Annotated in this window: 205 protein-coding genes, 1 tRNA gene and 5 pseudogenes (1 of these 211 running past the window's edge); 116 read left to right on the top strand and 95 right to left on the bottom strand. The window is 57.1% G+C overall.

Annotated elements, in window-relative coordinates; genetic code table 11:
* A protein-coding gene (locus tag ACYASS_RS20250) for a CHAD domain-containing protein (RefSeq protein ID WP_463587427.1) crosses the window boundary here: on the top strand, positions 1-72 show its end. It extends 693 nt beyond the left edge of the window; only the last 72 of its 765 coding nucleotides appear in the window; its start codon lies off the left edge, out of view; the stop codon is at positions 70-72.
* A gap of 458 nt (positions 73-530) precedes the next feature.
* The gene (locus ACYASS_RS20245) at positions 531-1,325 is read left to right on the top strand and encodes an acyl-CoA thioesterase (protein WP_463587426.1); all 795 of its coding nucleotides are present in this window, start codon (positions 531-533) and stop codon (positions 1,323-1,325) included.
* A 58-nt stretch (positions 1,326-1,383) separates the two neighbouring features.
* Here the strand turns inward: ACYASS_RS20245 and ACYASS_RS20240 are convergent, their stop codons facing one another.
* The 4 genes from ACYASS_RS20240 to ACYASS_RS20225 all read right to left on the bottom strand — a co-directional run bounded on the left by ACYASS_RS20240 (position 1,384) and on the right by ACYASS_RS20225 (position 4,721).
* Positions 1,384-1,623 carry an acyl carrier protein gene (locus ACYASS_RS20240; protein WP_463587425.1) on the bottom strand — a complete coding sequence of 80 codons (240 nt, stop codon included), beginning with the start codon at positions 1,621-1,623 and terminating at the stop codon, positions 1,384-1,386.
* A gap of 124 nt (positions 1,624-1,747) precedes the next feature.
* A complete protein-coding gene (locus ACYASS_RS20235; RefSeq protein WP_463587424.1) occupies positions 1,748-1,981 on the bottom strand; it encodes a hypothetical protein in 234 nt (77 codons plus the stop codon).
* A 343-nt stretch (positions 1,982-2,324) separates the two neighbouring features.
* Positions 2,325-3,806, bottom strand: a complete 1,482-nt coding sequence (locus ACYASS_RS20230; protein WP_463587423.1) for a methyl-accepting chemotaxis protein — start codon at positions 3,804-3,806, stop codon at positions 2,325-2,327.
* Between the two features lie 93 nt (positions 3,807-3,899).
* Positions 3,900-4,721: a TatD family hydrolase gene (locus tag ACYASS_RS20225; protein ID WP_463587422.1), complete on the bottom strand. Its 822-nt coding sequence runs from the start codon at positions 4,719-4,721 to the stop codon at positions 3,900-3,902.
* A gap of 190 nt (positions 4,722-4,911) precedes the next feature.
* Between ACYASS_RS20225 and ACYASS_RS20220 the strand changes: the two genes are divergently transcribed.
* The 3 genes from ACYASS_RS20220 (at position 4,912) to ACYASS_RS20210 (ending at position 7,442) form a co-directional block, all read left to right on the top strand.
* A complete protein-coding gene (locus tag ACYASS_RS20220; protein ID WP_463587421.1) occupies positions 4,912-6,336 on the top strand; it encodes an MltF family protein in 1,425 nt (474 codons plus the stop codon).
* Positions 6,337-6,433: 97 nt separating this feature from the next.
* Positions 6,434-6,868, top strand: coding sequence for a DoxX family protein (locus tag ACYASS_RS20215; RefSeq protein WP_243249105.1), 435 nt, complete (start codon positions 6,434-6,436; stop codon positions 6,866-6,868).
* A gap of 271 nt (positions 6,869-7,139) precedes the next feature.
* Positions 7,140-7,442: a class I SAM-dependent methyltransferase gene (locus ACYASS_RS20210; RefSeq protein WP_463587420.1), complete on the top strand. Its 303-nt coding sequence runs from the start codon at positions 7,140-7,142 to the stop codon at positions 7,440-7,442.
* 131 nt (positions 7,443-7,573) lie between these two features.
* Here ACYASS_RS20210 and greB read toward each other — a convergent pair whose 3' ends face one another.
* From greB to ACYASS_RS20195, 3 genes are read right to left on the bottom strand one after another with little or no spacing between them, the layout of a single operon-like run.
* Positions 7,574-8,071, bottom strand: coding sequence for a transcription elongation factor GreB (gene greB / locus ACYASS_RS20205; RefSeq protein ID WP_463587419.1), 498 nt, complete (start codon positions 8,069-8,071; stop codon positions 7,574-7,576).
* 36 nt (positions 8,072-8,107) lie between these two features.
* Positions 8,108-10,615, bottom strand: a complete 2,508-nt coding sequence (locus ACYASS_RS20200) for an ABC transporter permease (protein ID WP_463587418.1) — start codon at positions 10,613-10,615, stop codon at positions 8,108-8,110.
* Positions 10,615-11,298, bottom strand: a complete 684-nt coding sequence (locus tag ACYASS_RS20195) for an ABC transporter ATP-binding protein (RefSeq protein ID WP_463587417.1) — start codon at positions 11,296-11,298, stop codon at positions 10,615-10,617. Before ACYASS_RS20195 ends, ACYASS_RS20200 begins: the two co-directional genes overlap by 1 nt.
* A gap of 10 nt (positions 11,299-11,308) precedes the next feature.
* On the opposite strand from ACYASS_RS20195, the gene ACYASS_RS20190 reads away from it, so the two are divergent.
* The 3 genes from ACYASS_RS20190 (at position 11,309) to ACYASS_RS20180 (ending at position 13,317) form a co-directional block, all read left to right on the top strand.
* A complete protein-coding gene (locus ACYASS_RS20190; RefSeq protein ID WP_463587416.1) occupies positions 11,309-11,914 on the top strand; it encodes an arylesterase in 606 nt (201 codons plus the stop codon).
* A 56-nt stretch (positions 11,915-11,970) separates the two neighbouring features.
* Positions 11,971-12,264, top strand: coding sequence for a hypothetical protein (locus ACYASS_RS20185; RefSeq protein WP_122664605.1), 294 nt, complete (start codon positions 11,971-11,973; stop codon positions 12,262-12,264).
* A gap of 84 nt (positions 12,265-12,348) precedes the next feature.
* Entirely contained in the window at positions 12,349-13,317 is a 969-nt protein-coding gene (locus tag ACYASS_RS20180) for a L,D-transpeptidase family protein (protein ID WP_463587415.1), read from the top strand.
* Positions 13,318-14,215: 898 nt separating this feature from the next.
* Here the strand turns inward: ACYASS_RS20180 and ACYASS_RS20175 are convergent.
* Positions 14,216-14,467: an Lpp/OprI family alanine-zipper lipoprotein gene (locus ACYASS_RS20175; protein ID WP_027902232.1), complete on the bottom strand. Its 252-nt coding sequence runs from the start codon at positions 14,465-14,467 to the stop codon at positions 14,216-14,218.
* 605 nt (positions 14,468-15,072) lie between these two features.
* On the opposite strand from ACYASS_RS20175, the gene ACYASS_RS20170 reads away from it, so the two are divergent.
* Complete coding sequence (locus ACYASS_RS20170; RefSeq protein WP_122664603.1) at positions 15,073-15,354, top strand: GNAT family N-acetyltransferase; 282 nt, start codon at positions 15,073-15,075, stop codon at positions 15,352-15,354.
* Positions 15,355-15,438: 84 nt separating this feature from the next.
* Here ACYASS_RS20170 and ACYASS_RS20165 read toward each other — a convergent pair whose 3' ends face one another.
* A complete protein-coding gene (locus tag ACYASS_RS20165; RefSeq protein ID WP_162874239.1) occupies positions 15,439-16,515 on the bottom strand; it encodes a 3-deoxy-7-phosphoheptulonate synthase in 1,077 nt (358 codons plus the stop codon).
* Positions 16,516-16,759: 244 nt separating this feature from the next.
* Between ACYASS_RS20165 and ACYASS_RS20160 the strand changes: the two genes are divergently transcribed.
* The 5 genes and pseudogenes from ACYASS_RS20160 to cysB all read left to right on the top strand — a co-directional run bounded on the left by ACYASS_RS20160 (position 16,760) and on the right by cysB (position 19,888).
* Complete coding sequence (locus ACYASS_RS20160; protein WP_243247260.1) at positions 16,760-17,095, top strand: YbbN family protein; 336 nt, start codon at positions 16,760-16,762, stop codon at positions 17,093-17,095.
* Positions 17,096-17,133: 38 nt separating this feature from the next.
* Positions 17,134-18,090: a putative 2-dehydropantoate 2-reductase gene (locus tag ACYASS_RS20155; RefSeq protein WP_463587414.1), complete on the top strand. Its 957-nt coding sequence runs from the start codon at positions 17,134-17,136 to the stop codon at positions 18,088-18,090.
* An 8-nt stretch (positions 18,091-18,098) separates the two neighbouring features.
* A pseudogene (locus ACYASS_RS20150) lies at positions 18,099-18,185 on the top strand (5'-nucleotidase); the annotation flags it as partial.
* 93 nt (positions 18,186-18,278) lie between these two features.
* The gene (locus ACYASS_RS20145) at positions 18,279-18,791 is read left to right on the top strand and encodes a universal stress protein (protein WP_463587413.1); all 513 of its coding nucleotides are present in this window, start codon (positions 18,279-18,281) and stop codon (positions 18,789-18,791) included.
* Between the two features lie 122 nt (positions 18,792-18,913).
* The gene (gene cysB / locus ACYASS_RS20140; protein ID WP_122664599.1) at positions 18,914-19,888 is read left to right on the top strand and encodes an HTH-type transcriptional regulator CysB; all 975 of its coding nucleotides are present in this window, start codon (positions 18,914-18,916) and stop codon (positions 19,886-19,888) included.
* 129 nt (positions 19,889-20,017) lie between these two features.
* On the opposite strand, the gene ACYASS_RS20135 is transcribed toward cysB, so the two are convergent.
* Positions 20,018-20,752, bottom strand: coding sequence for a phosphoadenylyl-sulfate reductase (locus ACYASS_RS20135; protein ID WP_463587412.1), 735 nt, complete (start codon positions 20,750-20,752; stop codon positions 20,018-20,020).
* A 132-nt stretch (positions 20,753-20,884) separates the two neighbouring features.
* Here ACYASS_RS20135 and thrH point away from each other — a divergent pair, with 132 nt between their 5' ends.
* A complete protein-coding gene (thrH, locus tag ACYASS_RS20130; protein WP_463587411.1) occupies positions 20,885-21,502 on the top strand; it encodes a bifunctional phosphoserine phosphatase/homoserine phosphotransferase ThrH in 618 nt (205 codons plus the stop codon).
* 11 nt (positions 21,503-21,513) lie between these two features.
* On the opposite strand, the gene pabB is transcribed toward thrH, so the two are convergent.
* The 5 genes from pabB to ACYASS_RS20105 all read right to left on the bottom strand — a co-directional run bounded on the left by pabB (position 21,514) and on the right by ACYASS_RS20105 (position 26,372).
* A complete protein-coding gene (gene pabB, locus ACYASS_RS20125; protein WP_463587410.1) occupies positions 21,514-22,857 on the bottom strand; it encodes an aminodeoxychorismate synthase component I in 1,344 nt (447 codons plus the stop codon).
* 107 nt (positions 22,858-22,964) lie between these two features.
* Positions 22,965-23,942, bottom strand: a complete 978-nt coding sequence (locus ACYASS_RS20120; RefSeq protein ID WP_463587494.1) for an alpha-L-glutamate ligase-like protein — start codon at positions 23,940-23,942, stop codon at positions 22,965-22,967.
* A complete protein-coding gene (gene rloB, locus ACYASS_RS20115; RefSeq protein ID WP_463587409.1) occupies positions 23,942-25,495 on the bottom strand; it encodes an osmotic stress tolerance membrane protein RloB in 1,554 nt (517 codons plus the stop codon). Before rloB ends, ACYASS_RS20120 begins: the two co-directional genes overlap by 1 nt.
* A 4-nt stretch (positions 25,496-25,499) precedes the next feature.
* On the bottom strand, positions 25,500-26,036 hold the full coding sequence (gene rloA / locus ACYASS_RS20110) for a retropepsin-like aspartic peptidase RloA (RefSeq protein ID WP_122664594.1): 537 nt from the start codon (positions 26,034-26,036) through the stop codon (positions 25,500-25,502).
* Positions 26,037-26,081: 45 nt separating this feature from the next.
* The gene (locus tag ACYASS_RS20105; protein ID WP_463587408.1) at positions 26,082-26,372 is read right to left on the bottom strand and encodes a hypothetical protein; all 291 of its coding nucleotides are present in this window, start codon (positions 26,370-26,372) and stop codon (positions 26,082-26,084) included.
* Here ACYASS_RS20105 and ACYASS_RS20100 point away from each other — a divergent pair.
* From ACYASS_RS20100 to prpD, 6 genes are all read left to right on the top strand, one after another.
* The gene (locus ACYASS_RS20100; RefSeq protein ID WP_463587407.1) at positions 26,372-27,091 is read left to right on the top strand and encodes a GntR family transcriptional regulator; all 720 of its coding nucleotides are present in this window, start codon (positions 26,372-26,374) and stop codon (positions 27,089-27,091) included. The two genes, ACYASS_RS20105 and ACYASS_RS20100, sit on opposite strands and share 1 nt — an antisense overlap.
* Positions 27,092-27,119: 28 nt before the next feature.
* Positions 27,120-28,013, top strand: coding sequence for a methylisocitrate lyase (gene prpB, locus ACYASS_RS20095; RefSeq protein ID WP_243247267.1), 894 nt, complete (start codon positions 27,120-27,122; stop codon positions 28,011-28,013).
* Positions 28,014-28,146: 133 nt separating this feature from the next.
* Complete coding sequence (prpC, locus tag ACYASS_RS20090) at positions 28,147-29,274, top strand: bifunctional 2-methylcitrate synthase/citrate synthase (RefSeq protein WP_463587406.1); 1,128 nt, start codon at positions 28,147-28,149, stop codon at positions 29,272-29,274.
* Positions 29,275-29,432: 158 nt separating this feature from the next.
* Positions 29,433-32,027 (top strand): Fe/S-dependent 2-methylisocitrate dehydratase AcnD, encoded by a 2,595-nt coding sequence (gene acnD, locus ACYASS_RS20085; protein WP_463587405.1) that lies wholly within the window; start codon positions 29,433-29,435, stop codon positions 32,025-32,027.
* Between the two features lie 139 nt (positions 32,028-32,166).
* The gene (gene prpF, locus ACYASS_RS20080; protein ID WP_463587404.1) at positions 32,167-33,348 is read left to right on the top strand and encodes a 2-methylaconitate cis-trans isomerase PrpF; all 1,182 of its coding nucleotides are present in this window, start codon (positions 32,167-32,169) and stop codon (positions 33,346-33,348) included.
* Positions 33,349-33,492: 144 nt separating this feature from the next.
* The gene (gene prpD / locus ACYASS_RS20075; RefSeq protein WP_463587403.1) at positions 33,493-34,977 is read left to right on the top strand and encodes a 2-methylcitrate dehydratase; all 1,485 of its coding nucleotides are present in this window, start codon (positions 33,493-33,495) and stop codon (positions 34,975-34,977) included.
* A gap of 143 nt (positions 34,978-35,120) precedes the next feature.
* Here prpD and ppsR read toward each other — a convergent pair whose 3' ends face one another.
* Positions 35,121-35,939 carry a posphoenolpyruvate synthetase regulatory kinase/phosphorylase PpsR gene (ppsR, locus tag ACYASS_RS20070; RefSeq protein WP_243247272.1) on the bottom strand — a complete coding sequence of 273 codons (819 nt, stop codon included), beginning with the start codon at positions 35,937-35,939 and terminating at the stop codon, positions 35,121-35,123.
* A 194-nt stretch (positions 35,940-36,133) separates the two neighbouring features.
* Between ppsR and ppsA the strand changes: the two genes are divergently transcribed.
* The 8 genes from ppsA (at position 36,134) to ACYASS_RS20030 (ending at position 44,224) form a co-directional block, all read left to right on the top strand.
* On the top strand, positions 36,134-38,509 hold the full coding sequence (gene ppsA / locus ACYASS_RS20065; RefSeq protein WP_122664587.1) for a phosphoenolpyruvate synthase: 2,376 nt from the start codon (positions 36,134-36,136) through the stop codon (positions 38,507-38,509).
* A 97-nt stretch (positions 38,510-38,606) separates the two neighbouring features.
* On the top strand, positions 38,607-39,599 hold the full coding sequence (locus tag ACYASS_RS20060) for an alpha/beta fold hydrolase (protein ID WP_463587402.1): 993 nt from the start codon (positions 38,607-38,609) through the stop codon (positions 39,597-39,599).
* A gap of 145 nt (positions 39,600-39,744) precedes the next feature.
* Positions 39,745-40,233, top strand: coding sequence for a ribonuclease E activity regulator RraA (gene rraA / locus ACYASS_RS20055; RefSeq protein ID WP_463587401.1), 489 nt, complete (start codon positions 39,745-39,747; stop codon positions 40,231-40,233).
* An 11-nt stretch (positions 40,234-40,244) separates the two neighbouring features.
* Positions 40,245-41,240 carry a zinc transporter ZntB gene (locus tag ACYASS_RS20050; RefSeq protein ID WP_463587400.1) on the top strand — a complete coding sequence of 332 codons (996 nt, stop codon included), beginning with the start codon at positions 40,245-40,247 and terminating at the stop codon, positions 41,238-41,240.
* Between the two features lie 89 nt (positions 41,241-41,329).
* Entirely contained in the window at positions 41,330-41,578 is a 249-nt protein-coding gene (locus ACYASS_RS20045) for a CrfX protein (RefSeq protein WP_122664583.1), read from the top strand.
* 2 nt (positions 41,579-41,580) lie between these two features.
* The gene (locus ACYASS_RS20040; RefSeq protein ID WP_463587399.1) at positions 41,581-42,405 is read left to right on the top strand and encodes a mechanosensitive ion channel family protein; all 825 of its coding nucleotides are present in this window, start codon (positions 41,581-41,583) and stop codon (positions 42,403-42,405) included.
* Between the two features lie 86 nt (positions 42,406-42,491).
* On the top strand, positions 42,492-43,082 hold the full coding sequence (gene sigX / locus ACYASS_RS20035; protein ID WP_463587398.1) for an RNA polymerase sigma factor SigX: 591 nt from the start codon (positions 42,492-42,494) through the stop codon (positions 43,080-43,082).
* 107 nt (positions 43,083-43,189) lie between these two features.
* Positions 43,190-44,224, top strand: coding sequence for an OmpA family protein (locus ACYASS_RS20030; protein ID WP_099268666.1), 1,035 nt, complete (start codon positions 43,190-43,192; stop codon positions 44,222-44,224).
* 89 nt (positions 44,225-44,313) lie between these two features.
* Here the strand turns inward: ACYASS_RS20030 and cobA are convergent, their stop codons facing one another.
* From cobA to ACYASS_RS19995, 7 genes and pseudogenes are all read right to left on the bottom strand, one after another.
* Complete coding sequence (cobA, locus tag ACYASS_RS20025) at positions 44,314-45,063, bottom strand: uroporphyrinogen-III C-methyltransferase (protein WP_463587397.1); 750 nt, start codon at positions 45,061-45,063, stop codon at positions 44,314-44,316.
* Positions 45,064-45,076: 13 nt separating this feature from the next.
* Positions 45,077-47,806 carry a nitrate reductase gene (locus tag ACYASS_RS20020; protein WP_463587396.1) on the bottom strand — a complete coding sequence of 910 codons (2,730 nt, stop codon included), beginning with the start codon at positions 47,804-47,806 and terminating at the stop codon, positions 45,077-45,079.
* Between the two features lie 41 nt (positions 47,807-47,847).
* A pseudogene (locus ACYASS_RS20015) lies at positions 47,848-49,047 on the bottom strand (NAD(P)/FAD-dependent oxidoreductase); the annotation flags it as partial.
* Positions 49,048-49,408: 361 nt separating this feature from the next.
* Positions 49,409-51,067: a protein kinase domain-containing protein gene (locus ACYASS_RS20010; protein WP_463587395.1), complete on the bottom strand. Its 1,659-nt coding sequence runs from the start codon at positions 51,065-51,067 to the stop codon at positions 49,409-49,411.
* Positions 51,068-51,075: 8 nt separating this feature from the next.
* A complete protein-coding gene (locus tag ACYASS_RS20005; RefSeq protein WP_463587394.1) occupies positions 51,076-52,287 on the bottom strand; it encodes a nitrate/nitrite transporter in 1,212 nt (403 codons plus the stop codon).
* 503 nt (positions 52,288-52,790) lie between these two features.
* Positions 52,791-53,366 carry an ANTAR domain-containing response regulator gene (locus tag ACYASS_RS20000; protein ID WP_122664634.1) on the bottom strand — a complete coding sequence of 192 codons (576 nt, stop codon included), beginning with the start codon at positions 53,364-53,366 and terminating at the stop codon, positions 52,791-52,793.
* A gap of 13 nt (positions 53,367-53,379) precedes the next feature.
* A complete protein-coding gene (locus ACYASS_RS19995) occupies positions 53,380-54,591 on the bottom strand; it encodes a CmpA/NrtA family ABC transporter substrate-binding protein (protein ID WP_463587393.1) in 1,212 nt (403 codons plus the stop codon).
* 789 nt (positions 54,592-55,380) lie between these two features.
* On the opposite strand from ACYASS_RS19995, the gene ACYASS_RS19990 reads away from it, so the two are divergent.
* The gene (locus ACYASS_RS19990) at positions 55,381-56,424 is read left to right on the top strand and encodes a quinone-dependent dihydroorotate dehydrogenase (RefSeq protein ID WP_463587392.1); all 1,044 of its coding nucleotides are present in this window, start codon (positions 55,381-55,383) and stop codon (positions 56,422-56,424) included.
* A gap of 123 nt (positions 56,425-56,547) precedes the next feature.
* On the opposite strand, the gene rmf is transcribed toward ACYASS_RS19990, so the two are convergent.
* Entirely contained in the window at positions 56,548-56,763 is a 216-nt protein-coding gene (gene rmf, locus ACYASS_RS19985) for a ribosome modulation factor (protein ID WP_002553055.1), read from the bottom strand.
* 565 nt (positions 56,764-57,328) lie between these two features.
* On the opposite strand from rmf, the gene rlmKL reads away from it, so the two are divergent.
* Together rlmKL and ACYASS_RS19975 are read left to right on the top strand one after the other, a co-directional pair.
* Positions 57,329-59,599: a bifunctional 23S rRNA (guanine(2069)-N(7))-methyltransferase RlmK/23S rRNA (guanine(2445)-N(2))-methyltransferase RlmL gene (gene rlmKL, locus ACYASS_RS19980; protein ID WP_463587391.1), complete on the top strand. Its 2,271-nt coding sequence runs from the start codon at positions 57,329-57,331 to the stop codon at positions 59,597-59,599.
* A gap of 151 nt (positions 59,600-59,750) precedes the next feature.
* On the top strand, positions 59,751-62,153 hold the full coding sequence (locus ACYASS_RS19975; protein ID WP_463587390.1) for a sensor domain-containing diguanylate cyclase: 2,403 nt from the start codon (positions 59,751-59,753) through the stop codon (positions 62,151-62,153).
* 165 nt (positions 62,154-62,318) lie between these two features.
* Here ACYASS_RS19975 and dacB read toward each other — a convergent pair whose 3' ends face one another.
* Positions 62,319-63,785, bottom strand: coding sequence for a D-alanyl-D-alanine carboxypeptidase/D-alanyl-D-alanine endopeptidase (dacB, locus tag ACYASS_RS19970; RefSeq protein WP_243247286.1), 1,467 nt, complete (start codon positions 63,783-63,785; stop codon positions 62,319-62,321).
* A gap of 316 nt (positions 63,786-64,101) precedes the next feature.
* Here dacB and ACYASS_RS19965 point away from each other — a divergent pair, with 316 nt between their 5' ends.
* Positions 64,102-64,446 carry a YggL 50S ribosome-binding family protein gene (locus ACYASS_RS19965; RefSeq protein WP_122664571.1) on the top strand — a complete coding sequence of 115 codons (345 nt, stop codon included), beginning with the start codon at positions 64,102-64,104 and terminating at the stop codon, positions 64,444-64,446.
* 54 nt (positions 64,447-64,500) lie between these two features.
* Here ACYASS_RS19965 and ACYASS_RS19960 read toward each other — a convergent pair whose 3' ends face one another.
* The 8 genes from ACYASS_RS19960 to ACYASS_RS19925 form a co-directional block, all read right to left on the bottom strand.
* The gene (locus ACYASS_RS19960; RefSeq protein WP_463587389.1) at positions 64,501-68,151 is read right to left on the bottom strand and encodes a transporter substrate-binding domain-containing protein; all 3,651 of its coding nucleotides are present in this window, start codon (positions 68,149-68,151) and stop codon (positions 64,501-64,503) included.
* 8 nt (positions 68,152-68,159) lie between these two features.
* On the bottom strand, positions 68,160-68,786 hold the full coding sequence (locus ACYASS_RS19955) for a response regulator (RefSeq protein ID WP_463587388.1): 627 nt from the start codon (positions 68,784-68,786) through the stop codon (positions 68,160-68,162).
* Positions 68,787-69,140: 354 nt separating this feature from the next.
* Complete coding sequence (locus tag ACYASS_RS19950) at positions 69,141-69,539, bottom strand: response regulator (RefSeq protein ID WP_463587387.1); 399 nt, start codon at positions 69,537-69,539, stop codon at positions 69,141-69,143.
* 268 nt (positions 69,540-69,807) lie between these two features.
* Positions 69,808-71,139: a deoxyguanosinetriphosphate triphosphohydrolase gene (locus tag ACYASS_RS19945; RefSeq protein WP_243247290.1), complete on the bottom strand. Its 1,332-nt coding sequence runs from the start codon at positions 71,137-71,139 to the stop codon at positions 69,808-69,810.
* A 63-nt stretch (positions 71,140-71,202) separates the two neighbouring features.
* A complete protein-coding gene (locus ACYASS_RS19940; RefSeq protein ID WP_463587386.1) occupies positions 71,203-72,360 on the bottom strand; it encodes an EAL domain-containing protein in 1,158 nt (385 codons plus the stop codon).
* A gap of 131 nt (positions 72,361-72,491) precedes the next feature.
* Positions 72,492-72,830 carry a hypothetical protein gene (locus ACYASS_RS19935; protein ID WP_122664565.1) on the bottom strand — a complete coding sequence of 113 codons (339 nt, stop codon included), beginning with the start codon at positions 72,828-72,830 and terminating at the stop codon, positions 72,492-72,494.
* The gene (locus ACYASS_RS19930; protein ID WP_243247292.1) at positions 72,827-73,219 is read right to left on the bottom strand and encodes a phage holin family protein; all 393 of its coding nucleotides are present in this window, start codon (positions 73,217-73,219) and stop codon (positions 72,827-72,829) included. Before ACYASS_RS19930 ends, ACYASS_RS19935 begins: the two co-directional genes overlap by 4 nt.
* A gap of 5 nt (positions 73,220-73,224) precedes the next feature.
* The gene (locus tag ACYASS_RS19925) at positions 73,225-73,539 is read right to left on the bottom strand and encodes an ElaB/YgaM/YqjD family protein (protein WP_122664563.1); all 315 of its coding nucleotides are present in this window, start codon (positions 73,537-73,539) and stop codon (positions 73,225-73,227) included.
* 445 nt (positions 73,540-73,984) lie between these two features.
* Here ACYASS_RS19925 and ACYASS_RS19920 point away from each other — a divergent pair, with 445 nt between their 5' ends.
* The 5 genes from ACYASS_RS19920 to ACYASS_RS19900 all read left to right on the top strand — a co-directional run bounded on the left by ACYASS_RS19920 (position 73,985) and on the right by ACYASS_RS19900 (position 77,784).
* The gene (locus ACYASS_RS19920; protein WP_463587385.1) at positions 73,985-75,076 is read left to right on the top strand and encodes an acyltransferase family protein; all 1,092 of its coding nucleotides are present in this window, start codon (positions 73,985-73,987) and stop codon (positions 75,074-75,076) included.
* A gap of 33 nt (positions 75,077-75,109) precedes the next feature.
* Positions 75,110-75,736 carry a hypothetical protein gene (locus tag ACYASS_RS19915; RefSeq protein ID WP_463587384.1) on the top strand — a complete coding sequence of 209 codons (627 nt, stop codon included), beginning with the start codon at positions 75,110-75,112 and terminating at the stop codon, positions 75,734-75,736.
* 95 nt (positions 75,737-75,831) lie between these two features.
* Positions 75,832-76,068, top strand: coding sequence for a glutaredoxin family protein (locus tag ACYASS_RS19910; protein ID WP_243247294.1), 237 nt, complete (start codon positions 75,832-75,834; stop codon positions 76,066-76,068).
* A gap of 205 nt (positions 76,069-76,273) precedes the next feature.
* Complete coding sequence (gene sodC / locus ACYASS_RS19905; RefSeq protein ID WP_122664560.1) at positions 76,274-76,795, top strand: superoxide dismutase family protein; 522 nt, start codon at positions 76,274-76,276, stop codon at positions 76,793-76,795.
* 98 nt (positions 76,796-76,893) lie between these two features.
* Complete coding sequence (locus ACYASS_RS19900) at positions 76,894-77,784, top strand: pseudouridine synthase (protein ID WP_463587383.1); 891 nt, start codon at positions 76,894-76,896, stop codon at positions 77,782-77,784.
* A gap of 73 nt (positions 77,785-77,857) precedes the next feature.
* Here ACYASS_RS19900 and ACYASS_RS19895 read toward each other — a convergent pair whose 3' ends face one another.
* Together ACYASS_RS19895 and mobA are read right to left on the bottom strand one after the other, a co-directional pair.
* Positions 77,858-78,082, bottom strand: a complete 225-nt coding sequence (locus ACYASS_RS19895) for a YgdI/YgdR family lipoprotein (RefSeq protein WP_122664558.1) — start codon at positions 78,080-78,082, stop codon at positions 77,858-77,860.
* A gap of 95 nt (positions 78,083-78,177) precedes the next feature.
* Positions 78,178-78,771, bottom strand: coding sequence for a molybdenum cofactor guanylyltransferase MobA (mobA, locus tag ACYASS_RS19890; RefSeq protein WP_463587382.1), 594 nt, complete (start codon positions 78,769-78,771; stop codon positions 78,178-78,180).
* Positions 78,772-78,848: 77 nt separating this feature from the next.
* On the opposite strand from mobA, the gene moaB reads away from it, so the two are divergent.
* The 3 genes from moaB (at position 78,849) to ACYASS_RS19875 (ending at position 81,624) form a co-directional block, all read left to right on the top strand.
* Positions 78,849-79,388: a molybdenum cofactor biosynthesis protein B gene (moaB, locus tag ACYASS_RS19885; RefSeq protein WP_027898187.1), complete on the top strand. Its 540-nt coding sequence runs from the start codon at positions 78,849-78,851 to the stop codon at positions 79,386-79,388.
* A 7-nt stretch (positions 79,389-79,395) separates the two neighbouring features.
* Positions 79,396-80,598: a molybdopterin molybdotransferase MoeA gene (locus ACYASS_RS19880; RefSeq protein WP_463587381.1), complete on the top strand. Its 1,203-nt coding sequence runs from the start codon at positions 79,396-79,398 to the stop codon at positions 80,596-80,598.
* Positions 80,599-80,697: 99 nt separating this feature from the next.
* Positions 80,698-81,624: a glycosyltransferase family 2 protein gene (locus ACYASS_RS19875; protein WP_463587380.1), complete on the top strand. Its 927-nt coding sequence runs from the start codon at positions 80,698-80,700 to the stop codon at positions 81,622-81,624.
* 346 nt (positions 81,625-81,970) lie between these two features.
* Here ACYASS_RS19875 and ACYASS_RS19870 read toward each other — a convergent pair whose 3' ends face one another.
* Positions 81,971-83,779: a monovalent cation:proton antiporter-2 (CPA2) family protein gene (locus tag ACYASS_RS19870; protein ID WP_243247300.1), complete on the bottom strand. Its 1,809-nt coding sequence runs from the start codon at positions 83,777-83,779 to the stop codon at positions 81,971-81,973.
* Positions 83,780-84,026: 247 nt separating this feature from the next.
* Between ACYASS_RS19870 and ACYASS_RS19865 the strand changes: the two genes are divergently transcribed.
* Positions 84,027-84,215, top strand: coding sequence for a hypothetical protein (locus ACYASS_RS19865; protein ID WP_122664553.1), 189 nt, complete (start codon positions 84,027-84,029; stop codon positions 84,213-84,215).
* A 29-nt stretch (positions 84,216-84,244) separates the two neighbouring features.
* Here the strand turns inward: ACYASS_RS19865 and ACYASS_RS19860 are convergent, their stop codons facing one another.
* On the bottom strand, positions 84,245-84,634 hold the full coding sequence (locus tag ACYASS_RS19860) for a Fe2+/Zn2+ uptake regulation protein (RefSeq protein WP_243247302.1): 390 nt from the start codon (positions 84,632-84,634) through the stop codon (positions 84,245-84,247).
* Positions 84,635-84,856: 222 nt separating this feature from the next.
* Here ACYASS_RS19860 and pvdQ point away from each other — a divergent pair, with 222 nt between their 5' ends.
* Positions 84,857-87,190 carry a bifunctional acylase PvdQ gene (gene pvdQ / locus ACYASS_RS19855; RefSeq protein ID WP_463587379.1) on the top strand — a complete coding sequence of 778 codons (2,334 nt, stop codon included), beginning with the start codon at positions 84,857-84,859 and terminating at the stop codon, positions 87,188-87,190.
* Between the two features lie 127 nt (positions 87,191-87,317).
* On the opposite strand, the gene ACYASS_RS19850 is transcribed toward pvdQ, so the two are convergent.
* A complete protein-coding gene (locus ACYASS_RS19850; RefSeq protein ID WP_463587378.1) occupies positions 87,318-88,349 on the bottom strand; it encodes a FecR family protein in 1,032 nt (343 codons plus the stop codon).
* 199 nt (positions 88,350-88,548) lie between these two features.
* On the opposite strand from ACYASS_RS19850, the gene ACYASS_RS19845 reads away from it, so the two are divergent.
* The 3 genes from ACYASS_RS19845 to ACYASS_RS19835 all read left to right on the top strand — a co-directional run bounded on the left by ACYASS_RS19845 (position 88,549) and on the right by ACYASS_RS19835 (position 90,424).
* Positions 88,549-89,007 carry a GNAT family N-acetyltransferase gene (locus ACYASS_RS19845; RefSeq protein ID WP_463587377.1) on the top strand — a complete coding sequence of 153 codons (459 nt, stop codon included), beginning with the start codon at positions 88,549-88,551 and terminating at the stop codon, positions 89,005-89,007.
* 64 nt (positions 89,008-89,071) lie between these two features.
* Positions 89,072-90,100 carry an Ldh family oxidoreductase gene (locus ACYASS_RS19840; RefSeq protein WP_463587376.1) on the top strand — a complete coding sequence of 343 codons (1,029 nt, stop codon included), beginning with the start codon at positions 89,072-89,074 and terminating at the stop codon, positions 90,098-90,100.
* 126 nt (positions 90,101-90,226) lie between these two features.
* Positions 90,227-90,424 carry a hypothetical protein gene (locus ACYASS_RS19835; protein WP_243247445.1) on the top strand — a complete coding sequence of 66 codons (198 nt, stop codon included), beginning with the start codon at positions 90,227-90,229 and terminating at the stop codon, positions 90,422-90,424.
* On the opposite strand, the gene ACYASS_RS19830 is transcribed toward ACYASS_RS19835, so the two are convergent.
* Positions 90,375-90,569 carry a hypothetical protein gene (locus tag ACYASS_RS19830; RefSeq protein WP_463587375.1) on the bottom strand — a complete coding sequence of 65 codons (195 nt, stop codon included), beginning with the start codon at positions 90,567-90,569 and terminating at the stop codon, positions 90,375-90,377. The two genes, ACYASS_RS19835 and ACYASS_RS19830, sit on opposite strands and share 50 nt — an antisense overlap.
* Positions 90,570-90,792: 223 nt before the next feature.
* On the opposite strand from ACYASS_RS19830, the gene ACYASS_RS19825 reads away from it, so the two are divergent.
* Together ACYASS_RS19825 and map are read left to right on the top strand one after the other, a co-directional pair.
* The gene (locus ACYASS_RS19825; RefSeq protein ID WP_243247308.1) at positions 90,793-91,047 is read left to right on the top strand and encodes a ParD-like family protein; all 255 of its coding nucleotides are present in this window, start codon (positions 90,793-90,795) and stop codon (positions 91,045-91,047) included.
* Complete coding sequence (gene map / locus ACYASS_RS19820; protein WP_243247309.1) at positions 91,044-91,835, top strand: type I methionyl aminopeptidase; 792 nt, start codon at positions 91,044-91,046, stop codon at positions 91,833-91,835. The genes ACYASS_RS19825 and map overlap by 4 nt, the downstream gene beginning before the upstream one ends.
* Before the next feature lie 44 nt (positions 91,836-91,879).
* On the opposite strand, the gene ACYASS_RS19815 is transcribed toward map, so the two are convergent.
* The 4 genes from ACYASS_RS19815 to ACYASS_RS19800 form a co-directional block, all read right to left on the bottom strand.
* Complete coding sequence (locus ACYASS_RS19815) at positions 91,880-92,134, bottom strand: hypothetical protein (protein WP_243247310.1); 255 nt, start codon at positions 92,132-92,134, stop codon at positions 91,880-91,882.
* A 67-nt stretch (positions 92,135-92,201) separates the two neighbouring features.
* A complete protein-coding gene (locus ACYASS_RS19810; RefSeq protein ID WP_243247311.1) occupies positions 92,202-92,444 on the bottom strand; it encodes a DUF6555 family protein in 243 nt (80 codons plus the stop codon).
* Between the two features lie 310 nt (positions 92,445-92,754).
* Positions 92,755-93,456, bottom strand: a complete 702-nt coding sequence (locus tag ACYASS_RS19805) for an endonuclease (protein ID WP_463587374.1) — start codon at positions 93,454-93,456, stop codon at positions 92,755-92,757.
* 4 nt (positions 93,457-93,460) lie between these two features.
* Positions 93,461-93,712: a DUF1654 domain-containing protein gene (locus tag ACYASS_RS19800; RefSeq protein WP_422765423.1), complete on the bottom strand. Its 252-nt coding sequence runs from the start codon at positions 93,710-93,712 to the stop codon at positions 93,461-93,463.
* Between the two features lie 195 nt (positions 93,713-93,907).
* On the opposite strand from ACYASS_RS19800, the gene ACYASS_RS19795 reads away from it, so the two are divergent.
* The 8 genes from ACYASS_RS19795 (at position 93,908) to ACYASS_RS19760 (ending at position 101,478) form a co-directional block, all read left to right on the top strand.
* Complete coding sequence (locus ACYASS_RS19795; protein ID WP_463587373.1) at positions 93,908-94,297, top strand: hypothetical protein; 390 nt, start codon at positions 93,908-93,910, stop codon at positions 94,295-94,297.
* A gap of 148 nt (positions 94,298-94,445) precedes the next feature.
* The gene (locus ACYASS_RS19790) at positions 94,446-95,408 is read left to right on the top strand and encodes a sugar ABC transporter substrate-binding protein (RefSeq protein ID WP_122664539.1); all 963 of its coding nucleotides are present in this window, start codon (positions 94,446-94,448) and stop codon (positions 95,406-95,408) included.
* A 55-nt stretch (positions 95,409-95,463) separates the two neighbouring features.
* A complete protein-coding gene (locus ACYASS_RS19785) occupies positions 95,464-97,014 on the top strand; it encodes a sugar ABC transporter ATP-binding protein (RefSeq protein WP_463587372.1) in 1,551 nt (516 codons plus the stop codon).
* Entirely contained in the window at positions 97,014-98,009 is a 996-nt protein-coding gene (locus ACYASS_RS19780; RefSeq protein WP_463587371.1) for an ABC transporter permease, read from the top strand. Before ACYASS_RS19785 ends, ACYASS_RS19780 begins: the two co-directional genes overlap by 1 nt.
* Position 98,010: 1 nt before the next feature.
* Positions 98,011-99,018 carry a LacI family DNA-binding transcriptional regulator gene (locus ACYASS_RS19775; protein ID WP_463587370.1) on the top strand — a complete coding sequence of 336 codons (1,008 nt, stop codon included), beginning with the start codon at positions 98,011-98,013 and terminating at the stop codon, positions 99,016-99,018.
* A 31-nt stretch (positions 99,019-99,049) separates the two neighbouring features.
* Complete coding sequence (gene rbsK / locus ACYASS_RS19770) at positions 99,050-99,997, top strand: ribokinase (protein ID WP_463587369.1); 948 nt, start codon at positions 99,050-99,052, stop codon at positions 99,995-99,997.
* Complete coding sequence (rbsD, locus tag ACYASS_RS19765; RefSeq protein ID WP_463587368.1) at positions 99,994-100,398, top strand: D-ribose pyranase; 405 nt, start codon at positions 99,994-99,996, stop codon at positions 100,396-100,398. The genes rbsK and rbsD overlap by 4 nt, the downstream gene beginning before the upstream one ends.
* 39 nt (positions 100,399-100,437) lie before the next feature.
* Positions 100,438-101,478 (top strand): nucleoside hydrolase, encoded by a 1,041-nt coding sequence (locus ACYASS_RS19760; RefSeq protein ID WP_463587367.1) that lies wholly within the window; start codon positions 100,438-100,440, stop codon positions 101,476-101,478.
* A gap of 20 nt (positions 101,479-101,498) precedes the next feature.
* On the opposite strand, the gene ACYASS_RS19755 is transcribed toward ACYASS_RS19760, so the two are convergent.
* Positions 101,499-101,705: a hypothetical protein gene (locus tag ACYASS_RS19755; RefSeq protein ID WP_243247320.1), complete on the bottom strand. Its 207-nt coding sequence runs from the start codon at positions 101,703-101,705 to the stop codon at positions 101,499-101,501.
* 309 nt (positions 101,706-102,014) lie between these two features.
* Between ACYASS_RS19755 and ACYASS_RS19750 the strand changes: the two genes are divergently transcribed.
* Entirely contained in the window at positions 102,015-102,329 is a 315-nt protein-coding gene (locus tag ACYASS_RS19750) for an I78 family peptidase inhibitor (protein ID WP_243247321.1), read from the top strand.
* A 67-nt stretch (positions 102,330-102,396) separates the two neighbouring features.
* On the opposite strand, the gene ACYASS_RS19745 is transcribed toward ACYASS_RS19750, so the two are convergent.
* Together ACYASS_RS19745 and ACYASS_RS19740 are read right to left on the bottom strand one after the other, a co-directional pair.
* The gene (locus tag ACYASS_RS19745; protein WP_003179963.1) at positions 102,397-102,609 is read right to left on the bottom strand and encodes a cold-shock protein; all 213 of its coding nucleotides are present in this window, start codon (positions 102,607-102,609) and stop codon (positions 102,397-102,399) included.
* Between the two features lie 294 nt (positions 102,610-102,903).
* On the bottom strand, positions 102,904-103,206 hold the full coding sequence (locus ACYASS_RS19740; protein ID WP_463587366.1) for a hypothetical protein: 303 nt from the start codon (positions 103,204-103,206) through the stop codon (positions 102,904-102,906).
* 368 nt (positions 103,207-103,574) lie between these two features.
* Between ACYASS_RS19740 and thrS the strand changes: the two genes are divergently transcribed.
* The 9 genes from thrS to ACYASS_RS19695 all read left to right on the top strand — a co-directional run bounded on the left by thrS (position 103,575) and on the right by ACYASS_RS19695 (position 111,075).
* On the top strand, positions 103,575-105,497 hold the full coding sequence (thrS, locus tag ACYASS_RS19735) for a threonine--tRNA ligase (protein ID WP_463587365.1): 1,923 nt from the start codon (positions 103,575-103,577) through the stop codon (positions 105,495-105,497).
* On the top strand, positions 105,497-106,048 hold the full coding sequence (infC, locus tag ACYASS_RS19730) for a translation initiation factor IF-3 (RefSeq protein ID WP_169851780.1): 552 nt from the start codon (positions 105,497-105,499) through the stop codon (positions 106,046-106,048). The genes thrS and infC overlap by 1 nt, the downstream gene beginning before the upstream one ends.
* Before the next feature lie 60 nt (positions 106,049-106,108).
* Complete coding sequence (gene rpmI, locus ACYASS_RS19725; RefSeq protein ID WP_002553160.1) at positions 106,109-106,303, top strand: 50S ribosomal protein L35; 195 nt, start codon at positions 106,109-106,111, stop codon at positions 106,301-106,303.
* 28 nt (positions 106,304-106,331) lie between these two features.
* On the top strand, positions 106,332-106,688 hold the full coding sequence (gene rplT / locus ACYASS_RS19720) for a 50S ribosomal protein L20 (RefSeq protein ID WP_007905879.1): 357 nt from the start codon (positions 106,332-106,334) through the stop codon (positions 106,686-106,688).
* Positions 106,689-106,795: 107 nt separating this feature from the next.
* Positions 106,796-107,812, top strand: coding sequence for a phenylalanine--tRNA ligase subunit alpha (pheS, locus tag ACYASS_RS19715; protein ID WP_122664527.1), 1,017 nt, complete (start codon positions 106,796-106,798; stop codon positions 107,810-107,812).
* A 79-nt stretch (positions 107,813-107,891) separates the two neighbouring features.
* Entirely contained in the window at positions 107,892-110,270 is a 2,379-nt protein-coding gene (gene pheT, locus ACYASS_RS19710; RefSeq protein WP_463587364.1) for a phenylalanine--tRNA ligase subunit beta, read from the top strand.
* Between the two features lie 3 nt (positions 110,271-110,273).
* On the top strand, positions 110,274-110,576 hold the full coding sequence (gene ihfA, locus ACYASS_RS19705; protein ID WP_002553164.1) for an integration host factor subunit alpha: 303 nt from the start codon (positions 110,274-110,276) through the stop codon (positions 110,574-110,576).
* Positions 110,557-110,913 (top strand): MerR family transcriptional regulator, encoded by a 357-nt coding sequence (locus tag ACYASS_RS19700; protein ID WP_463587363.1) that lies wholly within the window; start codon positions 110,557-110,559, stop codon positions 110,911-110,913. The genes ihfA and ACYASS_RS19700 overlap by 20 nt, the downstream gene beginning before the upstream one ends.
* An 85-nt stretch (positions 110,914-110,998) precedes the next feature.
* Positions 110,999-111,075, top strand: a tRNA-Pro gene (locus ACYASS_RS19695).
* A gap of 82 nt (positions 111,076-111,157) precedes the next feature.
* Here the strand turns inward: ACYASS_RS19695 and ACYASS_RS19690 are convergent.
* The 7 genes and pseudogenes from ACYASS_RS19690 to ACYASS_RS19660 form a co-directional block, all read right to left on the bottom strand.
* Entirely contained in the window at positions 111,158-112,267 is a 1,110-nt protein-coding gene (locus tag ACYASS_RS19690) for a tyrosine-type recombinase/integrase (protein ID WP_463587362.1), read from the bottom strand.
* Positions 112,267-112,506, bottom strand: a complete 240-nt coding sequence (locus tag ACYASS_RS19685; RefSeq protein WP_463587361.1) for a hypothetical protein — start codon at positions 112,504-112,506, stop codon at positions 112,267-112,269. Before ACYASS_RS19685 ends, ACYASS_RS19690 begins: the two co-directional genes overlap by 1 nt.
* 36 nt (positions 112,507-112,542) lie before the next feature.
* Positions 112,543-112,887, bottom strand: a complete 345-nt coding sequence (locus ACYASS_RS19680) for a hypothetical protein (RefSeq protein WP_463587360.1) — start codon at positions 112,885-112,887, stop codon at positions 112,543-112,545.
* Positions 112,888-112,966: 79 nt separating this feature from the next.
* Positions 112,967-113,209, bottom strand: coding sequence for a hypothetical protein (locus ACYASS_RS19675; RefSeq protein ID WP_463587359.1), 243 nt, complete (start codon positions 113,207-113,209; stop codon positions 112,967-112,969).
* The gene (locus ACYASS_RS19670; RefSeq protein ID WP_463587358.1) at positions 113,206-113,817 is read right to left on the bottom strand and encodes a hypothetical protein; all 612 of its coding nucleotides are present in this window, start codon (positions 113,815-113,817) and stop codon (positions 113,206-113,208) included. The genes ACYASS_RS19675 and ACYASS_RS19670 overlap by 4 nt, the downstream gene beginning before the upstream one ends.
* A gap of 307 nt (positions 113,818-114,124) precedes the next feature.
* On the bottom strand, positions 114,125-114,880 hold the full coding sequence (locus ACYASS_RS19665) for a class I SAM-dependent methyltransferase (RefSeq protein WP_463587357.1): 756 nt from the start codon (positions 114,878-114,880) through the stop codon (positions 114,125-114,127).
* Positions 114,881-115,541: 661 nt separating this feature from the next.
* Positions 115,542-115,694: pseudogene (locus ACYASS_RS19660) on the bottom strand (integrase); the annotation flags it as partial.
* An 869-nt stretch (positions 115,695-116,563) separates the two neighbouring features.
* Here ACYASS_RS19660 and ACYASS_RS19655 point away from each other — a divergent pair.
* Positions 116,564-116,821: a DUF1652 domain-containing protein gene (locus tag ACYASS_RS19655; RefSeq protein WP_463587356.1), complete on the top strand. Its 258-nt coding sequence runs from the start codon at positions 116,564-116,566 to the stop codon at positions 116,819-116,821.
* A 314-nt stretch (positions 116,822-117,135) separates the two neighbouring features.
* Here the strand turns inward: ACYASS_RS19655 and ACYASS_RS19650 are convergent.
* A pseudogene (locus tag ACYASS_RS19650) lies at positions 117,136-117,816 on the bottom strand (S24 family peptidase).
* Between the two features lie 181 nt (positions 117,817-117,997).
* Between ACYASS_RS19650 and ACYASS_RS19645 the strand changes: the two are divergent.
* Together ACYASS_RS19645 and ACYASS_RS19640 are read left to right on the top strand one after the other, a co-directional pair.
* Positions 117,998-119,005: an NAD(P)-dependent oxidoreductase gene (locus ACYASS_RS19645; protein ID WP_463587355.1), complete on the top strand. Its 1,008-nt coding sequence runs from the start codon at positions 117,998-118,000 to the stop codon at positions 119,003-119,005.
* A 375-nt stretch (positions 119,006-119,380) separates the two neighbouring features.
* Positions 119,381-120,622, top strand: coding sequence for a PrpF domain-containing protein (locus tag ACYASS_RS19640; protein ID WP_463587354.1), 1,242 nt, complete (start codon positions 119,381-119,383; stop codon positions 120,620-120,622).
* Between the two features lie 153 nt (positions 120,623-120,775).
* On the opposite strand, the gene ACYASS_RS19635 is transcribed toward ACYASS_RS19640, so the two are convergent.
* Positions 120,776-120,994 (bottom strand): hypothetical protein, encoded by a 219-nt coding sequence (locus ACYASS_RS19635; protein ID WP_463587353.1) that lies wholly within the window; start codon positions 120,992-120,994, stop codon positions 120,776-120,778.
* 204 nt (positions 120,995-121,198) lie between these two features.
* Between ACYASS_RS19635 and ACYASS_RS19630 the strand changes: the two genes are divergently transcribed.
* Complete coding sequence (locus tag ACYASS_RS19630; protein WP_463587352.1) at positions 121,199-122,278, top strand: polyamine ABC transporter substrate-binding protein; 1,080 nt, start codon at positions 121,199-121,201, stop codon at positions 122,276-122,278.
* Positions 122,279-122,287: 9 nt separating this feature from the next.
* Here ACYASS_RS19630 and ACYASS_RS19625 read toward each other — a convergent pair whose 3' ends face one another.
* Complete coding sequence (locus tag ACYASS_RS19625) at positions 122,288-123,184, bottom strand: LysR substrate-binding domain-containing protein (protein WP_463587351.1); 897 nt, start codon at positions 123,182-123,184, stop codon at positions 122,288-122,290.
* Positions 123,185-123,551: 367 nt separating this feature from the next.
* Here ACYASS_RS19625 and ACYASS_RS19620 point away from each other — a divergent pair, with 367 nt between their 5' ends.
* From ACYASS_RS19620 to ACYASS_RS19590, 7 genes are all read left to right on the top strand, one after another.
* On the top strand, positions 123,552-124,385 hold the full coding sequence (locus ACYASS_RS19620) for a transporter substrate-binding domain-containing protein (RefSeq protein ID WP_463587350.1): 834 nt from the start codon (positions 123,552-123,554) through the stop codon (positions 124,383-124,385).
* A 59-nt stretch (positions 124,386-124,444) separates the two neighbouring features.
* Complete coding sequence (locus ACYASS_RS19615; protein ID WP_463587349.1) at positions 124,445-125,107, top strand: amino acid ABC transporter permease; 663 nt, start codon at positions 124,445-124,447, stop codon at positions 125,105-125,107.
* Positions 125,107-125,883: an amino acid ABC transporter ATP-binding protein gene (locus ACYASS_RS19610; RefSeq protein WP_463587348.1), complete on the top strand. Its 777-nt coding sequence runs from the start codon at positions 125,107-125,109 to the stop codon at positions 125,881-125,883. The genes ACYASS_RS19615 and ACYASS_RS19610 overlap by 1 nt, the downstream gene beginning before the upstream one ends.
* 85 nt (positions 125,884-125,968) lie before the next feature.
* Positions 125,969-127,096 (top strand): enolase C-terminal domain-like protein, encoded by a 1,128-nt coding sequence (locus ACYASS_RS19605; RefSeq protein WP_463587347.1) that lies wholly within the window; start codon positions 125,969-125,971, stop codon positions 127,094-127,096.
* A 14-nt stretch (positions 127,097-127,110) separates the two neighbouring features.
* Positions 127,111-128,391: an NAD(P)/FAD-dependent oxidoreductase gene (locus tag ACYASS_RS19600; protein ID WP_463587346.1), complete on the top strand. Its 1,281-nt coding sequence runs from the start codon at positions 127,111-127,113 to the stop codon at positions 128,389-128,391.
* A 173-nt stretch (positions 128,392-128,564) separates the two neighbouring features.
* Positions 128,565-129,506, top strand: coding sequence for an aliphatic sulfonate ABC transporter substrate-binding protein (locus ACYASS_RS19595; RefSeq protein ID WP_463587345.1), 942 nt, complete (start codon positions 128,565-128,567; stop codon positions 129,504-129,506).
* A gap of 33 nt (positions 129,507-129,539) precedes the next feature.
* Positions 129,540-130,862, top strand: coding sequence for an LLM class flavin-dependent oxidoreductase (locus ACYASS_RS19590; RefSeq protein WP_463587344.1), 1,323 nt, complete (start codon positions 129,540-129,542; stop codon positions 130,860-130,862).
* Between the two features lie 19 nt (positions 130,863-130,881).
* On the opposite strand, the pseudogene ACYASS_RS19585 reads toward ACYASS_RS19590, so the two are convergent.
* Positions 130,882-131,856, bottom strand: a pseudogene (locus ACYASS_RS19585) (pyridoxamine 5'-phosphate oxidase family protein); the annotation flags it as partial.
* Positions 131,857-132,109: 253 nt separating this feature from the next.
* On the opposite strand from ACYASS_RS19585, the gene ACYASS_RS19580 reads away from it, so the two are divergent.
* The gene (locus ACYASS_RS19580) at positions 132,110-134,236 is read left to right on the top strand and encodes a TonB-dependent siderophore receptor (RefSeq protein ID WP_463587343.1); all 2,127 of its coding nucleotides are present in this window, start codon (positions 132,110-132,112) and stop codon (positions 134,234-134,236) included.
* A gap of 307 nt (positions 134,237-134,543) precedes the next feature.
* Here the strand turns inward: ACYASS_RS19580 and ACYASS_RS19575 are convergent, their stop codons facing one another.
* Positions 134,544-135,725, bottom strand: coding sequence for an MFS transporter (locus ACYASS_RS19575; protein ID WP_463587342.1), 1,182 nt, complete (start codon positions 135,723-135,725; stop codon positions 134,544-134,546).
* Between the two features lie 88 nt (positions 135,726-135,813).
* Positions 135,814-137,937, bottom strand: a complete 2,124-nt coding sequence (locus ACYASS_RS19570; RefSeq protein WP_463587341.1) for a TonB-dependent receptor family protein — start codon at positions 137,935-137,937, stop codon at positions 135,814-135,816.
* Positions 137,938-138,240: 303 nt separating this feature from the next.
* On the opposite strand from ACYASS_RS19570, the gene ACYASS_RS19565 reads away from it, so the two are divergent.
* Positions 138,241-138,861 carry a DapH/DapD/GlmU-related protein gene (locus ACYASS_RS19565; RefSeq protein WP_463587493.1) on the top strand — a complete coding sequence of 207 codons (621 nt, stop codon included), beginning with the start codon at positions 138,241-138,243 and terminating at the stop codon, positions 138,859-138,861.
* 92 nt (positions 138,862-138,953) lie between these two features.
* Here ACYASS_RS19565 and ACYASS_RS19560 read toward each other — a convergent pair whose 3' ends face one another.
* Both ACYASS_RS19560 and ACYASS_RS19555 read right to left on the bottom strand, forming a co-directional pair.
* A complete protein-coding gene (locus ACYASS_RS19560) occupies positions 138,954-139,727 on the bottom strand; it encodes an L-iditol 2-dehydrogenase (RefSeq protein WP_463587340.1) in 774 nt (257 codons plus the stop codon).
* 57 nt (positions 139,728-139,784) lie between these two features.
* Positions 139,785-141,098 (bottom strand): ABC transporter substrate-binding protein, encoded by a 1,314-nt coding sequence (locus ACYASS_RS19555; RefSeq protein ID WP_463587339.1) that lies wholly within the window; start codon positions 141,096-141,098, stop codon positions 139,785-139,787.
* A 289-nt stretch (positions 141,099-141,387) separates the two neighbouring features.
* Between ACYASS_RS19555 and ACYASS_RS19550 the strand changes: the two genes are divergently transcribed.
* From ACYASS_RS19550 to ACYASS_RS19520, 7 genes are all read left to right on the top strand, one after another.
* Positions 141,388-142,332: a cupin domain-containing protein gene (locus tag ACYASS_RS19550; protein WP_463587338.1), complete on the top strand. Its 945-nt coding sequence runs from the start codon at positions 141,388-141,390 to the stop codon at positions 142,330-142,332.
* A gap of 287 nt (positions 142,333-142,619) precedes the next feature.
* Positions 142,620-143,642 (top strand): aldo/keto reductase, encoded by a 1,023-nt coding sequence (locus ACYASS_RS19545; RefSeq protein WP_463587337.1) that lies wholly within the window; start codon positions 142,620-142,622, stop codon positions 143,640-143,642.
* Positions 143,643-143,967: 325 nt separating this feature from the next.
* Positions 143,968-146,190: a TonB-dependent siderophore receptor gene (locus ACYASS_RS19540; RefSeq protein ID WP_463587336.1), complete on the top strand. Its 2,223-nt coding sequence runs from the start codon at positions 143,968-143,970 to the stop codon at positions 146,188-146,190.
* Between the two features lie 8 nt (positions 146,191-146,198).
* Positions 146,199-147,035 carry a 5'-nucleotidase, lipoprotein e(P4) family gene (locus ACYASS_RS19535; RefSeq protein WP_463587335.1) on the top strand — a complete coding sequence of 279 codons (837 nt, stop codon included), beginning with the start codon at positions 146,199-146,201 and terminating at the stop codon, positions 147,033-147,035.
* A gap of 58 nt (positions 147,036-147,093) precedes the next feature.
* Positions 147,094-147,687 carry a nicotinamide riboside transporter PnuC gene (gene pnuC, locus ACYASS_RS19530; protein ID WP_243247352.1) on the top strand — a complete coding sequence of 198 codons (594 nt, stop codon included), beginning with the start codon at positions 147,094-147,096 and terminating at the stop codon, positions 147,685-147,687.
* Between the two features lie 213 nt (positions 147,688-147,900).
* Positions 147,901-148,809 carry a glutaminase B gene (gene glsB, locus ACYASS_RS19525; protein WP_122661880.1) on the top strand — a complete coding sequence of 303 codons (909 nt, stop codon included), beginning with the start codon at positions 147,901-147,903 and terminating at the stop codon, positions 148,807-148,809.
* Positions 148,810-148,925: 116 nt separating this feature from the next.
* The gene (locus tag ACYASS_RS19520) at positions 148,926-150,071 is read left to right on the top strand and encodes a DUF1615 domain-containing protein (protein ID WP_463587334.1); all 1,146 of its coding nucleotides are present in this window, start codon (positions 148,926-148,928) and stop codon (positions 150,069-150,071) included.
* Here ACYASS_RS19520 and ACYASS_RS19515 read toward each other — a convergent pair.
* Both ACYASS_RS19515 and ACYASS_RS19510 read right to left on the bottom strand, forming a co-directional pair.
* Entirely contained in the window at positions 150,068-150,298 is a 231-nt protein-coding gene (locus ACYASS_RS19515; RefSeq protein ID WP_463587333.1) for a DUF6555 family protein, read from the bottom strand. The genes ACYASS_RS19520 and ACYASS_RS19515 overlap by 4 nt on opposite strands.
* 51 nt (positions 150,299-150,349) lie before the next feature.
* Positions 150,350-150,784 carry a DUF1810 domain-containing protein gene (locus ACYASS_RS19510; protein WP_463587332.1) on the bottom strand — a complete coding sequence of 145 codons (435 nt, stop codon included), beginning with the start codon at positions 150,782-150,784 and terminating at the stop codon, positions 150,350-150,352.
* Between the two features lie 280 nt (positions 150,785-151,064).
* On the opposite strand from ACYASS_RS19510, the gene ACYASS_RS19505 reads away from it, so the two are divergent.
* Entirely contained in the window at positions 151,065-152,876 is a 1,812-nt protein-coding gene (locus ACYASS_RS19505) for an ABC transporter ATP-binding protein (RefSeq protein ID WP_463587331.1), read from the top strand.
* 173 nt (positions 152,877-153,049) lie between these two features.
* On the opposite strand, the gene ACYASS_RS19500 is transcribed toward ACYASS_RS19505, so the two are convergent.
* The 12 genes from ACYASS_RS19500 to nac form a co-directional block, all read right to left on the bottom strand.
* Positions 153,050-153,883: an ABC transporter substrate-binding protein gene (locus ACYASS_RS19500; RefSeq protein WP_463587330.1), complete on the bottom strand. Its 834-nt coding sequence runs from the start codon at positions 153,881-153,883 to the stop codon at positions 153,050-153,052.
* Positions 153,884-153,940: 57 nt separating this feature from the next.
* Positions 153,941-154,669 carry an amino acid ABC transporter ATP-binding protein gene (locus ACYASS_RS19495; protein ID WP_176560589.1) on the bottom strand — a complete coding sequence of 243 codons (729 nt, stop codon included), beginning with the start codon at positions 154,667-154,669 and terminating at the stop codon, positions 153,941-153,943.
* Between the two features lie 22 nt (positions 154,670-154,691).
* Positions 154,692-155,435: an amino acid ABC transporter permease gene (locus ACYASS_RS19490; RefSeq protein ID WP_463587329.1), complete on the bottom strand. Its 744-nt coding sequence runs from the start codon at positions 155,433-155,435 to the stop codon at positions 154,692-154,694.
* 6 nt (positions 155,436-155,441) lie between these two features.
* The gene (locus tag ACYASS_RS19485) at positions 155,442-156,140 is read right to left on the bottom strand and encodes an amino acid ABC transporter permease (RefSeq protein WP_463587328.1); all 699 of its coding nucleotides are present in this window, start codon (positions 156,138-156,140) and stop codon (positions 155,442-155,444) included.
* 105 nt (positions 156,141-156,245) lie between these two features.
* Positions 156,246-156,998 (bottom strand): SDR family oxidoreductase, encoded by a 753-nt coding sequence (locus tag ACYASS_RS19480; protein ID WP_463587327.1) that lies wholly within the window; start codon positions 156,996-156,998, stop codon positions 156,246-156,248.
* Between the two features lie 313 nt (positions 156,999-157,311).
* Positions 157,312-158,079, bottom strand: a complete 768-nt coding sequence (locus ACYASS_RS19475) for a LamB/YcsF family protein (RefSeq protein ID WP_463587326.1) — start codon at positions 158,077-158,079, stop codon at positions 157,312-157,314.
* Positions 158,076-158,498, bottom strand: coding sequence for an acetyl-CoA carboxylase biotin carboxyl carrier protein (locus ACYASS_RS19470; RefSeq protein WP_463587325.1), 423 nt, complete (start codon positions 158,496-158,498; stop codon positions 158,076-158,078). The genes ACYASS_RS19475 and ACYASS_RS19470 overlap by 4 nt, the downstream gene beginning before the upstream one ends.
* Positions 158,499-158,508: 10 nt before the next feature.
* Positions 158,509-159,480, bottom strand: coding sequence for a 5-oxoprolinase subunit C family protein (locus tag ACYASS_RS19465; RefSeq protein ID WP_463587324.1), 972 nt, complete (start codon positions 159,478-159,480; stop codon positions 158,509-158,511).
* Entirely contained in the window at positions 159,477-160,148 is a 672-nt protein-coding gene (gene pxpB / locus ACYASS_RS19460) for a 5-oxoprolinase subunit PxpB (protein ID WP_463587323.1), read from the bottom strand. The genes ACYASS_RS19465 and pxpB overlap by 4 nt, the downstream gene beginning before the upstream one ends.
* A complete protein-coding gene (accC, locus tag ACYASS_RS19455) occupies positions 160,145-161,497 on the bottom strand; it encodes an acetyl-CoA carboxylase biotin carboxylase subunit (RefSeq protein WP_463587322.1) in 1,353 nt (450 codons plus the stop codon). The genes pxpB and accC overlap by 4 nt, the downstream gene beginning before the upstream one ends.
* 27 nt (positions 161,498-161,524) lie before the next feature.
* Complete coding sequence (locus ACYASS_RS19450; protein WP_463587321.1) at positions 161,525-161,968, bottom strand: acetyl-CoA carboxylase biotin carboxyl carrier protein; 444 nt, start codon at positions 161,966-161,968, stop codon at positions 161,525-161,527.
* A gap of 105 nt (positions 161,969-162,073) precedes the next feature.
* Positions 162,074-162,988: a nitrogen assimilation transcriptional regulator NAC gene (gene nac, locus ACYASS_RS19445; protein WP_463587320.1), complete on the bottom strand. Its 915-nt coding sequence runs from the start codon at positions 162,986-162,988 to the stop codon at positions 162,074-162,076.
* A 1,008-nt stretch (positions 162,989-163,996) separates the two neighbouring features.
* On the opposite strand from nac, the gene ACYASS_RS19440 reads away from it, so the two are divergent.
* From ACYASS_RS19440 to ACYASS_RS19425, 4 genes are all read left to right on the top strand, one after another.
* Complete coding sequence (locus ACYASS_RS19440; RefSeq protein WP_463587319.1) at positions 163,997-165,205, top strand: aspartate transaminase; 1,209 nt, start codon at positions 163,997-163,999, stop codon at positions 165,203-165,205.
* Between the two features lie 9 nt (positions 165,206-165,214).
* The gene (locus ACYASS_RS19435; RefSeq protein ID WP_463587318.1) at positions 165,215-166,777 is read left to right on the top strand and encodes an MFS transporter; all 1,563 of its coding nucleotides are present in this window, start codon (positions 165,215-165,217) and stop codon (positions 166,775-166,777) included.
* 37 nt (positions 166,778-166,814) lie between these two features.
* Complete coding sequence (locus ACYASS_RS19430; protein ID WP_122661913.1) at positions 166,815-168,146, top strand: OprD family porin; 1,332 nt, start codon at positions 166,815-166,817, stop codon at positions 168,144-168,146.
* Positions 168,147-168,297: 151 nt separating this feature from the next.
* The gene (locus ACYASS_RS19425; protein ID WP_463587317.1) at positions 168,298-169,302 is read left to right on the top strand and encodes an alpha/beta fold hydrolase; all 1,005 of its coding nucleotides are present in this window, start codon (positions 168,298-168,300) and stop codon (positions 169,300-169,302) included.
* A 393-nt stretch (positions 169,303-169,695) separates the two neighbouring features.
* Here the strand turns inward: ACYASS_RS19425 and ACYASS_RS19420 are convergent, their stop codons facing one another.
* The 4 genes from ACYASS_RS19420 to ACYASS_RS19405 all read right to left on the bottom strand — a co-directional run bounded on the left by ACYASS_RS19420 (position 169,696) and on the right by ACYASS_RS19405 (position 174,997).
* A complete protein-coding gene (locus ACYASS_RS19420) occupies positions 169,696-170,520 on the bottom strand; it encodes an HDOD domain-containing protein (RefSeq protein WP_243247357.1) in 825 nt (274 codons plus the stop codon).
* Positions 170,521-170,877: 357 nt separating this feature from the next.
* Entirely contained in the window at positions 170,878-171,831 is a 954-nt protein-coding gene (locus ACYASS_RS19415; protein WP_463587316.1) for a 2-hydroxyacid dehydrogenase, read from the bottom strand.
* Between the two features lie 154 nt (positions 171,832-171,985).
* A complete protein-coding gene (locus tag ACYASS_RS19410; protein WP_463587315.1) occupies positions 171,986-173,260 on the bottom strand; it encodes an MFS transporter in 1,275 nt (424 codons plus the stop codon).
* A 411-nt stretch (positions 173,261-173,671) separates the two neighbouring features.
* Positions 173,672-174,997 carry an OprD family porin gene (locus ACYASS_RS19405; RefSeq protein WP_463587314.1) on the bottom strand — a complete coding sequence of 442 codons (1,326 nt, stop codon included), beginning with the start codon at positions 174,995-174,997 and terminating at the stop codon, positions 173,672-173,674.
* 667 nt (positions 174,998-175,664) lie between these two features.
* Between ACYASS_RS19405 and ACYASS_RS19400 the strand changes: the two genes are divergently transcribed.
* Positions 175,665-176,657: an aldo/keto reductase gene (locus ACYASS_RS19400; protein ID WP_463587313.1), complete on the top strand. Its 993-nt coding sequence runs from the start codon at positions 175,665-175,667 to the stop codon at positions 176,655-176,657.
* A 28-nt stretch (positions 176,658-176,685) separates the two neighbouring features.
* Here ACYASS_RS19400 and ACYASS_RS19395 read toward each other — a convergent pair whose 3' ends face one another.
* Positions 176,686-177,903 (bottom strand): multidrug effflux MFS transporter, encoded by a 1,218-nt coding sequence (locus ACYASS_RS19395; RefSeq protein ID WP_463587312.1) that lies wholly within the window; start codon positions 177,901-177,903, stop codon positions 176,686-176,688.
* A 273-nt stretch (positions 177,904-178,176) separates the two neighbouring features.
* Here ACYASS_RS19395 and ACYASS_RS19390 point away from each other — a divergent pair, with 273 nt between their 5' ends.
* The 3 genes from ACYASS_RS19390 to ACYASS_RS19380 all read left to right on the top strand — a co-directional run bounded on the left by ACYASS_RS19390 (position 178,177) and on the right by ACYASS_RS19380 (position 183,058).
* Positions 178,177-178,791 (top strand): TetR/AcrR family transcriptional regulator, encoded by a 615-nt coding sequence (locus ACYASS_RS19390; RefSeq protein WP_463587311.1) that lies wholly within the window; start codon positions 178,177-178,179, stop codon positions 178,789-178,791.
* Positions 178,792-178,865: 74 nt separating this feature from the next.
* Positions 178,866-179,975, top strand: a complete 1,110-nt coding sequence (locus tag ACYASS_RS19385) for an efflux RND transporter periplasmic adaptor subunit (RefSeq protein ID WP_463587310.1) — start codon at positions 178,866-178,868, stop codon at positions 179,973-179,975.
* Positions 179,972-183,058: an efflux RND transporter permease subunit gene (locus ACYASS_RS19380; protein WP_463587309.1), complete on the top strand. Its 3,087-nt coding sequence runs from the start codon at positions 179,972-179,974 to the stop codon at positions 183,056-183,058. The genes ACYASS_RS19385 and ACYASS_RS19380 overlap by 4 nt, the downstream gene beginning before the upstream one ends.
* Positions 183,059-183,108: 50 nt before the next feature.
* On the opposite strand, the gene ACYASS_RS19375 is transcribed toward ACYASS_RS19380, so the two are convergent.
* The 6 genes from ACYASS_RS19375 to ACYASS_RS19350 all read right to left on the bottom strand — a co-directional run bounded on the left by ACYASS_RS19375 (position 183,109) and on the right by ACYASS_RS19350 (position 189,223).
* Positions 183,109-183,528, bottom strand: coding sequence for a GFA family protein (locus tag ACYASS_RS19375; protein ID WP_243247366.1), 420 nt, complete (start codon positions 183,526-183,528; stop codon positions 183,109-183,111).
* 338 nt (positions 183,529-183,866) lie between these two features.
* Positions 183,867-185,222, bottom strand: coding sequence for a glucarate dehydratase (gene gudD / locus ACYASS_RS19370; RefSeq protein WP_463587308.1), 1,356 nt, complete (start codon positions 185,220-185,222; stop codon positions 183,867-183,869).
* Between the two features lie 25 nt (positions 185,223-185,247).
* Positions 185,248-186,618 (bottom strand): MFS transporter, encoded by a 1,371-nt coding sequence (locus tag ACYASS_RS19365; RefSeq protein ID WP_463587307.1) that lies wholly within the window; start codon positions 186,616-186,618, stop codon positions 185,248-185,250.
* Between the two features lie 151 nt (positions 186,619-186,769).
* Positions 186,770-187,804, bottom strand: a complete 1,035-nt coding sequence (locus ACYASS_RS19360; protein ID WP_463587306.1) for a LacI family DNA-binding transcriptional regulator — start codon at positions 187,802-187,804, stop codon at positions 186,770-186,772.
* A 326-nt stretch (positions 187,805-188,130) separates the two neighbouring features.
* Positions 188,131-188,598 (bottom strand): hypothetical protein, encoded by a 468-nt coding sequence (locus tag ACYASS_RS19355; protein WP_463587305.1) that lies wholly within the window; start codon positions 188,596-188,598, stop codon positions 188,131-188,133.
* A 103-nt stretch (positions 188,599-188,701) separates the two neighbouring features.
* A complete protein-coding gene (locus ACYASS_RS19350) occupies positions 188,702-189,223 on the bottom strand; it encodes a hypothetical protein (protein WP_463587304.1) in 522 nt (173 codons plus the stop codon).
* 231 nt (positions 189,224-189,454) lie between these two features.
* On the opposite strand from ACYASS_RS19350, the gene ACYASS_RS19345 reads away from it, so the two are divergent.
* Together ACYASS_RS19345 and ACYASS_RS19340 are read left to right on the top strand one after the other, a co-directional pair.
* Positions 189,455-189,862, top strand: a complete 408-nt coding sequence (locus tag ACYASS_RS19345; RefSeq protein ID WP_463587303.1) for a hypothetical protein — start codon at positions 189,455-189,457, stop codon at positions 189,860-189,862.
* Positions 189,863-190,126: 264 nt separating this feature from the next.
* Positions 190,127-190,954 (top strand): NADPH-dependent oxidoreductase, encoded by an 828-nt coding sequence (locus tag ACYASS_RS19340; RefSeq protein WP_463587302.1) that lies wholly within the window; start codon positions 190,127-190,129, stop codon positions 190,952-190,954.
* Between the two features lie 21 nt (positions 190,955-190,975).
* On the opposite strand, the gene ACYASS_RS19335 is transcribed toward ACYASS_RS19340, so the two are convergent.
* Positions 190,976-192,367, bottom strand: a complete 1,392-nt coding sequence (locus ACYASS_RS19335; RefSeq protein WP_463587301.1) for a heavy metal sensor histidine kinase — start codon at positions 192,365-192,367, stop codon at positions 190,976-190,978.
* Positions 192,364-193,038 (bottom strand): heavy metal response regulator transcription factor, encoded by a 675-nt coding sequence (locus ACYASS_RS19330; protein ID WP_463587300.1) that lies wholly within the window; start codon positions 193,036-193,038, stop codon positions 192,364-192,366. Before ACYASS_RS19330 ends, ACYASS_RS19335 begins: the two co-directional genes overlap by 4 nt.
* Before the next feature lie 320 nt (positions 193,039-193,358).
* Here ACYASS_RS19330 and ACYASS_RS19325 point away from each other — a divergent pair, with 320 nt between their 5' ends.
* The 3 genes from ACYASS_RS19325 to ACYASS_RS19315 all read left to right on the top strand — a co-directional run bounded on the left by ACYASS_RS19325 (position 193,359) and on the right by ACYASS_RS19315 (position 199,151).
* On the top strand, positions 193,359-194,582 hold the full coding sequence (locus tag ACYASS_RS19325; RefSeq protein WP_463587492.1) for a TolC family protein: 1,224 nt from the start codon (positions 193,359-193,361) through the stop codon (positions 194,580-194,582).
* 66 nt (positions 194,583-194,648) lie between these two features.
* Complete coding sequence (locus ACYASS_RS19320; protein ID WP_463587299.1) at positions 194,649-195,983, top strand: efflux RND transporter periplasmic adaptor subunit; 1,335 nt, start codon at positions 194,649-194,651, stop codon at positions 195,981-195,983.
* Between the two features lie 24 nt (positions 195,984-196,007).
* Positions 196,008-199,151 carry a CusA/CzcA family heavy metal efflux RND transporter gene (locus tag ACYASS_RS19315; protein WP_463587298.1) on the top strand — a complete coding sequence of 1,048 codons (3,144 nt, stop codon included), beginning with the start codon at positions 196,008-196,010 and terminating at the stop codon, positions 199,149-199,151.
* A gap of 316 nt (positions 199,152-199,467) precedes the next feature.
* On the opposite strand, the gene ACYASS_RS19310 is transcribed toward ACYASS_RS19315, so the two are convergent.
* Positions 199,468-199,677: a hypothetical protein gene (locus ACYASS_RS19310; RefSeq protein ID WP_463587297.1), complete on the bottom strand. Its 210-nt coding sequence runs from the start codon at positions 199,675-199,677 to the stop codon at positions 199,468-199,470.
* 253 nt (positions 199,678-199,930) lie between these two features.
* Here ACYASS_RS19310 and ACYASS_RS19305 point away from each other — a divergent pair, with 253 nt between their 5' ends.
* The gene (locus tag ACYASS_RS19305; protein ID WP_463587296.1) at positions 199,931-200,260 is read left to right on the top strand and encodes a DUF2790 domain-containing protein; all 330 of its coding nucleotides are present in this window, start codon (positions 199,931-199,933) and stop codon (positions 200,258-200,260) included.
* A gap of 63 nt (positions 200,261-200,323) precedes the next feature.
* On the opposite strand, the gene ACYASS_RS19300 is transcribed toward ACYASS_RS19305, so the two are convergent.
* Entirely contained in the window at positions 200,324-201,265 is a 942-nt protein-coding gene (locus tag ACYASS_RS19300) for a LysR family transcriptional regulator (RefSeq protein ID WP_243247380.1), read from the bottom strand.
* A gap of 159 nt (positions 201,266-201,424) precedes the next feature.
* On the opposite strand from ACYASS_RS19300, the gene ACYASS_RS19295 reads away from it, so the two are divergent.
* Positions 201,425-202,750: an MFS transporter gene (locus ACYASS_RS19295; RefSeq protein WP_463587295.1), complete on the top strand. Its 1,326-nt coding sequence runs from the start codon at positions 201,425-201,427 to the stop codon at positions 202,748-202,750.
* Between the two features lie 31 nt (positions 202,751-202,781).
* Positions 202,782-203,822, top strand: a complete 1,041-nt coding sequence (locus ACYASS_RS19290) for a histone deacetylase family protein (protein WP_463587294.1) — start codon at positions 202,782-202,784, stop codon at positions 203,820-203,822.
* Positions 203,823-204,134: 312 nt separating this feature from the next.
* Here the strand turns inward: ACYASS_RS19290 and ACYASS_RS19285 are convergent, their stop codons facing one another.
* Positions 204,135-205,565: a mechanosensitive ion channel domain-containing protein gene (locus tag ACYASS_RS19285; protein WP_463587293.1), complete on the bottom strand. Its 1,431-nt coding sequence runs from the start codon at positions 205,563-205,565 to the stop codon at positions 204,135-204,137.
* Between the two features lie 117 nt (positions 205,566-205,682).
* Between ACYASS_RS19285 and ACYASS_RS19280 the strand changes: the two genes are divergently transcribed.
* The 3 genes from ACYASS_RS19280 to ACYASS_RS19270 all read left to right on the top strand — a co-directional run bounded on the left by ACYASS_RS19280 (position 205,683) and on the right by ACYASS_RS19270 (position 208,710).
* Positions 205,683-206,588: a LysR family transcriptional regulator gene (locus ACYASS_RS19280; RefSeq protein ID WP_463587292.1), complete on the top strand. Its 906-nt coding sequence runs from the start codon at positions 205,683-205,685 to the stop codon at positions 206,586-206,588.
* A 128-nt stretch (positions 206,589-206,716) separates the two neighbouring features.
* On the top strand, positions 206,717-207,709 hold the full coding sequence (locus ACYASS_RS19275) for an MBL fold metallo-hydrolase (protein WP_463587291.1): 993 nt from the start codon (positions 206,717-206,719) through the stop codon (positions 207,707-207,709).
* Between the two features lie 131 nt (positions 207,710-207,840).
* Positions 207,841-208,710, top strand: a complete 870-nt coding sequence (locus ACYASS_RS19270; RefSeq protein WP_463587290.1) for an AraC family transcriptional regulator — start codon at positions 207,841-207,843, stop codon at positions 208,708-208,710.
* A 159-nt stretch (positions 208,711-208,869) separates the two neighbouring features.
* Here ACYASS_RS19270 and ACYASS_RS19265 read toward each other — a convergent pair whose 3' ends face one another.
* Together ACYASS_RS19265 and ACYASS_RS19260 are read right to left on the bottom strand one after the other, a co-directional pair.
* Positions 208,870-210,069 (bottom strand): MFS transporter, encoded by a 1,200-nt coding sequence (locus ACYASS_RS19265; protein WP_463587289.1) that lies wholly within the window; start codon positions 210,067-210,069, stop codon positions 208,870-208,872.
* Positions 210,070-210,217: 148 nt separating this feature from the next.
* Positions 210,218-211,123, bottom strand: coding sequence for a LysR family transcriptional regulator (locus ACYASS_RS19260; protein ID WP_463587288.1), 906 nt, complete (start codon positions 211,121-211,123; stop codon positions 210,218-210,220).
* Between the two features lie 345 nt (positions 211,124-211,468).
* On the opposite strand from ACYASS_RS19260, the gene ACYASS_RS19255 reads away from it, so the two are divergent.
* The 4 genes from ACYASS_RS19255 (at position 211,469) to ACYASS_RS19240 (ending at position 219,695) form a co-directional block, all read left to right on the top strand.
* Positions 211,469-213,043 carry an ATP-binding protein gene (locus tag ACYASS_RS19255; protein WP_463587287.1) on the top strand — a complete coding sequence of 525 codons (1,575 nt, stop codon included), beginning with the start codon at positions 211,469-211,471 and terminating at the stop codon, positions 213,041-213,043.
* Between the two features lie 24 nt (positions 213,044-213,067).
* Positions 213,068-213,682 (top strand): response regulator transcription factor, encoded by a 615-nt coding sequence (locus ACYASS_RS19250; protein WP_463587286.1) that lies wholly within the window; start codon positions 213,068-213,070, stop codon positions 213,680-213,682.
* A 97-nt stretch (positions 213,683-213,779) separates the two neighbouring features.
* On the top strand, positions 213,780-214,142 hold the full coding sequence (locus ACYASS_RS19245) for a response regulator transcription factor (protein WP_463587285.1): 363 nt from the start codon (positions 213,780-213,782) through the stop codon (positions 214,140-214,142).
* Between the two features lie 9 nt (positions 214,143-214,151).
* Entirely contained in the window at positions 214,152-219,695 is a 5,544-nt protein-coding gene (locus tag ACYASS_RS19240) for an AAA family ATPase (protein WP_463587284.1), read from the top strand.
* 168 nt (positions 219,696-219,863) lie between these two features.
* Here ACYASS_RS19240 and ACYASS_RS19235 read toward each other — a convergent pair whose 3' ends face one another.
* A complete protein-coding gene (locus ACYASS_RS19235) occupies positions 219,864-220,685 on the bottom strand; it encodes an alpha/beta fold hydrolase (protein ID WP_243247393.1) in 822 nt (273 codons plus the stop codon).
* Between the two features lie 240 nt (positions 220,686-220,925).
* Here ACYASS_RS19235 and ACYASS_RS19230 point away from each other — a divergent pair, with 240 nt between their 5' ends.
* Positions 220,926-221,612 carry a helix-turn-helix domain-containing protein gene (locus tag ACYASS_RS19230; RefSeq protein ID WP_463587283.1) on the top strand — a complete coding sequence of 229 codons (687 nt, stop codon included), beginning with the start codon at positions 220,926-220,928 and terminating at the stop codon, positions 221,610-221,612.
* On the opposite strand, the gene ACYASS_RS19225 is transcribed toward ACYASS_RS19230, so the two are convergent.
* Positions 221,613-222,932 (bottom strand): OprD family porin, encoded by a 1,320-nt coding sequence (locus ACYASS_RS19225; RefSeq protein WP_463587282.1) that lies wholly within the window; start codon positions 222,930-222,932, stop codon positions 221,613-221,615.
* 371 nt (positions 222,933-223,303) lie between these two features.
* On the opposite strand from ACYASS_RS19225, the gene ACYASS_RS19220 reads away from it, so the two are divergent.
* The 5 genes from ACYASS_RS19220 (at position 223,304) to ycaC (ending at position 228,217) form a co-directional block, all read left to right on the top strand.
* Positions 223,304-224,221: a LysR substrate-binding domain-containing protein gene (locus tag ACYASS_RS19220; protein ID WP_463587281.1), complete on the top strand. Its 918-nt coding sequence runs from the start codon at positions 223,304-223,306 to the stop codon at positions 224,219-224,221.
* Between the two features lie 270 nt (positions 224,222-224,491).
* Positions 224,492-224,923 carry a DoxX family protein gene (locus ACYASS_RS19215; RefSeq protein ID WP_463587280.1) on the top strand — a complete coding sequence of 144 codons (432 nt, stop codon included), beginning with the start codon at positions 224,492-224,494 and terminating at the stop codon, positions 224,921-224,923.
* The gene (locus tag ACYASS_RS19210) at positions 224,916-225,545 is read left to right on the top strand and encodes an antibiotic biosynthesis monooxygenase (protein ID WP_463587279.1); all 630 of its coding nucleotides are present in this window, start codon (positions 224,916-224,918) and stop codon (positions 225,543-225,545) included. The genes ACYASS_RS19215 and ACYASS_RS19210 overlap by 8 nt, the downstream gene beginning before the upstream one ends.
* A gap of 151 nt (positions 225,546-225,696) precedes the next feature.
* Positions 225,697-227,535 carry an amidohydrolase gene (locus ACYASS_RS19205; RefSeq protein WP_463587491.1) on the top strand — a complete coding sequence of 613 codons (1,839 nt, stop codon included), beginning with the start codon at positions 225,697-225,699 and terminating at the stop codon, positions 227,533-227,535.
* 52 nt (positions 227,536-227,587) lie between these two features.
* Complete coding sequence (ycaC, locus tag ACYASS_RS19200; protein WP_122661995.1) at positions 227,588-228,217, top strand: isochorismate family cysteine hydrolase YcaC; 630 nt, start codon at positions 227,588-227,590, stop codon at positions 228,215-228,217.
* Positions 228,218-228,491: the final 274 nt, after the last annotated feature.

Raw genomic sequence — 228,491 nt, 5'->3', positions numbered from 1 at the left:
ACCGGTATTGTGCGGGCCGAGAAGAAGGCTGACGTTGCGCTGCAGCGTTTGAGCAAGACCTGTTTTGGCTGAGTCGCTTGAGGGTGATGGTTTCTGTCGAACAACGAATAACTATCTGATTTGGAATGCTTTTACTGTAGGGGCGAGCTTGCTCGCGATTGCGTCAGTTCAGCCGACAAATGCGTCGGCCAAGGAGCGGAATCGCGAGCAAGCTCGCTCCCACATAGACCGCGCTATTCCGTAGGACCGGCCGGGCGGCGCTCCGCTTTAGCCGGGAGGGCGTCGGGAAGTTCACTACATATTCCTCGTCAGAAATACCGCTCTCCCGGCTAAAGCCGGTCCTACGAGATTGCAAGCAAACATAGAATCTCCTACAGGTCCTTTGTTCGCTGGGAACAGCGCAGCTAGAATCAGGCCGCAACTATGGCCGATATGACGTATGTGCAGCGTAGGGTGGCTGGTTAATATCAATCCCTGTCTGCTGACTCGCCACTGTGCGGGTCTTTTATTACCGGTACTACGGGGTCTACATGAAGTTTTCCGAGCTGATCGACGCGGTGCGCAGCAATCCGCTGGCCGTGAAAATCCCGGCTGAATGGGCGCAAGGCCGCGCCAGCTTTGGTGGTTTGATGGCGGCGCTGCAATACGAGGCGATGCGCGCCAAAGTGCCTGAGGGACGACCCGTGCGTTCGCTGGCCATCACCTTTGTGGGGCCTGCTGAGCCAGGCGTTCCCATAGCGTTTGAAGTTGAAGTCTTGCGTGAAGGCAAAGCCGTCAGCCAGGTGCTGGGGCGCGCGACGCAAAATGGTCAGGTGATGACGCTGATTCAGGGCAGCTTCGGTGCGTCCCGTGAGTCGGTGATTTCGGTCAAGGCTGATCCTGCGCCAACGCTCAAACCGCTGGAAGCCTGTCCGCAACTGCCCTTTATCAGCGGCATGATGCCCGAGTACCTGCGATTCATGGAGCTGCGTTGGGCGTTGGGCGGTATGCCATTCAGCAACACGCCATCCCCGGCCATTGGCGGTTATGTGCGGTTTCGCGACATGGAAGAAGGGCCTTGCAGCGAAGCGCACGTACTGGCGCTGGTCGACACCTGGCCACCGGCGCTGTTGCCTCACTTGAGCAAACCCGCGCCGGGCAGTTCATTGACCTGGACCATCGAATTCGTTCAACCAATGCCGTCATTGAGTACGCAGGACTGGTGCTCTTACAAAGCAGTGATCGAGCATGCCCGCGACGGCTACGGGCACACCGCTGCAATGCTCTGGTCGCCGACCGGGGAGCTGATTGCGATCAGTCGGCAGACGGTGACGGTGTTTGGGTAAGACTGTGGCTTGGTCGCGGCCGCGCAGGAAATCTATGGCTTGCCCGCGATGGCCTGAATTATGTAGCTTTTTGCTGAATGTAATCGATCGTTTTCCCAACGGTGTCCAGCTTCTCGACGTCTTTGTCGGATATTTGAATTTCAAACTCCTCTTCAGCTTTGAATACCAGGTCTACAAAATTGAGGGAATCTACGCCCAGTGAGCGGAATGTCTTGTTGTCCTGAAGTTCAGCGACATCGATTCCAAGTTCAACTGTAGCAACGTTCTTGAACCTTCTACTTGCTTCTGACCTTTCCATGGCCTGCCTCCACTCTGTATTCAGGGGTGCAACGCCATTGATGCTGTGCCTAAACACTGCATCGGACAACTGTCATAAGTAACAGGTTGACCCTCAAAATCAGCGCGTTCCGACAAGCGGGTCGTTAACGGCTCGGATTATTGGGTTTCAAGTGAATGCCCAAGGCTGCTATCAGCCCGATCATGCCGATGGCCAGCGAAGAGAGGCTCAGGGAAAACACGCCATCGAGAATCAGCAACACCGCCAGAATGAAAAACGGCACAGTAATCAGGTACAGGGAAAGATTGCGCAGTTGGCGATGATTGTCGGCGTAGCCACGCCATTGCCACGTTTGGAGATTGAGTAAGCGCTTGCCCATGACTGCATTCCTCTACAAAAACTGTGTGAATGCCTGAAGAGTAGGCCTGACTCGCAGTGGCGGCGAATCAAGCCTGACTATCGGTGTAATAGGGGGGCGACAGAAGTGAAGAGTCTGACCTGACACATCGCGCCAGCCCCTTTCGCCAACAAGTCGCCTCCTACCGTGAAGCGATAGGTCTGACCAGCGCGTTGCATGGTAGGAGCGAACTTGTTCGCGAGACGTCATGCCTGACACACCGCTGTGTTCTTGTCGCGGGCGAGCTTCCACAGGTGCGACGCCATTGAGGCGTACTGGCTTTAGCCGGGAGGGCGATGCAAATGAACGCTCAGCCAGGCTGGCTTTAAAGCTTCAACTGCCCGATCGCTTTGCTCAGCTCGCCCGCCAGGGTCGCAAGTTCGTCGCTGGTGCTGGCTGAATCTACGGTCTGGTTAACGGTGCGTTCGGTCACGTCACGAATGCTGACCACCGCACGGTTCATTTCCTCGGCGACCTGGCTTTGCTGTTGTGCGGCGACGGCAATCTGCGTATTGCTCTCGCGCATTTGCGCCACCGCATCGGCAATTGCCGCCAGGGCTTCACCGGCCTCATGTGCCTGCTGTACGCACTCGTCCGCCTTGAACGAGCTGTCCTGCATGAAGTCCACGGCATCCCGTGTGCCGGATTGCAGCGCCGACACCATGGTGGTGATTTCATCGGTGGAGACCTGCACGCGTTTCGCGAGGTTGCGTACTTCGTCGGCCACCACGGCAAAGCCGCGGCCCATTTCACCGGCCCGTGCTGCTTCGATCGCTGCGTTCAATGCCAGTAGGTTGGTTTGTTCGGCAATGCTGTGGATCACACTGACCACACCGTTGATCTTCTGGCTGTCTTCGGCCAGGCGCTGGATCATGCCTGCGGTCTGTTGTACGCCGCTGGACAAGCCGGCAATCGAGGTTTGGACGCGATCAACAACCGCTTTGCCGTCGCCCGCCAGGGTATCAGCCGTCCGGGACTGATCCCGGGTGGTGCTGGCGTGTTGGGCGATGTGGTAAACCGTTGCGGACATTTCATTGATGGCAGTGGCCACTTGGTCAGTCTCGCTCTGTTGACCCAGCATGCCATGGCGTACGTTGCTCATGCCGGCTGCCAGATGCGCCGCGCCTTGATCAAGACGTGCTGCGGTCTGGGATACGGTGCTGACGACGCGTTGATAACCTGCCTGCATGGCGTTGAACGCCTTGGCCATCTGGCCCACTTCATCTTCGCCGGTCAACGGAACGCGAGCCGAAAGGTCACCACTTTTTTCCACGTGCAGCATGACGTCCTTGAGGGTGTTGAGCTGGCTCAGAAGAAAGCGGATCAGCAACTGCGAGGCACCGAGCATTGCCAGCATCAATACGAATACCGCGATGGCGTAGTTGGCGAAGCGGTCCTCGAGTACTTGTATCAGGCTTGGGGCATAAGCCAGCACGGCGATTTTTTGCCCGTCAGGTCGAGCCACGAGCTGAGCGCCAATCAGGGGCTGTTGGTCCATCACCGGTTGTGAGTTCAAAGGCACCCAGTCTGTGCCGGACGCGAGCTCGGGTAGCGGCTGGTCCTTGAATGTCGGTGTTTGTCCCGCGCCAAATATCAACAGCTGCGGATGCGTGGGCAGCGGCTGAGACACCGGCCAGTTGCCGAGCAGTCGGGCCTCGGCCTGGGCTGATTGCCGGGCACTGTCGACCCGGGCCTGTTGCTCCAGTTGCAAGGCGTAGATGACCAGCATCAAGGTGGTAAAAAACGCCACCGCGTTGACGGCCCAGAATTTGTACTTCAGAGAAAGATTGCTAAGCCAGGTGCCCATATGAAGGTCTTCTTTGGTGAGTCAGCAGGAGAAATGCAGCAAGGTGCCATCATCATCTCCCACTGAACAAAGCGTTCCTTGACGTGGATCAACCTATTCTTGAGCGCCGGCAGGTATTTGGGGTAATGAGAAAAACTCGCGTGCGGCAGCGCTGCTGTGGCTGGCAAGATCCTCAAGCGTTTCGCCGCGATGCAGCGCGACTTCACGAAGGACTTCCGGAAGAAAGCCGGGTTCATTGCGACCGTTTTTGGGTTTGGGGCGCAGGGTGCGTGGCAGCAGGTAGGGCGCATCGCTTTCCAGCATCAACCGGCCGCGGGGAATGTCGCGAACCAGCGGGTGCAAGTGAGTGCCACGACGCTCGTCGCAAATCCAGCCGGTAATACCGATGTGCAAGTCCAGATCCAGATAGCTGTACAGTGCGCGCTGTTCCCCAGTGAAACAATGCACCACGGCCGCAGGCAGACGATCACGATAATCGCGGAGGATTTCGAGTAAGCGTTGATTCGCATCACGCTCGTGGAGGAACACCGGCATTTGCAGTTCCACGGCCAGTGCCAGATGAGCCTCAAGAACCTTTTCCTGCTGAATGCGAGGCGAAAAATCGCGATTGAAATCCAGCCCGCATTCGCCCACGGCGCGCACACGATCTTCCCGCAGCAGGGCTCGCAGTTGGCGCTCGCTGTCGCTGTTCCAGTCAACCGCCGAATGGGGGTGAATCCCTGCGGTACTGAACAGGCGCAGAGCGCTTTCATCCAGCTCATGACAGAGCCTCAAAGCCTGCTCGCTGCCCTCGACACTGGTGCCGGTCAGCAGCAACTGGCAGACGCCCGCGGCATAGGCGCGATCGAGCACCGCCTGTCGTTGCGAGTCGAAGCTGGCATTTGTCAGATTGACGCCGATGTCGATGAGTTGCATGGTGCTACCTCAGGCCGAAGACCGCTGAGGATATCAGAGCTTCGGTTCTAATAATAAAAGGTAATACAATCAGCCTCTTGAGCTGTTTTTCTGACAGGTTTTCGCAAGAAATAGATGAAGTGAATTTCATCTGTCCAGATCCACAAATCTCTTTTTATATATTTTCGACCGGCATTTCCCTGGAGAGTGAATGATCCGAGCCTCCCGTTACCTCATTGTTTTCGCGCTGGTGCTATTACCGTTTTCGGTCAGCGCCCGTCAGGCAGGGCCACAAGTTGCCGAGCACAAAACGGCTGTGCGCGATCTGCCGACTATTCGCAGCAGCAAAGTATTGCGTGTGCTCGTTAATCAGAGTCGTAACAGCTCGGGCGATGCGAAGGGAGAGGAAATTGGCGTCGAATACCATCGACTGCAAGCTTTCGAAAAATACCTCAACGGCCATCCCCGGAATGGTCAGCAAGTCATTTTCAAAGTCATCCCCAGAGCCAAGAACCAGTTGCTCACCGCTTTACAGCGGGGCGAAGGCGATCTGGTTGCTCCAGGCGAACTGCTTGATACCCGTGAAGCCAAAGGCATCGAAGCCAGCGAGCCGATCATCAGTCATGTGCCGTTGGTTTTAGTCGGCGTCAGGGGCGCGCGCAGCTTCAAGCATATCGAGCAACTTTCCGGGAGAACCTTGAGCCTGTCCGCGGGCAGCGCGGCCGATGAGGCGGTGCATCTTCTGAATCAGCGACTGGCCTTGCGCAAACTGGCGCCGGTGAAAATCGAGTGGGTCGATCCCAGTCTTGCTGTAGAGGACGTGCTGGAGATGGTTCAGGCGGGCATCTTCCATCTTACGGTTGTCGAGCAGCCCATCGCCGAGCGTTGGGCCAGGGTGATGCCCAAACTGCGAGTGGACCGTTCGCTGACGTTGAGCACCAACAGCGACATGAACTGGTTTGTGCGTCAGGACGCTACGATGCTGCGCGCAACCATCAATGGTTTCCTGAAAGGCTACAAGCCGCCTGCGAATCAGGATCTGGCTTTCCAGAAGGCCTACAAAAACCTCTACAAAGTGCACAACCCGCTGGCCCGTGCGGATCGTCAGCGTCTTGAGGCGTTGCGCCCGACCTTGCAGCGTCATGCTGACGCGCAGGGCATGGACTGGTTGAATCTGGCCGCGCTGGCCTTCAAGGAATCAGGGCTTGAGCCGCAAGCGCAGGGCAGCGGCGGGGCAACCGGTTTGCTGCAGATCACGCCGTCCGCTGCCAAGCGGGTTGGCGTGGGCAACATCCAGTCCACCGATAGCAACGTGCAGGCCGGGGCGAAGTATCTGGCCCTGATTCGGCGCAAGTTTTTCGCCAGTTCCAGATTCAATGAGCGCGAACGTATGGCGTTTACCTTGGCGGCCTATAACCTTGGGCCGGAGCGTGTGCAGGGCATGCGCAAAGAAGCCAAGCGGCGAGGCCTCAACCCGGATCAATGGTTCTTCCAGACCGAGCGGGTTGCCATGGATCAGGCAGGTATGGGGGTGGTGAGCTACGTTAACAGTGTCAACAAGTACTATTTGGCGTTTGATCGTGAACGGGACTCACTGGAAAGCTCGTCTTCCAATAAGGCTACCGTGAGGAAGTGATCGAAAAAATAGATGCTGATGGCGAGTTTTTTGCGATTGTTACATTTGTAGATCCGATTAATATGGCGCCATCACCTTCATTCACGGAACGCATCACATGAACACTCAGATCAAATCGCTTTTCACCACTCGTGCTGGCTACGGCCTGACCGTTGTACGGATTCTGGTTGGCATCATCTTTGTCGCCCATGGCAGCCAGAAACTGTTTGGCGCTTTTGGTGGTTATGGTCTGGAAGGCACTGGTCAATACATGGCGAGCCTGGGTCTGACGCCGGGTTATCTGATGGCGCTGTTGTCCGGTAGCGCGGAGTTCTTCGGTGGTCTGGGTCTGGTGGTGGGCTTGCTGGCACGTCCTGCAGCGTTGGTGCTGGCCGCTACGCTGGTGGTGGCAATCTTCTCGGTGCACATCAGCAACGGTTTGTTCATGGCCAACAACGGTTACGAGTTTGCACTGGCGCTGCTGGGTGGCGTGATTGCGGTGCTTATCGAAGGGGCAGGCAAGCTGTCCATTGACCGCACTATCGGCAACTGATCCGCGCAGCTGATCGATGTAACCCCTGAAAGGCCCGCCCAGTGCGGGTCTTTTTTATTCAGAAGCTAATCAGGTGGCAATTGACAATCAACGGGCTGCTTCTCTAGGATGCTGCTCATGCGCCGATTTAAACAACTACTTGCGGGGCGCCAGACAGGCATGAAGCTTGTCTATAGAAGTCCTCAGGGGCTTCGAAATACCGCTAAAGCGTTGGTTCGGTGTTGCCTCTCACCGCTGCCCAGCGGAGCATTTGAGGCTGAGACAAAACATCATGAGCCACCCCGTCGTTCGCATTTCTCCGATTGCCACCCAGTTCTCCCGTCGCAACCCGAAAATTCTGCTGTGCGGCTCACACCAGCCCACCTTGCTGCGCTACCTGGACGGCCGTCCACGTCGCAACGGCGGACCTCATGCATTTCTGATCCAGTTCGTTGATCCGCTACAGTCTCTGGCCAGCTACAAAGACAACGAGTTCGACCTTGCGGTGGTTCAGGCGCCGTCTGCCGAGCGGGTTGAGGAAGTGGTGCGTAACCTGACGCGGATTGCCCGGCAGGGTTTGATTACGCGGTGTTGAGGGCCGAACGCATGCTCTTGTAGGCGCTGCCGAAGGCTGCGATGGCGGCGTGTCAGGTTAAATGCTTCGCAGCCTTCGGCAGCTCCTACAGGGTTGGCGGGTGAGGTACAGCGCGGTGGTTGAGCTGCTTTTCAGAGGTAATCAATCGCCACGATGTAGCAAAGCTGTTCGCCGGTTGGTGCCTGAACTTTCACTTCAGCGTCCAGCGCCTTGCCGATCAGGGCGCGGGCCAATGGCGAGTCGATGCTGATCATGTTCAGCTTCAGGTCCAGTTCGTCCGGGCCGACGATTCGGTAGCGCGATTCCTTGCCGTCCTCATCTTCAATGGTCACCCAGGCGCCGAAGTAAACCTTGTTGATGTCGCTCGGGTGAGCGCCGACAACCTTCAGGCTTTCAAGGCGCTTGGTAAGGAAGCGCACGCGACTGTCGATCTCGCGCAGCATTTTTTTTCCGTAGGTGTATTCCGCATTTTCCGAGCGATCGCCTTGGGCCGCAGCCTCGCTGACCGACTGAGTCACCTGCGGGCGACGTACATGCCATAACTCATGAAGCTCGGCACGCATCCGCGCTTCACCCTCGGGAGTGATCAGCGAGGTGCCAGCGGTGCGGGGAGGGCGATAGCGGCTCATGGATTGTCGTTGTATGGAACACGGGCGCGCAGTCTATCAGCCATCGCGCAACACCGTCAGCGGGCTGACATTCAGCGCTCTGCGGGTACCGAATACACCTGCACCACCGACCAGCAACGCGCCAATCACTGGCAGCAACAGCAGCCAGGCGTGAGGCGCCCAATCCAGGTTAAAGGCGTAGCGGTACAGCGCGAACGTCACCAATTCGCAACCCAATGCAGCCAGCAGACCACTGACTGCGCCGAGGAGGCCGAACTCGATGCGTCGTGCCTTGATCAGCAATGCTCGTTCCGCACCCAAAGCCCGTACGAGCGCACCTTGGCGAATGCGCTCATCAAGGGTCGCCTGCAAGCCTGAAAACAGCACGGCGATGCCGGCTGCCAGAACGAACAGTAGAACGAACTGCACTGCCAGCGTGACCTGATCCAGAATGCTGCGCACCTGCGCCAGCAGTGCTTCGACGCCCAGAATGCTGATAGCCGGGAAGGTGCGTGACAGTTCGACGATCTGTTTGTCGTTGCCAGCAGGCAGATAGAAGCTGGTCATGTAGGTGGTGGGCAGATCCTGCAGGGTGCCGGGCTGGAAGATGATGAAAAAGTTCGGCTGGAAGGTGTCCCAGTTGACGTCACGCAGGCTGGTGACAGCGGCCTCGCGACTCATGCCGCCGACCATGAAGTTCAGCCGGTCGCCCAGTTTGATCTGCAGGCTCTCAGCCAGTTTGGTCTCTACCGAAACCCCTGGAGTTGCGCTGGTTTCGCCGTTGGCAGGCCACCAGTTGCCTGCCGTCAGAGTGTTGCCTTCCGGCATGTTTGCCGACCACGTCAGGTTCAGGTCGCGGCGTGTGGCGTTTTCCCCGCGGGAATCCTTGGTGACGAAGTCGCTCACCGGCTTATCGTTGATGTTCAACAGACGACCGGGTACCACCGGATAGAGGGGAGCTGCATGAGGTGAAAGCTTGCTGATCTGCTGACTGAAGGCGTCTTTCTGATCCGGCAGTACATTGAGCACGAAGTAGTTCGGCGCATCCTTGGGTAGCTGGTTTTGCCAGGTGTCCAGCAGTTCGCCGCGCAGCAGTGCGATCAAGCCCATGGACAACAGAATCAAACCGAACGCCAGAGATTGCCCGGCCGCAGCCATGGGATAGCGCAGCAACTGCCCCAGCCCCAGGCGCCATGGCAGAGAAGCGCGGGCCAACAGGCGTCGCAGACTTTTCAGGGCCAGCAACAACAAGCCGCCAAGCACTACCGCAGCAATTACGCCGCCACCGAGCAAGGCAAACGTCAGCACCAGGTCAAGGCTCAAGCGCCACATGATCAAACCCAGGGCGAGCAGGGCGGCGCCATAGACCAGCCATGAGCTGGCCGGGATTGGCAGCATGTCACGGCGCAGTACGCGCAGCGGGGGAACACGGCCCAACGCTGCAAGCGGTGGCAGGGCAAAACCTGCGAGTGCGACCAGACCGGTGCCGATACCCGCCAGGGCGGGCATCAAGCCACCGGGCGGAACAGTGGCTGGCAGCAGGTTATGCAGCAGACCGAACAGCGCCAGTTGCGCCAGCCAGCCCAGCAATGCGCCGCTCAATGCCGCGAGCAGGCCGAGCATGGCCAGCTGTAAACTGAACAGCACCAACGCTTCATTGCGCGACAGGCCCAGGCAGCGCATCAGGGCGCTGGCATCAAAACGGCGTACGGCGAAACGTGCAGCCGACAGCGCAACCGCGACACCGGCAAGCAGCACCGCAACGAGGCTGGCCATATTCAGATAACGTTCAGCCTTGCCGAGCGCGCCACCAATCTGTTGGCTGCCGTCACGGGCGTCCTTGATTTCTTGATGCGGCTCCAGGCCAGGTTCTATAGCTTTGCGATAAGCGGCAAGCGCTTCAGGCGGGCCGCTCCACATTTCCCGATAACTGACGCGACTGCCGGGCTGCACGACTCCGGTACCTTGCAGGTCGGCCATGTTGATCATGACCCGCGGCGTCAGGCTATAAAAATTACCGGCACGATCAGGCTCGTAGGTCAGAACGCGAGTCAGCTTGAGCGTTTTGGAACCCACATCAATATCGTCGCCAACGTTCAGATCCACTGCCGGAAACAGCCGGGACTCGGCCCAGGCTTCGCCGGGTTTCGGGCCACGGCTGACTTCTTCCGGCTGGTAAAGGTCGGCAGCGCTTTTCAGCTCGCCGCGCAACGGATATGAACCGTCGACCGCCTTGATGCTGGATAACTGGATCCCGGCGTCGGTTGCAATGACCGTGGAAAACACGACGATTTGCGCATGCTTGAGCTTGAGTGCTTCGCCTGCCTGGATCTGCTCAGGCTTGGCCGGGCTTGAGCCTTCCACCACCAGATCGGCACCGAGAAACTCAGTGGCGCGCAACAGCATCGCGCCATTCAGGCGGGCTCCGAAGTAACCGATGGCGGTGCTGGCGGCTACGGCGACCAGCAACGCAAAGAACAGAACCCGTAATTCACCCGCGCGGGCGTCGCGCAGTAGTTGGCGGGTGGCGAGGGTGAGCAGGCGCAGAAACGGCAGGCGTACCATCAAGGCTCCAGTGGGGCGACCAGACGGCCACCTTCAAGACGGATCAGGCGTCGGCAGCGGTGTGCCAGACGTTCGTCGTGGGTGACCAGTACCAGCGTGGTACCGCGCTCCTTGTTCAGTTCGAACAACAAGTCGCTGATACGTTCGCCGGTCTGGCTGTCCAGGTTGCCGGTAGGTTCATCAGCGAACAGCACCGAGGGGTCGGCCGCGAACGCGCGAGCGATGGCGACCCGTTGCTGTTCGCCTCCGGACAACTGGCGGGGCGTATGAGTCAGGCGCTTGCTCAGCCCGACACGCTCAAGAAGGCTCCTGGCCTGATCGCGGGCGTCCTTGCGGCCTTCCAGCTCCATGGGCAGCATGACGTTTTCCAGCGCATTAAGGCTGTCGAGCAGCTGGAATGACTGGAATACAAAACCCACGTGTTCCGCGCGAACCCGGGCGCGTTGATCTTCGTCCAGCTCGCTCAGGTTGCGTCCCGCCAGAATCACTGCACCGGAGCTGGGCAAGTCGAGACCTGCCAGCAGGCCGAGCAGGGTTGATTTGCCAGAGCCGGACGCGCCGACGATGGCCAGACTGTCGCCCTTGTTTAGTTCCAGAGAGAGTTCGTGCAGGATGGTCAGGTCACCTTCGGTGCTGGGGACCACTTTGTTGAGGCTCAGAGCACTGAGAATACTTTCACTCATGGAGAATCCGATGCGTGCGTGGTTTTTAAGTGCTGGCCTGGGGTTGCTGTTGCTGTCACAAGGCGCAGCGGCGGGCACAGTATTGATCGTTGGGGATAGTATCAGCGCAGCTTTCGGCCTGGATACCCGCGTAGGCTGGGTAGCCTTGCTTGAGCAGCGCATGAAGCAAGAGGGTTTCACCGATAAAGTGATCAATGCCTCTATCAGCGGTGATACCAGTGCAGGAGGCCAGGCACGGCTACCTGCGCTGCTTGCAGAGCACAAACCGGAACTGGTGATCCTTGAGCTGGGGGGCAATGATGGCTTGCGTGGCCAGCAGCCAACTCAATTGCAACAAAACCTTGCATCGATGATTGATCGCTCCCGGGACGCTGGCGCCAGGGTGCTTTTGCTGGGAATGCAGATCCCGCCGAACTACGGGCCGCGCTACACCAATGCATTCAAGGCGGTTTACAGCAATCTGGCTGACGAGAAGAAAGTGCCGCTGGTGCCCTTCTTTCTCGAGGGCGTGGGCGGTGTCCCCGAACTGATGCAGGCTGACGGATTGCATCCAGCGGCAAGTGCCCAGCAAAAGTTGCTGGAAAATGTCTGGCCGACGCTAAAACCGCTGCTTTGAGGCTTTTCTAGCGGGGGGCTTTCGGCTAAGGTGGCGCCCCCAATCTGGAGCCCTCCATGCCACGTCCCGCCTGGTCGCTGTTTGCCTATCAAATGATCGAGCCCGATGAGCAGCTCGATCTGTTCGCGTGCCAGGAAGTCAAAGTGCATCTGGTTGCTCGTCAGCTTGAACTGGGCGGCACCGTAGACCGCACGCTGTGCGGGACGTTGCTGCCCGCGCAGCCACGCTGGTCACTGGTCGCACGCGAGGTTTTCCGTGATGAGCGGTTGTGCTCGCTATGTCGCGCCATCGTCGAAGCGCAGAAGCGGGGCACCCGCCCGATCTGGCCTGAATTGCGATTCATGGAGTAAATTGTTGGTTGGCTCCCGGTCCAGCAGGTCTGGGTGTACAATTTGCCACTTTCACTACCCGCCGTATTGCCCAAGGATTTCCGGATGTTGTTGCGCATTCCAGCCGTTACCCGCTGCCTGTCGCTTGCTGCACTGTGTGCGGCGGGCTCCGTTTCCGCTTTGGAATTCCCTTTGCCGCCACCGGGCGAAGACATCATCGGCCAGGTACAGACCGTTACTGCCAGATACGAAGATACCTTCGCTGACCTGGGCACTAAGTACGATCTGGGTTATCTGGAAATGATCGCGGCCAACCCGGGCGTCGATCCCTGGTTGCCGGGCGCGGGTACCCAGATTGTGCTGCCGACCCGTTTCATACTGCCGCCCGGCCCGCGCGAAGGCATTGTGATCAACCTGTCCGAATACCGGATGTACTACTACCCAAAAGGTCAGAACGTCGTTCACACCTATCCGCTGGGTATTGGTCGTGAAGGCTGGGGGTCGCCTATTGGTGTCACCAAGGTGATTGCCAAGACACCTAATCCGACCTGGACGCCACCGGCTTCGATCCGCGCAGAGCACGCTGCTGATGGCGATCCGTTGCCAAGCGTGGTGCCAGCGGGTCCGGACAATCCTCTGGGGCCGTTCAAGTTTGGTCTGGGGATGTCGGGTTACCTGATCCACGGTTCGAACAAGAAGTTCGGTATTGGCATGCGCACCAGTCACGGCTGCTTCCGTATGTATAACAACAACGTGCTGGAGCTGGCTGATATGGCGCCGGTGGGTACTACCGTGCGGATTATTGCCGAGCCTTACAAGTTTGGTTTGAGCGGTGGCAAGGTTTATCTGGAGGCGCATACGCCGGTGGATGACAACGGTAACCCGTCGGTGGTTGATAAGCACACGGCGGTGATCAATGCGCTGCTCAAGCGTGAAGACCTGGCCAATAACCTGCGCATGAATTGGGATCTGGTGCGTGATGTGGTTGCGGCTGAGGATGGTATGCCGGTTGAAATCGCGGTGCCTGGTGCTGCGGTGGCTGCTAGTGTGCAGGATTCGATTCCGTTGCAGTGATGGTTCTTTTATGTGGTTTTTTTGCGTACATATCCGTTGTCAGGTAACGGCTGATATTGGTTGCGCTTTTACAGCGCCTCACTTTTGAAAGGAGCCCAAAAGTAAGCAAAAGGCTCTTGCCCCATCACTAGGCACCTCGCTGTCGCTCGGTGTACCCGCCCGCAGATCCTGAACCGTGGGCCGCCGCAATGGGCCATCCATGGCCCGGTGCGGCTAACCCGGCATCCTTGCCGGGTTGCCCACGATTCAGAATCTGCGCTCGGCCAGCGTGATTTAACGGGGCGCCTCAGATCAAAATCAACAACGCGGCGGCCTGACAGCCGACCTCATTTGTGAACTTTCCGGGCATCTGTAGGAGCTGCCGAAGGCTGCGATGCGATGTGTCAGACGATATTTGTGCTGGCTGTGCTGACGTCTCGCGAACAAGTTCGCTCCTACCGGTCGAGGCGATCCCGCCGTTTTCGTTCTGCTTTTGATCTGCTTTTGATTTTGATCTGAGGCGCCCCGTTAAACCACGCTGGCCGGAATTCGACCTTGCTGCGTGGGGCAAACCGGCAGGGATGCCGGTTTAGCTGCCTCAGGCCATGGATGGCCGGTGGCAGCGGCCCCACGGAGCAAGGTCGGATTACGGGCATGCCGAGCGACAGCGAGGCACCTAGTGGTGGGGCAAGAGCGTTTTGCTTACTTTTGCGCTTCTCAAAAGTGAGGCGCTGTAAAAGCGCAACCAATATCAGCCGTTACCCAATAACGGATATGCTCACACAAACCACAAACCACAAACCACAAACCACAAACCACAAACCACAAACAAGAACCAAACGACCAAACCCCAGCCAATAAAAAAGCCGACCCGGATAACCAGGTCGGCTTTCTTGCAACAACAATCCCGAAGGGATTATTACTTGCGGCTAGCCTTGTCCAACATACGCAGAGCGCGCTCGTTGGCTTCGTCAGCAGTTTGCTGAGCTTTTTGAGCAGCAGCCAGAGCTTCGTCAGCTTTGCGATACGCTTCGTCAGCGCGAGCTTGCGAACGAGCAGCTGCGTCTTCGGTAGCGGTCAGGCGAGCTTCGGTTTCTTTGGAAACGCTGCTGCAACCGGTAGCCAGAACTGCTGCCAGAGCCAGAGCAGAAAATTTCAGAGCGTTGTTCATTGTGTTCCCCTTCAAGGACTTTTTTTCAAATTAGTCATCTCTCGAAAATGAGAAAATGACCGGCGTACATAGTACCCACTGTTTGTAGTAAGTAAACTGACGAAGCGCAAGAAGCGGTACATTTTCTGCGCTTTGAAAGTGTTCCGCGTTACTTCCCACCGGTTTTGTATGAAAAGTATCCAGCTGTCCTGGCGGTTGCCTGCGCAGCCCCTGTAGCCAGAGGCTTGCGGGCAACAGCCCGACAGTTGTAAACGAGGATCGTCTACCCCGTCAGCGGGTGTCCATTGGCGCTTGGTATATGCCGAACATACACACGTTTAGCTTACGTCGAGGTGACTTTCAATTCACCCCGACGTCTCAATCGACAAGCTCCGGCAATGTTCAGTTCAACGCTCTGATCAATCAGATGTTCGGTCGCGGCTTTTTGCGGTCGATACGCTTGAGCATATTCCCAAATGACGCCTACTATTTGCAGGTGCTCTTTTGTTGGGATCAGCAAAGCTCTTCTCGGTGTCCAAAACAGGCACGGGGTGGCGTAGATGTTCCTTCGCCGGAAAAACATCGGTAAGGTAGGGGTCAAATTCCAAGACCCGCGAGGAGTAGTGATGAGCGAGGCGTTGTCCATCCACCATGATGAGACCGGTCACCAGTTTGAAATCAGCATTGACGGTCACCGTGCTTACCTGACCTACATGGACCTGGGTAAGCAGACTCTGGATATCTACCGGACCTTCGTCCCCAATGCTCTGCGGGGCAGGGGGATTGCCGCTGCGCTGACTGAGCAGGCGCTCGACTATGCCGACAGCATCGGCTACACGGTCATACCCTCCTGCTCTTATGTAGAGCGCTACATGGAGCGCAACCAGCGTCAGGCCGCCAAGATCTGATGCTTGTTTCAAACGGGTCCTGTTTCCAGCAGGCACTCAGAAAAACGCCGAGCATTTGCTCGGCGTTTTCGTCTCTGCTGCTAATCAGCCGCGTTGGCGTTTCGGCAGTACGTCCTTGAGCTTGGCGTGCATGCTGCGCAAGGTTTTTTCGGTGCTTTCCCAGTCGATGCAGGCATCGGTCACGGATACGCCGTATTGCAGTTCCGACAGATCCTTGGGAATGGCCTGACAGCCCCAGTTCAAATGACTCTCAACCATCAGGCCGATGATCGACTGGTTGCCTTCCAGAATCTGGTTGGCGACGTTTTCCATGACCAGTGGTTGCAGGGCCGGGTCTTTGTTGGAGTTGGCGTGGCTGCAGTCAACCATGATATTAGGCTTGATCTTCGCCTTGTTCAGCGCCTGTTCGCACAGGGCAACGCTGACCGAATCATAGTTGGGTTTACCGTTGCCGCCGCGCAGTACGACGTGACCGTAAGCATTGCCTTTGGTGGTCACGATAGACACGCCACCTTCCTGATTGATGCCCAGGAAACGGTGCGGGCTGGAGACCGATTGCAGTGCATTGATAGCAACGGTCAGGCCGCCGTCGGTGCCATTCTTGAAACCCACTGCCGAAGACAGACCCGAAGCCATTTCCCGGTGAGTCTGGGATTCGGTGGTCCGTGCGCCGATCGCCGACCAACTGATCAGGTCCTGCAGGTACTGCGGGGAGATCGGGTCCAGCGCTTCGGTAGCGGTCGGCAGGCCCATTTCAGCCAGGTCGAGCAGCAATTGACGGCCGATATGCAGGCCGTCCTGAATCTTGAATGAGTCGTCCAGATACGGATCGTTGATCAGGCCTTTCCAGCCCACGGTGGTGCGAGGCTTTTCGAAGTAGACGCGCATCACCAGATACAGTGTGTCGGAAACCTCGGCAGCCAGCGCCTTGAGGCGTTCGGCGTATTCGTGCGCAGCCTTGATGTCATGGATCGAGCACGGCCCGATCACGATGAACAGGCGATGATCCTTGCCGTCGAGAATGTCGCGTACCACTTCACGGCCCTGGCTCACTGTTTTCAGTGCAGCGGCGGTGAGCGGGATTTCACGCTTGAGCTGATCCGGCGTGATCAGTGTCTCGTTGGAGGAAACGTTGAGGTCGTCAATCGGTAAATCAGCCATCGTGCTACTCATCAGGTCGCGTATGCCGGCCGCCAACGAACCCCGTGGGGCGAAGCCAGGCATGATTGAGCGAAACGGGGGACCGAACCTTAGCGCGTTAGGCCTTGCCGATACAATGGGCAAACGCTGCTTTATCGAGCAGCACGGACTATTGGTGGTCGGTTTTACGCGTCTGCGGTGTGTTGCCACCATTTGCAAGCTGCCGTGCGGGCAACGATAGTGTTCGCCTTGATCGGGGGTGTATTTGAATCAGCTTGAACTTAGCGACTTTGATGTCGACCAGCAGTTATTGCAGCTACCTGGCTCTTCCTTGCTGATCTTTACCAGCGTCGGCTGCGCCAGTTGTCGTTACGCCCGGCAACAGCTGCCATTACTGGATCTAGGTATCGACCGGATATGCTGGATCGATGCTGCCGACAGCGGCGGCGCGGTGGCGCGTTATGAGGTGTTTCATTTACCTGCGCTCTTCCTTATCAGTGATGGGCAGTTTTACGGCGCGTTGCGTACGAAACTGACCCGACAGGATCTGCGCCAGGCAGTGGCGGGTGCCTTGGGTCGCGAGCCTGACGAGCTGCCTTGAATTCGACGCGGCTACACAGTCTTTACAGGAGGTATCACATGAAGGGTGAATTGAAGCAGCCACGGATCGGCATTATCGGCACTGGGGCCATCGGCGGTTTTTACGGGGTGATGCTGGCCAGAGCCGGGTTTGATGTGCATTTTCTCTTGCGCAGCGAGCTGAGCGCAGTGGCACGCGAAGGGCTGCATGTTCAAAGCGCAGTGCATGGCGAGCTGGTGCTCAATCCGGTTCAGGCTTATTCCAGTGCCGCAGATATGCCGCCATGCGACTGGCTGCTGATTGGAGCCAAGTCCACTGCCAATGCAGCGCTGGCGCCCGCCATCATTCAGGCGGCCGCGCCGAATGCCAAGGTGTTGGTCTTGCAGAACGGTCTGGCGGTAGAGGACAGCTTGCGCGCCAGGTTGCCTGACACGCTGCACTTGCTGGGCGGTTTGTGTTTCATCTGTGTGCATCGTGCAGGCCCCGGCAAAGTGGTGCATCAAGCGCTGGGTGGCGTCAATCTGGGCTATCACAGTGGCCCGGCTGTTGATGACATGGCTCGCCAGGCAATCGTCGAGCAGGGTGCAAGCCTGTTTCATGCAGCAGGTCTGAACTCCGAGGCCATGACCAATCTGCAGCAGGCTCGCTGGCAAAAGCTGGTCTGGAATATCCCGTACAACGGCTTATCAGCCTTGCTGCAGGCTGGTACCACGGAACTGATGACGAACACTGATACCCGTGCATTGATTCTGGCGCTGATGGATGAAGTGGGGCGAGGCGCGCAGGCGTGTGGTCACGTATTGCCTGAGGGCTACGCGCAAAACCTGTTCGCCATGACTGAGAAGATGCCGGATTATCACCCCAGCATGTATCTGGACTATCAGGCGCAGCGCCCGCTAGAGCTAGAGGCTATCTATGCTAAGCCGTTGAGTGCCGCAATGCAGGCAGGATGCGATATGCCTCAGGTGCGCATGCTGTATCAGGCTCTGGCGTTTCTCGATGCACGCAATCGCTGAACCTTCAGGATCAGCCCGGTCACCGCGAGAAGGCTCGTGATGTGGTTGCTACCGGACATGTGCCCGATGGCATCAATAATGAGCTGAAGGCTTGACGGCAGCGGCCTGCAGGTAATTGCCGTCGCAGTCGTTTGTGCGCTGCTAAGCTGAATCCATCTCCGCCATTCTGGCTGTTCGGGAGGATGCACATGATTCGTTCGATGCTGTATGCCACAGACCTTGGTCTCTATGCGCCCTATGTTATGCAGCACGCGCTGGCACTGGCTCGAACATTCAAGGCCGAGCTCTATGTCGTGCATGTGGTGGAGCCAATGGGGTTGTTCGCCGAGTCGGTGCTGCAAAGCTATCTGGGTGAAGATGCGCTTAAAGATCTTCGCAGCAAGGGTCTTAATTCGGTCATGGAGGGGATCGAGCAGAAGGTCCTTGATGGATTTCGTGACGAGTTGGGGGCGGATCATCAGGATTTGGCACTGATCAGCACCGTACGTGTGGTACAGGGCGATCCGTGCAATATGATTCTGGAGCAGGCCGATGAGCTCAAGGTGGACTTGCTGGTGGTTGGCAGCCATAGCCGAGGGGTGGAAACCACCACGCCGATAGGTCGCACGGCGGCACGGGTTCTTCAGCTCTCGCAGGTGCCGGTATACATGGTGCCGGGTTGTACCAAGAGCGTGCGAACGTCCAGCGGGCTCACTGATTGAAATCGTGCGTGCCTTTATCGTCTAAAGATGATAAAAAGTTCTAGCTAAGTCGTTCTGACCATTAATCCAGTTATATACCGTCGCTGATGCCCTCGGGCGTCTTCCTGCTTTGAGGGATTCATATGAAGCTTCAACAATTGCGCTACATCTGGGAAGTGGCGCACCACGACCTCAACGTTTCCGCGACGGCTCAGAGCCTTTATACCTCTCAGCCTGGCATCAGCAAGCAGATCCGCCTGCTCGAAGATGAGTTGGGTGTTGAGGTTTTTGCTCGAAGTGGCAAGCACCTGACCCGCGTTACCCCGGCCGGTGAGCGCATCATTACTACGGCTGGCGAGATTCTGCGCAAGGTTGAAAGCATCAAGCAGATTGCCCAGGAATTCTCCAACGAGAAGAAAGGCACGCTATCGATCGCAACCACGCACACCCAGGCGCGTTATGCGCTGCCGCCGGTGATCAGCAATTTCATCAAGCAATACCCGGACGTGTCGCTGCACATGCATCAAGGTTCGCCGATGCAGATTGCGGAAATGGCTGCAGATGGCACGGTGGATTTCGCCATTGCGACAGAGGCCCTGGAATTGTTTGGTGATCTGGTGATGATGCCGTGCTATCGCTGGAACCGCTGCGTTGTGGTGCCCCATGGTCACCCATTGACCAAGGTGCCCAAGCTGACGCTGGAGCTGCTGGCTGAATACCCGATTGTGACCTATGTGTTCGGCTTTACCGGCCGCTCCAAGCTGGACGAAGCCTTCAGCCATCGCGGTCTGACGCCGAAAGTCGTGTTTACCGCTGCTGATGCTGACGTGATCAAGACTTATGTACGGTTGGGCCTGGGTGTCGGCATCGTTGCCAAAATGGCCGTCGATACCAAACTGGACAACGATCTGGTCATGCTTGATGCCAGCGATCTGTTTGAATCAAGCGTCACCAAAATCGGTTTCCGTCGCGGTACTTTCCTGCGCGGCTTCATGTGCGACTTCATCGAGAAGTTCGCTCCGCACCTGACCCGCGAAGTCATGGCCAAAGCAATCCAGTGCCACAACAAGCAGGAGCTGGAAGAGCTGTTTGACGGAGTGGAATTGCCGGTGCATTGATCGATGCGCTATCGGGTTCAATGACCCTTGTGGGAGCGAATTTATTCGCGAAGAGGCCAGTACTCCAGATGAAGATCTGTAGGCTGGAATGCCGCCTTCGCGAATGAATTCGCTCCCACAGGAATCTCGTTACACCTTGGCGATCAGATTCCCCGAGTGCAATCCGCACTCTTTCTGCGTCGCTTCTTCCCACCACCAGCGACCTTCGCGCTCATGCTGGTTCGGCAGCACCGGACGCGTGCAAGGCTCACAGCCAATACTGATGAAACCACGCTCGTGCAGGCTGTTGTAGGGCAGTTCAAGCATCCGGATATAGCCCCAGATTTCTTCGCTGCTCATCTGTGCCAACGGGTTGAACTTGTACAGGGTGCGCTCGGGTGTCGAGAATGCGCTGTCGATTTCCAGTGCCGCCACCTGGCTGCGGGTGCCAGGGCTCTGGTCACGACGCTGACCGGTTGCCCAAGCCTTCACGGCAGACAGTTTTCGGCGCAGTGGTTCGATTTTACGCACGCCACAGCATTCACCATGACCGTCCCGGTAAAAGCTGAACAAGCCCTTTTCCTTGACGAACGGTTCGAGCTTTTGCTGATCCGGGGTCATGATCTCGATATCGATCTTGTAATGCTCGCGAACCTGCTCGATAAAGCGATAGGTCTCCGGGTGCAGGCGACCCGTGTCCAGGCTGAACACCTTGACGTTTTTGTTCAGTTTCCAGGCCATGTCCACCAGCACCACGTCTTCGGCGCCGCTGAACGAAATCCACAGTTCGTCACCGAAGTGCTGGAAGGCCAGTTTGAGAATGTCCTGGGCCGACTTGTTGGCGTAGGTCGCTGCAAGTTCGGCGACATCGAAGGGTGTGCTCATCAGGCGGTTTCCTAAATATGGCGCTTAGGCGCTCGTAATGAGGCGAATGTTAACAAAATCCTTCAGCGAATTGGCCGGTTTGCCATGCATCGTCTAGAGTGCGGTCTCTTTTTTGACTGCATGGAGCGTGCTGTGGAAATTGCCTGTCTGGACCTGGAAGGTGTGCTGGTCCCGGAGATCTGGATCGAGTTTGCCGAGAAGACCGGCATTGAATCGCTACGTGCAACGACCCGGGATGTTTCTGATTACGATGTGTTGATGCAGCAGCGTTTGCGCATTCTTGATGAGCACGGCTTCAAACTGTCAGACATTCAGGAGGTGATCAGCACCTTGCAGCCGCTGGAAGGTGCCATCGAGTTTGTCGACTGGCTGCGAGAGCGCTTCCAGGTGGTGATTCTCTCTGACACGTTTTACGAGTTTTCCCAGCCGCTGATGCGCCAGCTCGGTTTCCCGACATTGTTGTGTCACCGGCTGGTCACTGATGAAACGGGGCGGGTGGTGAGTTATCAACTACGTCAGAAGGACCCCAAGCGTCAGTCGGTGCTGGCGCTCAAGAGCCTGTACTACCGGGTCATTGCAGCGGGGGATTCGTATAACGATGTGACAATGCTGGCCGAGGCTGATGTCGGCATTCTGTTTCATGCGCCTGACAACGTGATCCGCGAATTTCCGCAGTTCCCGGCAGTGCAGAGCTTTGATGCGTTGAAGGCAGAGTTCATCAAAGCGTCGAATCGGGATCTCGCTTTGTAAGCTCCAACAGCTCAAAGCGCTTCCAGGGTATCCAGCAAAACCCGCACTTTGGTAAACGATTCCTGATATTCAGCCTCGCACTCCGAATCGGCAACGATACCGCCGCCAGCCCAGCAGGAGACCTTACCGTCTTTAAGCAACAGGCTACGAATTGCGATGGAGCTGTCCATTTCGTCGCGCACATCCAGATACATCAATGATCCGCAATAAATGCTGCGCCGGGTCGGCTCCAGTTCATCAATGATCTGCATCGCGCGTATTTTCGGCGCGCCGGTGATGGAGCCTCCGGGAAAGCTGCCCGCGATCAAGTCCAGTGCGTCGTGATTATTCGCCAGCTCGCCCACCACACTGCTGACCAGATGGTGCACGTTGGGGTAGCTTTCCAGGCTGAACAACTCAGGTACTTTTACTGAGCCAATCCTGCAAGTGCGGCCTAAATCGTTGCGCAGCAGATCGACAATCATCAGGTTTTCCGCGCGATCCTTGGTGCTGGACAGCAGCTCCTGTGCGTAGGTTTGATCTTGCGCAGCGTCCTGGCCGCGAGGGCGTGTGCCTTTGATGGGGCGGGTCTCGACGTGCCCATGGCTGACCCTGACAAAGCGTTCAGGTGAAAGGCTCAACACAGCATCGCCCCCCGGCAGTGCCTGGTATCCGGAAAAGGGCGTCGGGCAGGCGTGGCGCAACGCGCAATAAGCCGTCCACGAGTCGCCTTGGTATCGGGCCTGGAAACGCTGGGTGAGGTTGACCTGGTAACAGTCGCCTGCCTGAATGTAGGCCTGAATCTTTTCGAAGGCGGCACGATAAGCGTCGGCATTGATCGACGGTGCAAAATGACCTTGCAGGCCGAAGACGCCTGGCCCGGACTCATGCGGTTGGCTGAATAGCTCGGTCAGCCGCTGACGCTCGCTATCCACCAGCGATGGATGAAACACCAGTTGGCTGGTGTGCTGCTGGTGATCACTGATCAGCGCCCAGGCGTACAACCCCAGACGCGCATCGGGAAGTTGCAGATCATCAAGCGCCGCACCGGATTGCGCTTCCAGACGGCGACCGAAGTCGTAACTCAGATAGCCGATCAGACCACCTGCAAAAGGCAGCTCGCAGTCCGAGGGTAATTGGGCGTGACCCAGGGTGTTCAAGCCTGTGCGCAAGCGCTGGAAAAACTCACTGCCGGTTTCTCTATCGTCCGGCAGGAAGGTCTGCAAAGGCCAGGCACTCAGCAGATCGAAGCGTCCACGTTCGGCAGCGGGGCGGCCGCTGTCCAGCAGCACTGCGCCCGGTGCGTGGCGGATGCGTTGAAACCAGGCTGCCGGGTCGGGGGAGTAGGGCAGCGGATAGAGTGAGCAATCAGGCATTCGAGAGTGTCGGTTCGGAGCGCGGGGTGGGGATTGTAGTCCTCCGTCGGGGCCACTCCTAGTGGAACGTCGGAATCGCCCTTCACATGACGCGTGTATCCAGCTTTTTATTGTGGCGGTACGTGACCGAACAACTCCTGGACAAACTGCAAGCGCTGTTCAGGTGTTTCCTGTTCGCCGTTAAGCGCCAGTTGTTCCAGCCTTGCTTCGACAGCCTGGGTCCTGTGAGTCAACCCGCAGTCGTTGGCAATCTGAATATTCAGACCGGGGCGGGCGTTGAGTTCGAGGATCAGCGGCCCGTGCTCCTGGTCGAGCACCATGTCAACGCCGATATAGCCTAGCCCACACAGCTCATAACACTCGGCAGCCAGCTTCATGAAACCATCCCAGTTCGGCAGCTGTACGCCGTCCACCGCGTTGGTGGTGTCCGGGTGCTTGGTGATGATGGTGTTCAGCCAGGTGCCGCGCAGGGTGATGCCGGTGGCCAGGTCTACACCGACGCCAATAGCGCCCTGATGGAGGTTGGCTTTGCCGCCGGACTGCCGGGTTGGCAGGCGCAGCATGGCCATTACCGGGTAGCCCATGAGCACGATAATGCGGATGTCCGGCACGCCTTCGTAACTGATGCTTTTGAAAATCTGATCCGGGGTGACCCGGTATTCGATCAGCGCCCGATCCCGGTGACCGCCCAGGGAGTAAAGCCCGGTGAGGATGCTTGACACCTGATGCTCGATTTCCGAGTGGCTGACGATGCGCCCGGAAACGGTACGATAGCGATCTTCGAAACGATCGGCGATGACCAGGATGCCGTCGCCGCCTGCGCCCTGAGCGGGCTTGATCACGAAATCGCTGCGCCCGCCAATGATCTCGTCGAGCTTGTCGATCTCCTTCTCGGTGGAGATGACCCCGTACATTTCTGGCACATTGATGCCCGCGGCAATGGCCCGTTCCTTGGTGATGATCTTGTCATCAACAATCGGATACAGGCTGCGCTTGTTGTACTTGAGCACGTAATCGGCATTACGCCGGTTGATGCCCATGATGCCCCGGGCTTCCAGGGCCTTCCAGGTTTTCCAGAGGCCGATCATTTGGCTTCTTCTTGCTTGGATTCTTCCTTGAGGAAGGCCTTGAAACGAACGAGTTCAGTCAGGCGATAACCGCGATAGCGACCCATTGCCAACATGAAGCCCACCAGAATCAACAGCACTGCCGGGAAGGTGAAGACAAAGTAGATCAGCTCCGGCACGCTCATGATGATGTGCGCCAGAGAAGCGGCGAACAGCGTGCCGATGGCGACTTTCATGGCATGACCGCCACCACGTTCTTCCCAGGTAATCGACAAGCGTTCAATGGTCATCGTCAGAATCACCATCGGGAACAGCGCCACCGAAAGGCCGCGCTCCAGGCCGAGTTTGTGGCTGAGTACGCTGATGGCTGCAATCAGTACCACTACGAACGTCAGAACCACCGACAGGCGGGGCAGCATTTGCAGCTTCAAGTGTTCCAGATACGAGCGTAACGACAGGCCAAGCGCGGTGATCACTGTAAACAGGATGATGCCGAATCCCAGCTGGGTTTCCCTGAAGGCCAGAGCGATCAGTACCGGGGTAAACGTACCCAGGGTCTGCAGGCCAATCAGGTTGCGCAAGACCAGAATGACCAGTACACCGATCGGGATCATGACCATGATCATGAAGGTGTGTTGGGTTTCCAGCGGCAGGCCATACAACGAATATTCGAGGAAGTCGGCGTCAGTGCTGGCATCGGTCAACTGGGCCAGACGGATCGCGTTCATCTCGCTGTTGTTGAGGCTGAAGGTGACGACGGCTTTTCTGCCGCCATCGACGGTAATCAGGTTCTCGTCGCCCGTCCACCACAACAGACGATCGTCAGGCAGACCCTTTTCACCCGTGTCCGGATTGAAGTAGAGCCAATCCTTGCCGTTGAAACTGCGCAACCATAGCTCGGGACTCTGTGGCTGGTCAGCGACAAGGCGGATGGTGTGGACTTTTTCCATCGGTACGTGAGCGATGGACAGCAGCAATTCGGTGATGCGCGCTTTATTGGAGCTGGAGGTATCACCGGCCAGCAGCAATTTCACGTTGTCATCATTGAGGTTGTTGACCCGTTTGATGGCTTCAGTGATGAAGGTTTCAACGTCTGCAGAGTGCTGACGAATAGGGGCAAGCAGCGCTTCGGCGGCGACTTTTTCCGGACCCTCGACGGCAATGCTGTCGCGGAATATCGGGCCTTTGGTCTTCAGCCTTTCTCCGCTATAGCGCTTGGTCAGTACCAGGCGGTAATACAGCGTCTGGTTGCCGGTTGCGCGGCGCGCCGACCAGGTCACCTTGCGGTTGCCATCGACACGGTTGACGCTGACCCCGTAGTTATTGGAGATGAAGCTTTCGTTCAGGCTGATGAAGTCTCGCGCCAGGGGCGGGACGAACATCTGGACCTTTACCGAATCCTTATTGTTGTTGGCGACGAATTCGACCTTGGCATCGATATTCCACAGGTCGTCGGTTTCGTCCTCGGTCACCGGAATGCCGAGCGCCAGAATCTGATAGGCCGTGATTGCGATTCCCAGGGTCACCAGGACGCCAATCAGGATTTTCAGATGCAGAGTCAGAGAGCGCATTGGTTTACTCGGTGGTTTGAGCAGTGATTTCACAGCCAGGCTTGCCCGCTGCGTACTTAAGGCTTGGGTCGACCAGCGCATCAAAGCGTTTCAACGCCTCGGAGCCGATCAAAAGCGGGTATTGGAAAGCACTTCGGTCGGTCAAGTTCACTTCTATCGTGCGTAAAGATGCACCCATGCACACATCAAGGCTGATAACCGGGCGCGCGGTGTACTTTTTATCATCGTCTGCATCGTAATCATCGGCGCGCCGTTTGATCTTGCTGACCCGGGCCAGTGGCCGTTCAATGGGGTGCGCATGGGCATCATCGATTGCCAGATAAAAACGTACCCAGGTCTCACCGTTGCGCTTGAAATGTTTGATGTCCCGAGCGCTCAGTGAAGCAGTCTTGGCGCCGGTGTCGAGTTTGGCGGCGACTTGCAGGTCGATATCGTTGAGTTGGGCGTACTCGTTCAGACCGTAGACGGTCTTGTCCGCCGCCAGAGCGTTAACGGATAACAGGAGGAGACAGAGCAGGGCGGGAAGGGCTTTGAAAGTCATAGATCCTGGCACATTAAGGGCGGTCATCCAGACGTCGACCCTGAGTCATTTAGTGGCTGGCGCAGTGCTATTACTGACGATCAGCTGGGGCGGCATTCTAGCATGAAGGTGCGTCTCGCTCACTGCGATGATCCTGTGAGCAGTGCTTCTGTGGGAGCCGGGCTTGCCCGCGATAAGCGCCTCAATATCTAAATGTTGTGGTGCTTTCATCGCGGGCAAGCCCAGCTCCCACAAGCCGTAGCTTGCAATGGTATTGTCGACACCTGCAGGATTTTCTTTGACTGATTGGCGTTCCAGGGCTACTTTTAGCTCAAATAAATTCAATGGTGTCGACAATGTTGGATTCGGCCGAAAGTGCTGCTTCAGTGACAGATGATTCGGAAACGCTTTCCGAAAACGTCTTCCGTCGCATTCAGGCAGCGATCATCAAAGGCGAGATCGCCCCCGGCAGCAAGATTTCCGAGCCTGAACTGGCACGCACTTACGGCATCAGTCGTGGTCCCTTGCGTGAGGCCATCCATCGTCTGGAAGGCCAGCGTCTGCTGGTACGTGTACCGCATGTGGGCGCTCGGGTCGTTTCCCTGAGTCATGCCGAGTTGATCGAACTCTACGAAATCCGTGAGTCGCTGGAAGGCATGGCATGTCGCCTGGCAGCCGAACGCATGACGGCACAGGAAATCGACGAGCTGCGCCAGGTGCTGGACACCCACGAGCGCGACGCAGCCTTTCAAGCGGGCGTTGGCTACTACCAGCAGGAAGGTGATTTCGATTTCCACTATCGGATCATTCAGGGCAGCGGTAATCGCACCCTGACGCAAATGCTTTGCGGCGACCTTTATCAGCTGGTGCGCATGTACCGTATCCAGTTCTCGGCAACGCCTAACCGGCCCCGCCAGGCATTTGCCGAACACCATCGTATTCTCGACGCCATCGCCGACCGTGACGGCGAGTTGGCCGAACTGTTGATGCGCCGTCACATCGCTGCGTCCAAACGCAACATCGAACGGCACTATTTAGATCAGCATTTAGACCCGCATTCAGATCAGCGGCCCTAGAAAAGCCTGCTCCAACCCGAGGTGAACAATGAATTCCAATAAAACCACTCCAGGCCAGCGTTTTCGTGATGCGGTTGCCAGCGAACAGCCGTTGCAAGTGGTAGGTGCGATCAATGCCAATCATGCGTTGCTGGCCAAGCGCGCCGGGTTCAAGGCTATTTATCTGTCCGGTGGCGGAGTGGCTGCCGGATCGTTGGGGATTCCCGATCTAGGGATTACCGGTCTGGATGACGTACTGACTGACGTACGGCGTATCACCGATGTCTGCGATCTGCCTTTGCTCGTAGACGTCGATACGGGGTTTGGCTCTTCGGCCTTTAACGTGGCACGCACCGTGCGCTCGATGATCAAGTTCGGCGCGGCGGCGATCCACATTGAAGACCAGGTGGGGGCCAAGCGTTGCGGCCATCGTCCAAATAAAGAAATCGTTACCCAACAGGAAATGGTCGATCGTATCAAGGCCGCAGTCGATGCTCGCACCGACGACAGTTTCGTGATCATGGCCCGCACTGATGCACTGGCAGTGGAGGGGCTGGAATCAGCCCTTGAGCGTGCTGCAGCATGCATCGAGGCCGGTGCCGACATGGTCTTCCCCGAAGCCATCACCGAGCTGGACATGTACAAGCTGTTTGCCTCCCGGGTCAAAGCGCCGATTCTGGCCAACATTACCGAGTTTGGCGCCACACCGCTGTTCACCGTGGATGAGCTGCGCAGCGCCGATGTTTCTCTGGTGCTCTATCCTTTATCGGCATTCCGCGCCATGAACAAAGCTGCGGAAAACGTCTACGGCGCGATTCGCCGGGATGGCAGCCAGAAAAATGTGGTCGACACCATGCAGACTCGGATGGAGCTGTATGACGCAATTGATTACCACACCTTTGAGCAAAAGCTCGATGCGCTGTTTGCGCAGAAGAAGGGGTGATTTTCCTGTAGGAGCTGCCGAAGGCTGCGATGGCGGTATGTCAGGATGAAAGCTTCGCAGCCTGCGGCAGCTCCTACAGAACATGATGATCTGAATTGCCAAATCCCTAAAAAATCCAAGATTGGAGAGAGCAATGGCTGAAGCAAAAGTATTGAGTGGCGCTGGCCTGCGTGGCCAGGTTGCCGGACAGACTGCCTTGTCTACCGTGGGCCAGACCGGTGCCGGTTTGACCTACCGTGGTTACGATGTGAAAGAGCTGGCTGCCGAAGCCCGTTTCGAAGAAGTTGCCTACCTGTTGCTGTACGGCGAATTGCCGACTCAAGCGCAACTGGACACGTATCTGGCGAAGCTGAAAAAACTTCGCGACCTGCCGCAAGCCTTGAAAGAAGTGCTTGAACGAATTCCGGCGGACACGCATCCGATGGACGTGATGCGTACTGGCGCGTCAATGCTCGGCACCCTGGAGCCGGAAACCGGCTTCGAGCAACAGCGCGATTCCACCGACCGCCTGCTCGCCGCGTTCCCGGCGATCATGTGCTACTGGTACCGCTTCAGTCATGACGGCAAACGAATCGATTGCGTGACTGACGAAAACTCCATAGGCGCGCATTTCCTGCACCTGTTGCTGGACAAGAAGCCCAGCGAGCTGCACTGCAAGGTCATGGACGTGTCGCTGATCCTTTATGCGGAGCACGAATTCAACGCGTCGACTTTCACCGCGCGCGTGTGTGCATCGACGCTGTCCGACCTGTTCTCGTGCATCACTGCGGCCATCGGTACGTTACGTGGCCCATTGCACGGCGGGGCGAACGAAGCGGCGATGGACATGATCGAGAAGTTTGGCTCGGCCGAAGAGGCGGTCAAAGGCACCCTCGGTATGCTCGAGCGCAAAGACAAGATCATGGGCTTCGGCCATGCGATTTATAAAGAGTCGGATCCACGCAACGAAGTGATCAAGGGCTGGGCGAAACAGCTGGCTGACGAAGCGGGCGATACCGTGTTGTATCCGGTGTCCGAAGCCATCGACAAAACCATGTGGGAGCAGAAAAAGCTGTTTCCCAACGCTGACTTCTACCATGCGTCTGCGTACCACTTCATGGGCATCCCGACCAAGCTCTTCACGCCGATTTTCGTCTGCTCGCGCCTGACTGGCTGGGCTGCGCATGTCTTCGAGCAGCGCGCCAACAACCGCATTATCCGACCCAGCGCTGAATACGTCGGCGTTGAGCAGCGCAGTTTTGTGAGCATCGAAAAGCGCTGACTATAAACGTTATTGCTGACCCAACACTGGACTTGTAGGAGTGAGCTTGCTCGCGATAACGGCAGATCGGTTGATAAATTATCGTCTGACATGACGCTATCGCGAGCAAGCTCACTCCTACAGTAAAAGCACTCCAAATTAGGTAGTTGTCCTGCGCCATGAATTCAGAACACCGCAAACCCTTGCCCGGCACTTCACTGGATTACTTCGATGCCCGTGAGGCGGTCGATGCGATCAAACCGGGTGCTTATAACGGCTTGCCCTACACCTCGCGCGTGCTCGCGGAGAATCTGGTGCGGCGCTGCGATCCGGCCACCCTGAGCGCCTCCCTTGAGCAACTGATCGAGCGCAAGCGCGATCTGGATTTCCCGTGGTTTCCGGCGCGCGTCGTGTGCCATGACATCCTGGGTCAGACCGCGCTGGTAGACCTTGCGGGGTTGCGTGACGCCATTGCCTTGCAAGGGGGAGACCCGTCGCTGGTCAATCCCGTCGTGCCGACGCAGTTGATTGTCGATCATTCTCTGGCGGTCGAGCACGGTGGCTTCGAGGCGGACGCTTTCGAGCGAAACAGGGCCATTGAGGATCGGCGCAACGAGGACCGTTTTCACTTCATCAACTGGACCAAAAAAGCCTTCAAGAACGTCGACGTGATCCCGCCCGGCAACGGCATCATGCACCAGATCAATCTGGAGCGGATGTCGCCGGTGGTGCATGCGCTGGATGGCGTGGCGTTCCCGGATACGCTGGTGGGCACTGATAGCCACACGCCCCATGTGGATGCGCTGGGGGTGATCGCCATTGGTGTCGGCGGGCTTGAGGCCGAGAGCGTGATGCTCGGTCGGGCATCATGGATGCGCCTGCCGGATATCATCGGTGTGGAGTTGGTGGGCAAGCGTCAGCCGGGAATCACCGCGACCGACATCGTACTGGCTGTTACCGAGTTCCTGCGGGCCGAGAAAGTCGTGTCTTCTTACCTGGAGTTTTTCGGCGAGGGGGCTAACGCGTTGACGCTGGGGGATCGGGCGACTATTTCCAATATGACCCCGGAATTCGGCGCGACGGCTGCGATGTTTTACATCGACCAGCAAACGCTTGATTACCTGACCCTGACGGGGCGCGATCCGGAGCAGGTCAAACTGGTCGAGACCTACGCAAAACAGATGGGATTGTGGGCAGACAGCCTGCAAACCGCCGAATACGAGCGGGTGCTGAGGTTCGATCTGTCCAGCGTGGTGCGCAATATCGCCGGGCCTTCCAACCCCCATCGCCGCGTGCCGACCTCCGAGCTGGCGGCCATGGGGATTTCCGGTGTCGTGGAAAACGAACCGGGCCTGATGCCTGACGGCGCAGTAATCATTGCGGCCATTACCAGTTGCACCAACACCAGTAACCCGCGCAACGTAATCGCCGCAGGGTTGCTGGCGCGCAACGCCAATGCCGCTGGCCTGACCCGCAAACCCTGGGTCAAGTCGTCTCTGGCCCCAGGGTCCAAAGCCGTGCAGTTGTACCTGGAAGATGCTGGCCTGCTGCCGGAACTGGAAGCGCTGGGCTTTGGTATCGTCGGTTTTGCCTGCACGACCTGTAACGGTATGAGTGGTGCGCTGGACCCGGTTATCCAGCAGGAGGTCATCGACCGCGATCTTTACGCCACGGCAGTGCTGTCCGGTAACCGCAACTTCGATGGGCGCATTCACCCTTATGCCAAGCAGGCCTTTCTTGCTTCGCCGCCGTTGGTGGTTGCGTATGCAATCGCTGGCACCATTCGTTTTGATATCGAGAAGGACGTGCTCGGCACCGATAGAGCGGGCAATCCGGTCACCCTGAAAGATATCTGGCCCAGCGATGAAGAAATCGATGCGGTGGTCAAGGCCAGCGTCAAGCCGGACCAGTTCCGTCAGGTCTACATTCCGATGTTCGAGATCAAGGCGGACAATGGCGAGCAGGTCAAACCCCTTTACGACTGGCGTGCACCGAGCACTTACATTCGGCGCCCACCTTATTGGGAGGGCGCATTAGCCGGTGCCCGTCCTTTGAAGGGGATGCGCCCGCTGGCGGTGTTGGGCGACAACATCACCACCGATCATCTGTCACCTTCGAACGCCATCATGCTCGACAGTGCTGCCGGGGAGTACCTGGCCAAAATGGGCTTGCCCGAAGAGGACTTCAACTCTTATGCGACCCACCGCGGAGATCACCTCACGGCCCAGCGCGCGACGTTTGCCAACCCTAAACTGCTCAACGAGATGGTCCGTATCGACGGCAAGGTCAAGCAGGGTTCTCTGGCTCGCGTCGAACCGGAGGGGCAGGTCACGCGGATGTGGGAAGCCATCGAAACCTACATGGAGCGTAAGCAGCCACTGATCATCATTGCCGGAGCTGACTACGGCCAGGGTTCATCCCGTGACTGGGCGGCCAAAGGCGTGCGGCTGGCGGGCGTCGAAGCCATTGCTGCAGAAGGTTTCGAGCGTATCCACCGCACCAATCTGGTAGGCATGGGCGTGCTGCCGCTGGAGTTCAAGTCGGGTGTCGATCGGCATACGCTGGGAATTGATGGCAGCGAAACCTTCGACGTGATCGGCGAGCGTATTCCGCGCAGTACCCTGACGCTGGTGATCAATCGCAAGAACGGTGAGCGAGTTGAAGTGCCCGTTACCTGCCGCCTTGATACCGCCGAAGAGGTTTCGATCTACGAAGCAGGTGGCGTTTTGCAGCGTTTTGCGCAGGACTTTCTTGAGGCGGCCGAGGTGGTTTGAATATTGGCATGCCCTTTTTAAAGGCGACGCAAATTCCCTGTAGGAGTGAACTTGTTCGCGAGGCGTTTCATCAGACAGGCCGCTTCGCCAACAAGTTGGCTCCTACAGGGGGCGGGCTCGCCCACAGGACAACGATTTCATGACTCATAAAGCACAAATAAAAATCCCCGGCACTTACATGCGTGGCGGTACCAGCAAAGGCGTTTTCTTCAACCTTGCCGACTTGCCCGAAAGCGCGCAGGTCCCCGGCGCTGCGCGTGACGCTTTGCTGCTGCGGGTTATTGGCAGCCCTGATCCCTATGAGAAGCAGATCGACGGCATGGGCGGGGCAACCTCCAGCACCAGCAAAACTGTCATCGTATCGCGCAGCAGTCGCGTGGATCATGACGTGGATTATCTGTTTGGCCAGGTTTCCATCGATAAGCCTTTCGTCGACTGGAGTGGCAACTGCGGCAACCTTTCTGCGGCAGTAGGCCCTTTCGCGATTAGCAGCGGCTTGGTAGAGGCCTTGCGCATTCCGCAAAATGGCATCGCCGTCGTGCGCATCTGGCAGGCCAATATCGGCAAGACGATCATTGCCCATGTGCCGATGACCGATGGCGTGGTGCAGGAAACCGGCGATTTCGAACTGGATGGCGTGACGTTTCCCGCCGCCGAAGTACGTCTGGAGTTTCTCGATCCGGCAGCCGACGAGGAGGGTGAGGGCGGTTCGATGTTCCCCACTGGCAATCTGGTGGATGAGCTGGCAGTACCGGGTATCGGCACGTTTCAGGCGACTTTTATCAATGCCGGGATCCCGACGATTTTCGTTAACGCACGCGACATCGGCTACACCGGTAGCGAGTTGCAGGGCGATATCAATGGCGATCCGAAAGCCTTGGCGATGTTCGAAGCGATTCGAGCCCATGGCGCGCTGCGCATGGGCCTGATCAAGCATCTGGACGAGGCTGTGACTCGTCAGCACACGCCAAAAGTGGCGTTTGTGGCCGGGCCTGCCGACTACACTGCGTCGAGCGGCAAGCCGGTGGCGGCCAGCAGCATCGATTTGTTGGTGCGTGCGATGTCCATGGGCAAACTGCACCACGCCATGATGGGCACTGCTGCGGTAGCTATCGGCACGGCGGCCGCGATTCCGGGCACGCTGGTTAATCTCGCCGCAGGCGGAGTGGAGCGGGAGGCCGTACGTTTTGGGCACCCCTCGGGCACATTGCGGGTTGGTGCTCAGGCACAGCAAATTAACGGTGAGTGGAAAGTCACCAAGGCCATCATGAGCCGTAGCGCCCGGGTGTTAATGGAAGGGTGGGTGCGGGTTCCCGAGTAACACACGACCTGGAACTGCCCTCCGGGTTGTCTCGCGGCAAACATGCGGCCTGTAGGAGCTGCCGAAGGCTGCGAAGCGATCAACCCTGAATCACCGCTCTTGCAGCTTTCCAGCACCTGCAGGGCATCACTGAGGAGTGGAGCAATGAGCGCCAACGTTGATCTGAATAACCGCCCGGACTACGACCAGGTTTTGCAGGACATCGCTGACTATGTATTGAATTACAAGGTCGAGTCCGCGCTGGCGCTGGATACCGCACGAAATAGCCTGATCGATGCGCTGGGCTGTGGTTTGTTGTCCTTGCGCTTTCCTGAGTGCACGAAGCATCTTGGGCCCATTGTCGAAGGCACGATTGTGCCGCTCGGCGCCCGGGTACCGGGCACAAACTTGCGTCTGGATCCGGTCAAGGCAGCATGGGACATCGGTTGCATCATCCGCTGGCTGGATTACAACGACACATGGCTGGCTGCGGAGTGGGGGCATCCTTCGGACAATCTGGCGGCCATTCTGGCAGTGGCTGACCATGTCTCCCAGAAGCAGGTCGTCAATGGCGAAGCGCCCTTGAACATGCGTGATGTGCTCGAAGCCATGGTCATGGCCCATGAAATCCAGGGTGTACTGGCGCTGGAGAACTCTTTTAATCGAGTGGGCCTGGATCACGTGGTGCTGGTTAAAGTGGCCTCTACGGCGCTCAGTGCCAGGCTCATGGGCGCTAATCGTGAGCAGATACTGTCGGCGTTGTCGCATGCCTTTGTTGATGGCCAGGCGCTGCGTACTTATCGGCACGCGCCCAACGCAGGTTCGCGCAAATCATGGGCCGCGGGTGATGCCAGCAGTCGCGGCGTACGGCTGGCGGATATTGCCCTGCGTGGCGAAATGGGCATACCTGGCGCATTGAGCGCGGAGCAATGGGGCTTTTACGACGTTTCCTTTAGCCAGACCAATAAAGACCTGGCGCTCAAGCCTGAGGGCAAACGCCAGTTCAGCCTGTCCCAACCGTACGGCAGCTACGTGATGGAGAATGTGCTGTTCAAGGTCAGTTTTCCTGCGGAGTTTCATGCCCAGACCGCTTGCGAAGCTGCGGTGATCCTGCATCCGCTGGTGCGTAACCGGCTTTCCGAGATCGACCGAATCGTCGTCACTACCCATGAATCGGCAATTCGGATCATTTCCAAGGAAGGTCCGCTGGCGAACTCTGCCGACCGGGATCATTGCCTGCAGTACATGATTGCCGTGCCATTGGTCTACGGCACCCTGGTGGCCGAGCATTACGAAGACAGCTTTCACGCCGCGCACCCGATCATCGACCAGTTACGCGAAAAAATGGTGGTCATTGAGGAAGAGCGCTATAGCCGCGACTATCTGGATCCGGAAAAGCGCTCCATCGCCAATGCCATCCAGGTGTACTTCAAAGATGCAACCAGTACTGACCGTATCGAAATCGAATACCCCATCGGCCATCGCCGCCGCCGTGCCGATGGCATACCGCTGCTGGAGGCGAAGTTCAAGAGCAACCTGGCCAGCCGATTCCCCCCTCAGCGCTGTGAACAGATTTTTGCGTTGTGCAAAGATCAGGAGCAACTGGAGGGGATGGCGGTTAACCGGTTTATGGAGATGTGGGGGGGGTGAGTGGGGTGAGGCGCGGGGGCCAAGTGCGCTCATTAAACTACTGGATTGAAATGCATTTTCTGTAGGAGCTGCCGAAGGCTGCGATCAGTTATCGCTGACACACCGCCATCGCAGCCTGCCGCAGCTCCTACAGATTTCAAGCATTACTTGAAACGCCGCTCGACGCCTTTTTCCACCAGCACCTTGGCGGAGATTTCTTCTACGGAGAAGTGAGTGGAATTGATGTGCGGGATATTCTCGCGGCGGAACAGGCCTTCTACCTCACGCACCTCGAATTCGCACTGCGCATAGCTGGAATAGCGGCTGTTGGGTTTGCGCTCGTGGCGAATGGCTGTCAGGCGATCAGGGTCAATGGTCAGCCCAAATAACTTGTTGCGATGTTCCTTCAGCGCGTTCGGCAGTTGAAGGCGCTCCATGTCATCTTCGGTCAGCGGGTAGTTGGCGGCGCGGATGCCGAACTGCATGGCCATGTACAGACAGGTCGGGGTTTTGCCGCACCGGGAAACCCCCACCAGAATGATGTCAGCCTTGTCGTAGTAATGCGTGCGCGCACCGTCGTCGTTGTCCAGTGCAAAGTTGACCGCCTCGATTCGCTCCATGTAATTGGAGTTGTGACCGATTGAGTGCGATTTGCCCACCGAGTAGGAGGAGTGTGAACTAAGCTCTTGCTCCAGCGGGGCCAGGAAGGTCGAAAAAATGTCGATCATGAAGCCGTTGGACGTCGCCAGAATCTCGCGAATGTCCTGATTGACGATGGTGTCGAAGATGATCGGGCGCACATCGTCCTTGTCGGCGGCATTGTTGATTTGTTGTACCATCGCCCGCGCCTTTTCGACGCTGTCGATGTAGGGCCTGGTGAACTTGTTGAACGTAATGTTCTCAAATTGCGCTAGCAGGCTTTGGCCAAGGGTTTCAGCGGTAATCCCGGTGCCGTCGGAGATAAAAAAAGCAGATCGTTTCATTTGCGCCTTTGGCCTTAAGCTGGTGACGATTGTTGGATATCATAGGCGCGCTTGCGGGCCTGAGTGACTGGCATTCGCAACTTTTTCAAGGCTGGGCCCCGGTCTATGCCATAAAAACGTCAGGAACCACGCGGTAGCTGGTCCCGACCACTGAGCTTTTCCCAACAACAAACACAGTTAGTGGAGAGATCACCTTGGTAGAGTACGTAGTTTCCCTCGATAAGCTCGGCGTCCATGATGTGGAGCATGTGGGAGGCAAGAACGCATCCCTCGGCGAAATGATCAGCAACCTTGCCGGTGCTGGCGTTTCGGTGCCCGGTGGCTTCGCCACTACGGCCCAGGCCTACCGTGATTTCCTTGAGTTGAGTGGTCTGAACGATCAGATTCACGCAGCCCTGGACGCTCTGGATGTCGACGATGTCAACGCGCTGGCCAAAACCGGTGCGCAGATTCGTCAGTGGATCATGGAAGCCGAGTTCCCCGAGAAGCTTAACGCCGAGATTCGCACCGCCTTCGCCGAGCTGTCGGCAGGCAACCCGAACCTTGCCGTTGCCGTGCGCTCTTCCGCCACCGCTGAAGACCTGCCTGACGCCTCTTTTGCCGGTCAGCAGGAAACCTTCCTTAACATCCGTGGCGTCGAAAACGTCATTCGCGCGGCCAAGGAAGTGTTCGCCTCGTTGTTCAACGATCGCGCCATTTCCTACCGTGTCCACCAGGGCTTTGATCACAAGCTCGTAGCCTTGTCGGCGGGTGTGCAGCGCATGGTGCGCTCCGAGACCGGTACTGCAGGCGTGATGTTTACCCTGGACACTGAATCAGGCTTCCGCGACGTGGTGTTCATCACCGGCGCTTACGGCCTGGGTGAAACGGTGGTGCAGGGTGCGGTCAACCCTGACGAGTTCTATGTACACAAGGGCACCCTCGCTGCGGGTCGCCCGGCCATCCTGCGCCGAAACCTGGGCAGCAAGGCCATCAAGATGATCTACGGCGAAGAAGCCAAGGCCGGTCGTTCGGTGAAAACCGTGGACGTCGAGCCTGCTGAACGCGCGCGTTTCTGCCTGAGTGACGATGAAGTCGCAGAGTTGGCCAAGCAGGCGATGATCATCGAGAAGCATTACAAGGCACCGATGGACATCGAGTGGGCCAAAGACGGTGATGACGGCAAGCTGTACATCGTTCAGGCGCGTCCGGAAACCGTGAAAAGCCGCGCCCAGGCGAATGTCATGGAGCGCTACCTGCTCAAGGAAACCGGCACGGTGCTGGTGGAAGGCCGTGCGATTGGTCAGCGTATCGGCGCAGGCAAGGTACGGATCATCAAAGACGTTTCCGAGATGGACAAGGTCCAGCCCGGCGACGTTCTGGTTTCCGACATGACCGACCCGGACTGGGAACCGGTCATGAAGCGCGCCAGCGCCATCGTCACCAACCGTGGTGGCCGTACCTGTCACGCGGCGATTATCGCTCGTGAGCTGGGTATCCCGGCTGTTGTGGGGTGCGGTAACGCGACCCAGTTGCTGCAGGATGGCCAGGGCGTAACGGTTTCCTGTGCTGAGGGCGACACCGGTTACATCTTTGAAGGCGAGCTGGGCTTCGACATCAAGACCAACTCGGTCGATGCGATGCCTGAGTTACCGTTCAAAATCATGATGAACGTCGGCAACCCGGACCGGGCTTTCGACTTTGCCCAGTTGCCCAACGCCGGTGTCGGTCTGGCGCGTCTGGAATTCATCATCAACCGCATGATCGGCGTGCACCCCAAGGCGCTGCTCAATTACGACAGCCTGCCTCTGGATATCAAGGACAGCGTCGACAAACGCATCGCCGGGTACGACGATCCGGTGGGTTTCTATGTCGAGAAACTGGTCGAGGGCATCAGTACTCTGGCCGCAGCATTTACTCCGAAAAAGGTCATCGTGCGCCTCTCGGACTTCAAGTCCAACGAGTACGCCAACCTGATCGGCGGCAAGATGTACGAGCCGGAAGAAGAAAACCCGATGCTGGGTTTCCGTGGGGCTTCGCGTTACATCAGCGAAAACTTCCGCGATTGCTTCGAGCTGGAATGCCGTGCCCTCAAGCGTGTACGTGAGGAAATGGGCCTGACCAACGTCGAGATCATGGTGCCGTTCGTGCGCACCCTGGGCGAGGCCAGTCAGGTCATTGACCTGCTGGCGGAAAACGGTCTGAAGCGCGGCGAGAATGGCCTGCGCGTGATCATGATGTGTGAACTGCCGTCCAATGCCATTCTGGCCGAGGAGTTCCTGGAGTACTTCGACGGTTTCTCCATCGGCTCCAATGACCTGACTCAACTGACACTGGGCCTGGATCGCGACTCGGGCGTCATCGCGCATCTCTTTGATGAACGTAACCCAGCGGTGAAGAAGCTGCTGTCCAACGCCATTCAGGCGTGTAACAAGGCTGGCAAGTACATCGGTATCTGTGGTCAGGGTCCTTCAGACCATCCAGACCTTGCCCGCTGGCTGATGGATCAAGGCATCGAAAGCGTTTCGTTGAACCCGGATTCCGTGCTGGAAACCTGGTTCTTCCTGGCTGAGGCTCAGGCTCCGGTTTGATCTGACTGAGTGAAGCCCCGGTTCATTCACGTGAGCCGGGGCTTTTTTACGTTTACCATGGACGGTTTCCACACCGACCCTTGATTGTTTGAGCAATATGCAAAGCAGCAGCACTCTCTTTCCTGTCGCTCTGATCAGCGCCGAGCGTCGTGGCGATCTGGTCGAAGACGTATACCGCCTGAAGCCTGCCAACAGCCCTGACTACAGTGTCGAAATTGCCGTAACACGACTCGGCCTTGTGGCGCAGCCCGATGTTCGGGGTGTGCCGGTGATCCTCATGCATGGCAGCTTTTCAAACCGGCGCTTCTGGTATTCGCCTAAAGGCATCGGTCTGGGTGCATACCTGGCTCGCGCCGGTTTCGACGTCTGGATACCGGAAATGCGTGGGCACGGATTGTCGGCACGCAACGAAGCCTATCGCTACAACCGGGTTGCGGATTATGCGCGCTACGACGTGCCCGCCATCGCTGCGTTCGTTCGCGAGCAAAGCGGACAGATTCCGCACTGGATCGGCCACTCACTTGGCGGTACTACGTTAGCCGCGGCGTTGGGCGGGCAGTATCTCGGTCCACCGGGCGCGGCCTCTGTCGCCTTGTTCGGAAGTCAGGTCAGCCGCAATTACTGGCCATTGAAGATGCCGCCTGTGCAGTGGGCGGGCCGCTTGCTGCTCAAGCCGTTCGATCATATTTCCGGCCCGCGTTTCAAGCGCGGTCCAGAAGACGAGCCGATCGGGCTGGTGCTTGAAAGCATGCGTTGGCACGGCCTGTTCGGACGTTTCGGTGACAGGGAAACTGACTGGTGGGCTGGCTTGCCAGGTGTCGAAGTTCCTGTGCTCGCCGTAGCCGCGGTCGGTGATCATCAGGATCCGGTCTGGGCCTGTCGCAAGCTTTTTGATCAGGTGGGTTCGCAACAGCGCAAGTTCATCAGCCTGGGACGTGAACAGGGTTTCTCGCAAGATTTCGATCACGTACAGATGCTGGTCAGCAAAAATGCCCAGCGAGAGGTCTGGCCGCTGGTCATCGAATGGCTGAACGAAGGCTGCGTCCCTGTACAGGAGCTGTCGCAAACGCCGATGGCCGTGGGGGACTGAGCGCAAGGTGTTTCGCTGCTGCAGGCTAGCGATTAAGCTACGAGGCAATGCAGTTCAGTTAAAGGTCATGAAGCTGGCTACGTCCTGCTCTTATGAGCTACGGTTCATAGGCAGAGACCGACCCTTCGCTGACAGGAGTATCGCCATGCATTACCTCACGCCCGATTTGTGCGACGCCTACCCGGACCTGGTTCAGGTACTTGAACCGATGTTCAGTAACTTCGGCGGTCGTGATTCGTTTGGTGGTGAAATCGTCACCGTCAAATGCTTTGAGGACAATTCGCTGGTCAAGGAGCAGGCCGAGCTGGACGGGAAGGGCAAGGTTCTGGTCGTAGACGGCGGTGGGTCACTGCGCTGCGCATTACTTGGTGACATGATCGCCGAAAAGGCAGCACGCAATGGCTGGCAAGGTATGGTTATCTATGGCTGCATCCGCGATGTGGATGTGCTGGCGCAGACTGACCTGGGTGTCCAGGCTTTGGCCAGTCACCCGCTGAGAACACATAAGCGCGGTATCGGTGACTTGAACGTGGTGGTGACCTTTGCGGGTGTTACGTTCCGTCCCGGCGAATATGTGTATGCCGACAATAATGGCGTGATCGTTTCTCCCTCGCCTCTGAAAATGCCCGAATAAGCGAAGTATTGATGTTCGACGAGACAAACGCGCAGTGGGGGCTGGTTCATGCCCTCGTATTGGATGGTAAAGGCGGGGCGCGTTTTATCGCTCGGACCGAACTGGATGGCCTGCAATTGCAGCCGCATGAAAGTGTCTGGCTGCATTGGGATCGCGGTCATCCCCAGACTCACACATGGTTACGCACAGCCAGTGGGCTGAGTGAATTTGCCTGTGACTTGTTGCTCGAGGAAAACACCCGGCCACGCTTGCTGCCATTGCCTGACGAAAAACTGCTGCTGTTTCTGCGCGGAGTGAATCTCAACCCAGGGGCTGAGCCTGAAGACATGGTCTCGGTGCGGATTTTCGCCGCTGCCCAGCAGGTCATTTCTCTGCGTCTGCGCCCGCTGCGTGCCACCGACGAGTTGATCGAGCAGCTCAACGAAGGAAAGGGGCCAAAAACTGCATCTGAGCTGATTCTTTATCTCGCCCAGTACCTGACAGACAAGGTTCAGGCGCTGGTGGGTGACCTCACCGAATCGGTCGATGAAGAGGAAGAAAAGATAGACGCTGACGAGCGGTATACCCCCGAACATGGCGATATGCTCCATATTCGACGCCGCGCCGCGGGGCTGCGCCGTTTTCTCTCGCCGCAGCGGGAAATTTACGCACAGCTTAGTCGCAGCAAGCTGCCGTGGTTCGTCGACGATGACGCCGATTACTGGAACGAACTCAACAATAGCCTGACGCGTTACCTTGAAGAGCTGGAATTGACCCGCGAGCGAGTGGGGCTGGTGCTGGAGTCCGAAGACCGGCGGCTACGCGAGCGCATGAACCACACCATGTACCGCTTCGGCATCATTACCGGGATTTTCCTGCCCATGAGCTTTTTGACCGGTCTGCTGGGCATTAATGTGGGCGGCATTCCAGGCTCAGACAGCCCTTATGGTTTTTTGGTCGCCTGCGCATTGATTGCCGCGCTGGCTTTAGGGCAATGGTGGTTGTTCCGTCGGTTACGCTGGGTTTGATGGTTACAATTTTTAATGTTCGTCCAGGGGGCAGTTTGTGACTCACCCGGATTGGTTCACGTCTTCTCTGGATGTTACGAGAGGTGCCTATGCACGATCCGTTTGAAGAATCATTGCGCGACATGCTCAAGTCGTCGTCCTCCAGCCGGGATGATGACGCCTGCCTGGGGCGCGTATTGAAAACCGCCAATCGCCAAGTGGGCGCAGGTGTGTTGTTCAGTCTGCTGGGACGCTGGACCGAAGCGATGATGATCGCCTTGAACAATGGCTCAGCCCACGTTGCACCGGTTTCACGTCAAAAGAATTCTACCGCTCGTCCTGTCGATAAGGCTGATTGAACATGGAATTGGATCTCTGGACTCAGAGTCTGGTTGCCGCAATGACTGCATTGTGGACCAAAGTTGCAAATTTCATCCCGAATCTGTTTGGCGCACTGGTGGTCGTGCTGCTGGGTTTCGTGGTTGCCAAGTTGCTCGACACCCTGTTGTCTAAGTTGCTCGCCAAACTGGGCCTGGATCGTTTGATGGCAGGCACCGGCCTGACCAAACTGATCAGCCGTGCGGGCGTTCAGGTGCCGATCTCCACCCTGATCGGCAAGATTGTTTACTGGTTCGTCTTGTTGATCTTTCTGGTTTCGGCCGCTGAATCGCTGGGGCTTGAGCGTGTTTCTGCAACGCTGGACATGCTGGCCCTGTATCTGCCCAAGGTTTTTGGTGCCGCTCTGGTGCTGCTCGTCGGCGTACTGCTGGCCCAACTGGTCAACGGTCTGGTGCGTGGCGCGGCGGAAGGAGTAGGGCTGGATTACTCCGCAGGTCTGGGGCGAATCGCTCAGGGCCTGGTCATTATCATCAGTATTTCGGTGGCGATCAGTCAGTTAGAGGTCAAAACTGACCTGCTGAACCACGTGATTGTGATCGGTTTGATTACCGTTGGTCTGGCAATTGCGCTGGCCATGGGCCTGGGAAGTCGTGAGCTTGCTGGCCAAATACTGGCAGGGATTTATGTGCGGGAGTTGTATCAGGTAGGCCAAGAGGTGCGTGTTGGCGATGTCGAAGGGCAGATTGAAGAGATTGGTACGGTGAAAACCACATTGCTTACAGAGGACGGGGAGTTGGTTTCATTGTCCAACCGCGTCCTTCTGGAACAGCGAGTGAGCAGCCGTTAAGCGGCTAACCTGCTACTCTATGCCGCCACAAATTGCCGTTTCAATGGCAGTGGCGGCCATTGACCTGACTGTCGGCACGACTTGTTTTGAATAACCCTCAACCGCTATCGATGCGCTACGACCCCCGCGAGCTCTCTGATGAGGAGCTGGTTGCGCGCGCCCACGTCGAACTTTTTCATGTGACGCGGGCTTACGAAGAGTTGATGCGTCGCTATCAACGAACACTTTTTAACGTCTGCGCACGTTATTTAGGGAACGATCGCGATGCTGATGATGTCTGTCAGGAAGTGATGCTTAAGGTGTTGTATGGCTTGAAGAATTTCGAGGGTAAATCGAAATTCAAAACATGGCTCTACAGCATCACTTACAACGAATGCATCACGCAGTACAGAAAGGAACGGCGTAAGCGTCGCTTGATGGACGCTTTGAGTCTGGATCCACTTGAGGAAGCGTCGGAAGAAAAGGCGCCTAAACCTGAAGAACGGGGCGGACTTGATCGCTGGCTTGTGTATGTGAACCCGATCGATCGGGAGATTCTGGTGCTGCGATTTGTTGCAGAACTTGAATTCCAGGAGATCGCAGACATCATGCACATGGGCTTGAGTGCAACGAAAATGCGCTACAAGCGGGCTTTAGATAAATTACGTGAGAAATTTGCAGGCATTACCGAAACTTAAGTCGGTGCAAATATCTCTAACGAGCAGGCAAGTTCTGATAGACTTGCCGATGAGTTGTCCCCAGCGATGTGGGACTGCTTTACAATCACCAGATGGGGATTTAACGGATGAAACTGAAAAACACCTTGGGCTTGGCCATTGGTACTATTGTTGCCGCGGCATCTTTCGGCGCTCTGGCACAAGGCCAAGGCGCAGTCGAAATCGAAGGCTTCGCCAAGAAAGAGTACTACGACAGCGCCCGTAACTTTAAAAACGACGGCAACCTGTTCGGCGGCTCGATTGGCTACTTCCTGACCGATGACGTAGAAGTACGTCTGGGTTACGACGAAGTTCATAACGTTCGCAGTGACAGTGGCAAGAACATCAAGGGCTCCAACACTGCCCTGGACGCTCTGTACCACTTCAACAATCCGGGCGACATGCTGCGTCCGTACGTTTCGGCTGGTTTCTCTGATCAAAGCATCGGTCAAGACGCTCGCGGCGGCCGTAACGGTTCTACCTTCGCCAACATCGGCGGCGGTGCCAAGCTTTACTTCACTGACAACTTCTATGCCCGTGCTGGTGTTGAAGCTCAGTACAACATCGACCAAGGCGACACCGAGTGGGCTCCTAGCGTCGGTATCGGCGTAAACTTCGGTGGCGGCTCCAAGAAAGTTGAAGCAGCACCAGCTCCAGTAGCTGAAGTGTGCTCCGACAGCGACAACGACGGCGTGTGCGACAACGTCGACAAGTGCCCGGACACCCCAGCCAACGTTACCGTTGACGCTGATGGCTGCCCAGCAGTTGCCGAAGTGGTTCGTGTTGAGCTGGACGTGAAGTTCGATTTCGACAAATCCGTAGTCAAGCCTAACAGCTACGGCGACATCAAGAACCTCGCTGACTTCATGCAACAGTACCCACAAACCACCACCACTGTTGAAGGTCACACTGACTCCGTCGGTCCTGACGCTTACAACCAGAAACTGTCCGAGCGTCGTGCAAACGCCGTTAAACAGGTTCTGGTTAACCAGTACGGTGTTGGCGCTAGCCGCGTAAACTCGGTTGGTTATGGCGAATCCCGCCCAGTTGCTGACAACGCAACTGATGCTGGCCGCGCTGTTAACCGTCGCGTAGAAGCTGAAGTTGAAGCACAAGCTAAGTAATTAGCCTGCTTTACTCGCTTCAATAGCGGTGTAAAAGAGAAGCCCGGCTAATGCCGGGCTTTTCTTTGCCTGCGATTTACTCTGTACCTTCAAGCCATTTGACTGGCTGCTTCTTCCAGCACCGCAACATCCATTGCGCCTGCCACCTCTCCGATGACCAGAATGGCCGGGCTTTTCAGTTCGAAAAGGGCTGCGTCCTGCTGCATATCGGCCAGTGAACTCCGGCACTCTCTTTGCTGAGGCAGGGAAGCATTCTCGATCATCGCCACGGGCATGTTCAGTGACATCCCGCCACTGATCAGGCTCTCCCGTATTTCGCCCAGTTTTGCCACGCCCATGTACACCACCAGCGTTGTTCCTCCTTGTGCCAGTGCTTGCCAGTTCAATGTACTGTCGTCCTGAGTGTGAGCTGTCACCAGCGTCACGCCACGACTGACACCCCGCAAGGTCAGGGATATTCCACATTGCGTCGCGCCTGCAAGGCCTGCCGTGATGCCATTGACCAGTTCAACTTCGACCCCATGAGCACGCAGCCAATCGGCTTCTTCGCCGCCACGACCGAATATGCACGGGTCGCCGCCTTTCAGGCGCACCGCGCATTTGCCCTGACGCACGTAGCGCAGCATCAGGCGATGGATGAACGCTTGCGGTGTCGAGCGGCAACCGCCGCGTTTACCCACTGCAATGACGCGCGCAGTTGGGCAATGCTCCAGTACTGCGTTGTTGACCAGATCATCGATCAACACCACGTCGGCTTCGCGCAGTGCTCTTACGGCTTTGAGGGTCAGCAACTCTGGATCACCGGGGCCGGCGCCGACCAGCCAGACTTTTGCATTCATGCTATTCACCTCATTAGTTGATCGCGACGGTCGTCAGCAGTCGTTTGATTTCCGGCACGCAAGAGCCACACATGCTGCCGCAGCCGAGTTGGGTCTTGAGTTGAATCAGGTCCATACCTTTGGCGATGCCATCGCACACGGCGCTTTCACTGATATTCATGCAGTTGCACAGGGTTTTTCCGCTTGATGTTTTGCCTGCCCCAGAGCCTGGTGCGCGGCTTATCGGCGCGAGCAGCCAGCGACGCACCTCGTCGTCGATTTCTTGCCCGTCCAGCCACAGACTTTGCAGCCATTCTTTGGCAAGGGTTTCTCCGCATAACCGGATCGCGGTTATCCGGCCCTGGTCCAGGCGAATTCGCTTGCTGATGCCTTGGCGATTATCGTCATAGGCCAGCACCGGGCCGTGATCCAGCCCCAGCAGTTGGTCAATTCGATCCAGCAACTCTTGACCCGGCGCTTCGTGATTGGCTGCACGCAGTGTTAAGGCAGGACGCTCGCGGCCCGCAAGGTTCAGGCTGGTGTACGCAAACTCGTCGCATAACGAGCGCAACGCATCCAGACGGCGTTGCACGTCGCCTTCGATCAGGATGAATAGCCGCCACGGCAGGTCGACTTTGTCGATGCGCACGCCAGAGTGCTTCAGCTCAGGTTGCCTGGAAATCGGATCGAACGCTGGCTGGGTGAGTACGTTTACTCCGCCCTTCAGGAAACGATCTCCCCAGTGCATGGGGATGAAGGCATGGCCAGCCCGCAAGCCGTCATCGCTGCCAACGGGAACGATCACGCTGCCACGTCTGCTTTGCAGATTGACCAGATCACCCGCTTGCAGGCGGTAGCGATGCAGATCTTCCGGATGCAGGCTCAGTACTGCTTCACTCACATGGCCGAACAAGCGCGCAGCGGTGCCTGTGCGGCTCATACCGTGCCATTGATCACGCAGGCGGCCAGTGTTCAGGGTTAGCGGGAAGCGGCTGTCGCGTAGCTCTTTGGCAGCGATGTACGGCTCGCTGATGAATCGGGCTCTGCCTGATGCTGTTGGAAATACGCCATCCAGATACAGCCTGGCTGTACCGTTGGTGGCACCGACCGGGAATGGCCATTGCTGAGGCCCACGCTGATCAATGACGTCGTAGCTGATGCCGGACAAGTCCAGGTCGCGACCTTGGGTCAGTTGCTTGTATTCGTCGAACAGCGCCTGGGGCTGCTGGAAATCAAAAAGTGCAGCGGTATCAGGTTGCAGTCGAGCCTGGAGGCGTTGTGCGAAATCGACCGTGATTGCCCAGTCGGGGCGCGCTTCGCCAGGCGCCGCGACGGCTTTGCGCACATGGGATATACGCCGTTCGGAGTTGGTCACTGAGCCTTCTTTTTCGCCCCAACTGGCCGCAGGCAGCAGCAGGTCAGCGAAGCGGGCGGTTTCAGTGGTGCGAAAAGCTTCCTGAAGGACCACGAATGGGCACGCGCTCAAAGCCTCGCGAACACGAGTCTGATCGGGCAGCGATTGCGCCGGATTTGTGCAGGCGATCCATACGGCTTTGATCGTGCCGCTACGCATCTGCTCGAACAGTTCTATCGCTGACAAACCGGGAGTGGCGGGTAATGTATCGACCCCCCAGTACTGTGCGATTTCAGCCCGGTGTTCGGCGTTGGCTGCTTCCCGGTGGCCGGGAAGCAGGTTGGAGAGGCTGCCAGTCTCGCGACCGCCCATGGCATTAGGTTGGCCGGTCAGAGAAAACGGGCCGGCACCGGGGCGGCCTATTTGCCCGGTGGCCAGATGCAGGTTGATCAGCGCGCTGTTTTTGGCGCTGCCAGCAGTGGACTGATTCAAGCCCATGCACCACAGCGACAGAAAGCTGGGTGCCTGGCCGATCCATTGCGCGCATTCGCGCAGTTGTTGCAGCGAGATGCCGCAGGTCTGCGTGACCATTTGCGGCGAGTAGTGATGCACCAGGCTTTTCAGCTCGGCATAACCCTCGGTATGTTGCTCGATGAAATCCTGATCGACCCAGCCTTCCCAAAGCAGCAGATGCAGGATGCCGTGGAACAGCGCAACGTCTGTTCCGGGGTTAATCGCCAGATGCATGTCCGCCAGATCGCAGGTGTCTGTGCGCCGAGGGTCGATGACGATGATTTTCATCTCGGGACGCTGGCTTTTCGCTTCTTCCAGGCGTCGGAACAGGATCGGGTGGGCGTAGGCCATGTTGCTGCCGACGATCATCACACAATCGCTGAGCTCGATGTCTTCATAGCTACAAGGCGGTGCGTCTGCGCCCAGGCTACGTTTATAGCCCACCACGGCGGACGACATGCATAGCCGGGAATTGCTGTCGATATTGTTGGTGCCAACCAGAGCGCGCGCCAGCTTATTGAACGCGTAGTAATCCTCTGTCAGCAGTTGTCCCGAAATGTAGAACGCGACGCTGTCAGGTCCATGTTCGCGAATGGTTGTTGCGAAGACATTGGCGGCGTGATCAAGGGCGGCGTCCCAATCCGTAACGCTGCGTCCCAGCTGTTTGCTCAGGCGTAATTCCGGGTATAGCGCCCGTGCGCTTGGGTCACCAGTGAGGTGCAAGGTTGAGCCTTTGCTGCACAGCTTGCCAAAGTTGGCTGGATGCGTCGGGTCGCCTGTGACACCGATAATGTTGCGCCCGTCGTGTTCAATCAGCACGCCACAGCCGACCCCGCAATAGCAACAGGTGGATGCGGTGGTTTGCGTAATGGGGGCGGGCATACTGGTCAGGCGCATAACGCGGTATCCGTTTGCGATGGGCTCATTACACCGAACACTTCACCGAACATCAGTTGATCGCGAAGAGCGGTTATGGACTGCTGGCCGCGAATCAGGCGCAGGTACCAACCGCCGTCAGTGGTGTCGCCGTACAGGCACGCGCCCACCAGCAGATCGTCTTTGATCACCAGTTTTTTGTAGGTGCCGCTGAATGGGTCTCGCAGGATTATGGTTTCCGTGCCTTCGCCGCCCATGAAATCGCCAGCGGAAAACAGATCAATCCCGGTCACCTTTAGCTTGGTGGAGGTGACTGAACCCTTGTAACGGGCAAAGCCTAGTTGGGCGAGGTGGTTGGCGCAGACTTTGGCCTGCTCGAACAAGGGCGCTACCAGGCCATACGCAGTGCCGCGGTGACTGGCGCATTCGCCGATCGCGTAGATCCTCGGATCGTAGGTTTGCAACGTATCGTTGACCAGGATGCCCCGGTTGCAGGGCAATCCAGCCAGTTCCGCGAGTTCGGTTGCAGGGCGAATACCGGCAGCCATCACGACCAGATCGGCCGGGATAATGTCGCCATTTTTAAACTGCACGGCGTTGACCGCGCCTCGGCCGTTATCCTGTAATGCTTCGGTCTGTTCGTTCAAGCGAAAGTGCAGGCCGCGGGCCTCCAGCGCGCTTTGGAGTAATTGCCCGGCGGCTTTATCCAGCTGACGTTCCAGCAGCCAATTACCGATGTGCACGACCGTGACGTCCATGCCACGCATCTTGAGCCCGTTGGCGGCTTCGAGGCCGAGCAGGCCGCCACCGATCACCACCGCATGTTTTTGGGTTTTGGCGGTGTGGATCATGACTCGCGTGTCCGCGATGTCGCGATAACCGATGACGCCGTTCAAGGTGCTGCCCGGCATCGGTGGCATGAATGGCGTAGAGCCTGTAGCAATCAGCAGACGGTCGTAATGCGCTACCGTGCCGTCGTCGGCGATCACCTGACGTTTGGCCCGATCGATTTTCACTACTCTGCGATTGAGCAGAAGCTGAATGTTGTTGCCCAGATACCAGTCCAGGTCGTTGAGCACGATGTCTTCGAACTTCTGCTCACCTGCCAGCACCGGGGAGAGCATGATGCGGTTGTAGTTAGGGTGCGGCTCGGCGCCGAATACAGTGATGTCGTACAGTTCGTCGCTGAGCTTGAGCAGTTCCTCCAGCGTACGAACTCCAGCCATGCCGTTGCCAATCATCACCAGTTTGAGTTTTCTCATCTTGCCTCCGAGAAGCCCGCGAGAGGGTGCTCGACAAAATCTGCGCAAACAAAAAAAGGCGTCCCGCTAGTTAACTAGCGAGGACGCCTTTGTCCGGTCCCGTTCTCTCGGGAAGCTCAGCCTTCGTCTTTGAAGGCTGGAGCGATATGAGTTGCTTGAGGAAAGATATGCAGGGGGTGTGCCAGATAGAGTGTTGTCTGGTGGAGAAACTGTGGGAGCAGGGCTTGCCAGCGATAGGGCGGGACCCGGTTCACTTCATAGCGCGGTGCCCTTATCGCAGGCAGGCCCTGCTCCCACAGCGTCGCATTTTATCGGGGAGTATCACCTTGGTGCGCTATGCCCCGAACCGGGGCGATTTTGCTCAGTGACGCATCAGCCAAACGATGGCGATCAGATTCAGTAGCAGAGAAACCAGCGCCACCGTCCTCCAGACCTTTAGTGGTTCGCGTTCAAGCAGCGGTTGAGCGCGTTTCACCAGTGGACGGTGCTCCGCCTGTTCCAGTTCCAGTAGCCACTGTTCAGCAGTTTCGTAGCGCTGTTGCGGATCGGCCTGCAGTGCCTTGGACAGGTTGTGGTCCAGCCAGTCGGGCAGGTCGGGGCGATAGCGGCTGGCGGGGGTTGGTATACCGAAACGCCTATGCTGGAACGCTTCGATCTCGCCGTACGGGTAATGTCCGGTCAGCAGGTAATAAAGGGTCACGCCCACCGCATAAAGATCCTGGCGGGGAGTGGGCTCGTCGCCATTGAATGCTTCTGGTGCTATGAAGCTTGGCGTGCCCGGCAACTCGCCCGGTGTCAGCGTGGAAAGGCCGGGACAGTAGGCGAGGCCGAAATCCAGCAGACGTAATTCGCCGTCATCTTCGAGCAACAGGTTTTCCGGTTTGATATCCCTGTGAATAATATTCCGCCGGTGCAGCAAGCCGACTGCTCTCAATAGCTGCGTGGCATGCGCCAGCCATTGCGCCACGGACAGTTGGCCGTGCTCATTGAAAAGTTGCATCAGGCTGCGGCCTGAATGTTCACGCATGACGTAATACAGGTGCTGGCGATCAGGTACGGGATGGGTTTCAGGGAAAAAACGGCCCGCCACGCGCTTCAAAAACCATTCTTCGAGCAGCAATCCCTGGCCAGCGCCGGGTTCGTCATGGCGATTGCCGGGGAGCGTTTTCAGTAACCAGCGCTGATTGTGCTGGTCGGTGACCCGATAAAGCAGCGATTGCCGAGACTCCGCCAGCAACCCGTTAATCTGCCAGCCTTCAAAAGCCTGGCCAGTCTTTAAAGGAGGCGGCAATGGCCATTGTTGAAGCTGGATGAGAGCGTCGCCAAGGTCATCCTGACCCAGCGCGTCGACGCGAATCAGCACGGCACTGGCGTTGTCCTGACTACCGGCCAGATGTGCGGCGCTGACCAGCGTCTGCACGGCACGATCCAGATCCTCTTGCTCAGTGAGAATCGAACGAATACTCGCATCACCCAATGTTGCCCAGACTCCATCGCTGAGCAGTAGCAGGCGTTCGCCCTCGCGCAACTCGCCGTCCAGATAATCCATGACCAGGTATTGGTCCAGCCCCAGAGCACGTTTGAGCACATGCTGCATGTCTGGCTGTTCCCAGACGTGATCTTCACTGATGCGTTGCAGTTCTCCCGCATGCCAGCGATAGGCACGACAATCGCCTACGTGGGCGAGGGTGAAGCGCCGGCCCCGTAGCACCAGCACGCTAAGGGTGGTCAGCAAGCCATTGGCCTGCAACCAGCGATTCTGTGCCAGCAGCAACCGGTCAAGGGATTGAGCGACGCCCCAGGTTTCCGGCGTCGAATAGTAATCCAGCGCCAGCGCTTGCAAGGTGGATTGCGCCGCGAGGGCGCCATCCACGCATTGACTGACGCCATCGGCCAGGGCAAACAGATAGCCCTTACTGGCGGCAAGGGCCGGGGCCGGAGTCACCAGGCGCATAGCGTCCTGATTTTCCGCCCGCGGCCCGCTGGCGCTGAATTGAGCAACGCTCAGTCGCAAGCTCATCAATGACCTCAGACGCGTGCAGCGGTTACTGCTGCCGAGCCCCAGGTGGTTCTCCAGCGGCGCTTGACGTTAAGCAGGCCGAACCAGGCCAGTACGCCAAGAAATGCAAACAGCCACAGGCCTATCTGATAGTCGCCGGTGTGTTGCTTGATCGAACCCAGGCCGGCCGCGAGCAGGAAGCCGCCGATACCGCCCGCCATGCCGATCAGGCCGGTCATGACGCCGATTTCCTTGCGAAAGCGTTGTGGCACCAACTGGAACACTGCGCCATTACCTGCACCGAGACCGAGCATCGCGGCGACAAACAGCGCCAATGCGGCCCAAGAGCTGGGCAGATTGAAACCCACTGCTGCGATGCAGATTGCAGCGACGGCGTACATGCCTGCCAGGGTGCGAATCCCGCCGAAACGGTCAGCCAGCGCACCGCCCAATGGACGCATCAGACTGCCGCCAAACACGCAGGCTGCGGTGTAGTAACCGGCCGTAACCGGGCTGAGGCCATACTGGTCATTGAAGTAGCCGGGCAGGGCGCTGGCCAGGCCGATAAAACCACCAAAGGTCACGCTGTAGAAAAACATGAACCACCAACTGTCACGATCGCCCAGTGCTTTGAGGTAGTCGCTCATGGACTTGGGTTTGGCGCGTTCTGGAGCGTTACGTGCCATCAGCGAGAACGCGATCAGCGTCAGCACCAGCGGAATGACCGCAAAGCCGAACACATTGCTCCAGCCAAAGGCTGCCGCCAGTACCGGGGCAATCAGCGCTGCCAGCACCGTGCCCGAGTTGCCTGCACCGGCAATGCCCATCGCCTTGCCCTGATGCTCCGCTGGATACCACTGAGAGGCCAGCGGCAATGCGACCGCGAACGATGCACCTGCCACCCCGAGAAATACGCCCAGCAGCAACGCCTGCTCGTAGGTGTGAATGCCCAGATTCCAGGCCGTGAACAGGGCCAGAATCACAATGACCTGGCCGATGATGCCGGCGGTCTTCGGCGACAGCTGGTCTGCCACGATCCCCATCACAAAGCGCAGCAGGGCGCCCGCCAGGATCGGCGTCGCTACCATCAGGCCGCGTTGTTGGGTGGTGAGTTGCAGGTCGGTTGCGATCTGCACTGCCATTGGGCCGAGCAGGTACCAGACCATGAAGCTCAGGTCGAAATACAGAAATGCGGCGAACAGGGTCGGTTTGTGACCGGCCTTCCAGAAGCTTGTATTCATTGAACACCTCATCTGCAAAAAGGAGATCTGTCGGTTCAGGCACGGACCTGAGCCGTAACGGGCTTGAATCTTTAGAAACCTGCAGGTGGGCGTCCATAACCTCGGCAGCTCCACCAACTCCAGTCACTGGAGCCAAAACGCAAAAAACGCCGCAACCTGATTCGCGTTGGCGAAAGAGGTGTGCGACGTCTTTGTCGTAGAGTGGGGCAACCGCCGTTGGTTACCTGTGGTGATTAGCTAGCAAAAGCTGGGCCATCTAGAAAGACAGAGGGTTTATGGGAGTTGTTCTACGGTCCATCAAACTGCGCTGCCTCGAGCCAACCGGTGTATTTGTAGGAGCGCACGAGCACCGCGAGGCCGCGATGGCGATATATCAGGCAGGACGCCATCGCTGCCTCGCGGTGCTCGTGAGCTCCTACAGAAAGCTTTTAAATTCAATGGCATACATATAATTTGATAGGCGAAGAGCTTGTTCTGCTCCCGCAAATCCACAAAACTACGACTCACCCCAACAACTCACTCATCGCAATAATCTGCTCCGCGACCTGAATCAGCTTCTGCTGTCTACTCATGGCCTGGCGACGCATCAGGGTATAGGCCTCTTCCTCCTTACAATCTTTCATCTTCATCAGCAGGCCCTTGGCCAATTCAATGCGTTTGCGCTCGGCCAGTTGCTGGTCCCGTGCCTGAAGTTGTGCACGCAAGGCTTGATCGCTCTCAAAGCGGGCCATCGCCACGTCGAGAATCGGTTGCAGACGCTGGGCATGAATGCCCTCCACGATATAAGCACTTACCCCCGACTTGATGGCCTGGCGCATCACGCCCGGATCATGCTCATCGGTAAACATCACAATAGGGCGCGGCTGATCGCGACTGACCATCACCACCTGCTCCATCACATCGCGGCCAGGTGATTCGGTGTCGATCAGAATCACATCCGGGCGGAGTGCTTCAACCCGGGCGGGCAGGTCAATAATCAGCCCGGATTCGTCGATCACCTCAAAGCCCGCCTCACTGAGCGCGGCCTTCAGACGCCCGACTTTTTTTGCCGTGTCATTGATCAAGAGGATACGCAGCATAGTCATCAGCTCCTCATTGAGTCAGGTCGGCAGTTGCCGAACTGGCCAGCGCATGAAGCTTGAAGCTGCGCGCATAGCCTGCCGGATCAGAGCCGTCCCAGACCTTGCCGTCGATCAACTGGCTGCTGCGCATCGTTGTTGCCGGAACCTCGATGCCCAGCGCCTCGGCGGCCTGTCGGTACAGCGCCAATTGATGCACGCCCTTGGCGACATTGAGGTAGTCAGGATCCTCACGCAGCAAGCCCCAGCGCCGGAACTGAGTCATGAACCACATACCGTCGGACAGATACGGCAGATTGACTTCGCCATTGCCGTGGAAACGCAATGCATGGTGATCGTGCCACTGGTTACCCAGTCCGTCTCGATAATCGCCCATCAGGCGGGGTTCGATGTAGCTGGCGGGAGCATCGAGATAGTCCGCGCCACTGAGCAGTTGCGCGGTACTGCGGCGGTTTTCGTCGCTGGATTCGATGAAGCGACTGGCTTCCAGTACGGCCATGACCAAGGCTCGTGCCGCGTTCGGATTCTGTTCAACGAATTCACGGGTGCAGCCCAGCACTTTTTCCGGATGGTTCGGCCAGATTGCCTGAGTAGTGGCAAAGGTAAAGCCCAATTGCTGATCCACCGCACTGGCGCCCCAGGGTTCGCCCACACAGAAACCATCAATTCGACCGGCTTCCAGGTGCTCAACCATACGCGGCGGCGGGACCACCACACTGGTAACGTCCTGCAAGGGGTGAATACCCTGACTTGCCAGCCAGTAGTAAAGCCACATGGCGTGGTTGCCGGTAGGGAAGGTCTGCGCGAAGGTCAGCTTTGTGCCGCTTTGGTGCGCCTGGCGATCCAGTGCCTCAGGAGTGACCACGCCAGCGTCTTGCAGCGCACGCGACAGATTGATGCTCTGGCCATTCTGATTCAGCCCCATCAGCACGGCCATGTCGGTGGCTGCGCTGCCGCCAATCCCCAATTGAACCGCGTAAATCAACCCGTAGAGACTGTGGGCTGCGTGCAATTCGCCGCTGACCAGTTTGTCGCGCAGGCTGGCCCAGGAGGGTTGACGTTTGAGGTTCAGGCTCAGGCCATAAGGCTGGGCAAAGCCCTGTGTCGCGGCCACCACGATAGAGGCGCTATCGGACAAAGGCATGAAGCCGATGTCCAGACTGTTCATCTCTGGCGCATCGCTGCCAGCTACCCAGGCCAAGGGGTTTCGAGTGGGCTCGTTCATAAAGGTCATCTGTCCTCTGCCATGACGACTGCGGGTGAACCTGTGATTTCCGGTTCGGGCTGGCAGGAATTTTCCATAAAAAAAGCGTCGTTCAATCCTTCGCAAAAGCAAAGACGGAACGACGCCGTTGTCGATGCAGGATGCCATCGTTGGCGCGCTGCTATTAGCTTAAGCCAAGCAAGCGATATGCCAGTGTCATGCTCACCTAATCGTGGCATAGGTATCTAGACTGCTTTCAAGTCGTGTACCTCGCTGTCGCTCGGCCGACGTGGTTTGACGGGGCGCCTCAGATCAAAAGCAAAGCGAATACAGCGGTTACACCCCGAACCGCTAGGAGCGAACTTGTTCGCGAGACGTCCGCAAATCCAACAAAGGTCTCGTCTGACACACCGCTTCGCAGCCTTCGGCAGCTCCTACAGTTGTGCAGTAAACCCAAGAATCAGGTCGGCTGTCAGGCCGCCGCGCTTTTGATTTTGATCTGCGGGCGGGTACACCGGGCACCAGCGAGGTGCCGAGTGGTGGGGTAAAAGACTTTTGCTTACTTTTGGCTGGGCCGGCTTCCGGCGCAAAAGTGAGGCGCCGTAAGGGCGCAACCAATATCAGCCCTGACCGCGGTAATGGATATGTACACAAAGAATCGCTGCATGAATGATGTGCATATACCTATGCTAATCACAGCATCACAATCGATCAGTTCATGCAAAAGCCTGCAGGCATGCCTCGCACGCAATCGCTCAGACGTCTATAATCGCCGCCCTGAATTCAGCTTCTTACGAGCCGCGCCCGCCCATGTATAACCTGGCCCGCCAGTTACTGTTCAAACTTTCCCCGGAAACTTCCCACGACCTGTCGCTGGATCTGATTGGCGCTGGTGGCCGGTTGGGTATCAATGGCCTGTTGAGCAAGGCTCCGGCGCGTCTGCCGGTTAATGTCATGGGGCTGGATTTTCCTAATCCAGTCGGGCTGGCTGCTGGTCTGGACAAGAATGGCGCCGCCATTGACGGCTTCGCCCAGCTGGGCTTCGGCTTTGTTGAGATCGGTACGGTCACTCCCCGTCCTCAGCCCGGTAATCCGAAGCCGCGAATTTTCCGCTTGCCTCATGCTGAAGCGATCATCAACCGCATGGGCTTCAACAACCTGGGTGTCGACAACCTTGTCGCCCGGGTTCAGGCCGCCAGCTACAAAGGCATTCTGGGTATCAATATCGGTAAAAATTTCGATACGCCGGTCGAGCGCGCGGTAGACGACTACCTGATCTGTCTGGATAAGGTTTACGCCCACGCCAGCTATGTAACGGTCAATGTGAGTTCGCCAAACACACCCGGCCTGCGCAGCCTGCAGTTCGGCGATTCGCTCAAGCAACTGCTCGAAGCATTACGCATTCGTCAGGAAGCGCTGACCCGGATGCACGGCAAACGAGTGCCGCTGGCTATCAAGATTGCACCGGACATGACCGATGAAGAAACCGTGCTGGTAGCAGCGGCACTGATCGAGTCGGGCATGGATGCAGTGATCGCCACCAACACCACCCTGAGCCGCGAAGGCGTCGAAGGTTTGCCGCATGGTGACGAGGCGGGCGGTCTGTCCGGCGCTCCGGTTCGTGAAAAGAGCACCCACACCGTCAAGGTGCTGGCTGGCGAACTGGCCGGGCGTATGCCGATCATTGCGGCGGGCGGGATCACCGAAGGCAAGCATGCGGCTGAGAAAATCGCTGCGGGTGCCAGTCTGGTGCAGATCTACTCCGGCTTTATCTATAAAGGCCCGGCGCTGATTCGTCAGTCAGTAGATGCGATCGCCGCCATGCCTAAACGCCAGGACGTGGCTGACTCCTAAAATCCGCCGATAAAAAAAGGGGCTCCATATGGAACCCCTTGGGCTTGCGCCCGGCGCCCGGATGGGACGCTTCTGGTTTGAACTGCTTTCAGAGATTTGATGGACTGGTCGGAAATTACCTGATTATCCGACCGCGTGAAGTTCGTTGAGTCTGTGGATTCCCGCAGTGCCGGTCATACCGTCCCAGTTGTCGCCGCGTCCTTCTCGCCAGCCATTGATCCAGGCTTGGCGCACCGACGGTAGAGTAAAAGGGCAAAGCTCACGGGATTTACCATGAACGCCGTACTGATATCCGCGTAAAAATGCTCTTTCCAACGGATCACGCTTAAGTCTTCTCATAGGGTGTTGCCCTCGTTTGTTGACTGTTATGTCCCTGAGACCTCATGTCGAGGTCGGGCAGAAATTTTCTGCCGTTGGTACCCGCTGCCGGCGTCGCGGGCTTTAGTGTTCTCACCGTTGCGGTGACAACCTGTGGTGATTTCTAACCAATGGATCGAACGCTGTGAATGACCGTTTTGTCATAAGCACGTCATATTTGTAATAACTGGAACATAAGCAAAGATGTGTTTCAAACTTGATTATTTGTGCAGCCCTGCTCCTGTAAGGCTTGTGACGAGTGTTGAGACCGCTTCGCAACCGCAGATGATGGCGGCTTGCAAGCACGCGTCATTCGACGAAGGGTCGCGATGTGACTTTTTATTACCGTCGTTGTCGTGCTGAATAGTAATTTTTAAATGTTCCCTGGCCATGATGGTCAGGGGATGACTGCCTTGGTGACATACGTTCACAGGGTGGTCAGGCACAAGTTGTGTGCCACGCAGGCGTTCTCCAAGAAAGACGTCTGTTTTAAATCTGGTCGGGCAATGCGTTGCCCGCCGCTTATGGCTCAGGCCCTGGAAGACTCATGTCGGACCGTTACGAACTTTTCCTCACTTGCCCTAAAGGCCTGGAAGGGCTGCTTGCCGAGGAAGCCACTGCGCTTGGCCTCGAGGAAACCCGCGAACACACCTCGGCCATCAGGGGCAGTGCCGACATGGAGACTGCCTACCGGCTTTGCCTCTGGTCGCGTCTGGCCAACCGCGTCCTGCTGGTCCTGAAGCGTTTCCCGATGAAGGACGCGGAAGACCTGTACAACGGCGTCCTGCATGTCGACTGGCACGACCATCTGGAGCCGGATGGCTCGTTGGCGGTTGAATTCAGCGGTCATGGTTCGGGCATCGACAACACCCATTTCGGCGCCTTGAAGGTCAAGGACGCCATCGTCGACAAGTTGCGCATGCCAGACGGTTCGCGTCCTTCAGTGGACAAGCTGAACCCGGATCTGCGTGTGCACCTGCGTCTGGATCGCGGCGAGGCGATTCTGTCTCTGGACCTGTCTGGCCATAGCCTGCACCAACGTGGCTATCGTCTGCAGCAGGGCGCAGCGCCATTGAAAGAAAACCTGGCTGCCGCGATTCTGATTCGTGCGGGCTGGCCGCGCATTGCTGCTGAAGGCGGCGCGCTGGCTGACCCGATGTGCGGCGTGGGCACTTTCCTGGTCGAGGCGGCGATGATCGCTGCCGACATCGCGCCTAACCTCAAGCGTGAGCGCTGGGGCTTTTCTGCATGGCTTGGGCATGTACCAGCGTTGTGGCGCAAGTTGCATGACGAAGCGCTGGAGCGGGCCGAGGCTGGTCTGGCCAAACCACCACTGTGGATTCGCGGCTATGAAGCTGATCCGCGTCTGATTCAGCCCGGTCGTAACAACGTCGAGCGGGCGGGACTGAGTGAGTGGATCAAGATTTATCAGGGTGAAGTAGCGACATTCGAGCCGCGTCCGGATCAGAACCAGAAAGGTCTGGTCATCTGTAACCCTCCATACGGCGAACGACTGGGCGACGAAGCGAGCTTGCTGTATCTCTATCAGAACCTGGGCGAGCGTTTGCGCCAGGCCTGCCTGAACTGGGAAGCTGCGGTGTTCACCGGCGCGCCGGATCTGGGCAAGCGCATGGGGATTCGCAGTCACAAGCAATATGCTTTCTGGAACGGTGCCTTGCCGTGCAAGTTGCTGCTTATCAAAGTCCTGCCCGACCAGTTCGTGACGGGCGAGCGTCGCACGGCCGAACAGCGTCAGGTTGAGCGTGAGCAAGTCGAACCGGAAGACACCAGCCAGCTGGTCACGCCAGGCAAGTACGAGAAGTACAACAAGAACGGTAACCCGATCAAGCCGGCCCCAGTGGTTGTCGAACAGCCGCGCCTGAGCGAAGGCGGGCAGATGTTTGCCAACCGCCTGCAGAAGAACCTCAAGTTGTTGGGCAAATGGGTGCGTCGTGAAGGCATCGATTGCTATCGCGTGTATGACGCCGACATGCCTGAGTATTCTCTGGCTATCGATTTGTATCAGGACTGGGTTCACGTTCAGGAATACGCAGCGCCAAAGTCCATCGATCCGGAAAAAGCTTCTGCCCGTTTGTTCGATGCCCTGGCAGCGATCCCTCAAGCGCTGAATGTCGACAAGAGTCGCGTGGTGATAAAGCGCCGCGAACGTCAGAGCGGTACCAAACAGTATGAGCGGCAAAGTGCTCAGGGCCAGTTTGTTGAAGTCAATGAAGGTGGCATCAAGCTGCTGGTCAATTTGACGGATTACCTGGACACCGGTCTGTTCCTTGATCATCGTCCGATGCGCATGCGTATCCAGCGTGAAGCCGAGGGCAAGCGGTTCCTCAATCTGTACGCCTACACCGCAACAGCCAGCGTGCATGCGGCCAAAGGCGGTGCGCGTAGCACCACCAGTGTTGACCTGTCCCGGACTTACCTCGATTGGGCGCGTCGCAACCTGTCGCTGAATGGCTTCTCTGACAAAAACCGTCTTGAGCAGGGCGATGTCATGGCCTGGCTGGAGGCCTGCCGTGAAGAGTACGACCTGATCTTTATCGATCCACCGACCTTCTCCAACTCCAAGCGTATGGAAGGGATTTTCGACGTACAACGTGATCAGGTGCAGTTGCTTGACCTGGCCATGGCTCGCCTCGCGCCAGGTGGCGTGCTGTACTTCTCGAACAACTTCCGCAAGTTTGTCCTCGATGAAAACCTTGCACAGCGTTATGCCGTGGAAGAAATCACTGGCCAGACCATTGATCCTGACTTCGCCCGCAACAGCAAAATCCACAGGGCGTGGAAGATCACAGCCAAATAATCGGCTCGACGAGCATCGATCCGTTCGCATTTGTGACGGATCGATGCGCAAATGGGGCAGGCTCAGGCTAGGCAAACTACTGGCGAATAGCTATAACTGAGCTACAGCCAGCGTGACGCGTCTCTATGCTGTAGCGTCACGAGTCCGATTTATGCCTACGAGTCAGATTCGCCCCAAGATTCTTGGCTTTATCAATGAACAAGCCTCTGCGTGGGTCGTCGCGACATTTGCCTTTCTGGTGGGTGCCGTTCTGACCGCTGTGTTGGCAATGGCCAACTTCGAACTCTATCAGCGCCAATTGCGTCAGCGTTTCGATCTGCTGGCCAATGAACGCTTCAGTCGTATTCAGGAGCGCCTCGATGGCCAGGCCTATCGTCTGGATAGCCTGCGGCGCTTCTTCACATTCTCCGATACCGTCACCCGAGCTGAATTCAATGGGTTCGCTGATCCTTTACTGATCGGCACTCAGGCTTATTCATGGGCGCCAAAAGTGCTGAACGCGCAGCGCCACTCGTTTGAGCAGCAGGCGGTAGCCGAGGGGTTAACGGGTTTTACGATTCGTCAGATAGCTCAAAACGGGACGCTCGAAACGGCCGGTATCCGACCCGACTATTTCCCGATGCTCTTTACCCGGTCGCGCAGCAGCCTGCCGTTACCGCTGGGTTTTGATATCGGGTCTGAAAGTGTGCGCCGTGATGCCATCGATCTGGCTGGCAAGCTGGGAGCAATGGTCGCAACACCAAGAGTCAATCTTGTCGGTCTGGAGCCTGAGAATTCCAGCGGCGTGTTGCTACTGGCGCCCGTCATGTCCGCTGAAGCTGGTTCTGTAAGCGAGGTCAGTGGCTTCGTCATGGCGGTCATCAGCCTCAGCAAGTTGATGACTGAGGGGCTACCGTCTCAGGACAACCTGACACTGACCATGCGGGACCTGACATCGCCAGCGGAACCGCAGTTGCTCTATCAATCGGCCACGCCTGCCGCATCGGATGAAATGCGGGTCAGCACGTTATTACGCATGGCGAATCGTGACTACCTACTGGATATCCGGCCCACCGAGATGTTCATGAACAGTAATCAGTCGCTGGCTGGCACCGTGATTCTCATGGGTGGGTTGTTGAGCCTGCTACTCAGCGCACTGCTTTACAACCTGGTCAGTCAGCGCCAGCGTGCCTTGCGCCTGGTTGATGAGCGTACAGCCGAACTGCGTGTGCGCGAGCGGCAGTTGCGTGGTGCGCATGGGGAGCTCAGCAATGTACTGAATGCGGCAACCGATGTTGCAATCATTGCGACGGATCTGAACGGGGTGATCAGTACGTTCAACGTGGGCGCGCAGAAGATGTTGGGGTATAGCGAGGAGGAGGTGCTGGGCCATTTCCAGCTCAAGGACCTGCAACTGGCTGCCGAACTGGAAGACCATGCTCAGCATTTGAGTCAGGCTTATGGTTATCGGGTTACCGCCAGTCAGGCGATCTTTGTGGAGGCAAACGAGGCGAATGGTCACAAGTCCCACGAGTGGACATTCGTTCGCCATGACGGCAGTTCCCTGACGGTCAACATGCTGGTCACTGCAGTGCGCAACGAACATGAACAGTGGGTCGGGTATCTGGCTGTCTGTATTGATATCACCGAGCGTACGCTGGTTTATGAAGCACTGGCAGCCCGAGACCTTCTACTGAAGAAAATCAGCGCGCATGTGCCTGGCGGTATCTACCAGTACCAGATGGACGCCGACGGTCAGTCGCGTTTCAACTACATCAACGATGGAATGTGCGAACTGCATGGCATGACTCATGAGCAGATGCTGCTGGATTTCAAATCGGTATTTGCTCGTGTCCATCCTCTGGATGCGCAGCGCGTGAAGGACTCCATGTACGCCTCGGCGCAACAAATGACGCCTTGGCAGGCTGAGTACCGACTCAACGTTCCCGGGGATGGGCTGCGTTGGGTACACGGCCACGCAACGCCTGAAGCCCAGCCCGGCGGGGCGGTGATCTGGCATGGTTTCCTCTCCGAGATCACTGACTTGAAGCGTGTGGAGGAGGAGTTGCGCGCGCTGTCGGTTACCGACGTCTTGACGGGTGCCTACAACCGGCGTTATTTCCAGGAGCGCTTGAATGCTGAGTTGGCCCGTGTCCATCGTCATGGCGGGTCGTTGTCGCTGATCATGCTCGATATTGATCACTTCAAACGCATCAATGATGAGTATGGGCATGCGGTCGGTGACACGGTGCTACAGGCCATTTGCCAAAGAATCACCACCCGATTGCGCCGCAGCGATGTCTTCTGTCGACTGGGCGGTGAGGAGTTTATGGTGCTTTGCCCAGGCAACACGGCCATTGAGGCTCACGAACTGGCGATTCAGCTCTGGACTGTGTTGCGCAGTCATCCTGTGGAGGGTGTCGGGCTGGTCACGGCCAGTTTTGGTGTCGCGAGCTGGCGGGCAGGTGAGGGTGCGGATGTGCTGCTGCTGCGTGCAGACTCCGGGGTTTATGCGGCCAAGCAGGCAGGGCGGGATCGGGTTGAGTGTGAAAGCCAGGAGACGGCGAGTTTGTGAGGATTGGCAAACATTGGTCTTGTAGGAGCTGCCGAAGGCTGCGACGGCGGTATCTCAGGAAAAATGTTTCGCAGCCTTCGGCAGCTCCTACAGAAAACACATATTGCTGTTTGTCTGATAGGGGCAAGCGGGCGACCTGAATCACCCGCCAAATTTCTCTGTCCCTTACTGCTGTCGTATAGACACTGTGTTGTCGCCCAGTTTCGGCTGACGATACAGCTCGACCAGCACTTCATCGAGCACTGACGAAGCGCCCCATGGTCGTGGGTCGTTGAGGATGGCGACCACTGCCCAGGTATTGCCATTGCTGTCGCGGCTGAAGCCAGCAATAGCGCGAACGTTGTTCAAGGTGCCGGTCTTGATATGCGCTTCACCCAGCAGCGGAGTGCGCTTCAGGCGCTTGCGCATGGTGCCGTCCATGCCTGCAAGCGGCATGGAACTCATGAATTCTGCTGCGTAGGGGCTTTTCCACGCGGCTTGCAGAATGATGGCCATTTCCCGGGCGCTGACGCGTTCGTCCCGAGAGAGCCCAGAGCCATTCTCCATGACCAGATGAGGGGCCGTAATGCCTTTCTTGGCCAGCCACTGACGAATCACCCGTTGTGCTGCTTTGGCGTCATCACCATCAGCATCGTTGCGGTACTCCGAGCCCAGGCTCAGGAACAACTGCTGAGCCATGGTGTTGTTGCTGAATTTGTTGATGTCGCGAATCACTTCAACCAGGTCTGGTGAAAAAGCCTTGGCCAGCAACTTGGCGCTGCCGGGTACTACGTCCACCCGATCCTTGCCTTGAATGGTGCCGCCCAACTCCTGCCAGATCGCCCGTACGGCACCCGCTGCATAAGTCGGGTGATCCAGCAGAGACAGGTAAGTCTGCGAGTTGCAGCCATCGCCAAGCTGGCCGGTGACAGTCACGTTAACCGTGCCATCCGGCTGGGTGACCGGGTTATAACGAACATCGCCACATTGTTTGGACGCGAGAGCTTTGACCTGGTTATCGACGCGAATAGTCGCGATCGGCGGCTCAACCGACACCATGACTTTGCCGCCATCGTTACGTGTGATGAAGCGCAGCGCCTTGAGATTGACCATCAGCGAGTCAGGCTTGACCAGGAACGGCTTGTTTCTGTCGTTACCATCATCATCGAACACGGGCAGTTGCGGTTGTACGAAGTGGCTGCGATCCAGCACCAGATCGCCGGTAACCTGCTGCACGCCATTGGCACGCAGGTCACGCATCAGCAACCAGAGCTTTTCCATGTTCAGCTTGGGGTCGCCGCCGCCTTTGAGGTAGAGGTTGCCACGCAACACGCCGTTATTAAGCGTGCCGTCGGTGAAGAATTCGGTTTTCCACTGGTGGGTAGGCCCAAGCATTTCAAGGGCGGCGTAGGTCGTGACCAGTTTCATGGTTGAAGCCGGGTTCACCGAAACATCGGCATTGAACACCGTCGGCGTGCCGGGCCCGTTCAGGGGCAACATCACCAATGAAAGCGCGTCATTACCCAGCTTGCTGGCTTTGAGCGCTTGCTGAACTTTGGGGGGGAGTGAAGTATTGATAGGCGCGGCGTAGACAGGCAGGGCCAGCGGTAAAAGAAGCGAGGCAAAAAACAATGGACGCAATGATTTGATCATTCAACAACCCCTACAACAAAGACGGGACACGAGAGGGCATGGATGGATTCCCTCGATAAAAAATACAGATGACTCAAATAAAACGCCGAAACGGTTCGTTAACAATATGTAATACGTCTGAATAGAGCGGCATTATGCCCCAACCGTGGGCGAGTTGTGCCCTGGTCAGGCGTCCGGGCCAAGTATTTTTGTCATTGCGATGCAGCACAGTGTCGCTATCAATGGCGCTGGCTGGTCTGACTGCGCCGGTTTTATGGGCATTTGCTTTGCCAAGCTGATAAAGTGCGCCCCGATATTACTCAAGAGGATTGTTCCAATGGCCACTAATCGTTCCCGTCGTCTGCGCAAAAAACTCTGCGTTGATGAATTCCAGGAGCTGGGTTTTGAGCTGAACCTGGACTTCAAGGAAGATCTGGATGACCAGGCGATCGACGCATTCCTCGACGCTTTTCTGACTGAAGCCATGGACGCCAATGGTCTCGATTACGTTGGTGGTGATGACTTCGGTCTGGTTTGCCTCGCCAAACGCGGTTCTGTCAGCGAAGAGCAGCGTGCAATCGTTGAAGCATGGCTCAAGGGTCGCAGCGAACTGACCAAAGTTGAAGTCAGCCCGCTCATGGACGCATGGCACCCGGAAACGCCGATCAATCCGGCAGCCTGATGTCAGGGCGGCAGGCTTCATGCCTGCCGCCTCATCCCTTTCTTCATTCCTCCCTTACGCCGCAATGTTCAGCTGCTCCCGCAGCGCCTGTTCCAGATCAAGCATTGCAACTTCGATGGCTCGTTGACGTTCCTGGATGACGCTTTCGGTCGTTGTTTCCATGCACGCATCCTCTAACGCTTCGCAGGTCTCAATCACCTGGGTTGCACGAATGATTCGCGCGGCACCTTTGATCCTGTGCGCAAGCAGGCATAACTCATGTTGGTCCTTGGCTGGCAGCAGAACGGCAAGCTTCATTCGATCTTCTTCGCTGCTGTGCAGGAGCTGTTCGAGCAACCGCCGAATCATCTCGGGGCGCTCACCGGTCAGGGCACTGATGCTGCCCATGTTGAAAGCGGGCTGCAGTTCTGCGGATGAAGTCTGTTCGGTGTCGGGCACTGTTTCATCCCGGGGGTGAATGTTACTCAGGCGCTCGTTCAGGGAGTTCAGGCTGATAGGCTTGAACAGGCAGTCGTCCATACCGGCTTCGCGACATCGCTGTTTCTCTTCCGGTTGTGCGTTGGCGGTGAAACCCAGAACGGTACAAGGCGCCTGGCGAGACGCTTGCTCCTGATTACGGATTGCCCGGGTCAGGTCATAGCCATTCATGATCGGCATATTGCAATCAGTCACGACGACATCGAAATGGCCTGCCAGCCAGAGTTCCAGGCCTTGTGCGCCGTGTTCCGCCACCGCACAGCGATGCCCGAGAAACTCAAGTTGCTGGCAGAGCAACAAGGAGTTTGCTGGATGGTCGTCGACTACCAGAATATTCAACGCAGCGTTGGCCTGTGCAGCGCTTGCAGGGTGCTCTGTGGATATCGCCAGAGGTTCCAGTGTGGTGAGGCTGAAGGTCATGTTGACCTGTGTGCCCTGACCCTGCTCACTGCTCAACTCCAGCGTGCCGCCCATCATCTCGCACAGGCTACGACAGATCACCAGTCCCAGACCGGCCCCGGTGCGTGCCTGTTGACCATTGTCGTCAGCCTGAGCAAAAGGCTCGAACAACCGCTGGAGATCTTCTTTACTGATACCGATGCCCGTGTCCTGAATCCGTATGTGTAATTGCAACTGTCGGGAATCGGTCTCGCTTTCGGTCTGCAAGGTGATTTTGATCTGGCCCTTTTCTGTGAATTTGATCGCGTTGCTGATCAGGTTGGAAAGAATCTGTTTGAAGCGCAGCGGGTCGACCAGGACATCGGTATTGATGCCACTGTCCAGGTCTAGCAGAAGACTGAGGCTTTTTTGTCGGGCCAGCCCGTCGAACACACGTACCACGGACTCAACCAGTTGACGCAGGTTGGCGCGTTCCGGGCTCAAGGTCAGGCGACCGGATTCAATACGTGCGACGTCGAGGATGTCTCCAATCAGTTCCAGCAGGTCCTTGGCCGAGCTGTAAGCGACCTCTACGGCCGGCCGGTCCAGATGGCCCTGGTCAGCGCGCTTGAGCGCCAGTTCGAGCATGCCTATCACCGCATTCATCGGTGTTCGTATCTCATGGCTCATGGTGGCGAGAAAGGTACTTTTGGCTCGATTGGCATTGTCCGCCTGGTCCTTGGCGGCGCGCAGGTCCTCGATCAGTTGTCGACGTTCGCTGATATCGATCCAGCCTCCAATAATGCCTTTTACCTCGCCCAATGAATCCCGGAAGGGCAGAATCCAGTGATATATCGTGAGCTGTCGTTCTCCGATCTGCAGGGTGCGATCGAGGATTTTCGGGCTATTGCTGGCCATGACTTGCTGATAATCACTGGCAAATTCTCTGGCCTCGAACACATTACTCAGAACGCCTTCAGTGACACTTTTATCGAGGATGTCTTCACGTCGAGCATCAAAAGCCTTCAGGTAGCTGTCATTGCACATGCGCAGCAAGCCTTCGCGGTCGCGCACATAGATAGGGTGCGGACTGCCATTGACCAGTGCTCTCATGAATTCGAACTGGTCGTTCAAGGCTCGTTCGGCCTGTTCGCGCTTCTTGATCTGGCGCCGCATGTACGCGTTCCAGGCCAGAGAGCCCAATAACAAGAGACCTGCACCCAATACAATCTGGTAAATCTGTCGCTGGTAATCCTGCCAGTTGCCGCCAGCCGGGGTGAAAGACCGCCAGCGATTGTTGATCGCCGCGAGTTCCTGAGGGGCGATGCTCGACAGTGCTTTATCAAGAATACTGTTCAGTTCAGTCGCTTTCCGGGAGGTGGCCATCGCAATCAAAGCCGGTTTGTCACCGACCGTCGTCGTGATCTGTAGTCTGTTCTCAAAAATCCCCGATGCCAGAAAATAGTTGGCACTTACCAGCGAGGTAATTGCAGCCTCGACCCGGCCCTGAGCAAGCATTTCCAGCGTTTGAAACGGATTATCGACTTCTATAGGGACCACTGCGGGAAACTCGCGTCGCAGGAACGCCATGACTGGACTGCCCAGCGGGATCGCGACCCGCTTGCCGCTCAGTTGATCCAGATTGATCGAGTTTTCTGGCCATTTACGGGTGACCAGTACGAAGGAATTGTCCAGGTAGGGTCGACTGAAACTGAATTGATCCTCTCGCTCCTCACTGGAGATCAAAGCACCGATCAGGTCCGCCTGACCCTGGCTGACCTGACTCATCACGTCGGCCATGCTGGGCGCGCGGCTGATCTCGAAGCGTAAACCGGTACGCAGGCGCACCAGTTCAAGCAGGTCGGCGGTTATCCCGCGAAAATTGCCGCTGGCATCAAAAAATGTCAGTGGCGCGTAAGACTCGTTGATGACAACCCTGACGGTCGGATGCTGTTCGATCCAGCGTTCTTCCCGCTGGGTCAACTGGAGCTTCTGGTCTGTCAGCATCAAGTCGCTGGCGCCCCAGCGTTTTGATATTGCGATGCGCTCTTCGACCGGAATGGCTTTGAGGGTGGCATTGAGTATGTCCAGCAACTGAACGTTTTCTCCACTTATCGCGAAGCTGAAACCATCAGGCTCATGCCGGCTGAAGTTAGCCATCTGGATGTTGTTGAGGTAACCCTTGTTGATCATGTATTGGGTGGAAATGGTGTCTCCGAGAAAGACATCCGCCTGATTGAATGCAACGGCATTGATCGCGCTTTGAAACGATGGATAGGTTTTCACTGCCGTTTTGGGGTAAAGCTTCTGAACTTCTTCGGGGGGCAGATAGTGGTACATCATGCTCAGGCGCATTTCCGCCAGGCCGTCAGAGAGTGCGCGCGTTTCGCCAATCCGGGTGACGAGCACGGGTTGATCTACGGCATAGGGCGTTGAAAGTTTGATGTTCCGGTCTATCGCTTCGAAACCGTTCGCGCTGCCCAGCAGGTCTATCTGCCCGGTCGCAAGGGCCGCAATGGCTGTCTGTCTGGATTCGAAGCGCAGGACTCTGACAGGCAGGTCCAGCGCCCTGGAAATAATGCTCGCATAGTCAGCGGTAAGCCCTTCGTAATCACGACCGTTAAGTGTCATGTCGAAAGGCGGATAGTCAGGGGCCGAAGTCCCCAGGACCAATTCGCGCTTGTCGCGTATCCACTGCCATTGCGCTTTGTCCAGTTGCAGCTCCATATGCCCGATGCTGGAGCGACCCAGCAAGGTATAAAGTTCGGCCGCAACGACAGCGGTCTGCCACCCGAGGCCAAAGCAAATGCTCGTGGTCAGGATCAAGTAGTAATTAAAGCGCTTGGACATCCTGTTCCTCACACTAGCGCGTTGCGTTTTGCCATCTCGATTAGTTCTACCAGGGTTTTGACCCTGAGTTTTTGCATCAGGCGTGTTTTGTAAGTGCTGACGGTCTTGTTGCTAAGAAACATACCTTTGGCAATTTCCTTGTTCGTTCGACCCTGAGCGAACAACTGCAATACCATCAGTTCGCGATCATTGACCAGTTTAAAAAGCTCTATTTCGCTGGGCTCTCCATTTTCACCACTGGGCGTAGACAGTGCCTGACTTGGAAAGTAATTGTAGCCGGATAATACCGCTTTTACCGAGCTGAGCAATTCACTCAGATCTTCCTGTTTACAGACATAACCTGCTGCGCCGGACTGCATGCACCGAATCGCGAACAGACTTGGGGTTTGTGAGGTTAGCACCAGTATTTTCGAAGCAAGCCCCATCGAATTGAAGCGGGCCAGTACCTCGAGGCCGTCCAGCTTGGGAATGCTGATGTCCAGAATGATCAGGTCAGGCATGCATTCGCGGACCATTTGCATTGCATCCACACCATTATCAGTCTCGCCCACGACTTCGTAGTTTTCGTTTTCCAGGAGCATTCTTACGGCAAGACGAATGACCGGATGGTCATCAATGATAAAAACTGAGTTCATAGTTCAATCCATACGAGATGCGAGGAAAGCGCGCACCTTAGCTCAGATGTTCAGGCAGGCACATGAAGAGACCCTGCTATAGGTGATATATAGGAAAGTTCCTACAATAATTAGCGTATTGGAGCACGCGGGAACTCGTTTTTGTAATGCGTAATGTTTAAATTGAGTGGGATTGCAGGGGGGGCTATTAAGTGTCGATGATCATGCTGTTTATTGCGATTGGGAATTAACCTACAGGTTGTTTATACGCTTTCAGTAGTTGTATCAGCATAGTTCACTACAGCACGAAAGGGTGCCGGGTCTGCAGCGTTTTTTTCTGATCCATCAGCGCGCCTCGTGCGTGCATGGGCGCGGTTAGCTGTCCGGGAAGTGTGACGCCATCAGCCTGGAGAGATCCGGGCCGTGTAGCGGCTTGTTCAGGCAGCCTAGCAAAGGGAGTTCACGTTGAGCCGCCAGTTGTTCGAGGGCCTGCAGTTGAGGCGTGTCCAGGCCGCTCAGAACGATCGCGTATCGTGCCATTCCTGCCTTGAAGGCTTGTTCAATGACGTCGAAACCCTCACCGTCTGGCAGGCACTGATCGCAAAGCAGCAAATCGTATGGCTCGGCGCTTCGCTGGATGGCTTGCATGGCCTCCGCTGCGGTAAGGGCAGGGGTTAACAGAAAGTACCCCAGATTATTCAGAAGTATCTGTGTGGCAATCAGTTGGAAGGGGTGATCTTCCACGAGCAGAATGCGTAAGTTGTGTTTAAACATCAGGTAGTCCGGCAGAAGCTGGCGCAGGCCGGACGCTGACCGGCGCACAGCTGCAGGCGTCGGGCAGCATCGACAATGGCCAGTGAAAGAGTAAGTGGAGGCGGCCATTAATGGCTCTCAAGCGGGGGAGTATCAGGCAGGCACGAAAACATTTGCGATAAGACAATTCCTAAAAAAATGTAGGAGGCGTCTGAAGTTGTTGAAGATTTGCTGCTGAGAAGGGGGCTGCCGCCCAATCGTTCAGGGACGCCGGGCGGCAGTGCCTACTTTACATAGGGCTTGAGCGTCCGGTCATTTCCCTGGCCATTTCACTGGCATAGCTGTCGGTCATTCCAGCAATAAAGTCGATCATGCGCAGGAATGATGCATGCAAGGGGGCATGAGGATCGGGCGCATTGTTGCCCAGCAGATCGAGAATGCGCCTGTGCTTGAACGAGGGCGCCCGGCCGCCAAACTGCTCCAGTGCAGCGCCACAGAAAGCGTTGAGCAGTATTTCAAGCGTGGTATAAGCACCGATCTCGTGCAGGGTCTTGCGCTTGTCCTGAAAGATTTTCTTGCGGGCCATGTCCTTGGCACTCAGTACACAGCGCTTTGCCGGGCCATGCATGTGTTCGACCAGATCGCCACTGAGCGTACCGGCCAGTAACGCGTCCTGCTGTTCGACGAAGGCCCTCGCAGCGGCGTTGGTCAGATGCTCAATGGCTTTACCGCGCAGGATCGCCAGTTTGCGCCGACGCGAGTCATCAGGACCCAGTTGGCGATAGGTATCAGGCAAATCATCGCCGACCAGCCCCAACAGCAGCGACTCTACCTCCGCGTACTCCAGCAGCTCCATCTCCAGCCCGTCTTCAAGATCGATCAGGGCATAACAGATGTCATCTGCGGCCTCCATCAGATAGACCAACGGGTGCCGCGCCCAACGCTGCTCTTCAAGTTGTGGCAGCCCCAGTTTCTGCGCGATCTGTTCAAGGATCGGCAGCTCGCTCTGATAGCAGCCAAATTTGTGTTTCTTGTAGCCCAGGGAGTCGGCATGGCGAGCCGTCCATGGGTACTTCAGGTAGGTGCCGAGGGTGGCATAGGTCAGTCGTGTGCCGCCGTCGAACTGGTGATACTCCAGCTGGGTCAGGACTCGAAAACCCTGGGCGTTACCTTCGAAGTTGAGGAAGTCGTTGCGTTCAACCTCACTCATCGCATCGAGCCAGCCCCGGCCGGCAGCTTGTTTGAACCAGTTACGGATAGCGTCTTCGCCGGAATGGCCGAACGGAGGATTGCCAATGTCGTGCGCCAGGCAAGCCGACTGTACGACCATGCCCAGATCACTGGGATCACACCAGTCGGGCAGGGCGCTGCGCAGTGTTTCACCAACCCGCATACCCAATGAACGACCAACGCAACTGACTTCCAGCGAGTGGGTCAGGCGCGTATGAATGTGATCGTTGCTCGACACGGGATGGACTTGTGTCTTGCGCCCGAGACGGCGAAATGCCCCGGAAAAAATGATTCGGTCATGATCTTTATGGAAAGGACTGCGCCCCAGTTCTTCCGGGCTGTGCAGGGTTTTGCCAAGTCGTTCGCGGTTGAGCAGGGTTTGCCAATCCAAGGCGTTCACTCCGTTGGTTAAGACCGCCTAGCTTCCGGGTTCCAGGACCCGGCTGCAAGGGGGTCAGAAGCCCGCTGCGTCAACATCGATCAAGAGAATGCGTTGGTCGTTGTCGAAAAACTGTCCAGCGGTCAGGCAATACTGGTTAGTGGTAGCGTCTCGATAGGTATTGGAGAGGATCAGGCGGCGCTCATGCCAGCCTTCTGCAAGCAGATGATAGAAGTAGGGGCGCCAGGACCAATTGTGGCCAATGTAGGCAGCGTCAGACCGCCATTCACCGTTGCGCCACTCCAGATTGGGCGTGAGTTGAGTACCGTGCCGGTCGCACTGGTAGAAACGCAGCAGCCAGGGGTAGTCGTGCAGTTGTGGCAACTGGTTGAGTGAACTCTGGTCCCAGCGTTGCAAGATAGACATCAACGACGCCAGTTGCTGGCGCAGTCCCATGACCAGTGCTCGCTCCGCCAGCTTTTTCTGCACGTAGCGGTCGCGCAGACGGGCGAATTGTTCAACGAATGCATCCGGCTGGAAGAAGGTTTGCTCGCCGGGAGCAAACAGAAAACCCTGGACATAGCGTGCGCCGCACTCCAGGGCAAAGTGCAATTCGGCTTCCGTTTCGACTCCTTCGGCGATAATCCAGCAGCCGGTTTTTTCTGCCATTTGGGCAAGCGCTTTGACAATGTCACTGCTGGGCCCGCCTTTGGCCGCGGCCTGAAACAAACGCATGTCAAGCTTGAGTATGTCGGGCTGCAGAGCCAGCACGCGGTCCAGCTGCGAGTAGCCAGCACCGAAATCATCAATGGCGATTCGTGCACCTGCCTCGCGGTAACGGCTCACTACTTCCGCAAGACGCTGGCTGTTGCCATCCAGTTCGGTGATTTCAAACACGATGCGTTGAGGCTCTACGCCGTTTCGTTGCAGTTGCTTGAGGCTGGGTAGAGGTTGCCCCGGGCGCAGGCGAGAAATCCACCGGGGTGAAATATTCAGGCTCAGAAACCAGTCGTCGGGCGCCTCATGCAATCGACTCAGAGCGTTGTCGCGGATGATGCGATCCAAACGACGTAATGACGCGGCAGGCATTTTCGGATCTGCGAACAGCGGACCCACTGACTTTAGCTGGCCGTCGTCCTTGCGTACACGGCCCAATGCTTCAACACCAGCAATACGGCCAGTAGCGGTATCAATGAACGGCTGAAAGCAGGCAATAGGTTGCCCATCAATCACATGGCCTCCTCAGTAAACTCGGCAGTTGAAATCAAAATTTCCGCAGCAAAACCGATGGCTTCAGTGAAACCTGAAGCCATCGATCCAACTTGACAGGGAGGTGCTACTTGCAAGAACGCAGCCAATTGCCACTAGCGCTTTCGGGAGGACCCTAACGCCATTCTGATCACAGGCAACAGGCTTACACCGAGTTTGATGATCCGGGTCAGACCGCCAGGACGCGAGCCTTTTGCGCCTTTACCGCCAAGGAACCCCAGCAGCGAAACGACACCCATACCCCACAAGGGCGCATGCTTGATGCCGAGCGCGCCCTGCCAGTCGGTACCCATCCCGCGAACCCTTCGCAACGGCTGGAGAAGATTGTTCGACTCCTGCCGGATTTCCTGACGATGCATTTCCATGCGCAGGCGAACCAGCGCTTTGCGCAATTCGCGGCGGGAATGTTTCTGGTGAGATTCAGGCAGACTCATCGCATCAATCGCTCACGGTCATTGGCCAGTTCTTCGAGTGTCGCGTTGAACGGCGAGGACTCGTCGAATATGGCAGCTTTGAGACGCAGGGCGCAAAACAGCGCACACAACGTATAGAACACGCATAGACCGATAATGCCGGCCAGACGATAGCTGTCCCACAGTACGATCAGTAGTAATGCCGACAGGCCCGTCAGCAGCAGCAAGGCGAAGACGAGCGCCAGGCCGGCGAACAGGAGCAGGCTCAAAGTACGGGCCTTTTGCTCCTGAAGCTCGATACCGAACAGCTCTACATGGCTGTGCAGCAACCCGAGGACAGCCGCGCCAAGCCGCCGCGGCGACGATGAGGTCTGGTCTGATGCCTGACCGGATTCAGTTCCCAGAGCCATAATCGTTAGCGCCTTGTTGCCAGCAGGCCAATCAGGAAACCAACGCCAGCCGCGATGCCTACCGACTGCCATGGGTTGGTTTGAACATAATCTTCGGTTGCTACGACGGCGGCCTTGCCCCGCTCACGAAGTGATTCTTCGGTGAGTTTCAGGGTTTCGCGGGCGCGCAGCAGGCTTTCATTGATCTGGCTGCGTAATTCGTCAGCCTGCTCGCCTGCCAGTGAAGCGGTGTGTTCCAGGAGCTTCTCCGTATCGGCAACCAGGACCTGAAAGTCAGCCATCAAGATTTCCTGAGCGTTCTGTGCTGTTTGGCGTGCCATTTTTCTCTCCATTAGGTGCGTATGGGCTTTCGAGTCCAGGGGCTTGCTGAAGGTTCACTTCAATGCCACATCAAATCCAGGTATCCGTCCGGGCCTGTTTTGCGGTGTGTTGGTGCGCGGCCGTTAGCGGTGCGCTTATCAGGAGCGCGTTCGAGCAGGCGTTATCTGGACGCAAGCGCTGTGCCCGGAGTTTCCACGATTTTATTCGCTCTGTCTCGGGGCGTGTCCTGATAGTGCCGTTTCTTGTGACACCTTCAAGACGTGGCCTCATCGGGGCAGGATTTGGCTATGCTGTACTCCGACGCTAAATCGTGGGGACTGCTTTGGCGACAGTCCCCTGGTTTACTCGCCGAAAGAGGTGCTCGTTTTACAGGGACTGTCTTTTGGCAAATCATGGCAGTACTGTCGCCGTTCAGTGGCGTTCAGGCATGGGCTGGAGAGTGGCATGGAGCGGTTGTATTCCCTTCAAGGGCTGAGGGGCCTTGCAGTGCTGGGCGTGGTGCTTTTCCACATGACGGCCGTCGAACTGAAGTATTCGGGGGGCGACAGGCTCTTGCCGGGCTGGCTGGATTTTTTTCAGTTAGGTGTCGATCTGTTTTTCGTCATCAGTGGTTTCGTGATGGTGATTGTCAGTCGTGGGCGGTTCCAGAACGGCGTTGAACGGCAGCGTTTTCTGTTCAATCGCGTATCGCGTATATACCCCACGTATTGGTTGTATTTTTTCATCACCTTGCTGGTTTATCTGGTTCAGCCAGGAATGGTCAACAGTGCTCACGGCGAGTCGAACCTGTGGCGGTCATTCTTGCTCCTGCCCAGTGACAAGGTGCTGCTGGTGATGGTGGCGTGGTCACTGGTGTTCGAGTTGTGGTTCTACCTGGTTTTCAGTGTTTTGCTGTTTTTCAAAGAGCGCAGCTTGCCATGGCTGCTTGCTGTCTGGGCGTTGGTGTTACTGGTGTTCAATGCGCTGGAGGATTGGCAGGAGTATTCGCCGGTGCTGGCGGTGATCCTTCACCCTTATGCACTGGAATTCATCGCCGGAGCATTACTGGCCCTGTTCTTCTATAGCCCGAACAGCGCGCGTATCCCCGGTTCCGCAGTCTGGGGACTTTTGGCTGCGGCGGTGCTGCTGGGGATTCCGGTGATAGGCGCTTACGGGTTGTTTGAAGGTCACGGCTTGTCAAGGATGGTGGTCGTCGGTGTGGTGTTCGCTACGCTGGTTTTCGCCCTGGCGTTGCTGGAGCGTCGCGGGCCTGTCTCGATGCCAAAGGGACTGGTGTTAATCGGCGACATGTCTTACACCGTCTATCTGTCACATCTATTGGTGCTGGGCGTTATCGGGCGTATCTGGCAGTTGTCGGGCGGTTGGCCTGGCAACCTGATGGACAATATTTTCTTCTGCGCACTGATGATGAGTGCGGTGCTATGTTACGGCTGGGTCGGTTATCGCTGTTTCGAGAAGCCGGTGCTGGATCGGGCCAACACGTTTGCCCGCAAACACTTTCGAGCTCGCTCATCTAGCCTGGAGCGGGCGCAGTAGGATTCTGGCGGCAACTCCCTGTTGGAGTGACAGTTGGATATACAGCTCGCGTCAATTACCCCTTACGGCGGCATCACCGTGATGTTGCCTGCTGCACTGGTTATCACCGGCTGGCTATGGATGACCCGTTCGCGACGCTCGGCACTTCTGTGGGTCGCCACAGTGTTCGCGGTCTACTCGATCGTGGCGGTCAGCAAAATCCTTTTCAAGGGTTGGGGCGTGGCACTGGAGAGCCTGGGCATCTACGTCTTGAGTGGCCATGCGATGAATACGTGCCTGGTACTCACGGTAGGATTGAGTCTGCTCGCCCGTCAGGTTCATCCGCTACTGAGCTGGCCCGCAGCAGCAATTGGCTTGGCGGTGGGCTGGATGTTCAGCATCTATTGCGTTGCGCCATTCATCCATCCGTTGCCCGAAGCTGTTGCTGGTGCACTGTTGGGCTCGCTGGCAGCCTGCCTTTTTTTACTGGGTCTGGAGAATATCCAGCCAGGCAGAATTCCTTCTGCAGCCTTGCTGGTGGGGTTGCTGCTTATTGCCTTCAATGCCACTACGCCCAAGTACACCGCAGAATCGATTCTGGACCGTATATCAATGCGTATCTCCGGTGCTGAACAGGTTTTCAGGGCACCAGAGTGGCGGGTTCCCGGGCAACCGCTTTGAATCCAGCTTGCTGCTTTCGCAACCGGGCCTTGCTCGACGACCCTCTGCAGCAGGCCTAAAATAGTGGCTAATTTCCTGTATTGAGGGTTGCCCGCATGCCTCCTGAATGCCAGTTGTTCGGCACCTTGGGGTGCCATCTTTGTGAAGTCGCCGAAGCTGAGTTGATGCCGCTGGTGGAGCATGGGTTGTTGGTCGAACTGGTAGACATCGGTGACAGCGAGCGCCTGGTCGATACCTACGGGTTGCGTATCCCTGTCCTGCGTCGTGTTGATACCGGCGCGGAGCTGGACTGGCCGTTCAGTGTGGAGCGGGTTGTCAGCTTTTTATCGTAGGTGTCGAGACCAAACCGCGGTACGGATATGCGCTTCCTTTGAGCGCTGATTGTTTGCGATATGCACACCGCAGACTGCTGGCAAACATCCGTACACGATATTGAGTGGAACTTTTGCTCCGTTGAGCGTGTACAAGACTAGGTAAACCTTCATCCGGGCAGGCTTTTATCGCTGCCTTGCACTTTTCTCAGCAAATGGACGAATGATGAAACCTTATCTCTGGCTTGGCCTTTTTGGCGCATTTTCTCTGAATACCGCACTCGCCGATTCGTTATCGGTCCCGATGAATCTGGTCAGTACTACGGACGCAGCGAAGCCGATTGGCGAAGTCATCATCACGGAAACTGAATACGGTCTGCTTTTCACGCCTAGCCTGACAACTTTGCCGGCGGGTGTTCATGGCTTTCATATCCACGAAAATGCCAGTTGCGATACAGCAACCAAAGACGGTGTGAAAATTGCCGCTCAGGCGGCCGGTGGGCATTGGGACCCGAAAAAAACCGGCAAGCATCTGGGGCCTTACGCCAACGGTCACCTGGGTGACCTGCCAGCGATCTACGTCACTGAAGACGGCATGGCCAACTATCCGGTTCTGGCACCACGTTTGAAAAAGCTCAAGGACGTCAAAGGCCATGCACTGATGATCCATGCGGGCGCAGACAACCATTCTGATATGCCTAAACCTCTAGGGGGTGGTGGTGATCGGGTTGCGTGCGGCGTGATCTGATACGCTCCGCCGATTCGCGATGAACAGGCTCTTGGGTGATAATGCCTGCGGCTCTTCAAGAGCAGTCCCAAGAGCCTTTCTCCGTGAGCCCCTGTATGATGTCCGAGTCTGTTTTTTCCGCCGCCAACAGCCAGGCGAGCACGCTGTATTTGCCACCCGGCACGTGGGTGACTGTACTTGATTGTCTGTGCGCGCATTTCAGCGCCATCAGCCGCGAGCAGTGGCTTGATCGTATCGCAAGGGGGCGTGTGCTGGATGCAAATGGCAAACCTGTAGCCGCAGATCTGGCTTACAGGGAAGGCCTGCGCATTCACTACTTCCGTGAAGTGCCCAATGAGACGCCGATTCCGGTTCTGGAAACCATTCTCTATGCAGACGAGCACCTGGTGGTCGCCGATAAACCTCACTTCCTGCCTGTAACGCCCGCGGGTGAGTACGTCGAACAGACATTGCTGCGCCGTTTGATCCGTCGACTGGGCAATCCTGATCTGGTGCCCTTGCATCGCATTGACAGGCACACCGCAGGGCTGGTGTTGTTTTCTGCAAACAAGCAGACCCGTTCTGCTTATCAGTCACTGTTCCCGACCCGTCAGATCGACAAGCGCTATGAAGCCATTGCGCCTGCATTGCCGGGTATCGAATTCCCCCGCGTGCACAAAAGCCGGTTGATCGATGGCGAGCCTTTCTTTCGCATGCAGGAAGGGCCCGGCGCCAGTAATACCGAGACCGCCATGGAGGTTTGCGAACGCAACGGCGATCTCTGGCGTTACGGGTTGTACCCGGTGACGGGTAAAAAACACCAGTTGCGGGTGCACATGGCCGCTCTGGGAGCCGGTATCTGCAATGACCCTTTTTACCCGGATGTAATCAAGGACGCAGTGGACGATTACGCCAGACCCTTGAAATTGCTCGCTCAAAGCTTGCGCTTTTGTGATCCGGTCACAGGGCAGCCGCGACAATTTCAGAGCGAGATTCGTCTGGACTGGTAATCCGGTGTTTTTCGTAACCCATAAAAAACCCGCACTTGGCGGGTTTCTTTAGATCTACTACACCGCAGCCAGATCAGAGGTCCTTGACGGTACGCACTTGATCTTTATTGACGCGAGTTTCCTTGCCGTCAAGTTGCTTGAACTCGTAGAAGCCCGAATCTTCATCATACTTGGGTGTATCGACGGCCTGAATTTCCCGGCCATCGGTCAAGGTGATCACGGTCGGCGATGCACAGCCAGCAAGGGATGCGAGGCCCAGTGCGAGCAAAAAGGCAGCGGGAAGGGTCCGTTGGTTCATTACGGTGTCTCCTGGTCGATTCTTGGTTAACTGACGTTAAGACGTAACTGTCTTCAGCAAGTTCAATCAATATTAGTCGCTGCGCAATGCTTGATTCAGCCGGTGGTCCGGGTCAGCAACTCCGGAGTATTGAGGTTGGCCAGCCGCGGATCGTCAGCGTCACACTGCACGGCAGTTGCATGAAGACGTTCCATCACCCTGCGCGGGCTGCGTTCACCGCTCTGCCAGGCAGCTTCAAAAGCCTCTGCGTGGTGGGTCGGAATAATACAAAGCAGGGGTTGCCAGTGTGTTCCGCTGCGTACCATCACCGGTTGCCCGGGGTGCTTGAGCGACGTTTCCCGCAGGCTCTGCAGCAATGAGAGGTCGATCAATGGCACATCGCATGGCAAAACCAACAGATGTGAATGGCGCGCAAGCGGCAGGGCTGCGCGTATGCCCGCGAATGGCCCGTGAAACTCGTCGTTGCCATCCTGCACCAGGCGGTCGGCGTAAATCGCATAGTGTTCCAGGTTGCGATTACAGGAAATGAGCAGGTCGTCGGTCAACGGCCGGGTAAGACGATGCAGATGCTGTATCAGCGGCTCGCCCTGCCACGGGATCAGGCCTTTGTCCCTGCCGCCCATACGCTGACCCTGACCACCGGCCAGCAGCAGGATTGAACAGGCGGGAAGGGTGATGGCATCTGGCATGAGCGACTCGACCGAAGCAGTGAAATGGGGTGCTGTGATATAACACCGGCCTGTTTTCTCTACAACTGGACTGAGCGATGAAAGCCAAGGCTGACACCCCCTTTGTACCGCTGAATATTGCTGTTTTGACGGTCAGTGACACCCGCACCCGGGAAACTGACACCTCTGGCCAAATGTTTGTCGATCGCCTGACTGAGGCCGGTCACAGCCTGATCGAACGCGTTCTGCTCAAGGATGATCTGTACAAGATCCGTGCGAAGGTCGCTGGCTGGATTGCCGATGATGAAGTGCAAGTTGTGTTGATTACCGGCGGTACGGGCTTCACAGGTCGTGACAGCACGCCGGAAGCGGTTGCGTGCCTGCTGGACAAACAGGTCGACGGTTTCGGTGAGCTGTTCCGCCAGATATCAGTACCTGATATCGGCACATCGACCATTCAATCCCGCGCGCTGGCGGGTCTGGCCAACGGTACGCTGGTGTGCTGTCTGCCCGGGTCGACCAATGCGGTGCGTACCGGTTGGGACGGCATTCTCGCCCAGCAACTGGACAACCGTTTTCGCCCCTGCAACTTCGTGCCGCATTTGAAGCAAGCCGAGCCTTGCGCAACACGTGGATAAAGCGCCAATGAACAAGCCCTTGATGCCGGTCGAACAGGCCTTGGCACGTTTGCTGGAAATGGCTGAAGCAGCGCCAGTAACCGAGTCCGAAACAGTGCCATTGGCGCAAGCCCAAGGCCGTGTGCTGGCCCAGGACATGATTGCGACATTTGACCTTCCGCCTTGGCCTAACAGCGCCATGGACGGTTATGCGTTGCGTCTGGCGGACTGGAAAGGCGAGCCACTGGTGGTCAGCCAGCGGATTTTTGCCGGGCAGGCACCGGAGCCATTGGCCGCTGGTACCTGTGCACGAATCTTCACGGGGGCTCCGGTCCCCGCGGGGGCTGATTGTGTCGAAATGCAGGAAAACGCTGAGGTCTTTCCCGATCAGCGCGTGGGTTTTACCGAACCTCTGCAGACTGATCAGAACATTCGTCCACAGGGCCAGGAAACCCGAACAGGCGACAAGGTGCTCGCCGCCGGTACACGCCTTGGCCCGATCGAGCTTGGGCTGGGGGCTTCATTGGGGCTGGCCGAGTTGCAAGTCGTCAGGCGCATACGGGTTGCCGTGCTTTCGACCGGCGATGAGCTGATCGAACCGGGGCAGCCGTTGGGGCCGGGGCAGATCTACAACAGCAACCGCGTGTTGCTATGCAGTTGGTTGAAAAGACTGGAGTGCGACGTGGTCGACGCCGGGATTCTGCCCGACGATCTGGAAAAGACGCGCACAGCGTTGGGCGCGCTCAGCGATGTGGATCTGATCCTGTCTACCGGCGGAGTTTCTGTGGGTGAGGCTGATTTTCTCGGACACGCATTACGTGAAGAGGGCGAGTTGTCGCTGTGGAAGCTTGCCATCAAGCCTGGAAAACCGCTGACATTCGGGTATTTTCGGGGCGTGCCGGTGATTGGCTTGCCAGGCAATCCCGCCTCGACGCTGGTGACCTTTGCTCTGCTGGCTCGTCCTTACCTGTTACGCCGTCAGGGTGTGGCCGACGTCACGCCTCTACAGTTTCCAGTACCGGCTGGTTTCGTCTGGACCAAGCCCGGTAATCGCCGTGAGTATTTGCGTGGCAGGCTGGAGCAAGGGCGTGCAGTGTTTTACAAAAACCAGAGCTCTGGCGTGTTGCGCAGTGCGGCCTGGGCCGATGGCCTGATCGAGGTGCGCGAGGGCAGCACAGTAGCAGAGGGGGAATGGGTCAACTTCATTCCTTTGAGTGAAGTGCTCGGTTGATTGGGTTTTTACCCATCCGCATGGTCTATCCGCGAGGCATGAGCTACCCTCAAAAGCGCTGACAAGTTGGGCATTCGAATTTCGCCCTGGAGTTTTGTTATGCCGTCTTTGAGAGTGGCTTGTGTCATCCCGACCTATAACGGGCGAAACGATTTACAGCGGTTACTGGATTCTCTGGCAACTCAGACAGCCGTTTTTGACACGCTGATTGTCGATTCCAGTTCCCGTGATGGAACCCTTGAGTTGGCGCGTTCGCGTTGCGCCAATGTGATCCGTGTCGACAGCAAGGATTTCAACCACGGCGGCACACGGCAAATGATGGTTGAGTTCAATCCCGATTATGACGTCTATGTCTATATGACTCAGGATGCCTACGTCGAGGACGTCGAGGCCATTGCCAATATTTTGCTGCCTTTCGCTGACCCTAAGGTGGGGGCTGTCTGCGGGCGTCAGTTGCCTCACAAAGATGCCAGCTTGCTCGCGCAGCATGCGCGCCTGTTCAACTATCCGCCGGTCTCACAGATCAAGACTCTGGAAGATGCTCCGGTGCTGGGGATCAAAACCCCGTTCATGTCCAACTCGTTTGCGGCCTATCGCCGCGAAGCCTTGCTGGATGTCGGTGGTTTTCCGCCGCATGTGATCCTCTCTGAAGACATGTACGTTACCGCCAAAATGCTTCTGGCTGGCTGGAAGGTGGCCTACGAAGGCTCGGCGATGTGCCGTCACTCGCACAACTACACCGTGTGGGAAGAGTTTCGGCGCTATTTTGATATTGGCGTGTTCCAGTCTCGCGAGGCCTGGATCTACGACACCTTTGGTGGCGTGGCCGGGGAGGGGATGCGTTACGTCAAATCAGAGCTCAAGTTCCTTGGCCCTCGGCGCTTTCTGCTTTGGCCACTGTCGTTCATACGCAATGCTGCCAAGTTGATTGCTTACAAACTCAGCAAGCAGGAAAAGTGTCTGCCTAAAAGTCTGAAGAAGAAGCTTGGCATGCATGGGCGGTATTGGGATGGGCCGTATGCGTAAACCGATGCATCGGTGTTGTAGGGTTATTGAGGCGCGTTGAATCAGCGGCAATTGCTGCGCTGCTGATATTTGTTCCGTCCTAACGGACGGGCCCCTTTGTTACGGCAAAGGGGCGAGACCATTTTGCGCTGACGTCCGGCCCCCGCTGCGCGGCGGTTCCCTCCTTCCGGTGCCGTGGTGGGGCGACGCGCCGACGGGCCATCCATGGCCCAACGGCGCTCGCTCGGCATTCATGCCGAGCGCACCCCACCACGACACCTCCACTCGGCCTGCCGACGCTAATCTCGCGTCGTTGCGGACTGCGTGGCACGGCATGCAAAAGCTTTAAAAGCGATTGCATTCGCAATCAATCCTTCCCGGCTTCCTCTTCCTGCCGGTCTGCCTCAAACAACTGCGCCAGTTCTTTCCTGGCTTCGCGAGCGGTTTGCAGTACCTTTGCCGCATCGTCATACACCAGATGCTGCGCCGCCAGAACCTGTTCATCGTGACGTTTGAAGCGACTGATACGCGCATCGGCCTGGGTCTGGCTCAGGCCCAGACCTACCAGCGTACGTCGACTCATTTCCAGGCTGGAATAAAACGTTTCCCGAACGGCCTGCGCACCGACATCAAGCAGGCGATGCACGTGCTGTCTGTTACGGGCACGAGCGATGATCTTGATGTTCGGATACAGCTTGTTGACCAGTTCGGCCGTCTTGATATTGATGTCGGGATCATCAGTCGCAATGATGAAAAACTCGGCCTGTTCGACTTTTGCCGCGCGAAGGATTTCCGGGCGCAACGGGTCTCCATAGAACACTGGAACATTGCCGAAGCTGCGGGAAAATTCGATGGACTCCACTGCCGTATCCAGCGCAACGAAGGGGATATTCTGCGCACGTAGAATCCGCGCCACGATTTGCCCCATACGGCCCATGCCCGCAATGACTACCCGAGGTGAGTCGGTGTTGATATCCCGGTATTCGTCCGGCACTTCCACGGTAACCGGCTTGGGTTTGAGCCAGTGCGCAATTCCCAGCAGCAACAGTGGGGTCAACGCCATGGACAAGGTGATGGTCAGCACCAGCGTGTCGTATAGACGGGCATCAAAAAGGCCCTGATCACTGCCAATCTGAAACACCACAAAGGCGAACTCACCGCCCGCGGCGAGCACGATGCCCAGTCGTAAAGCGCTTTGTTTACCCAGCCCACCTGCCAGACGGCCAACAACAAACAGCAGTGGCAGTTTGATGAAAATCAGCAGCAGCGTCAGCCCCAGCACAACAAGCGGCTCGCTGAGCAGCAGGCTCAGGTTGGCGCCCATGCCCACGCTCATGAAAAACAGCCCGAGCAGCAGCCCTTTGAAGGGTTCGATCTGTGACTCCAACTCGTGACGGTACTCGGAGTCGGCCAGCAGCAGCCCGGCGAGGAAAGCGCCCAGCGCCATGGACACGCCCACCAGATCCATTAGCCACGCGGTACCGATGACCACCAGCAATGCGGTCGCCGTGGACACCTCCTGGATTTTTGTCTTGGCCACGATACGGAATACCGGCCGCAGCAGGTAACGACCACCTACCACCACAATCGCAATGACGCCTAGTACTTCGAGGCCGTGAGTCAGGCCATCACTGGCGCTGAGCTTGTCATCGGTACCCGCGAGCAGCGGCACCATGGCAATCAGTGGAATGGCCGCGATGTCCTGAAACAGCAGAATGGCAAACGCCAGTCGACCGTGAGGGCTATTGAGTTCCTTGCGTTCGGCCAGGCTCTGCAGGCCGAAGGCTGTGGAAGACAGCGCCAGCCCCAGGCCCAGCACAACGGCAGTATTCAGTGGCTGACCGAAGGCGAGCAGGGCAATGGCGCCGATGACCAGTCCCGTCAACAGCACCTGCGCCATGCCGACGCCGAATACTGCTTTACGCATCACCCACAGGCGTTTTGGCGAAAGTTCGAGGCCGATGATAAACAACAGCAGTACGACGCCCAGTTCAGAGATGTGGCTGACGCTCTCTGGATTGCCGATCAGCCCCAGTACTGAAGGGCCGATGATTACGCCGGCGAACAGATAGCCGATAACGGCCCCCAGTTGCAGCCGCTTGGCCAGTGGAACGGTCAAAACCGCGGCAAACAGAAACACGACTGCGGCCTGCAACAGGCTGCCTTCATGGGGCATGGTTGACTCCTTGCTAATCACGAAAAGGCCGCATGAGCGGCCTTGAATAGAGGCTATTAAACCATGCGAATTGTAACCAGCGTTGTCCGGATGTGCTCTGGCGTGGGGATCTGTCAGGTGTGGGAGGCGAATTGGCTGTAGGGCCAGTGCATGAAGGATGCCGGTGTCAGGCTTGGCACATCAGCGTAAGATGGGCGCGCATTTGTGCGCAACGAGTGCAGTCCATGAAGATTTCAGGAACCTTGTAATGACCAATAAACAACGTTTGATTTATTCGCTGCTGATTGCCCTGGCGGTACTGGCGATCATGCTGGGTCTGTCTCGTTTGCAGGCCAGCGGTGTCATCACCGAGCAGACATTCCAGTACATCGCCATCGCCGTTGCCGTACTGGTTGTGGTTATCAACGGTGTGATACGCCGCAAGGTCAAACGCTGAGCGCTTGCGGTTCAGTTCAAACCGGGCAGTTACTGTGCCGACTTGTCCGGTTCGTTGAGCTGCTCCATCGCCTGAGGATGCAGGCTGTAGCTCTTGTCCGGATTGAGAAAAATAACGCCTTCGTCGCACAGGCGTTTCAATACTTCCCGCACGCTCAGAAATGACAGCGGGATATCCAGCTTCAGCAATTGGCTGTGTACGCCACGAACGCCCAGAGGTTGCCCTTCGCTGGTGGCGTGCAGCAGCGCATCCAGGACCTTCAGGCGGACCAGACTGGTCCGCAGACCAAAGCTTTTCAGCAGCTTCCTGATGGGTTCATTGCCCTGACGCTCTGTATCGATCGCTGGCGCCTGGGCCTGCGCTGCAATGGCTGACTGGCGCAGCATCGTTCGGGTGGTGGTGGCTTGACGATTAAACATGCGCAAATTCCTTTTCAGGCTCTAAAAATACTTGCCTCACTTACTAAGACGTATGAGCGCTGAAAATCCTCAACATTTTCCGAAAAAAAGTTTACCGATCATCGTTTCAAGCCTCTCTCAGTGAGCCGTTAATCCTTAAATTTTTCTGATGTTCTTCGTCTTTAACTGAGCGACAGCCCGTCAAGGCTGTGCCTGTCCACAAGCCAGCCATCAGGAGTCAGAGTGATCATTTTCAAGCGCGTGCCGACGTTGTGTATTTGCGGATTGTTGTTTGGCCTGAGTCTCAGTGCTCATGCGCAGTTACCTGTGGGTCAGGCTGGCGCAGAGATTCGTCGGACGACGTTCGGGGTGCCGCATATCCGCGCGCAAAACGAGCGCGGTCTTGGCTACGGAATTGGTTACGCCTACGCGCAGGACAACCTCTGCCTGCTGGCCAATGAAGTGGTCACGGTAAACGGCGAGCGCTCGCGTTACTTTGGTCCCGAGAAGCAGACCACCGAGCAGCGCAATAACATGGCCAGCGATGTGTTCTTCAACTGGCTGAATACGCCTCAGGCTGTGGCCGCATTCTGGAAGGCCCAGACGCCAGAGGTCCGGCAATTGGTCGAGGGGTATGTCGCGGGGTATAACCGGTTTCTGACGGAGACGCGACAAGCCGGTAATCAGGGCGAATGCTTGCAGGCGCAGTGGCTGCGTCCGATCACCACCGACGATCAGGTCAAGCTGACCCGTCGCCTTCTGGTAGAAGGCGGCGTAGGGCGTTTTGCCGAAGCCCTTGCTGCCGCCGCACCGCCCGCTGCTAGCGTCGCCAGTCACTCAATGGATTCGACGTCGTTCGCCAGTGCTCTCGCCCATGATCAGGACTTTGCTCTTGAGAGGGGGAGTAATGCTGTGGCGATTGGTCGTGACCGATCTGAAAATGGCCGGGGGATGCTATTGGCCAACCCGCATTTCCCGTGGGTGGGCGGCATGCGTTTTTATCAGATGCACCTGACCATACCCGGCAAGCTCGATGTCATGGGGGCCGCGCTGCCGGGGTTGCCGTTGATCAATATCGGCTTCAGCCAGCACCTGGCCTGGACCCATACGGTGGACACCTCCAAACACTTCACCTTATATCGGCTCAAGCTTGATCCAAAGGACCCCACTCGTTATCTGGTTGACGGGCAATCGCGCCCGCTGCAAAAGACCCGTGTCAGCGTCATGCTGAGCAACAAGGATGGCAAGCCGCAGCAGCAAACCCGTGAGGTTTATCAGTCCGAGTTTGGCCCCGTGGTGCAGTGGCCGGGCAAGCTGGACTGGAACCGTGAATATGCCTATAGCTTGCGCGACGCAAACCTTGGCAATGATCGGGTCATGCAGCAGTGGTATGTGATGAATCAGTCCAGAAACCTTGCAGAGCTGAAAAACGCGTTGCAGAAAATTCAGGGCATCCCTTGGGTCAATACGTTAGCCGTAGACGATCAGGGGCAGACGCTATACACCAATTTTTCGGTTGTCCCGAATGTCAGCAGCCAAAAGCTGGCGCAATGCAGCGATCCTTCTGCTGGTCTGGAGATGATCGTGCTGGATGGCTCGCGCAAGGCCTGCGCCTGGGAAAACGATACGTCAGCTGCGCAGCCCGGGATCTTCCCAAGCTCAGCGTTGCCAATGTTAAGCCGTAGCGATTATCTGCAGAACTCCAATGATTCGGCGTGGATGACCAACCCGGCGCAGCCATTGACGGGCTTTTCGCCACTGATCAGCCGTGATGCCCAGCCGCTTGGGCCGCGTACACGTTTCGCCGTAGATCGGCTCGGCAGCCTGCAGCAGGCTGGCAAGGTTACCATCGCGGACCTGCAGGCCATGGTCATGGATAACCGGGTGTATCTCGCCGAGGCCGGTGGAGTGCTGGATGACCTGCTGCAGTACTGTGCTGGTTACTCCGGACCTGACGCTGCAACGGTCAAAAGTGTTTGCACGAGCATGCGTCAGTGGGATCGCAGTGCCAATCTGGATGCAGGCGTGGGGTTCGTGCATTTTCAAAACATCGCCAAGGCGCTGCAGGCTGTTCCAAATGCCTGGCGTATTGCCTTTGACCCGGCCAATCCGGTCCACACACCTCGCGGTCTGGATTTGCGCCAGGCCGGTGTAGCAGAGGCGCTGCATGCAGCGGTGCTGGCGTCGGCGGAACAGCTGAGTAAAGCTGGTGTGACCGAAGAAACTCACTGGGGCGATATTCAAGTCTCGACTGCGGGCCAGCAGCAGACGCCAATCCACGGTGGTCCGGCTGTTCTGGGCGTCTACAACGCGATGCAGACCGTGCCGCGTCCTGATGGCAAGCGTGAAGTCGTCAGTGGCAGCAGCTATTTGCAAGTGGTGAGTTTTGACGAGCACGGTCCTCTGGCTCAGGGCTTGCTGGCGCCGTCGGAGTCAACCCGTGATACATCGCCGCATCGTCGGGATCAGACCGAGGCGTTCTCTAAAAAACAATGGGGTGTGTTGCCATTCACCGAGCAGCAGATCACGGCAGACCCTGCTTATCGGTTGCAAGTGATCAAGGAAGGGCAGAAGTAATCTCAGGGGGGGGAATATCAGGCTGGTTCGGATCTGTTTAGATCGCGTCCAGCCTTATCGTCGGAATGCCGCCCAGACCAGACTCAGTTCCCATAGGGAGCTGCTCCTGTTTCAGGGGATCGTCAGGCTAGCCCCTCGGCGTGACACCAGGTCGTCTGTTGATGACCTGATTGCCTTCGTTGTTTCGGGTCACTGTCACGGGTAAGACCTTGGGCAGCGACGCCACCAGACCGACCATATCCTGCGTGTTGTAACTGCCGCCGATGCGGATCGCGCCAGTGGCATTGTCAGCGAGCAAAACCGGTTGTGGCAGATAGCGGTTGATCAGTGGCAGCGCCTGCGCCAAGGGCAGGTTATTGATCACCAGCTTGCCGTTGCGCCAGGCCAGAATGTTGTCATTGGCGTAGGTTTCGCTGATCTGCGGCTCGAAGTCGCCACTCTTGTAGCTCGCCTGCATGCCGGGTTCAAGGCGATACCCGCTACCCGGTTGGGAGCTGTCACTGACCACTTGCACTGACCCTTCCAGCAGCATCACCCGGACCTGATCCTGATACATCCAGACGTTGAATTTGGTGCCGGTGACCTTGACGCTGCCTTGGCCCGCTTTCACCACGAACGGATGCTGGGCATCGTGGCTGACCTCGAAGAACGCCTCGCCCTTGTCCAGCACTACACTGCGTCGATCCTTGTAGTTGGCGAAAGTCAGACGGGTTCCCAGGTTCAGTTCCACACGGCTACCGTCTGCCATGGTGACCAGACGTGTACTGCCGTTGGCTTCATAACTGTCATAAGCATTCGGCAGCCAGCCCTGATTCCAGCCTATGTAACCTGCCACTGGCACGGCGAGCGCAACGATGGCGGCTGCGACGGCATAATTACGCCAGGTTTTGCCGGGCGCTTTGGCTGCCGGGTTACTGCGTAATCGCACGCCATTGTTGTCGGCAGGCAATGGATTGACCGGCACCACCTGCTCGGAGATATCCCAGATTTCCAGCATCGCTTCATATTCAACGGTATGCAGCGGATGCGCATGTAGCCATTGTTCAAACGCCTGGCGCTCGTCTGCCGTGCAATCACTGGCGTGCATGCGCATGCACCAATGTGCTGCGGCATCGGTGATGGCATCGTATTCGGCTTCGCTGAGAATTGGGTCGCTCATTGGTACTCCGGCTGTAGGAGTATTCTACATGCGCGTGGGAGCGGGGGAGAACAGTTGTGGCTATTGAATATCAAAGCATCAGCCTATTTTTTTGGTAATAGCGGTCGATTCGCGTTAACGCATTGTTTAAGCACTCCTGTTAAGTGCTCAGCGGTATTAAACTGCCGGTTTTCATATATAACCTCTCACGGAGCCATGGATGAACGTGCGTATCGAACACACCTCCAGTCCCACTGAAGAAGAAGTATCGGCAATTCTAACGCCCTTGCGCGCCTATAACGTCGCCAAGGCAGGCCAGTCCGGGGCGGAGAAGTTCGCACTGCTGGTCAAGGATGAACAAGGCGACGAGGTTCTCGGCGGGTTGAAGGGCAGCATTTTTTATAGCTGGATGTTCATCGAGTTGCTGGTAGTGCCGGAACAAGCCCGGGGGCAGGGGCTTGGCGTGCGTCTTATGGCAATGGCTGAAGACCTGGCGCGTGAGAAAAACTGCACAGGTATATGGCTCGATACGTTCGATTTTCAGGCGCCTGATTTTTACAGAAGCCTCGGTTATAACGAGTGCGGTCAAATTAACGATTATCCACCCGGGCATCGACGTTACTTTTTTCAGAAGCGTCTGGATCAAACTGATGGTGTAGATTTACCTCTTCAAGGGTGAGCGTTAACCTCGACAATCGTCACGACACTCTTCCTGTTGTTAACGCTGACCGCTGGAGTCTTCAATGTCTGCACCCCGTGACAACCAGACGCATACCCTTGGCTTCACCGAGTTAACCGAGGTACTGCGGCAGATATTTGTGCGCCATGGCAGTTCGGAGGAAGTGGCTAAGGTGTTGTCGAAAAACTGCGCAAGTGCCCAGCGCGACGGCTCTCACAGCCACGGCATTTTTCGCATTCCCGGTTATTTGTCATCACTGGCCAGTGGCTGGGTCGATGGTAAGGCGGTGCCGGTAGTCGAAGACGTAGCGGCTGGGTTTATCCGCGTGGATGCGGCCAATGGTTTTGCGCAGCCAGCGTTGGCGGCTGCCACGCCATTGCTGATCGAAAAGGTAAAAAGTGCCGGTATCGCGATCCTGGCCATTCGTAGCTCTCACCACTTTGCTGCGTTATGGCCCGATGTAGAGCCTTTTGCCGAACAGGGGCTGGTTGCGCTGAGCGTGGTCAATAGCATGACTTGTGTGGTGCCCCATGGCGCACAGAAACCTCTGTTTGGCACTAATCCGATAGCCTTTGCTGCGCCTCGCGCAGGCGGGGAGCCGATTGTTTTTGATCTGGCGACCAGCGCCATTGCCAACGGCGACGTGCAGATTGCTGCCCGAGCGGGTCGCACCTTGCCTGCCGGAATGGGCGTTGACCGCGCCGGGCAACCTACTCAAGACCCCAAAGCAATCCTGGAGGGCGGGGCGCTTCTGCCGTTCGGAGGCTATAAGGGATCTGCACTGTCGATGATGGTTGAGTTGCTTGCAGCTGCGCTCACCGGCGGCAATTTCTCGTTCGAATTCGATTGGTCCGGACACCCGGGCGCGCAAACCCCCTGGACCGGGCAGTTGCTGATTGTGATAGACCCGGATAAAGGCAGCGGCCAACACTTCGCAATGCGTAGCGAGGAGCTGGTCAGGCAGATGCAAGGTGTGGGGCAGGAGCGCATGCCGGGTGATCGGCGATATCTGGAACGGGCAAAATCGCTTGCGGGCGGCATCGAGATTTCGCTCGCGGAGTGGGAAAACCTGCAAGCACTCGCCGCTGTGTAGGCGTTCAGCCCAAAAACGGACGGGGCGACTGATCGGCAGCATCGCCGTTCGTCGTCCTTTGGCTTGCGTTATGACGCTGATCCAAATACTGTATGTTTAAACAGTAATTTGAAAGAGGCGGTCGCCATGTCCCTTGAATGCGTTGCAAATACTTCAACTGATCACATATCCATCATCGCTGGCATGGATGAAATGCAGCGCGAGGATTTTCTGGCCCTGGCGGCGGCGCTTCGTCAGTTCAACGTCTACGAGCCTCTGGTATCCATGGCTATCGTCAACGCCCGGCACCCGGTTGAATGTCATAGTCGGCTGGCGGCTGACTGACTTCAGTGTCTGCAGGTGCATCCTGCTCAGTTTCAGCTATTTCGGCCGAGCGGGCATGACGACTCTTCCCGCTGCGTATCAAGCGCAACGCCAGCAGTGTGCCGAACAGCGAAACCACGCACCAGCCCAGCAGGAAATTCACCACGCTTGATTCTCCAGACCGCGACTGATGCAAAGCATAGGCGCGAATGATTGAGCTTTTTTCAACCTGATGGAAGTGGCTCTTGAGCTTTATACCACTGTGGCGACGAATGATGAGATTCGCCAGGTGTCGTGATCGAGGCTGGCAGAGAGTCAGGTAGCTCACCTGTACTTGATTGGCTGTATATGAAACGTATATGCTTCATATATTCCATTCGAGGTGAATTATGGGTCTGGTCAAGATTTCCGAACATATGCACGCCAATATTCGCGCGGCAAGTGCCGCGCTGAGCCGTTCGATCAATGCTCAGGCTGAGCACTGGATGCGTGTCGGCATGCTTAGCGAGTTGCACCCGGCGCTGAACTACAGCGAGATTTGCCAGATGTTGATCCGTACTGAAAATGCCGATGGCATTGTTTTGAGTGCGCAGACCTTCGATATCTCGCCTGTTCAGTCCCAGCCACAGGTAGCTTCTCGATGAGCGGCCCTGTCAGCATCAAAAGTGAAGCAGATCTGGTTCAGTTGCGAATCGCCGGCAGGTTGGCTGCTGACGTGCTGGCCATGATCACGCCGCATGTAAAAGCAGGCATCAGTACCGAGGCGCTGGACGATATCTGTAATGAGTACATCGTCAAAGAGCTGAAAGTGATTCCTGCCAATGTTGGCTATCACGGGTTTACCAAAACGACCTGCATCTCACCCAACGCAGTGGTATGCCACGGTATACCGTCGGCGTCAGACATTCTCAAGGATGGCGACATCATCAATATTGATGTCGCTGTTATCAAAGACGGTTGGTATGGCGATACCAGCCGGATGTATTTCGTGGGCGAGGTCAGCCCGCTGGCAAAGCGTCTGGTACATACCACCTATGAAGCTACCCGTGCGGGCATTCACGCGGTGCGTCCAGGCGCAACGCTGGGTGATATCGGGCATGCCATCCAGACGGTTGCGCATCGCGAAGGTTTCAGTGTCGTTCGTGAGTATTGCGGGCACGGGATTGGACGTAATTATCACGAAGATCCTCAAGTCCTGCATTACGGCGCTCAGGGCAAGGGGATGAGACTCAAACCAGGCATGGTGTTCACCATCGAGCCCATGATCAACGCAGGCAAGCCAGGCACCAAAGTCCTGCCGGACGGCTGGACAGTCCTGACCAGGGACTTGTCGTTGTCTGCCCAGTGGGAACATATGGTCGCGGTGACCGAGACGGGGTTTGAGCTGTTGACTCCATGGCCGGAAGGTACGGGCGAATACCCGGAAATCTGACGTAAAAAAGCCCGACCTGAAGCAGGTCGGGCTAGATGTACTGCTTACGCGTCGTAGGCCTTTGCCGCAACAACTCCAGCAGAGCTGAGCTTGATCGGGTAATGCAACGAGCGACCCGCTTTGCCCGTCGAATCAACACTGCCATCATGGATAAGGCCGTCTTTCTGCAAATGCTCCAAGGTGTCCGCGACTGCGTTCTCCCCCCGATAGTTGTCCAGCACTTCTTTGCCCAAGCCTGTGGGGTGGGCGTGCAGTAGTCGGGTCAGGACTTCTTTTTCAAGGTCTTTATCGATGGTCATGCTTACCTCGCGTTGCTGGTTTGATGAGCGCTGCTTGATAAGTGGGACCGCCTCGAAATCGTTTTGTTTAGACTTTCTCTTCCTTGCGTGTTTTTTTCCAGTGCACCTGGGTTACGCCCAGTATCTCTGCCTGAAGAAGCGCCGGTCTGATCGGTCCTGTAGCAACACTGTCGTCTAGCTGCCAGACGCCCGCGTGCAGCGTTGCAATATGCAGCGCATCGCTTTCGCAGAGCTGTAGTGCCTGATGAGAAAAGTGCCGAGGTTCGCCGCGAAACTGATAATGAATTTCAAAATCCGTCTGATCGTTCATCATTGCCCCTGCCTGTGGGATGTCGAGATACATCTCTGAAAATGCGTACTTCCTGGTACCTGGAAGCTTGAGCCGAGGAGGCTCAACAGCGTGCTACCAGTTCATTTAGAGATCGATACAGGCTTGCAAAGAACTTCAAGCGGCCATGAATCGTACTACTGCTCCAGATGTCCTTTTGTCTGAAAAAGGGAAGACGAGAATTACACTGATTTAGACATATTTGTACACATCTCCGATGAGCGGTGATGTGTTTTTTCACGTGGCTCAAGGGGCTCTGGACAAGCCCCTCAACGCCCTTCGTGATTGTCGTTTAGCCGCAGCTTTTCAGGTCCACCGGGCCCACGAACTCATTGCCTCGACCCATCACGCAGGCGACTCGCTGATTGCGCTGGCGCTCCCAGCTTTCGACGGGATAAGTCTTGTTCCAGGCCTGGTATAACTGCTGATCCTGACGTGACAAACGCAGGTTGTACTGCTTGCTCATATAGAAGTAAGTGCGCGCGATCATGCCGCGAATGGAAGGCCGTGGCATGACCTTCTTGGCCTTGAAATCAACCTGCGTCAAGCAGGAACCGTACTGACCGGTCTGGGTTGGAAGCCAGCCAAAACTGAAGTTGTTTCGGTCGCCATTGACCTCGCCAATACTAGGCACCAAGTTGTGCAGGTCGGCTTCGGCTTGCTGAAAAACCTTGTCGTTTTTCGTGCAATTCTTGCGTCCACCGTTCTGCCAGCACTGGCGCAGGTGGCCGATCTGCCATGCGGGGACGATATGTTCCCACTCAATACGTTTGGCCCGAGTCGCGTTTTTGCGTGGAACGTAACCGCAGCCAGCGATATCGACTTTATTACCGCTGTATTTACAGCCACAGTAAAACTCGGTGGACTGAGCCGAATAGAGACCCCAGGCAACCTTTTTCGCCTGGCTGAACGTATGGGGCGCTTCGGCAGTGGCAGTGAGTGAAGTGGTGAGGAGCAGTGTCGTACAAAGCAGGGTAAAAAATCGCACAATCATGCCGTCAATCTTCCTTCGGCACTGTCCAGAAAATTTGCACGCCGCCATCATCCCGATAGGCGAGGGTTACGTTGTCGTTTTCCGCGATCTCTTCAAGCAACTGATTCCATTCGTCTTCAACTTCGTCCGGCAGGCGGAATATCAATGCTGCTTTGGCTTTTTGCGCCGTCGGCGAATTGATGATCTTTTGCACTCGCACGCCTAGACGTTCGTAAGAGTTGGGGAGGGATTGAGTTGCTGCGCCTGGATTTGCCACGGAAAGGTTCCTTGGGTTGCTGTACGGGCATACAGTATTTCACTGTGGGCCGTTTTTCAACTCTGCTGTAGGAACAAATTCTTGGGTTTGTGTGATTGCGCATAGTCTGGCGGTCGCCGCTGGGCATTCAATCCTCAAGAAAAATCTGAACAGGCCGATTGCTGGAGCAGGACTCGATTTTTCAGGATGACGGTAATGACTATTTCCGCGCTTGGTTTCTCAGCATCTACATTCAGTGTCAATGCAAGCTCCGCAGCAAGCGCAGAAGCCTTGTCAGAAGGCGAGAAGAAGGTCGATAGCATCGCCCTCGGGGATCAACAGGTCAGCGGCGATATCTCCGATCATCTGAGTGCATCGGCAAAACAGATGCTCAAGCGTCTGGCCGAACTGCAATCGCAGTTGCGTGATCTGCGAAGTAAAATGCGAGCCGCGGAAAATGCCTCCTATTCAAATCTCGCCGCCCGGAACGCGGTTGTGGCGAGCTTTCAAAATCAGATATCAGCCATCACCGGGACCATATTGCTAATGTCCGGTTCGCTGTTCAAAGAACTGGATAGAAGCGGTGGTTTGAACATCACCGTATAAATCCCGCCTCGATTTTTAGCATTGCCGGGCGTTGACAATCCCTTCGCCGGTTCTCATAGTTCGTATCTCGCAAACGTTTGCGCCATGGTCCGTGACCAGGGTCGTCAAGTGTTGCCCGACACAATAATCATAAGATCGGAGTGTACCTATGAAGCTGCCATTTGCTGGACGCGTTCTTGCCGTCGCTATGCTCGCTGCTGTTGCCGCTACTACCTCTCTCCCGGCTTTATCGGCTGAGTCTTCGGACAAGCCCAAAGTCGCGCTGGTCATGAAGTCCCTTGCCAATGAATTCTTCCGCACCATGGAAGATGGCGCCAAGGCTTATCAGAAAGAAAACGCCGACAAGTTTGACCTGATTTCCAATGGCATCAAGGACGAGTCGGACACGTCCAATCAGATTCGCATCGTCGAGCAGATGATCGTTTCCAAGGTCAACGCGCTGGTTATTGCCCCGGCAGATTCCAAAGCGTTGGTGCCGGTCATCAAGAAGGCCATGGATGCGGGTATTACCGTAGTGAACATCGACAACCAGCTTGATGCCGATGTGCTGAAAAGCAAGGGTATCAGTGTTCCGTTTGTGGGCCCTGACAACCGCAAGGGAGCAAAGCTGGTGGGTGAATACCTGGCCCGCGACCTGAATCCGGGTGACGAAGTCGGGATTATTGAAGGTGTTCCGACTACCACCAATGCTCAACAGCGCACAGCTGGATTCAAGGATGCCATGGACGCCAGGCAGATGAAGATCGTTTCGGTGCAGTCAGGCAACTGGGAGATCGACAAGGGCAACGCGGTTGCCTCAGCCATGCTTAATGCGCATCCGAATCTCAAAGCCCTGCTGGCCGGGAATGACAGCATGGCACTGGGCGCTGTGTCTGCCGTTCGTGCAGCAGGCAAGGCGGGGCAGGTCAAAGTGGTTGGCTACGACAACATCAAGGCTATTCAACCTATGATCGAAGACGGCCGCGTGCTGGCTACCGCCGATCAATTCGCCGCCAGGCAAGCCATGTTCGGCATCGACGCAGCCCTGAAAATTCTCAAGGGTGAAAAGGTCGAGACTGTTAATGGCGTCATCGAAACGCCGGTGACTCTGATCACCAAATCCAAACCGTAACCCCTTCGCCGAATGACTGCATCTGCCCGTATCGGGCAGGTGCATGGAGAGTTTTATGTCGGTTTCTGATCAAACCGCCGTGCTGTCTGTCAGCGGTATAGGTAAGACCTACGCGCAACCCGTGCTGGGCGACATTGACCTGACGTTGATGCGTGGTGAAGTGCTCGCTCTCACGGGTGAGAATGGCGCCGGTAAAAGTACCCTTTCGAAAATCATAGGCGGGCTGGAAGCGCCGACTACGGGGCAGATGCAATTTCAGGGGGAAAGTTATCAGCCGGCAAACCGTACACAGGCAGAAACGCTTGGCGTGCGCATGGTGATGCAGGAGCTCAATCTGCTGCCCACCCTGTCTGTTGCAGAAAACCTGTTTCTCGACAACTTGCCGCGTCGTGCAGGCTGGATCAATCGCAAGCGTCTGCGTGAAGACGCGATCAAGGCCATGGCTCAAGTCGGGCTGGACGCGATTGATCCGGACACGCTGGTGAGTGAGCTAGGCATCGGTCATCAGCAGATGGTGGAGATTGCCCGCAACCTGATCGGTGACTGTCGTGTCCTGATACTGGATGAGCCTACGGCCATGCTGACGGCCCGGGAAGTCGAGATGTTGTTCGAGCAGATCACCCGTCTGCAGGCGCGCGGCGTGTCGATCATTTACATCTCTCACCGCCTTGAAGAGTTGCAGCGGGTTGCGCAACGTATTGCCGTGCTGCGTGATGGCAAGCTGGTGTGCGTCGACGCTATCGCGAACTACAGCAGTGAGCAGTTAGTGACGTTGATGGTCGGCCGGGAGCTGGGTGACAAGATTGATTTGGGAACCCGTCAGATTGGTGCAGTGGCCCTGAGTGTCAAAGGTCTGGGGCGTGGCGAAAAGGTCCGGGACGTTTCATTCCAGGTCCGCAAAGGTGAAATTTTCGGCATTTCCGGGTTGATCGGCGCCGGGCGCACCGAGCTTTTGCGCCTGATCTATGGCGCAGATCTGGCCGACAGCGGCAGCATCGAACTGGGTAGCCCGCTTCGGGCGGTCTCGATTCGCTCTCCTGCCGACGCGGTTCGCGAGGGTATCGCGCTGATTACCGAGGATCGCAAGGGCGAAGGACTGCTGTTGACTCAGTCTATCAGCGCCAATATCGCTTTGGGCAATATGGACGCGGTATCGGCTGGCGGGCTAGTCAACGCTCGCGATGAAGCGAGTCTGGCAAAACGGCAGATCGATGCCATGCGTATTCGCAGTTCGGGGCCTGCGCAACTGGTTTCAGAGCTGTCCGGGGGCAATCAGCAAAAGGTGGTTATCGGCCGCTGGCTGGAGCGCGATTGCCCGATCATGCTGTTTGATGAACCCACCCGCGGCATTGATGTAGGGGCCAAGTTCGATATTTACGGCCTGCTTGGCGAACTGACCCGTCAGGGCAGGGCACTGATCGTGGTCTCCAGTGATCTGCGTGAGCTGATGCTGATCTGTGATCGCATCGGCGTGCTGTCTGCCGGGCGTCTGATCGATACCTTCGAACGCGACAGCTGGACCCAGGACGAACTGCTTGCCGCCGCATTTGCCGGCTATCAAAAACGCGACGCGCTGCTCAGTGAAGCGGCGCCGAGGACTGCTTGATGAAAACCTCTACCCCTTCACAGGCTCTTTCCGCACCGGCGAAACGTGGCGGTACTTATTTCGGTCTGGGAACCTACCTGGGCCTTGCGGGTGCCTTGCTGGCAATGGTCGTGCTGTTCTCACTGCTCAGCGATCACTTTCTCTCGTACAACACGTTCAGCACCATCGCCAATCAGATTCCTGATCTGATGGTGCTGGCGGTAGGTATGACGTTCGTGCTGATTATCGGCGGCATTGATCTGTCCGTGGGGTCGGTGCTCGCTCTGGCGGCCTCCGCAGTCAGCGTGGCGATTCTTGGCTGGGGCTGGAGTATTTTTCCGGCTGCGCTGTTGGGCATGGCCTGCGCCACACTGGCTGGCACGCTTACCGGCTCGATCACGGTCGCCTGGCGAATCCCTTCATTTATCGTGTCTCTTGGTGTGCTGGAGATGGCTCGTGGTGTTGCGTACCAGATGACCGATTCGCGCACCGCCTACATTGGTGATGCCTACGCCTGGTTATCTAACCCGTTCGCCTTCGGTATCTCGCCCTCGTTTGTCATTGCCTTGCTGGTGATTTTTGCCGCGCAGGCGCTACTCACCCGCACCGTATTTGGACGCTACTTGATCGGCATTGGTACCAACGAAGAGGCCGTGCGTCTGGCGGGCATCAACCCCAAGCCATACAAGATTCTGGTGTTCTCAATGATGGGCCTGTTGGCGGGCGTCGCGGCGCTGTTCCAGATTTCCCGTCTGGAAGCCGCCGATCCCAACGCGGGCTCGGGGCTGGAGTTGCAGGTGATCGCCGCGGTGGTCATTGGTGGCACCAGTTTGATGGGCGGACGTGGTTCGATCATCAGCACCTTCTTTGGTGTGTTGATCATTTCGGTGCTGGCAGCCGGGTTGGCGCAAATCGGTGCCACGGAGCCAACCAAGCGGATTATCACCGGTGCGGTAATCGTCATCGCCGTAGTGCTCGACACTTATCGCAGTCACCGCGCAAAGCGCCAGGTCTGACATGGCAACAATCAAGGATGTGGCGGCGCTGGCCGGTATTTCTTACACGACGGTTTCTCATGTCTTGAACAATTCCCGGCCTGTAAGCGATCAGGTCAGGATCAAGGTCGAGGCGGCCATTCGGCAGCTGGATTATGTACCCAGTGCCGTGGCGCGCTCCCTCAAGGCCAAGTCCACATCGACCATCGGCTTGCTGATACCGAATGGTGTCAACCCGTATTTCGCCGAGCTGGCCCGAGGCATTGAGGATTACTGCGAGCGCAACGGTTTCTGCGTGATCCTGTGCAACTGCGATGACAATGCAGATAAACAGCGTGGCTATTTGCGGGTGTTGCTGGAGAAGCGCGTCGACGGGCTGATCGTGTCCTCGGTGGGCGGGGATCCCGGGCTGGACGGCGGTCTCGCAGGTGTGCGTACGCCCATGGTGGTGGTTGACCGCGAACTTGAAGGTATCGACGCTGATCTCGTGCGTATTGATCACGAACTGGGCGGTTATCTGGCCACTCGTCACCTCCTTGATTTGGGGCATCGCCATATCGCCTGTATTCATGGCCCCGCGCAAACCAGCGTGGCACGGTTAAGGCTGCAAGGTTACGAGCGGGCGATGGCTGAGGCGGGCATTCACATCGATCCTCATTGGGTCATCGAAAGCGACTACACCAGCCCGGGTGGTTATCAGGCGGCTGTCAGCCTGTTGGCAGGTAAGCCACCGACCGCTATTTTTGCCGGAAATGACATGATCGGAATCGGCGTATTGCGCGCCGCTGCCGAGCGTAATGTCCGCGTGCCAAGGGATCTCTCCGTGGTGGGGTTCGACGACATAGAAATGAGCCGCTATGTATACCCGGCCTTGACGACGGTCGGGCAGTCGATTGTCTCGCTGGGCGAGAGTGCCGCGCAGATGCTTTTAAGGCGCATCACTGGCGTGTTCGAGGACGCGCCTGAGCAGCGTGTCGTTGCGCCAAGCATCGTGTTGCGTGAGTCCACGGCACCGCCGTTCCATGAATAACGCTGAGTCATAACTACGTCGAGTCATAACGATGAATGCGAAAAAGAATACTGACGTGTCGTCCGCCCAGGTAGTGGTGATCGGCAGCTTGAATATGGATCTGGTCACACGTGCGCAACGATTGCCGGGGCCTGGGGAAACCCTGAGCGGCGATTCATTCGCCACCGTATCGGGCGGCAAGGGCGCCAATCAGGCCGTTGCGGCGGCTCGGCTGGGTGCGCGTGTGGCAATGATTGGCTGCGTCGGTGATGACGCCTATGGCGAGCAACTGCGTAACGCTCTGCTGGCTGAGCAGATTGACTGCAAAGGATTGACCACTGTCGCTGATGTTTCTACTGGCATTGCTTCAATCGTGGTGGACGCCGATGGCCAGAACGCGATCATTATTGTCGCCGGCGGCAACGGTCGTCTCACTCCGGATGTCATTGACCGCTTCGATGCTCTGCTCGGCTCTGCGCAGGTCGTTATTTGTCAGTTGGAAGTGCCTTTGCCTAGCGTTGCGCATGCATTGCGTCGAGCGCGGGAGTTGGGCAAGACAGTGATCCTCAATCCCGCTCCGGCGGTCGCTGCATTGCCTGATCAGTGGTATTCGTTGATCGATTATCTGATTCCCAACGAAACCGAGGCGGCTATTCTGAGCGGTATCGCAGTGGACTCGGTGGCGTCGGCAGAGCGCGCAACACAGTCCCTGCTGGCTTCGGGTGCGAGCAAGGTCATCATCACGCTGGGGGAGCAGGGGGCATTGCTGGCGTCATGGCAGGGGAGCGAGCATTTTCCTGCGCCGCGCGTTACTGCGGTCGACAGTACGGCTGCTGGTGATACATTTGTTGGCGGTTTCGCTGCTGCGCTCGCTCAAGGCCACACCGAAGCTGACGCGATTCGTTTCGCGCAGAAGGCTGCGGCAATATCTGTAACCCGTGCTGGCGCGCAGCCCTCCATCCCCGATAGCGCTGAAGTCCAAAGGTTCGCTTTTACATGAAAAAAACACCGCTGCTCAACATCGCACTGTCCCGAGTCATCGCCTCTCTGGGGCATGGCGATATCCTGATGATTGTCGACGCAGGCATGCCAATCCCGGCAGGCGTTGAATTGATTGATCTGGCGCTCACCCGTGGCGTAGCCGATTTCGCCAGCGTGCTGGATACCGTCCTGAGTGAAATGGAGGTCGAAAGCCATGTGCTGGCTGAGGAAATCATGTTCAAGAAGCCGCCAGCCCTGAGTGTTATCGAAGGTTTGAATCTGGATGGTGATCTGGGTGAGCAGCGTCTGCTCAGTCACGAGGCGCTGAAGGCCTTGAGCAAAAGCGCGAGAGCAATCGTCCGTACTGGCGAATTTGAGCCATACAGCAACATTGCATTGGTTGCCGGTGTGGTTTTCTGACTGTCCGCAAAGACGCTTTTCTGGAACAGGGAGTTCTTTATGCACCTTTTGCATCTCGTCAAACAGTTACCTTTCACACAGTTGCTTCGGAGCCTGCTGCTATTGTCCATTCTCTGTGCGAGCGTTACCCAGGCCGCGGAAAAGCGCGATTTGATTATCGATACTGACCCTGGGGCTGATGACGTGGTGGCGTTGCTGCTTGCGCTGGCGTCGCCCGAGGAGTTGAACGTCCTGGCGATTACGACCGTGGCGGGCAATGTGCGGCTGGACAAAACTTCGCGCAATGCCCGGCTTGCAAGGGAGTGGGCCGGCCGTGAGGACGTGCCGGTGTATGCCGGGGCGTCGAAGCCTTTGGTGCGTAAACCGATTTACGCGGAGAATGTTCACGGTCAGGAAGGGCTGCCCGGCGTCCCCGTGCATGAACCAACGCAAGGGCTGGCGCAGGGCAATGCGGTGCAGTATCTGATTGATACATTGCGCAAGGCCAGGCCGCACAGCATCACCATTGCCATGCTCGGGCCGCAAACCAATCTGGCCTTGGCGCTGGTGCAGGATCCGGAAATCACCCAAGGCATCAAGGAAGTCGTGGTGATGGGCGGCGCGCATTTCAATGGCGGTAATATCACACCGGTTGCCGAGTTCAATCTGTTCGCCGATCCCCATGCGGCTCAGGTTGTCCTGGCCAGTGGTGTCAAACTGACCTACCTGCCGCTGGATGTAACTCATAAAATCCTGACCAGCGAACAGCGTCTGGCGCAGATTGCTGCGCTGGATAATCAGGCAGGCAAACTGGTCGGCAGTATTCTCAACGAATACGTAAAACTGGATATGGCTCACTACGGTTTGCCAGGCGGACCGGTTCATGACGCGAGTGTCATTGCCTGGTTGCTCAAGCCTGAGCTGTTCAGCGGCAGGCAGATCAACGTGGCAATCGACAGCCGCGAAGGTGTAGGTTTTGGTCAGACCGTTGCTGACTGGTATGACACGCTGGGCCTGGATAAAAATGTGTTCTGGGTCGAAAGCGGCGATGCACAGGGCTTTTTCGACCTGCTGACCAGTCGCTTGTCACGCCTCAAATAGGGGCTATTTGGCTGGCCGGTTCAGGACACTCGTTGTGCTGTACCGGTTTCGCTGGGGTATCGGGCGAGCACTTGAGTGATGAACGCAAGGGCGCCCTCGGTTCCCAGCTCTTTCACCAGCAAGTCCACTGCAATAATCGCCAGTTCTTCCGGGTTTCCCGGGCTGTGTGATGAATGCCCCTGCGGCCATTTGGCCTTGATGTCTGCATCGATAGATACGACTGCCATTACTGCCTCTTCTCGTCGTCTGTAAGGGGATCCATGAACTGCGTGACCTGAATGGCCAAACGCTGAGCGCAGTAAAGCACTTCAGATTCTTTTTGGCACTGCTACCTAAGGCGGGCTGACTGGTGGCCGTGGAATCCTCAGGCCTGTTTACTCATGTTTTGTGACGATTTGCTTTCGCGTGCACCGAGTGGGTCGGGCAGACTGCTCAGCTGGCTGGCCTGATGGCATTTAACTGGCCCTGTATTGCAACGAATAGGTTGGGATGCTGTCGCAAGGGTTCAGCTTTTGTTTATCGGTCAAGGAGTCTGTATGCCGTGGAAAATATCGTCAGTCGGGTTGGTCGTTGCTTTGTCGTTAATGGCAGGGTGCAGCAGCACGCCTGAGCCAGCAGCTCAAGAGCCGAATGCTCCCGTCGCCAGTGGTCGTTGTGACGCTGCTGGTGCTCAGTTCGCTGTAGGTCAGCAAGCTTCAGCTGCATTGCTGGCTCAAGCCCGCGCCAAGGCCGGGGCGCAGGATGCGCGATTCATTGGTGCCAACGACATGGTCACGCTGGAATACCGTTCTAATCGCGTCAATCTGAATACCGATGCCAATGGCAAGGTAGTGCGGGTCAACTGCGGTTGAGTCGAGTGTTTTTGCTACAGGCATAAAAAAACCCCGTCAGTGACGGGGTTTTTTTAGACCGCTCGGATTACTCCGGACGAACCTGAGCAGCTTGCATGCCCTTTTGGCCTTTCTCAGCCACGAAGGAAACGGTCTGGCCTTCTTTCAGGCTTTTGAAACCGTCGCTTTCGATAGCTTTGAAGTGTACGAACAGGTCGTCACCGCCACCCTGTGGGGTGATAAAGCCGAAGCCTTTTTCATCGTTGAACCATTTTACGGTGCCGGTTTGGCGATTAGACATGGTGAATCTCCAAGAACATAATTTTTCAGTGTACGTGTTGCTCAGGCCAACTGGGCACACCGGCCTATCATAGTCGAAATGCGGGAATGTAGAACTTTTTCAGTAAGAACTTTGAGTCAGTGTCGTAAGAAGGAACCGCATAACGCCCCTCGAACTTACCTTCTCAAATACATTAATCATAGGTCCAGGCTCCGACAGCGGGGCTACAAGGCACGTATTACGTGGCTTTCAGAAAAATTCTGCTAACTTGCGGATAGTACGCCCCGCGTCACAGTCCAGATTCATCTATATCAATTATTTTTTTGGTCCGGCGCAGTTTTTAGCCACTAAATCCCGCATTTTTGCTGTTTGCTCAGGAGTTGGTGGCGGATTGGCATTGCTCATCTTTTCAATTTCAGCGCTGGTGAAATTTTTGCTGACTTGTTCGGCGCCGCACTCGCAATGGGCTTTTGCGGATTTCTGATCCAGCGTCTGGCCCGCCGTAGCGACGCAGTCGTTGATAAATTTTGTTTTGGTTGGCGCGCTCATGGCTGCGTGGGCACTGAGTGGCACTGCGAGTGCGATAGGGGCGAGCAGGGCGAAAAGACTTAACTTCATGGCGTTCTCCTTATAAGGCACAGCGGGATTGCTATGAGTTGCACATCCATCTGACGGCCTTGAGGCGCTCCAGTTCAGTGCGCTTTTTATTGGACTGGGTGTTGGAGGCGGTGATTAAGTGATATGGCGTGCATGTGCTCGGGCTGAGCTGTGATAGGATGCGCGTCCTTTATATCTGTTCGCTGCTGGCTAGAGCTTGTCTAACCTCGTCGTTCAGCTTTTTATTGTTCAATCCAGTCATCTGGTTCGGTTCAAGGTTGGCCGCGAGGCTCCTGCCACTGTGAGGCAGGCATACCACCGGATCACGTACTGGCTCATCCCAACCCACGTGACCTTTGGTAGGGGTCACCACTAGGAGAGGAGGCGCCATGCCCACCATTACTCTTCCCGACGGCAGTCAACGTTCATTCGATCACCCGGTTTCCGTAGCCGAGGTCGCGCTTTCCATTGGTGCTGGTCTGGCCAAGGCCACCGTCGCCGGTAAGGTCGACGGCCAACTGGTCGATGCCAGCGATCTGATCGAAAAAGATGCCAGTCTGCAGATCATTACCCCCAAGGACCAGGAAGGGCTGGAGATCATCCGCCACTCGTGCGCCCACTTGGTAGGTCATGCAGTCAAGCAACTGTACCCGACTGCAAAAATGGTTATCGGCCCAGTCATTGATGACGGCTTTTATTACGATATCGCTTACGAGCGCCCGTTCACGCCTGAAGACATGGCGGCGATCGAGCAGCGTATGCAGCAGTTGATCGAAAAAGATTACGACGTCATCAAGAAGGTCACTCCGCGTGCCGAAGTGATCGACGTGTTCACTGCGCGTCACGAAGATTACAAACTGCGTCTGGTTGAAGATATGCCAGAGCAGCAGACCATGGGTCTGTACTACCACGAAGAATACGTCGACATGTGCCGCGGCCCGCACGTGCCGAACACTCGCTTCCTGAAGTCGTTCAAGCTGACCAAGTTGTCGGGCGCCTACTGGCGCGGCGATGCCAAGAACGAGCAGTTGCAGCGTGTCTACGGCACGGCCTGGGCTGACAAGAAGCAACTGGCTGCTTATATCCAGCGCATCGAAGAAGCTGAAAAGCGCGATCACCGCAAGATCGGCAAGCGCCTCGGCCTCTTTCATACCCAGGAAGAAGCGCCGGGCATGGTGTTCTGGCATCCGCAGGGCTGGACTCTGTATCAGGTGCTTGAGCAGTACATGCGCAAGGTGCAGCGCGAGAACGGTTATCTGGAGATCAAAACTCCCCAGGTCGTCGATCGCTCCCTGTGGGAGAAGTCGGGTCACTGGGCGAACTACGCCGACAACATGTTCACCACCGAGTCAGAAAGCCGCGACTACGCAATCAAGCCGATGAACTGCCCTTGCCACGTGCAGGTGTTCAATCAAGGCCTGAAAAGCTACCGCGAGCTGCCGATGCGTCTGGCCGAGTTCGGTGCCTGCCACCGCAACGAGCCGTCCGGTGCGCTGCACGGGATCATGCGTGTTCGTGGCTTCACTCAGGATGATGCGCACATCTTCTGTACTGAAGATCAGATGCAGGCCGAGTCCGCAGCGTTCATCAAGCTGACCCTGGATGTGTACGCTGATTTTGGCTTCAAGGACATCGAACTGAAGCTTTCAACTCGTCCAGAGAAGCGTGTAGGTTCCGACGAACTGTGGGATCGCGCTGAAAGCGCGTTGGCGTCGGCTCTGGATAGCGCTGGTCTGCCATATGATCTGCAGCCGGGCGAGGGCGCGTTTTACGGTCCGAAGATCGAGTTCTCGTTGAAGGACTGTCTGGGTCGTGTCTGGCAGTGTGGTACCCTGCAGCTCGATTTCAACTTGCCGATCCGTTTGAGCGCGGAATACGTGTCCGAAGACAACAGCCGTAAACATCCGGTCATGTTGCACCGGGCGATTCTCGGTTCCTTCGAGCGTTTCATCGGAATTCTGATCGAGCACTACGAAGGTGCGTTCCCGGCCTGGCTGGCGCCCACTCAGGCAGTGATTATGAATATCACTGATAAACAGGCAGATTTTGCCCTTGAAGTGGAAAAAATTCTCGCGGAAAGCGGGTTTCGTGCCAAGTCCGACTTGAGAAATGAAAAGATCGGCTTTAAAATCCGTGAGCATACTTTGCTCAAGGTTCCTTATCTCCTCGTGATTGGAGATCGGGAAGTTGAAATGCAAACTGTCGCTGTGCGGACACGTGAAGGTGCAGACCTCGGCTCGATGCCGGTCGCCCAATTCGCTGAATTCCTCGCACAAGCGGTTTCCCGGCGTGGTCGCCAAGATTCGGAGTAATTATTATTAAGCGTGAAATGAGACAAGATAAACGAGCTGCACCGAAAGCCCCGATCAACGAGAATATCTCGGCACGCGAGGTTCGGTTAATTGGAGCTGAAGGCGAGCAGCTTGGGATTGTGTCAATTGAAGACGCGCTTCTTAAGGCTGAAGAGGCCAAACTGGATTTGGTGGAAATTTCCGCCGATGCAGTACCCCCTGTTTGCAAGCTGATGGACTACGGCAAATCGATCTTCGAGAAGAAGAAGCAGATTGCTGCCGCGAAGAAAAACCAGAAGCAGATTCAGGTTAAAGAAATCAAGTTTCGTCCAGGGACGGAGGAAGGGGATTACCAGGTAAAACTACGCAACCTGGTACGTTTCCTGAGTGACGGGGACAGGGCCAAGGTATCGTTGAGATTCCGCGGTCGTGAGATGGCCCACCAGGAGTTGGGCATGGAACTGTTGAAACGGGTTGAAGCTGACCTGCTCGAATACGGTTCCGTTGAGCAGCATCCTAAGATGGAAGGACGCCAGCTGATTATGGTCATCGCCCCGAAAAAGAAGAAATAACCACCAGGGCACGGCAGGCCTTGCGGTTATGTTTATCAACTGAATGCGGAGTATCCGAACATGCCAAAGATGAAGACTAAAAGTGGTGCAGCTAAGCGGTTTTTGAAAACTGCTAACGGCATCAAGCACAAACACGCTTTCAAGAGCCACATCCTGACCAAAATGTCGACCAAGCGTAAGCGTCAATTGCGCGGTAGCAGCTTGCTGCATCCGTCTGACGTGGCAAAAGTCGAGCGCATGCTGCGCCTTCGTTAATTTTGATCAAGAATAGAGGAAGTAACTCATGGCTCGTGTAAAGCGTGGCGTCATTGCCCGTAAGCGTCACAAAAAAATTCTGAAACTTGCTAAAGGCTACTACGGCGCGCGTTCACGCGTATTCCGTGTTGCCAAGCAAGCGGTAATCAAGGCAGGCCAATACGCCTACCGTGACCGTCGTCAGAAAAAACGTCAGTTCCGCGCTCTGTGGATCGCTCGTATCAACGCTGGTGCTCGTATCAACGGTCTGTCCTACAGCCGTTTCATCGCCGGCCTGAAAAAAGCGTCCATCGAGATCGACCGTAAGGTTCTGGCTGATCTGGCAGTGAACGAAAAAGCGGCGTTTGCTGCGATTGTCGAGAAAGCTAAAGCCACTTTGGCCTAAGTCCCCGACAATCACCGGGCCTCGGTTTTCCGGGGTTCGGTGTTAAACGTCATAAATAGGGGAAGAGCCTTAAAGCTCTTCCCCTATTTCGTATCTGGAGTCTGTACATGGAAAACCTGGACGCGCTGGTCTCGCAAGCTCTTGAGGCTGTGCAGAGCGCTGAAGATATCAATGCCCTGGAGCAAATCCGGGTTCAATACCTTGGCAAGAAGGGCGAGTTGACTCAGGTGATGAAGACCCTGGGGAATTTGCCTGCAGAAGAGCGTCCGCAAGTCGGCGCCCTGATCAATGTCGCCAAGGAGCGTGTCACAGAGGTTCTCAATGCCCGCAAGGCGTCGTTCGAGGAAGCGGATCTCGCCGCCAAACTCGCCGCCGAGTCCATTGACGTGACCCTGCCTGGCCGTGGCCAGACCTCGGGCGGTCTGCATCCGGTTACCCGTACTCTGGAACGCATCGAACAATTCTTCACCCATATTGGCTACGGCATCGCCGAAGGCCCTGAGGTGGAAGACGATTACCATAACTTTGAAGCGCTCAACATCCCAGGCCATCACCCGGCCCGCTCGATGCATGACACCTTCTATTTCAATGCGAACATGTTGTTGCGCACCCATACCTCGCCGGTACAGGTCCGCACCATGGAATCGCAGCGCCCGCCGATCCGCATTGTTTGCCCGGGCCGTGTGTACCGCAGCGACTCGGATATCACTCACTCGCCGATGTTCCACCAGGTCGAAGGCCTGCTGGTCGATCGCGATATCAACTTCGCTGACCTGAAAGGAACTATCGAAGAGTTCCTGCGGGTGTTCTTCGAAAAAGAACTGGCCGTGCGTTTCCGCCCGTCTTACTTCCCGTTCACCGAGCCTTCTGCTGAAGTCGACATGGAATGTGTGATGTGCAGCGGTAAAGGTTGCCGTGTCTGCAAACAGACTGGCTGGCTGGAAGTAATGGGTTGCGGCATGGTTCACCCGAACGTGTTGCGTATGTCCGGCATTGATCCTGAAGAATTCTCGGGCTTTGCTTTCGGCATGGGCGTGGAGCGTCTGGCCATGCTGCGTTACGGCGTCAACGACTTGCGTCTGTTCTTCGACAACGACTTGCGGTTCCTCGCGCAATTTCGCTGAGGCGCTTCGCGGCAGCCCGCCAGTGGCCGCTGTCGCAGAGCACCGGAGTCGCCCGTAACGCATTTTTTTGGAGAGCAGGATGAAATTCAGTGAACAATGGTTGCGCGGCTGGGTAAGCCCGCAAGTATCCCGCGACGAGCTGGTTGCTCGTTTGTCGATGGCTGGCCTTGAAGTCGATAGCGTCACCCCGGCTGCGGGTGTATTCAGCGGTGTGGTCGTCGGCGAAGTGCTGAGCACCGAGCAACATCCGGATGCTGACAAGCTGCGCGTATGTCAGGTCAGCAATGGTTCAGAAACCTTTCAGGTTGTCTGCGGCGCGCCAAACGTGCGTCCGGGTCTGAAGATTCCATTCGCCATGATCGGTGCCGAACTGCCGGGCGATTTCAAGATCAAGAAAGCCAAGCTGCGTGGCGTTGAGTCCAACGGCATGCTGTGTTCCCAATCCGAGCTTCAGGTAGGTGAGGGCAACGACGGCCTGATGGAACTGCCAGCCGATGCGCCGGTGGGTGAAGACTTCCGTGTGTACCTTGAGCTGGATGACGCCAGCATCGAAGTTGACCTGACCCCCAACCGTGGCGACTGCCTGTCGCTGGCGGGTCTGGCTCGCGAAGTAGGCGCGCTCTACGCAGCCCCGGTGGCTGTTCCGGCTGTTGCTGCTGTTGCGGTAGCACACGATGAAGTACGTCCGGTTGACGTGCTGGCGACCAACGCCTGCCCACGCTACCTCGGCCGCGTGATTCGCAATGTTGATCTGTCTCGTCCTACGCCTTTGTGGATGGTTGAGCGTCTGCGTCGTTCCGATATTCGCAGCATCGACGCAGTAGTCGACATCACCAACTACGTGATGATTGAGCTGGGTCAGCCATTGCATGCATTTGATCTGGCTGAAATCAATGGCGGCATCCGTGTGCGTATGGCAGAGGAGGGCGAGAAGCTCGTTCTGCTGGACGGTCAGGAAGTCAGCCTGCGTTCCGACACTCTGGTGATTGCTGACCACCAACGCGCCCTGGCAATCGCCGGTGTGATGGGCGGTGAGCACAGCGGTGTTTCCAGCACCACTCGCGACGTATTCCTCGAAAGCGCGTTCTTCGACCAGATCGCCGTGGCGGGTAAAGCCCGTTCGTATGGCCTGCACACCGACGCTTCACATCGCTACGAGCGTGGCGTTGACTGGCAGTTGGCTCGCAAGGCGATGGAACGAGCCACTGGCCTGTTGCTGGAAATCACCGGTGGCGAAGCCGGCCCGGTAATCGAAGCTGTCAGCGAAAATGATCTGCCGTCGATCGCACCGGTCACTTTGCGTGCCGAGCGTATCGAGCAGATGCTGGGTCTGAAAATGGACCCTGCGGAAATCGAAGGGCTTTTGACCGGCCTCGGTTTGACCGTTTCTGCTGAAGCAGCAGGGCAGTGGCGTGTTGAAGTGCCAAGTCATCGCTTCGACATCAGCCTTGAAGTTGATCTGATCGAAGAACTGGCGCGCCTGTACGGTTACAACCGTCTTCCAGTTCGCTACCCGCAGGCGCGTCTTGCGCCTCAAGCCAAAGCTGAAGCCCGTAGCGATCTGCCTGAACTGCGTCGCCTATTGGTCGCTCGTGGTTATCAGGAAGCAATTACCTATAGCTTCATCGATCCTAAGCAGTTCGAACTGTTCAGCCCCGGTGCTGAGCCGTTGCTGTTGGCGAACCCTATCTCCAACGACATGGCCGCCATGCGTGCGTCGTTGTGGCCGGGCCTGGTCAAATCGTTGCAGCACAACCTCAATCGTCAGCAGGATCGCGTTCGTCTGTTCGAAAGCGGCTTGCGCTTCGTCGGTCAACTCGATGGCCTGAAGCAAGAGCCAATGCTGGCAGGCGTGGTCTGCGGCAGCCGCTTGCCTGAGGGTTGGGCGCAAGGTCGTGACGTGGTCGATTTCTTCGACGTGAAAGCGGACGTAGAGGCTGTTCTGGGCTTTGCCGGTGCGCTCGACGCGTTCACTTTCGTGCCGGGCAAGCATCCGGCACTGCACCCTGGCCAGACTGCGCGCATCGAACGCGACGGTCGTGAAGTAGGCTACGTCGGTGCCATTCACCCTGAATTGTCGAAAACCCTAGGTCTGGATCGTCCAGTCTTTGTTTTCGAGCTGGTTCTGGCAGAAGTTGCACTGGGTAAAATGCCTAAATTCCAGGAGTTGTCGCGCTTTCCTGAAGTGCGACGTGACCTGGCGCTGGTGGCTGATGAAGGTGTTCCAGCGACTGCCGTTCTCGACGTTATTCGAGAAAATGCAGGCGAATGGCTCACAGACCTCAGGCTATTTGACGTTTATCAGGGTAAAGGCATTGATCCGCATAGAAAAAGCCTTGCAGTTGGCTTGACCTGGCAGCATCCATCGCGCACTCTTAACGACGATGAGGTCAATGCGGCGACGCATAAAATCCTCACCTCACTCGAGGAAAGGTTAAACGCCACGTTAAGGAAGTAGCGTATGGGGGCTCTGACGAAAGCTGAGATGGCCGAACGTCTGTACGAAGAGCTGGGCCTGAATAAACGAGAAGCCAAGGAATTGGTGGAGCTGTTCTTCGAGGAAATCAGGCACGCTCTGGAAGATAACGAGCAGGTCAAATTGTCCGGATTCGGCAATTTTGACCTGCGAGATAAACGCCAGCGGCCAGGTAGAAATCCGAAGACAGGGGAAGAGATTCCTATCACGGCTCGCCGTGTTGTCACGTTCCGTCCAGGGCAGAAGTTGAAGGCCCGAGTTGAGGCTTATGCTGGAACCAAGTCATAACGACGAGTTACCGCCGATACCAGGCAAACGCTACTTCACCATTGGTGAGGTCAGTGAACTCTGCGCGGTAAAACCGCACGTTTTGCGCTATTGGGAGCAGGAGTTTCCTCAGCTCAACCCCGTTAAACGACGTGGTAACCGCCGGTATTATCAGCGCGAAGACGTGCTGATGATCCGGCAGATCCGCGGCTTGCTCTACGAGCAAGGTTTCACCATCGGTGGTGCGCGCTTGCGTATGACCGCTGGCGAACCCAAGGATGACACTCAGGATTACAAGCAATTGATCCGGCAGATGATCATCGAGCTGGAAGATGTTCTGGTGGTATTGGGCAAGTAGAAGTCGCCCGGATACTTCCATAATTCAAAAGCTTAGGTTATATTCCTCGAAGTTTCCGCAGCATTGAAACTGATACACGCCTAGTCGGGGCGTAGCGCAGCCCGGTAGCGCACTTGCATGGGGTGCAAGGGGTCGAGTGTTCGAATCACTCCGTCCCGACCATTTATTCTGTAGACGGCTCAAGCACTTACGGTGTTTGAGCCGTTTTCATTTCTAGCCCCATAATCAAAATAAAATCAAAACGTCAGCCCGAAATCTCCTTGATATCTAGGTCGGCGACCACCTCTGACCAGATGATGTCGTTGTGATCTTTCTGGTAATTCCGCGTAATCCCCTCCGTTGTATGCCCCGCGATTTTCTGCCCGTCTTTGCCCGCCCGTTTGTATAGGTGGAGCGAAAGTGCGCGCACTTCATGAAAGCCAGGCTGCTCAGCCTCGGTCCATTTGCTGTAGCAGCCTGCTGCGTCCCGAGCTTCTTTGAACGCCCTCGTTAAAAACCTTTCCTCGACCTTCGTCCAATGCGCCTTGCCTCGCGCCTGCGACTGCTTTTTCCGCTCCGGCTTCCGGTGGACAAGGTACGGCGATGCGATGTCATCGCGGCACCGAGAGATAACTGCCGCCAGTTCTTTCGTGAGGGCGAACTTGATCCAGCCAGCGTCACTGGCCTTTTCTGTTTTGCTCTGGACTCCGTGCAGGCCACCATCGTGCACGTCGCTAAACTTCATGTTGAGCACATCCCCACGGCGCTGCGCGGTGATCAGTGCCAGGTCGATGGCATTCTGTAGCCACACCGGGGAGGCTTCGCGAATCGCTTTCAGCCCCTCGATAGTGTGCCGCTTGCGCTGCTTCTTCTCGATTTTCGGGATGGTGCAGGAGGCAGGATTGTCAGGACACAGCCCTTTAGAAGCGGCGTGGTTAAAAACGTCCACAAGTAAAGCCCGAGTCTGGTTCGCGCCGCGCGCTGTCATGCCGTCAAGCATTTCGGCGATGTGTCGAATAGTGATCTGATCTATGGGCTGATCACCGAAAGCGGCCTTGATCTGCTTGGCGCGCACTTTGTATAGGGTCAACGTGGCCTTTGCCAACTCGCGGGGAGGAAGGATTTCACGTTCGTAGGTATCAAGAAACGCTGAAAGGGTCTGGGTATGACCCATTACACCAGACACCAGATCGGTTCCCGCCATAAGCAGACTGTTGAGCTGCTTAGCTGCCTGGACCGCCTTGTGCCGGTCCGTGCCCATGCCCTGCCATGCCCCTGTGTCTGGGCGGCGGTACTTGAATGACTCCCCGCCATTATTGGAATAGAGGTTTGGCGGAAGCCCCTTGTGCTTGGGGCTGCGTGGGCGTGGCGACATTAGGCGGCTCCTCTGAGCACCGAATCAACCAGATCGTTTCCGGTTGCGTTTTGGTAGGAGGTCCAGTCGATGAACCATAGCTTCCCCACGCGTTCGCCGGGAAGGTCGTCGTTCTTGATCTGGTTACGGATAGCCTGGGAGCAAAGCGGTGTACCGTTCTCTCCCCACACGCGCCGCTGAAACTCGCTGATCTTCACCAGTTCGCGGCGCGCCTGCACTGCTTGGCGCTTTGTTTTCATGTACTGCTCCACGCCGCCCTATGGCGGCAGAAGGGGTTATCCGGTGGCTTTGGCGATGGCAGCCAGCGTCATATCGAGCATCACCTCGATAGTTGGCTGCTTCATATCTCGCTCACCCTCATGAAATGCCTCAAGCCGCGACTTAATGCGCTCTAGCGTAGAAAGCAGTTCAGGTGCTGCAGCTAGGAGTTTTACGTTCGCCTCCCGCTCGCTGTAGTCGTCGAAGTTTTCGCCATGTATTCGGCCGCCAATATCTCTGGCGATCACGAATACCTGCGTTGCGTCGGCATTGTCGCGCTCGTTGTCCGACTCGATTTCTAGTTGATTCATGAAACCCTTCACGATTCGCCAAGGCCCAGGCGTGTGTTTGAATTCGCTCATAGTGATACCTCGCCCGCCGATCACCGGCAGGCTTGAAGTAGGGGGAGGGGTTATCAGATATGTGCGGTGAAGCGTGCCGTTAATGCGTTACCTTCGGCTCGGCCGGAAGCTTGTCTACCTGCTGAGCGATCGCGGCGAGCACTGCCATGGTAGATTCACGGCCACTGCTGGCGCACATGGCACCGCACGCAGCAGCAATGAAGCCAGCGTAGGCTTGTGATTTTTCAGGGTGCCCGCCGAATCCGTCCAGAGCGGTGGCTTGATCGAAAGTAGGAGCCAATAGCAGCCAGAGTTCCTTCCCGTAGGAGGTCGCGTCAATCATGGCATCACCCGCTTGAACTCAACGACCCAGACCCACGGGTTGGCCTCCCAGTCGCCGCCGACTGAGGACCAGAGCAGTTCGAACGATTTACGAGGATCAGCGCTGTAGGTCTCGATACCCTCGACGTGCCACCAATCACCCAGTTCCGCATGATCGGTATACAGCCGCACGCCCTCAGTCTTGGCTTGCTCTTCGCTGATGTCCTGCAGGTGCTCGATGCGCACGTCTGTGATCTCCAGCAGGCCGCGGCTGGCCCAGCGCGGCATGTGGATGCTTGGTCGCCACCGGATAAGCTCCTCTTCTCCCTCCCAGTCCGGCATGCCGTCGGCCCGGTAGATGATCTGGCAGTCCGCGCGGTCTGCCTCGGGCACGCCACCTTCACGGAAATCATTGATAAAGCAGGTCTCCCGCACCCACAGCCGGTCGCCGGGCTTTCCGTATGGGCAAAAGCCATTCTCAGGTAGCGCGACGTATTCAGGCGTGAAGTCAGCCAGAAAGTTGAGGCCCGCTCCTTTAACCGCCCGCCGCGTGACCGTCTTCCGGCCTTCCAGGATGGCGCGCACCATTGGCGCGCTGAACAGGATGGGGCGTTCTTTGATTGTGGTCATGGCAATTCGTCCCCGACTATCATCTTGCACGGTTCTTGCCGTAGCTTTGCTACTTGAGCCACCAAGTCGTCAATGCGCTGATCCGCTTTGGTAAGGCGCTGTTGCAGTTCGTCTGCGCGCCGTGGGTGAGCTCATTGTATGTATGGATATACAGTGATCGAGCGCCGGGACTTTGGCCAAGCCGGGGTGACGAGTAGCACGTTGATCGGGGTGTTTTTCAGTCGGCAGGACGCCAGAGGAGGGATGAAGCTCGTACCAATTTACTGAAAAAAAAGCCCGCGTTTGCGGGCTTTTTTCTTGCTCTGTTTTATTTCTTTCTTGCGATAACGATCAGTGACCCGCCCACAGGAAGACTGACACCTGCCCGGATCAACAGAAACTCAACCTTCATTACCATTTCAAGGGCGCTATTCAGCCAGCGAGGTATCTTGAGTTCCGCCTGAGGGTCATCATCGTGTCTCGCCTGAGACTGTTTGCGTGACAGCCACATGACCGGGACGAGCAAGCTTACAAAGGATGTGGCGTAGAGCACGTCAAGCCCGGTCGCCTTTATCTTCGAAATCATCTCAGACCTTGAATATCGGCGTACGTGGCATGCGATTTCATCGGTGTGCGACCACAGCCATTGATGTTGAGGCACAGAAACCATGAGCGTTCCGCCTGGCTTCAGCGCTGATACAAGGTTCTTCAGCGTCAGCTCATCCTCCTCAATGTGCTCGACTACATCAAATGCGCCAATCACGTCGTAGCGCGACTCTTCACACATCGCTGTGGCATCGAGCTGCTTGAACTGGGCGTTCGGCAATCGTTTCCTGGCGTGGACGAGCCCTTCCTCGAAATATTCAGAACCGTGTAACTCGGCGGAAGGGAAGGCCTTGCCCACCCCTTCAAGAACGAACGCCGTACCACATCCGATCTCCAGAAAGCTTTTAAAGCTGCCGGCGTACTTTTTCAGTGCCCAGAGGATTACTCTGTTTCGTGCTCTGAACCACCAGTGATTTGCCTCAGCTGAAGCCAATATCTCGAACGCGTCGGCGGGGAATGGGGGGGGAGCTGAATCCATCCAGAAAACTCCATTTGTACTAAGGCGGCGAGGAATGGCTGCGTAGGAAAAGACGCAGCCTAATGCATGATGCATCCCTAGGTACAGAGGGGAAGACGGTGTTGGTTGAGCGTTTGGTTATTTAATCGGCAAAACGCGGGGGGGGGGGGGGCAGTCCCTCCATGAGCGCCACATGCCCATGGATGGCGCGTTCGTCTTACACCTGCTAATCCGCACATTCGGCGAAAAGCTGTAGCAAAATACAGGTGTAAGTTATTGATTCTCATAGGGTGGGTCGCGATGTTCTGGTTGCCGCGGCTAACGGCTATATCCTTTTATAATCAATAGCTTAGCGAATGCTCACGGTCACCTTGACATGGTGGTGCCCAAAACCTTCGAAAAAGGTCAGAGACAATCAAAACCCACCACCAAGCCCTTGATTTGTAAGGTTTGCGAAACGCTATAATGACTCGTAATTTGCACCCGGAATAAATGCGTTATTCCTTTAATATCATGCGCTTAGGTGTTTTTTCGCCGCTGCATGGGCTGCATGGGCTGCATGGGCTGCAAGGGGTCGAGTGTTCGAATCACTCCGTCCCGACCATATTCTCTGAGTAAAATCAGACACTTAAGCCGGTTATCTCAACCGGCTTTTTTGTGTCTGCGCAATAGATGCGCAAAACTATCCGATGATTTCGCTGATATTCAGGTCCGGAATCGCTTCAGGCCAGACGATTTCCGAGTGGTCGCGCTGGTAGTTTTTCGTCATTTCCTCCGTCGCGTGCGCCGCGATCTTCTGACCATTCTTCCCGTCCTTTTTGTACACATGCAGCGATGGGGGTTCTATGCGCTACGGACGAGCCGGATATGACCTTCGAAGACATGATGGCGCGGTGACGGTGGGAACCGATATCGCTTGGAGATCGCCCGATTGAAGCTGTCAAGGAGAGAGAAGAGGAGTCCGTGCCTTTCTGATCAGGCATAAAATAAGCCCACTTAGTGGCGGGCCTCGTTTGGCGGGGGATACCCTATTATTCTGGGTATAGGGCTCTAAGCAGGGATCTTACATCTTGGTTCAAGCCGTTCACTCCTGGCACCTGGACGTCGCGGGAATCTGCAATCAGCATGGCTTGAACGCGCTCTCGATTCCGCGGCATGTTGGTAATTTCTTGCTCAATACCCTTCATTTCTTCGTCGAAAGCTTCAGTCGCTCGCTTGGTTAGCCGCTCAATCTCATAGCTGTTTTTGCGTTTGGATATCGCCGCTAATGCCCTTTCGCTTTTGACCTCTGCTGAGTGCCTTTCAATGCGAAGGCGTACGCAGCCCCCGCGTCGACCTCAGATTGAGTCTCGTAGCGAGTCCAGCCAAACACGCTAATCCCCAGAACAAGCGCGGCAGCTAAAAATCCCTGAATTACGTTCTTCATATCCCCTCCATAGGTGAAAGGTGATTCTACCTTGCCACCACTGGCGAGCACACTCCGCTTGCCTCAGAGCCAAATCTCAGACATGAAAAAGCCCGCGATGGGGGAGCGGGCTAAGGCCTGATAGTGCCTGCATTCAAATTACGAGGCCGCTCGTGAAAAAAGCGTGAAGATCAGGCTGAAAATGTTCGGCGCTAGGCTTGGCCGCACCAAAATCTGCAACAAATCCGCCCAAGCTTGTCTACTCTTCATGAAACTATCGGGTCAGCAGAGGACGCACGATGTATTCAAAACCAGATATCCAGCGAATTCTTGAAACGGCGTTTTTGCCCTCGAAGTGCGAATGCGTTGTCAGTGCAAACGACAGTTTCTCGGTGAAGCTCATCGACCCCGCATCAGGAGATATCGAGCTATATGTTGCAGTGATCTCTTCGTCTGAGCTTTCCACCAGCAGATCCATCGCCAAGCTGGTGCTCTCGCTGAAAGAGCAGAGAGACCTTATGGGTAAGATGGAGCTGTCCATGAAGCGATTGGGGTAGGGCTGACACGAACAAGCCCGGCAAACTGGCTCCTACAAGTCCGTATCCTCAGATAATCCAAACTCATGGCTTCAAAAACAGAAACATTACCCATAATGGGAGGGCGAGGACCAAAGGCACCCCGACGAGCAGGACTAAACCCTGAACAAGGTATCTCCAGCGATAGAGGCGGGTCCCTTCAGGTGCGCTCCTGGCATCCTTCCACCAATCCCAAAGGTCCAGAATCCTTAGCAGCTCAAAAACATCTCCGATGTCTGCACGCAATGCCAATTTCTCCCTTTTGCTACGACTCGATATCCGCGCGTAGCGCTGGTTCACACGGGCTGGCCATTCCACACATACAGCACCCGACCCAAGGGGTGGGTATCGTCGACCCGGATGTCCTCTGGGTCAAGCGATCCTTGCCTTTCTTCTGCAGGCGCTTCACGTACAGCATTTGTCGTGGGAGAAGAGGTAGATACCGTCGCCCGTGAACTCCCTGATTGCAGCGTCAACCAGCAGGGGGGCGCGGTCCTTAGTCCTCGGAGCCATCGACTGACCCCAGCCGGTAATCATCTTGAGATGGAAATGGTCGGTCAGAGGCTATGCAACTGGATGGTCAAGTCGTAGGTATTTTCCCAGACGGTAATGACGTTCGAGCCGTTGGTGCTGGAAGCCACTTCCTCGGCTGCGTCAGCGATCTTTTGCCGAGCGTCGTCTGACAGGTTCTTCCCATGCTTTGCCAGCATCTGCTGAACGATGTCCGCGGATGACTGGGGCGCAATCGGTCTCGCAGTGCTGGTGAGTGACTCGATCTCATCAGCCAGGCGCTTGCTGAATTTCTCCACTGGCTCTTGGAGCATGCGCGACAGGACGGCTGCGAACTTGGTGTTCAGGGGATTGATGCCCTTGAAATACAAGTTCACGTCAGCCGGCGTCATTCCCGCCCCGTCGGCGATTTTCTTTCGGCTGAGCTTCAGCTCGTTCTTTTTCGGGCGACTGCTCCAGCCATTCACAAAGCCCTATCCGCGAAACGGGACATCGGTGTGCTTGAGCTGCCCGATACCGCTCTTATATTTGGCTGCTCGACTTGGAAATGTTCGAAACCACTAAACCTACCAATGGTAGGTTACGACGAATAAGGTTCTTGCTAGGCTATCTACGAATGGTAGGTAAACCCTTAAAGGAGAACCGATGATGTCACTCAATCCTATTTTGTTCATGGGCGGCTCTGGCGCTATTGGCCATCGCGCCGCGCAGGCATTGCGCACGGCCCATCCCGATATCCCGCTGCTGATCGGCGGCCGAGACCTTGGCAAAGCTCAGCAAGCAGCGGAGCAGATCGGTGGCGCGCAGGGCGTGCAGATTGATTCCGGTGCAGAGGACCTCGGGCTCGGCGACCGTCAGGTCAGCGCCGTGGTGGTGTTTTACATGGATCACTCGCTTGCCGGGCTGCGTTATGCGCAGAAGCGTGGCGTGCCGCACCTCAGTATCTCTTCAGGCATCTTCGAGATTGCACCGGAAATAGCCGCCTACATGCACACGCCTAATGCTGCGCCCATCGTTCTCGGTTACGAATGGCTGGTCGGTGCCACGACCGTGCCTACGCTTGAAGTCGCCCGGTCATTTGGCCGGGTGGACGAGATATGCATCAACGCGCTGGTCGATGAGCAGGACGCTGGCGGGCCGACCGTTGCCACCGATTTTGAACACTTGAACAGGATGTTGCCCGCTGCGCTGACTCGCCGCAAAGGTGTGTATGTCTGGCGTGAAGGGGATGATGCAAAGGCCAGCTTCAACGCTGTGGATGGTACGTCCTTCGAATCCTCAGGATTTTCTTCAATCGATGTCGTGGGCCTGGCGACTGCAACGGGGGCGCCCAACGTGCAGTTCAACCTGGCGACTGGCGTAAGCTCGACCCGTCGTCAGGGGGGGGCGATGTCGACGGAGATCATCATTGAACTCGCTGGCGAGGATCTGAAGGGCAAGCCACTGCGCACGCGTCATGCCGTTGTGCATCCGGCAGGCGCTGCTGTGCTGACAGGGCTTAGTGTGGCAATGATTCTTGAGCGACTGCTCGGGCTGGACGGCCAGACACGAACTCCGCCAGGTCTGTACTTCCCTTATCAGATTCTCGACGCCAAAACGTATCTGCAACGTTTGCAGCGAGAGGGCGGTGAGTTGCGCGAACTGCAATCGGAATGAGTCAGTGCGACGCTAAAAAACTAGGAAGGCCGGAGTTTTTGAGCGTATACCGCTAACTATGGAGGGCTGCGAAGCATTTACCCTGACACACCGCCATCGCAGCCTTCGGCAGCTCCTACCAGTCAAATGTATGCCGCGAGACCTTCAGCGCGGAGCATTATTCAGATTTGTCTTAAAGGCAGAGGCGGTGTTTCTGATTAAAGTGTGCGCGTTCCCCCGGCGGCCAGGACAACTCAACTCACTCTGTAAAGCAGTCTGGGTCGTCGGGAGAACCTCGATTTTCAGGTGTACAAGTCTGTAGGATGCGCTCTCCCTGGTAAGCATCTGGCAAGGCCAAATAATCCAGCCTACGCACCGATAGCGATGGAGTACTCCATGCACGAATCCCGATCCTCATCTTCCAGTCAGTTCACGCTTCGAAGTCGCCTTCAATGTGGCGTGGTGGAGCTGCCTGTGCACTATATGCGCGGTGGTACCTCGACTGGCGTAGTGATTTGGGAGCCTTTGTTGCCCCGCGATGAAGGGCTGCGTGCAGAGTTGCTGCGTCATCTGATGGGCGTTCCACTGTCAGGCGATCAGCCAGGTAATCGCCAGATCACCGGCCTCGGCAGAGGCCCGGCCACTAGCAATAAAGTATTCCTGGCCCGGATCGAAGAAACGTCGGCAGGGCCACAGATCGTCAGCACGCTCGCTCAACTGGCCAGCGATCATAGCGCTATCGACTGGAGTGTGAACTGCGGCAACATGTCTTCTGCGTTGCCGCTATGGGCCCTTGATACAGGGTTTATACCGGCACCTGCCAGCGGGACCTTTGAAGTACCAATCAAGAACACCAACACTGGCGTCGTGACGCTTGCGCGGATGTATCGCGATGAGCAAGGGAGTTTCATCAATGCTGAAATTCCGGGCGTTCAGGGCGCGTTCCCAAGTGTCGATCTGTTTCTGCAGTCGCCCGTAGGGAACAAGACTGGCGCGTTCTTGCCCACTGGAAATGTTCTCGACACGGTCGCCGGACACGATGTTTCGTGTGTCGATGTGGCGGTGCCGATGGTGATCGCCGATGCGGCGGGTTTTGGCAAGACCGGTCATGAGCCCGTTTCGGAGCTTGAAGCTGACCTGACGTTCATGACACAGCTAAGGCAAGTCTGGATTGAGGCAGGGCTCAAGATGCGCCTGCGCCGCCGCGATGGTGAGCTTATGAGCCTTGCAGATCTGGAGCGAAGCGAGACCATACCCAAGGTCTGTATCGTGGGTGCTCCGCGTCAGGGAGGCAATATTGCGGTGCGTTATTTCACGCCGCAAACGGGGCATGCGTCGATGGCTGTTTCAGGCGGCTGCTGTCTTGCCGCTGCGTGTCTGTTGCCGGGGACGGTTGCTCATAAGGTTGCGGTGGGTATCGCTGAGCCTGTTGCCTCGTTTTCAGATATCGAGGTGAGCATCGAGAATCCGGCGGGCAAACTGGATACCACCGTCAGTGTGAGAACTGAAGGCAGCCATATCGAAGTCAAGGCTGCTGCCTACCGTCGCAGCGCGCAAATACTGATGCGCGGGCACGCACCCTTGTACAGAGCTTCCGCACAGCTGATTGAGGCACTGGAGCGTGTTATTCCGGGCTGAAAGAGCCGAATTTCAGGCAAAAGAAAAGCCCGCGATGGGGATCAACGGGCTTAAAGTCATGAAGGAGCTGGGTTAACCATACGGGGCAGGGCGTGAAAAAAACGTGAATGAAAACGGCAAATGTCTTCACTTCTTCTGGTAAGCCCCTATCCGTTAGCGACCCTCGCCATACATCCCGTTCAAGATCACCAGTTCAAGCGTCGCCACGACCACGCACAGCGATATGAAACCTGGGCTGAATACTCGCTTGCGGTTCGATGAGTCGCTGTCGGGCCATGGTCCATCAATGAAAAAACCGATGATCAGCAGGCCAATCAATAATGCCCAGTTCTGAGTCCTTTTCGTCCATCTGTTACGTTCCCATTCGGCCATCTGCTCAGCTTACCTTCGCGATTGATCAGCTTATAAAAACCCTACTGTAACTCCAATAGAAGCAGGAGAGCCCCGGCATCAGGCCTGTATTTGCTATTTAACACCCCGCGATAGTTAAAATGTTGTCCTCCCGCATGAGGTCAATCGGTTAGCATCGGTTCAGCCACGCGCAGTGGGACTCTCACACTTAACAAGGACTACAAGATGTTCGCCAAAGCGTTCGTTCCGCTGATGTTGGTTACGTCGATGAGTCAGGCTGCGCCAACGGTGAAGATTTTCAACTGGACGGATTATTTCGCACCGGACACGCTGACTAATTTCCAGAAAGAAACGGGTATTGCCGCCACTTACGACACCTACGAGCGCAACGAAACTCTGGATGACACGCTGAAAGCGGGACACTCCGGTTACGACATCGTGGTGCCGTCGAGTCATTTCCTGGCTCGCCAGATTGAGCGCGGCAATCTGCAGAAACTGGACAAGAGCCAACTGCCCAACTGGAAGAACCTTAATCCGGTTTTACTTCAGGCGTTGGCAAACGTCGATCCCGGCAATGCGTATGCGTTCCCTTATCTATGGGGGACTACCGGTATCGGTTACAACGCGGCCAAGGTCCAAGCGGTATTGGGCAAGGACATGCCCCTGAATTCCTGGGACTTGATCTTCAAACCCGAGAACTTGAAAAAGCTTTCTCAATGCGGTGTGGCAATGGTCGACAGTGCCGCGAGCGTTGTGCCGATTGCGCTTAACTATCTGAACCTTCCTCCCGACAGCACAAACGCTGCGGATTACCCCAAGGCCACAGCGGCTTTGCGCGCGGTACGGCCCTACGTTCGCTATTTCAACTCCACCGACTACATAACGGATCTGGCCAGCGGCAAGATCTGCGTGGCGGTAGGGTATTCCGGGGACGTCATGCTCGCGCAGCATCAGGCGCAGCAAGCAGGCAAGGGCGTAGAAATCAACTACGCGCTACCGCGGGAAGGTTCACCTATGTGGTTTGACATGATGGCCATCCCCGCAGACGCGCCCAATCAAAAAGCGGCCTATGCCTTCATGAACTACGTGCTTAACCCCAAGGTGATCAGCGGCATTTCCAATTACCTGCATTACGCGAATGGCAATGAGAAAGCTGAGGCGCTGGTGGAGGCTTCCGTTCACAACGACACCGCAATCTACCCCGACGCCGAAACGCTCAGTACCTTGTTCGCACTCCAGGCCATCCCCGCCGATATCGAAACGCTCAGGTCGCAGGTGTGGGCGGAAGTCAAAGCAGAGCAGTGATACGCTGGATCAGCTTCGACTCTGCCGCGTCTGCTGCATCAGCCAGTCGCGGAAAAGCAGCGCATGTTGCTTTTGCGATTTGCGCTCGGGGCTGACCGCCCAATACGACTCCCCCGAGCGCACCGGTTTGCCAAACGGCATATGAAGCTCGCCGCGTTGCAGCTCTCGTTCGACGTAATGAATGGGCACGACTGCAAGGCCCAGGCCACTGACCGCCGCGCTGATGAGCATTTCGCTCTGAGAAAACCGTACGCCCTGAATAAGCCCCGTGCCTACGCATCCCGATGCGCGCAGCCATTGCAGCCAAAGGCTCGGTCGGCTTGCGTTCTGCAAGGTGGGTATTGTGGAAAAATCCAGCTGATCACGTTTTTCACCCACGCTGATCAGCTTGGGTGAAGCGACTACCACAAGCTCCTCGGCAAACAGCTCCAGCGCTCTGGCGTCGTTCCACGCACCCGCGCCGCGCATGATGGCGATATCGAAACGGCACGTTTTGAAGTCAACGTCGGCTTCGATCGGGTTAACCTCGACGGGGATCTCTGGCGCCTGCTGAACGAAGTTTTCCAGTCGCGGCGCTAGCCAGCGCGAGACGAATGTAGGGTTGGCACCAATCATCAGCGACGCATCCGCTTTGCGCCCGCGGACCAGATCGATGGAGACTTCTTCGAGCCGGTTAAGCATCGGCACCACGTCCTGGACGTACTTGCTGCCTGCATCGGTAAGGATCAGGCGCGAACCCGAGCGCTCGAACAGGCGCATGCCCAGGAACTGTTCCAGATTGGTGATCTGGCGGCTGACCCCACTTTGCGTCACGGACAGATCCTCCGCTGCTCGAGTGAAATTCAAATGCCGAGCCGAGGCTTCAAATGCCTGAAGCGCAGAGAGCGAAGGTAGAAATCGGCGCATGGCATTGATCCTGAGTGAGGGCGCCATGATTTTTAGTCATGACGACCCCATTTTTCAAGGCTTCAGTTGTAAAAAGCTTTGTGTCATCAATATGTCGTAAGAATCTGCGTCTGGTTTGGACGCTTCGTCTTACGCCGGGCATGCAGCATTCTACGCTGTCCGGTAACAGCGACCTTGAGTACAGTTTTCTTGTGTTGCACTGAGCAGAAGTCATCTGCCAACAATAAGTCGAACAGCGCCTGGTTTCGGTCAGGTGCGTTGTCCAATCGACATTTGCTTCACCTGTCTTTTTTCGACTGCCAACCAGATTTTCGCGAGATGATGAGTCCAAAACATCACAAGTGGCCCAGAAAAAAGGAACGTTTTCATGATTACGCGCAGAAGATTTACCAAGCTTTTTGGGGCGACTGTCATCAGTGCGTCGACGGGGCTGGTTTCACTGAGTGCCAAAGCAGCCAGTTCGCTGGAGCGTGTGAAGTCGTCGGGCGTCTTGCGTATCGGCTCCATCGCCGATGGCGCGCCTTACTATCAGAAAAGCCTGACCGGGGGCCCATGGCGCGGCTTCTACATCGACATCTGTCAGAAGCTTGCAGATGATCTGGGCGTGAAACTCTCTATTCTGGAAACCACCTGGGGCAATTCGGTGCTGGACCTGCAGGCCAGCAAGATTGATGTGTTCTTTGGGTTGAACCCCACCCCAGAGCGCCAGAAAGTCATCGACTTCTCGGGTCCGGTGTTCAAGAACTCGTTCACCTTTATTGCCAAAAAGTCGGTGACTGCGAAGACGTGGGAAGACTTCAATACCGCTGAGATGCGCATAGGTGTCGATGCGGGCTCTTCACACGATAGCGCCGTCACCCGCCTGGCGCCGAACGCTACGGTCTCCCGCCTGAAAACCGCCAGCGATGCGACGGCGGCCCTGCAATCCGGTCGTGTAGACGCCCAGTGTCTGGTGATGGTGCTCGCGCTTGCCCTGCGCGCGAAGAACCCGGCGATCGGTCAGTTGATCGTGCCAACTCCGCTGAACTCCACGACGTCCAATGCGGGCTTCCGGCGCGAGGAAGATACCTCCTGGCGCGAGTTCGTCGATGCATGGATCACCGAGCACCGCGACAACGGCTTCATCAAGGACGCGATCATGCGCAACATGGAGCTGGTTAATGTCACCCAGAAAGACTTCCCTGAAGGCTTTGAAATCTGATCACCGTTCATTGCTGATGGGCAGTTTTTCAATCAGGTTACGTGACATGGGGTTTTGAAATGTACGAGTGGGATTTCTCCGCGCTCTGGGAATACCGCTGGCTGTTGCTGGAAGGCCTTGGCCTGACGGTTTCCTTTACCGCCGCGATCGTGGTGGGAGGGCTGGTCATCGGGCTGTTGGCGGCGATGGGCTTGCTGTCGCGCTTTACGCCGGTGCGCGCCGTCGCGCTGATGTTCACTGAAGTGTTCCGCTGCACACCCGTGCTGGTGCAGTTGATCTGGTTTTACTACGCGCTGCCGATTCTGGCGGGTATCGAGATGACGCCGATCACCGCGTCGCTGCTTGCCTTGTCCTGTTACGGCGGTGCGTTTTACGCCGAGATCATTCGCGGCGGCATCGTCTCCATTGAAGCGGGCCAGCGCGAGGCGGGCGGGGCGTTGGGCATGACTCCGATGCTGACGATGCGGCGGATCATCTTGCCCCAGGCGATCAGGCGCATGGTGCCTGCGCTGATGAACCAGTCGATCATGCAATTCAAAAATACCTCTCTGGTTTCTGTGTTGGCCGTGCCCGATCTGGTGTATCAGGGGCAGATGATTGCCCATGACAGTTTTCGGCCGCTCGAAACCTATTCAGCCGTGGCCGTTGCCTACTTTGTGATCCTGTTTCCGCTCACCCTTATCGTGCGTTATCGCGAGAAGAAACACGGAGCCATCCAATAATGTCCACGAAACCGAAGATCGAAATCACTGCGTTGCGCAAAAGTTTCGGTGCGCTGGAAGTGTTGAAGAACATCAACTTCAGGGTTGAGGAGGGCGGCGTAGTCTCGCTGATCGGGCCATCCGGATCGGGTAAGTCAACGCTGCTTCGTTCGATCAATTTATTGGTTGAACCCGATGCAGGCGAAATCCGCGTGGGGGATACCACGTTCCTTTTCGGTCAGGGGCGTCGGCCACCGGGCACCAAAGAGCTCGCAGCTTTTCGTGCGCGCACCGGCATGGTCTTTCAGAATTTCAATCTCTTCCCTCACATGAGCGTGCTGGAAAATGTGATGGAGGCCCCCGTCCATGTGCGTCGGCTGAGCAAGAGCGTCGCTCGTGATCTGGCCATGTCGCAGTTGGAAAAGGTGGGGCTGGCTGACCGTGCGCAGCAAATGCCCAAGACCTTGTCGGGTGGTCAGATGCAGCGCGTGGCTATTGCCCGGGCGTTGGCCATGGAACCTGAAGTGATGCTTTTTGATGAAGCCACTTCAGCCCTGGACCCTGAATTGGTCGGCGAGGTATTGGCCACGATGCAGAAGTTGGCGGCCGATGGCATGACGATGGTGATCGTGACGCACGAGATTGCCTTTGCGCGCGAAGTGGCCGATAGAGTCGTGTTCATGCGTGACGGCTACGTGGTTGAGGATGGTCCTGCACGCGAAACGATCGACAACCCTCGCGAAGAAGCGACGCGCAGCTTTCTAAACCACTTTCATAAAGGTAACGGCGCCCGTTAAACAGCGCTTGACCGGTTTAATACACATTAATCGTGCCCAGTCCTTGATGCATTCAGGCTGCGCTGCGGGCGGAGGAGTCATGACCATGACCAACGAAAGCATTCAAAGACTTCGGGTCTTCTTGATTGAAAGCCCGATAAAAATGGCGCGTCTTCAGGGCGTGGGCAACGTTAAAGGCAGCGTAAAGCGTGTGTTGGTGGAACTGACTTCAAGTTCCGGCATTGTCGGCTGGGGAGAGGCTGCGCCCTGGGAGGTATTTACCGGCACAGCTGAAGGAGCGTTCGCCGCGATCGACACTTATCTTCGCCCGTTGGTGATCGGGGCAAACATCCGCTCGATTCGGGCCACCACCTTGGCAATGGACACGGCTCTGGTAGGTCACGGTGAAGCCAAACTCGCCATCGAGACCGCGATGTTCGACATCCTCGGCAAATCCTGCGGGTTATCCATTGCCGATCTGCTGGGCGGCAGAGTACGCGACAGTATTCCGCTCTCGTTTTCGATTGCCGATCCGGACTTTGAAGCGGACATGGAGCGGATGCGGGCGATGGTTCCGGCAGGCAATCGCATCTTCAAGGTCAAAACCGGGGTTAAACCCCACACCGAGGACATGGCCCATTTAGAGGCCATGCGCAGCGAGTTCGGCAACTCGATTGATTTGCGACTCGACTACAACCAGGCGCTTGCACCCTTTGGCGCAATCAGCATTCTGCGAGACGTCGACCAGTTCCGCCCGACCTTCATCGAGCAGCCGGTCCCGCGTAATTGCCTGGCGGCAATGGCGTCTTTTGCCGATGCGCTGGACACGCCGATTCTGGCCGATGAGAGCTGTTTTGACGCCCGTGATCTGATGGAAATCATCCGTCTCGGCGCGGCCGATGCGATCTCGGTCAAGCTGATGAAAGCCGGTGGCATTCTCAAGGCGCAGGGGATCATGGCCATCGCCGACACGGTGCATATCCCGGCCTACGGCGGCACGTTGTGGGAGGGCGGTGTAGCGCTGGCCGCAGGAACCCAGTTCATTGCGGCAACGCCGGGCATGTCGTTGGGTTGTGAGTTCTACATGCCGCATCACGTGCTGACCGAAGACGTGTTGGAGGAGCGCATCCCCAACCGTGATGGTGCTGTGATTGTGCCGACCGGACCGGGCCTTGGTATCTCTGTCAGTGAAGCCTCGCTGCGTGGCAATGCGCGCATTCTGGCTGAACGATGAGTGGTGCATCCAGTATGAAAGAGGGCGCAGCAATCTCGTCCCGGCACATCGTTGTCATTGGCGGCGGCATCGTTGGCGTGTGTACTGCGCTGGCCTTGCTCAAGGACGGCCACCGCGTGACGATTCTTGAGCCGCAAGAGCCGGGAGGCCAGCAGGCAGCGAGTTACGGCAATGGTGCGTTTGTGAGTCCGGCTTCGATCATTCCCATGTCGATGCCCGGGCTGTGGAAAAAGGTCCCCGGTTTTCTCATGGATCCTCAGGGGCCATTCACGATTCGCTGGCAGTACCTGTTGAGGCTCGCACCGTGGCTGATCCGCTTCGTCAAGGCGGGTGCTACTCCGGCCAGGGCCGCCCGAACAGCCGGGATCCTGTCGACGTTGTTGTCCGATGCGCCTGCGCGGCATCTGGCACTTGCCTCCGCGTGCGGCGTACCGGAGCTCATTCGTCAGGACGGTCTGCTGTACGTTTATCCGGACCGTGAAGCCTTCGCTCAGGAGGCTTTTTCATGGCAGCTACGGCGCGACAATGGCATTCAATGGTGGGAGCTGGACGCTGCTGCGCTGCATGAATTCGAGCCCGCGCTGAACCGCCGTTACACCTTCGGTGTGTTGCTTGAAAGTGGTGGGCATTGCCTTGATCCCGGCGCTTATGTTCGGGGATTGGTGAATAGCTTTACTTCGCTCGGCGGCGAGCTGATCCGGGCGCGGGCCGAGGGATTCAACATCAGCAATGCCCGTTTGCAAAGCGTGCGCACAGACAAGGGCCTGGTTGTCTGTGATGGCGCGGTCATCAGCGCCGGTATTCACTCCAAAGTGCTCGCGAAAAGTGTCGGTGACAGGGTTTCTCTGGAAAGTGAGCGGGGCTACCACGTCGAAATTGCCCAGCCTGCCAGCGGCCCACGCATACCGGTAATGCCTTCGGACGGCAAGATGGCCAACACCATGACGCTGGGCGGGTTGCGCGCTTCGGGTCAGGTGGAGCTCGCCGGTATTGACTGCCCGCCTGACTGGAAGCGCGCCGATATCCTGCTGCATCACTTGTTGAAGACGTATCCCGGGCTCGGCGACGATCCTGCGCAGTTGAAGATATCGCGCTGGCAAGGCAATCGACCTTCAACACCCGATGGGTTGCCTGTGATCGCCGCGTCCCGGGCGACGCAGGACGTTGTGCATGCCTTTGGTCATGGCCATGTCGGCCTTGCTTCCGCACCCATGACTGCACAAGTTGTTGCCAGTCTTTTTGCGGGTGAGCCTGCGCCTCTCGACATCACACCTTTCGCGGCATCACGCTTCTGATCGAGGAACAATTAAACGTTGGTGGCTGATCTACTGACTGAGCAAACGGCATAAGCTTATGTTTATACGGTTCTTCAATGGTTTTCGTAAATTATTATAATTAAATGGAATTTTAAGGGTGCTGGCCATACTTTCCCTGACGGTCGGCGCCTCCTCGAAAGGCGAAGGATTCCATGACCCTACGAAAACTCATTATCGCGGCAGGGCTGATGCTCACAGCGATAACCGCGCACGCCGAACAGACCATCAGTATTGGTTACCAGCGCTCTTCCACGCTGTGGATCCTGCTCAAGGAAAACGGCCAACTGGAGGAGCGTCTCAAACCCCTGGGCTTTACGGTCAATTGGCATGAGTTCAGCAGCGGGCTGCTGAGTGCGTTGAATGCCGGGGCGGTTGATTTGCACGCCGATGTGGCTGACGCCTTTGCGTTGTTCACACAAGCCGCCGATGCGCCATTGACCTACTACGCACGTGAGGCACCATCGCCGAGTGCTCAGGCGATCATCGTCTCGAAAGACTCGCCGATTAAAAGTGTCGCCGATCTCAAGGGTAAAACCGTCGCGGTGTCCAAGGGGTCGGGCAGTCACTTCCTGCTGATCTCGGCGCTGAGAGAGGCCGGGCTGACCCTGAATGACATCACCCCGCGCTATCTGGAAGCACCGGACGGTGTCGCCGCTTTTGCCAGCGGCAAGGTCGATGCCTGGGCGATCTGGGACCCGTTTCTGGCCACCCAGCAACGTGAGCATCAGGTGCGGGTCATCACGGATGGCAGTCAAGGGTTGGCCAACTACAACCGCTTCTATCTCGCCAATACCAGTTTTGCCAAAGCGCACCCCGAGGTCTTGCAGGTGGTGATCGACACCCTGCGCGAGTCTGGCAAATGGGTTAAGTCGCACCCGCAAGACGCGGCGAAAATTCTTGCGCCGGTGTGGGGCAACATCCCTGTCGAAACCGTGGAGCTGGCTAACAGCCGTCGCAGCTACGACATCATTCCCGTCAAGCTCGAAGAGCTGGCCGAGCAGCAGCGCATTGCCGACACCTATTACGGCGCAAAACTGATCCCCAAGCCGCTGAAAACTTCCGGCATGAACATCTGGGCGCCACAAGGCAAGTAGCGTGAGGTTCAACCCCTTCGACTGGAGCTGCACATGAGCCGTCAAATTCACCTGTCCGCGTTTTTGCTGACCGGGCCGGTCATCCACAGTCACGCGGTCTGGCGTCATCCCGAGACCCTCGGCACCTACCTTGATCCCGAGTATTACGCACGCACTGCGCGTGTTGTGGAGGAGGGGTTATTCGATTTTCTGTTCTTTGCTGATCGTCTTGCCGTAGGTGATCAGATGGGCGGCTCCCGTGATGTGGCATTGCGTTACGGCGCCCAGGACGCCACGCGCCTGGACCCGTTGCCGATCTTGTCTTATCTGGTCGGCCAGACCCGCAAGCTGGGCCTGGGGGCCACACGCTCGACCACCTATTACGAGCCAGCTCATATTGCGCGAGAGTTCGCCACCCTCGATCACTTGTCCAAAGGCCGCGCCGCCTGGAACATCGTGACGTCGATGAACGACAGCGAAGGACGTTTGTTCGGCAAGGAAAAACATCTTGAGCATGACCTGCGCTACGACCGTGCCGACGAGTTTGTCGAGGTGGCGCTCAAGCTCTGGCGCAGTTGGGAGCATGACGCGCTGAAGCTGGACCGTGAGGCGGGTGTGTTGGCGGATCCATCAAAGATTCATCCGGTGCAGCATCAGGGTGAGTGGTTCAAGGTTGAAGGGCCGCTGAATATTCCGCGCACCCCTCAAGGTCGGCCGGTGTTGATTCAGGCGGGTTCTTCAGGGCGCGGTCGGCGCTTTGGCGCGCGCTGGGCCGAAGCGATTTTCACCATCCATCCGCACCTCAAAGCGATGCAGGCGTTCCGTGAAGACGTGCGTGGGCAAGTGGTGCAACAAGGGCGTACGGCAGACAGTTGCAAGGTGTTGACGGCAGTGATGCCGTTTATTGGTGGTTCTGAAGCCGAGGCCCGCGCCAAACGCGACAAGCACAACGCATTGGCGCGTCCTGAGTTGGGCCTGGTGACACTGGCCTCGCAGTTGAACGTGGACCTGTCGCCATTCCCTCTGTCGGCGACGCTGGCAGACATTGCCCGGTCGCCATTGATTCATCCGGCAGCCGCCGAGAAGTTGCTGATGCAGGGTGTCGAGACCACGCTGGAAGAACTCGGCAGGATTTTCGCCAGCAGCGTTCGCGTGCCGCAACTGGTAGGCACCGGCGCGCAGATTGCTGATCAACTGGCGGATATTTTCCTGCGCGGCGGCTGCGATGGTTTCGTCATTTCTCCAGCGTATTTGCCGGGCTCTTTCAGTGAGTTCGTCGAAAGCGTGATTCCGCATTTGCAGCGCAAGGGGCTGTTTCGCACCGGGTATGAAGGTTCGACGTTAAGGGAACACCTTGGGCTTGGGGCTGAGTCATGAGTTCGGGCGCTGCTCAGTGTTGCTTGAGTCGTCGATCCGCCTCTGTCCATGTGCCGGTCATCAGGCTGGTCGGTGCGAAATCCTCGAAAGCCCAGCGAATCGAGACGGCTGCCGAACGCCAAATCACTGCTTCCACATCGAGTGTCCACAAGCGTTCCGCGCCCTTGAAGGCTGCGATCATCGGGCTTTCGTGAATCAGTTCGGTACGCCCGGAAAGCTGCAGCATGTCGCCCGTTGAAAAGTCGACGAACAACAATCCAGCCTTGGGATTAAGCTCAAGGTTGCCCAGCGTATTGAAGTGCAGGTTCCCGGCATAGTCCGGGATGGTCAGGTGATTGCCTTCCACTTTAATGAAGCCCGGCCGTCCTCCACGGTGGGATACATCGATTGAGCGTTGCTGGTCCGCGTGATCGATGTAACTGGCAACGAAGAACGTATCCGCATCCCGGATGATCATCGTGGTTCGCTCGTTCAGCTCAGCGAAGTCCAGGCGCTGGGGCTTATCGCCAGAAACCTCCAGCGATCTCGAATACTGACGTTGCTGAATGTACTGGGGGCAATTGCCGAATGCCTGTTCGACGGCGATCTCCAGTCGATCATCTTCAGCCTGCGTGATCACCCCATTGACGCGACTCCTGCGCCGTTTATGCAGCTCGATACCCAGAAGGCCGATGGCATCGCCTGTTTGCAGTCCCGCAGCCGCAGGGTCTTGCTGGTCAGGTGAGACTTTCAGCGTCAGGTGGGTTGGATCGGATGAAGTGACAAAGCCTTCCGGCCCTTCGATCAGGGTTGCCCATGGTCTGCTCTCTGAATCCACCGCGCCCGCGATTATGAAAGGCAGTTGCCGGTAGAAGTCCCGGTGCTGATCAGGCAGGTAATTGCGGATGATCTTCGGACCAAAAGCCTCCATCTGCTCGGACACGCCGAGCTGTTGGTGAAGCTTTTTTTCACCTGCATGCCACGGGGAGCGAGAAGGCTTGGGGAGCTGTTCCATGAGTGGGCACTCTTCGTGTTAGCGGTCTGGGCTAAAGGGCAATCAGCTGATGCTAGCTGCTTATTGCAACTCAGGCCCGATTTTGCGGGGCATCAGCAGGCGATGAGCAGATAAGGCGCCAAGTGAGCAGGGAGAATCGGATGTATCGATTTGTATAAGAATTGTATGTGAATGGAAATGAGTCGTAGTAACATTGCCCGACAATATGACCGGGCTACAGGTGTGCCCGGTGTCTTATAAGGTCTGCACGTTCATGCGTCGAATTCTTGTTTCACTCTGCCTCCTCAATGCGTACTCCGTCTCTGCCCTTGCTGAACAAACCCCATCCGCAAACCTGCCTCTAGAACTGCAGGCGACCGATATCAACGGAACTGCTGAAACCGAAAACCCCCAAGGTCCGGTGAATGGATACCGGGCAACACGGTCAGCCAGTGCCACACGCACCGATACTTCAATTCATGAAACGCCACAGTCCATCAGTGTGGTTTCACGTGATGTGGTTGAGGATATCGGCGCAACCCGTTTGCAGGACGCACTGGATTACGCGGGGGGCGTTGGCCGGGCCAATAACTTTGGTGGGCAAGGCATGACCACGTTCACCGTACGTGGCTTTACGACGGGGGAGTTCTACCGTAACGGATTCCCGATAAACCGTGGTTACCCGAACATGCCCGACGCCAATACCATTGAGCGTCTTGAAGTCCTGCGAGGTCCGGCAACGACGCTGTATGGTCGCGGTGATCCGGGCGGTACCTTCAACGTGATCTCTAAACAGCCGTTGGCCGAGCGTACTGTCACCCTGGGCAGCCAGGTCAACGATCAGGGCATGCATCGCGGCACGCTGGACGCCAGCGGCCCACTGGACGAGGAAGGCAATCTGGCCTATCGCATCAACATGGTGGGCGAGGGCGGCGACACCTTCCGGGATCACGTCGAGACCGAGCGTTACGGAGTTGCACCGGTATTGACCTGGCAGGTGAGCGACACGACCCGCCTGACTTTCGAAGGTGATTTCATGCGCAACAATCACCCTCTCGACCGGGGTTTGACCCGGTATCCGGCCCAAACCAGTACCGCATCGCGGGACACGTTCTTTGGCGAGAAAGACGCTGGCAAACTGCACAATGACAACAACATGGCGCAGTTGCGTTTTGAGCACATGCTCAATGACAACTGGACACTCGGGGGCGGTACACAGTGGCTCGACGGTACCCTGCAAGGCAACGCCATCGAAGCCAACGGCCTGGCCGCTGATGGCCGGACGCTGGGGCGTAACTTCAACTATCGCAAGCTGGAGTGGACGTCTAAAGACACCCAGTTGAACCTCACCGGGCACTTCTCCACGGGCGGGTTTGATCACACCCTGCTGACCGGTATCGAATACGAAGATTACGACTACACGTCGATCATTCAACGCTCAAACGGCGCGGTCGGCGCCTACCCGATTGATATCTACAATCCCGTTTACGGCCAGCCTCGCCCGGCGCTGACCCGAACGCCCACTGACGACAGGGAAAACCTCAAGACGTACGCGGCGTTCATCCAGGATCAGGTGGCCCTGACCGAGCGCTTGAAAGTGCTGGCAGGCGCACGCTTCGAACGCTTTGAGCATGAGTACGAGTCCTATGTGCCGGGTGTCAGTGCCTGGTCGAAAAGTGACAACGCAGTAACGCCACGACTGGGCGTCATCTACGACCTTACCGACACTGTCGCCATTTACGCGGACGCTGCACGTTCCTTCAAACCCAACACGGGTGCTGCGCGCCTGGGCGGTGGCTTCAAGCCGGAGGAGGGCAAGTCTGTCGAGATGGGCATCAAGTGGGAAGCACTGGACGGCCAGTTGAGTGTTGATGCAGCCGTGTACCAGATCGAAAAACAGAACGTGTTGACCACTGATCCTGTCGTCAACACGTTCAGCGTCGCTGCCGGGGAAGTCCGCAGCCGTGGCTTTGACTTGAATGTGGCGGGCAATCTGACCCCCGAATGGCGGGTTATTGGCGGGTACGCCTATGTGGATGCAGAAGTGACCAAAGACAACACGTTGAAGTCCGGGACACGTCTGCTGAACATTCCCGAGAACAGCTTCAGCCTGCTCAACGTCTATGAGTTTCAGGACGGCGGCCTGAAAGGCCTGGGGCTCGGAGTCGGTGCCAAGTACGTCGATCAGCGCGCGGGCCAGACCGCAGCCAATGCGTTCTCGATGGACAGCTACACGGTGGTGGACCTGCAGGGTTTCTACAAGGTCAACGAAAAGATCCGCTTGAACCTTGACCTGAAAAACCTGTTCGACAGTCACTACGAAGAAGGCGCCTTCGGCAACGTCTACGCCTACCCGGGTGCTCCACGCACCGTTCAGGCGGGGATTTCCTACACATTGTAGTGAGCGGAAACCGGTTCTTCGTGACCGTGGCCTGTTTTGCTGCGCGACGCATGCCCGCCCATCAAACACAGGCCACCCCCTGAATTTGAAATGCGTTTCTGTAGTCGCTGCCGAAGGCTGCGAAGCATTTATCCTGAAGCCCCGCGATCGAACGGGATCTGTTGGAGCGAGGCTTGCCCGCGAACCAGTCGGCGCGGTGTGTCAGGCACTGCTGCGTTAACGTTCTTCGCGGGCAAGCCTCGCTCCAACAGAAATCCTCGTTCCATCAGGAGTTATATGCAGCGAGTCGCGCACGATTACGCGTCTGTCAAACAGTACGCCGTGCAACCAGCCTCGCCAGCCACAGGCACAATCCAAACGCAATCAGTGCCATCGCTGTCAGCACATGGATCATCGCGTCGCTGCCCATTTCCGAAATCACATAACCGCACGCAATCGGCGCTACGGCTTGGGCGAGTAATGCCGGGCGTGCCATTCGGCCGGACACAACGGCGTAATCATTTTGATGTACGACCACCAGCGGTAGCGTGCTTTTGACGATAGCGCGCAGGCCGTTACCTGCGCCGTAACAGACCAGCCCCCATGCAACGAGAGCGGGCGCGAAGTCCACCAGCAACAGCCCCAGAGCCGTCATGCCGCTGGAGAGCAGGGCGGTGAACATCGGGGCCTTACGCTTGAACATCAGGTCGATGACCCGACACAACACCTGCGCCGGACCAATCATCGCGGCCAGCGCAATCGCCGAGGCGAGACTGTGCCCGCGGGCTTGCAGCACCGTCAGAATCACAATCGAGAGACAGGTCATCAAGGCTGCGGCAATCGCAAACAATGCGGTCATTGCCCAGTAAATGGACGGCGCGAGCGGAGTACCACTGCCCTGAGTCGTACGCCGGGACCCGGCCATCGGCACATGGGCGTCCAGCGCATAACGATACAAGGGGTAGAGTAAAAACAGGACGACCGTGCCGAACACACCACAGGTCATTCGCCAGCCCATGAGGTGATCCATCAGTGCCAGAAGCGGCCAGATAACGGTGGTACAGAACCCGGAAATCAGTGTGATCCCGACAATGATCGGTCGAGCTTCAAGCCCATAGGTCGCGCCCAGTGACGTGAACAGCGCATCGTAAAGTCCGCTCGCCATGGCGACCCCGATGATCACCCAGGCCAGTAGAAAGACCGGTAGCGAGGGGGCGAGCGCCATCAACCACAGGCCAGCGGCGAGAATCAATCCGTGAGCCGCCAGCACCTTACGCCCGCCGAGGCTCGCAATCAGTCGTCCGCACAGCGGGGACAGCAGGCTGGCGACCAGCAAACCGATGGATGCACCGCCCAACACCCATTGATGTGGCCAGCCCGTGTCAGCCGCAATGGGGTCAGCCAGTACGCCCAGCAGGTAAAACGACCCGCCCCAGGAGAGTATTTGCAGCAACCCGAGCAGGGCGATTTTGCCATTGCCGGGGCGGCGGGGCAGAGCAGCGGTATTCAATCGAAGTCCTTAGCGTCAAGCCGTCAGTGCGCCAGTCACAGTCCGGAATCCTAGCAGCTTCAAAGTGCTCAATGACAGCGGTCAGGCTTCAACGCAGGCTCCACGTCACACCGACATAAACCCCAAGACCTTCACCCGGCGTCGAGCGTGCGGCGTCCAGCCCTCGGTCGTCGTAACCCGGCGTGACGGTCGCAGCGTAGTGTTTGTTGGTCAGGTTGCGCATGTCCACCCAGGTCTGCCAGTCGTTCTTCGCTGCGTTGTAGCCCACAGTTGCGCCGAACAGTGCGTAAGGATCGGCGTAGTAGCTGTTGGCGTAATCCACCGCGGCTTTGGAGACCAGTTGGGTGTTGACCGCCGCGAAGAAGCCTTGCGGCCAGTCGTAGCGCAACTCGCCCTGGTAGTAATGCATGGGCAGACCGGGCAAGCGGTTGTCGCCGAAGCGATCATCGTCCCGGTAGTGGAAATCGCTGAAGGTGTAGGCCTGACGCAAGCTCAGTTCACCCCCTTCATGGGACCACAGCTTGCTCAGCAGGCTGGCCTCCACGCCCTGGTGCACGGTGGGGCTGGCATTGAGTTCGTAGGGGGTAGTCGCATTGGCGTCCGCAAGCACCGAAAGCAGTTCGTGGCGCACTTGCGCGTAGTACCACGCCAGGCTCCATTGGCCGAGCGCGCTTTCCCCACGGCCGCCGATTTCCAGAGTGGTCGCGGTCTGGTTGCGCAGCTCGATCGGGTCGCGTTGTGCACCGGTGGCGACGCCGCTGCCTGCCGGGAACAACTGGTTGGAGCTGTAGATCAATGACCAGGGATGAGGACCCTCCACCGAACGACTGAGGTTGGCAAACACCTGCACGTCCGGCGTCAACTGGTAGCGCATGCCCACACGAGGCGCATAGTCCCAGTCGCTCATGCTGGTCTTGCCACCGTTATCAGGGTAAGTCACGGCGCTCTCGCGGCGGGTATAAATGGCTGCGAGGCCGGTGGTCAGCCACAAATCGTTGGCGATCTCCAGGTCGTTGCCGACGTGCAGAACAGTGTCCGAACCCTGATAGGTAAAGTCGCGAATACGTGTGCCGGGCGCGTAGTTAGCGGTGTTGCCAGTCGGGATGCGGACGAACTCGCTGGCGCCGGAGTTGGGCAGGTGTTTGGTCACGCGCAGGCCCAGTGTGCTGTTGCTCTCCAGACCCCACAGCGTATCGCGACGCTTGTAATCGAACGTGCCACTGACGTCGGTGTAAGCCACTCTCAGGCGGTTCGGCCCTTCGCGCAGGTCCATGGGGTAGTCGTGATAGGCGAGGCCGGTCTGGATGCTCGAATCGTCGTCGATGTACCAGGTAGTTTTGTTGCCGATGAACGTGCTGCCCGGTTGATCGCGGTTGTAGTCCCGCGACTCGTAGGTGGGGTTGGCCGCTCGGGCATTGTGTTCGATGGAGTTTTTGGTCACACGCCCGGCAAGTTCGTTGTCGGTTTCGCGGTGGCGCAGATAGAAGCGAGTTTCCAGGTTCGGGTTGAAGCGATAACCGAAGTTGGCGATTACCCCTTGGCTTTGACTGGCCGTGTGATCCTGATAACCGTCGGAACGTGCATCGGTCATCGCCACGTAGTAGTCGAAGTCCCCCAGCACTTGCCCGGAACTGACCTGACGTTGTTGATAGCCGTGGCTACCTGTCACGTATCGCACCTGTAGCAGCGGGGCATCGTAGCCGGTATGGCTGACGTAATTGATGGCGCCACCCAGCGCCAGGGCTCCCCGGTCGAAGCCGTTGGCCCCGCGCAGCACTTCCACATGGTCGAGCCACAACGGCTCCAGCAATTCATAAGGCGTGCCGCCGGGGCCTGTGAGTGGCAGGCCGTCGAGCATCGCGTAAACCCCGGAGGCATGCGCACCCGGTGCGCGATTGATACCCGAGCCGCGTATTGAAATCTTCACCCCTTCGTTGCCCGCCGACTGAGCATAGACACCCGGCTGATACGCCAGCACATCCTGATTGCTGGCCACGCGGCCCTGCAGAGGGCGACGCAGGTCGATCACATTGGTACCGCCGGGTACCTTGGCAAGGTGTTCTTTCGCGTCTTCGACTGACAGGTCTTCGCCGCTCAGCTCCTGCTCACGTATCAGCACCTGCCCCAACTCCATCTCCTGAGCCTCGGCCAGCGCCGGACAAACAAGGGCCAGGCCCAGTAGCGCGGCGGGCAGAGGTTTCGGCGAAAACATTGGGGGCTCCAGACATAGAAAACAGACAGTGAAACCTGCGACGTATGAAAGAACGAAAGAAGCACACTGCAATTTTGCTTTTTTGCCGGGCGATGTTTTCTGCGTGCCCGGATGCAAAGCGCTACGCATGAATAATGTGAACAGGTTTTACTCTTATGTTGGAGCGAGGCTTGCCCGCGAAGGACTCCACCTCGATCCAACATGGAAATGTCGCCCTCGCGACTTTCGACCACTTGCAACCATTCGTTGAGCCTGTTGCCTACCACTGGCAACGGTTCACTCAGATTTTCAAAGAGGTTGTGGATGCAAGGGATATCGATTTCAGAATTCATCACGCACTGGGAGGCGCTAGGTGTTGATACGCAAGCCGGCTCACCTTGGGAGGTCACGCACCAGTGCGAAAATTTTGTACGCAGGATGCTGGCAAACCTGGGGCCTGATTATGATCGGCAAGGTGAGATCGCCATTCACCAAACCGCTCAGGTAGAAGACGGCGCGGTACTCAAGGGGCCGGTCATCATCGGAGCAAACTGTTTCATTGCCGCAGGTGCCTATTTGCGCGGCGGTGTGTTTCTTGGCAGCGACTGCATTGTCGGTCCCAGCTGCGAACTGAAAAGCAGCTTCATGCTTGATCGCAGCAAGCTCGCCCACTTCAATTTTGTGGGCGATTCACTATTGGGTCAGGACGTGAATATCGAGGCAGGTGCCGTTATTGCGAACTATCGCAACGAGTTTGCGGGGGCGCACATCCGGATCCAGCACGGTGACGCGGTCATCGAAACCGGCGTTGCAAAATTTGGTGCGCTGGTGGGGGACGGTACGAGGATCGGCGCCAATGCTGTGGTGGCGCCGGGTGCTTTGCTTGTGCGAGGCAGTGTTGTGCCAAGGTTGGGGCTTGTTGACCAACACCCGGGTTCATCGTGAATGCGCTGCTTGCCATCAGGTGCCTTGCGCATGTTGAGACCTCCCCATGTGCGGCGCACCTCCAGTGCGCCGTCACACGGAAAGTCGGATGGTCAGCTCATCCAGTTGCCCCCATCGACGTTATAGGTCTGGGCCACGATGTAGTCGCTTTCCTGCGAGGCAAGGAATATCGCCATACCGGTCAGGTCGTCAGCGGTGCCCATACGGCCATAAGGGACCTCCTGACCAACGAGCTTTTTCTTTTCTCCCAGCGGGCGATTCTCATGTTTGGCGAACAGTGCGTCGACGCCGTCCCAATGCTCACCGTCGACGACGCCGGGGGCAATGGCGTTGACGTTGATTCGGTGCTTGATGAGGTTTAGCCCCGCCGATTGTGTGAGGCTTATTACCGCCGCCTTGGTCGCGCAATAGACACCGACCAGTGCTTCACCGCGTCGTCCTGCCTGGCTGGCCATGTTGATGATCTTGCCGCCGGTTCCCTGACTGATCATTTGTCGGGCGGCTGCCTGCAAGGTGAACAGCGTGCCTGCCACGTTGATGGCGAACAGGCGGTCGTAGCTTTCACGGGTTATGTCAGTGATCGGAGCCAGGTCGAACAGCGCCGCGTTGTTGATCAGGATATCCAGCTTTCCGGTTTTTCCGACCACCTCGGTAATTGCGTCATCAATGGACGCTTGCGCAGTGACGTCGATCTTTACTGCGTAGGCCTGTTTGCCTAATTCCTCAGCAGTCGCGCGTGCGCGTTCAAGGTCGATGTCGGCGATGGCAACCGTTGCCCCTTCGCGAATATATGCCTCGGCGAATGCCCGGCCGATGCCTCGTGCAGACCCCGTGATCAGGGCGCTTTTACCTTCAAGTCGTTTCATGTCAATCCATCCTTAAAAAGCACAAAATTCAGGTCATTTCGAGAGCTATACCGTGGATTATTTTTTCGGATAGCCCGCGCGCTTCATCTCCCTGACGGTGACTTTTTGCGCGGCGTCCAGCGCCTGCTCAACCGAGGTCTGCCCGGTCAGTGCGGCGGCGAAAAGCTTGCCCACGGATGTGCCAATGGCCTGGAACTCTGGAATGGTCACGTATTGAATGCCCACGTAAGGCACTGGCTTGGCCGAGGGGTGCGCGGGGTCGGCGTTCTGCATCATTTGCAGCGTGACTTTGGCGAACGGTGCGGCTTGCAGATAAGCCTCGCTATAGGTGGAGGTGCGAGTACCCGGCGGTACATTGGTGATGCCATCCGTCTTCGCGACCAGTTGAATGTATTCTTTGGAGGTCGCCCAGGTAATAAAGGCTTTGGCCGCGTCTTTATGTCGGGAGGTAGCGGGGATCGCCAGCGACCACGCATACAGCCACGAAGAACCCTTGTCAGTTACTTCAACCGGGGCCGGGGCAAAGCCGACGCTGTCCACCACCCGACTTTGTTCTTTATCGGTGGTGAAGGACCCCGCGACGCTCGCATCTACCCAGATCGCGCATTTGCCGCTATTGAACAAGGCCAGCGTTTCGTTGAAGCCGTTGCTTGAAACACCGGGCGGTCCGTAGTTCTTGAGCGTATTGACGTAATAGTTGGCGGCCGCTGTCCACTCGGGCCCTGTCAGTTCAGGTTGCCATTGCTCATCGAACCAGCGCGCGCCGAAGCTGTTGGCCATGGTAGTCAGCAGCGCCATGTTTTCGCCCCAGCCGGATTTACCGCGCAGGCACATGCCGTACTGTTCTTTATCAGGGTGATGAAGTTTTGCTGCAAATTCGCCGAGCTGGGTCCAGGTCGGATGCTCCGGCATGCTCAAACCGGCCTGCTTGAACAGATCAGTGCGGTAATACGTCACTGTGCTTTCGCCATAAAAGGGCAGGGCGTAAAGCGTGTTATCAACTGATAGGCCTTGGCGCACCGAGGGGAAGATATCTTCCAGATCGTAGTCCGCCGGTAAGTCCTTCATGGGTTCGAGCCATTTTTTGGCGCCCCATAGCGGCGTTTCATAAGTGCCGATGGTCAACACGTCAAACTGGCCGCCCTGAGTGGCAATGTCCGTGGTCAGCCGTTGGCGCAGAACGTTTTCTTCCAGCACCACCCAATTGAGTTTGAGGTCGGGGTGCTGTTCTTCAAAGACTTTCGACAGCCGCTGCATGCGGATCATGTCGCTGTTATTGACGGTGGCGATGGTGATGGTTTCGGCAGCCTGACTGGACGCGACAAACGCCAGACCGGCAGACAGCAGGAGTGCTTTCGGGATCACTTGCATGATGCTCTCCACTCCACGCCTGTGGCGCGGAATTCTTATTGTTGTTTTATGCCTTCACTGATCACATCCGGATCAGCAGGAGGTTACGTGCCGATTACAGCAGCTGCCAGAATCCCCGGCAAACGCAATGGGGACGGCGTGTTGATACTTTTTTAACCACGACAGTCGAACCCTCATAGGGTTAAAAAAGTATCAGTCGCCGGTCAGCTAGAGGTGGAGCAGGGGGCGGTGAGGGGCGTATGGTGAGTGTCATCACCAGGCTCACAATGACAATAAAAAGGAGCGGATCATGGCTGAAAGTCTCACCAGCCTTTTTGAGCACTCACCGGCTGAACTGGAGATTATCCTCCCGCAGCCTGAGCAGAGCTTTCGCTGGTATGAACACGATTATCCTTACTCATTGGCGCGGTGGAATCACCATCCGGAGTTTGAAATTCATCTCATTCGTCGCGGCAGCGGCAAACTGGTGGCGGGTGACTATATCGGTGCTTTCGGTGCCGGGCACGTCGCTCTGATCGGTCCTGATTTGCCCCATGACTGGATGGGGGACCTTGCACCGCACGAACATCTGCAGGGGCGCGATGTGGTCCTGCAATTCGACGGCGCATCATTGTTGAAATTGCGCCAGTTGTTGCCCGAACTCGGCCATTTACAGTCCCTGTTCGAGCGGGCCAGACGGGGCATTGAGTTCGCTGGCGGGACGGCCATCGAAGCCGCGCGGTTACTCGAAGCCATTGGACCTGCGCAGGGGTTACAGCGCCTGGTGTTGTTTCTGCAACTGCTGGGCGTGCTGCTCAATGCGCCACCGACCGATGCCAGGCTTCTGGCCAGCGCGTGTTATGCGCCCACCCTGGATGCAAAAAGTGCCGAGCGTATTCACAAAGCCTTTGAATACTTGCAGGCCGAACTGGCGGGCGATATCCGGGTTTCAGTCATTGCTGACCGCTTGCACATGAGCGAGCCGGGGTTTTCACGCTTTTTCAAACGCGTTACGGGCCATGGCTTCATCGACCTGATGCGCAAGCTCAGAATTCAGCGAGCCTGCCGATTGCTGGTGCAGACGCCAATGTCAGTGGCCGATATCTGCTTCGAAGTGGGTTACAGCAACCTGTCCAATTTCAACCGGCATTTTCGTTATGAGATGCAGCTCACGCCCAGTGAATACCGCCGCGATCCGGCGGTGACGCTGTTCAATCTGCACAAGGCTCAGCCTCCGGTGGCTTCAATAGCTTGAAGTTGACTAAGGTTCTCCTCAGCAAGTGCAGCCCGCTTGTCTCTGACACTGTCGTGAAGTAAATATTGGACCTGTAGGAACGCACGAGCACAGCGAGACCGCGATAGCGTTCTATCAGACATTACGCCATGGCCGCCGCGCAGTAATCGTGAGCTACAGGGCCGGTTGCTGCGCAACAGGATCTGAATCTTAAGGCCCGATTGGCATCCCTTTGCATTTGTTTCAGGAGTATCTTGCAAGGCGAGCCAACTCAACGCCGAAGTCATCAACCCATTTCTGGAGCACGCATGAGCGCTATCGAATACCGCAACCTTGGCCGCAACGGTGTCAAGGTCTCGCCACTTACCCTGGGCACCATGATGTTTGGTGAGCAGACCGATGATGCGGTCGCAAAGCGCATTGTCGACAAGGCATTTGAACAGGGCATCAACTTCATCGACACCGCCAATAACTACAACGGCGGCGTGTCCGAGGAAGTGGTGGGCCGGTTGATCGCCGAGCGTCGTTCGCACTGGGTCCTGGCTACCAAGTTCGGTAACCCTAATCCCGGTGGCCGGGCACCTAATGATCGTGGCGCTTCGCGGCCCAGCATTATTCAGTCTGTGGAATCGAGCCTCAAGCGTTTGAACACCGATTACATCGACCTGCTTTATCTGCATCGCGAAGACGACAGCGTGCCGGTGGAGGAAACCCTGCGTACGCTGTCGGACCTGATCCGTGCGGGCAAGATCCGCTCTTATGGTTTGTCCAATCATCGTGGCTGGAAACTCGCGGAGTTCAGCCGTACTGCCGATCTGATGGGCATTGAACGTCCAGCCGCCAGCCAGCCGTTGTACAACCTGGCTAACCGTCAGATTGAAGTTGAACACTTGCCTGCTGCCGAGTACTACGGGATCGGTGTGGTGTCCTACAGCCCGCTGGCCCGTGGGGTTCTGACCGCCAAGTACGATCCAGATCTGCCACCGGCCGAAGGTACCCGTGCGGGGCGCAATGACCCGCGCTTGCAACAGACGGAATGGCGTGCCGAATCGTTGAATCTGGCGCAACGGGTCAAGGACCACGCCGAGGCACGGGGCATCACGCCGGGGCAATTCGCGCTCGCCTGGGTGTTGAATAACAAACTGGTCACGTCTGCCATTGCCGGTCCTCGCACGGAAGAGCAGTGGAACGATTATGAGCCTGCGCTGAACTACGCGTTCACGGCCGAAGACGAGGCGTTCGTGAATGAACTGGTGGTCACCGGGCATTCGTCGACCCCGGGCTATAACGACCCGAGCCATCCGTTTCTCGGGCGTCAATCGCGGGTTTGACAATGGTTTTTTAGGGCCTGTATGGGTTTTCTATGCCACCCCGAAATGGATTTGAAACGCAGATCTGGTAGGAGCCAACTTGTTGGCGAGGCGGAGTTTTTGACGATGCAGGTCCGACGTCTCGCCAACAAGTTGGCTCCTACCTGACCACCCGTACGCTTCGCGACAGCGCTGTAGCATGGACACAGCGCTACGTCCTATCGATCGTATGTCCCTGCCTGACGCCTTCTTTCCTTGAAAATTCCAGTTGTAACGCACTGTTTGCAGGCCTCGCCCTTGCGCCCGGCATAAAGCGCCGGTATACAGCGCCCACAAAGGAGCTTTCATGGTTATTTCTTATCGAACGTCTGAGTCACCTGCGCCGAGGTTTTCGCCAAATCTGTTGAGAATTGGTGTGTTGATGGCCTGTGGCGTGGGCACTGGTTGGCTGGCGGATGCGGCGTGGGCAGAAAACGGCACAGCCGCAAATAGCGGCGTGCTGCTGGACGCGATCACGGTCAGCGGCGAGCAAGACGCTGGCTATCAGGCCAGTGAGGCTGCGGTCGGTGGTTTTGGTCAAGCGCCCTTGCTGGATACACCTGCGTCCATTGCGGTGATCACCGAGCAGCGACTCAAGGATCAGCAGGCGCGTCTGCTGAGTGAAGTGCTGCGCAACGATGCTTCGGTGGGCGAGAGCTATGCGCCAGTGGGTTACTACGAGAACTTTGTGGTGCGCGGTTTTGCCCTTAATTCGGCCAGCAGCTACAAGATCAACGGCCGGACCATCACCGGCGAGCAGAACGTCGCGTTGGAAAACAAGCAGCAGGTTGAGTTGCTCAAGGGGCTGGCAGGTTTGCAAAGCGGGGTGTCCGAGCCCGGTGGTCTGGTCAACTATGTCAGCAAGCGTCCGGAAAATGTACGTTCGGTCACGGTGTCCACCAACGAACAGGGCGAGCGCTATCTGGCGACCGATCTGGGCGGCTGGTTCGGCAGCGAGCAGCAGTTGGGTATTCGTACCAACCTCGCCCATGAAGACATTCGCTCCTATGCTGATCACGCCGACGGCAAACGTGACTTTGCTTCGCTGGCGGTCGACTGGAACATCAGCCCCGACAGCCTGCTGCAACTGAATGCCGAGTATCAGAACCGCGAACAGCGCTCCGTACCGGGTTACCAGTTACTGGGCGGCACCACGGTGCCCCACAATCCGGACCCCAAAGACCTGTTGGGTTACCAGAGCTGGTCCAATCCGGTGGGCATTCAGTCGCTGAATCTTGACGGGCTTTATGAGTACCGCTTCAACGACTCATGGAAAGCCAGCCTCAGCGCCTCGCGCAGCCGTGTGGTGATCGATGACTACAGCACCTTTGCCTGGGGCTGCTATGGCTCGGCCAGTTGCTCGGGGATTGATGTGGCGAATTACTTCAGCCCTGAAGGTGAGTACGATATTTCGGACTATCGCAGCCCTGACGATACCCGCCGCAACGACGAGGCGCAGGCCGCTATCAGCGGGCAGTTCGACACCGGTGTACTCAAGCATGACCTGACGTTTGGGACCACGGCGTTCCGTCGTCTGGTGGATCGTCGCGCGTCGTTTAACAAATTTATTGGCACGGGCACCATCGGCAGCACTCCCGACACATTCGAGCCCGCGCCTGGCGAACTCGGTCACACCTACCGCCGCCTGGACAGTCGTCAATATGGACTGTTCGCCACCGACAGAATCAGCTTCAACGAGCAGTGGCAAACGGTGCTGGGCGGTCGGCAAATTCGCCTTGATGAAGAAAGCTACGACAGCACAGGCGCCACCACCCGGCACACCCAGCGCGCAGAGTTTCTGCCTCAGGCTGCGCTGATCTACAAACCACGCCCGGACACGTCGCTGTACATCAGCTACAGCAAAGGATTATCGCTGGGAGGCGAAGCGTCCTGGTTCAGCAGCAACGCCGATGAGATTCTGCCGCCGACCACCTCAAAGCAGATCGAACTGGGTGCCAAGCACGACTGGCAAAATCTGAGCCTGACTGCCGCGCTGTTCCAGATCACACAGGACTACCAGTACAACCGTCCCAACGACGATGGGACCCTGACCTACGTTCAGCAAGGCAAGCAGAAAAATACCGGCCTTGAACTGTCAGCCAATGGTCGTGTGACGTCGAATCTGCAAGTATCGGCCAGCGTCGCCGCGATTCGGGCGCGTGTCACTGGGAGTGGCACCGAGGCCTACGACGGTCATCAGGCAATCAACGTTCCCAAGCTCCGTGCCGCGCTGCACGGTGACTACAGCATTCCCGGCTTCAACGGTCTGGCATTGCTGGGTGGCGTGCAGTACAGCGGCAGCAAGTACGCCAACCGCCAGGGCAGCGTGAGGGTTGATGACTACGCGGTATTTGATATGGGCGGACGCTACAGCACCAGGGTCGAGGGCTATGACACGGTCTTGCGACTGACCGTGGATAACCTGTTCGATAAACGTTACTGGCGTGATGTAGGCGAGTCTGCGGGCGATGGTTATCTATTCCCGGGCGCGCCACGGACTGCGCGGTTGTCAGCCACTGTGAATTTCTGAGGTCAGGCATGAGCAAGTTTTTTATAAGTGGCACGCTGTTGGTATGCGCTGCACTCGTTGGGTGTCAGCAACGGCCTCCGGCCAATGATCAACTGGACGCCGTGCTGTGGACGCAAACGTCTATCGAGCACGAATTGATTTATCGGCAGGTGTTCGACAGCGCCACCCGGCAACTGGATGTCGCGCTGGCTGACCCGAAATGGGACGCCTTGGCGCAACCACCACGTGACCTGACTGGCCTGCCGCCCGCGGTGATCGTCGATATCGACGAAACCTTGCTCGATAACATCCCGCTCAATGCCCGTGATATTCGCAACGACGAGATCTATTCCTACGACCGCTGGAATGTGTGGGTTGACGAGGCCAAAGCCCAGGCGCTACCGGGCGCAGTGGGCTTCCTTCAAGCCGCTACCCAACGCGGCGTGAAGGTGTATTACCTGACCAACCGTGAGCATTCGCAAGTAGCGGCGACAGTGAAAAACCTTCGCCTGCGAGGCTTTCCGGTGAGCGATTCGCAGCAGGTATTGGCTGCTGCAACCCCCACGGGGGGCTGTGAAAAAGACGGATACGGTAAAACCTGTCGCCGCCAATGGGTCGCCAGTCACGCACGGGTACTGATGCTGGTGGGGGATTCGTTTGGCGATTTCGTTCAGGCCGGGGGCAATAACCTTGCGGCACAACGCAAGGCGGCCGAGCCTTATCTTTCCTGGTTGGGGCAACGCTGGTTCCTGTTGCCCAATCCGACTTATGGCAAATGGTACAGCGCACCTTATGGCGATCAGGAAGACCTGCCCATGACGCGTAAACGCGAGCTCAAACAACAGGCGCTGGATCTCCAGCAATAACTTCACAGCCAAGGCTGTCCAGGCTGGCGCCCGGCGCCAGTGGACCGAGGGGCAAACCATGTCAACGCTGGAAATCATTGCGGTGGTCATCAACATCATCGGCGTGTGGCTCACCACCCAGCGTATTCGCTGGTGCTGGCCAGTGAGTGTGGTGGCGGTGTTGCTGTATGCGTGGATTTTTTACGACGCAAAGCTTTATTCGGACATGTTGCTGCAGGTGATTTTTGCCTTCCTTCAAGGCTACGGCTGGTGGTGCTGGAGTCAGGGTGGGCTGGACGATGGCAAGGTGCATGTGGCACGTCTGCCGCTGAACACAGCTGTGTTGAACCTGATCGTCGGAGCGCTGGCAGCCGTGCTTCTCGGAGGGCTGATGGCGCACTTTACCGACGCGGTCGTTCCGTGGCTGGACGCTTCGCTGACAGCCTTCAGCCTGGTCGCCAGCGTCTGGGCTGCCCGCAAGTACGTGGCCAGTTGGTGGTTATGGATCGTCCTCGACTGCGTGTATGTCGGCATGTACCTGCATCGTGATCTGGACCTGACTGCCGGTTTATATGCAGGTTTCGTGGTGCTGGCGTTCTACGGCTACCGCGCCTGGCGGCGGGATTTGTTGAGTCAGGAATCCCGGCGCGGTGAATTGGGCGCCGGGGCTTGAGCCAGCAAATCGCTGAGTTGACCCAAATCTGTAGGAGGTCACTGAGGTTACGAGGCCAGCGGTGGCGGTCTGTCTGATACACCGCTATCGCGGCCACGCGGTGCTCGTGCGCTCCCACACGTCCTCTGTCGCGGCCGAGTCAGCGGTAACCTGTGTGATGCGCTGCGCCCATTGATCGTCTAGCATGCGGTCCTGAAAACAATGAGCGCATCCATGCAGAAGTTGCTGAACGAGATACTCGACGAAGTACGTCCTTTGATTGGAATGGGCAAGGTCGCCAACTACATTCCGGCGTTGGGCGAGGTGCCTGCTAATCAATTGGGTATTGCCGTATATGGCAACGACGGTGAGCTGTATTGCGCAGGTGATGCCGAGACGCGCTTTTCGATCCAGAGTATCTCCAAGGTCTTCAGCCTGGTTCAAGCCATTGGCCACTCAGGTGAGGACATCTGGCAGCGCCTGGGGCACGAGCCGTCGGGCCAGCCATTCAATTCGCTGGTGCAACTGGAGTTCGAACGAGGCAAACCACGCAACCCGTTCATCAATGCCGGGGCCTTGGTGATCTGCGATATCAACCAGTCGCGCTTCGCCGCTCCAGCGCTGTCCATGCGTGATTTTGTGCGACGTCTGTGCGGTAACCCCGAGATTATTTCCGACTCTAAAGTCGCCGAATCCGAATACCAGCACCGTTCACGCAACGCAGCAGCTGCCTATCTGATGAAATCCTTCGACAACTTCCATGGTGAGGTGGAAGCGGTACTGCGCAGTTACTTCCATCACTGCGCCTTGAGCATGAGTTGTGTCGATCTGGCGCGTGCCTTTGGCTTCCTCGCCAATCAGGGATATTGCGTGCACAGCGGTGAGCAAATCCTCAGTGCGCGGCAGACCAAGCAACTCAATTCGATCATGGCCACCAGCGGGCTTTACGACGAGGCAGGCAACTTTGCCTATCGAGTCGGTTTGCCCGGCAAGAGCGGGGTAGGTGGAGGCATCGTGGCAGTAGTGCCGGGGCGTTTTACGGTGTGCGTCTGGTCGCCTGAGCTCAATGCCGCGGGCAACTCTCTTGCGGGCATGGCGGCACTGGAAAAGCTCAGCTCGCGTATTGAATGGTCGGTGTTCTGACCGCCCCTTCATGGGAATACGGTAAATCTCCGAGCATTCGCGCTTCTGCGTGGGTCTATTGAGTTCGAAACAGTCGCCATCAGGCTGATTCCAATTTCAGTAGCCCCAGGGGACGCATGCTTTTGAATCGATCAATGCTGCCGGTTTTCGGGTTTTCGCTCCGTGTTCCAGGCGTATTCAAGCCACTCGTGATCGCGCTCGGCGGCCTGTTGCTCGCGGCGTGCGGCACACAACGCAGCCAGCAGGCACCTGAGCTGACACCGGGCCAGATACGTGCGCAGATCGTGCGTCTGATGCCCGCCAAAACCCCTGACCGGGAGGGCTGGGCTGCGGATATCCAGACCGCTTTTACAGCCCAGGAATTGGAACCCAGCACGGAAAACCTGTGTTCTGTATTGGCGGTCACCGAGCAGGAGTCCACTTATCAAGTTGATCCGGCTGTACCCGGAATGGCGAGAATCGCTCGTGGTGAAATAGATCGTCGTGCCGCCCGCTTGCATATCCCTCAGGTGCTCATCAACCGTGCCTTGAAGATTCGTTCGCCCAACGGCAAAACCTACGCTGCGCGGCTGGAAGCGGCGCGTACCGAGAAGGACCTGAGCGCTCTCTTTGATGATTTCATTGGCATGGTCCCGATGGGGCAGACCCTGTTCGGCAGCCTGAACCCGGTGCACACTGGCGGGCCGATGCAAGTCAGCATCGCCTTCGCCGAGAAACAGGCCAAGGGTTATCCCTATCCGGTTGATGGGACGATACGCCGTGAAGTATTCACTCGACGTGGCGGCATGTATTTCGGGATCGCCCATTTGCTCGGCTACCCGGCTGATTACCCGCAGTCTCTCTACCGTTTCGCCGATTTCAACGCCGGCTGGTACGCCAGTCGCAATGCCGCCTTCCAGAGCGCTGTCAGCCGCGCCACGGGTATCAAACTGGCGCTGGACGGTGACCTGATCCGCTACGATTCGACGTCTCCGGGCGCCACCGAGCTGGCGATTCGCACGTTGGGCAAGCGTCTGGACATGAGCAATTCGGCTATTTTCAGCCAGCTCAAACAAGGAGACACGCTGGAATTTCAGGAGACTGAAGTGTACGAGCGGGTATTCAGGCTTGCCGATCAGACAGCAGGCAAGCCGTTGCCCCGGGCGATCCTGCCGGGCATCACGCTGCAAAGCCCGAAGATCACCCGTGACCTGACAACCGCCTGGTTTGCCGAGCGTGTCGATGATCGACGTGAACGGTGCGTGCAGCGGGCAGGGCGCTAGGGGAGTTCTTGCCAACTGACGTCGGTCAGCCCCGCACGCTGCGCGTGATGCTTGAGCAGGACGATCTCCTCGGGAGGTGGCGACAGATTGTGCAACACGCCAATACCCGCGTGCAGGCAGGCGTAGTACCAGGCATCGGTGTCGGTCATTTGTGAGTCAGCTTGTACGAACAGTTTCAGTTGCCCGTGGATCCAGTAGCGGATCTCGAAATGTCGGCTAATTGCCATAGGGCGCTCCAAGGTTTGGTAGCGTTATGACATTAGTGGCCTTCTGATGGTTCAGTCGTTTTTGTTGCTTAACCTTTCGAGCGTTAATGTGTCCTGGCGGCCATCGAAGAACGTATCGAGGACGCGTTGAAAAACTTTGCGCTCAGGCGCTGCGGCAGCGAAAAGAGTCATGCTGGACTGCAGTTTTATATTGTCCGGCGAGCCGAATATCTGTCGTGCGGTCCATTGGGTGTGGGGTTCGATGAGCGTCGCGCATTGTTCGAGACGCGGTCCCAGAATCGGGTGGGCAAGGTAGGCCCGGGCTTCGTCCAGGCAAGTGATCGCAAAACGGCGCGCCATCTCGCTACGACCCAGGCCAATGATCTGCGGGAAAACGAACCACATCCAGTGGCTGTGTTTGCGACCAGCGCTCAGCTCTTCGAGCACTTTTGCGAACACCGGGTCTTGTGCGTCGACGAACCGCTGTAAATCGTAGGTGTCTTCCATGTTGCACGTCCTCAGAGCTTATGATGTGAGCTTAGCCGTTAACATGTTCAGTACCTGGAGCGATGTACCTGAAATCACGCTGTTGCGCAGCAAAAACAGGATCTGTAGGAGCTGCCGAAGGCTGCGATCGCGATCTGTCAGGATAAATGCTTCGCAGCCTTAGGCCGCTCCTACAGGAGATACATTTCAATCCAGTAGTTTGTATGTGGTTTGGTGCTCGTGAGCTCCAAATGTCACCGCCAGCAAGTTTTCATTTCAGCCTTTCAGAGTCTCCCCACGCATGCCTGTTGTCAGTCGTTTCACCGCTTTTCTCGATCAAGCGCGTCGTGCCATGGGCTTGGTCTGGACCACCTCCCGTGGTCTGTCTCTGGGCCTGATCGTTGCCACACTGATGGCCGGTATTTTGCCTGCGCTGGCCGCCTGGCTGGGTCAGCGTATCGTCGATGCCGTGGTCGCCGCCATGCAATTGCACGCGGCCGCTGGCGAGGCGCCATTGTGGCCGGTGTTGCGTTATGTGTTGATGGAGGCCGGGGTGTTGGCGTTGCTGGCCGGAACTCAGCGCGCATTGTCCGTGCAGCAATCGCTGTTGCGGGTGCAGTTGGGCCAGAAGGTCAACACACTGATTCTTGAGAAAGCCCAGACCCTGTCACTGATCCAGTTCGAGGATTCCGAGTTCTACGACAAGCTGGTGCGGGTTCGTCGAGAGGCCTCGACCCGGCCGCTTGCACTGGTGACCAAATCCCTCGGGCTGATCCAGAACCTGATTTCGCTGATCAGCTTTGGCATTCTGCTGGTGCACTTTTCGCCGTGGGCGCTGTTGATTCTGGTGATCGGTGCGCTGCCGGTATTCTTCGCCGAGGCGCATTTCTCTGGTGATGCGTTTCGACTGTTCACCCGACGCGCTCCGGAAAGCCGTCAGCAGAATTACATCGAGACGCTGCTTTCTCATGAAACCTATATCAAGGAGGTCAAGCTGTTCGGTTTTGGCCCCTTGTTGATGCAGCGTTATCGCGACACCTTCCAGCGGCTGTACGCCGAAGACCGCAAGCTCACCCTGCGTCGCGATGGCTGGGGCTTTCTGCTGGGGCTGTTGGGCACCAGCGCGTTCTATCTGGCCTACGCCTGGATCGTGATCGACGCGGTGCACGGCAAGATCACCCTGGGGCAGATGACCATGTATCTGGTGTTGTTCAAACAGGGACAAAGCGCAGTCAGCAGCAGCCTCAGCGCAATCAGCGGACTGTACGAAGACGGTTTGTACCTCGCCGATCTGTACGAATACCTTGGGCAACCCGTGCCGGTGGAAACCGGTCATGTGACCGCAGGTATATCGCCTGGCGATGGCTTGCGGTTTGAAGGTGTCAGTTTCAGTTATCCGGGCTCCAGTCACGTAACGCTTGAGAACATCGACCTGCATTTGATGCCCGGTCGCAGCGTAGCGTTGGTTGGCGAAAACGGCTCCGGCAAGACGACGCTGATCAAGTTGCTGACCCGTCTGTATCGGCCCAATCAGGGGCGCATCCTGCTCGACGGCAGTGACCTCAATGACTGGAACGAAGATGCGTTGCGACGACGCATCGGGGTCATCTTCCAGGACTACATTCGCTACCAGTTCGTGGTTGGCGAAAACCTGGGTGTTGGCGATATCGATGCGTTTGGCGAAGAGAATCGTTGGCGCGAGGCGGCCAGCCAAGGCATGGCAGCGGAGTTTATCGAGCAGCTGGACAAAGGCTATGCCACGCAACTGGGCAGGTGGTTTGCAGGCGGGCAGGAGCTGTCAGGCGGGCAGTGGCAGAAGATCGCCTTGTCCCGGGCTTACATGCGCCGTAACGCAGACATTCTGATTCTGGACGAGCCGACCGCTGCACTGGATGCCGGGGCGGAGGCAGCGGTATTTGATCACTTCCGCGAGTACGCCAAGGGGCGCATGACGCTGCTGATTTCCCATCGTTTTTCGAGTGTGCGTAACGCGGACCATATCGTGGTGCTGGATAAGGGCAGGGTGCTGGAGCGGGGCGATCACGCCAGCCTGGTGGCTGCGGGTGGCCGCTATGCCGAGCTGTTTGATTTGCAGGCGCGGGGGTATCGGTAGGAGACTGACCACCCTCTATCGCAGTGGGAGCAGAGCTTGCTCGCGATAAGGCTGGACGCGATCTAAATTGGACCGCGTCCTGCCTTATCGCGAGCAAGCTCTGCTCCCACAAAGGTCTCAGCTAGCAGGTAGAAAAAGAATCTGCCACACACTCAGCCTAGGGAATCCAACCATTACGGCAAAGGATCAAACTTCAGCGCACTCAAGCTTTGCACTTTGTCTTCGCGGACCATTTTGTATTCGGTGTTCGGGCCGATCCAGCGTTCCCAAATGGCGTCGATCTCGCCAGCATCGTCCATGGCTTTCAGCGATTCGTTGACCTTGGCGAGGAAGGCTGGCTCATCCTTGCGCATGCCTGCACCAATCGGCTCAAGGGCCATCGGTTCTTTGGCAATGGCCAGTTCAATGCCGGACGCCTTGGCCTGATTGACCAGTTTGATGGCAGTCATGGTGTTGGTGACCAGGCCCAGAACCTTGTTCTGCTGCAACGCCATGTAGGCCGAGCCGGTGTCCTGGAAGGTCACTGGAATGGCCTCGGCGATACGGATCGATTGTTCAGAAGTCGAGCCCTTGGTAGAGCTGATGCGCTTGCCTTTGAAGAACGCCTTGTCCTTGTCGGCGTTGACCGCGTGAACCACCAGGGTTTCCTTGGCGATGTAGTACGGGTCGCTGAACTGGATCTGGTCGGCGCGGGTTTTGGTGTACGCCAGGTTGGCGAACAGCACGTCGACGCGGCCCATTTTTACTTCGGGAACCCGTGCTTCAACCGACATCGGCTTGAGCTCCAGCTTGACGCCCAGCTTCTTTGCCAGCGCCGTACAAAGGTCCACGTCCATGCCTACCAGTTCACGGGTTTTCGGGTCCGGCGCGGAGAACGGCGGGACATCGGCATACACACCGCAGCTCAACGACTGTTTGGCCATGATGTCGCTCAGTTGATCGGCGTGGGCGACGGTGACTGCCAAAGGACTCAAAGCTACAGCGGCGAACAGATGCTTGATACGCATGGGAAACTCCAGAAATTCAGGATGAGTTAAGAGCAGGTCCAGCGGCAGTTTTAATAATCAGTGCGCGCGCAGGTCAGCGATGAAGCGCTGGGCGCGAGGGTGTTGGGGTTGGCTGAAAAAGCTCTCTGGGTCGCTTTTTTCCAGGATCTGCCCGGCGTCCATGAACCAGATGGTGTCAGCGACTTCGCGGGCGAAATTCATCTCGTGTGTCACGCACATCATGGTCATGCCGTCTTTGGCCAGGCCTTTCATGACACTCAGCACTTCGCCGACCATTTCCGGGTCGAGGGCGCTGGTGGGTTCGTCGAACAGCATCACCGGTGGTTCCATAGCCAAGGCTCGGGCAATCGCCACTCGCTGTTGCTGGCCGCCGGACAATTGCGCCGGATAAGCCCCCGCCTTGTGCGCCAGGCCCACACGGTCCAGCAACTGCATGGCGCGTTCTTTTGCAGCCGAACCTTTGAGCCCCAGGGTCTTGGTCGGTGACAGGATGATGTTGTCCAGCACCGACAGATGCGGGAACAGGTTGAAGCTCTGAAACACGAAGCCCACCCGGCTGCGCAGGCGATTGACGTTCGCATCAGTGCCGTTCACGTCTTGACCATCGAACAGGATCTGGCCTTTCTGGATGTCTTCCAGACGGTTGACGGTACGGATCAGGGTTGACTTGCCCGAGCCCGACGGCCCACACAGCACTACCACTTCGCCGGTGTTCACTTGGGCGGTGAGGTTGGTCAGCGCCTGGTACTCGCCGTACCACTTGTTGACGTTGGAAAACATGATCATTGGACGCATGAGTCAGCCCTCTTCAATTAATGGGGGTCAGCAAAGGGCTGTCGACGGCGGCAGCAGTTACGGTGCCCAGACGCTTGCGGGCAATGCGCCGCTCCAGCCAGTCGGCCAGATGAGTCAGGGCGAAACACAGCAGGTAGTAGATGACAGCAAGGATGAAAAACACCTGGAACGGCTTGGTCAGCAACTGGTTGTTGACCTGATTGGCGGCGAAGGTGATTTCCTGCACGTTGATCACGTAGCCCAACGAGGTTTCTTTGATGATGGAAATGAACTGGCTGAGCAGACTGGGCAGGGCGTTATAAAGCGCCTGAGGCAGAATCACCCAGATTGTGGTGCGCATGTAGCCCATGCCCAGCGCACGGGACGCTTCGTATTGGCCGCTCGGCAAGGCTTGAATGCTGCCGCGAATGATTTCGCTCAGGTAAGCGCTCTGGTAGATCACCAGGGTGCACAGCATCGTAGTGAAACCGGTGATGTTGTGGCCGATCAGCAGCGGCACCAGGAAGTAGGTCCAGAAGATCACCATCAGTAGCGGAATGCCGCGCAGTACGTAAACCCATACGGTCGAGAACCAGCGCAGCGGTGCCCATGGGGAAATCCGCGCCATTGCCAGCAACAGCCCAAGAGGGAAGGCGAAGATCAGCGCCAGTACCGCCAGAATCAAGGTTGCTGCCAGGCCGCCCAACGGACCGTGTGGATATTGGCCAATAAGGAACAGCGTCCAGTTCTGCTGAAGGATCGTGAAGATATCGAACATGTTCGCTTACCTCGCCAGGGCTTTGTTGAATCGCTTGGCAAGCAGGGCACCCAAGCCCATCAGCAGCAGCGAAAAGGCCAGGTACACCACCGAGGCGACCAGAAAGGATTCAAAGGTGCGGAACGTGTAGTTCTCGACTTCGCGAGTGGCGTAGGTCAACTCCATCACGCCAATGGCCATGGCCAGGCTGGTGTTCTTGAACAGCAGCACGGTGTGGTTGATCAATGACGGCAGGCAGTTGCGCACGCCCTGCGGCAGGATCACGTAACGCATCGAACGCACGTAGCCCATGCCCAGCGCCCGTGACGCTTCGGTTTGACCGGATGGAATGGCGCGCAGGCCGCTACGAATGTCTTCGCTGAAGTAGGCTGCCTGACACAGGCCCAGCGCGATGACCGAAAACAGATACTCAGTGTTGTAACCCGCCAGCCAGACCTGGGTGGAGGTCGACAGCAAGGTTGGAATACCGAAATACCAGAGCATCAATTGCACCAGCGTCGGCACATTGCGGTGGTAGGAAACGTAGGCCGCCACCAGACCATTGGCGTATCTGTTGCCGGTCAGGCGCACCGTCACCAGAACCAGCGCGAGCAGCATGGCCAGGCACCAGGCGAACAGCGCCAGTTGCAACGTCATTTCGATGCCCTTGACGATCAACTCGGCGTATTCGCCGGTGAGGATCGGGGCTAGATCGAAGTCATTCATGGTCAATCCCTATCGGCATTGGTAGGGGCAGAAAAAATGCCAGGCACTGGCCTGGCCAAAAGAGCGCATTGACGGATCAGTCCGTTCTGGTCGCTTGGGCTGAACTCAACCCTGATAGTCCTGCGGACGGGCCGTGGAAAGGCCGCCGGGTACTTGCAGCGTCGGGGTGATTTCCATATGGCCGATGTTCACCGCAACCGGGGCTGCGATCGCGAAGGCGATGGCATTGGCAATGTCAGCAGCCACCGGCAATTCGAACCCTTCGACGAAGCGTTTGTAGGTCTCTTCGGAGTCGCCATGCACATGGGCAAAGATGTCAGTGGCAACCCGGCCCGGACAGATTTCGGTGACCCGCACACGCTTGCCGAAGGCGTCAATGCGCAACTGGCGCGAGAGCATGCTCACAGCGGCTTTGGTCGCGTGATACGTGGAGTTGCCGCCGAAGTTGTAGGCCGCGGCGATGGAGCTGATGTTGATGATGTGACCGCTGTCACGCTCGACCATGCCGGGCAGGGCCAGGCGGGCCAGATGCAGTACTGCGCGCAGGTTGACGTCGATCAGGAAGTCGATGCCTTCAGCGTCCGCAGCAAGGATTGAGCCCGGACGATCAACACCTGCGTTATTGACCAGAATGTCGAAGCTGTGTTGTTCGAACAGCGCGGTCAGGGCCGGCAGATCGGTCACGTCGATCGCGTGGGCGATGCAACCGGTGCGTGCTGCCAGCTCGGCGAGCTTGTCGGCGCTGCGGGCAATGGCATGCACTTCAATACCTTCCTGGCACAGGCGCTCAACCACGGCGGCACCGATACCGGAAGAGGCGCCGGTGACCAGCGCGGTTTTGTAATCGGAAAATGGCATTGCGTGTACCTCTGAATCCATTGGTTCACCGGTCTGTCCGGTGAACGTTAAATACGGTCTGGTGTTGCTGATGTATCGACTCTATCCAGCAGCAACCCTGACGACCAAGACGGAATGGCTGTGAGGCTATAAGCGTCTCTTATGACGCTTGGAGGCTTCCTTGGCTAGAGATTTAACTATATGAATTGTAATGATTATCTGTAGGAGCGAGCTTGCTCGCGATAGCGGCTATTGAGTAAAAAATTTCGCCTGACTGAGTGCTATCGTGAGCAAGCTCGCTCCTACAGGTTTTGCATTTACCGCGCGACAGCACTCACGCCAACAACCGGCTGATCGGCACGATCAGCCCACCCGCCGATTCGATTTCAGTGCGCACGGTTCGCGCCAGTTCGACTGCGCCAGGGGTGTCGCCGTGGAGCAATATTGAGCAGGCGTTGATCTTGATCACCTTGCCATTGATGCTGGTCACGGTGCCGTATTCGAGCAATTGGCGAACCCGTTGCAACACAGCGGCGGGGTCCTTGATTACCGAGTTGGCGATCTTGCGCGGCACCAGCAGGCAGTCGTCGTCATAGGCGCGATCTGCCAGAAAGGTCGTCGCGACCCGCAGATTGTTTTGGCTTGCAGCCGTTTCAATGGCGCGGCTGCTGGATGAACTGACGATGATCTCGGGATCAAACGCCGCCACTGTGCGAATCAACTGCGCCGCCATGTCGGCATCGGCAGCGACCATGTTGCCCAGCGCGCCATGAAAGCTCATGTGAGTCATGTGATGCCCGGCGACTCTGGCGATGGCGGCCAGCGAGCCGAGTTGATACGTCACATAGGTGCACAGCTCTTTGATCTCGATATTCATCTGCCGACGGCCAAAACCCATCAGGTCAGGAAAGCCGACGTGAGCCCCCAGATCAATGCCTTTGGCTTTGGCCAGCATTGCTGTGTTGTTCATGATCAATGGGTCGCCGGCATGGAAGCCACAGGCGACGTTGGCCGAGGAAATGACCTCCATCAGCGCTTCGTCTTCGCCCATGCGCCAGGCACCGAAGCCTTCGCCCATATCGGCATTCAAATCAATCTTCATGGTTGCACCGCGTCGGCGTCGAAAGGTAAGAGGTTGATTAACGGCTGGCCGTAACTGACGGTCGCGCCATTGGCTACCAGCACGCGGCAAACCTGACCGGCATGCTGGCTGTGCACCGGCAGCAGCAAAGTACCAACGGCCAGAATCGCGATGAGTTGACCGGTCTTGATGTCACTGCCAACAGGCGCGAGCACGATGCTGTCGTCCGGATGGGCCAGCAGCAACCTGCCTACACCGCTAGCCTTGATCTGCAGCGCGTCCGGCTCAGGCAGGTTTTCAAAGGCCTCAGTCGAACTGGAGTACTCATCGGCAATACCACGCTTCAAGCTCAGCTTGAACCCCGGTTTATCGATTTCTGCACCGGACAAACCGGCGGTGGTCAGGTCAGCGACCAACTGGCGAATCTGTTCAATGTTCATGCTTCGCTCCTCAGCGCCGGGCCAGATTCTGCAGGGCCACAAGGCGTCGCACTTCAGCCAGATAAGCCTGATTTTGCTCAAGAGCATCCAATGCCTGGTCGTAACTGCATTCGATGAAACGAATCCGGCTGCCGATGGCTGCCTGACCCAGGCGCCACAGGTCTGCCTCAATCACGGTGCCGAACTTCGGATAACCGCCGCTGGGCTGTGCGTCACGCATCTGAATGATCGGCTGGCCGCCGTGAGGCACTTGAATCACACCGGGCACGATGCCGTGAGAGCGGACTTCCATGGCCTGCTCGGGCAGGACCGGCGTGCCTTCCAGACGGAAACCGTAACGGTTGCTCTGTGAGGTGATCTTCCAGTCGTCGCTCCAGAACGAAGCGCGGGAATCAGCCTTGAATGCCTGATATTCCGCAGCGGGCAGCACGCGCATGGCGACAACCCCATCGACACTGAGCGGTAGTGCATGAGTCGGGCTCAGTACACCAAAATCCACAGAGCGGGCGAGCAGTCCCGGCGCAGCGGCAGCCAGTCGATCGCCTTGCTGCAAGGCCCGGCCTTGAAAGCCGCCGAATTCGCCCCGCAGTTGGGTGCTGCGCGAACCCAGCACCATCGGTACGTCAACGCCACCGGCCAGGCACAGGTAAGCACGGCAACCCGCAACCGGCTGATTGATGGTCAGTGTCTGGCCCTTCAATCCCTGCATTACCCAGTTTGGCGGGAACCCAACACCGTCCAGATCGGCCGCGCAGGCGGCTCCGGTTACAGCAAAGGCGCAGTCTTCAAGCAAGCGCACTTCGAAGGGGAATACCGGAATCTCGATGGCGGCTGCCTCTTCGGCGTTGCCCAGCAGAATATTGCCGGTCGCTACCGCCAGTGTGTCCATGGCGCCGGAAGTACCCACGCCATAACCCAGACTGCCGATGCGGCCCAGGTCCTGAACGGTTGCCAACGCTGTGGCAGATAGAATCTCGATCATCGAATGATCCTCTCGATGCGAAAGCGCAGCAGGTCGCCCGGCTGCAACAGCGCCGGAGGAGATTGAGCGGGGTCGAAAAAGACCATTTCGGTGCGGCCAATGGTGTTCCAGCCGCTCGGGCCTGCGGAGGCAGAAACACCGGTCTGCACGCCACCGATGGACACCGCGCCTGCGCCAATACTCAGCACCGGCACTTTGCGCCGTGGCGTGGCAATGCGTGGATCCATGCCGCCCAGATAGCAGTAGCCCGGGTGGCTGCCCAAGGCATACACCGGGTAAAGCGGTTCGCTGTGCAGGTGCGCAATGGCTTCAATATCGAGCCCGGTGTGGGCGATCACGTCGTCCATGTGCGGCCCGAACTCGCCGCCATACACCACCGGCAATTCGATGATCCGGCCCTCAAGCGGCAGCGGTTCACTGGCTTCCCAAGCCTGTAGAAGGCGTTCGGTCAAGGCGCTCAGGTGGCGCGGCGGGACAGTGAAAGTCAGCATCAGATTGTTCATGCCCGGCACCGATTCGCGGAATTCCGGCCATTGTTCAGTCATCTGCGCCATGGCCCAGATGCGTTGTTGCGCAGCCAGATCAAGACTGCCGGGCGCTTCGAAGAGCAGGGCAGTGGTGCCCAGCAAGCTGATGGTCGGACGTGTGTCCGGGAGAGCGATGCTCATTGCGGGCTCCGTTGCTTTAACCAGTGCTCAAGATGATGAATGTCGACGCCACCGGCACAGAACGCCGGGTCGTCGAGGATTTCCCGGTGCAAGGGAATGTTGGTGGAGATGCCTTCGACGTACAGCTCGCTGAGTGCCAGGCGCATACGTGCCAGCGCCTCTCCGCGCGTTGCGCCATGGCTGATGACCTTGGCGACCATCGAGTCGTAGTAGGGCGGTACGCGATAGCCCGTGGTGACGTGGGAGTCGACTCGAACGCCAAAGCCACCGGGCACTTCCCAGCGCGTGATCTGCCCCGGCGTTGGCATGAAACTCAGTGGGTCCTCGGCGTTGATCCGGCACTCCAGCGAGTGACCGCTGGTGACGATATCCGCCTGACGTAACTCCAGACGTTCCCCACGGGCCATGCGTATCTGCTGCTGAACAATGTCGATCCCGGTGGTCATCTCGGTGACCGGGTGCTCGACCTGTAAACGTGTATTCATTTCAATGAAGAAGAACTGGCCGTCTTCGTAGAGAAACTCAAAGGTGCCTACGCCGCGATAACCGATCTGCTGACAGGCCTTCACACAACGCTCGCCTACATGCGCGATCAGTTGTGGATCGATGCCCGGAGCCGGGGCTTCTTCGAGTACCTTCTGATGGCGACGTTGCAACGAACAGTCGCGACTGCCCAGCCACACGGCATTGCCGTAGGCATCGCACAGCACCTGGATTTCCACGTGACGCGGATGGCCGAGAAACTTTTCGATGTATAGCTCGGGATTGCCGAAGGCCAGACGGGCTTCTTCCCGGGTCAGGGCAATAGCGTCGAGTAATTCCGCTTCTTGCTGGACCACGCGCATGCCACGGCCACCGCCGCCCCCAGCGGCTTTGACGATTACCGGATAACCAATTTCACGCGCTACGGCGAGGATCGCCTGCGGGTCACTGGACATGCTCGAATCAGGCCCCGGCACGCACGGCACACCGGCTTCGCGCATGGCCCGCTTGGCGGCCACCTTGTCACCCATGGTGCGGATGCATTCAGCGCTGGGTCCGATAAACGTCAGACCTGCTGCTTCAATGCGTTCTGCAAAGTCGGCGTTCTCGGACAAAAAACCGTAGCCCGGGTGTATCGCCTGAGCACCACTGACTTGCGCGGCAAACAGCAGGGCAGTCTGATTCAGGTAACTGTGGGTCGGCGCTGCGGGGCCAATACACAAGGCTTCGTCCGCTTGGGTGACGTATTGCGCGTGGCGGTCAGCCTCGGAGTACACGACTACGGTTTTCAGACCCAGACCCCGACAGGCGCGCTGGATACGCAGGGCAATTTCGCCACGGTTGGCGATCAGCACTTTATTGAACATTGTGAGCACCTAAAAAATGCGGGGGGATCAAACCAGGCGAAACAAGGGCTGGCCGGATTCAACCTCGGTGCCGCCGCTGGCCAGGATCGCTTCGACAATGCCGGCGTGAGGCGCTTTGAGCGGGTGGAACATCTTCATCGCTTCAAGAATCGCCAGGGTTTGCCCTGCTTCGACGGTATCGCCGACTTTCACGAAAGGCGCTTCACCGGCTGCCGGGGTCAGGTGCAGTACGCCGTACAGGCTGGCTTTGACCTCGTTATTGCTTGCGACCGGACCAGACGCTTTCGCAGTTGTTTTCGGCGCTGCTTTCGGCGCCTTGGCAGCCGGAATTTTTGCAGGCGTACTTTGCACGGTGCCACCCGCGGCATCCTTGAACAGGCGCAGCGTGCTGTCGCCTTCCGTGAGGCTCAGTTCGATCAGGTCGGACTCGGCCAGCAACTCGATCAGTGCCTTGATGCGTTCTTGATCCATACCCTTGCCTTTACCTTTGCGGCTTGCCGTATTGAATGAAGTTCAATCTAACGAGGGCTGCGCGGGACCGCCAAGACGGTTTGGCTGTGGGGTGATAAGGCACGCTTATGACGCCGAGGCGGTTTGTGCACGCATCTCGGCAACCAGTTCCAGCAGGATCGCCTTGACCGCTTGAGCCGGTACCGACAAGGGCAAATGACCTGACAGACACAAGGCTAGAGGTGCCTGAATATCCGGCTCGACGATGCGCAGCATGCGCGCCCCGGTGGCGGCGACCAGGACTTTGGCAGCCGACTCGGGAAGGATGGTCGAACCAAAGCGTTCAGCCACCGCCGAAGTCAGCGTGGCCGACGATTCCACTTCGGCGACCACGTTTGCGCTCTTTCCAATGCTGACAAAAGCTTCGTCTACCAGCTTGCGCATGATGTTGTAAGGGCGGGGCAGGAGCATCTCCATGGAGGCCAGCTCAGCCAGAGCGATTTCATCACGCTCGCCTAACTGTTCTTCAGCGCTGACCAGGTACAGGTTCTCGCGCAGCAGCGGCACGAAGCTCAGCCCATGCACTTCGCGACCGCCGTACAGCACGGCCATGTCCATGCGGCCATTCATGATCAGCTCGCTGAGGGTGGTGCCAAAGTTTTCGTTCAGGTACAGCAGAATGCCCGGATAGCGTTCGCGGACCCGGCGCAGTAGAGGCAGCGACAAAGTGGAAGCTGCGGTGCCCGGCGCAAGTCCCACCGACACCTGGCCGGACAGCGCATGACCGGTGTCGTTGACGTCGCTGATCGCCTGTTCGCACTGGCGCAGGATGTGTTGTGCATGGCCGTACAAGACCTTGCCAGCTTCAGTCGGCGTCACTCCTCGTTTGGTGCGAATCAGCAGTTGCTGATGCAGTTCGGCCTCAAGCGTGGCGAGCTGTTGGCTGAGGGCTGGCTGGGCGATATGCAGGACATCGGCGGCTTGGGTCAGGCTGCCGATGTCGACGATCTTTACGAAGTACTTCAGGCGACGGAGGTTCAAGAGGAGGGCTCATGGTGGGCTGACATCTGTTGGGTGTTAGCAAAAGCCAGGCCATTGATACTACGGGCCTCGAAGGCATGGGTATCTGCATAACTTCTTTATTTGTGTACATATCCGTTGTTGGGGTAACGGCTGGTATTGGTTGCGCCCTTACGGCGCGTCACTTTTGGGCTCAAAAGTAAGCAAAAGGCTCTTGCCCCACGCAGCAATATCGGATTCCGGCCGGCGTGGTTTAGCGGGGCGCCTCAGATCAAAATCAAAAGCAGATCAAAAGCAGAATGAAAACGGCGATAGCGCCTCGGACCGGTAGGAGCGAACTTGTTCGCGAGACGTCCCGACAGCCAACCCATTCTTCGCCTGACACACCGCATCGCAGCCTTTGGCAGCTCCTACAGAAGCCCGGAAAATTCGCAAATCAGGTCGGCTGTCAGGCCGCCGCGCTTTTGATTTTGATCTGAGGCGCCCCGTCAAACCACGCTGGCCGAACGCAGATTCTGAAGCGTGGGGCGCTCTTGAGTTGAAGAGTGGCAAGGATGCCGGGTTAGCCGCACCGGGCCATGGATGGCCCATTGCGGCGGCCCACGGTTCAGGATCTGCGTTCGGGTACACCGAGCGACAGCGAGGTGCCGAGTAGTGGGGCACAGACTTTTTGGTTACTTTTGGCTGGGCCGGCTTCCGGGCGTTTGCCAAAAGTGACCCGCCGTAAGGGCGGAACCAATATCAGCCGTAACCAAAACAACGGATATGTACACAAATAAAGACGTTGTGTAGATCCGCATCCCCAAAGGTCCACCCCTAACCTATAAGCCTTTGCTATGACCACGCGCGTTACGCGCAATTTCGTCTGCGCAAAGCACAGTAAAGACTCAGTCGTTCCATTTTGGTGCATAGGTGATCCATGTCCGGTCATAAGCACTTCCTATTAACCCAGAACGAAACTGTCTTATCTGCTCAAGGATGCAGCCTCGTAACGTAGGGCCTCGAATGTCACCTCCGAGGATCACCACCTTGAACGCCTCCCGCATCGCCGCCCGCGTGCAACGCATCAAACCTTCGCCAAGCAGCGCTGCTGCCGACCGTGCCAACGAACTGCGTCGCCAGGGTAAATCGATCATTAATCTGGTCGTCGGCGAGCCCGACTTCGATACCCCCAAACACATTCGCGAAGCCGCCAGCGCCGCCATTGAAAATGGCGAAACCCGCTACACCTTGAACGCGGGAACCCTCGATCTTCGCCAGGCCATCGCCGCCAAACTGACCCGTGAAAACAGCCTCGATTACTCGCCGTCGCAAGTGGTTGTCACCAGCGGTGCCAAAAGCGCGATCTTCAATGCGTTCGCTGCGACCCTCGGGGCAGGCGATGAGGTGCTGATTCCAGCGCCGTACTGGGTGTCTTACCCAGACATGGTATTGGCTTGCGAAGGTGAGCCGGTGACGCTGGCCTGCCCGGAAGAAAACGGCTTCAAGCTCACCGCAGAGCAATTACGTGCCGCGATTACCAAGCGTACTCGCTGGTTGCTGATCAATTCGCCAAGCAACCCGACCGGCGCAAGCTACAGCGCTGAAGAACTACGGGCGTTGGCCGACGTGTTGCTGGATTTCCCCGACGTGTTGGTGATGACCGACGACATCTACGAACATATCCGCTTTGACGACGCCCCCAACGCCCACATCCTGACCGTTGAACCGGCGCTGCGTGATCGTGTGCTGGTGATCAATGGAGTCTCCAAAACGTATGCCATGACCGGCTGGCGCATCGGCTACGCGGCAGGTCCTGCCGACCTGATCAATGCGATGGCGACCTTGCAGTCGCAGTCGACCAGCAACGCCAGTTCTGTCAGTCAGGCAGCTGCTGTGGCTGCGCTGAACGGTGATCAGTCGTTCGTCAAAGAAAGTGTCGTGGTCTATCAGCAACGCCGTGATCGTTGTCTGGAATTGATCAACGCCATCGACGGTCTGAGCTGTCTCAAACCCAACGGCGCGTTCTACCTGTACGTGAATTGTGGGGCGTTGCTCGGTAAAACCAAGCCCGATGGCAAGACGCTGGAAACCGACACCGATGTGGTGATGTACCTGCTCGAAAGTCAGGGAGTGGCAGTCGTGGCCGGTACGGCTTACGGCCTGGCACCGTTCTTCCGCATGTCTATTGCCACTGCGCTGGAAACCCTCGAAGAGGGCTGTTCGCGAATCGCCACTGCCGTTGCGGCATTGGCCTGAGGCGCGAGCATGACGACCCAGGTAAGTGCGCTGAGTTTCCGGCAAGCCTTGCTGGCAATGCTCGGGATCTCACTGGTGCTGATGCTCTCGGCGCTGGACCAAACGGTGATCGGCAACGCCTTGCCGAGCATCGTCGCCGAGCTGCAAGGATTTGAGCTCTACGCCTGGGTCGCCACGGGTTATCTGTTGACCTCGATTGTCACCATCCCGGTGTTCGGCAGGCTGGGCGATTACTACGGTCGCAAGCCGTTCGTGATCGCAGCAACCATCGTCTTCACCCTGGCTTCGCTGGTCTGCGCTCTGGCCAACGACATGCTGGTGCTGGTCATCGGTCGTGCGTTGCAGGGTGTCGGCGGCGGCATGCTGATCGGTACCGCGTTCGCCTGCATTCCGGAGTTGTTCCCGGATACCCGGCAGCGGCTGCGCTGGCAGATGATGCTCAGTGCGCTGTTCAGCGTGGTCAACGCTATTGGTCCCGGGCTGGGTGGTTTTCTGACCGAGGCCTATGGCTGGCGCTCGGTGTTTTATCTCAATTTGCCGCTGGGTTGCCTGGCACTGTTTTTTGCCTGGCGTTATCTGCCGTATTACCGGCCGGTGCAGGTGACGGGGATTCGTCTGGACTGGCTCGGCGCTCTGTTGATTGCCCTGGCCTTGGGCAGCCTGCAACTGGGGGCTGAGTGGTTGGGGCATTCCAGCACGACGTTAAGCGCCACATTGGGTTTGATTTGCCTGCTCTCTGTCGCTGCCCTTTGGTACTGGGAGCGCCGCTGCAAATCTGCATTGCTACCCCCGGCGATGTTTGCCGTACCGAGCCTGCGCATTCTGTTTCTGCTGTCGATGCTGGCCGGGGCGATCATGTTTACCTTGCTGTTTTACTTACCGCTGTTGCTGCAGGGCAGCTACGGATATTCGCCCAAGGACGCTGGTTTGTTGATCACGCCGCTGGCGTTGAGTATCACCCTTGGCGCAATCGTCAACAGTCGTATCGTGACCCGGTTGCGTAATCCGAATGTGTTGCCGCTGGCCGGTTTCATCGCCTTGCTGCTGGCTTGCGTCGGACTCTCCCTCGCGGGGCGACAGGCCTCTTTCAATACGTTGCTGATGTTGATTCTGCTGGCGGGTGTTGGCTTGGGGTTCATCTTGTTGAACCTGACCGTCTTCACTCAAACCCTGGCTGAGCGGCAGTTTCTCGGCATCGCCACCGCCTTGACTCAGTCATTGCGACTGGTCGGTGGATTGCTGGGCACAGCGGCCATGGGCGTGCTGGTCAACCTGCTGTACGTGAGCCATTTGAATCGAGTGTTTCTGGCTGCGGGCCAGGAGGGAGAGCTGGCGCGTTATATCGACCCGCAGGTTTTACTCAATTCGACTTCGGTTGCCGTGGGTGACGATCACCAACTGCTGGAACTGGCGCGTGATGCGTTGGCGCGCTCTGTGGGGGCAGGGCTGCTGATGTGTGCCGGACTGGGTGTTATCGCATTACTGGTTTTAGTTCGTCTGGCGCCGGTCAAGTTGTTAAGTACTGCTCAATCTACTGCTCCGAATAATAAGAAATTCACTGCCCACTCCTGACTGCTTACAACACTTACTTACAGCTAAGGATATCTCGATGGAGCTTATTTATCGCTCACCCCGCGTGGTGGCTGGTATTTGTGGAATGGTCATGGCCCAACAGGCATTCAGTGCCGGTTTTGTCGAAGACAGCAAGGCCAGTGTGCTGGCGCGTAACTTCTTCAGTAACGCGGATAACCGCAGTGGCACTGCGGATCCTAATTACACTCAGGAGTGGGGCCAGGGTTTCATTTTCGATTTCCGTTCCGGTTATACGCCGGGCACTGTAGGTTTTGGCGTAGACGCGCTGGGGATGCTCGGTATCCGTCTGGATTCCGGCAAAGGCCGTCACTACAACCCGACCAGCACGGCGTTCAACGGTAACGTGTTCCCCACCGACAGCGATGGTCGGGCGGTGGATGAGTTTGGCAGTATTGGTTTGACCGCCAAGGCGCTGGTGTCCAAAACCGAGTTCCGTTACGGCACTCTGGTGCCGATGCTGCCGGTGGTGATCTCCACCGACCGCATGCTGCAACAGACTTTCAATGGTGGTCAGGTTCAATCCAAAGACCTGGATAACTTCACCTTTACCCTCGGCCAACTGGAACATGTAAAAGGCCGTGGGTCGAGTGACCAGATGGGGATGTCGATCCCTGGCGCGAACAACGCGGTCAGCGGCGAGTTTGTTAACAAGTTCTATTACGGAGGTGTGGATTACAAACCGTCCAAAGACCTGACCGTTCAGTACTACTACGGTAACTTGAAAGACTTCTACAAACAGCACTTCCTCGGTTTGAAATATGACATGCCGGTGGGGCCGGGTGTCTTGCGTTCGGACCTGCGTTACTTCGACAACAGCTCTGATGGCGCCAATGGCAATGATCCGGCGTTCTACACCTTCGGTTATTACGGCGATGGCGTTACCAAAGGCAAAGTTGACAGCCGTCTCTCCAGTGCACTGTTTACTTATATGATTGCCGGTCATAGCCTGTCTGCCGGTTTCCAGCAAGTCAGCGGCGACAGCGATGCGGTCTGGCTCAATCAGGGTGACGGTTCCAGCGCGTATTTCATGACCGAATCGATGATCGGCAAATTCCAGCGCGCCGGTGAAAGTACCTGGCAGGTTCGTTACGGTTATGACTTCGCTCAGGTTGGTGTTCCGGGGCTGACGTTCCTGGGCATGTACGAAAGCGGCTCGAATATCCGTACGCCGGACGGTGATCGCAAGGAGTGGGAGCGCAACCTGACGCTGGGCTATGTGGTGCAATCCGGGCCGCTGAAAAAGCTCGGTATTCAGTTGCGTCACGCCTCGCTGCGCACTCAGGTCACGACTCAACGTGACAGCGATGAGCATCGGGTGATCGTGACTTATCCGCTGGATATTCTCTGATCCCAAGCCCGGGCTGGTTACGTTACGGCGCCTGCTTTTTTAAGAGCAGGGCGCCGTACATAACTCTTACTTCATGTTTCATTGCTTGCCCGCAACACAAGGCGCGGTGTATCACCTTGGGCTGATATTTTTTGCTCAGGAGAGATTGCACATGCGCGCTGCAAACATTGCCGGTTTCATGCTGGCTCTGGCATTACCCGTCGGGGCGATGGCCGAAACACCCAGCTATGGCAAGCAACTTGAGGGTTTTAAGTACCCTTATCCGTTGAGCAAATTCGAATTCGAGTCCCAGGGTAAAAAGCTCGAAATGGGCTACATGGATGTCGCCGCCCAAGGCAAGGCCAACGGCAAGACCGTCGTGCTTCTGCATGGCAAGAATTTCTGCGGCGCAACCTGGGAAGACAGCATCAAGGCCTTGAGCACTGCGGGCTATCGCGTGATCGCGCCAGACCAGATTGGCTTCTGTACCTCCAGCAAGCCCGAACAGTACCAATACACTTTCCAGCAACTGGCGACCAACACCCACGCGCTACTCGCCAAACTGGGCGTCGACAAGGCGACCATCATCGGCCACTCCACCGGCGGCATGCTCGCCACTCGTTACGCCCTGATGTATCCGCAGCAGACTCAACAACTGGTCATGGTCAACCCGATTGGCCTGGAAGACTGGAAAGCCTTGGGCGTGCCGTATCGCACCGTGGATCAATGGTATGCGCGTGAGCTGAAAGTCACGGCTGAAGGTATTCGCAAATACGAGCAGAACACCTATTACGCGGGCCGCTGGAAGCCTGAATACGACAAGTGGGTGGATATGCTTGCAGGCTTGAGCAACGGTCCGGGCAAGGAAGTGGTGGCGTGGAACTCGGCGCTGATCTACGACATGATTTTTACCCAGCCGGTGTTTTACGAGTTCCCGAAAGTCAGCGTCCCGACATTGCTGATGGTTGGCGATGCAGACACCACTGCCATTGGCAGTGACATCGTCTCGCCGGAGCTCAAGGCTAAACTGGGTGATTACAAGGTGCTGGGTAAAGAGGTCGCCAAGATGATTCCTGGCGCAAAACTGGTTGAGTTCCCGGGGATGGGGCATGCCCCGCAGATGGAAGATCCGGTGGGGTTCAATAAGGCGCTGATTTCGGGGTTGGGTGGGAAGTGAACTCTGACATGAGCTCTTGATTCAGAATTTTTTGCCGTGCGAGGATTTTAGAGACACCGCCAAACTAGCGTCGGAAGGCTGAGCGGAGGTGCCGTGGTGTGTGTCGCTCGGCATGGATGCCGAGCGAGCGCCGTTGGGCCATGGATGGCCCGCTGGCGCGTGCCCACACCACGGTGCCGGAGTCGAAGGTACCCCTGCGAAGCAGGGGCCGTACGTCAGCGCAAATGGTTTTGGTTACTTTTGTCGAAACAAAAGTGACCCGGCCGTCAGGACGGAACCAAACTCAAGGGCACCGGAAGTGATGCTGATTCCCTGCTGTGCTTGCTAATACGTCCAAGAAGTTTGGTGGCATTGATGCCCTGTTCAGAGTAGGTATCTGGATAGGGCTTCATATCAATTCAACAACTCTGCAAACGCCTTGTCCGCCTCCAGCACGGCTGGCAGTGCGGCGAACAGCGCGTCAAGATTCACACCCTCAGTCAGCGGCCCGGTGACCGCCTGTTGCGCTTCAGGCGTGGCACCGCCATGGGCTTCGAGCGCGTCGGAAATCAGCATCGCCTGAGCCACAATACGGGGCAGGGGAGAGTTGGCTGGCGCCTGAAGCGGTTTCGCCTGATAGGCAATGGCTTGCTGAATGACCACCGGCAACTGCCAGCGACGAGCCAGTTCGGCACCGACTTCCGGATAGCCAAAACCCAGTTGCATCGTTTCGTTGGCGGCACGGCCGGGCGTACCGGTCTTGCTCGCGGCATTGATCCGCTCGGCGACTTCGGGGGCGCCGGTTTGAATCAGCAGTTCGCCGATGTCATGCATCACGCCACAGGTAAACGCGATTTCCGCATCCTCACCGCTCTGTTTGGCCAAAATCCGGCAAATGCCCGCTACCTGAAAACTCTTCAGCCAGAACCCTTTCAGGTCAAAGCTTGGCCCGGCCTTGAACGCTCCCGTCACTGCCGAAGCCAGCACCAGCGTCCGCAGCGTGTTAAACCCCAGACGCATCGCCGCGTCTTCAATGCTTGATGACTCACGTGAGCCGCGAAATCTGGACGAGTTGGCCAGGCGCAGGATTTTCGCCGAAATCACCGGGTCCTTTTCGATGTTGCGAGCGATGCTTTCCAGGCTGGAAGAAGGGCTGTCGAACTGCTGGATCAAGTCCTGCGCGACTTTGGGAATGCTGGGGAGACTGGGTAACTTGGTGAACAGCGTTTCAATATCCATGGAAGACTCACCTTTTTTCGACCTGAAACAGAACGATAGGTGATTTTGGCGAGCCTGCACGGCCAACGATCGTTAAATGCGTGAAACAGTAGGCAAATCCGATAGGTGCGAGCGCCAATCTGTGGGCGTTTGCCCGCGAAGGGCGACTGGGTAAATCAGGCATACCGCGTCATCGTTGATTGCGAGCAAGCTCTGCTCCTGTCAAACACGATGCAATTTCAGAGTTGACCTAAATCCTGTAGAAGCTCACCGACGTTACGAGGCCAGCGATAGCGGTTTATCTGACACACCGCCATCGCTGGCCTCGTAACCTCGGTGAGCTCCTACAGTCAGGTCTACCGCGTCATCGGAATATGCTTAACCCAGCACCGGCGTAACCAGCTTGCCCTCATCGATATAACGACTCAGGTTGGCGAACACCAGGTCGGCCATGGCCTGGCGGGTCTCATAGGTGCCGCTGCCGATATGCGGGGTGAGTACAACCTGATCCATACTGATCAACTCGGCAGGCACGTTGGGCTCGTCCTCGAATACATCCAGTGCCGCACCGGCGATTTCACCCGCTTGCAGGGAAGCGATCAGGGCTTTCTCGTCGACCACCGAACCTCGCGCCACGTTAATCAGGAAAGAATCCGCACCCAGCGCCTTGAGCACCGAGGCACTGATCAGTTTCTCGGTATCGGCACCGCCCGGCACGATCACCACCAAGTAGTCGCTGACCTTCGCCAGTTCGTGGAGGTCGGCGTAGTGAGTGTAGGACACATCCGAATAGGCCTGGCCGCGACGGAAGTACGCGATGTTCATGTCGAACGCCGCTGCGCGAGTGGCGATGGTTTTACCGATCTTGCCCAGCCCGACGATGCCGCAGGTCTTGCCTGCCAGATCACGGCCAAGCGGGAACTTACCCTCAGGCCACTTGCCTGCACGGACAAAACGTTCAGCTTCGCTGATCTTGCGGCTCACACAGAGCATCAATGCCAGTGCAGTTTCGGCGACAGCTTTGTTCAGAACGTCCGGAGTATTACTGAATTTAATGCCCCGACCCGACAGATAGTCGGTGTCGATAGCATCGTAGCCCACGCCGAAGCTGGTGACCACTTCAAGGTTGGGCAGGCGCTCAAGCACCTGATTGTCGGTGCCATAGACTGCGCTGGTAACGATGGCGCGGATGTTCTTGCCGTGGGTGGAGAGCCAGGTTTCCAGATCGGCGATCTCCCAACGGTTGTGCACGGTAAAGTCCCGAGCCAGTGCCTGAGTGAGAGAGGCGTGCATTTGGCCCCAGACCAGTACTTCGGCTTTGCTTTGAGTCATAGTGGATCGCTCGTCATTTTATTTTTGAAAAACATGAAGGCATGCTTAGCGTCATATGTCATCGTACAACCACGCTCTGATCATATACGCATAGTGTCGTCATTCAAGCCCGAATGTTCGAACCGAGGCCTGTCGAAGGGTTCAGATAATCCGTCTAGCCAGCGACTTTCCGCCCTCGTGGTCCGGTTTCCAGAATCAACAGAGCCAGTACGATAGCGATCACGATACCGCCCAGCAACCAGGCACCGGCAGCCTGGAATATCGGCAAGGTTAACGCGCCGCCCATGGCCATGCGGGCTAGCAAATAGCCGAACACAGGTGTCAACAGGGCGCTGAAAGTGAACACCAGGAAATTGATGGCGCCGGTTGCACTGCCCTTGACGTTGTCGGCGTTGACTTCCTTGATGATTGAGTAAGGAATCATTGCCGCACCGGAGCCGATACCCAGCAGCAAACCGAACAGATAAGGCGGGGCAATCCCGGCAGGCAAATACAGGATCGCCGCGCTGGCGAGCAGCATCAGCGACGCTCCGCCGATCAGTACCGGTTTGCGTCTGCCAATGCGGTCGGAAATATAGCCGAGTAGCGGGCAACCAATCACCCAGCCCAGAGGGATCATACTGCTGCGGTTCACCGCTTCGCTGTAGCTGACCGCCAGGCCGTCGCGCAAAAACGGTACGCCCCAGATCATGTCGCCGATGGTCGTCGGCAGAAACAGCAGGCCTGCCGTAAAACCACACAGCCAGGATTGCGGATTACTCAAGACCTGCTTGTAGGGCGTCAACACTGAGCCCAGCGAATTGCTGCTCCCCGCAGGCCGTGGATCGTGACCTTTGGGCGTCATGCATAGCACCAGAACAGCGATGATAAACAGGCAACCTGAGGCAACGAACCAGAATTGCTGCCACGCGATGGTGCCGTGAATGATCGGTCCCACGGCAAATTGCCCTGCGAAACCGCCCATCATGCCGAAGCATTGAGTGAAGCCGACAGCAGTCGCCAGATAACGAGGCGGGAAGCCATGGGTCGCCAGATACACCGCGCCGATAAAAGCACACGCCGACCCGGCACCTTGCAGCAGACGACCCATTTGCGCGACCTGCAATTCTCCCAGCCCGAACAGAGCAGCACCCAGTGCGACCATCAGGATTCCGGCCGGGATCACGTATTTGGCACCTAACCGGTCGAGAGCAGCACCGGCAATAATCGAGAAGATCGAATAGGTGTAGTAATACAGGCCGACCAGAGCACTGACCGCCACGACGTCACGCCCAAACGCCTCGGTCAGTTCCGGCATCATCACGCCGGGAGCCGAACGCAGAGCATATTGAACAAAGTAGAAGAGGGCGCAGAACAGCCAGGCGATGACGAATCCCATGTGCAGCGGTTCGGAGCGTACGGGCAGGCTTGCGGATGACGCAGGAGGCATGAGAGTGGCCTTGTTGGGCGGGCGGTAACCTGCAGCCTAGACGCTTTTTGTGACCCGATAGCTGCGCCGGATCAATGGATGTGTCTCGCGGCGAACATAGGACCTGTAGGAGCTGCCGAAGGCTGCGATCGCGGTGTATCAGGATAAAAGCTTCGCAGCCGTAGGCAGCTCCTGCAGAAAATGCGTTTCAATCCAGTAGCTCGCGATAGCGTCGGTTCAGACGATAAATTCGTCGACCAGGAAACCGGATCGCGAGCAAGGTAGAACGCCACCCCGGTCACTCCTACAGGGCCAATTTTTTCAGTGCTGCAGAAGGTGCTGAAAAAAAAGGCGCTCGTGAGAGCGCCTGAAACACCTTGATTGCAGAGCGGGAGCTTCCAAGGCGGTGTTGCTAAACTCTCACGTTCTTTTTCACAGAACGCTCAACGGGTACTCGACAATCACCCTGACCTCATCGAGGTCCGACTCAAATGCCGTCGCACGGGTGGTGGCCTGTCGCACGCGCAATGACAGGTCCTTCAGGTTGCCGGTCTGGACGATATATTTCGCTTCTATGTCCCGCTCCCAGCGCTTCTGATCGGTCAGTGGGTTGCCATCAGAATCGCGGCGCATATAGGTGCTGTTCGCATTGGAATAGTCGGCATCGGTACCCTTGCCATAACGCGTCATGAACGACAGACCTGGCACCCCGAATGTGGTCATGTCGAGGTTGTAGGTGACCATCCACGAGCGTTCTTTTGGTGAGTTGAAATCGCTGTACTGAATGGAGTTCGCCAGGTAGATCGAGTCAGACTGTCTGAGGTAATCGAAATCGTCGTCGCCTTCATTTCGCTGGTGAGAGAGAGCCAGCGTATGTGCACCGTACTGGAGACCGATTTTTGCACTCCAGATGTCGTTGTCGAATTCACCCAGAAGTTTTTTGCCTTCGTCGGTGGCGTTGTAGTAGTTCAGGCTGCCGGTCAGCGCCAACTCATCAGAGAGGGGCAGGGTGTAAGAGGTGGAAGCGTACTTCTGATCCCAGGCGTCTTTCAGCCGGCTGGTGTACAGGCTGAGACTCAGCCGATCAGTGGCTTCGTAATCCCCACCAAAGTAGCCGACCCACGGAGCGTTCACCGAACCTGCATAAAACGTTGCGAAGTTATCGCGCATGCTGCTGGAGGCTGGCTGACTCATTGAGTGAAGGCGACCACCCTGAAGGGTTAAACCGCTGATACTTGAGTTGGTCGCCGTTACGCCGCGAAAGCTTTCAGGCAGGAGTCGCGAGTCGCCAAACGAAACCACCGGGGTTGATGGAAAGACATCCCCGACATTCACCACGGTATCGAACGCTCTGGCTTTCAGCGCTCCGCCGACTTTGCTGTAGTCGTCCTCGGCCTTGCCGTCACCATCGACCGGAAGAACATCGAACGAACTGCGTCCACCGTTTCGGCCATCCCCGGTATCGAGCTTGAAGCCCAGCATTGCGAAAGCGTCGATACCGATGCCGAACGTACCCTGAGTAAAACCCGATTCGAATTTGCCGATAACGCCGTGGGCCCAGGCTTCGGAGTAGCCATTCCCGGTGGGGCTTGACTCGCCTTTGCGATGATCACGGTTCATGTAGAAACTTCGATTGAGCACGGTCAACGTACTGCCTTCGATGAACCCTTCTTTTTGCTCCTCAGCGAAGGCAGCAAGCGGTGTAACACTGGCTGTGGCCGATAAAACGGCCAATGTTATTTTCTTGAGGTCAGTCATATTCGCTCCGTTCAAATCGGCAGATTTTTATGTGTCGACCTGGCTTTTTATATAAATCCGAGCGCTGCCAGTGGGGCGTAATCTTGACGAATTAAAGGTAACGGCGAGATGGTTGAAAGATTACAAATATGAAATAAAGCGCTGGTTTCAGGGGGGGCGGGCGACGTTAACGTTCAGGACGGTAAGATTCCTTACGCGTCCTTCTGGATTTTGTCAGGAATTGATGACGTCAGAAAACGACGTCGTATTCGATGCCTACGTTATAAGGTGTCGAAGTCTTAGACATATAAACTTACAAAACCCCAACAATGTTTTAATCAATCATTGCGCTTGCCTTTTTGTAAGTACTTCAAAACGACGGGGCGATGAGTAGTATCTATTCAGATGCCGAACAGCCGTTCTGCATTGATAAAGTTTCATTTACAGGCCAGGGACCAAGGCAGCCGCACTATTTATTTCGGGGATGTCCATCATGCAGCGTCGGGAATTTATACAGCTTGCGGGTAGCGCTGTTGCGCTGGCTGCACTCCCAGGTGTAGCGTCGGCCGATCAAGCCAAACCTGCATCCGGAGTGGCTCAATCTTCCCCAATGGATCGGGGGTATGTATTACCGACTCGAGGGCCACTACAGAGTTCTGCGTTGCCGGTAAATGCAGGGGCCGAGGGAATGCGTTATCGCACGCCTTTTCGCTTTGGCATGGGCGGTACACAAATAGGCAATATATTTGCGCCCATCAGCGATGATCAGGCTCAGGCAGTGCTGAAACAGGCATGGGACGCGGGGGTAAGGTATTTCGACACTTCGCCTTTTTATGGCTATGGACTCAGCGAACATAGACTGGGCCAGTTCTTGAGGGGTAAACCCCGTCATGAATACCTCGTGTCTACGAAGGTCGGGCGTGTGTTCAAGCCAAGCCCCGCTACTAAAGTAGACGACTCCTTATGGACGGAACCTCTGCCATTTCGCTATGAATATGATTACACCGCTGCGGGTACACGTCGCTCAGTAGAAGACAGCTTGCAACGATTGGGTATGGCAAAAATAGACATCGTCTATATTCATGACCTGGGGCCGGATAACACTGAACTGCCAGGCACCTGGCAAAAGAACTATGAAATAGCGACCCGAGGCGCGATGGCAGAACTGACCAAAATGAGGGAGGAGGGTCTTATTGGCGCCTGGGGATTTGGAATCAATGCGCCTGATGCAGCAATACTGTCCGCGCAATCCAGTGTTCCAACTCCAGACATCATATTGTTAGCCTGTCAGTACTCAATTATTGATCACGCCTTCGCGGTTGAAAAAACCTTTCCCGCTCTGGCTCGCAAAGGAATATCAGTCGTGGTGGGTACACCGCTCAATGATGGTTTTCTCGGCGGCCGCAATCGTTATAACTTCAGCACAAAACTGCCCGATGGGGTCCTCGAAAAACGAGCCAGGCTAACGACCGTGTGCGACAGGTTCGGCATCGATATACGCACCGCTGCTTTGCAATTTGCGGCCGCGCCGAAAATAGTGTCGGCCATCATTCCAGGTGCGCGTGTTCCTGGCCAGGTCAAAGCTAACGCTGAATCGATGAGTGTCAAAATTCCTCAAGAGTTCTGGGAGACCCTTCGCCGGGAAAAACTGATTCTTCCCGGCGCTGAATCTCCTGCTTGAATCTGGGGCGCTGCGACCGGGGCAGGCGTCACGGCCTGCTTCTCTGGAACAGGATCAGTGCAATCAGGCTTGCCGTGATCTGAATACCCCCCAGCGTTGTCACCGGCGTGTACGGCAACACGGAGGCCAGCCAGGTGGTGATTGCAGCGGCCCCCATGGAAATGAAGCCAAACAGCGCCGATGCCAGCCCCGCTTCTTTGCCGAAGGGCCCCATGGCGAGTGCTGTTCCGAGCGGATTGGCCAGGCCCATTCCCCACAGGAAGGTAACCATCGAAAGTGCGTACCAGGCGAGGCTCGGATTGGCAGGGCCTGCGAGCAGAAGGCCGCCGCCAGTCATGGCAAAGATGATACCTGCCGACGCTACGTTTCGAGGACCATAGCGGTGTGCGAGGCGCGGTGCGGCCATGCCCGCTGCGAATACGACAAAGACGGTAGACGCGAAGTACAGTCCGGTCTGCAATGACGTCAGACCGATCCCTTTCATCAAAATAGCGGGGGCCGCAGCAAATGAGGCAAACAATCCGCTCATCAAGAGGCTCATCGAAAGTGCCGGCAAGATGAACCGCTTATCCAGCGCTAATCTCCGATAGTCACGTAAGACGCTTCTGGTTGAATGCGCTACCCGGCGCTCGACGGGATGCGTTTCGCCTAAACCCCTGGCATAAAAGAAAGCAAGTGCAGTGGCGGCGAGGCCAACAAGGATAAAAATTGCACGCCACCCGAGCGTATCGGACAGCACGCTACCCGCCAATGGCGAGAAACCCGGGGCAGCGGCGGTGGCGATCATCGTCAGGGACAAGGCGCGGGCAAGAGCCTCGCCCTGGAACAGATCCCTTGCGATTGCGCGTGACAGCACAGAGGCTGCGCACACGCCCAAGGCCTGAATAACGCGTCCTGCTATCAGTATATCGAGCGTATTGGCGAGACCGCTGATGACGGTACCCTGCACGAAGATCAAGAGTCCGCCCAGTACAAGTTTTTTTCGTCCATAACGGTCGGCCAGTGGCCCCACGATCAATTGGCCGAGTGCGAATGTGATGAAGAAGCTGGAAAGCGTCAGGCCGAGATCGCGTTCGGTGACGCCTAGCTCTCGGGCTATCGCCGGAAATGCCGGGAGAATGATATTGGTGGAGAGCATGCTGATAGCCGCCAGGCCTGCCAGCAATGTCACAAGTCTGCCGGTCAGCGGTTGGCTGGATTGTGCCGCTTGCATTTCGGTAACTGACGACGCGTGCCTGGTTTCCATAGTGGATCTCGAGAACCTGATGTGAGTAACGGGTTGTTGAACCTCCCAGGCAGAATTCCCGCTTGGGTATTCGAGTCTCTTAGTGTCGCAATGCCTGGGCTGCTGGACGATGTTAATCTGGGCCTGCTGTGCACCCTGAAACAGCCCGGTACTTCTGAGCGTGCGTAGCAACCAAGCAGCCGTATTTAAATTTCTTGAGCTGATCAACTCCGTGACCATATTACGATCTGGTCACATGTTGTCAATGAGCGCTCACAGAGCTAAGCTGGAAATATGACTAATTCAATCAAGACCCCGCCGCCCCGCGGGCCATCTGATCACAGCGTTCGTGATCAGGTCGTGGAAGCGGCTATGCAACATTTCGGACACTACGGATACGAGAAAACCACCGTCTCTGACCTCGCCAAAGCGATCGGTTTTTCCAAGGCCTACATCTACAAATTCTTCGATTCGAAGCAGGCTATCGGTGAGGTGATCTGTTCCAATCGGCTCGCGATGATCATGGGCATCGTGGATGCCGCGATCAAGGATGCCCCCACAGCTTCAGAGAAGCTGCGGCGCCTGTTCCGCTCACTGGTTGAAGCCGGTAGTGACTTGTTTTTTCATGACCGCAAACTCTATGACATTGCCGCTGTTGCGGCACGTGATCAGTGGCCTTCAGCTGCCGCGCACAACGAACGCTTGCGTGTGCTGATTCAGCAGATTGTGCTGGAGGGGCGAGAGTCGGGAGAGTTTGAGCGCAAGACCCCGCTGGACGAGGCGGTTCAAGCCATTCATCTGGTGATGCGTCCTTACATCAGTCCCGTGCAATTGCAGTACAACCTGGACATCGTGACGACGGCCCCTGTGCTTCTGTCCGCGCTGATACTGCGAAGTCTTGCACCCTGAATAGTGACCATTGACTAAATTGGTCACTAAACAGAGAATTGGATTCCTGCTCACTTACCGAAGTAAGGGATCCCATGTTCCGTTCCAGCCCCGCAATCATTGTCGTCTGCTTGCTGCCTTTTCTTTTGGCGGCATGCGGCGAGTCCTCGAACGTGCGCGACCCGCGCAACCAACCTCCGCTGGTAAGGGCCGCGACCATAACCAGCGCTGTTGATCCATCGCGCTCATTTACGGGGGTGGTGGTCGCTCGCGTTCAGAGCGACTTAGGCTTTCGGGTATCCGGGAAACTCTTGGAACGCCTGGTTGATACGGGCCAGACCGTCAAGCGCGGTCAGCCTCTCATGCGTCTGGACCCTGTGGATCTTGATCTCCAGTTTCGGGCTCAACAGCAAGCTGTCGCGGCCGCCGAAGCACGCGCACGGCAGACGGCCGCTGACGAAGCCCGTAATCGAAATCTGATCGCGTCTGGCGCAATCTCTGCATCGTCCTATGACCGGATCAAGTCCTTGGCCGACACTGCCAAGGCAGAACTGAGTGCAGCACAAGCCCAGGCCAACGTTGCTCGCAACGCAGCAGGCTATGCGGTGTTGCTGGCCGATGCCGACGGGGTTGTCGTAGAGACCCTGGCCGAACCGGGTCAGGTCGTCAGCGCAGGGCAGGCGGTCGTTCGGCTGGCAAAAACGGGTCAGCGGGAGGCTGTGGTCTATCTGCCCGAAACCTTGCGTCCGGCTTTGGGGAGTCAAGGCCAGGCAAAGTTGTACGGTAATGACACAACCGTTATCCCCGCAAAGTTGCGACTTCTCTCTGACGCTGCAGATCCGCTCACTCGGACTTTCGAGGCACGGTATGTGCTCGAAGGCGCGCACGCCAATGCGCCTCTGGGTGCCACGGTAACCCTCAGCATCGCTGATGACGTGGGGGGTGGGCCTGCGCTTGCTGTTCCTGTCGCTGCTATCCATGACCCAGGCAAAGGTCCGGGTGTCTGGGTCATTTCAGGCGTACCCGCTACGGTGTCATGGCGCGCCATTCAGTTACTTGGTTTAAGTGACGAGTCGGCGCGAGTCAGCGGTGGTATCAAGCCCGGAGAGCAGGTCGTGGCGCTGGGTGCGCACTTGCTTCACGACGGTCAAGAGGTGCTGATGCTGCAATCAGGCACCAATGCCTTTGCCGGGGCAAAGCAATGAGTAACGGGCGTTTCAATCTCTCGGCACTTGCCGTTCGCGAGCGCTCCATCACGCTGTTCCTGATTTTGCTGATAGGAGTGGCGGGCACTCTTTCGTTTTTCAAGCTCGGACGTGCAGAAGATCCGCCGTTTACCGTTAAGCAGATGACGATTATTTCTGCCTGGCCAGGCGCTACCGCGCAGGAGATGCAGGATCAGGTCGTAGAGCCGCTCGAAAAGCGCATGCAGGAGCTTAAATGGTATGACCGCAGCGAGACCTACACCCGTCCAGGTCTGGCGTTCACCATGGTTTCACTGCTGGATAAAACCCCGCCTTCCCAAGTGCAGGAAGAGTTTTATCAAGCCCGTAAAAAACTGAGTGATGCGGCGAGAAGCTTACCGGCCGGTGTTATCGGTCCGATGGTCAATGATGAGTTCTCGGACGTGACGTTCGCGCTCTTTGCCCTAAAGGCAAAAGGTGAGCCCCAGCGGTTACTCGTCCGCGACGCCGAATCGTTGCGTCAGCGTCTGTTGCACGTTCCTGGCGTCAAGAAGATCAACATCATTGGCGAGCAGGCGGAGCGCATTTTTGTATCGTTCTCCCATGAGCGGTTGGCGACGCTGGGCATCTCGCCTCAGGACATTTTTTCGGCACTCAACAGCCAGAACGTTTTGACGCCTGCCGGTTCGATTGAAACCAATGGCCCACAGGTGTTTTTGCGTCTGGACGGAGCGTTCGACACGCTGGAGAAAATTCGTAATACGCCCATCGTCGTTCAGGCTAAAACCCTGAAGCTTGTAGATGTCGCGAGCGTTGAGCGCGGGTACGAGGACCCCGCGACGTTCATGGTTCGCAATCAGGGCGAACCGGCTCTCTTGTTGGGGATCGTGATGCGTGAGGGCTGGAATGGTCTGGACCTCGGTAAAGCGCTGGATGCCGAGACGCTGAAAATCAATGCAAGTATGCCGCTGGGTATGACGCTGTCGAAGGTCACTGATCAGTCGGTCAATATCAGTTCGGCCGTTGATGAGTTCATGATCAAGTTCTTCGTCGCGCTGCTGGTGGTGATGCTGGTCTGCTTTCTCAGCATGGGCTGGCGAGTGGGTGTGGTGGTTGCGGCGGCTGTGCCGCTCACCCTGGCGATTGTCTTTGTGGTGATGGAGGCCACGGGCAAGAACTTTGACCGTATAACCTTGGGCTCACTGATTCTGGCACTGGGGCTGCTGGTGGATGACGCCATTATTGCCATCGAAATGATGGTGGTGAAGATGGAAGAGGGCTATGACCGCATCAAGGCGTCAGCGTATGCCTGGAGCCACACTGCGGCGCCGATGCTGGCCGGTACGCTGGTGACCGCTGTTGGCTTCATGCCTAACGGTTTTGCTCAGTCAACGGCGGGTGAATACACCAGCAATATGTTCTGGATCGTGGGCATTGCGCTGATCGCTTCGTGGGTCGTCGCAGTGGTCTTTACGCCGTATCTGGGCGTGAAGATGTTGCCTGAAATCACGCCGGTCGAAGGCGGCCATACCGCTATCTATGACACTGCGCATTACAACCGTTTCAGACGAGTCCTGACCCGCGTCATTGCGCGGAAATGGTGGGTGGCAGGCGCGGTTATCACGGCATTTGCCGTGGCGATCATCGGCATGGGGCTGGTTAAAAAACAATTCTTCCCGACCTCGGACCGTCCAGAAGTGTTGATCGAAGTGCAGATGCCCTATGGCACCTCGATCGAGCAAACCAGCGCCACGACAGCGAAGATCGAAGCATGGCTACAAAAGCAGGATGCGGCGAAGATCGTTACGTCTTACATCGGGCAGGGTTCGCCGCGTTTTTACCTGGCAATGGCACCAGAGCTGCCTGATCCATCGTTCGCCAAAATCGTGGTGTTGACCGACAGTCAGGAGGCCCGCGAGTCCCTCAAATACACTATTCGCGAAGCGGTCGCCCAAGGCCTGGCGCCTGAGGCGCGTGTGCGGGTGACACAGCTGGTATTCGGCCCTTACTCAGCTTTTCCCGTTGCGTATCGGGTCATGGGGCCAAATCCCGACACGCTGCGCGCGATCGCTGGGCAAGTAGAAAACGTCTTGATGGCAAGCCCGATGATGAGGACCGTCAACAGTGATTGGGGACCACGCACGCCAACCCTGCATTTTTCTCTGGATCAGAATCGGTTGCAGGCAGTCGGGCTAACGTCCAGCGCAGTTGCCCAGCAATTGCAGTTTCTGCTTTCGGGGGTTCCCATTACTTCTGTGCGCGAAGACATTCGCTCGGTAGACGTGGTGGGGCGGGCAGCAGGCGATATCCGCCTGGACCCGGCAAAGATCGAGGGTTTCACGCTTGTGGGTTCAGCAGGTCAGCGTGTGCCGCTGTCACAGATAGGTGAAGTGGGAGTGCGGATGGAGGACCCCGTTCTGCGGCGCCGTGACCGTGTGCCGACGATCACTGTCCGTGGAGATATCGCAGAGAATCTGCAGCCGCCGGATGTATCCGCCATGATCATGAAAGATCTACAACCGATTATTGCCAGCCTTCCTGATGGGTACCGTATCGAGCAGGCCGGTTCTATCGAGGAGTCAGCGAAGGCGACAGTGGCGCTGGCCCCCCTGTTTCCGATCATGATTGCGATCACGTTACTGATCATCATCCTGCAGGTGCGGTCGATGTCGGCGATGGTAATGGTGTTTCTGACCGCGCCACTTGGGCTGATTGGCGTGGTGCCGACCTTGCTCTTGTTCGGCCAGCCGTTCGGGATCAATGCACTTGTGGGGCTGATCGCGCTATCCGGCATCCTGATGCGCAATACATTGATCCTGATCGGGCAAATCGACCAGAACGAAAAAGAAGGGCTTGATCCGTTTCATGCGGTGGTTGAAGCAACCGTCCAGCGAGCGCGCCCGGTGTTGCTAACGGCACTCGCAGCGATCCTTGCCTTTATCCCGCTGACTCATTCGGTGTTCTGGGGCACTCTGGCTTACACCCTGATTGGCGGCACCCTGGGGGGCACCGTCATGACACTGGTCTTTCTACCTGCGATGTACTCCATCTGGTTCAAGATCCGTCCAGAAGGGGAGCCGCAAGCACAACGGCTTGCGCCGTGAAGTCAGGCAAGGCCAGCGGCCCGGGTCATCTAGCTGATGACCCGGCGCATTCAGCCCGGTGCATTGGTCGGTGGTTCACGGTCGGCAGGATGATTGACGCCGTCGCTGGTTTTCACCGGCCCCAGGTCGTAAGGATTCACACCTTCGAGGCAACCAATGTTGTAGCCGTATTGATCCGGAGAGGAACGTCTCTGGTGATGGGTGTAGATACCGCAGTTGCCGCAGAAATAATGCTGTGCCGTCCGGGTGTTGAACTGATAAAGCTTGAGCTGGCTCTGTCCTTGAATGACCTTGATACCGTCCAGCGCAACCGTGGCAACGATGGCACCTTTACGGCGGCACATCGAACAATCACAGCGCCTGGGGTCGACAATGCCATTCGGTAAATCCAGCTCCAGCACTACCGCGCCGCAATGACAGGCTGCGCGGTGTTTGGGTTTGATTTCAGTCGGGCCAACTTTCTTGATCACGGTCTGTTCCTCCCAAAGTAATCCGAAAGGATAGCCCGTTTGCTTGGATGCGAGAGATTCGCGTTGGCCGTAGGAGTGGCCGCACCGTCTTCGACTCCGCTGTCGCGCAGCAAACACGGGATCTTTAGGAGCGTACGAGCACCGCGAGGCCGCGATGGCGGTGTATCGGACAGGACGCCATCGCTGCCTCGCGGTGCTCGTGAGCTCCTACAGAGAACCATTCCAAATCAGACGGTTGTAGTTCGTTGGATAAGAGTAGCTTTAGCCGCGAGCGTCGTATCGGGTGAACAGGGTGTACTGACGCTCTCCCGGCTAAAGCCGGTCCTAAAGTCGGTATCTCAGCGCACCAGACAAGGCCGTTTGTTATCAAACTCCCAGCCCGAAACCAGATATTGCATCGCGACCGCATCGTTTCGTGCGCCGAGGCCCATGCCTTTGTACACCTCGTTTGCCTGAACCAGGGCGTCCCAATCCAGGTCGATGCCCAGCCCCGGACGCTTCGGTACCGCGACCAGCCCTCCGTTGATGGTCAGCGGTTCTTTGGTCAGACGCTGACCGTCCTGCCAGATCCAGTGCGTATCGATGGCGGTGACTTTGCCTGGCGCGGCGGCTGCCACGTGGGTAAACATCGCCAGGGAAATATCGAAGTGGTTGTTGGAGTGTGAACCCCAGGTAAGTCCCCAGTCGTTGCACAACTGGGCGACACGCACTGAACCTTGCAATGTCCAGAAGTGCGGGTCGGCAAGCGGAATATCCACGGATTGAAGTTGAATGGCATGACCCATCTGGCGCCAGTCGGTGGCAATCATGTTGGTGGCGGTGCGCAGCCCGGTCGCGCGACGGAATTCGGCCATGACCTCGCGACCCGAGTAACCATTTTCTGCGCCGCACGGGTCTTCGGCATACGCCAGAACGTCATGTTGATCGCGGCATAAGGCGATGGCTTCTTTAAGTGACCAGGCGCCGTTCGGATCAAGGGTAATGCGTGCCTCGGGGAAGCGCTCCGAGAGCGCCGTTACCGCCTCGATTTCTTCAGCGCCGCGAAGCACGCCACCCTTGAGTTTGAAGTCTTTGAAACCGTAGCGTTCGTAGGCGGCCTCGGCCAGACCGACAACTTTCTCCGGTGTCAGTGCCTCTTCGTTACGCACCCTGAACCAGGCACTTTCGCTGTCCGGTTCGGTGCGGTAGGGCAGGTCAGTACGGGTCTGGTCGCCCACGTAAAACAGGTAGCCCAGCATTTCTACCGCGTCACGCTGTTGACCCTCGCCCAACAATGCCGCTACCGGCACTTCAAGGTGTTGGCCAAGCAGGTCGAGCAGTGCGCATTCCACGGCGGTCACCGCGTGAATCGTGATGCGCAGGTCGAAGGTTTGCAGACCCCGGCCACCGGAGTCACGATCCGCGAAGCTGCTACGAACCTGATTCAGCAGGCTCTGATAATTGCCGATCGACTGGCCGATCAGCAAAGCGCGAGCGTCTTCCAGCGTCTGCCGGATACCTTCGCCGCCTGGCACCTCACCCACCCCGATACGCCCGGCGTTGTCCTTGAGGACCAGCACATTACGGGTGAAGTAGGGGCTGTGGGCGCCGCTCAAGTTGAGCAGCATGCTGTCATGACCCGCAACCGGAACAACTTGAAGTTCCGTGATGACGGGGGCGCCACGGGTGGTTGAGCTTGAGGTTAATGTGTTCATTATTCGAATTCCTTATTCGCGAGGCTCAGTGGCTGGTCTTGGCGATATCGGCCGGTGAGGTTTGTGGCGGTTCCGGCTGAGCGGGCAAGCCTTTGAGTTCGATTCGCTTGATGTCACCGACGATGAACAGGTAACTGATCGCGGCGATAAACGCGTTAACACCGACGAACACCAAAGCCATTTTGAAAGAGCCGGTAGCCGCAATGATGTAGCCGATGATGATCGGCGTAGAGATCGAGGAGAGGTTGCCAAAGGTGTTGAAAATCCCGCCCGACAAACCCGCGATCTGCTTGGGAGAAACATCGGACATAACTGCCCAGCCCAGCGCGCCGATACCCTTGCCGAAGAAGGCCAGCGCCATGAACGACACCACCATCCAGTCAGCGTCCACGTAGTTGCAGATGATCATCGACATGGACAGAAACATGCCCAGCACGATCGGGGTTTTACGCGCGACGCTCAGTGAGTTGCCGCGACGCAACAGCATGTCGGAGAACACACCGCCCAATACGCCACCGAGGAAACCGCAAATGGCCGGCAGTGAGGCGATGAACCCGGCTTTGAGGATGGTCATGCCGCGTTCTTGAACGAGATAAACCGGAAACCAGGTGAGGAAAAAGTACGTCAGCGCATTAATGCAGAACTGACCAAGGTAGATGCCGACCATCATCCGGTTGCAGAGCAACTGGCGGATATAGTCCCACTTCGGACCGCTGTCTTTCTTCGTGCGCTTGTCGTCGAGATCAACCAGGCCGCCGTTCTCGGCGATGTAGCGGACCTCTGCTTCGTTTGCCAGCGGGTGATCCTTGGGGCTGTAAATCACCTTCATCCAGACAATCGAAAATACGATGCCCAGCGCGCCCATCACGATAAATACGTGTTCCCAGCCGAAGCTGTAAACGATCCAGCCCATCAGCGGTGCGAACAGCGCGGTAGCGAAGTACTGCGCGGAATTGAACACCGCCGATGCGGTGCCGCGCTCTTTCGTAGGAAACCACGAGGCTACGATGCGGGCGTTACCGGGGAAGGAGGGGGCTTCGGCGAGGCCGACCGTAAAGCGCAGGAGGAACAACAGAACCACCGCAGTCGAAATCCCGAACTCGCCTATGTAGCCCTGCAACAGAGTGAAGAATGACCAGGTGAAAATACTGCCAGCGTAGACCTTTTTTGAGCCAAACCGGTCCAGCAGCCAGCCACCGGGGATTTGCCCAAGCACGTAAGCCCAGCCAAAGGCGGAGAAGATGTAACCCAGCGTGATGGCATCAATGCCCAGAGCTTTCTGAATACTGGAACCCGCGATGGAGATGGTCGCGCGGTCGGCGAAATTGATCGTTGTCACCAGAAACAGCATGAGCAGGATCAAATACCGGGCGCGGGTTTTCTTTTGTTCTTGCATGTCTGACGCTCCCACGAATTATTTTTATGCGGGTAGATAGGTAATCGTCGGCAGTCAACACGTCTGTTGTCGTATAACGATAACGTTATCATTTCGCAGATAACGTTATCATTCAAGCGCTGTTTGGAAGATTTTCGTTAAAAATGGAAATTCAGGTGCTGGCGCGTTCGATGAGGGTGAAGCCGCTGTCGATACGTGTCTGAGCGTTTTCGCCAGAAAAACGCCGTAGCAGAGCTTCTGCGACCTCACTGCCCATGATTGAGGAGTTCACGCTGATCGTCGAAAGGGCGGGATGTGCAAAGCGACTGTTGGTCGTGTCGCCGAAACCCAGAACTGCAATGTCTTCTGGTACACGAAGTCCTGAGGCAGCAGCCTGTGCCAGAACACCCATCGCAACGGTGTCGGAACTGCAGAAGACCAGCTCGGGGCGATCTTGACGAAGCAGTAACCGCTTCAGGCCTTCACGTCCGACTTCCCAGGTGGCGGGCAGGGGAAGCACTTCTACGGGGACGTCATCTATCTGATGACTTTTCAGTTGCTCGATCAGGCTGTTGCAACGACGAATGCCACGAGGATCATCCACCGTAATCACCGAAAATCGCCGATAACCTTTGCCGACAAAATGGTCTGCAACGGTTTTGCCGACGTCTTCATGTGAGAAACCAACCTGCATGTCCAGGCATGTTTCGCTCAGGTCCCATGCCTCGACAACCGGGATTCCCGCCGACGCCAGACGCTGTCGACTGCCCGCAGTGTGAAGTGTTCCGGTCAACACAATGCCATCCGGTCTGCGGCCCAGAATAGCTTCCAGCAAAGCTTCTTCTTTCTCGGGTGAATAGCCTGTCGGGCCCAGAAGTGACTGATAACCTGCATCGGTCAGACGGTCCATCATCGCCTGCACAGCCGTGGCAAAAATCGAATGGGAGATGGTCGGAAGAAGAATCGCGACCAGCTTGCTTTTGCTGGTTGCCAGGCTGCCGGCCAGCAGATTCGGGACGTAGCCCATCGTCCTGACGAACTCAAGCACGTGAGCACGGGTCGCGTCGCTGACCAATTCAGGCCGGTTAATAGCGCGCGAGACGGTGATGGGCGATACGCCCGCAGCTTTCGCGACATCGATCACGGTGACCGGCATATCCGCCGCGTCTGCCGGGTCCACAAGCTCCCTTCTTGATTTCCTTGCCACTGTTTTCCTGCGTGCTTTTGGAGGGTGGGGCAACCGGTGTTCCAACCCGCGCTGAAGGTCGGTATTCCCCAGAGGCAGGCAGTGTACGAAACGAGGCGGAATCCAGCAAACACGCATGCTGGCAGGGGAGGCGTGAGCATATACTCGTTCCGCGGCATAGTGCGTGATTGCAGGGTCTTGACTGATCATTTGCGTTGGATTTGACGTAGCAGACTACGTGTTCTATAGCGGCAGAAATCGACCCAAAGCGGACACCAGCTGCTGGAAGCAGTCGGCCCAAAGCGGCTTCAGATCAACAATGGGATTTCAGCTTCTGCGATTCACACCTACAAGCCGCATAGAATTTCGCGTCTCATCTGGAGAGCAATTGCTGCGAAGCCCTTTCCAGTGCCACGCTTGCGGGGCGCGTAGTCTTGATTAGCAGAAACATCCTCCCACTGAATCACCGATTCCACGTACCTATGAGAGCTATCGGTTTCAATTTCAAACTCTATGAACCGCTCTGTGTGAGTGAGCAAAAGACCATAAAGGCTTGGCATTCCGGGAAAGTCGACTTCAAGGTCGAGTACGACGGTTTCTGACCATATAATGCCTTTTGACTCGCCATAGTTTTTTAAGGCGAGGGGAATACCTCTGGCCAACCAAACTTTGGCGGTTAGCATGAGCCTGTGGGCCACAAGAGCATTTTGCTCTTGCACGTTCACTTGCCGCTTTTTTAACAGACGGTCAATGTCCACTTCAATCTTCCCTAAAATGGTCGCTTCCAGAATGACGATGACCTGCCAAACGCGCAACGACTCAGGCGATTCCCATCTCCACGCTGCTACCCAGTCCGCGCGCGGCGTAGCGAGGTCCCAATGTCGTTACCGAAAGACGCCTTTCGACCCAAAGCTTTCATCAAATTGAGGTAACGAAGCGCGTTTCGAGGCCCACGTTTACTGGGGGTAGGGCATTAATCAACACGACGGCATCGTCGCCTTGGTTAAGGTAAATCAAGAAGTCACCAGTCTCGAACGTAACTCTGAATCCGGCCAACCAAGGCTCGTGTCCGCTGAAAGAGTCAAGAATTCCCTCGACTGCGCAAATTTTTGTGTTCCCAAGGTGCGTTGCTGATAAACCTGCGAGCAGGTTCTCCCTTTTCCAGGAGCAGGTCGCGTTCGGCTCTATCTCGAAAGCCGTTGGCGTATCGGACGGCAACCAGTCCGCGCCTACTGTCTCGCCGTCACTCAAGATATACATTGATAAAACTTCTCGCTCGCCAAAATGCCACTCTAGAGAACCTATGTCTCCCAGTTCTTTCTCGTCGTTGAAATAATACTGGTCGTGCAGCAGCTCGCTCAGGCGCTTTCCCAAAAGCGAGCGTGCGTTTTGAAGGTCTTGTACAGCCCTTGATGGGGACGGAGAGTAGCGGCCAGACATCGTGTATCTCATACAGGTGGGAAGAGTGGCAGATACTACACAAACGCCATCACGTCTGCTTTTGGCCGATTTCTGCCTGTCGCGAAGGGCTACAGTCGACCCAAACGGGCTACCGAAGCCCTATCCTGTGCCAGAGGACACTTCAATTGGGGTTGCATGATCCATCGGTCCCCAGCTGTGGCATATTCTAGTGTTTAGCCAAGTGGTCGAAAACGAGAATTTGGAGATCAGATGAGCAAGTTTGGTTGCATATGTGGGCATGTGATTGTCGATCAGACTGACTCGTTGCCCTACAAAGCTGGTTTGCTTCGCGACCAGAAGGAGGAGACTTTTTGGGATGGGTTTCTTGGCAAGATTAAAGATTTCCTCTTGGCCGCTGAGCCGAGAGATATCGCAGCGCTAATCGCTAGTGCGGGCGGGGAGCCAGCACCTCAGACTAAAGCTGCTGACAATTTGGTCGACCAACTAGGTAGCATCCAGGTCCGCGAATTTTCGACCGTTTACGAGTGCGAAGGTTGTGGCCGTCTTTGGCTGGAAAAGTATGCAGGTGCCGACTTTATTTCATATCTCCCTGAAGGGGGTGAATACAACGCTATCCTGTCGATAGCTGCTGGAGAAAGCGACAAGCGTAGTGGATGAGCGACCGCTTCTGGCCGACTCCTGCCAGTCAGGAAGACGCACCGTGCTGGTCAAGTCCGATCTGTTCGCATGGTAAGGTCGAATTCAAATAGATGATCAAGTGGAAGGCGTTCTCCAGCCAGGCTCATGATGGAAAATTACTCGCCATTGCCAGCCCCTGATACCGTCCAACCGCGCTTTTCGTCGCGTGCTAGCTTACCTTCGGATTAAAAAGCACGAGTCCATCAAAGGCTCTGCCCGTTTAAGGCCTGATTGGAGATTTTCATGACACAAGCAACCCCGCACGGCCTGGCTCTGCGCTATGGCGATGCAGGTACAAACACAGCGATCCCCGAAAACTGGAACCCAATTCTTGACCAACTGGTAAACCATCGCAGCGTCCGCGCTTTCAACAACAAGCCACTGCCAGAAGGAACCCTTGAGGCGCTGATCGCTGCCGCGCAGTCAGCGGCTACGTCATCAAATCTACAAGTCTGGAGCGTAATCGCCATCCAGGACCCGTCGCGCAAGGCGCGCCTCGCGGAATTTGCCGGTAATCAGGCCTACATTCGCCAGGCGCCGCTGTTCCTGGTCTGGCTGGCCGATCTCTCCAGAGTTTCCCGAGTGGCGGAACGCGCTGGCGTCGAGCTCCAGGCGCTGCCTTATATCGAGAGTCTGTTGCTGGGCACTATCGATGCTTCGTTAGCCGCCCAGAACGCGGTGGTTGCACTGGAGTCGATGGGGCTGGGCAGTGTTTACATCGGTGCAATACGCAATGACATCAAAAGTGTCGCGAAGGAGTTGGAGCTACCACCGCAGGTGTACCCGGTGTTTGGCATGTGTGTGGGTTATCCCGACGCTGAACGTCCGGCACAGGTAAAACCGCGCTTGCCCCAGGCGGCGGTCTTGCACCACGAGCGCTACAGCGCGGAGTCTGAACAGTCCTCGGTAGAGCAATATGATCAGCGCCTCGGCGCTTTTTATCAGCAGGAGGGGATGAAGGCTGCGGGCTGGTCGGAGCAAGTCGTGAATCGCTTGCGCAGTATTTCCAGCCTGCATGGGCGTGAAGAATTGGTCAGGGCGTTGCAGCAGTTGGGTTTCGGCCTGCGCTAGCAGGCTCGGCTTGCTGATGACTTACTTCGCTCGCGGAAAAACCAGCCTGAACGTCGTCACCCGTTCCAGCTCGCTTTCGACCATTACCTGACCTTGATGAACACTCATGATCGAGCGAACAATCGCCAGCCCCAGACCGGTGCCCCCCTGTTGTCGCGAGCGGCTGGCGTGGACCCGGTAGAAACGGTCAAACAGGCGCGGCAGGTGCTCGGCTTCGATGCCTTCGCCGGTGTTGCTCACTGCAAGGGTGACCTCGCTGGCGTGGCTGTTGAGGGTAACGTTCACTGTGCTGCCGGGTGTGCCGTGGCGGATGGCGTTGGAGACTAAATTGGAGATCGCCCGCTGGATCATCAGTCGTTCTCCCAGCGTTGTAGCGCTGCCTTGAACCACCAGCGACATCTCTTTTTCTTCTGCTGACAGGGCAAACAGTTCTACGACCTTGCTGGCTTCCTCCGCCAGATCGACTGCAGTGAAGGCCAATAGCGTTGAGGGTTGGCTCACGCTGGCCAGAAACAGCATCTGGGAGACCATACGGGATAAACGCTCAAGTTCTTCAGTGCACGACTCCAGCGCCTGTTTGTATTCTTCGGGTGGCCGCTCTCGGGACAAAGTCACTTGCGCCTTGCCCATCAGGTTGTTCATCGGCGAGCGCAGTTCATGGGCCAGATCATCCGAAAACTGCGCCAGTTGCTGAATGTCCTCAGCCAGCCGGTTGAGCATGATATTGACGGCGTGGGCCAGGTCGCGGAGTTCGTCAGGCAGCCCGGCGGCTTTCATGCGGTGTGATAAATCCCGGGCCGATACCTTGTGCGCAACCTTGCGAAATGCGCGCAGCGGTCTTAACCCGCGATGCACGATCCACCATGCGCAACCGCCTACCAGCAGCAGAATGAGTGGCAAGGCAATAAGCGTGGATTTCACATAGGCGCCGAGCAGCAAGGCATCGTTTTCTCTGTCGAGCGCGAGCAATACCAGCACCTTCTGGCCGCCTTTGAGGCGCACCTGTTTACTGGCAACCAATATCTCGTGACCTGCCGAGGATTCAACCCGCTGGAACTCATCCCGGGCGTCTTCGGTGAAGGGCTCTGGCAGCACCATTTGTTCGTCTTCGCCCAGGCTCAGCAAGCGTTTTCTCGGGGTGCCCGAATCGAGGATCGTCAGGGTGAAGTCGTCGTGCCCGATAATCTGATCGCGCAAGTGATGAGGTGCCAGTACTACGTCTGCGGGAGTGCTGAAGCCCTCCGACAGGCTATGTTCTATTTGCTCCAGCTTTTCCTGGAGGCCATTTCTGGCGCGTAAATCCAGCTGATGGGAGATGGAAGCGTAAGCGAAGGTCGCCATGACCAATACCAACACTGCACACATCACGGTCACGGCCAGACCCAGCCGGGTCGACAACCGCGTGGGTTTCATTCGCGTACTTCCAGTACATACCCCACACCGCGCAGGGTATGGATCAGTTTTTGCTCAAAGGGCTCGTCGACTTTTGCCCGCAGACGGCGTATCGAGACTTCGACGACGTTGGTGTCGCAGTCGAAATTCATGTCCCATACCAGAGAGATGATCTGCGTGCGTGACATAACTTCGCCGCTGTGACGCATCAGCAGGTGGAGTAGTGCGAACTCCTTGGTGGTCAGGTCGATACGCTGCGTGCCGCGAAAAGCCCGGTGTCTTCCTTGATCCAACTCAAGGTCGCCGACTCGTAGCACTTCGGGCAAGCCAGGTTGCTCGCTGCGGCGCATGAGGGTACGAACTCTGGCCAGCAGCTCGGGAAACTCGAACGGCTTTACCAAGTAGTCATCAGCGCCCATTTCCAGGCCCCGGACCTTTTCTTCAAGACGACCTCGGGCGGTGACCATCATGACCCGTGTATTGCTGTTTCTACGCAGCCGGGTCAACACCTCCCAACCGTCCATTTCGGGCAGGTTCACATCCAGAATAATCAGGTCGTAGGTTTGATGCTGGGCAAGATAAAGCCCGTCAAGCCCCGTGGCGGCCAGGTCAACGACATAGCCACTCTCGGTCAGGCCCTGATGCATGTACTCGGCAGTTTTCGGCTCGTCCTCTACAACAAGGATTCGCATAGGGTTTTCCTGTGATTTATAGGGGGTAATATCCGTTTCGACAGACGCGTTCTTGGGCGCAACCTTGTCGGAGTATTCCGGATCCGGCGGATTCTGGAGTCTGTAGCCGCTTCAGGGTCAAGCACGCCTTCGCGCAGTGTAATCAAGATGCACTGCCATTTTTCTTAAATGTCAGGATTGTCATTTTTCAGCAATCCTGTTGCTAACTCCCTTTGCATAAAGTCCCCGCATCTAACTTGATGGTGGTTCGGACAATGCACAGGAGCAGCTGGAAAACCCTTGGTGCGCACAGGTATAGGCCTTCTTCCATGGCACACGCAGTGACAGTCGGCGGGCTCCTCGCCCTGTTGTCGTTCGTTGCGCCGGGTGTTGCGCTTGCGCAAAGCCTGAGTCTGCCTCAGGCCATTGACGCAGCCTTCGCGGAAAACCCTGACCTTGCCGCCGCGCGATGGGAAATAGGCATAGCCGAGGGCGATAAGCAGCAGGCTGGTCTGATGCCCAACCCGGAGTTGTCCTGGGAGGTGGAGGACACACGTCGCAACACCAGCACCACCACGGTCATGCTCAGTCAGGCACTGGAACTGGGCGGCAAGCGCGGCGCTCGCGTCGAAGCGGCCAGCCGGTCACAGGATGCTGCGCAGATCGAACTGGAACGGCGTGGCAACGAGCTGCGTGCTGAAGTCGTTCAGGCGTTCTTTACGGCAGTACGTGCGCAAACAGGTCTGGAACTGGCACGACAATCCCAGGCACTTGCTCAACGGGGTCTGGAAGTGGCCGATGGGCGCGTGCGTGCGGGCAAATCCTCGCCCGTTGAGGTAACGCGTGCGCAGGTACAACTGGCCGAAACCGACCTGCTGGTGCGTCGCGCCGAAACCCTGAAAACCAATAGCTATCGCGATCTGGCGCGCACCACCGGCTCGGCTGTTTCGTCGTTTGATCGACTGGAATACGCTGATTTGTCGCCGGGCAAATCACCGTCAGCGGCCAGGATGCTCACGGCGATCAATCAATCTGCCGAGCTGCGTCTGGCCCATGCCCAGATCGAGCAGCGGGATGCGGCTCTGGGGTCGGAGCGGGCTCAGCGTGTACCGGATCTCACCGTCAGTATCGGCAGCCAGTACAGCCGCGAAGACCGTGAACGAGTGAATGTCGTCGGTTTATCGGCACCGCTTCCGCTGTTCAACCGAAATCAGGGCAACGTCCTGGCCGCATCGCGCCGGGCAGATCAGGCCCGCGATTTACGCAACGCGGTAGAACTCAGATTGCGGACACAGACTCAGGCAGCGCTCGATCAATGGGCGACCGCCAGTAAAGAAGTCGAGTCTTTCAATCAGGTGATTTTGCCCTCGGCGAAAAGCGCGGTCGATGCGGCTACCCGTGGTTTCGAGATGGGCAAGTTCGGCTTTCTTGAAGTCCTCGATGCGCAGCGCACGTTGATTGCTGCCCGCAACCAATACCTCGAATCACTGGCCATTGCCACGGACGCCAGAGTGACTGTCGAGCGCATCTACGGCGACATCACTGCATTCACTGCCACTCCTTAATCCTTACTTTTCGCACTTATCGGGCGCATCGCTGTGTACATCAGTACGTGATCGCCGGGAGCATCCATGGATAACAAACGAAGCATAACCATTGCCCTGGCGGTGGTCGCAATCATTGGTCTGGGCAGCCTGACGCTGGGCAATCAGGGGCTTCCCGTTGCAGCTGAGGCGGCCAAGGACGCAAAGCACGACCATGCGCAAGAAGACGGGCATGCTGACGAGAAGGGACACGCCGAGAATGACAGCCATAGCGACGGCAAGGCTGATGAGAAGGGCCACGCTGACGAAGAACACGGCGAGGAAAAACACAGCGACGAAGAGCACGGCGAAAAAGGTCACGGTGCCGAAGCTTCCGGTGACTCTCACGAAGAAGAAGGCAAGCTCGAACTCAGCGCAGAACAGATCAAGTCAGCGGGCATAGAACTGGCCGTCGCGGCACCTCGGTCGATGAGCACTTCTGTGACATTCCCCGGCGAAATTCGCTTTGACGAAGACCGCACCACGCACGTCGTACCCCGGGTAGGTGGAGTCGTGGAAGAGGTCAAGGTCGACCTCGGCCAGTCGGTGAAAAAAGGCCAGGTGCTGGCCGTGATCGCCAGTCAGCAAATCTCCGATCAACGCAGTGAACTGAATGCGGCGCAGCGCCGTCTTGAACTCGCCCGCCTGACCATGCAGCGCGAAAAAAAGCTCTGGGAAGACAAAATTTCTGCTGAGCAGGATTATCTGTTGGCGCGTCAGGCTTATCAGGAAGCAGATATCAGTTACGCCAACGGACGGCAGAAGCTGAGTGCTATCGGCGCCAGTCTGAAATCTTCAGCGGTCAATCGATACGAACTGATTGCTCCGTTTGACTCGGTGGTCGTCGAGAAACATCTGGCGATAGGCGAGGTGGTTAACGACACCACTTCAGCTTTCACACTCTCCGACTTATCGCGGGTCTGGGCGACGTTTGGCGTGGCGCCCAAAGACCTGAACAAAGTCGTTGTGGGCCGAGCGGTCACGGTCGGTGCGCCTGACCTCGATGCTCAGGTCGAAGGCCGCATCAGTTATGTGGGAAACCTGCTGGGCGAACAAACCCGCGCGGCTGCCGTGCGTGTGGTTTTAGCCAACCCTGAAGGTGCCTGGCGTCCTGGCCTGTTTGTCTCGATTGATGTGACCGCCGATAAGGCCAACGCAGCGGTGAGCCTGCCTGAGTCTGCCATTCAGTCCGTTGAAGACCAGACCTCGGTGTTCGTGCGCAACGCTGAAGGCTTTGAACTGCGCCCGGTGAAAGTCGGCAGGCGCGACGGTGGTTATGTGGAAATCACTCAAGGCTTGACGGCGGGCACCCAAGTGGCCGCCGCTGGCAGTTTCATTCTCAAGTCCGAGCTGGGTAAAGGCTCCGCTGAGCACTCCCATTGATCTGCCTCGCAAGAGTACAACGTCATGTTTGAACGGTTGATCCAATTCGCAATCGAGCAACGCATCGTGGTGATGCTTGCCGTGTTGCTCATGGCAGGGCTCGGCATTGCCAGCTACCAGAAACTGCCCATCGATGCTGTGCCCGACATCACCAACGTACAGGTGCAAATCAATACCTCGGCTCCCGGTTTTTCACCGCTGGAGACAGAACAACGCGTGACGTTCTCGATCGAGACGAGCATGGCGGGCCTGCCAGGTTTACAGCAAACCCGCTCTCTGTCGCGCTCGGGACTGTCACAGGTCACTGTGATTTTTGAAGACGGCACTGATCTGTTCTTCGCTCGCCAGTTGGTCGGCGAGCGCCTGCAAATCGCCAAGGATCAGTTGCCTGAGGGCGTCGATGCGGTGATGGGACCGATCTCCACCGGGCTTGGTGAGATTTTCCTCTGGACGGTGGAGGCCAAAGAGGGCGCTCTGAAAGAAGACGGTACGCCTTACACGCCGACCGATTTGCGGGTGATTCAGGACTGGATCATCAAACCGCAGCTGCGCAACGTGCCGGGCGTCGCCGAGATCAACACCATTGGTGGTTTTGCCAAGCAGTATCAGATCGCGCCCGATCCGAAAAAACTGGCAGCGTACAAGCTGACCTTGAATGACCTGGTGGCCGCCCTTGAACGCAACAACGCCAATATCGGCGCGGGCTACATAGAACGCGGCGGCGAGCAGTTACTGATTCGAGCGCCGGGCCAGTTGGGCACGGTGCAGGACATCGCCAACATCGTCATCGCCAATGTTCAGGGCACGCCGATCCGGGTCAGCAGCGTGGCCGATGTGGATATCGGTCAGGAACTGCGCTCCGGCGCTGCGACCGAAAATGGTCGTGAAGTGGTTCTCGGTACCGTGTTCATGCTGATCGGCGAAAACAGCCGCACGGTCTCGCAGGCGGTGGCCGCCAAGCTGGCTGATATCAACCGTTCGCTGCCTGAAGGCGTTGAAGCAATCACGGTGTACGACCGCACCAACCTGGTTGAAAAAGCCATCGCCACGGTGAAGAAAAACCTGATCGAAGGGGCGATTCTGGTCATCGCGATTCTGTTTTTGTTCCTCGGTAATATCCGTGCCGCGCTGATCACCGCGATGGTTATTCCGCTGGCCATGCTGTTCACGTTTACGGGTATGTTTACCAACAAAGTCAGCGCCAACCTGATGAGTCTCGGTGCGCTGGACTTTGGCATCATCGTCGACGGCGCTGTGGTGATCGTCGAAAACGCCATCCGCAGGCTCGCTCACGCACAGCAGAAATACGGACGGATGTTGACCCGCTCGGAGCGCTTTCATGAGGTGTTTGCAGCGGCCAAAGAAGCGCGTCGCCCGCTGATTTTTGGTCAGTTGATCATCATGGTCGTGTACTTGCCGATCTTCGCCTTGACGGGTGTCGAGGGCAAAATGTTCCACCCGATGGCCTTCACCGTGGTGATCGCGCTATTGGGCGCCATGATCCTGTCGGTGACCTTCGTACCAGCGGCCATTGCCATGTTTGTCACCGGCAAGGTCAAGGAAGAGGAGGGTGTGGTGATGCGCACAGCGCGTCTGCGCTACGCCCCTGTTCTGAAATGGGTACTGAGCCACCGGTCGATAGCATTCTCCTTCGCCGTTGTGTTGATTGTCCTGTCCGGCTTTACCGCGAGCCGTATGGGCAGCGAGTTCATCCCGAGCTTGAGTGAGGGCGACTTTGCCTTGCAAGCGCTTCGGGTGCCCGGCACCAGCCTGACTCAATCGGTGGACATGCAGCAGCGCCTTGAGAAAGCCATCGTCGAGAAAATGCCGGAAGTCGAGCGGGTGTTTGCCCGAACGGGCACGGCAGAGATCGCTGCTGATCCTATGCCGCCGAACATCTCCGACAGCTATGTCATGCTCAAGCCGCAGAGTGAATGGCCAGACCCCGGCAAGTCTCGCGAGACACTGATTGCCGAATTACAACAGGCCGCCGCGACAGTGCCGGGCAGTAACTATGAGCTGTCACAGCCAATTCAGTTGCGCTTCAACGAGCTGGTGTCGGGTGTGCGCAGTGACGTCGCCGTAAAGGTGTTCGGCGATGATATGGCGGTGTTGAATCAGACTGCCGCGAAAATCGCTGCGACGTTGCAGAAGGTACCAGGCTCGTCCGAGGTCAAGGTCGAACAAACCACCGGCCTGCCGGTACTGACGATCAATATTGATCGCGACAAGGCCGCGCGTTATGGCCTCAATGTGGGCGATGTTCAGGACGCTATTGCCATCGCGGTAGGCGGGCGGCAGGCGGGCACTCTCTATGAGGGTGATCGGCGCTTTGACATGGTCGTGCGACTGTCGGAAACGTTGCGAACGGACGTGGCCGGGCTGTCCAGTCTGCTCATCCCGGTGCCCGCGACGGCAAGCAGCGTTAATCAGCAGATCAGCTTTATTTCACTGTCTCAGGTAGCAAACCTGGACCTGGTGCTGGGTCCTAACCAGATCAGCCGGGAAAACGGTAAACGTCTGGTCATTGTCAGTGCCAACGTCCGAGGCCGTGACCTCGGTTCTTTTGTCGAGGAAGCGGGAGAGACTATTCAGCGCAACGTTCAGATTCCGGCAGGCTACTGGACCAATTGGGGCGGCCAGTTCGAACAATTGCAATCCGCTGCCAAGCGTCTGCAGATCGTCGTGCCGGTAGCGTTGCTGATGGTGCTGGCATTGTTGTTCATGATGTTCAACAACCTGAAGGACGGCTTGCTGGTTTTCACCGGTATTCCGTTCGCTTTGACCGGCGGCGTCATGGCGCTCTGGCTGAGGGACATTCCGTTGTCCATCTCGGCGGGGGTTGGCTTTATCGCGTTGTCGGGTGTGGCAGTGCTGAACGGTCTGGTGATGATCTCGTTCATCCGCAATCTGCGCGAGGAAGGACGTTCACTGGGGGACGCGATTAACGAAGGTGCTTTGACACGCTTGCGACCGGTGCTGATGACCGCATTGGTGGCGTCTCTGGGTTTCATTCCTATGGCGCTGGCGACCGGTACTGGGGCTGAAGTTCAGCGTCCGCTGGCGACTGTGGTGATTGGCGGAATACTGTCATCGACCGCGCTGACCTTATTGGTTCTGCCTGCGCTGTATCAATGGGCGTACCGTCGGGAAGAAGAACAGACATAGTATTAGTGTTGTAAATGAGTAGCCCGCGACAGGTGACTGTTGCGGGTTTTTTTATGTGTCAAGTGTAGCCCGCGGCCCCTGTAGGAGTGAGCTTGCTCACGATGACATTTCTTCTAGCGATACTTTCTTTACGGACAGATTACTATCGCGAGCAAGCTCACTCCTACAGGCACCGTGTCTGTTGTGTTGATAGAGGGAGTCATGATTATGTGTCTATCAGAAACAAAAAAACGCCCCGAAGGGCGCTAAAGATTCACCTTGACCAAAGGAGCTTGTCAGCTGCTAAAGGTGAATAGAGTGGAACCCAAGTTGATCCTTAACCTTTTTCAGGCTCATTAGTTGGGGTCTGCTTCTCGGCATTTACAAGTCGCGACGCCTCGCTATTTAATTGATCGTTAAATTGCAACTCCTGGGCGATCTTGATTTTTTCGGCCGCTGGACTGGCGCGTTCACTTCCGTCGTGAGCCAGTGCTACGGTAGAGGATAAGGCGATCACTGTGAAGGAGATTGATCTGATGATATTCATAGTCGTTACCGTTTGTGTAAGGGCGGTCACTGAGGGGCGTTGGAGCAATCTGCGTCACGCGCCTCAGTGTTAGCGCCCATTGTAAGTGTCGAAGCTAACAGCGTGGTGAGTGAATAATTACAATGTTGTAATTATTGGTGTTAGTGCGGTGATGTCATTTATTGAAAGATTTCTAAAACGTCATCTGCGTGCAACGTCGTTGTTAGCGGTCTACGGTTAGTTTGTAATCACCCCATAAACCGAGACGAAAAAAATGCAAATCGCTAAATCGTTGTTGCTCAGCCTTGCTCTGCTTGCTCCTATGACATCCTATGCTTCCAGCGGGCACGATCCGATGGCGGCAAAGATTATCAAGGCGCATCAGGAATTTGTTAAAAATTATGCCGCCGAGAAGAAGCAGACGCCGCCAGGTATTATCAAGTATCAATATGGTATGAAACTGGATATTGAAAAAGTCGTCCGTGTGTCTTCAGCTTCTACTGCGTGCGGCGTTAATCCGCAATTGATGACGTACGAGGACTCCGCGGGCACGTTGAATACAGTTAAATATCAAGCGCTGAATGAGTGCAGAAACAAAAACTGATGGAAGAGGTTGATTCAAAATCTGTCACCAGGCGCGGCTGCGTTAATCATGAAATGAAAAGCTTCACGTATTTTCCAGCCGCGCTGCCAACCCTTCGATAAACACCGTTTCGGCCCGGCTCATGCGTTGTTCACGGTTCCACAGCAGGTGAATGTCGACATCCGCAACACCTTCCAGTGGCGGTACTCGCCACAATAATCCCTGCTCCACATCATCTGCCACGACATGCTCAGGCAGGCATCCCAGGCCAATCCCCGCGATCACCAATCGGCGAATTTCTTCGAGGCTCGAAGAGGACGCCACAATTCTGCCGCTGAACCCCTGTTGATCACGAAAAATGGTCAGGGGCGAAAGCATTCCGCCGATTTGATCGCTGGTGAAACTGACGAAGTTTTCTGACTGCAAATCGCTCTGACTCAGGTCGGTGCGACCATACAGAGGATGATTCCGGCCGCAGAAAAATACATAACGTTGGCGCTGAAACAGGCGTTGCTCCAGCCGCGGCTGTGGGCGTCGATTGAGGCTCAAGCCTACGGTGGCGGTCCTCTCCAGCAAGGCACTGACGATGTCAGAGCTGCGCATCACGTCAACTTCGAGGTCTACACGGGGATGTTCTCGGTGGAACTCGGTCAGGAAGTTGTCGAAGTTGCTTGAAACGATGCGGCTGATCATCAGTAGACGGACCTTGCCGATCACTTCATCGCCGGGCATTTGCAGGGTATTGCTCACCTGAGAAACCTGGCCGTAGATCTCACCCGCTAACGCGAAGATTTTCACCCCGGCTTCGGTCAGATCGAAACGCGGGCCACGGCGCGCAATGAGCTGGCAACCGAGTTGTTCTTCCAGCCGCTTGAGGGCCTGGCTCACCGCCGGTTGGGTCAGGTGCATTCTGGCAGCGGCGCGGCTGATGCTCAGTTCCTGGCCAATAACCCGAAAGGTACGCAGCAGGTTCCAGTCAAGCCGGTCGTTGAGCAATGAAGGGATATCGCGGGAGGAGTCTGTCACGAGCGGCCTCAATAATAACTTCGGCTTATAGTTCGAATAACAAATAGAAATTTGACTGATTATGCCTCCCGAGCAAAAAATCCGTCCATAGTCGCCGACAGAGCGCCTCTGAAATACCCCCTTTCTCCTGCCAAAAATACTAACCAATGGAGTTGATTCATGAAGCCTCCTGCTTCTGCGCAGCCACGCCGGGCTGCCGCCGCCGCATTCATCGGTACGATGATCGAGTGGTACGACTTTTATATCTATGCCACCGCTGCCGCTCTGGTATTCGGCCAGCTCTTTTTTCCGTCTGAAGACAAACTATTCAGCACCATGGCGGCCTTCGGGACATTCGCCGTGGGCTTCTTCGCCCGACCGTTGGGCGGCATTGTCTTCGGTCACATTGGCGACCGTATCGGTCGCAAGAAGTCGCTGGTCATCACGCTGGTGATGATGGGCGTCGTGACGGTCTGTATCGGTTTGCTGCCGACGTATGCGCAAATCGGTGCAGCGGCTCCGGTGTTGCTGATCCTGCTGCGTGTGGTGCAAGGCATCGCCGTTGGCGGGGAGTGGGGCGGCGCGGTATTGATGGCGGGCGAACATGCGCCCAAAGGCCGTCGTAACTTCTTCGCTTCGTTTGCGCAACTGGGCAGCCCCGCAGGCCTGATTCTTTCGTTGCTGGCATTCAGTGCCGTGACTCGTCTACCCGAAGAAGACTTGATGAGCTGGGGCTGGCGTCTGCCTTTTCTGGCCAGCGCGGCCTTGCTGATTGTTGGCCTGGCGATTCGGTTGGGTGTTAATGAATCGCCTGAATTCCTCAACGATAAAGAGCAGGCACGGCTGGAGGTCGCCAAGTCCGGACGCAAAGCGCAGGCACCTGTGTTTGAGGTACTGAAAACTTCATGGCGTCCTTTACTGTTGTGCATCGGCGCCAACACGCTGGGTATTGCCGGCGTCTACTTCACCAATACCTTCATGATTGCCTACAGCACGCAGCAGTTGGGCTTGCCGCGTTCGCTGATTCTGGAGTGTCTGTTCGTTGTCGCAATCATCCAGTTCTGCATCCAGCCGGTGGCGGCATGGGTTGCGGAAAAAATCGGTGCGACGCGTTTTCTGTGTGGGGTGACGATTCTGGCAATGGCCTCGCCGTATCCCATGTTCATCCTGGTCAGCAGTGGGCAGGCGCCGTTGATCATTCTCGGCATTGCGCTGGCGGTGGTGTGCATGGCGTCGTTCTACGCGGTGATCGCCGGGTACGTCAGCGGCATGTTCGAAACCCGCGTTCGTTACACCGCGATTTCCCTGGCCTACCAGGTGTGCGGTGCATTGGCCGGTGGTCTGACGCCGTTGATCGGCACATGGCTGGCTCATTCCTACCCCGGCCAATGGTGGCCAATGGCGGTGTTCTACAGCCTTATCGCAGGCACTTCGCTGATCTGTGTATTGGCGCTGGCCAAGCGACACGCTACGGCATTCTCACTGGAAACAGCGCGCGAAGCCTGACCGGCTCGACCTATTGAATGAGGAACATCCCATGCTCAGCTTTTTTCACCCGGAACAACTGCTGCACTTCCCGAAAAGCTATTACTCCCGTGGGCAAATGCGTACGCCTCAGGAGGTCCCGCAGCGGGCTCAGAATCTTTTGCAGGCCGTCGAGGGGCTGGCGTTTGATATCCGCCAGCCTGACGATTTCGGTCTGGATCCTTTGCTGGCGGTGCACAGCGCTGCTTACCTGACCTTCCTCAAAGACGCTCACGCCGACTGGAAGCAGATGCCCGAAGATTGGGGCGACGAGGTGATGTCGAACATTTTCGTCCGTGAGCCTAATGCGTTGCGCGGCATACTCGCCAAGGCTGCGCGTTATCTGGCGGACGGCAGTTGCCCGGTCGGGGAAAGTACCTGGCGTTCGGCTTATTGGTCAGCCCAGAGCGCTGTCGCTGCTGCCAAGGCAGTGCTCGACGGTGAGCCAGCAGCCTATGCGCTGTGCCGCCCACCAGGGCATCACGCCCGGGCTGAAGCCGCAGGTGGTTTTTGCTACGTCAACAGTGCGGCGGTCGCGGCGCAGGTCCTGAGGGACGGTTTTGAGCGGGTCGCGGTGCTGGACACCGACATGCATCACGGTCAGGGCATTCAAGAGATTTTCTACGAGCGCGACGATGTGCTGTATGTGTCCATTCATGGTGATCCAGAGAACTTCTACCCGGGCGTGGCTGGTTTCGAAGACGAGCAGGGCGCGGGCGCTGGAGTCGGCTATAACGTGAACTTCCCCATGCCCCATGGTTCGCCCGAATCGGTGTTCATGGACAAGCTCGAACAGTCACTGGCCGCCGTCACATCCTTTGATGCGCAGGTGCTGGTGCTGTCTTTGGGGTTCGATATCTATGAACTGGACCCGCAAAGCCAGGTGGCTGTGACGCGTGAAGGTTTCGCGAAACTCGGTGAGCGGATTCGCAGCCTGGGCCTGCCATGCGTGATCGTACAGGAAGGCGGTTACCACCTGGAAACGCTGGTCAGCAACGCCCATGCGTTTTTTGACGGGGCGCAGGTCTGGAAGGATGCTGTGCGCAAGGCCTGAGGATCAGGTTGATACGGTTTCTGTAGAAGTCGCCCCAGTGCCCACACCACAGCGCTGTCGCGCGGCAAACACAGCCTCTGTAGGAGTGAGCTTGCTCGCGATTCGGTTTCTCGGTCGAAGGATTTATCGCCAGACTTGATGCCATCGCGAGCAAGGTGGAGCGCCACCCCGGTCACTCCTACAGGGACGCGTTTCAATTCAGATAGTGATCTTATGTTTGATGAGAGCGGCCGGAGGCTGCGAAGCGGTGTGTCAGGGAATTGCTTCGCAGCCTTCGGCAGCTCCTACAGAGTGCGCAGGGCGATGGATACTTCACCGCTTCTGCAACCACCCCAGGAAACTGCCTTTCTTGATGGCCGCCGGTTTCTCTGTCAGCAGTGACTGACTACTGTGCTGGCGCACGGCCTGGAGTTTTTTCAGGGCGTTTTTGATCTGGCCTTCCAGTTCCATGGTTTCCCGGGCTGTGGTCTTGTCAATGCGGTACACCACACACGAGGTCAGGGCGGTAAAGCGGGCTTCGGACGGGGTGTCATTAAGAATGCTCTGTTCACCCATGACTTCACTCGGGCCCATGCGTCCGGCTTCGATAAAGTTATTACCGTCGGACACCTCGGCAGAGGCCACGCCAGTGGCAATCACCAGCAGGCTGTCTGTTACTTCATCTGCCTCGATGATCACCTGACCCGCAGCGTACTCCCTGGCAACCATGCTTTGTGCCAGATGGTTTTTCTCTTCAGTGTTCAGGGCGCGGAACACTTTCACTTCGTCCAGCAACGTACGAGCGCGCGACACCGGTTCGGCGAGCACATCCGATTGCCAGGCAATGCCGGCCGCTTCGAGGTGACGATAGGCAAGATCGAACAACAGATTGCGCACTTCACTTTTCTTGTCCAGGTCCTTGATGAACCCGGTGACGGTGTATTCGATGGTCGTTGGGCTAGCCTCCTTGACCACGGCACGTGCCTTGGGGAAGGGCAGCAACGCGCTGCTGCCTTGCAGCGCACGGTCCAGCGCATCCAGCACGCGACGAGGGCGAATGTGTGGCGAGACCATGATATTGATCGATACGCCAAACATGTCTTTGGGTCGGCTTAGGTTGACGATTTTGGCTTTGGCGGCGACCGAGTTCGGGATCACTGCTGTGCTGCCTGTGCCGGTCAGTAGGTGAGTGGCACGCCAGTCGATATCAACGACCTTGCCTTCAACCCCGTCGATGCTGATCGAATCATCAACCTGATAGGGCTTGGTGGTGTTGAGGATGATCCCAGAGAACACGTCGCTGAGAGTGCTTTGCAGCGCCAGACCGACCACGATTGCCATCGCCCCGGACGTCGCCAGCAGACCTTTGACGGGCAACTGCATCACGTAACCCGCCGCAGCAACAATGGCGATCAGGAAGATCACCGCGCCAATCACTTCCTGCAGCAAACGACCGCTATGGCCAATACGGCGCATCAGCAGAACGCCGATGATTTCGGTCAGCGTCCGGGCCGCAAGAATCCACCAGACGATTTCCAGTGCGGTGGCGGCCAGATGGCGGGCGCTGTCGTCCTCCCACGGAGCGCTGTCCAGAGGGCTCAGGCCTGCGCTGATAATCACCACGCTGTACACCAGAAACAACGCAAGTCGAACCGCAACCCGCTGCAGACGGTATTGATAAGGCACCAGATTCCAGCTGGCCAGATCAAGCAGGACCAGCAGCATGCTGCAGATCAACGGGTAGCTTTGAATAAATGCGGGCATGGTCTGATCCTGTGGAAAGAAAGGACGGCGAGGTAAATGCAGTGAGCGCAGATTAAGCGGGTGCATCAAACTGATAAAGCTGGTAGAAAGCGTCTGACTGTCAACCGGTGAGCGACAATGAACCCGTTCGAAGATATGCGTATTTTTACCCAGGTGATGGAGTCCGGCAGTTTTACGGCGGCTGCGGAGCAACTGGGGCTGTCCAAACAATTCATCAGTCGCCGCCTGATGCAGCTCGAAGAGCGGCTTGGCGTGCGCTTGCTCAACCGTTCGACCCGTCGGCTGGACGTCACCCCGCTGGGGCAGGCGTATTACGAATCGGCATTACGTCTGGTCGCTGATCTTGAGCAGGCGGAGCAGAGCATAGCCGGACAGAACACTCAGCCGCGAGGCACCATTCGCCTGACTGCGCCGCTGTCGTTTGCCATTGAGCATTTGGGGCCGCTACTGCCGGTATTCTTGCAGCGCTACCCCGAGGTGTCGGTGGAAGTGGACCTGAGTGATCGCTCCGTGGACTTGCTGGGGGAAGGCTACGATCTCGCGCTACGCATCGGGGTACTGGAGGACTCAACGCTGATTGCCCGCCACATTGCCACGATCGAGCGGGTGTTCTGTTGCAGTCCTGACTATCTGGAACGAAGGGGTGCGCCTGCCGAACCGGAAGAGCTCAAGGACCACGATTGCCTGCCTTACGGCCACAGCCGCCAGGTGCAGTGGCGCTTCGAACGTAACGGTAAACCGCTGACGGTCAGCCTTTGCGGGCGCATGCGCGCCAATAACGGCGAACTGCTGCGCGATGCTGCGATTGGTGGGCTGGGTATCACTTATCTGCCGTTGTTCATCGTTGGCTCGGCGTTGAAGTCCGGGCATCTGGTCCGCGTTCTCAATGAGTTCCGCACGCCGCCGCTGGCTTTGTCTGCGGTGTACCCGCAGCATCGTCAGGGCGCGCGGCCGGTGCAGGCGCTGATCGAATTCCTCAAGGAAACGCTGGCTCAGTGTCCATCGCTGGTGTCGCCTGACTGAACAAGCACAAGGGTGCAATTCAAGACAAATCATGCCCGTCATCATTCGGGCTACAGGTAGGGGCTGCCGTATGCTTTCTCGCATTTAGCGCAGCTTCTACACAAGGATACTTGTCTTGAGGAACGCCCATGCCCCTGTCCATTTCACCGATGTTGCGCGGCCTTAGTCTGGGTCTGGTGCTGTTTTCCGGTATTGCCAGTGCCGAGGTTCCGCCCCAGCAGAAAACCCAGGTACCGGGCTATCAGCGTCTGGCGGTCGGCGATTACGAAGTCACCGCGCTGTTCGACGGCTACAACGATTTGTCCCCCGATTTGCTCAAGGGCCTGAGTCCCGGCCAGATCCGCGCGTTGCTGGCGCGCCGGGCAATCGAGACGCCGGGCGTGCAAACTGCGTTCAATGCTTTCCTGATCAATACGGGCAAACACCTGATCCTCGTCGACACTGGAGCGGGTGCCTGCATCGGCGAGACTGCCGGTTTTCTTTCGGCAAATATCAAGGCATCGGGGTACAGCCCCGAGCAGGTAGACACTGTTTTGCTGACGCACCTGCATCTTGATCATGTCTGCGGGTTGGTGGATGTCCAGAAGAAGCCGATCTTCGCCAATGCCACGGTGTACGCCGCCAAGCCTGAAGCTGATTACTGGCTGGACCCGACGGCGATAAGCCGGGCACCCGAGAAGGCGCGGGAGTTTTTCAGAATCCCTCAGGAATCCATCGCGCCGTACCTCGTGTCGGGTCGTTTCAAGACCTTCACACCGGGTGATTCGCCAGTGCCTGAAGTTAAAACCGCGCTGGAACCAGGTCACACACCGGGCAGCACCACTTACCTGTTCAGCTCGCAAGGCCAAAGCATCGTGTTCATGGGCGACCTTGTCCATGACCTCGCCGTGCAGTTTGATCACCCGGAAGTCTCGATCAGCTTTGATGTGAATGCCAAGCAGGCGATTGCCAGCCGCGATCAGGTGTTCAGCATGGTGGCCAAGCAGAAAATCTGGGCCGCGGCTGCACACCTGCCGTTCCCGGGTATCGGTCACATCATTGCAGTGGACAAACATTTCGAATGGGTGCCGGTGGAATACGGGCCTTATCAGCGCGCTGCCAAGGTGCCGTTGCTGAAATAAACATCCCGCGTTAGCTGCTGCGTCCGGAACCTGCCCGAGATGTTAAAGCCTCGAGTTGGTTCCGGATTTTTTTTGCTTTGCCAATAGGGTAGGGTGACCCAGTCCATCCGCCATGAGCCGAAGGAGTCATTTTGAGCGCCCCTGCGATTGCCTATTTGCATAGCGAAAAGTTCTCCGCCACGCGGGTGGTGGATGCGCGCCCGGATCCCGAGAAAATCATCGACATTCCCTGTCTTGATGCTTTCTCGATCATCGTCCAGCTTGAGGATTTTGCCGAGCATCGGCTATGGCGAGGCCGGCGTCTGAGTTATGCCGGTGGGTACAGTCAGGGCAGCGTGTCTTTGCCGTTCATGGGGGATGAACTGCGCTGCCAGCACCGTGCGTCTTATGACAATCTGCGCTTCAACATTGCGCGGCAGACCTTTGATGATTATCAGCGTGAAAATGGTGGCCGGTTAATCAGTGGCTTTCGCTATGAACAGGGCGGTCAGGACCCGGTGCTGTATCACCTGGCTCAGGCGATGCTGCCTGCGCTGCGCGACCCTGCTGCTGCCAACCAGTTGTTCATCGATCACATACTGTTGGCAATGTGCGCGCACTCCATCACTCGATATGGACGTATTGCCTCGACTGCTGGCAAATTCACCACCACGCTGACGCCGCTTCAGGAGCGTCTGGCCAAGGAGATGATTGCCAGCAACCTGGGCAGCGATCTGTCTGTCGAGCGAATTGCGCGGGAGTGCTCGTTGAGTCGCAGCCACTTTTCCCGAGCCTTCAAACAGGCCACCGGCGTGGCACCGCACACCTGGTTGTTGCAGATGCGCGTAGAGAAGGCCAAAGAGTTGTTGATGGCGAAGCCTGTGCTGTCCCTGGTCAACATTGCTCAGGCGTGTGGTTTCTCGGACCAACCGCACCTGACCCGCGTATTTACTCGCCTGGTGGGAGTCACTCCGAGTGTGTGGCGCAGTCATCAACGTGGTTCGCTGATTGTGTTGGTTTGAAGGGGGATGAGCAGGCAAGTGATGCTCCATGCATGAGGTCGCAGTTACTGCTGGAGCGAGGCTTGCCCGCGAACCAGACGACGCGGCGGGTCTGGAAGGCTGCGTCATCGTGCTTCGCGGGCAAGCCTCGCTCCAACAGGAGAGGGTATTCCCCGGACATCAATCCTTACGGCGGCCAGCCACCACAAACACAACCAGCGCAATCAACGGCAAGCCTGCACCCAGTAGTACAACGCCATGCCAGCCGTTCTGTTCGTACAGGCTGCTCGCCAGGGCAGAGCCGATAGCACCGCCGACGAAGATGCTGGTCATGTACAGGGCGTTCAAACGACCACGGCTCGCCGGGTCAAGGGCGTAGACGGCGCGTTGCCCCAGTACCATGTTCATTTGCACCGCGAAATCGAGTAATACCCCGGTAATCGCCAGGCCAATCACGCTGTAACCCGGCTGGCTCAGCCCAATCAAAAAAGCGACGGGTGCAAGGCTCATGGCGATCAAGGATGCACGTCCGGTGTGACCGGCATCGGCCAGACGCCCGGCTACAGGGGCTGCAATGGCACCAATGGCACCCACGAGTGCAAACAGGGCGATCTGGGTTTGCGAAAGGCCGAACTGCCTCGACAGCTCAATCGGTACGGCTGTCCAGAACAGGCTGAACGCGGCAAACAGCAGACCCTGGTACAGCGCCCGGTGACGCAACACCGAGTGCGTGCGCAGCAAGGTCAGCAACGAACCCAATAGTTGCCCGTAAGAGGCTTTGTGATCCGGGGTACGTTTGGGAATGGTCAGGGCCAGCACGATAATGATCGCCAGCATGACCACCGAAGCGGTCATGAACACTGCGCGCCAGCCGAAATGGTCGGCGATCAGGCTGGACAGCGGTCGCGCCAGCAGGATGCCCAGTAGCAGACCGCCCATGATATTGCCGACCACTTGCCCGCGGGTCTCTTCGGGGGCCAGATGCGCCGCTAGCGGCACCAGCATTTGCACGGATACCGAACTGAAGCCGATCAACAGGGAAATCATCAGAAACCCGTTGGCGTGTTCGCTGAAGGCTGCGGCCAAGAGGCTGGCAGTCGCCACGACTGCGGTGCCGATCATCAGCTTTCGGTTTTCCAGCAGGTCAGCCAGAGGTACCAGAAAAAGCAGGCCAAGGGCGTAGCCGATCTGGGTCAGCGATACGATGAGGCTGGCGCTGTGTGCTGACAGACCCACGTCGGGGGCAATCAGCTCGACGATGGGCTGGGCATAGTAAATGTTCGCCACAATGGCGCCGCAGCAAAAAGCGAAGAGCAGCACGAGGCCGCGAGTCAGGGTGTGCTGAGGCGTTTGAACGGATGAAGCAGCTGAGGGATTCATACGGGTTGGCTCATGTTCTGTCTGGATGGGGTCAGTCCGTAGCGACAGGCTAACGGCTTGGTATGGCTGCAACTCTAAGCGAGCCGTGGGCTGAGCAGAATCGCTGGCTTGCGCAACACAGCGTTGCGCAAAAAGCACCGCGGTATGTTCATTGCGTCGTACCCAAGACTTCTGTGAGGAAGTTGATGAAGCTATTTACCCGCCGGGAACCACGATGGTTGGGTAAATACAGCGCATTGATGGCTGAGTGGGCACGGTCCGGGTTGATTTCATAGTCGCTGAGTACGCGGGTCAGCGTGCCTTGTTCTACGTCGGCGCTCACCAGCCAGTCGGCCAGTAAAGCCACCCCTGCACCCGCCAGAGCTGCCTTGCGCAGCACATCGGCATTACTGCTTTTCAGGCGACCCTTGACCTCGACCTGCCGGGCTTCGCCGTCGCGCAAGAAGCTCCAGACTTGTCGGTGGGCGGCGTAACTGAAGCGCAGGCAGTCATGCTCAAGCAGGTCGTCAGGTTTGCCGGGGTGGCCGTTTACAGCCAGATATTCCGGGCTCGCGACGACCCAGCGGCTGAACTCGCCGATCTTGCGGCACACCAGCTCATCAGTGGGGGCGGCTGCGCCCAGACGAATCGCCACGTCATAACGCCCACTCAGCAGGTCGTCCAGGTCATCGCTGAGGTTGAAGTCCAGTTCCAGATGCGGATGGCGGGCCAGAAAACGCCCCAGATGCGGAGCTATAAGACGTCGTCCGAACTCGACCGGCACGCAGACTCGTAATTGCCCCACCGGCTCGTCGCCGCGATCCATGATCTGTGCGTCGGCATCGGCTACATCCTCAAGGATCTTGCGGGCTTTCTGATAATAAAGGGCGCCAGCTTCGGTCAGGGTGACCTGGCGCGTCGAGCGATTGAGCAGCACGGCCCCGAGCTCTGTCTCCAGTGCATCGACCATACGGGTGACCGAAGAGGTCGCGAGGTCGAGCTTGCGTGCCGCAGCGGAAAAGCCCTTGGCGTCTACGGCCTCGACGAACATTTTCAATGCTGACAACTTGTCCATCGACGCTCCAGCGGAAATCGGCAGTCAGGTAATAGTAAGGACATTATCGCGATCTTGATAAGGGCACAGACATACAAGTTCTCAGGTCTGCTCAGTTGTTACATTTTATAGCGGATGGCTACTATGATAGTGCTTCATGTGCAAGTTCAACCCATACACTTGTATGATTGTGCTTAGTCGCAACTAAAGTTTATTGATTTAGTCTGGTTCCTATCCTTATAGATAGTATCGGTAGAATGAATTAGCTGCTTACATACGCTGAGCCGCCAGTGATAAATTCCCGTTGATCGCGATTGATCCCTGCGCCGGATACTTACCGACACACGACGGACAGCGTGAATAAAAATGATCAGTCTCGGTCAAGCCAGCGTCTCTCTTGAATTAAGAGAAGTGTTCAGAAACGGCGTACCGCTGCGGGTAGGCACTCGTGCGTTCGATATTCTGGAGCTGTTGATCTCCTGTCCGGGCCGACTGGTCAGCAAAGACGACATTCTTCAGCGGGTCTGGCCAGATACCGTGGTCGAAGAAAACAACTTGCAGGTGCACGTGTCAGCGCTGCGCAAAGCCCTGGGTGAAGACCGCGATCTGATCCGGACCATTCCCGGCCGTGGTTACATGCTGGTGGGTGGTGAGGATGATTCTGCGCTTGCATCTGCGACAGATCATGCGGATGCACCCTGCGGCAATGGCTTCGGTGGCGCGATGCTGCGTAAAAGTGATTTGCCTCATGACGTGGCATTGATCGGGCGCGAACAGGCACTGGAAGAAGTCTGCGAGGCATTGCTGGGTGATCCGTTGGTGAGCCTGGTAGGTTCGGGAGGGATTGGCAAAACGTCGCTGGCGGTTGCGGTGGCTCACCACTTGTCCCTGACGGAAAGCCTGCACGTCTGCTTTGTGCCGCTGGCGCAGGTGGTCAGCCCTGAGCGTATCGTTGAGTCCCTGGCCTTTGCGCTGGATCTGGTGGTGTTGCCCGGGCAGCCGCTGATTGAATCCATTGTCGAGTGCCTGGATCAGCAGAACCGCCTGGTCATTCTGGATAATTGCGAGCACCTGATCGAAGCGGTTGCGGCGGTCAGTGAGCATTTGCTGCGCAGTTGTCCATCGTTACGCATCCTCATCACCAGTCGTGAGCCACTGCGAATTGGTGGCGAACGTACACTCAGCGTGAGGCCTCTGGATATTCCGGAGCAGGGCGCTGGTCGGGAAGTCATCCTGCAAAGCAGCTCAGCACAATTGTTCATGACTCGCCTGCGCGCCCTGGATTGCTTTTTCCCTGCTGAACACCTCCAGACGCTGGATGAGCAGAGTGTTGAGTTGATCGCGCAGACATGTCGGCAACTGGACGGTATCCCGCTGGCGCTGGAGATGGCTGCTGCCAGGGCGGCCACTCTGGGGTTGTTTGAGCTGGTACAAAGTCTGCAACTTACCCCGCATTTATTGTCCGGTGGTCTGCGCAGTGCGCCGGATCGGCATCAGTCACTGGTGGCATCCATGGAGTGGAGCTATCGTTTGCTCAGCCCGGACGAATGTGCGGTACTAGAGCGCCTGGGGCGACTGGAGGGGCGTTTTACCCTTGCCCAGGCGTGCGAAATGGCCCAGACCTCAGTGTTGCCAAAAGGGCGAGTGATGGACTGCATCGTGAGTCTGGCGCAGAAGTCCTTGTTGCTGGTGGTGGCCGAAGGACCCTTCCGGTTTTACCGGCTGTTACGCGTTACCCGCAGCTGGCTCAGGGAAGCAGTTGGCAAGCTGTCCGGCGACAATGTTTCACTGCGGGGCGTCGGACAGAGTGCTGAACAGCTGGAAAGCACTGAGCGTCCCGTATCGATGCCGGTGATTGCGTCCTGGGGGGCGCCCCACAGTCAGCACGAGTCAGACTATTTTCATCGCAATCACCAACGAATTCTGGCGACAAGCCAATAGCATCAAGCTTCGGAAAATCTGTATATGAGCGCAACACCCAAGGTTTATGTAGTCGACGATGAGTGTGCGATTCGCACGTCGTTGGCTCGCCTGCTGCATTCTGCCGACATCAATACCGAGTGTTTTGCCAGTGCCCAGGAGTTTCTCCAGCAACGTTTTGAGGATCAGCCGACGTGCTTGCTACTGGATGTCAATCTTGCGACGTCCAGCGGTTTTGATGTGCAAGAGGAGCTGCTGCGGCGAGGCCATCGTTTTCCGATTATTTTCATGACTGGTTTTGGCACTATTCCGATGTCGGTAAAGGCCATCAAGGCAGGGGCGCACGAGTTCCTGACCAAGCCCTTCGAGCCGGACCATTTACTGATGGTTGTGCGTCAGGCGCTTGAGCACGACGAAGGCGATCTGGTCAGTCGCCTGCATGTCGAAAGCGTCAGGCGCCGGTTCGATACCCTGACACCGCGCGAGCGGGAAGTGATGACGCTGCTGGTAACCGGCAAGATGAACAAACAGATTGCCAGCGATCTGGGCACCAGTGAAATCACGGTGAAAGTTCATAAACGGCACATTATGACGAAGATGAAGGCGCGCACCTTGATTGACCTGGTCAAGATGCACGAACAATTAAGTCTGGTGAGTTGACTGATAACAGCACAATTATACATAGAGTCAATCACCCACTTTGGACGATTGGCGTAGTCTCTGTTTCTATTACTTTTACTGTCATGAAGTTGAGCTTATGATCCTCATCTGCGTTGTTGATGACGACGCTTCCGTGCGAAACGGTCTTGGTAATCTTCTCAAGTCTTTGGGGTATGCCTCTGTGGGCTTTGCATCGGGCGAGGAGTTTCTGGCTTCTTCGACAATTGATGAAGCAGATTGCGTATTTCTCGATTTGATGATGAAAGGTATGCAAGGGCTGGAGGTGCTTCAGCAGTTGAAAACTGCGGGTAACTCCGTCGCGGTGTTTTGCATGTCTGCCCAGGATGATGAGGGCACCATTCGTCGAACACTCGACGCCGGCGCTTTGGGATTCTTGCGCAAGCCTTTCTCGGAAGATGCGTTACTCGATGCGATAAAGCGGGCACTTGAACACCAGTAAAGGTCTTTTATGAGTAGCATCCGGGCAGCGCCAGGCCCCAGCGTTCAGGTCAAGGCCGATTCACAAGCCGAAGGCTACACGCCGCAGTGGCTGTCGCTTTTGTCCTGGGACTTGCTCTTTGTCGACGGAGAAATTGATCGTTATCGCGTCCATGTGCAGGGCTGCTACCGCCAGTGGCTGATTTTTCGCTCCTCGGCGCGTCAGGTGGAGAGCAGTCAGCGACGTATCGAGCACGAGTTTTTCCTGTCGTCCCGGCTTGAGCCGCAGTGGGCATTGGTCCCGCAAGCTGTGCTGCATACTGCCGAAGGTCCGCTGCTGGTCTGTGATGACCCTGGCGGTCAGGCGCTGCATGAGCTCGCTGACGGCAAAATCTCCATTGATCGCTTCCTGCGCCTTGCACTGGGCGCAGCCCGGGCTGTTGGGCAAGCTCATGGTAACGGCCTGCTGCACAGAGATATCAAACCGAGCAATCTGATTCAGGGCGCCGATGGCATCGTGCGGCTCACGGGGTTTGGCGTCAGTACCGAGGTCCACTCCGGCACTTCTGCAAGTGTCGACGATGCCATCTGCGGAACGCTGGCCTACATGTCTCCCGAGCAGGCGGGACGTGTCGGGCAGCAGGCGGATCAGCGTAGCGACCTTTATTCATTAGGCATGACGTTCTATGAGCTGCTGACCGGCAGATTGCCCTTTGAAGCCAGTGACGCGGTTGAGTGGGTGTATTGTCATGTGGCTCGTCAGCCGCCGTCCCCGCGGCAATTCCGTAACTCGATTCCCGTGCCACTGTGTCAGGTGATTGAGCAACTGATTGCCAAGAACCCTGCGGATCGCTATCAAACGGCGTGCAGCCTTGAGGCTGACTTGCGCAAGTGCCTGACGCAGTGGAGTGAGTTCCAGCATATCGCTGCGTTTGAGCCTGCCGGTAAGGACCGCCGACAACAAGGCAGTGAAGCGCACGTCTTGCTGACGCGGCCCGTTGAGCACCAGGCGCTGCACGCGACGTTTAGCCGGGTAGCCGAGTCGGGACTGTGCGAAATAGTGCTGCTTTCAGGGCAAACCGGCGCTGGTAAATCCACTCTGGTTCGTCAGTTGCATCAGGATCTTGCCCTGAGTCGGGTGTTATTTGCGTCCGGAAAGTTTGACCAGACGGCGCACAATGGCCCTTACGCTTCTCTGGCCCAGGCATTGCGTTCACTGATCATGCGCGTGCTGGGGGAGACGACGGAGGAGTTGCAGCTGTGGCGTGACAAACTGGCGCTCGCGGTTGCCGGGCATGGTCGTCTAATCGCAAATCTGGTGCCCGAGATCGAGTTCATTCTTGGGCCGCAGGCGCCAGGGCCGGATTTGCCCGCCAATGAAACCAAGCATTTATTCCATTACGTGCTGCAGCGCTTTCTGAACAGTTTTGTCAGTCCCGAGCGGCCGTTGGTGTTGTTCTTCGATGACCTGCAGTGGCTTGACGACGCGACCCTGTCGTTTATCTCGTCGTTCAGTTCCGGGCAATACCGAAACATTCTTTTGATACTTGCCTACCGCGACGGTCAGGCCGGTGATCCTTCCCTGTTAGGCGACTTCATCAGCTTGTTGCGCCGGGCGCCTGCGAGGCGTACAGAGATTCACGTAGGCGCACTGGATCTGGATGCAGTCGCGCAGTGGGTTGGTTTGACCCTGGACGCTGAGGCTGCACAGATAACGCCGTTAGCGGAGCTGATTCACGAAAAAACCGGCGGTAATCCATTTTTCGTTGGCCAGTTGTTGCGTACTTTGCTGGAGGAGCAACTGATCCGCTTTGACTCTCGGGCCAGCCGGTGGAGCTGGAGTGAGGAGGGTATTCGCGATCATCGACATGCCGAGAACGTCATCGACCTGATGGTGGTCCGGATTGCTCGTCTTCCTGCGCAGACACGGCGTGTGCTTGGTCAGATGGCCTGCGTGGGTTCAAGCGTCGACTTGTGGACTCTGGCTCGGATAAGCCATGCAGATGAGGCCGCTCTGCGCGCCGACCTGAACCCCGCCATAGAGGCCGGCCTGGTGGTTGAGGATCACCAGGGGTTTGCGTTCTACCATGATCGCGTGCAGGAGTCGGCTTATGAGCTGACGCCTCTGGCTGCAAGGCCTTCTGAACATGCACGCATTGCCCGCCTGTTGATCGCCGGCCTTGAGGGCAAGGGGCGTGCGGATCAGATATTCCGTATTACCGGTCATTTGCAGCGCATACAGCTGGAGCCGTTGGATGATACCGAGCGTCGTCTGTTCTGCGCTTTGTTGGTACAGGCAGCACAACAGGCCATGGAGTCTGCGGCGATTCAGTCTGCCTTGGGGTATCTGCTGACGGCCAGATCATTGATCGTTGACTGGCGCTGGCAGGACGATGCCGAACTCAGTCGCGAGCTGGGCATGGTGCACGCCCAGTGCCTGATTCTGGATGGACAGTTTGAGCGGGCGAGTCAGATTATCGACGAGTTGCTCTGTCAGGTTCAGTCCCATGTACCTCGCGCAGAAGTTTACGGCCTGAAAGTCGAACTGCAGATGCTGACCTGCAGTTATCAGGACGCAGTGAGGACGGCGGGTGAAGGTCTACGGATGTTTGGCATTCATATCCCGGCGCAGATCGATGATCGGGAAGTCGAGCAGCGTTATCGATTTTTGCTGGACGTGCTGGGTACCCGGCAGATCAGCTCGCTGGCTGACTTGCCTGAAATGCGCAACGTGTCCTATGAGGCTGCCATGGGCCTGATGGCGAGCATGATCGCCCCGGCTTCGTTTATCGACGATGACCTGCTGTTTGTTCTGACGTGCGAGATGGTCCTGTTATCCCTCGAGTATGGCGTCTGTCCGGCTGCGACCCATGGTCTTGGATGGTTCGGCGTGGCGCTGGCTTACCAGTACGGAGTTTATGAAGACGCTGCGGCGTATGCGCAATTGGCACGGACACTGGTTTTGCGTCACGGCTATGCCAGCTCCGAAAGCGCAACGCTGGTTGCCCTGGATCAGGTCAGTGTCTGGACCCAGCCACTGGAGCATGCGCTGGGCTACGCCAGATCAGCATTTGCCAGCAGTTATAACGCGGGCAACCTGACCATGAGTTGCTATGCCTCTGTGCATGTCGTGTCAAACCTGCTGGTGATGGGCGAGTACCTCGAAAAAATTGAAGAAGAAATCGAGAGAGGCCTGGACTTCGCACGGCGCGTGCGTTTTCGGGATGTGGAAGATGCGTTAATGACCTTCGCCGGTTTCATTGGCGCCCTGCGTCAGGGCCGCGACTCAATCCCTGGCGGACTGGCCAGCGCCCGCGACAGCGCCATGACGCCCGTAGCATTCTGGTGGTGGTTGTTCGAAGGCATCTCCAGATACATCTATCGCGACTTCGTCGGTTCGGCGGAGTGCCTGGAAAAGGCGAGTAACCTTGCGTGGTCGACACCTGCGCATATTCATCTGTTCGACCTGCATTTTTTCAGCGCATTGAATCTGGCTGCGGGTTGTCGTAATGGGGAGGGCGCCGAGGGAGTGCTCGACCGCATGGCACCGCACTTGGAGAAACTTGAGCGCTGGGCGGCCCTCAACCCGCAGAACTTCAAGGACAAGGCCTTGTTGGTGCGAGCGGAAAAGGCCCGTGTGCAGGGGAATGATTTTGCCGCAATGACGCTCTATGAAGAGGCGATCACCGCCGCAGCCAACGGCGGCTTTGTCCATGTGCAGGCGCTGGCCCATGAGTTGGCAGGCGAATTTCATCATGTTCGCGGGCTTTACACCTCTGCACGCAGTCATTACCGCAATGCGCGTGACTGCTATCACCGCTGGGGAGCGCCGGGCAAAGTGGCGGGCCTCGAAGCGCGCGGTGGCATTCTCCGGGCGCAGGCATCTTTGTCGCGGCCTTCGATCAGTATTTCTGTGGGGCAGGAGTCACTGGACCTGGTCTCGGTCATGAAGGCGTCTCAGGCGTTGTCCGGCGAGATCGTTCTGGACCGGCTGATCGGCATCCTGCTGACACACACGGTTGTTCATGCAGGGGCGCAGCAGGCACTGTTGCTGCTCGTCAACGACGATGCGCCACAGGTCAGAGCCACTGGTAAAGCCAATGAGTCGGGCATCGACATCGATTTGTCCGTGATGATGCCAACTGGCAGGGATCTGCCGCTGTCGATGCTTTATACCGTCATGCGCACCCGACAGCTGATCGTGCTGGACAACGCCATGCAGCCGCATGCCTTTAGCGAAGACGAGTACTTCCGGGATCGCCTCATACGCTCTGTGCTGTGCCTGCCTCTGGTCACGCAGGGCGAGGTGGTGGGGGTGCTGTATCTGGAAAACAACCTGGCGCCGGGTGTCTTCACTGCCAGTCGTACTGCGGTCCTGGAACTGCTTGCCGGACAGGCCGCCATCTCGCTGGAAAATGCTCGTTTGTATGCCGAGTTGCTGGAGGAAAACAGTCGTCGCAAGGAAATTGAAGCCGCGCTGCGAACCAGTAAGGCAACGCTTGCATTGGGTCAGCGTATCAGCCAGTCGGGCAGTTTTCGCTGGGATCCGGTTATCGACGAGGCGCAATGGTCCGACGAGTTGTTTGCGGTCTGGGGGCTGCCGGTGAGTGCCACTGCGCCCTCACTGCCCGAACTGGAACCGATGATTCACGCCGAAGACCTGCAAGCCTTCTCGTCGATGTTGTCGCGGGCATTGCGCAGTTCCAGTGCGTTTGAGCACACGTTCCGGATTGTCAGGCCTGATGGCGCGGTTCGTCACCTTGAACTGCTCGGAGAGCCCGACGGTGATCAGTTTTTTGTCGGTGTGGTCAGCGATGTTACCGAGCGCAAGAATACTGAAACCGCTTTGCGTACTGCCCGTGCGGAATTGGGCAGGGTGTCTCAGGCGACGACCATGGGTGAATTGGCGGCGTCGATCGCTCATGAAATCAATCAGCCGCTGGCGTCGATTGTTTCCAATGCCAGTGCCAGCATGCGCTGGTTGAGCCGGGATGTGCCGGTGGTCGACGAGGCGCTGGCCGGGCTGCGAGACATCGTCAATGATGGCAAGCGTGCTGCTGATATTGTGCGCGCGTTGCAGTCGCTGGCCAGGCAAGCCCCGCTCAATCGTGAGCCGTTGTACATCGACGAAGTGATTCGACAGGTCGTGTTGTTGACTGCCAGCGAGATTGAGCAGCGTCAGGTATTGCTCTACAAGGCGGTCAGTGAACCTCAGTTGCAGGTGGAAGGGGATGCCGTGCAGTTGCAGCAAGTGATCCTGAATCTGATCATGAATGCTGTGGATGCTATGAGCGATCTGCATGACCGGCCGCGGCGACTGGCGATCAGTTGCGATACCGTGGCGGGTGAGTACGTTGTAGTCAGTGTTCAGGACAATGGCTTCGGGATTGATCCGGTGCACCTGGAGCGGTTGTTCGATGCATTTTTCACCACCAAGGAAAAAGGCATGGGCATGGGGCTGGCGATCTGCAGGTCAATCATCGACGCCCATGGCGGGATGCTGCGTGCGTTTTCCGGACGGTCGAGCGGGGCGGTGTTTGTGTTTACCTTGCCGGTGGTGAGGCAAGGGCAATGAGACCTGAGCGCCTGTATCAGTGGAATGCGGCCGCCGCGTTGTCGCGCAGCAAAGTTTGGGCCTGTAGGAGCGCATAAGCACCGCTAGGCCGCGATGCTCGTGAGCTCTTACAGAAAAGCATCCCGAATCAGGTCGTTATATTTTTTTGATGAGCTGATCCTGGCTGATTCAACCCCGCGCAAACTCCAGCAAATCCTTGTTCAACTCATCCTTGTGCGTGAAGTACACCGCGTGCGGTGCGCCAGGATAGACCTTGAGTTGCGCGCCCGGGATCAGCGCGGCTGCCGCTTTACCGGTGACGTCGAAATTGACCACTGCATCGCCGTCCCCGTGAATGACCAGCGTCGGCACATCAAACTTCGCCAGATCTGGACGGAAGTCAGTTTCCGAGAATGCCCCGACACAGTCCAGAGTGCCTTTGATGCCGGCTTGCAGCGCCATGCCCTGCGTCCAGTCCAGCATGGGCTTGCCTACCGAAGAACCCGGTTGATCACTGCCCGTGAAGATCGGGCCAAAAGCATCAAGGAATGCTGCACGGTCATTCAGTACGCCCGAGCGGATACCGTCAAAAATAGCCGGGTCCATGCCTTCCGGGTGATCTTCGCGACGAATCATCAATGGCGTGACCGCGCTCACCAGCACTGCTTTGGAAACGCGCTCGCTGCCATGACGGCCGATGTAACGCGCAACCTCGCCACCGCCCATCGAGAAGCCTACCAGCGTCACGTCGGTGAGGTTCAGCGAAGTGATCAGCGCCTGCAAATCGTCAGCGAAGGTGTCGTAGTCATAACCTGTCCATGGCTGGCTGGAACGGCCGAATCCACGACGGTCATGAGCGATGACCCGAAAGCCGTTTTCGGCCAGAAAGTTCATCTGGTATTCCCACATGTCGGCATTTAACGGCCAACCGTGACACAGAACGATGGGCTGGCCGCTGCCCCAATCCTTGTAGTAAATCTGGGTGCCGTCAGTCGTGGTAATCGTAGGCATGATCTTCTCCGGGGGTGGGGCTTGAACAAAGGTTTACAAGCTGAGCCCTCACGTTAGGCTTCGATGCCGTTCAAGTCTTTGGCATCGCCTGAAACGTTCTTAACCTGCCTGTGAGCCTGATGTTCAAGGTGATGCGGATTAACCTGCGCTTCAGAACGTTTAATGTTTTGCAAAGGACTTTAAGGGTCGCCATCACCAGACTCGATCCCTGCCATACACCTCTGAGCAGGAGAGTCTGTAATGAATGCGATCAGCCCGTTATCCATCCGTCATATCGAACAAGCTGCGGTCAGTCAGGTTCCATCTTTCGACACCTTGTCTTGCGCTGTAGAGGAGCTGATGAAGTCTGCATCGGTTGACGCCACCCGCGAAGCGAGTCTGAAACTGCTGGAAAGCAGCGTTACAACCCCGGGCATTGATCCGCTGGCTTACCGATTGATTTGCTCGCTGCTGCCAGCTCTGCGCGACCGTCAGGCTCATCATGACGACTCTGTCGAGCGTGCGATGCTGGTGCTTTGTTCGCATTTGTCCACGCGCTTTGAAACACCCAAGGCTGCGCCGCAACCTTGCGAGAAAGTCGCCCTGTCACCCTGGCAGGAGCGACGTGCCAAGGAAATGATGTCCAGCCATATGGATCGCGGGCTGTCCATTGCTCAGATCGCTACCGAGTGTTCGTTGTCACGCAGCCATTTTTCCCGGGCATTCAAGAAAAACACCGGTTTTTCTCCACGGGACTGGTTCCTGCAAGTCCGCCTCGACAAGGCAAAGGCATTGTTGACCGAGACCAGTATTTCCATCTCGCGTATCAGCCTTGACTGTGGTTTCGCCGATCAGTCTCATTTCACTCGTGTGTTCACCCGGGTCACAGGCCTGACGCCTTTCAACTGGAGACGCTCCCTGTCTACGCAAGGCCGTCAGGCGGGTTGATCAGTTGAGAAGGTCCAGCGGGTATTCGATAACCAGATAGAGCCGATCGATATCGTCCCCGGCCTGCGCCGTATTGGCTCGATGAGAGACATGGGAAACGTTCAGCGACAGGTCTTTGGCCGGTCCCGACTGTACGGTGTATTTGAGGTCAATATCGCGTTCCCAGTGTCGACCGCCTTTGCCCTGAATGGGCTGGTAACGCCCGGTATCACTGTCGAACGGGTTATAGGTCCCGCCTTGAGCGGCGTGAGTACCGTCGATTTTGTCACCGGTGACGTAACGGGTCATGAATTTAAGCCCTGGTACTCCCAGCGTCGCGAAATCCAGGTCGTATCGTGCTTGCCACGATTGTTCATGGGCACCATTGAAGTCTGCGTATTTGATTGAGTTCGCCAGATAAATAGAGTCGCCTCCCACGAAGTCGAAAGGGCTGTCGCCGTCGATTTTCTGCCACGCAACCGTCAGTGCCTGGCTGCCAAAGCGGTATTTTGCCGACAGGCTGAAGGCCGTGTTGTTGATCGATCCGGCATCTGCATTGCCACTGTCCAGAGTCCGGTAGACATTGCTATCCAGCAGTAAAGAGCTGTCGGCTGAAAGCGCTTGATTCAGGTGCAGGTTGCCGTAGTACTGCTGCCAGGTGTCAGACAATTGCGACGTGTAGAGCGAGCCGCCCAATGGCCCGTCACCTGAAAACTCGATCCCGGCCAGACTGATGCTGTTATTGCGCGTGGTTGCCCCGTAACCGTCGAAGTCGTCGTGGGTGCTGGAGGCGTTCTGATTCTTGAAGGCCGTGAAGTGTCCGGCGACCATTCGCAGGCCTTCAATTTCTTCGCTGTCGAGGAAAAAGCCGGTGGCGTATTCCGGTTGCAAGCGTTTGTCTGCGGTGTCGAACACCGGGGTTTCAACCTCCATCTCGCCAAACTTCAGCGTTGTTTTCGAATAGTGCAGCTTGAGGGCTGCGCCGCCGCTGGAGTAGTCGTGTTCAGCGCGACCATCGCTGTCCAGCGGTAGCAGACCGGCACCTGCATGCCCGCGTCCACCGTCCAGTTTCAATCCATAAAAAGCATGAGCATCGATGCCGACGCCTACGTCTCCCTGGGTAAAGCCTGATTTCAGATTGGCGATGAAGCCCTGCGCCCATTCCTGGTGATAGCTTTGCCCGTTATGGCCGGTGCGGTAGTCGTTGTGTAGAAAGAAGTTGCGCGAGAGCAGGTTCAGGGTCGTATCTTCTACGAACCCATGTTCTTCAGCGCTGACCGTCATCGCTCTGGTGGAGCCAAGGATTGCCAGCGCGGCAACCAGTGTGAAACGAACGTGCATGAGCCTGCCCTTTTTCTGTGAGGCGCACAGGCTGGCAGGTGTGGGTCGGGAGGAATTGATTGGGTGTGCGCAATTTTTTTCATGGGATGAACAACATGCAAACCACTGGATTGAAATGCATTTTCTGTAGGAGCTGCCGAAGGCTGCGATGCATTTCTCCTGACACACCGCGATCGCAGCCTCCGGCAGCTCTTACAGACACCAATGTTTGCTGCGCGACAGCGCGGTGTCAGGGAGGCGGTGTGTCCTGCGGGAATTGCGATTGCAGGCAACATAAAGCACAAAACTACAAGGCAGGACGTCAGCAACCGTGCTTACCTGCCATCAGGTAAGCCTTGGCTATTCTCATCCCTCAGATCCGGACCTTTCCTATGAATCGCAATGACCTGCGCCGAGTCGATCTCAATCTGTTGGTGATTTTTGAAGCATTGATGTTTGAGCGCAATCTGACTCGGGTCGCGGAAAAGCTGTTCATGGGGCAGCCCGCAGTCAGCGCTGCGTTGTCTCGTTTGCGCGATCTGTTTGACGACCCGCTGCTATTGCGTAGCGGTCGCGGCATGGAGCCGACGGCGCGAGCGCTGGACATCCTCAAGGAAATCCAGCCTGCGCTGGATACGATTTCCGGTGCGGTCAGCCGCGCCAAGGATTTCGATCCTTCAACCAGTTGTGACGTATTTCGTATCGGCTTGTCCGATGACGCCGAGTTCGGTCTGCTGCCACCCTTGCTGCATCAACTGCGGGAAGAAGCACCTGGCATCATCGTGGTGGTTCGTCGCGCCAACTACCTGTTGATGCCCGCATTGCTCGCGTCGGGAGAGATCTCGGTGGGCGTCAGCTATACCACCGATTTGCCCGCCAATGCCAAACGCAAGAAGTTACGCGACATCGATTGCAAGGTGCTGCGTGGAGATTCTCGCCCTGGCGCGCTGACGCTCGACGAGTACTGCGAACGGCCTCACGCAATGGTTTCGTTCTCCGGGGACCTGTCCGGCAATATCGACCTGGATCTGGCCAAAGTAGGGCGCACCCGCAAAGTGGTGCTGGGCGTGCCGCAGTTCAATGGCTTGCGTGCCTTGCTGGCAGGGACCGAACTGATCGCTACTGTGCCGGATTACGCTGCCTGTGCTCTGGTTGAAGGCTGCGCGTTACGTGCTGACGATCCGCCGTTCCCGATTGTCCCGGCCGAGTTGTCGATGGTCTGGAGCGGGGTGCACGACAATGATCCCGCCGAACGCTGGTTGCGTTCACGCATCAGTCAGCACATGTCCAAGACCCCTGACGTGAGTTGAGGCGCGGTCTATGTGGGAGCAGAGCTTGCTCGCGCTGTGGCTGGACGCGCGTCCCTTCAGATAGCGGCCCGCCATATAGCGAGCAAGCGCGGCTCCCACATTGGGCGGGCGCTATCTCGAACATCCCTGGCCGTGTTTTTGTGCACGGCTGATCCAATAAAGCACAAGCATTCAATTATCATTTAGCTTTAACGCGGCACTATCGAATCCAGAGTTGGCCAGTACATGCAGCCCGCTGTCTTGGCCATTTCCCAATTTCGTGGGTGCGTGATGATTAATTCGACATTAGAAAATTTATCCTTTGAGAACCGGGCCCGCGACCTCGGTCTGCTGTTTCTCAGGATCAGCGCCGCTGCTTTTCTTCTGGCCGTGCATGGCCTGCCCAAGCTGCTCGATTTCAACAATCAACTGACGCTTATCGAAGACCCGTTCCACATGGGCGCACAGTTGACCCTGATTCTCGCGATCTTTGCCGAAGTCCTGTGCCCGTTGCTCATCGCGGCAGGGATCTTCGTGCGTCTTGCCTGCCTGCCCATTCTGTTCTTGTTGCTGGTTGCCCTGATCGTGGTCCACCCGGAGTGGACGCTGGAGCAGGGTCAGTTCGGCTGGTTGCTACTGATCATTTTTACCTCTGTGTTTATCGCCGGGCCAGGACGGCTCGCGCTTAACGCACGTTTCAACGGAGTGGTTCGTTATGCCTGATTCAAACTCTCTGGCCCAGGAAGCGGTCGTGGTCAGCCAGCCAGCATTCAATGAGGTTGTGACGCTGGTGATCAAGCACCGCATTCGCGCGGGTATGGAAGCTGATTACGAAGCGTGGTTGCGCCGCATTGTCGGGATCGCATCCGGATACCCAGGCCATTTGGGCGTCGACGTCATCCGCAGCAAGTCGGGTGGCCTGCATTTGTTTACCTGCGTACTACGCTTTCATTCGACCGATGCCATGCAGCGCTGGCTGGATTCTGACGAGCGTAGCCAGTTGGTCAAAGAAGCCCATCCGATGCTCGCCGATGGCGATCAGACCGAAGTCAATCCGCACAACGAGTTCTGGTTTACGCCGGCGTCCGAAGCGTCCGCGCCGCAGCCGCCGCGCTGGAAACAAGCCTGCGTGACCTTTCTGGTCATCTGTCCGCTGACGCTGTTGATCCCATTGATCTGGGGCCCGGTTTTCGCTTTGAGTCCGCTGCTCGCCAACTACGTGGTGAGCACTGCATTGGTCACGGTGACCATCGTCCTGCTGGTTTGCTACGTGATGATGCCCGCCGCAACCCGGCTGTTTGCACCTTGGCTGAACGCCGCGCAGAAACAGCCTCCCGTGGAGTAATGCGATGAGCAATGACGATAAAGACCCCGATCAGGAACGCCGCCGCTTTCTGGCCAAAAGCACGTTGCTCAGCGCTGCTGCAGCGATCTTTCCCTCTTTCCCCTTCGCTGGCTATGCCGGTGCCTCTCAATACTCTGTCGAAGGAACTGCAATGAACGTCGAACTGATTCTCTATAACGGCCAACTGCATACTGTCGATCGTGAAAAACCCAAGGCCAGCGCCGTCGCCATCAGTGGTGGCCGCTTCGTGGCGGTCGGTACTGATGCTGAAGTCATGGCGCTGCGGGGCAGTGCGACTCAGGTCATCGACCTGCAAAAACGCACGGTTATCCCGGGCCTCAACGACTCCCACCTGCACTTGATTCGTGGCGGGTTGAACTACAACCTCGAACTGCGCTGGGAAGGCGTGCCGTCATTGGCGGACGCGTTGCGTATGCTCAAGGATCAGGCTGACCGTACGCCGACCCCGCAGTGGGTGCGTGTAGTTGGCGGCTGGAACGAATTCCAGTTTGCTGAAAAACGCATGCCGACCCTGGAAGAACTCAATCAGGCGGCACCAGATACCCCGGTTTTCGTCCTGCACCTCTACGACCGCGCTTTGCTCAACCGTGCCGCACTGCGTGTGGCTGGCTACACCCGCAATACGCCAAACCCGCCGGGTGGCGAAATCGTTCGCGACTCCAATGGCGATCCTACCGGCATGCTGGTGGCCAAGCCAAACGCGATGATTCTGTACTCGACACTGGCCAAAGGGCCGAAGCTGCCGCTTGAGTATCAGGTCAACTCGACGCGTCAGTTCATGCGTGAACTCAATCGTTTGGGCGTCACCAGTGCCATCGATGCGGGCGGTGGTTTCCAGAACTACCCGGATGATTACGCCGTCATTGAGCAGTTGGCCCGTGAGAAGCATTTGACGGTGCGCATTGCCTACAACCTGTTCACCCAGAAGCCGAAAGAAGAACTGGCTGACTTCAAGAACTGGACCAGTTCGGTCAAATTGCATCAGGGTGATGACTTCCTGCGTCACAACGGCGCCGGTGAAATGCTTGCGTTCTCGGCGGCAGACTTCGAAGACTTCCTGGAGCCACGCCCTGATCTGCCAGCGGGTATGGAGCAGGATCTGGAACCCGTGGTCCGTCACCTGGTGGAGAATCGCTGGCCCTTCCGCCTGCACGCCACCTATGACGAATCCATTTCGCGGATGCTCGACGTATTCGAGAAGGTCAACCGCGAGATCCCGTTCAACAATCTGCCGTGGTTCTTCGACCACTGCGAAACCATCACGCCGAAAAACATTGAGCGCGTCCGTGCGCTGAATGGCGGTATCGCGATTCAGGACCGGATGGCTTTCCAGGGCGAGTACTTCGTCGAGCGTTACGGTTCAAAGGCGGCCGAACACACGCCGCCGATCAAGCGCATGCTGGCCGAGGGCGTTCCGGTCGGTGCCGGTACCGACGCCACGCGAGTCTCCAGCTACAACCCATGGACGTCCCTGTACTGGATGGTCAGCGGTCGTACGGTTGGCGGGCTTGAGCTGTATCCAGAAGGCCTGTCACGTGACACCGCGCTAGAGCTGTTCACTCACGGCAGCGCCTGGTTCTCTTCCGAGCAAGGCAAGAAGGGCATGATCAAAGTCGGCCAACTGGCTGACCTGGTGGCCCTGTCGGCGGATTACTTCAGCGTTGAAGAAGAGTCGATCAAGTGGATCGAATCGGTGCTGACCGTTGTTGATGGCAAGGTGGTGTACGGCAGCGGCGACTTCGAAAAACTCGCGCCGCCTCAGGTCCCGGTCCTGCCGGACTGGTCGCCGGTAGTCAAAGTGCCAGGTCACTGGCGTCCCAATTCGCCGCTGGTGGCGCAGGTTCACCAATGCAGCGGCCCTTGTGTCGTGCATTCCCACAGCCATGAGCGCGCTCGCATGTCCAGCGTACCGGTCAGCGACTTCCAGGGTTTCTGGGGCGCATTCGGCTGTTCATGTTTCGCATTCTGATCAATAGCTATTACGGCAACGCTGACATTCTGAAACCTGAAGGAGTTATCTCATGAGTACTGCTACCCCATGGAAACGCTTGAACAAAGACGACGCGGTTGTTTTGCTGGTCGATCACCAGACTGGCCTGATCTCGCTGGTGCAGGACTTCCAGCCTAACGAGTTCAAGAACAACGTGCTGGCACTGGCTGATCTGGCCAAGTTCTTCAAACTGCCGACCATTCTGACTACCAGTTTCGAAAACGGTCCGAACGGCCCTATGGTCCCAGAGTTGAAAGAGCTGTTCCCGGACGCACCGTACATTCCGCGTCCAGGCCAGATCAACGCCTGGGATAACGAAGACTTCGTCAAGGCAGTGAAAGCCACCGGCCGCAAGCAACTGATCATCGCCGGTGTTGTGACCGACGTGTGCGTTGCGTTCCCGACGTTGTCGGCGCTGGCTGAAGGTTTTGAGGTGTTTGTCGTGACTGACGCGTCGGGCACTTTCAATGAAACCGTGCAACAGGCTGCCTGGGCGCGCATGACGGCTGCCGGTGCGCAACTGGTGAACTGGTTCTCCGTAGCGTGCGAGCTGCAGGTTGACTGGCGTAACGATATGGAAGGCCTGGCGAACCTGCTGTCGCCACGTATTCCTAACTACCGCAACCTGATGAACAGCTACACAGCACTGACTGCCAAGTAAGTTCGGCGGGTCAAAAAGGCGCCCCACCTCGGTGGGGCGCCTTTTTTTGTGCAGTAAATGCGGTATCCACAGTTCACGGCGTGAGACCGGCTTCAGCCGGGAAGGAGGCATTACTGACGATAAAGATGTAGGGACTGTTCGGACCTCTTCGGCTAAAGCCAGTTGTGGGAGGAGAGCGGGGGGGGGCGTACAGGGCGGCGCGAAAAGGGTTGTTCAGAAGATCCATATTGGGATGAAGAAACCCGCGCACCCCCCCGGTATCCCAGAGAGGGGG

The sequence above is a fragment of the Pseudomonas sp. HP_14 genome (genome assembly GCF_055283875.1).
This window is presented reverse-complemented; position numbering and strand designations above follow the sequence as displayed.

Excerpts from the sequence above, each read along its gene's own strand:
- ACYASS_RS19365 (WP_463587307.1), bottom strand. The coding sequence starts at position 186,618 with ATGCAAGAACAAAAGAAAACCCGCGCCCGGTATTTGATCCTGCTCATG.
- ACYASS_RS19930 (WP_243247292.1), bottom strand. The coding sequence starts at position 73,219 with ATGGCTCTGGGAACTGAATCCGGTCAGGCATCAGACCAGACCTCATCG.
- ACYASS_RS20045 (WP_122664583.1), top strand. The coding sequence starts at position 41,330 with ATGCACGATCCGTTTGAAGAATCATTGCGCGACATGCTCAAGTCGTCG.
- ACYASS_RS19545 (WP_463587337.1), top strand. The coding sequence starts at position 142,620 with ATGAGCGCTATCGAATACCGCAACCTTGGCCGCAACGGTGTCAAGGTC.
- ACYASS_RS19880 (WP_463587381.1), top strand. The coding sequence starts at position 79,396 with ATGAACAAGCCCTTGATGCCGGTCGAACAGGCCTTGGCACGTTTGCTG.
- ACYASS_RS20155 (WP_463587414.1), top strand. The coding sequence starts at position 17,134 with ATGAAGGGTGAATTGAAGCAGCCACGGATCGGCATTATCGGCACTGGG.
- ACYASS_RS19960 (WP_463587389.1), bottom strand. The coding sequence starts at position 68,151 with ATGTCCAAGCGCTTTAATTACTACTTGATCCTGACCACGAGCATTTGC.
- ACYASS_RS19235 (WP_243247393.1), bottom strand. The coding sequence starts at position 220,685 with ATGCCTACGATTACCACGACTGACGGCACCCAGATTTACTACAAGGAT.
- ACYASS_RS19230 (WP_463587283.1), top strand. The coding sequence starts at position 220,926 with ATGAATGCGATCAGCCCGTTATCCATCCGTCATATCGAACAAGCTGCG.
- cobA (WP_463587397.1), bottom strand. The coding sequence starts at position 45,063 with ATGAATGCAAAAGTCTGGCTGGTCGGCGCCGGCCCCGGTGATCCAGAG.
- ACYASS_RS19605 (WP_463587347.1), top strand. The coding sequence starts at position 125,969 with ATGACCAACGAAAGCATTCAAAGACTTCGGGTCTTCTTGATTGAAAGC.
- ACYASS_RS19215 (WP_463587280.1), top strand. The coding sequence starts at position 224,492 with ATGATTAATTCGACATTAGAAAATTTATCCTTTGAGAACCGGGCCCGC.
- ACYASS_RS19420 (WP_243247357.1), bottom strand. The coding sequence starts at position 170,520 with ATGGATATTGAAACGCTGTTCACCAAGTTACCCAGTCTCCCCAGCATT.
- ACYASS_RS19350 (WP_463587304.1), bottom strand. The coding sequence starts at position 189,223 with ATGTCTGGCCGCTACTCTCCGTCCCCATCAAGGGCTGTACAAGACCTT.
- cysB (WP_122664599.1), top strand. The coding sequence starts at position 18,914 with ATGAAGCTTCAACAATTGCGCTACATCTGGGAAGTGGCGCACCACGAC.
- pxpB (WP_463587323.1), bottom strand. The coding sequence starts at position 160,148 with ATGAGCATCGCTCTCCCGGACACACGTCCGACCATCAGCTTGCTGGGC.
- ACYASS_RS19810 (WP_243247311.1), bottom strand. The coding sequence starts at position 92,444 with ATGAACGATCAGACGGATTTTGAAATTCATTATCAGTTTCGCGGCGAA.
- rloB (WP_463587409.1), bottom strand. The coding sequence starts at position 25,495 with ATGCGCTCTCTGACTCTGCATCTGAAAATCCTGATTGGCGTCCTGGTG.
- ACYASS_RS19740 (WP_463587366.1), bottom strand. The coding sequence starts at position 103,206 with ATGAAGTTAAGTCTTTTCGCCCTGCTCGCCCCTATCGCACTCGCAGTG.
- ACYASS_RS19580 (WP_463587343.1), top strand. The coding sequence starts at position 132,110 with ATGCGTCGAATTCTTGTTTCACTCTGCCTCCTCAATGCGTACTCCGTC.
- ACYASS_RS19395 (WP_463587312.1), bottom strand. The coding sequence starts at position 177,903 with ATGGAAACCAGGCACGCGTCGTCAGTTACCGAAATGCAAGCGGCACAA.
- ACYASS_RS19920 (WP_463587385.1), top strand. The coding sequence starts at position 73,985 with ATGGAGCGGTTGTATTCCCTTCAAGGGCTGAGGGGCCTTGCAGTGCTG.
- ACYASS_RS19790 (WP_122664539.1), top strand. The coding sequence starts at position 94,446 with ATGAAGCTGCCATTTGCTGGACGCGTTCTTGCCGTCGCTATGCTCGCT.
- ACYASS_RS19390 (WP_463587311.1), top strand. The coding sequence starts at position 178,177 with ATGACTAATTCAATCAAGACCCCGCCGCCCCGCGGGCCATCTGATCAC.
- ACYASS_RS19435 (WP_463587318.1), top strand. The coding sequence starts at position 165,215 with ATGACGACCCAGGTAAGTGCGCTGAGTTTCCGGCAAGCCTTGCTGGCA.
- ACYASS_RS19210 (WP_463587279.1), top strand. The coding sequence starts at position 224,916 with ATGCCTGATTCAAACTCTCTGGCCCAGGAAGCGGTCGTGGTCAGCCAG.
- ACYASS_RS19450 (WP_463587321.1), bottom strand. The coding sequence starts at position 161,968 with ATGGATCAAGAACGCATCAAGGCACTGATCGAGTTGCTGGCCGAGTCC.
- ACYASS_RS19470 (WP_463587325.1), bottom strand. The coding sequence starts at position 158,498 with ATGAACATTGAACAGATTCGCCAGTTGGTCGCTGACCTGACCACCGCC.
- prpC (WP_463587406.1), top strand. The coding sequence starts at position 28,147 with ATGGCTGAAGCAAAAGTATTGAGTGGCGCTGGCCTGCGTGGCCAGGTT.
- rplT (WP_007905879.1), top strand. The coding sequence starts at position 106,332 with ATGGCTCGTGTAAAGCGTGGCGTCATTGCCCGTAAGCGTCACAAAAAA.
- ACYASS_RS19290 (WP_463587294.1), top strand. The coding sequence starts at position 202,782 with ATGCTCAGCTTTTTTCACCCGGAACAACTGCTGCACTTCCCGAAAAGC.
- ACYASS_RS19555 (WP_463587339.1), bottom strand. The coding sequence starts at position 141,098 with ATGCAAGTGATCCCGAAAGCACTCCTGCTGTCTGCCGGTCTGGCGTTT.
- ACYASS_RS20190 (WP_463587416.1), top strand. The coding sequence starts at position 11,309 with ATGCGTGCGTGGTTTTTAAGTGCTGGCCTGGGGTTGCTGTTGCTGTCA.
- ACYASS_RS19255 (WP_463587287.1), top strand. The coding sequence starts at position 211,469 with ATGATCAGTCTCGGTCAAGCCAGCGTCTCTCTTGAATTAAGAGAAGTG.
- ACYASS_RS19850 (WP_463587378.1), bottom strand. The coding sequence starts at position 88,349 with ATGAGCGACCCAATTCTCAGCGAAGCCGAATACGATGCCATCACCGAT.
- ACYASS_RS19935 (WP_122664565.1), bottom strand. The coding sequence starts at position 72,830 with ATGAGTCTGCCTGAATCTCACCAGAAACATTCCCGCCGCGAATTGCGC.
- accC (WP_463587322.1), bottom strand. The coding sequence starts at position 161,497 with ATGTTCAATAAAGTGCTGATCGCCAACCGTGGCGAAATTGCCCTGCGT.
- sodC (WP_122664560.1), top strand. The coding sequence starts at position 76,274 with ATGAAACCTTATCTCTGGCTTGGCCTTTTTGGCGCATTTTCTCTGAAT.
- ACYASS_RS20050 (WP_463587400.1), top strand. The coding sequence starts at position 40,245 with ATGTTCGACGAGACAAACGCGCAGTGGGGGCTGGTTCATGCCCTCGTA.
- ACYASS_RS19225 (WP_463587282.1), bottom strand. The coding sequence starts at position 222,932 with ATGCACGTTCGTTTCACACTGGTTGCCGCGCTGGCAATCCTTGGCTCC.
- ACYASS_RS19505 (WP_463587331.1), top strand. The coding sequence starts at position 151,065 with ATGCCTGTTGTCAGTCGTTTCACCGCTTTTCTCGATCAAGCGCGTCGT.
- ACYASS_RS19405 (WP_463587314.1), bottom strand. The coding sequence starts at position 174,997 with ATGACTGACCTCAAGAAAATAACATTGGCCGTTTTATCGGCCACAGCC.
- ACYASS_RS20235 (WP_463587424.1), bottom strand. The coding sequence starts at position 1,981 with ATGGGCAAGCGCTTACTCAATCTCCAAACGTGGCAATGGCGTGGCTAC.
- ihfA (WP_002553164.1), top strand. The coding sequence starts at position 110,274 with ATGGGGGCTCTGACGAAAGCTGAGATGGCCGAACGTCTGTACGAAGAG.
- ACYASS_RS19625 (WP_463587351.1), bottom strand. The coding sequence starts at position 123,184 with ATGCGCCGATTTCTACCTTCGCTCTCTGCGCTTCAGGCATTTGAAGCC.
- ACYASS_RS20175 (WP_027902232.1), bottom strand. The coding sequence starts at position 14,467 with ATGAACAACGCTCTGAAATTTTCTGCTCTGGCTCTGGCAGCAGTTCTG.
- ACYASS_RS20210 (WP_463587420.1), top strand. The coding sequence starts at position 7,140 with ATGAGCCACCCCGTCGTTCGCATTTCTCCGATTGCCACCCAGTTCTCC.
- ACYASS_RS20005 (WP_463587394.1), bottom strand. The coding sequence starts at position 52,287 with ATGAATACAAGCTTCTGGAAGGCCGGTCACAAACCGACCCTGTTCGCC.
- ACYASS_RS19515 (WP_463587333.1), bottom strand. The coding sequence starts at position 150,298 with ATGGCAATTAGCCGACATTTCGAGATCCGCTACTGGATCCACGGGCAA.
- ACYASS_RS19550 (WP_463587338.1), top strand. The coding sequence starts at position 141,388 with ATGGCTGAAAGTCTCACCAGCCTTTTTGAGCACTCACCGGCTGAACTG.
- ACYASS_RS19975 (WP_463587390.1), top strand. The coding sequence starts at position 59,751 with ATGCCTACGAGTCAGATTCGCCCCAAGATTCTTGGCTTTATCAATGAA.
- rloA (WP_122664594.1), bottom strand. The coding sequence starts at position 26,036 with ATGACTTTCAAAGCCCTTCCCGCCCTGCTCTGTCTCCTCCTGTTATCC.
- ACYASS_RS20200 (WP_463587418.1), bottom strand. The coding sequence starts at position 10,615 with ATGGTACGCCTGCCGTTTCTGCGCCTGCTCACCCTCGCCACCCGCCAA.
- ACYASS_RS19875 (WP_463587380.1), top strand. The coding sequence starts at position 80,698 with ATGCCGTCTTTGAGAGTGGCTTGTGTCATCCCGACCTATAACGGGCGA.
- prpF (WP_463587404.1), top strand. The coding sequence starts at position 32,167 with ATGACTCATAAAGCACAAATAAAAATCCCCGGCACTTACATGCGTGGC.
- ACYASS_RS19955 (WP_463587388.1), bottom strand. The coding sequence starts at position 68,786 with ATGAACTCAGTTTTTATCATTGATGACCATCCGGTCATTCGTCTTGCC.
- ACYASS_RS19805 (WP_463587374.1), bottom strand. The coding sequence starts at position 93,456 with ATGATTGTGCGATTTTTTACCCTGCTTTGTACGACACTGCTCCTCACC.
- ACYASS_RS19380 (WP_463587309.1), top strand. The coding sequence starts at position 179,972 with ATGAGTAACGGGCGTTTCAATCTCTCGGCACTTGCCGTTCGCGAGCGC.
- ACYASS_RS19310 (WP_463587297.1), bottom strand. The coding sequence starts at position 199,677 with ATGAATATCATCAGATCAATCTCCTTCACAGTGATCGCCTTATCCTCT.
- ACYASS_RS20145 (WP_463587413.1), top strand. The coding sequence starts at position 18,279 with ATGATTCGTTCGATGCTGTATGCCACAGACCTTGGTCTCTATGCGCCC.
- ACYASS_RS19895 (WP_122664558.1), bottom strand. The coding sequence starts at position 78,082 with ATGAACCAACGGACCCTTCCCGCTGCCTTTTTGCTCGCACTGGGCCTC.
- ACYASS_RS19840 (WP_463587376.1), top strand. The coding sequence starts at position 89,072 with ATGTCTGCACCCCGTGACAACCAGACGCATACCCTTGGCTTCACCGAG.
- ACYASS_RS20100 (WP_463587407.1), top strand. The coding sequence starts at position 26,372 with ATGTTGGATTCGGCCGAAAGTGCTGCTTCAGTGACAGATGATTCGGAA.
- ACYASS_RS19400 (WP_463587313.1), top strand. The coding sequence starts at position 175,665 with ATGCGTTATCGCACGCCTTTTCGCTTTGGCATGGGCGGTACACAAATA.
- ACYASS_RS19670 (WP_463587358.1), bottom strand. The coding sequence starts at position 113,817 with ATGACCACAATCAAAGAACGCCCCATCCTGTTCAGCGCGCCAATGGTG.
- ACYASS_RS20030 (WP_099268666.1), top strand. The coding sequence starts at position 43,190 with ATGAAACTGAAAAACACCTTGGGCTTGGCCATTGGTACTATTGTTGCC.
- ACYASS_RS19910 (WP_243247294.1), top strand. The coding sequence starts at position 75,832 with ATGCCTCCTGAATGCCAGTTGTTCGGCACCTTGGGGTGCCATCTTTGT.
- ACYASS_RS20245 (WP_463587426.1), top strand. The coding sequence starts at position 531 with ATGAAGTTTTCCGAGCTGATCGACGCGGTGCGCAGCAATCCGCTGGCC.
- ACYASS_RS19635 (WP_463587353.1), bottom strand. The coding sequence starts at position 120,994 with ATGGCCGAATGGGAACGTAACAGATGGACGAAAAGGACTCAGAACTGG.
- rlmKL (WP_463587391.1), top strand. The coding sequence starts at position 57,329 with ATGTCGGACCGTTACGAACTTTTCCTCACTTGCCCTAAAGGCCTGGAA.
- moaB (WP_027898187.1), top strand. The coding sequence starts at position 78,849 with ATGAAAGCCAAGGCTGACACCCCCTTTGTACCGCTGAATATTGCTGTT.
- ACYASS_RS19860 (WP_243247302.1), bottom strand. The coding sequence starts at position 84,634 with ATGTTTAATCGTCAAGCCACCACCACCCGAACGATGCTGCGCCAGTCA.
- ACYASS_RS19490 (WP_463587329.1), bottom strand. The coding sequence starts at position 155,435 with ATGTTCGATATCTTCACGATCCTTCAGCAGAACTGGACGCTGTTCCTT.
- ACYASS_RS19465 (WP_463587324.1), bottom strand. The coding sequence starts at position 159,480 with ATGATCGAGATTCTATCTGCCACAGCGTTGGCAACCGTTCAGGACCTG.
- rpmI (WP_002553160.1), top strand. The coding sequence starts at position 106,109 with ATGCCAAAGATGAAGACTAAAAGTGGTGCAGCTAAGCGGTTTTTGAAA.
- ACYASS_RS20135 (WP_463587412.1), bottom strand. The coding sequence starts at position 20,752 with ATGAGCACACCCTTCGATGTCGCCGAACTTGCAGCGACCTACGCCAAC.
- acnD (WP_463587405.1), top strand. The coding sequence starts at position 29,433 with ATGAATTCAGAACACCGCAAACCCTTGCCCGGCACTTCACTGGATTAC.
- ACYASS_RS19610 (WP_463587348.1), top strand. The coding sequence starts at position 125,107 with ATGTCCACGAAACCGAAGATCGAAATCACTGCGTTGCGCAAAAGTTTC.
- ACYASS_RS19345 (WP_463587303.1), top strand. The coding sequence starts at position 189,455 with ATGAGCAAGTTTGGTTGCATATGTGGGCATGTGATTGTCGATCAGACT.
- ACYASS_RS19990 (WP_463587392.1), top strand. The coding sequence starts at position 55,381 with ATGTATAACCTGGCCCGCCAGTTACTGTTCAAACTTTCCCCGGAAACT.
- ACYASS_RS19430 (WP_122661913.1), top strand. The coding sequence starts at position 166,815 with ATGGAGCTTATTTATCGCTCACCCCGCGTGGTGGCTGGTATTTGTGGA.
- ACYASS_RS19595 (WP_463587345.1), top strand. The coding sequence starts at position 128,565 with ATGACCCTACGAAAACTCATTATCGCGGCAGGGCTGATGCTCACAGCG.
- ACYASS_RS19275 (WP_463587291.1), top strand. The coding sequence starts at position 206,717 with ATGCCCCTGTCCATTTCACCGATGTTGCGCGGCCTTAGTCTGGGTCTG.
- ACYASS_RS19500 (WP_463587330.1), bottom strand. The coding sequence starts at position 153,883 with ATGCGTATCAAGCATCTGTTCGCCGCTGTAGCTTTGAGTCCTTTGGCA.
- ACYASS_RS20020 (WP_463587396.1), bottom strand. The coding sequence starts at position 47,806 with ATGCGCCTGACCAGTATGCCCGCCCCCATTACGCAAACCACCGCATCC.
- ACYASS_RS19475 (WP_463587326.1), bottom strand. The coding sequence starts at position 158,079 with ATGAAGATTGATTTGAATGCCGATATGGGCGAAGGCTTCGGTGCCTGG.
- ACYASS_RS19780 (WP_463587371.1), top strand. The coding sequence starts at position 97,014 with ATGAAAACCTCTACCCCTTCACAGGCTCTTTCCGCACCGGCGAAACGT.
- ACYASS_RS19260 (WP_463587288.1), bottom strand. The coding sequence starts at position 211,123 with ATGGACAAGTTGTCAGCATTGAAAATGTTCGTCGAGGCCGTAGACGCC.
- ACYASS_RS19570 (WP_463587341.1), bottom strand. The coding sequence starts at position 137,937 with ATGTTTTCGCCGAAACCTCTGCCCGCCGCGCTACTGGGCCTGGCCCTT.
- ACYASS_RS19240 (WP_463587284.1), top strand. The coding sequence starts at position 214,152 with ATGAGTAGCATCCGGGCAGCGCCAGGCCCCAGCGTTCAGGTCAAGGCC.
- ACYASS_RS19305 (WP_463587296.1), top strand. The coding sequence starts at position 199,931 with ATGCAAATCGCTAAATCGTTGTTGCTCAGCCTTGCTCTGCTTGCTCCT.
- ACYASS_RS19495 (WP_176560589.1), bottom strand. The coding sequence starts at position 154,669 with ATGATCATGTTTTCCAACGTCAACAAGTGGTACGGCGAGTACCAGGCG.
- ACYASS_RS19700 (WP_463587363.1), top strand. The coding sequence starts at position 110,557 with ATGCTGGAACCAAGTCATAACGACGAGTTACCGCCGATACCAGGCAAA.
- ACYASS_RS19755 (WP_243247320.1), bottom strand. The coding sequence starts at position 101,705 with ATGGCAGTCGTATCTATCGATGCAGACATCAAGGCCAAATGGCCGCAG.
- ACYASS_RS20185 (WP_122664605.1), top strand. The coding sequence starts at position 11,971 with ATGCCACGTCCCGCCTGGTCGCTGTTTGCCTATCAAATGATCGAGCCC.
- ACYASS_RS19925 (WP_122664563.1), bottom strand. The coding sequence starts at position 73,539 with ATGGCACGCCAAACAGCACAGAACGCTCAGGAAATCTTGATGGCTGAC.
- rraA (WP_463587401.1), top strand. The coding sequence starts at position 39,745 with ATGCATTACCTCACGCCCGATTTGTGCGACGCCTACCCGGACCTGGTT.
- ACYASS_RS19640 (WP_463587354.1), top strand. The coding sequence starts at position 119,381 with ATGCACGAATCCCGATCCTCATCTTCCAGTCAGTTCACGCTTCGAAGT.
- ACYASS_RS19540 (WP_463587336.1), top strand. The coding sequence starts at position 143,968 with ATGGTTATTTCTTATCGAACGTCTGAGTCACCTGCGCCGAGGTTTTCG.
- map (WP_243247309.1), top strand. The coding sequence starts at position 91,044 with ATGAGCGGCCCTGTCAGCATCAAAAGTGAAGCAGATCTGGTTCAGTTG.
- ACYASS_RS20240 (WP_463587425.1), bottom strand. The coding sequence starts at position 1,623 with ATGGAAAGGTCAGAAGCAAGTAGAAGGTTCAAGAACGTTGCTACAGTT.
- ACYASS_RS19330 (WP_463587300.1), bottom strand. The coding sequence starts at position 193,038 with ATGCGAATCCTTGTTGTAGAGGACGAGCCGAAAACTGCCGAGTACATG.
- ACYASS_RS20165 (WP_162874239.1), bottom strand. The coding sequence starts at position 16,515 with ATGGCTGATTTACCGATTGACGACCTCAACGTTTCCTCCAACGAGACA.
- ACYASS_RS19265 (WP_463587289.1), bottom strand. The coding sequence starts at position 210,069 with ATGAATCCCTCAGCTGCTTCATCCGTTCAAACGCCTCAGCACACCCTG.
- gudD (WP_463587308.1), bottom strand. The coding sequence starts at position 185,222 with ATGAACACATTAACCTCAAGCTCAACCACCCGTGGCGCCCCCGTCATC.
- ACYASS_RS19520 (WP_463587334.1), top strand. The coding sequence starts at position 148,926 with ATGCTTTTGAATCGATCAATGCTGCCGGTTTTCGGGTTTTCGCTCCGT.
- ACYASS_RS19995 (WP_463587393.1), bottom strand. The coding sequence starts at position 54,591 with ATGAACGAGCCCACTCGAAACCCCTTGGCCTGGGTAGCTGGCAGCGAT.
- ACYASS_RS19315 (WP_463587298.1), top strand. The coding sequence starts at position 196,008 with ATGTTTGAACGGTTGATCCAATTCGCAATCGAGCAACGCATCGTGGTG.
- mobA (WP_463587382.1), bottom strand. The coding sequence starts at position 78,771 with ATGCCAGATGCCATCACCCTTCCCGCCTGTTCAATCCTGCTGCTGGCC.
- ACYASS_RS20220 (WP_463587421.1), top strand. The coding sequence starts at position 4,912 with ATGATCCGAGCCTCCCGTTACCTCATTGTTTTCGCGCTGGTGCTATTA.
- prpB (WP_243247267.1), top strand. The coding sequence starts at position 27,120 with ATGAATTCCAATAAAACCACTCCAGGCCAGCGTTTTCGTGATGCGGTT.
- ACYASS_RS19750 (WP_243247321.1), top strand. The coding sequence starts at position 102,015 with ATGCCGTGGAAAATATCGTCAGTCGGGTTGGTCGTTGCTTTGTCGTTA.
- ACYASS_RS19760 (WP_463587367.1), top strand. The coding sequence starts at position 100,438 with ATGCACCTTTTGCATCTCGTCAAACAGTTACCTTTCACACAGTTGCTT.
- ACYASS_RS20060 (WP_463587402.1), top strand. The coding sequence starts at position 38,607 with ATGCAAAGCAGCAGCACTCTCTTTCCTGTCGCTCTGATCAGCGCCGAG.
- ACYASS_RS19615 (WP_463587349.1), top strand. The coding sequence starts at position 124,445 with ATGTACGAGTGGGATTTCTCCGCGCTCTGGGAATACCGCTGGCTGTTG.
- ACYASS_RS19655 (WP_463587356.1), top strand. The coding sequence starts at position 116,564 with ATGTATTCAAAACCAGATATCCAGCGAATTCTTGAAACGGCGTTTTTG.
- ACYASS_RS20170 (WP_122664603.1), top strand. The coding sequence starts at position 15,073 with ATGAGCGAGGCGTTGTCCATCCACCATGATGAGACCGGTCACCAGTTT.
- ACYASS_RS20010 (WP_463587395.1), bottom strand. The coding sequence starts at position 51,067 with ATGAGCTTGCGACTGAGCGTTGCTCAATTCAGCGCCAGCGGGCCGCGG.
- ppsR (WP_243247272.1), bottom strand. The coding sequence starts at position 35,939 with ATGAAACGATCTGCTTTTTTTATCTCCGACGGCACCGGGATTACCGCT.
- ACYASS_RS19220 (WP_463587281.1), top strand. The coding sequence starts at position 223,304 with ATGAATCGCAATGACCTGCGCCGAGTCGATCTCAATCTGTTGGTGATT.
- ACYASS_RS19645 (WP_463587355.1), top strand. The coding sequence starts at position 117,998 with ATGTCACTCAATCCTATTTTGTTCATGGGCGGCTCTGGCGCTATTGGC.
- ACYASS_RS19335 (WP_463587301.1), bottom strand. The coding sequence starts at position 192,367 with ATGAAACCCACGCGGTTGTCGACCCGGCTGGGTCTGGCCGTGACCGTG.
- ACYASS_RS19510 (WP_463587332.1), bottom strand. The coding sequence starts at position 150,784 with ATGGAAGACACCTACGATTTACAGCGGTTCGTCGACGCACAAGACCCG.
- ACYASS_RS19685 (WP_463587361.1), bottom strand. The coding sequence starts at position 112,506 with ATGAAAACAAAGCGCCAAGCAGTGCAGGCGCGCCGCGAACTGGTGAAG.
- pheT (WP_463587364.1), top strand. The coding sequence starts at position 107,892 with ATGAAATTCAGTGAACAATGGTTGCGCGGCTGGGTAAGCCCGCAAGTA.
- ACYASS_RS19285 (WP_463587293.1), bottom strand. The coding sequence starts at position 205,565 with ATGCCCGCATTTATTCAAAGCTACCCGTTGATCTGCAGCATGCTGCTG.
- ACYASS_RS19745 (WP_003179963.1), bottom strand. The coding sequence starts at position 102,609 with ATGTCTAATCGCCAAACCGGCACCGTAAAATGGTTCAACGATGAAAAA.
- ACYASS_RS19835 (WP_243247445.1), top strand. The coding sequence starts at position 90,227 with ATGTCCCTTGAATGCGTTGCAAATACTTCAACTGATCACATATCCATC.
- prpD (WP_463587403.1), top strand. The coding sequence starts at position 33,493 with ATGAGCGCCAACGTTGATCTGAATAACCGCCCGGACTACGACCAGGTT.
- ACYASS_RS19600 (WP_463587346.1), top strand. The coding sequence starts at position 127,111 with ATGAAAGAGGGCGCAGCAATCTCGTCCCGGCACATCGTTGTCATTGGC.
- ACYASS_RS19535 (WP_463587335.1), top strand. The coding sequence starts at position 146,199 with ATGAGCAAGTTTTTTATAAGTGGCACGCTGTTGGTATGCGCTGCACTC.
- ACYASS_RS19675 (WP_463587359.1), bottom strand. The coding sequence starts at position 113,209 with ATGATTGACGCGACCTCCTACGGGAAGGAACTCTGGCTGCTATTGGCT.
- ACYASS_RS19425 (WP_463587317.1), top strand. The coding sequence starts at position 168,298 with ATGCGCGCTGCAAACATTGCCGGTTTCATGCTGGCTCTGGCATTACCC.
- ACYASS_RS19410 (WP_463587315.1), bottom strand. The coding sequence starts at position 173,260 with ATGCCTCCTGCGTCATCCGCAAGCCTGCCCGTACGCTCCGAACCGCTG.
- ACYASS_RS19950 (WP_463587387.1), bottom strand. The coding sequence starts at position 69,539 with ATGTTTAAACACAACTTACGCATTCTGCTCGTGGAAGATCACCCCTTC.
- ACYASS_RS19825 (WP_243247308.1), top strand. The coding sequence starts at position 90,793 with ATGGGTCTGGTCAAGATTTCCGAACATATGCACGCCAATATTCGCGCG.
- ACYASS_RS19680 (WP_463587360.1), bottom strand. The coding sequence starts at position 112,887 with ATGAGCGAATTCAAACACACGCCTGGGCCTTGGCGAATCGTGAAGGGT.
- dacB (WP_243247286.1), bottom strand. The coding sequence starts at position 63,785 with ATGATCAAATCATTGCGTCCATTGTTTTTTGCCTCGCTTCTTTTACCG.
- thrS (WP_463587365.1), top strand. The coding sequence starts at position 103,575 with ATGCCCACCATTACTCTTCCCGACGGCAGTCAACGTTCATTCGATCAC.
- ACYASS_RS19900 (WP_463587383.1), top strand. The coding sequence starts at position 76,894 with ATGTCCGAGTCTGTTTTTTCCGCCGCCAACAGCCAGGCGAGCACGCTG.
- ACYASS_RS19590 (WP_463587344.1), top strand. The coding sequence starts at position 129,540 with ATGAGCCGTCAAATTCACCTGTCCGCGTTTTTGCTGACCGGGCCGGTC.
- ACYASS_RS19795 (WP_463587373.1), top strand. The coding sequence starts at position 93,908 with ATGACTATTTCCGCGCTTGGTTTCTCAGCATCTACATTCAGTGTCAAT.
- pheS (WP_122664527.1), top strand. The coding sequence starts at position 106,796 with ATGGAAAACCTGGACGCGCTGGTCTCGCAAGCTCTTGAGGCTGTGCAG.
- glsB (WP_122661880.1), top strand. The coding sequence starts at position 147,901 with ATGCAGAAGTTGCTGAACGAGATACTCGACGAAGTACGTCCTTTGATT.
- ACYASS_RS20215 (WP_243249105.1), top strand. The coding sequence starts at position 6,434 with ATGAACACTCAGATCAAATCGCTTTTCACCACTCGTGCTGGCTACGGC.
- ACYASS_RS19630 (WP_463587352.1), top strand. The coding sequence starts at position 121,199 with ATGTTCGCCAAAGCGTTCGTTCCGCTGATGTTGGTTACGTCGATGAGT.
- rbsK (WP_463587369.1), top strand. The coding sequence starts at position 99,050 with ATGAATGCGAAAAAGAATACTGACGTGTCGTCCGCCCAGGTAGTGGTG.
- ACYASS_RS20000 (WP_122664634.1), bottom strand. The coding sequence starts at position 53,366 with ATGCTGCGTATCCTCTTGATCAATGACACGGCAAAAAAAGTCGGGCGT.
- ACYASS_RS19295 (WP_463587295.1), top strand. The coding sequence starts at position 201,425 with ATGAAGCCTCCTGCTTCTGCGCAGCCACGCCGGGCTGCCGCCGCCGCA.
- ACYASS_RS19485 (WP_463587328.1), bottom strand. The coding sequence starts at position 156,140 with ATGAATGACTTCGATCTAGCCCCGATCCTCACCGGCGAATACGCCGAG.
- ACYASS_RS20230 (WP_463587423.1), bottom strand. The coding sequence starts at position 3,806 with ATGGGCACCTGGCTTAGCAATCTTTCTCTGAAGTACAAATTCTGGGCC.
- rbsD (WP_463587368.1), top strand. The coding sequence starts at position 99,994 with ATGAAAAAAACACCGCTGCTCAACATCGCACTGTCCCGAGTCATCGCC.
- ACYASS_RS19565 (WP_463587493.1), top strand. The coding sequence starts at position 138,241 with ATGCAAGGGATATCGATTTCAGAATTCATCACGCACTGGGAGGCGCTA.
- ACYASS_RS20180 (WP_463587415.1), top strand. The coding sequence starts at position 12,349 with ATGTTGTTGCGCATTCCAGCCGTTACCCGCTGCCTGTCGCTTGCTGCA.
- ACYASS_RS20225 (WP_463587422.1), bottom strand. The coding sequence starts at position 4,721 with ATGCAACTCATCGACATCGGCGTCAATCTGACAAATGCCAGCTTCGAC.
- ACYASS_RS19320 (WP_463587299.1), top strand. The coding sequence starts at position 194,649 with ATGGATAACAAACGAAGCATAACCATTGCCCTGGCGGTGGTCGCAATC.
- ACYASS_RS19965 (WP_122664571.1), top strand. The coding sequence starts at position 64,102 with ATGGCCACTAATCGTTCCCGTCGTCTGCGCAAAAAACTCTGCGTTGAT.
- ACYASS_RS19280 (WP_463587292.1), top strand. The coding sequence starts at position 205,683 with ATGAACCCGTTCGAAGATATGCGTATTTTTACCCAGGTGATGGAGTCC.
- ycaC (WP_122661995.1), top strand. The coding sequence starts at position 227,588 with ATGAGTACTGCTACCCCATGGAAACGCTTGAACAAAGACGACGCGGTT.
- pabB (WP_463587410.1), bottom strand. The coding sequence starts at position 22,857 with ATGCCTGATTGCTCACTCTATCCGCTGCCCTACTCCCCCGACCCGGCA.
- ACYASS_RS19385 (WP_463587310.1), top strand. The coding sequence starts at position 178,866 with ATGTTCCGTTCCAGCCCCGCAATCATTGTCGTCTGCTTGCTGCCTTTT.
- ACYASS_RS19665 (WP_463587357.1), bottom strand. The coding sequence starts at position 114,880 with ATGGATTCAGCTCCCCCCCCATTCCCCGCCGACGCGTTCGAGATATTG.
- ACYASS_RS19560 (WP_463587340.1), bottom strand. The coding sequence starts at position 139,727 with ATGAAACGACTTGAAGGTAAAAGCGCCCTGATCACGGGGTCTGCACGA.
- ACYASS_RS19845 (WP_463587377.1), top strand. The coding sequence starts at position 88,549 with ATGAACGTGCGTATCGAACACACCTCCAGTCCCACTGAAGAAGAAGTA.
- ACYASS_RS19480 (WP_463587327.1), bottom strand. The coding sequence starts at position 156,998 with ATGCCATTTTCCGATTACAAAACCGCGCTGGTCACCGGCGCCTCTTCC.
- ACYASS_RS19620 (WP_463587350.1), top strand. The coding sequence starts at position 123,552 with ATGATTACGCGCAGAAGATTTACCAAGCTTTTTGGGGCGACTGTCATC.
- ACYASS_RS19245 (WP_463587285.1), top strand. The coding sequence starts at position 213,780 with ATGATCCTCATCTGCGTTGTTGATGACGACGCTTCCGTGCGAAACGGT.
- ACYASS_RS19785 (WP_463587372.1), top strand. The coding sequence starts at position 95,464 with ATGTCGGTTTCTGATCAAACCGCCGTGCTGTCTGTCAGCGGTATAGGT.
- ACYASS_RS19690 (WP_463587362.1), bottom strand. The coding sequence starts at position 112,267 with ATGTCGCCACGCCCACGCAGCCCCAAGCACAAGGGGCTTCCGCCAAAC.
- ACYASS_RS19205 (WP_463587491.1), top strand. The coding sequence starts at position 225,697 with ATGAACGTCGAACTGATTCTCTATAACGGCCAACTGCATACTGTCGAT.
- pnuC (WP_243247352.1), top strand. The coding sequence starts at position 147,094 with ATGTCAACGCTGGAAATCATTGCGGTGGTCATCAACATCATCGGCGTG.
- ACYASS_RS19815 (WP_243247310.1), bottom strand. The coding sequence starts at position 92,134 with ATGACCATCGATAAAGACCTTGAAAAAGAAGTCCTGACCCGACTACTG.
- ACYASS_RS20195 (WP_463587417.1), bottom strand. The coding sequence starts at position 11,298 with ATGAGTGAAAGTATTCTCAGTGCTCTGAGCCTCAACAAAGTGGTCCCC.
- greB (WP_463587419.1), bottom strand. The coding sequence starts at position 8,071 with ATGAGCCGCTATCGCCCTCCCCGCACCGCTGGCACCTCGCTGATCACT.
- ACYASS_RS19415 (WP_463587316.1), bottom strand. The coding sequence starts at position 171,831 with ATGACTCAAAGCAAAGCCGAAGTACTGGTCTGGGGCCAAATGCACGCC.
- ACYASS_RS19870 (WP_243247300.1), bottom strand. The coding sequence starts at position 83,779 with ATGCCCCATGAAGGCAGCCTGTTGCAGGCCGCAGTCGTGTTTCTGTTT.
- ACYASS_RS19250 (WP_463587286.1), top strand. The coding sequence starts at position 213,068 with ATGAGCGCAACACCCAAGGTTTATGTAGTCGACGATGAGTGTGCGATT.
- ACYASS_RS19865 (WP_122664553.1), top strand. The coding sequence starts at position 84,027 with ATGACCAATAAACAACGTTTGATTTATTCGCTGCTGATTGCCCTGGCG.
- ACYASS_RS19775 (WP_463587370.1), top strand. The coding sequence starts at position 98,011 with ATGGCAACAATCAAGGATGTGGCGGCGCTGGCCGGTATTTCTTACACG.
- ACYASS_RS20040 (WP_463587399.1), top strand. The coding sequence starts at position 41,581 with ATGGAATTGGATCTCTGGACTCAGAGTCTGGTTGCCGCAATGACTGCA.
- ACYASS_RS19340 (WP_463587302.1), top strand. The coding sequence starts at position 190,127 with ATGACACAAGCAACCCCGCACGGCCTGGCTCTGCGCTATGGCGATGCA.
- rmf (WP_002553055.1), bottom strand. The coding sequence starts at position 56,763 with ATGAGAAGACTTAAGCGTGATCCGTTGGAAAGAGCATTTTTACGCGGA.